We start from the raw sequence: 225,557 nt of genomic DNA on the forward strand, positions 1-225,557 counted from the left end.
AGTGGCTTCAAAATCACGTTGGATGATATTCTCTGCGACATAGCCGACTGTCCCTTTATACGAACGGTATTTTTTAGGGCGTACCGTCCCTTTTAAGCCCAATTCTTGCATCAATCGTTGGACCGTTTTATGGTTGATGAAAAACCCTTCATTTCGGAGGGCTAAACAAATACGACGATAGCCATAACGCCCCTTATGGTAATGAAAAAGCGTCTGAATTCGTTCTTTGATCGCCTGATATTTATCTGGTTTTACCCATTTTTGGAGATGGTAATAATACGTACTTTTCTTAAGTTTCGCGACTTTTAATAGAGCTTGAAGAGGAAAATCCAACCTTAGCTCATAGACAGCTCTTACTTTTTCTTGGATTTGAAGGCATCCTTTTCTTGAACTAAGGCTTTCAACTTTTTTAAATAGGCATTTTCCATCCGTAAATACTCAATTTCCGCTTTTAACTCATCCGTTGTTTTTCCATTTAAATCGGACGAAGGTGGTTGTTTTTTTGGCATTGATTGGCGCTCCTTTTCTACTTGATAGAGCACCTCACCAGCCGTTGACATCCATTGTTTTTTCCATCTCCGAATGGTTTCACGGGAAGGAATATTAAACTTCGCAGCGGTCTGAAGGAGCGAATCGCCCGTCTCTATCAGGTGTTGAATTACTTTTATTTTAAAAGAATCTTCGTAATTCGTGAACCCTTGAGGACGAATAATTCCTTCGATGCCATGATAGCGATATAATTCAATCCATAATCGAATGTACTGTCGATCCCTCTGTAATCGATTGGCAATCTGATACGTACTTTCTTTTTCTTCAAAGTAAGCTAGAACTGCGGCTAATTTTTGTTCATCAGAAATCACTACCTGCACCCCCTATAGTAGATTTTTAAGTCCAATATTTTGGGTGCAGCTCACTAAATCCCCTAGGAGTGACGCTGGCTCCACTCCAATCAACCATTCTGCAAAAGTGTCTTTTCCTGAACAAAATAGCCCATTATTTATAGTATAAGAGAGGATAGCCTCTTACTTTCAATGTGGAGAAGTGATGTGTGCCAACACCCCACCATAAAAGAGTAGTGAATACCTTCACTTTTTTGCTAAAAAGTGAACATTTTTATTTTATGGATTGGAGTGGAAGGCTACTTGACTCCCGTGGGAATAGCGAGACAGGCGAGCCCCTGCACGGAGGAAGCGGCTCGGCGCTCGCCCACAGGAAAGCAAGTAGCCTGCAACGGAAATCCTTTTTCACCTTTCACATAAATTCTATGGATGGTTTTGTTTTTCAACACTATGAAATCCCGCTCTCAAATAGAGGGCGGGATTTTTTTACTTACTGCTCGTCCTTGACGGTAATTCGTTTATTTAAAAATGGATGTTCAAATTCTAATTGAATCGCATGGAGCTCGTAGTCATCATTTGCTGTTTCTCGTGCGCCATACATTGTATCACCAATAATTGGATGGCCGATATAGGCTAAATGAACACGAATTTGATGCGTTCGTCCAGTTTCAAGAATGAGGTGGACAACACAGGAGTTTTTGTAGCGGGCCACCACTTCATAGTGAGTTACGGCATGCTGTCCCGTTTTGGATACAACCCGTCTTGTCGCATGATGGCGGTCCTTTCCAATTGGTTCAGCAATCGTTCCTGATGATGTACGTAAATTACCCTGTACCTCTGCGGCGTACGTACGAATAATGGATTTTTCTTCAATCATTCGATCAAAAATAGACTTTGCTAATGGGTGTTTTGCTACAAGTAATAAACCTTGTGTCCCTTTATCAAGACGATGAACATGCTCGGCGTATACACCACCTTGTTCTTTAATATGTGCCATAACATGGTTCATACAAGTATGTGTATCACGAGCATCATTCGGATGTGTTGCCATGCCCTTTGGCTTGGAGACGATTAAACAATGTTCATCTTCATAGACTACATCAATAGCACAAACAGGTGTTGGTTTGTAGTTAGATGTCGGAATGGGAAATGTAAATTTTATAATTGTCCCTGCCTGTAAAGGTGTATTCCATTGAATCAGCTCATCATTTGTCAAAGTGATTGCTTTAGCCATACGTAATTCATGGACTAGCTTTTTGCCAAGTCGCCATTGATTGCGTAACAGCTCTTCAACATGTAAGTTATCTTCAGTTATTTCATAATGAAACATAGATCTTCCTCCGTAGAAAAGACCGCATTCCATTGGTAGAACACGGTCTCTCGATTATTTTGCAGCTTTTGAAGCTTTTATTAAATAGAAGCTTGCCCCTGCGATTAAAATAAATGCAGTTAATGCTAAAAACGGAATAGTAATAAAGCCTAGCCAGTTAATATATTGTCCTGTGCAAGAAACCGCGCCGCAGGAAGGGGCATTGTCAGCTAAAAAACTTAGCTTTTGAATTCCGTAATGGTAAAGTGAGATACAGCCTCCAATCACAGAAAACACAGCTGTTGTGACAGCGATACGCGCATTTTTTTGGATCAATGCTACTGTCGTCATAATGGCGATTGGGTACATAAAAATACGTTGAATCCAACACAATTTACAAGGTTCATAGTGACGAATTTCAGAAAAGTATAATGAACCTAGTGTCGCTACAGCAGACACTATCCATATAAATAATAAGCCATTTTCCTCTTTTTTAGACATATCCATTCTTCCCTTCATAAAACCATGTACTTGTTCGATTATAGTTGTTCTAGTTTTATATGTAAATCAACTTACACAAAATAAGGTATGTTATGAATTTCAGTCTAAAGTATGAACGACTCAAGCAGACGTCTCCAATCCCTTAATGGTATCATTAACAGTAGTAATGCTAAAGAAGAGGTGTTTTCGTGAGGGAGAATGAGCATTCCAATATTAGTATTTTAAAGGAAATTGCTGAACTATTAAATGAAGAAACTGAAATTGTCACAATGCTAAAAGGTGCACTCATCAAATTTTTAAATGGCACTAAATTTGAAACAGGCTGGATTTTTTTTATTGATGCAAAGGGACGCTCAGAGCTTGTTGTCCATGAAAATCTACCAGAGGCATTGGAATTTAATAATTGTCATTATTTAAACAAGGGTGGCTGTTGGTGCGTCTCCCGTTATCGCAATGAAGAGCTAAAAAAAGCCTCCAATATAATTGAGTGTCAGCGAATTGAAAGTGCTATTGCAGCAAATGTTGGCGATCATGAAGGAATTACACATCATGCCACGGTACCCCTTCAATCTGGACAAGAACGTTTTGGTGTATTAAATGTTGCATCCAAGGACACGGTACGCTTTTCAGAGGAGGATCTAGCTTTATTAGAATCCGTTGCATTTCAGATGGGTTCAGCTATTAAGCGAATTTTACTGACAAAGCAGGAGCAAGAAATGGCACTTGTGAAGGAGCGTAACCGTCTAGCACGTGACCTACATGATTCCGTTAATCAACTACTATTTTCTGTTACGTTGACAGCGAGAGCTGGTATTGAGATGACGGATGATTGTGATGTGAAAGAAACATTTAAAGAGATCCAGCATTTAACACAAGATGCGCTAACAGAAATGCGTGCGCTGATTTGGCAATTGCGACCGAAGGGATTAGAAAATGGTTTACTTGAAGCCATTAAAGTATACGCTGAAATGCTTGGCTTAAAGCTACATGTTATGGTTTCTGGTGTACTGCAATTCCCCTCTCGTATTGAAGAAACATTATTTCGTGTAGCACAAGAGGCGCTCAATAATGTGCGTCGTCATGCAGGGGTGCTAGAAGCAGCCTTGTATATTACGGTTACATCAACAGATATTTTATTGGTGATTCGAGATGAGGGACGAGGCTTTGTCATCGACAATAATACAAAGCTGCTTTCAATGGGCTTACAATCTATCAAGGATCGTGCAAAATCAGTTGGAGGCACTGCTGACTGGGTAAGTGAAATTGGCAAAGGTACGGAGCTGCTCATCCGCTTGCCATATTAAGGGGGAGAGAACATGATACGTGTATTAATTGCAGACGATCATCATGTGGTGCGTCGAGGACTATTGTTTTTTTTAAAGACACAAAAGGATATTGAGGTTGTAGGAGAGGCGAAAAATGGGCATGAAGCTGTATCATTAGCAGAAAGCATTCAACCAGATATTATCTTAATGGATTTAGTGATGCCTGAGATGGACGGCATTCAGGCAACAAAACGCATCAAAGCAAAATTTCCACAAATAGAAATTCTAATGCTGACTAGTTTTTCGGATCGAGATCATGTAGTTCCAGCAATGGAGGCAGGAGCAGCAGGCTATCAGTTAAAAGATATTGAGCCAGATGAATTGGTCTTATCCATTCGTCGTATTATGCGTGGCGAAAATACATTGCATCCAGAAGCAACGACAACGCTTGAAATGGATCGTCAAGAGTCACAAAATGCACCACATTTATTAAATCCACTAACACCTCGTGAACAAGATGTGCTTGCAGAGCTGACAAAAGGAAAGAGTAATCGAGAAATTGCATCCTCACTTTTTGTCACAGAAAAAACAGTGAAAACGCATATTTCCAATATCTTTACAAAGCTACAAGTGCAAGACCGTACACAAGCAGCACTATATGCGGTGAAGCATGGTCTAACAGAGGGTAGCGGTATTTAAACATGTTTCAAAATACGTACAAAAATATAAGGCGAGCTACTACAAAACAAAGTAGTACTCGCCGTTTTTACATTATTTATATTGAACAAATAATTTTTGGGAAATCTCTAATAAGGTAGCACTTGGTGTCAGTGCTAAATCTTCCTGAAGCTTTTGTTTATATGTTTGAAAAATTTTATAAGCTTGTTCGTGAAGCCCTGCCTGAGTCAACGTGTATAAATAATGTTCAAGCTTTTGTTCATTGTAAGGGTCATACTCAAATAAAGCATGTAGAAATTCAAGAGCCTTCTCAGTATCAGAAAGAAACGTTGTTTGAAACCCCTTCTCTAATAACTCTATGTATGATTTCGTTAATCTATCTTTAGCGGCAGTTGACCACTCATAATCATCGAATACAAAGAGGCCATTTTTATAAATAGAAAGACATTGATTAATCAAAGATATGGAGGGAAACTCCAAGCGTGAAAAATCTTCATGAAGTTTTTGAAAATCATATAGATCACACACAATAGTTGGTTTCTCAAAGATATAGTATTTATTTGAAAAGACGATACAGTTTTCATAGCCGATCATATTCAAAGTCTTTCTTAAATAAGAAAGAGCGGTATGGAGATTAGATTTAGCTCGTACATAGTCTAAATCTGGCCATAGAATTTCAATTAAGTAATCCCGATGAATCGGTATGTTTGGGTGCAAAATAAAGTAAGCAAATAATTCCTTCGTCTTTTCTGTTTTAAAAGCGACTAAGCTATTATTGCTATAGACTGCGAATTGATCAAAGCATTGTACGTTTAACACAGTTTGCGTAGCTTGCTGAAGCATTTGCTGGATAGAATATTCATGCTCAATGCGAGCTACCGTTTTTTCTAAACGAGCAGGACTGATAGGCTTTAATAAATAGTCCAGACCACCAATCTCATAGGCTTGTAACGCAAATTCATGATAGGAGGTAATAAAAATTACGCTCACTTGTGGACGTTCCGTTTTGATAATATCAGCTACTTCAAGTCCAGATAATTCTTGGAGTTTTACCTCTAAAAAGATAACCTCAAACTCTAAATTAGGCAGCTCATTCAGAAAAACTTCGACACTTGTAAAGGTTTGAATAACCTGTATTTGTTGAAAGGCATGTAGTTTATTTTGAAAATAGTGTAAAGCTAAAGGTTCATTGTCTATTAAAACGGCTCGAATCATATCAAACTCTCCTTTTTACAATTAAATTGATAACGATTAAACTCTAGTTCATTTTTGGTGAAAGGCTTCCTATATAGAGTGAAGGGCAAGAAAAGTGAACATCACGTAACTTTTCTATTAAAAATTTGATACTAGAAAAAAGCAATCAATGTTGTAGGATTTTCACAGGCGAGAGTCAAAGAATCCTGTAGTATATTGTCACACACCACGTCAAATCCCTTCATAGAAAGTATTCGCCGTTCATTATATAGAAGATAAAAGTTTTTTATGTTGTGTAAGAGAATTGAAATAATTGTTTAGGCGTTTACTATTAAACTATTCTTATAAAAAAATGAAATAGCATCGTATTGGGAAATAAAAGCTGGACATGTAGCCAAAGCATTGTATTTTCTTATATTGTAAAAATAGTATAATCATTGTAATAATTAATCAGGCGTTATTATAGTACATTTGTCTTAAATAAAACTCAAAAAGTACTTAAAAAATACTTAAAAAGATAGGTTGTTAGTAATTGAAACGAAAAGTTGTATAGGAATTATGGGATATGGATGGAGGAGGATTTCGCTATGAAATTAGAACGTCTGCTAACAATGACGATGATTTTAATCAATCGAAAAAAAGTTAAGGCACAAGAACTAGCGGAGCTATTTAATGTATCCGTTCGGACGATTTATCGAGATATTGAAACACTTAGCTGTGCAGGTATCCCTGTTATTAGTCAACAAGGTGTGAATGGTGGCATTCATTTAATGGAGGGTTACCGTGTTGATAAACAAGTGTTGACGAAGGATGAGCTTATTTCACTTTCTACAGCTATTAAAAGTGCCTTGACTACCTATGAGGATTCGCACGCTGAAGCAGTTCTTGAAAAATTAACATGTATTGCTGATGACCAGGTCAAACAATCTATGGATCACCTTTTTGTAGATTTTAGTCCTTGGGGGCCGAACGTTCTTTTTAAAGAGCATATGACGACATTAAAGAATGCAATAGAGAGCATGCATTGTGTAAGCTTTTACTATTCTACTACGCATGGTGAACAAACAAGTCGGATAGTTGAACCTCATACAATTGTTCAGAAAGGAAAGACCTGGTATTTATATGCCTATTGCACATTAAGAAAGGACTTTCGTTTATTTAAACTTGCGAGAATCAAGAATTTATTGCAAGAGGAGACTATCTTTGAGCGTAAGGAAGTGAATTTAAGTGAGCTGCCATGGGGGAAAAAATGGCATCAACCACAAAACGTCGTCAATTTAGTTATTTTTTTTGATAAAGCCATCACAACATTGGTGGAGGAATCTTTTGGAGCAGAGTATATAGATCATGAGCAGTCTATCATTAATATTGCCATACCAGAGGATGAATGGCTTTATGGCTTCTTGCTTAGCTTTGGTCATCGTATAAAAATCATAGAACCGCTATATATAAGAGATATTATCCAAAAACGCGCACAAGAAATTGTCCTTTTATATAAAAATCAAGACAATTGATGACATACAGCTGTCAGGTTTCCTTTGCTATAGTAAGAACAAATAAAGCGAAAGGTGGAATGACGATGCAAAGCTATTGTCAAAGCTGTGGTATGCCATTAGTAGATGAGGCATTATTAGGTAGTGAAAAAGAAGGGCACAAAAGTCAGGAGTATTGTACATATTGTTATGAGGGAGGAGAGTTTAAACAACCTCAATTAACAGTGAAAGAAATGATCGAAATATGCGTACCACATCTTCAGGAAGATGGTATGCCTGAAAATGAGGCACGTCATATGCTGACATCCTTTTTACTAAGTTTAAAACGATGGAGAAAAGATGAATGGAAAGAGCCAAAAATGGTGGAATTGGAGTCCTTTCAAATCATAGGAATTTCAGCTCAAACAAGTAATGCAAATGAAATGACAGCACAAGCTAAAATCCCACAATTATGGGATCACTTTTACCAACAAAATATTTCAGGCCAAATAGCTGAACGTAAAAATAACAATATTTATGGTTTGTATTCAGACTATGAGACGGATGTGAATGGAGATTACGCCGTTACACTAGGTGTAGAAGTGTCAAGCAATGATGATGAAACACCAGCTGGTTTAGTCGTTAAAACGATGCCAACAGCTAAATATTTAGTTTTTACATCTGAGAAAGGAAGCTTGCCAGAGGTTGTTATCCAAGCTTGGCAAGAGATTTGGGCATGGTTTGCAAATGCTACAGTTGAACGAACATATACAGGGGATTTTGAATTGTATGATGAACGATGCGCTAATCCACAAGAAGCACAGGTAGATATTTATATCGCCATTAAATAAAAACAAGTCTCCTACCAATCAATTGGTAGGAGACTTGTCGTCGTTTTGTGGAGGAATCAATTCTACATGGGGCTCGATATGCACAAGAACCTGACAAAAGCGATTTTCGCGCATAATGGTATGCTCAATTTCTTCAGTAATGCGGTGACTTTCAAAAACATTTAAATAAGGGTCAACGGTAACCGTTATGTCGATGAAGTACATATTTCCATGTGCACGCCCTTTAAAGTCCAAGAGCTCGATTACACCATCCACATTACGGATTAAGACCGATAATGTCTCCACTTCATCAATATCAAATGCATCTGTCAGACTTTGAACAGCTTCCCAGAAGATTTCTACTGCTGTTTTAATAATTAAAAAGGCAACAATGAGGGCTGTCAGAGAATCGATGATCGGAAAGCCAAAAATAGCTCCAAAAATACCGATGGCTGTGCCGATACTGACAAGGGCATCCGAGCGATTATCAAATGCTGCTGCCTTAACAGCGGCACTTTTAATTTTTTTAGATAGTGCCAAATTATAGCGATAAACGACATACATGACAACGGCACTACCGATTGCTACATAAGCAGTTAACAGGGAAGGTGTTGTACCAGTTGGCTGCCATAAATTTTGTAAAGAATTAATAAGTACTTGGAGACCGACTACAAGCATAATGAATGATGCAACTAAAGAGGCAACCGTTTCAGCACGTAAATGTCCGTATTGGTGGTTGGAATCAGGCGGTCTTTGAGCAATGCGTAATCCAATCAGTACGGCGATGGAGGCGATGATATCCGTGGTATTGTTTAAACCATCTGCTTTTAATGCTTCTGATGTACCAATGTAGCCAATAGTAAGTTTGGCAGAGCTTAGGATTAGATATGTACCAATGGATAGCCAAGCACCTTTTTCCCCTTGCCGTAAATTTGTATAGAGCTCCATTTTGTTTCCCCCTCGCAAAACTTTCGGACATTAGAAAACGACTCCCTCTTAAAAAGGGAGTCGTTCGATCTATTTATTACGGTATTTGCTCCCATCTATAAGATGTGAAGGAAAGACCATATTTATAGCTCGGATTATACAAGCGTGATTTCAATAATACCATGACAAGTACAACGAGGCAATTCAATTTCAGTCCATGACTGCGTCAAATTCATTTGATAAATCACTTTCAGGTAATTTCAGAACTTCTAAGTATAAAATATGGTGCCCATCTAATTCTTTTGCGATAAATTCAAAACCTTGCTCCTGAATACTGTCTCCTTCGACTGCATCAAAACGCTTCGTCATGAACCAACCGCCGATCGTATCAATATCATCATCTTCTATGTCAGTACCTAGTATATCATTTACATTTTCAAGAAGCATCTTAGCATTTAAAATAAAATGATTTTCTGCAATTTCCTGTACTTCTGGGATTTCATCTTCATCGAATTCGTCTTGAATATCGCCGACAATTTCCTCAATAATATCTTCAATCGTCACTAGACCAGATGTTCCGCCATATTCATCCATTAAAATGGCCATATGAATACGTTCACGTTGAATTTTTAGTAACAAATCGTTAATTTGCGTTGTTTCCATCACTCGAATAATCGGTTGCATATAGTCCATAACAGGCTTATCACCATTTTTGGAGTCTTTAATGTAAGCGGTTAACAAATGCTTCATGTTGACTAAGCCGATAATATGGTCTTTATCTCCATCAAGAATTGGATAACGAGTATACTGCTCGACACCCATTAAATCGAACACTTCTTTAATTGTTAGCTCTTTTTCAATGCCGACAATTTCAGTCCGAGGAACCATAATTTCTTTTGCAAGACGATCTGAGAACTCAAAAATACTGTTAACATATTCATATTCTGAGTTATTAATTTCTCCACCTTTTAAACTATCCGATAAAATCATTCGCAGCTCTTCCTCTGTATGGGCTACTTCTGATTCTGACATCATTTTTAAGCCGAAAAGACCAGTTAAACCACGGGCAGATCCGTTTAATAACTTAATGATTGGATACGTAATATTGTGGAATAAAATTAATGGGCCAGATAAGTTTAATGTGACAAATTCTGCTTTTTGGATGGCTAATGTTTTTGGCGCCAACTCCCCAATAACAACATGCATAAACGTTACGATTGAGAATGCAAGTATGAATGAAAGGATAGATGTAATACTACCATTCAAATTTAGAAATTCAAACACTGGGTGCAAAATGATTTCGAATGTAGGTTCACCTAACCAACCTAAACCAAGTGCAGTGATGGTAATACCTAACTGACACGCAGATAAATACTCATCTAAATCTGAAACAACTCGTTTTGCATTTTTCGCTTTCTTATGCCCTTCTGCGAGCAATTGATCAATGCGGGTAGATCTCACTTTTACGATTGCAAATTCAGTTGCAACGAAAAATCCTGTCATTATAATTAGTAGGGCGAATGCCGCCAACCTAATGGTTATCTCCAATATGTCTCCGTCCAAATAATTCCTTTGTTCCCGCCCGAATGAGGGAAGTAAACAAAGTGTACACCTCCTATGATTTAAAAAATTGTTGGATGTCTCAATAATAAATTATTTAAAAGAAAAACACAAATATTGACAACGATTTTTTCGCTAGTTTTTCCAGTACCTTTTTGAAAAAAGTAACTAGATTCAAATACCAAAAGATTGTAATTGCCATAGCTATATGCTAACTTTAAAAAGAGCAAAGATAGTTTGTTTAGGGAAAGAAGCATTTTGCATCTCATATATTACGACACGTCAAAAAATCTCAAGAGTGCTTTAGCTTGCGGATTTTTTTAAATGAATTATTTTTTATAGCTAAAAGGGGAGTCTCGATTATTTGAGACTCCCCTTTTCTATGCAAAAAAATATTGCCATTTTTTACTCGGTTATTCTTGTTGGAACCGTAATTTTAAACATGCCTTTTCAACATCATGAACGGTTTCCTTACTAGGTATTACGCCTGTGAAGGGAGCAATAGATACAGGTGCTTTTTCTGTAATGCCCTGCTGTGTTAATACATAATTTTTTCCATTATACGTTAAATAGAACATTTTACTTGATTTCTTCCCGAAAGAGCTAGTAGAAGAATCAAAAAAGCCCTTTAATTGACTGCAATATTCATTGTAGAAGTCGCTTTTATAGCCAGAAAGTTCTTCGAATTTTTTACTATTCATAGTACCCGCTTCATCGGTTAGTTCGAATATTTTGGTTGAAAATTCTGAAAAAAAATCTTTTACTTTTGTACGAATTAATGCTTTTGAATTATAGCTGTTTAAGTCATCCGAAAGTGTGACTTTACTCATTGAAATGGCCCCCTGCATAAAAAACATTTACTATTAAGCTGATACCATAAATGTATAAGAAAAATATACAAATTTCAACATGAATCAACATAATTAGCTTAAAGGACGTGCTATTAGTTAGTAAATATAGGTAGTTTTATGCGGAATTATTACGAAAAAATGACTACTTTTTTAGTCGTATACGTGGAACAGCATGAGTTCATGTATCATTTTTTTAACATCCTCTTCGTTTGGTGGAATTGGTCCTATCCATTGAATTGTCCCATCCTTTATATATTCAGCCTGATATCGTTGTCGTTGATAAAAAAATGAAATAGCCCACCCAGGAATTTGGGCATTGTCAAATAATGGTTTAAAACTGAAATGCTGAATCATCATCTAAACCTCGTTTCTATTGTATGTAGTTCATATTATTCAAGGATCATGGTAATTTTGCAACTATTCGCTTTTAGGATAGAAGTTAATAGCATAAGATTGGAAATTCTAAAGAGGATATTTCTTTCGTAGAAAATCATTGCTCTGCTATAATGAGTGCAGAAGGCGACAAAATACGCCAATCGTGAATACAATTGAAATGAGAGGATACTAATGGATAATTTTATCGTGACATTACTTTTTATGGCAATTATTGGGGCAGCAATTGGTGGCGTAACAAATCATCTGGCCATTAAAATGCTTTTTCGTCCACATAAAGCAATATATATTAAAAACTGGCGATTACCGTTTACGCCAGGTCTTATTCCAAAACGACGTGACGAATTAGCAAAACAGCTTGGTCTCACAGTAGTAAATTACTTATTAACGCCTGAAACATTTAGAAAGAAATTTTTCTCAAAAGATATTCAGGACAAAGTAGAACAATTTGTGCAAGCAAAGGTTGAAGAGACAGTCTTTACAAACGATAAAACCATTCAGGATTGGCTAAACTTAGCAGGATTTTCACAACTGTCAGCTACCATTGAGCAGAAGGTTGAAGCGATAGTTGAGGGACAATTTTCGGCAGTAAAGAATACACTATCAACAAAATCAATTCGTTCTCTGCTATCTGATGATATTCAAAATACGATTGATGCTAAAATTCCTGTAGCGGTTCATCATATTTTAGAAAAAGGTGAGGATTACTTTTTATCACCAGAAGGCGAAATGACAATCAAGGCGATGATTGATGATTTTTTATCATCAAAAGGCTCTCTTGGTGGCATGATCAATATGTTTTTAGGTGATTCCTCCTCACTTGTTGGTAAAGTTCAACGTGAGCTTGTGAAGTTTTTACAAGCGCCAGGAACGTCAACATTACTAACAAAAATATTTACACAGGAATTGGAAAAATTAAAAGATCGACCAGCAATGGACTTTTTACAAGACGTTCAATTTGAACCAATTTTATCGAAATTACAAGTGTACGTGAAAGAGCAATTAGCAATCGCTGAACGTTTAAATCAACCGATTTCTTATTACTGGCCTGAAGGAAATGAGTGGGCGAAGTATACGGTGATTCCACAAGCTATAGAAAAAGCTTTTGTGAAAGCTGAGGAAAAACTTGAGGATGTACTAAAACGTTTAAACTTACAAGAGGTTGTTAGAGAGCAGGTAGACTCTTTCCCAGTAGAAAAATTAGAGGAGCTTGTATTAGGTATTTCAAAACGTGAGTTTAAAATGATTACCGTATTAGGTGCAGTTCTTGGTGGATTGATTGGGATTGTGCAAGGTTTAATTGTTTACTTTATTTAAAAGGAGAATGTATGAATGATTAATATTTATAATGACATTAATGCGTTAGAGGCAACTTTTCGGAAGATTCCTGAGTTTGAAGCTTTAAAAGCTGCAGTTGAAGTTGTAAAGAATGATGAAGAGGCATTAAATGTCTTTAAAAACTTCCGTAAAATCCAAATTGATTTACAGAAAAAACAATTAGCAGGTGAGGATATACTGGAAGATGAGCTTGTCTATGCACAAAAAGCAGCACAGCTTGCACAGCAAAATGAAAAAATCTCAACGATGCTTGAGTCAGAAATGAAGTTAAGTAAAGTAATCGAAGAAGTGAATCGCATTTTAATAAAACCTATTCAAGGTTTATACGAAGGAATTCAATAAATAAAAATGTGATAAATTGCAATTTAAAAAGGAATAATTGTCCTCGGAATTGCACATATAACAAGTAAGAAGAAAACGTGTATCCGCAAGTGGTCGGTACACGTTTTTACTTTATGTATAAGTCAGGGAGTATCGGAGGTTATGATTATGCATGTCATCATTGAATGGACTTATAAAACACCAAAAGGAGCAACAACTGTTTTACGTTCAGCTGAAATGCCTGCTGCTCAAGCATTATTACTAGCAGAGGATATGGAAAGAACGGGAAGAGTAAAATCGTTACATTGCATAGATCGGCAAGATACCAATTGGTCACTGAAAGAGCTAAAAGCCTATTTAAAGGAAATAGAGACGGAGCCGCATAATATTACTGTCTATTTTGATGGTGGGTTTGACCTTGGGACAAGGCAGGCAGGGTTAGGATGTGCCATTTATTATGAACAAAATGGTAAACTTTTCCGATTAAGAAAAAATGCCTTTTCGTCTGAACTAAAATCAAACAATGAAGCAGAGTATGCGGCACTTTATTTAGGTTTAGTGGAGCTGGAATTGTTAAATGTTCACCATTTGCCTGTGAAAATTATAGGAGATTCGCAAGTAGTCATCAATCAGTTAAATGGGGAATGGCCTGCTTTAGAAAAGGAGTTAGCAAGCTGGGCAGATAAAATCGATGCCAAGCTAGAGCAGTTTAACATTCAACCGGAATATCAGCTGGTCTCCCGTAAGGATAATGCTGAAGCGGATCGTCTTGCTACACAAGCGTTAAATGGTATAGATATTACGGGCTTGAGAGAGATTGTAAAAGACTAACGAAGAAGAGGAGGCAGTAGTGACTGTTACCTCTTCATAGTGTTGAAAAACAAAACCATCCATAGAATTTTTGCAAAAGGTGAACATGGATTTCCGTTGCAGGCTACTTGCTTTCCTGTGGGTGATCGGGAGTCAAGTAGCCTTCCACTTCAATTCATAAAAATGTTTCTTGTTAGCAAAGGTTTTGTAATAAAGTGAAGTATTCACTTTAGCAAAGGTTTTCAAATAAAGTGAAGGTATTCACTACTCTTTCTGGAGGGGGGTGTCACTCATCGCTTCTCCATATTGACAATAAGAGACTATCCTTTCTCTACTCATAAAAAATAGTGAGTTATTTTCACTACGGCTCGTATGAAAGATAAGAAAAGGACACTTTTGTACATGGTTGATTGGAGTGAACGCAGTGAGTAGAGCTTGCTCATCGAATGCCCCCTGGAAAGAACAATGGCAGAACGGACATCAACCATCGCCTTTCAAAATGGCTGTTTCTGCTGATGACATCACCTTTTTTCATAAATTTCTCTGCTTATGATGAAACTTTTCCCATTTTAAAACTACTACTCCTTTGAACCCAAACAATAAGGAGAGATTTTTATGAACATGAAAAAGTTAGCACCAGTGGCAATGACCGCATTATTATTTGGAAGTGCCATAGTGCCAGTAGCTTCAGCAAATGAGCAGCATGCTACAGAAGCAGAAGTACCACAAATTCAAATAGATCCAGTACACATTTTCAATAATACGCGTGGTACTGTGGAAGATGTTCGTGTTGGAGAAAACATTACATACTACACTGTAAAAGACGGCGAGCAAATAAATGTATTAGAAATGACGAAAGATACTCTTGTGTTTGACAATACAGGTAAGAAAGTGGATCTTCAAAAAGGAGATAAAGTAATCGCTTATACATTTGCCAACAAGCCTCAAAAATATATTTATCCACCACAATTCAATCCTGAGGTTGTCATTGTAGAATCAGAAGAAGTTGGCTTTGTTGAAGTTGATTATTTCTTTGAGGATTTAACGAATACGTATGATATGTTAAAACTAAATATCGGTAATGAAACAGAGCTATTAAACGCAAAAAGTGAAAAAGTAGAGGCTAAAGATTTAACAGAGAAGCACCTAGTTGTTTTCTATACAGCCTCTACTAAAAGTATTCCAGCACAAACAACACCATCTAAAGTGATTGTACTGGATGATTATCCCGCAACTACGACGAATCCAGTAAATGAAGAAATTGATAAAATTATCACATCAGACTCTTACGAAGTAGCTGGTACAAAAATGGTGCCATTACGTATAATTGCTGAAAAGCTTGGCTTCAAAGTGGACTCAACTGGTAAAGGGGCTATTCTTACAAAGGGAAATATGTCTTACACATTGACGCGTGGAGAAACAACATTTGGCTATAATAAAGCATTACGCACACTAAAAGTAGCACCAACACTGAAAGACACAAAAACCTATGTACCGGTTGAATTTGTTGAAGAATATTTAAAATAAAAGATTAAAGATGATATCAATAGCTGAAAAGTCTTTTTGACCAAGGCAAAAGGTTGATTTTCGCTCCGCCAACGTCCTTTCCATGGACGTCCGACTCGGGGAGGATAGCGAGACGGCGAAACTGATTTTGTTCGGCGTAAAAGCAGCAAGTAAGTGGCCTAAAACGAAAAGCCTTTTTAGAAAGTTTATTGTTTGTTTTTTAACACTAGGAGAGTATGCCGAAAGTTTTTGGCATACTCTTTTCATTTGTGGTCATTATGCTATTGCTATGGGATAGTAGTTTTTCAAGGAAGCATAGGTAGGATACCTTTTTGCAAATTGTTGAAGACATTGCTTAAAAGACACTGTATTCATAAAATTTTTGGCTAATGTCATTTCATCTGAATACAGTAAAAATTGCTGGGAGTGTTGTTGAATAAATTCTCTTGCTTTTTCATAGTGCTCATTGATAGAGATGGCACCATAAATGTCTTGTTGGTTGATTATATAGATAAAATCACAAAGAACATGATGTGTGCCATATCTAAATAAAACCGTTACATATAATGTTTTTTCATCACAACGTTCTAAGTCAAACTGGTGAAATGTTATTTCTATTTGATGTATAAAGCGAGAAATGTCTATTCGGTTGCTATTTTTTAAAATAAACACTATCAACACCACCTTTTTAAAAATTATAATGATAAAGAAATAGTTTGTCTATTTGAAAATTGAATATTCTGTTATTTTAGGATTATAATTGTTACTTTGCTTAAAGACATAGAAATTTGTTAAACTTAAATCTGCACTATATCTGGAATAAGAAAAGAAGAGAGCGAAATAAGATGAAAATTATTCACATAGATCAAAAATATCCTGAGGATTGGATAAGGGTATTAAATCATATAGCGAATTTATTTTTTGAGGACTCCAAGCTGAAGGTAGAACCAGAGGGAGCAGATATGTCTGCATCATTTGATTATCAGACTGGGGACGATTTTTCCATTTCTACAAAAGCCGTATTGACTGTAGATGGGCAGCAATATACAAATGAATATAGCATTCAATATGAATCAGCAGCGACTGATCGTGAGCTAAATATTCGTATGAAACGTGCATTATCACATGTATTTTTAAATGTGCTTGAGCAGCATACGGGGATGCATCAGCAATGGGGGATTTTAACAGGTGTGCGCCCAACAAAGCTTTATCATAAATTTAGAAAAGAAGGGAAAAGTGAACAAGAGATTGCTGATCTTTTGATTCGAGATTTCCGTTTATCAGAGGACAAGGTGGCACTATTAAAGGAAATTGTGGAACGACAATTAGTAACCATTCCTGATATAGATGAGATTGGGCAAGAGATTAGTGTTTATATCGGCATTCCATTCTGTCCGACGAAGTGCGCGTATTGTACTTTCCCAGCCTATGCGATTGGTAGTAACCGTAAGCAAGGTCGTGTGGCAACCTTTTTAGATGGCTTGCATATTGAGTTGCGCGAAATGGGCAAATGGTTAAAGGACAATAATATGAAAATCACCTCTATCTATTGGGGAGGCGGCACACCAACTTCAATTGAGGCAGATGAAATGGACGCCTTATATCAAACAATGTATGAGTCTTTCCCAAATCCCGAAACAATTCGAGAGGTGACTGTTGAAGCCGGCAGACCAGATACAATTACACCTGAAAAATTAGAGGTACTAAAAAAATGGGGCATTGATCGTATTAGCGTTAACCCGCAATCATATACAGATGAAACATTAAAAGCAATTGGTCGTCATCATACGGTTCAGGAAACCATTGATAAGTTTTGGCTTGCACGAGAATCAGGTATGAACAATATTAATATGGATCTCATTATTGGATTACCGAATGAAGGGGTAGACGAGTTCCAGCATTCTTTAGAAGAATCCGCTAAGATGCAGCCTGAATCATTAACGGTTCATACGCTATCATTTAAACGAGCGTCAGAGATGACACGTAATAAGGATAAATACAAAGTAGCGGATCGCGATACAGTAGCCGAAATGATGGAAATGGCACAGGTTTGGACTAAAGAAAATGACTATGTTCCATATTATTTATACCGTCAAAAAAATATTTTAGGTAATTTAGAAAATGTCGGCTATAGTAAGGCTGGTGAAGAAAGTATCTACAATATTGTGATTATGGAAGAGGTGCAGACAATCTTAGGGATTGGCTGTGGAGCATCCTCTAAATTTGTTCATCCTGAGACAGGAAGAATTACGCAATTCCATAATCCGAAAGATCCAGCAGCCTATATTATGACCTTTGAAGAGGCTATTGGGAAAAAAATAGAGTTTTTAGATGAATTATATAAAGCATAAAGGTAAAGGCAATCTGCGTTGTTCAGGTTGCCTTCATTATTTGTAGCGTTCGCAATGTACAGGCCATTTTTAAAATAACGGCATCCTCGAAATATTGTGGGTCATAGCCTGTCATTTCTCTTATTTTATTTAATCGGTAGGAAAGCGTATGACGATGAATAGCCAGTTGTTGTGCACAAAGCTTTAATTGTAAATTACAGTCAAAAAATGATTGTAATGTTTCCAACTGTTTAGCGTCCATATTTTTCAGTATACGATGATGAAATGCTTGTACTTCTTCTGATTCTCGAGGCTTAAAAAGAGAAAATAACTCGACATCTTCAAAAAAGGTTAATTCATTCTGGACTGTTGCAAATTCTAGGGCTGTTCTAGCGCCTTGGTAGCTATAGGGAAGCTGTGATACATGTTGCACAACAGGACCAACACCTATTTGAAGGGAAGGCAGCTTCTGTTTCTGTTTGCGTAGCGCTTTGATAATGGGACGACAACTCTGATCTTCACAATTTGTCAGCAGAATATAGTATTCTTGCAATTGGCTATGACCGGCAAGAATAGGCTGTTTATAAAATAAATCCTCAAAAAAGAGGGGAATTGAATTTTTTACGTAAGATGTCTCATTAAAGCTCACTAAAATCACTTGAAAGGGAGCTTTTAGAGCAAAGGGTAATTTTTGAATTCGTTCATTTAAGGCTGCATCTAGCTTACTACCATGAACAAGTGCTTCAAATATATAATCATTATTTTTTCGTTGCCATTCACTTTTAGATTCAACAATGGCTTGGTGTGTCATAATTTCTGTTGTGAGTTGTACAAGATTGGCAATTTCAAACATATCCTCAGACTCTCCTGTGATGCCAATAACCCCTACTACTTCATCCTGATACATGATTGGCATATTAATGCCTGGTTTTGTGTTCGGATACTGCTCGATATTTTCTTCGTTAATAATTAATGACTCTTTTGTTTGTGTCACATGAAGCGCACCTTCATGAATATTTTCCACCCTCATTTTATCGCCGGAGGCTAAAATCACGCCACTTGGGCTAATGACGTTAATATTGTGGCGCAAACGTAGCATCGTTTGATGTACGATTTCTTCTGCTAATTTTTTCGTCAACATGTTTATACACCTCGCATAAAAAACAGCCTGTTATAGGACAGTTAAATTATACACCCATTATAATGTTTTCTGAATTTATTGTCATTATAATAAATTGTAAGCGCTTAACTTAGGATATGAAAATTTACGTAAATGTCAATGGACGACATAAGTGGAGGTATAGCATGAAGGTCATCATTAGTCCAGATTCCTACAAGGGTACTCTGTCAGCAGTTGAAGTAGCAAAATCAATGCAGGAAGGAATCCTGGATGCGGATCAATCGATTGAAACAATCGTATTACCAGTTGCAGATGGGGGAGAAGGCACGCTACAATCACTGATTGCCTCTACAGAAGGTCAATATTTTTCTGTAAACGTCCTAGATCCATTGGGAAGGGCAATTCAGGCTCAATATGGAGTGTTGGGGGATCAAGTAACATGTGTTATAGAAATGGCCCAAGCATCTGGCATTATGCTGCTACAAGATAATGAGAAAAATCCAGAGCTAGCTACATCTTATGGCACTGGCCAGTTAATTAAAGCCGCACTCGATCAAGGCTATAGAAAGTTTATTATCGGCATTGGTGGAAGTGCCACGAATGATGCTGGGATTGGAATGTTACAGGCATTAGGCGTTCGATTAATGACGGAGGATGGTTCAGAGCTAGAGGCTGGAGTTTCTAATTTAGTGAAATTAAATGTTATAGATATTAGCCAGCTAGATGCTAGATTAGCCGAGGCGACATTTACAATAGCCTGTGATGTTGATAATCCGCTCATTGGTGAACGAGGGGCAACAGCCATTTTTGGTCCACAAAAAGGTGTCCGAAAACAGCAGATTGCCGAATTTGATCGCTGTTTAAAGCATTTTGCAGATATTGTTGAAGCCCAATTTTCCATTCGGCTGCATGATTATAAAGGTGCGGGAGCTGCTGGGGGAATGGGTGGTGCTTTAATCGCATTTTTAAATGGAACATTTTATGCAGGGATTGATATTGTATTAGATGCTGTACAGCTTCAGGCACATTTAGTAGAGGCACAGTTTGTGATAACAGGAGAAGGTAAATCCGATCTACAAACATTACATGGTAAGGCACCATTGGGTGTGGCAAAGGCTGCTAGACTTGCTAAGGTAGAGGCATTGTTATTATCAGGAGGAATCGATGGAAAGGCAAAAGCAGCTCTGCAAGAGTATTTTTCAGTTGTCGAATCTTTAGTAGATGAGGAGACTAGTGTGCAGCAGGCGATGCAAGATCCTACTCACTATATTCGCTTAAAAACTAAGAGATTGATTGAGCGTACCATACAAAAGGGGGATGACTAGATGTTGTTCATCATTATTTTAATAGGGGTATTATTTGTTGTACTGGGGACGGCTAAGTTAAAGCTTCACCCGTTTTTAGCGCTATTAATTAGTGCTTTCTTTGTTGGAATGGCATCAGGGATGCCATTATTATCAGTCGTTGAAAGCATTAATACTGGATTTGGTGGCTTGATGACAAGCATTGGCTTAGTTATTATCGCTGGTACGATTATAGGCTTAATATTAGAAAAGTCAGGTGCTGCCTATCGAATGGCGGAAGTCGTGTTAAGAATTGTAGGGCCAAAGCGTCCTCAATTAGCGATGTCTTTAATTGGCTATATCGTGTCCATTCCAGTGTTTTGTGATTCAGGCTTTATTATTTTATCCAGCTTACAAAAATCATTGGCAAAGCGAGCAAATGTCACAATTGCTTCAATGGCAGTAGCTTTAGCAACAGGCTTATTTGCTACACATGTATTAGTGCCACCAACTCCAGGACCTATTGCAGCAGCAGGGAATATTGGTGCTGCGGATTATTTAGGAACGGTCATTGTCATTGGTTTATTAGTAGCGATACCAGCGACATTTGTAGGTTATCTATGGTCGGTGAAAGTGGCGACAAAGATTCGAGTACCCGAAGATGAGGTAGAGGCATTAGATTATGAGGAAGTGATTAAATCTTTTGGCAAAATGCCGTCAACATTTAAAGCCTTTTTGCCAATCGTTTTACCAATTGTGTTAATTGGTCTAGGTTCTATAGCAGCATTAGTTGGTGATACAGAATCGACATTCAATACAATCTTTAAATTTTTAGGTTCACCAACAGTAGCTTTATTTTTAGGTGTAGCATCGGCATTTTTATTATTACCTGAAATTAGTGAAACGACATTAACGGGCTGGATTGGTGAAAGCTTAAAAGAAGCGGCTCCTATTTTACTTATTACAGGAGCTGGCGGTTCATTTGGAACTGTTATTAAAAATGCTGGTGTTGGAGAAATGCTTCAGGAAATGGATTTAGGCATGTTTGCATCAGGTACATTATTCCTTCTTGTGCCATTTATTGTAGCAGCAGCATTGAAAACAGCTCAAGGTTCTTCCACAACGGCACTTGTGATCACCTCTACTTTAGTAGCGCCAATGCTTGTAACATTAGGAATTGAGGGAGCGGTACCGTTAGCATTAGTGGTGATGGCAATTGGTGCTGGAGCAATGACAGTTAGTCATGTGAACGACAGCTTTTTCTGGGTAATTACACAGTATAGTGGCATGGAAGTCACACAGGCCTATAAAGCACAAACGGTCGCAACTTTATTGCAGGGTCTTGTCACAATTACAATTACGATGATTTTATGGTGGATATTCGTTTAAAGAAGAAGGAGAGCGGCCCATGGCTAGCTCTCTTTTTGTATAATAGAAAAAGAGAAAGGAAGTTAGTTGATGAAAAAGATAATAGTATTGCTCCTTTGTATTTTTTTAATAGCAGGCTGTACTGAGGCAATCAAGCCAGAGAAAATGGCTGTAACGGCTGGTCATGATATGCGCGTTCATTTTATTGATGTGGGTCAAGGGGATTCTATATTGATTGAATCACCAAATGGTAAAACAATGCTTGTGGATGGAGGAGTGAAAGGTGCAGGGCAGCAGATTGTCTCTTATTTAAAGGAACTTGGAGTGAGCAAGCTCGATGTAGTTGTAGCGACACACCCAGATGCAGATCATATTGGCGGTCTCATTCCTGTGTTAAATTCACTTACGATTGAGCAATTTTATGATTCGGGTAAAGTACATACATCCCAAACCTTTGAAGAAATGCTGACACTAATTGATGAAAAAAATATCCCTTATTATGTGCCAAAAACAGGTGAAACTATTGAGTTTGATAAGGATGTAACTGTGAAAGTATTGAATGCGAATGAGCAGGCATCAGATAATAATGATGCTTCCATTGTTTTAAAAATGACTTATAGCAATGTCTCTTTTTTATTAACAGGAGATGCTGGAGTAGCATTAGAAAAAGAAATGCTGCAGTATGATGTAACAGCAACTGTTCTGAAGGCAGGGCATCATGGCTCTAACACAAGTAGCTCACAGGAATTCATTCGGGCTGTAAAACCAGAAGTCACGATATTAAGTTACGGGGAAGATAATAAATATGGCCATCCACATGCAGAAGTAGTAGATCGTTTGCAGGCTATTGGTAGTAAAATCTATGCCACAGCGGATTTAGGAACGATTACGGTATCCACAGATGGGGTAAACTATATAGTGAATGGGAAGGAAACTTCTAAAGTGGAAACTAGCAAAAAAACTACCGAAATAGAAGTATCCGCTCCAGCTATTGAGATCGTCAGCAAGGATTTAGTTACTGAAATTGTAGGCATTAAAAATAATGGACAACAAGCTGTTTCTTTAAAGGATTGGCAGCTTGTTTCAATTGAAGGGAATCAAGTGTTTAATTTTCCAAATCTCACTTTACAGCCAGGGAAAATAATTTATATTACAAGTGGAGCTAATGCAAGAGAAGGGCAAAATTATTTGAAATGGACAACTAAACAGATTTGGTTAAATGATGGAGATGCTGCGCAATTACGCAATGAGAAAGGGGAACTTGTCAGTGAGCTCGAGTAAATACACATTAGACCGTATTGAAGATGGCTATGCGATTTTCTTAATGTTTCCAAAGGAAGAGGAACAACTCATTATTTCACAGTCAGCCATGAACAAGCCAGTGCAAGTAGGTGATCGTGTGCAGATAGAAGAAAAAGATGGCATTTACTATATTGAAATTTTACAAGATGAAACACAACAAAAAAGAGCAGACATTCAAAGTTTAATGAACCGTTTGCGTAATAAACATAATTAATAAATGACAAGCTGTGAAGATTTGACGCACAGCTTGTTTTTAGATAGAGGAATTGTACATAATTTGTTATCCTAAATATTTTGAAAATATGCTAAAATAGTAGTATTAATCGTGAGCTAGGAGCGGACAAAATGTCGATAAATACAATTATTTTTGATTTAGATGATACATTACTATGGGATAAAAAATCGGTCAAAACAGCATTTGAAAAAACATGTGACTATGCTGCAACAGTACATCATGTGAACCCTGCTGAGCTAGAGGAAGCGGTTCGTCGAGAGGCACGTGCTTTATATGAAGGTTATGAAACATATGATTATACCGTTTTAATTGGTATTAATCCGTTTGAAGGTCTTTGGGGAACTTTTGATGACGCTACAGATTCTTTCAAAAAAATGAAAGAAATTGTTCCTAGTTATCGTGCAGCGGCTTGGACAAAAGGGTTAGCTGCTCTTGGTATTGAGGATACAGCGTTTGGAGCCGAGCTAGGAGAGCGCTTTGTAGCCGAGCGTAAAGTAGCGCCATTTTTATACGAAGATACTTTTGCGGTGTTAGATGAATTAAAAGGAAAATATCAGCTTGTCTTGCTAACAAATGGTGCACCAAGTCTGCAAAACTTAAAACTAGAAATCACTCCAGAAATTGCCCCCTATTTTGATCACATTATTATTTCGGGAGACTTTGGTAAAGGGAAGCCGGATGCGTCCATTTTTGAATATGTTATGGAAAAAGTAGGAATTACCGCTGATGAGGCCATTATGGTTGGCGATAATTTGAATACCGATATTTTAGGCTCATCACGTGTGGGTATGCGCAATGTATGGATTAATCGTGAAAACCATATTGCTGATGGTGCTGTGATACCTTCCTATGAGGTAGACTCTTTGACAGCATTGATGGAGCTTGTAAATAAGCTATAATATAAAAATGTACTGATCCCTCATGGAGTCAGTACATTTTTTGTTAAAAATAGACGTTTAGTCCAAGATATAAACATGTAAAAGCTATAGCTATACAAAGCTGGACAAGAGCGCTAGCTATTAAGTAACCCTGAGGTTCACCAGCCTTTTTACGATAATAGATTTGCATAAAGGAGTAGAGTGAGAAAAGGCCATAAATAATTACTGCATGAATAGTATGGTGTACAAGATAGATAACAAATGAAATACCTCCAAACAACACGAGCATGATGGCATTGGCAATGGCATGCTCAACTGTCGCAGCAAAAAAGCGACGTTCTGTATAAGGCATTCTTTTTTTAGCAATCCACAGTATGAAATGCATAAGTAGGATGAAAATGTTCCCAATAATAAGTTTCGTCGACCGCTTCTCATCATAAAAATAGCGTAGTGAGTCAAATGACTCTTCAATCAGAAAGGCTTGCTGTGTTTCAACATTGAAGAAAATCTTGTTATTGAGTACCTTCCATTTCTCTTGTGTACGGTCATTATAGAGAATCAAAATATCATAGATAGTACCACTTTTCCACTGACTAGCGGATATTGTTACAGGAGAAGCGTTGTCCCAATTTTGTTGTAGCTGTGTGATAGCCTTTGCATGAGCATAGCATTGCTGAGGAACATAAAGGCAAGAATCCTGTGCTATAAAGGTTTCCTTGTTCATATTCTCCTTTAAATAGATTCGTTGGATTGCTTTGGAGGAATCCATTGTTGTAGGAGAATTAGTAGGACTTTGAACAAAAGATAATAGTAATATAGAAAGAACTACTATAAATAGCAATGACACAGAAGGAATTTTCCATCTATTTTTAGTCTTTTGTTTATTAATTACTGAGGGCTCTGTCATATTGCGTAATAATTTTTTTTGCTGCTGATCAGATAACATTAAATCATCTAAGTGTTGCCATGTCTTCTTATCATTCTTCATCCATCTCACCTCCTAACTGTTTTTTTAATGCGATGAGTGCTCGTTTTAATGTGTTTTTTACTTTTCCCTCATTCCAGCCAAGGATAGTGCAGGTTTCCTCGATGGATAGTCCCTCTATTTTGCGCAGAATGATTACATCACGATAGGTGATTTTTAGTTTACGAATAGCAAGATATAGCATCTTGGCATCTTCTTGTTGCATCAGCCATTGATGAGGAGAAGGTGACGCTTGTTCTTCATGCTGTTGTAAAAAAGGGACAAACTGAATTATCCTTTTTCGACGATAATGATCATAGGCAAGGTTACGTGCAGTGCACCGCAACCAAGCGAGATCGGCTCCTTCTTTTATTGTTTGGTGATGTTTCAAATAACGGACAAAGGTTTCCTGTGTATAATCCTCCGCTAATTTTTCATCATTTAGTAAGTAATATAAGTATTTAAAAATGGTGTGGTTATGTAAGTAAAATATTTCTTCTATCTTCAAGCTGTACACCTCCTTTTCTTTAAAGACGAAGAACCCTTAGAAAAGTATCATTTTACCAAAATAAAAAGCAGAGAGTAGAGACTCCCTGCTTCTTGTTATGATTAATTATAGGTTAATGGCTTTTACCTCATCAATGTTTTCAAGCTGTGCTACAAAAACTAAATCTTCTTCAGTTACAACATTATCAACCGTTAGCATCATAACCGCTGTACCACCAACCTGTGCACGGCCAACTTGCATTGTTGCGATATTGATTTCTTTTTCTGCAAGCTTTGTTGCTACACGGCCAATTGCACCTGGTTTGTCCGTATTTTTAATGTAAAGAAGGTGACCTTGTGGAATGACGTCCACAACATAGTCTTCTACTTTTACGATACGTGCACCTAAACCGTTTAATAATGTACCAGCTACTGTATGCGTTTCATTAGCAGTAATAATTTCAATTGTAATTAAGCTTGTAAAGCCTTTAGCAGTTGTTGTTTTGTGCTCATTAATTTTCATGCCGATACGTTCAGATAAGTAACGGGCATTGACATCATTTACATGATTACCATGATTTTTTGCTAATAAGCCTTTTAGTGCATTTGAAGTTAATGGACGTACATCATAGTTTGCTACTTCACCAGCATAAGATAGGTTGATTTCTTTTACAGGCTCTGTTGTTAATTGTGATAGGAATGAACCAAGCTTTTCAGCTAATTCAAAGAAAGGCTCAACTTGTGCAAGAAGCTCTTTTGGAATAGATGGCATGTTTACAGGGTTTGTTACGGTACCTGTTTTATAAAATTTAATGATGTCATTTGATACATCAACCGCAACAGATTCTTGTGCTTCAATTGTCGATGCACCTAAGTGAGGCGTTGCGATTACCTGTGGTAATGTCAGTAGCTTATGATCTGTTGCTGGTTCAGAAACAAATACATCTAGGGCAGCACCAGCTACTTTTCCTGCTACGATTGCATCATATAAATCATCTTCATTGATAATTCCACCACGTGCACAGTTAATGATACGCACGCCATCTTTCATCATCGCAAATTTTTCTTTATTAATAAGATTACGTGTTTCAGGAAGAAGTGGTGTATGAACTGTAATGAAATCTGCTACTTCGCAAATTTCTTCAACTGTTGCTTTTGTTACACCTAATTCTTTTGCACGTTCATCTGTTAGGAAAGGATCGTATGCCATAACATTCATACGTTGACCTTTGGCACGATAAGCTACTTCAACACCGATTCGTCCAAAGCCTACAACACCCAACATTTTATTTTTTAGCTCAACACCAACATAAGATTTGCGATCCCATTTTCCATTTTTTAATGTATTAAAAGCTTGTGGAATATGACGGGCAAGTGAAGTCATCATTGCGATTGTATGCTCAGCAGCTGAGTTTGTGTTACCATCTGGTGCGTTGACAACGATAATGCCATGTTCAGTAGCAGCAGCAAGGTCAATATTATCGACACCCACACCAGCACGACCAATTAATTTTAAGTTTTTAGCTGCTTCGATCACTTCACGTGTCACAGTTGTTTGAGAACGAACAAGTAATACATCCACATCTGCAATTTTAGCGATTAATTGTTCTGGTGCAAGACCAGTGTCTACAATAATGTTTAAATCTAAATCTTGCTCCTGACGTAATGGGAAAATACCATCCTCACTTAGTGGATCAGCGATAAATACGTTAATGTTTTTTGTTGCAGTAGTCATTATAATTAGCTCCTTTTTAATAAATATGGGTTGTGGATTTATCTACGACAGTCTGAAATTTGTAAAATTCGAACATCTTACAGCATGCAAACGATCTCCTTTCTAAATCGAAAACAATATAAAAAGCCTTCCACGCCTTACAGACACAGTTATTGTGTTGTAAGGGGCGAAAGGCTGAATAAACATTGGTTCGCGGTACCACCCTTAATCACTGCTGGAAAATTTATTCTGGCAGTCTTAGCTATATGCGTAACGCGCATGGGACGGATAAGCTTACTGTTAAGTTGTTCGGCTTATCTATTCTGGAGTGGAACTATTATCGTAGAAATCACTGATTTACACCAACCATCAGCTCTCTTTGGATTTTCTTGTGACTAGTATGTCTCCGTCGTTATATTTTGTGTGATTAAATTTGTTAACATCATAATCCCTATTGTTCACCTTTGTCAACGATATTTCTGAAAAACTTAAAAAATATAGACTTCAAAAGTCTGAATAATAACTAAAAACGAACATTGTTTGTTTTCTTGGTGTTTAATATTCGTCTTTTTGGAGGATACAATGAAAGCGTTAACGATATTTGAAAAGTGCGATAGTATCAGTGTTCCATGTAGTTTACGGTTAAAAAATTATATGGTAATTAAATGGAATAAATTAGATGATTTATGCTATTCCTTGATGATTTTAGTGTGAGAAAGCGAACATTTTCGCTTGTCACATTTTAGACAAAAAATTAGATTTTAGAAGGTAAACAGGCTGTGAGAGAAGAATGTTAGATAAGGATGATTTGATTTGGGGGTGTAAAAATGCAGTACGATGTTGCAATAGTTGGTGCTGGACTTGCGGGTTTAGTTGCTGCTTGTGAGTTAATCGATGCAAAGAAAAAAGTTCTTTTAGTAGATCAAGAGCCTGAAAATTCAATAGGGGGACAGGCATATTGGTCTTTTGGTGGGATATTTTTAGTAAATTCTCCAGAGCAGCGAAGGCTTGGAATTAAAGATAGTAAAGAACTGGCGTGGCAAGATTGGCAAGGAACTGCAGGCTTTGATCGTTTAGAAGATGAGGATTCGTGGGCTTATAAATGGGCCAGAGCCTATGTTGATTTTGCTGCAGGTGAAAAATATGACTGGTTAAAGTCAAAAGGTATTAAATTTTTCCCTGTGGTTGGATGGGCAGAACGGGGAGGCTCTTTAGCGGGAGGACATGGCAATTCTGTACCAAGATTTCATATTGTATGGGGAACTGGTCCTGGCATAGTAAAGCCGTTTGTAAATAAAGTAAAGCAAGCTATGAAAGATGGATTTATCGATTTTAGACCAAGACATCGTGTGGATGAATTTATACAACATGATGGAACAATTACAGGAATCAGTGGAACAGTGCTAGCAGAAACCTTTATTAATCGAGGTGAAAAAAGTTCGAGATTGGGGATTGGCGAATTTTCCTACGAAGCCGATGCCGTGATTGTAGCAAGTGGCGGTATTGGGGCTAATTTTGATTTAGTAAGAAAAAATTGGCCTGCACGACTTGGGACTCCTCCTAAAAATATGGTATGTGGTGTGCCAGCTTACGTTGATGGGAGAATGCTAGAAATCACAGAACATGCTGGAGGACGTATTGTAAACCGCGATCGCATGTGGCATTACACAGAGGGATTAAGAAATTGGGATCCAATTTGGCCCAACCATGGCATTCGTATTTTACCAGGGCCTTCCTCCTTATGGTTTGATGCAGAAGGTAATCGATTCCATGCACCCAACTTCCCAGGCTTTGATACGCTCAGTACGTTAGAGGCAATTCAAAAAACAGGTTATGATTACTCTTGGTTTATTTTAACGGAAAAAATTATTGAGAAGGAATTTGCACTATCTGGTTCAGAACAAAACCCAGATTTAACAAACAAAAGCATTAGTGATGTGCTTAAGCGTATAATGCCAGGTCCACCAGCCCCTATCCAAGCTTTTAAAAATCATGGCGAAGATTTTGTGATTGCACATGATTTAAAAGAACTAGTAGAAGGCATGAATAAACTAGCAGGGAATGAGCTACTGGATTTCATGAAAGTGAAAGAGCAAATCTTGGCAAGGGATCGAGAAATGGACAATAAGTTTACGAAGGATTTACAGGTTAACGCTATTCATGGGGCAAGGCATTATATTGGAGATAAATTAGTGCGTGTTGCCAAACCACATAAAATTCTAGATACTAAAAATTGGCCATTAATTGCCGTACGTTTAAACATTCTAACTAGGAAAACCTTGGGTGGCTTACAAACAAATTTAAATGGTGCGGTGTTGGGTATGGATGGTCAACCTATACCAGGTTTATTTGCTGCTGGTGAAGTAAGTGGCTTCGGTGGCGGGGGTGTTCATGGCTATCGTGCTTTAGAAGGGACATTTGTCGGAGGCTGTTTATTTAGTGGACGGCAGGTTGGGCGCTATTTAGCGCAGGAATAATAAGAAAAAGAGCATCGTTCATCAGGACGATGCTCTTTTTGGATGGGCTAGTAGATGGCTTACTATTTTAAGGTTTAGACCATTTACGCACACGGCTAAACCCTATCTCACCAAGTATTAACGATTTGCGTTTTGAATCTCTGCAATCTTAGCAATTTGCTCCTCAACCTGCTCCTTCGTCCAACCATTCTCTTCGACAAAGAAATTGCGTTCTGCACGGCGGCAATCATCTGAACAGCTACGCATATAAAATGCTTCGTGTTTTTCCTCACATAACATTAATTTATGACATTCAGGGTTTGCACAGTTTGTATAACGTTCAGAAGGTTCACCTGTGAAGTAATCCTTCCCAACGATGACATGCTCAACCTGATTAATCGGTACACTTCGACGACGGTCAAAAACAAACATCTGACCATCCCATAGCTGGCCCTTTACTTCAGGATCTTTTGCATAGGTTGCAATACCACCGTGTAATTGACCAACACTTTTACCATAGCCTTCACGTTTTAGCCAACCAGAGAATTTTTCACAGCGAATACCACCTGTGCAGTAAGTTAAAATCTTTTTATCTGAAAAATCTTCTTTATGTGCTTCCATCCAAGCCGGAAGGTCACGGAAGGTTTCAATATCAGGTCGTACAGCACCTTTGAAATGACCAATATCATATTCATAGTCATTTCGGGCGTCGATAATCACAGTGTTCTCTTCTTGCATTTGTTCCATAAATTCTTTAGGCGATAAATAATCGCCTGTGATTTCCAAAGGATTAATATCATGCTCCAAACCTAAATGGACAATTTCCTGACGAGGACGTACATGCATTTTCTTAAAGGTATGTCCTTCCACCTCATCGATTTTCCACATAATATCACTAAAACGAGCATCTGCCTTCATATGATTCCTATAAGCATCTGTTTGCTCAACGGTACCAGAAACGGTGCCATTAATGCCTTCAGAGCCTACTAAAATACGTCCAAGAAGTCCAATTTCTTTACATAATGCTAAATGTTCTTCTGCAAATGCTACAGGGTCTTCAATTGTAATATATTTATAATAAAGTAATACACGATAGTCCTTCTGTATCAAAATACGTTACCACCTTTAACTCAATATTCGTCCTTTAATATAGCATAACAAGAGCAATTTTGCTTAGAGTAGAAGGAGTTTTCTAAAAAAACACGAATAGTACATAGTGAATGACTATTCATATTTGGGGGTAATAGAGATGGAATTTTCAACGATTACTTTAGAAAAATTAGAACGTCGTGCAACGTTAACATTGAATCGTCCGCAGGCGATGAATGCTATGGATGATGTTATGATGCGAGAACTCGCAGAATGCTTTGAGGCTCTCCAACAGGAACAAAATATACAGGTGCTTGTTATTCGTGGAGAAGGAAAAGTCTTTTCTGCGGGTGGCGATATCAAGGCTATGTTAGATGAAAATAAACCATTAAATATTGATGAGGCAATGGTCTATCTTTCACGTATTGTGAAAGCGTATTATCAGTTACCAATGATTGTGATTGCGGCTGTTCATGGTGCATCGGCAGGTCTAGGGTTTAGTCTAACACTTGGGGCAGATATAGTTGTGGCTTGTGAAAATAGTAAGCTAGCTATGAATTTCATTGGAATAGGACTAATCCCAGATGGAGGTGGTCATTTCTTCATGAAGGAACGTGTGGGGACTGTTAAAGCGAAACAGATGATTTGGGAGGGGAAGGTATTAACAGCAAAAGAAGCATTAGATGAAGGGCTTATTGACTTTATTGCACCAGAGGGTACTGTATTTGCCATGGCGGATCAGCTTGTTGGTAAAATGCTTGCGTCACCTATTTCTTCCATGATTACAACGAAAAAAATTCTACATGCTCAAAATTTGCCTCAGCTAGAAAATATCCTAGCTTTAGAAGCAGAGGGGCAATCCGCTATGCGTAAAACAACAGATCATCTAGAAGGCATTCATGCATTTGTAGAGAAAAGAATGCCTGTCTTTGTAGGAAAATAACAATCATAAAAGGCGCGTAGCAACATTGACTACGTGCCTTTTAGCCACTAAACATGGAATAAAATTAATTTACCCGAAGCGTTTACAAGACGATGAGTTTTGTCGGCAACACCTTTTTCCTCAATTTGTTGTTGTCCGTTTAGTTTAGCAGCCTCATCATTTTCAAATGTCCAAGTTTCATCAAATAATGTTTCCCCTGTTTTTTCAAAAGCTGTAAAACGATAATTCTCCATACAAACCCCACCCTTTTACTTAAATATATTTCTATTATACATAGAAGATTTATAAACTTCACGGTAAAACTAGTGAATTTTTTGATAAATTACGAAAATTGTGGAAAAAGTAAGGCAATGCTGTTTTTTATGTAATACCATTTTTCATAAAACGTGAACTATGATAAAATAGAACAAATATTCGGTTTTGTTTAGTGAACATATTACGGTACAGAGGCGATAATTATCTACTATTTGAGGTGATTGGATGACAGCAATTCGTTTTTTTCATTTGGCAGATTTACATTTAGATAGTCCATTTAAAGGTTTATTTGGATTACCTGAGCACATTTTAAAGAACATTAGGTCGAGTACTTTTGAAGCATTCGATAAAATTATCCATAAAGCAATTCAAGAGAAACCTGATTTTATATTAATTGTTGGAGATATTTATGATGGTGAAAATCGTAGCTTGCAAGCACAACGAAGATTTCAGGATGCAATGGAAAAGCTCTTCCAACACAACATCCCTGTGATTGTGAGCTATGGTAACCACGATCATTTAAATGGCACTTGGACACGCTTTGCTTTGCCAAGCAATGTCTATGAACTACCAGCGGAAACGACCGTGGTTCAATTAAAAATCCGAGGCCAGCAAGTAAATATATATGGTTTCAGCTATCATGAACGCCATTTAAAGGAATCAGTTATTGAAAGTTATCCAATTGCACAGGATCAGCATGCCATTCATATTGGTATGCTACACGGCAGTGAGGCAGGCAACACGACCCATGATGTTTACGCCCCCTTCACTAAGCAGCAGTTGATAGAAAAGAACTATCATTATTGGGCTTTGGGACATATTCATAAACGACAGCTTTTACATCAAAACCCTCCCATTGTTTATCCAGGCAATATTCAAAGTCGACATCGTAAAGAACAAGGACTGAAAGGCTTTTATGACGTGACGTTATCCCAAACATCGAATGAGCTAGATTTTATCCCTACATCTACTGTCGTTTATAACACGATAGAAGTGGATTGTACGAATGTTGTACATGCCAATGAATTACTAAAAAGATGTTCGGAAGCGATCACAACGAATAGGACGAAGTACGGGGCATCAGTAGTTGAGCTTCACCTGCAAAACATTGATGAACAAACGGAAGCTTTATTTGCACACGCAACTGTAGATGCATGGTTAGATACTGTGCGAGAGACGGAGGAAGGCATTGAGCCGATGTGTTGGGTACAAAAGTTGGTATTGCAGAAGACAGCAAGTCTTTATGAGCAGACAGCAGCAACTCAATCCGTTGTCAGCTTAATGGAGCAGTGGGACAGTAATGAATGGAAAGATATTCTAAAAGATTTATACCAATATGCTGGTGGTGCAAGGCTGATAGAGCCACTAAGTGACAAGGATATTGAAAACTTAACGCAAAATGCACAGGCATTATTGGCAGAAGAAATTCAAAGGGCGTGATCACATGCTGACTATACAAAAAATCCAAATATATGGCTTTGGTAAGCATGAAAACATCACCATTTCCTTAAATGAGGGTGTCACTATTTTTTATGGATTAAATGAAGCAGGAAAGACGACGATTCAGCAGTTTATACTACAAATGCTCTTTGGTTTCCCTATACGGCAGCAGGCACAGCGCAAATATGAACCAAAAGTTTCGACGAAATATGGTGGTCAGCTCACACTCGTGCATCCTATTTATGGCCAGTGCACTATTGAACGTGTGAAAGGAAAGGCAGCGGGCGATGTTTCTGTTTATCTAGAGGATGGGACAATGGGACACGAGGAACTATTAACTAAGCTTTTATATGGGTATTCTAGAACGTCCTTTGAATCCATTTTTTCATTTTCATTGCACGAGCTACAGGGCATTGAAAAAATGTCAGAGGAGGAGCTAACCCATTTGCTACTAGCTTCTGGCACAACGGGGGTTCAACATTTATCAGCTCTTGAAAAGAAGATGGAGAAAGAGGCAAATGAGCTGTTTAAAAAAACAGGTAAAGTACCCGTAATTAATCAAAAGGTTGAGCAATTAAAGCAGCTTGAGCGTACGATTAAACAGGAGCAGGGAAAGATTCTAACATTTGAGGACAAATTAAAGCAATTACAACTACTTGAGCATAATCTAGAAAAGCTTTATAGTACGCAAAAACTGCTGCAACAACAATGGCAGCAGTTAACGATTCAAAAGCAGGCACTTCCTCTCCTCAAACAGCAACAGATTTTACAGCAGACACTGGTCAATTATCAACATGTACAGTTTCCGCCAGAAGGTATAAGACGCTATGAGCAATTAAAGGATCGTCTATTACACGAAAGTCAGCAGCTAATGCAATTAAAGGAGCAATATCAAACATTACAAGATCAAGTACTTACCATAGCGGATGAGCATACGGTCAATGAAATGGCTCGTCTTATGCAAAAAGAGGCAACGTGGCATCAGCTGATGGTGAAGGAGCAAAATTTACATGATGATCTCTTTATGTTTGAGCAAGAAATGAAAGCACAGTTTCGTTTATTAGGCGTACTCGAGACAGAGGCACAGGAGAATCTTCTCGAAGAAACGGTTTCACTCCAGCAGGAACAACAATTTCAGCTTCAATTAAGTAAATTGGAGGAGGCAGAGGACGAGCTAAAGTTTCATCTACGCTCACTAGAGCAAGTCCATCTAGAATTAGAGACAATTGCCAAACAAAAGCAACGGCTCATGCAAGAGTCATTAACAAATGAAGAAGAACATATTTTAGCACAGTGGCCCCAACAAAAGCGTAAGCTTGAGCAATTACGTGCGGTCAAATCGCAACGTAGTAAACAAAAGCAACCTCATTATTTTAGCTGGCTTGTACTGCTAATCGGTTTATTGTCATTGATTTATGGTGTATTTGAAAAAAACATAGTTACGACCATTATCGGAGCTGTTTTATCATTGCTGACTCTGTTATTTATCCGATATGTTAAACAAGCGGATGAGCCTACTAGTAAAGAGCATAGTTCCCTTCTTCGAGAGTTAGAGCAGGAGGAAATGACGGTACAAGCGGTGCTATTAAAGAAGCAAAGATATGAAGATCGTTGGGTACACGTCAATGAACAGCAAAAGGAGAAGGAGCAGCAATACGCTTCTCTTGAATATAAAATTCAACAGGCTGAGATAGAGATTGAAGAAGCCACTCACACACTCCAGCATTTTTTAAAACGTTATCGATTACAGGGAACAATCGCCAGAACGTTAATGCCCGAATTATTTATGCGTATTCGGAGTGTGCAAGAGCTAGCAGCTAAAAAAAATAGTACCCTAAGCCTTATGCAAGAAGTTCAAAAAGAAAAGCAGTATATTTATAAACAGCTTCAACAGGTTTTAGAGGGAGCCTATGATGAACAGGAAATATATATGTATTTACGGACAGCCTACCTTGAAGCACAACAACATCAACAGCAAGTACAGCAAACAAAAGAACAGCTAGCTGGCCTGAAGATAAAAATGGATGGTGGGCAATCAAAACTGGACCGTTATACAACTGAAATGGCTGAGCTATTGAATGAAGCACAAGTTCCAAACGAGCAGGCTTATTATGAAATGTATGAGCAATTTGAGCAGCAAAAAAACATCATGACAGAGTTACAAACGGTTCAGGCTCAACTCGCCTCACTCAATCTTCCACAGCGAGAGAGTCTAGTGGAGGACACTGTTAACGAGGACATACATGCTTTAGAACAAGAGCAAAATTCAACGCAGCTAGCGATCGACCAATGTCTTGCGCAACGTGCTGCTTTGCTCATTGAAAAAGATCAGCTATTAAATGATGAAAAGTATGGGCAATTGCTACAACAGTTTGAGCAGGAGAAAGCAGAATTGCAGCAGCTGATTGAGCAATGGGCAACTAAAAAAGCTGTTGCGACAGCCATTCACGAAACATTATTCCGCCTACGTGAAGAAAAATTACCTCATGTCCTTGTGGAGGTGAATGCGATTTTCCGTTTACTAACAGGGGGAAGATACGATAAACTTTCGATTCATGATGAAGGTTATTTTGTTGCACAAGATGTAGTAGGATTACGTTATCAAATGGCTGAATTATCTCAGGCTACCAAAGAACAAGCCTATATTGCATTACGTCTGGCCCTTGCAAAAACACTAGTGAGCACTGCTCCATTTCCAATTATTATGGACGATCCATTTGTCCATTTTGATCGAAACCGTACAAACAAAATGGTACAATTAATGAAAGAAGTAGGATATGAACGTCAAATTTTATATTTTACTTGTCATGATACAATGCTCAAACATTGGCAGAAAGAGCAAATTGTCGATATAGGAGCATTAGCAAATGAAAGGGGAGTGGCGTCAACATGAAAGGGATTACGACGCTCCAAGTTGGAGAAGCAGTTGATCAATTTTTATTAATAAAACAAGCGACAAAAGGTGTTACAACCGTTGGAAAGCCATTTATGTCGCTATTACTACAAGATAAAAGTGGAGATATTGAGGCAAAGCTCTGGGATACAAATGAGGATCATGAAAAAATGTATCATGCTGAGGCCATTGTACGTGTAGGTGGAGAGATTCACGACTATAGAGGAAAGAATCAATTGCGTATCAAATCTATTCGTGTTGCCAAGCCAGAGGAAGGTATTGCGATCGATGATTTAGTACCATCCTCTGCAACACCAAAAGAACAATTGTATGAAGAATTGACACAATTTTTCTTTGATATTAAAAATCCAAATATCTCACGTATTACAAGAGCGGCTATTAAAAAACATTATGATGCCATCTTAGTTTTTCCGGCAGCAACTAAAAACCATCATGACTATGCGTCTGGTTTATTAGATCATATGGTGTCCATGCTCAAACTAGGAAAAGCCATTGCTGATTTATATCCAACACTTAATCGTGACCTGTTATATGCAGGCATTATTTTGCATGATATTGGCAAGGTTGTGGAGTTGTCTGGGCCTGTTGCCACGATGTATACAGTGGAGGGCAATTTATTAGGTCACATTACCATTATGGTGAATGAAATTGCCAAAATTGCAAGTGAGCTAGAAATTGAAGGCGAAGAAGTCATGCTGTTGCAGCATATGGTATTGTCTCACCATGGGAAAGAAGAGTGGGGGAGTCCGAAAAAACCGATGCTTCAAGAAGCGGAAATCTTACATTATATTGATAATATAGACGCGAAGATGAACATGCTAACAAGAGCATTAGGGAAAACGACACCAGGTGAATTTACTGAGCGGCTTTTCCCACTTGATAATCGTTCATTCTATAAGCCTTCTATTTAAAAAGTAATATGATTAAGCCCCTAACCTGTTGAGAAATTGATAATTGATGTTGCTTATTGACTAACCTATACTGATTTCGATAAGTCTAAATATGCATATGTGTAATTTTAGTACCTAACTATTGTACCAATGCTAGTATTTATTTTAGAATAAAGAGAGAAATGATAGGAATGGGGAAGAGCAATGGAAACAGAGGGACTTTTTTCACGGGAAATTAAGTTTTGGAAAAGTTTAATTTTCAAAATGATACTAGCTATAGGTATAAGTTTGTTTATTAGCTCGCATATCTCAGAATTTGTTAGTCATCAATTTGAAAAAGTAGTACATTTAAACGGCAGTGCAGGTGTTGCCATTAATACGTTTATTTCGTTATTTATTGGTACAGTCATTATTTCGTTATGTACGAGATATATCGTCCTAAAACGTGTAAAGCGTGTATTAAAGGCTATGACACAGGCGGCTGATGGTGATTTAACGGTACGCATTGACGACCGTTTCAAAGATGAAATTGGACAATTATCCACTGAATTTAATCATATGTTAGAGCAAATTGGCACGGTTATTGAAAAGACGAATAAAGCATCTGCGGATGTCTCGACTTATACAAAGGAATTTACAACGATTACAGAGCAAAGTAGTCACACGGTTGAAACCATTTCTGATGCTATTGGAGATATTGTTTCCAGTGCGGAAGGACAATTGAAGCAAATGGACCTTTTATCTGAATCCGCTAATCTAATTTCCAAAGATATGGACCATGCATCTTCTGCTGTACAGGCTGTTGCAGATATAGCGAATGAAACAAATCAAAAGGCTGATTTAGGTTTACAGCTAATTGAGCAAACGATTGATAAAATGAATACGATTAATGATTCTGTTCACCAATCAACAGAAGTTGTGAATGCTTTAGGTGAAAAATCAAAGGAAATTAGTACGATTGTCTCGTTAATTACAAGCATTACCGATCAAACAAACCTGCTTGCATTGAATGCATCTATTGAGGCGGCTCGAGCAGGAGAGGCTGGAAAAGGCTTCGCGGTTGTTGCGGATGAAGTTAGAAAGTTGGCAGAGGAATCTGGGAAGGCTGCTGACAATATTCGAACACTAGTGGATGATATATTAAACCAAACTTCCGGTGCTGTTTTCGCTATTAATAGTGGCACACAATATGTAGATGAAGGGCGAGAGGCTGTTGAACAGACAGGTGATGCCTTTAAAAATATTGTGGAATATGTACAACAGATTAGCCAACGTACAACGGAAGTTACGGATATCGTATGGCGCGTTAATGAGAAGGCAAGCCAAACAGATTCTGCTGTAAAAGAAATTGTAGGTATGGCGAATGGCACATCTTCAGGTATGCAGCATATTGCTTTATCCATAGAGCAACAAAGTACTTCTAATGAGGAAATTGCGAGCGCGGCAAATGTCCTTCAAACGATGTCAAATGACTTACAAGCTGAAATTAGCCAATTTAAAGTGAAATAGAGAAGGAAAAAGGAGCATCTGATTTGTCAGATGCCCCTTTTTGTTGTGGATATTGTTCAATTGATAAACAATATCCCCTCGATTATTTAGATTCCTTGTCCGTATCTTCTGCTTTGTCTTCAGAATCTTCTTTAGCAGCTTTGTCTTCTGCTTTTTTAGCTGCTTCTTCAGCTGCTTTTGCCTGTTCTTCACTTGTTGTTGTGAAGAATTCTAGTGAATCTTTTAAATCTTTATCAGATGTTTTAACATTCGCATCTTTAGCCATTTTTGCAATGATATCTTTTAGAATAGCTTGAGCTTCACCTGTTTGGTTTAGTTTATTTAACATTGTTGAACGAATGTTTTCTTCTTCATCTTTAAATGCACCGACACCTTTTACATCACGCTTCTCCGTAATTTCAATTACATGATAACCAAAGCTAGATTTTACTGGCTCACTCAATGTATTTAATTCAAGAGCGTAAGCAGCATCGTTAAATTCATCTACCATTGCACCAACAGAGAACCATCCAAGCTCTCCACCTTTTTGAGCAGAACCTGTATCTGTTGAGTACTCTTTTGCTACATCCTCAAACTTAGCGCCGCCCTTAATTTTTTCAATGACTTCTTTAGCTGTTTTTTCATCTGCTACTAAAATATGACGACCATTAAGTTCTGTTTTCATTTGCTCGTAGTATTTTTTCACATCTTCTTCTTTAATTGCTTGATCTTTTAAAGCTTTCTCTTGAAGAAGTTGAACACGTAAAGAATCTTTAAAGCCCTGTTCTGTTAAGCCACTTTCAGCAAGTGCTTGTGTAAAGCCTTCACCAAATTGTGAAGCTGTTGTGTCATAAGCTTCTTTAATTTCTTTATCTGTTACTTCATATTTGTCAGCTAAAACTTTTTCAGTCACCAATTGTTGCATTACATATGAGCCTGTTAAAGCTTTTGCCTTTTCATTAAAATCAGCTACTGAAATATCGCCCACTTTAGAAGTAACGATGGCTTTGCTGTCTCCGCCGCTACAAGCACCAAGCGCTAATACAGATGCAGCTAGAGTTAAAGATAAAACTGTCTTTTTCATAGTGGATATTCTCTCCTAACATGGTTTCGTCCATTTTTTACTATAACATAAACGTTTTAAAAACAAAATGGTTCCCCCTTGAGTATTGCCTATATTTCAAATTTTGAAGCGCATAGGATATAGAAAAGAAAGGGGGTGAAGTTATGGGCAACGGAGGATACGGTGGCGGTGGCTACGGCTCAGGCTTTGCTTTATTAGTTGTGTTATTTATTTTATTAATTATCGTTGGTGCAGCGTTCCTATACTAATTAATAAAACAGCGAAAAGCTAAGAGCTCTAACTCTTAGCTTTTCTTAACAATGTTAGACATTCGCGCCGCATGCCTTAGATACTACCAATCTTCTTGGTTAGAAAAAGTTGTTGCATGGGGGGCTCGACTTATTCTTCGAGCGTGCGGACGGGCGCGGATGTACTGTTATACTGCATATAAAATTTCAATATAGAATGAGACAAGTAATATGGTAATAAGTATATTTATAGTTCGGAATATTTTTGGTTGGTTTTCTTCGGGAATTTCACGTCGCATGCATAGAGCATATGTCATGCGGTTAATTTGAAATAAATAGAATACCGAGAATAGAACTACAATCATTAATAGCAAGTCTATTCCTCCCCTCTTTCAATAGTAATAGCATAACAAAGAACGTCATTAAAAAACAAGTACAAGCATTTAGTGAACGGTTGGTGGAACTAAAATTTCATAACCTTTAGGAGTTTCCTCTATTTGCGAATTTTTAGGTGAGTGCAAAAGGTATTTCACGTAAAGGATATCAATCAAACATAGACTACAATGATAGGCTAGCAGCAATGTACCATAATGTGTATATGCCGGTAAAAGCCAAGTTCCTATTATAATACTTGTGTTTAGAATGATAAAAGGCGTAAGTAATGCTAAGATGTAACGATTTTTTGATAAAGGCTCACGAATACGCATGTGTAAAACTGGAATTATATAAAATTGAGTACGTACACGCAATTTTAAATGCTGGCGTAAATCGTATAGTGCCAGAAAATGTAAAAATTTATGAACTGGATAAAGTGTTAAGGCTGCTATGACAAAGAGCCAGAATAAACGATCTGTATAATGCTCCTCGTTGAATAAATTAAACAATACATACGAAACAGAAAAGACCGACAAAAAGGTAATAACACTCATTATAATAATACGCGTAGTACCGTAATGATGTTCTAGATTTAAAATTTTCCAACAATGCATGGCTTAGTATCAACTCCGAAATAGGAAGTGTCCTATTTAATGTAAATTGAATGATGTTAGAATGCAAGAAAAAGGAGGTATTTCAGAAATATTTCTGAAATACCTCCTTTCACATGATTTATTCCTGAATGAACAGTAGTATACCTCATTATGTTCAACTAATAAATAAGGGCAGGAAAAATTTTGTGCAGTTTGAAGCTTCGTCTTATCCTTTTACAGGTGTGCGTTCTTCTAGTGTGTCAAAGGAATCGCGGAAATGTTGGAAGGAACGTTCGAAAATATCGATGAAATCCTCACCATAAATATTACGAATAACAGCCATCACATCTAAAAAATCTGGGAAACGGCCATATAGATCTTTTAATGCTAGTGATCCTTCTAATACGGAATGATACGTATTATGGTAGTTTTTATTCATCTCTATAATGAGTTCTGTCCCAGTTTCAGTTAGCTCCACGTAAGTATTACGTTTGTCGTCATCACGCTTCGAAAATTTAAGGAAGCCACGCTCTTCTAACTTTTTGGAGAAATTAAATGCGGTAGAAACGTGCATCACGCCAAATTTTGCTACATCTGAAATGGATGCTCCTTTTAAATGATATGAAATCCATAAAATATGGTGTTCATTAATATTTAGATCATAAGGTTTAATCCATTGTTGCCAATCTTTTTCTACCGCTTTCCATAGCGCTTTAGATAACTGTGCGATTCTTTGACTATAAAGCATCGCTTCTTTTTGTGTATATAATTCCTCTGACAAAGCCATCACCTACTGCTTTCTTTCACATTTTTAAAAATATTATAGCAGTAAAGAAAAAAAGTTTAAAGTTAGAAAAATTAAAAAATTGAAAAGTGGTTAAAAAATAATATTATAGTAATGATTTTTGATAAAAAAATAGATTTTTTACCATTCGAAAAGGACTTTAGTCGCTAACTTTTTCTTGTGTTTTTTTCTTATTTTCTGTAATTTGTGCAATGTTTTTCTCGATTTCGCTAATCGAATTCTGTAATGCATCTAATTCTTGTTGCAAATTATTTTTAGTTGGTTCGATTTCTTCAGTGAAAGTTGTAATTGTTTGTTTTAAATCATTTATTATTTGTGGGATATTATTTTTTACTTCAATTGTTAAAGTGTTGACAGATTGTTTAACAGTCCCTACTTGTTGTTTGACATCAAGGAGCATTCCTTTTGTCTGATCGACATTTTGTTTGACAGAAGCACGTAGCTGTTGTCCTGATTGTGGCGTTGAAAAAAGTACAGCGACTGTCCCACCGATAATGCCTGTTGTTAGTCCAAGTAAAAATGGTTTTGCTTTCATATTGATACCTCATTTCTAGTCATGTTTATCTACTATTAAACCATGAATTGTACAAATACAAAAAGAAAAAAGAAACTAGACGAGTGATTTACCATCACCGTTTAGTTTCTTTTAATTATTTTAAGTAAGTGTTTATGATATTTGAGAAATGGCTGTATTGAATTTAGAACGCTTCACTAATTTTGTGACAATGGGATAAATGACGGCAAAAGCAACGACATTAAATGCGACAGCTGGCAGGACAACGCCAATAAATAACATCGCAAACGTTGCACCAACATTTGCATTGAACACGAAAAGTGCTACGGCTAAAAAGACAGTTCCTGAAAGAATAGTTCCTAATCCAACTAAGATAGCTGATACAGCGAAATGATTTGCTAGTTTTTTGAGAATCAATAAAGCGGCTAAAAAGACAAAGCCTGTTACTGCTTTATCAATAATATTTGGGACAAGACCTGCTGGGAATGTTGTAAATAAACCTGAAAGTACGCCTGTTGAAAGCGAAAGTAAGAACGTTTCTTTCACAGTGGGGAACAATAAAATGCCAATAAACATCATTGTTAACATGAAATCAGGTTTCATGCCATTCACCATACCTGGTGTCACCACATAAAGGGCTGCACCAACACCTACTAATAATGCCATTAATACTAAATTTTTTGTATTCATCTGTATCTCTCCTCGACTAAGCTAATCTATTTGTCTCCTAACGTATCCTCTTGATCGTTAGCGAAACTTATTTGTGATTGTACGCCAAAATTTTTCAATTTGCAATACAGTTTTCTGAACATTTTAATGTTAATATATTACAAATGACTTATAGATTGGCTTTAATACTTTCTGCAACTTCGGCTAACTGCTCTGGTGAATATTTTTGAGTCTGCCAAATTAAGCCTAGTCCTTCTTTTTCATCGTAACGCGGAATAAAATGTAAGTGGTAGTGGAAAACAGTTTGTCCAGCGGCAGCACCATTGTTATTAATCGTATTCATACCTATTGGCTGAAATGCTGCTTTAATAGCATTAGCGATTTTTGGTGCAACTGCATATAGATTACGTGCTACATCCTCTGGCATTTCAAATAGATCTTGACAGTGATGCTTTGGAATTAATAATGTATGACCTTTTGCAACAGGTGAGATGTCTGTAAATGCATAGACATGATCGTCCTCGTAAACTTTGGTACTTGGAATAGATCCGTCAATAATTTTGCAAAATAGGCAATCGCTCATGAGAATTTCCCCCTTAACGTATATGTAAGTACATTCTATCATACTCAAACCTGTATCATTTGCTAATTTTTGATAAAATATAAAACAAGAAGAGGAGTGAGGATATGTCAGTATTAGAGGTACAGCATGTGACAGGTGGTTATACAAGAAAGCCTGTGATTAAAGATTTATCTTTTACAATTGGAAAAGGAGAATTAGTTGGCTTAATCGGCTTAAATGGAGCTGGTAAAAGTACAACGATTAAACATATTATCGGAACGATGTTGCCAAAGGAAGGGGACATTCGTTTAAATGGTGTGACATTGAAGGAAGATACGGACAAATATCGGACAGCATTTTCCTATATTCCTGAAACTCCTGTATTATACGATGAATTAACATTAAGAGAGCATCTAGAATTGACAGCGATGGCTTATGGGATTAATAGGGCAACCCTCGATGCTCGTTCTGAGGTGCTATTAAAAGAGTTTCGCATGGAGAAAAGATTAAATTGGTTCCCTTCACACTTTTCAAAGGGGATGCGTCAAAAAGTCATGATTATGTGTGCTTTTTTAGTGAATCCAAGTCTATATATTATTGATGAGCCTTTTGTGGGGTTAGATCCACTAGGTATTCAATCATTACTAGATCAGATGGATGAAAAGAAAAAAGAAGGTGCGTCTATATTAATGTCTACGCATATTCTATCGACGGCTGAAAAGCATTGCGATCGAATTATTTTATTGCACGAAGGAAGAGTGCGAGCACAGGGGACGATGGCGGAATTGCGTCAATCATTTGCTATGCCGAATGCGACATTAGATGATCTTTATATTGCCATGACAAAGGAGCGGGACCATGAAGAATTTGCGTGATGTATGGTCCTCTCGCTTCATGCATTATATAGGAGAAGTACAAAAGTATATGCAATTTATTTTTACAGGGCATATTGCAATTGTACTTGTATTTCTTATTGGAGCAGGGGGCTACCAATATAGCGAATGGCTGAAAGTTGTCCAAACAGACTTTCCAGCAGAAATCGTCATAGCTGTTATGATAGGGATTTTATTGGCCTTTAGCCGTCCTACTACGCTGTTGAGAGAACCAGATCAAGTATACTTATTACCTTTAGAATCAAAAATGTCTCAATATTTTAGCAAAGCATTGGCTTGGACGTTCTGGTCCCAAGTATGGATTGTAGCGATTGTTTATATTGTATGTATTCCATTATTGAAAGCCGTAACGGCATTAACAACAACTGAAATATGGACGATCTTTTTACTTATCATTGTATTGAAATATATAAGTGTGCAAGGAGAATTCAGCTACCGATACAGTGAGCGAGGTCAAATGGTTTGGGTGGACAGGCTTATTCGAGCTGTCATATTCGGGGCTGTTTTATACATGGGGCTTCATGCTCAGCTAATACTAGCGGTAATAGCGACAGTTATTAGTGTGGTTTATATCATTATCTTTAGGGAAAAATCAGTTGGCGAACCTGTGCCTTATGAACATTTTGTCAAAATTGAACAGAATCGTATGATGAGCTTTTACCGTTTTGCTAATTATTTTACAGATGTACCTCATCTACACGGAAGTATCCGACGTCGACGCTGGATGGACTGGCTGTATAGATTTGTGCCATATGGTAAAGAGAATGCTCAAAAATATTTGGTGTTTCGTACCTTTGTCCGTACAGATGACCATTTCTATTTATGGCTTCGTCTTACGGCCATTTCGGGAGTCATCGCAGTTTTTGTTGATATTCCTGTAGTGACATGGATTGTTGCTGGTGCACTCAGCTTTGCGACCACAATTCAGTTAAAACAAGCCTTACTATCAAGTGGTGAATTTCGAATGGACATGCTCTATCCTTTACCAGAGCATGCCCGCCAATTAGCTGTAAAGCAAACTGTCCGTTTAGCAATGGTTACACAAGCTATTATTGTTGGTTTATGTGCTATCACACAGCCAATGTTTTATTTAGCCATTGTCATTGTTATTGTAATTAGCGAATTAACAGCAAAAATTTCCAAATAAATAGATTGTAGCTGATAAATTGAAAAGCTCATTTTCCAATGCTAGTATTCGGAAAATGAGCTTTTATTTTATCTACTATTCTGTATCCTCATTTGGCATAGCACTATAAGTTGTTACATAAGAAGCTGCTGAAAAGATATTTTGCTGACTTACACCTGATGAATCATCTCTTTTAGCATGTGCAGATTCAAAGGCTCTAGAGCTCTTCCATGCTTCAAATGAATGTGGTCCATTCCACTGCGTCATGACAATGTAAGTATCACTCTTGATCGGACGTAATAAACGGAACGCCACAAAGCCAGGCTCATTTTCAATGGCGCGTGAACGCTCTAAAAAGCGGTGTTCGAAAACAGGTCGTCCTTCATCTGTCACAGGAATATTATTAAATACAAAGAAGCCTCGTTCCTCTAATTCATTTACTGAATCCAGTACCTCAAATTTACGTGGTGTCGCAAAAACTGTCTTTCCTTCTGTCTCATGAATCAGTACAGAGTTTCCATCCCCATGAATTAAAATCATATGCTCATTTGGATACTTATTTTTTACCTGTTCTAAAAAATCACCAGTGCCAGAAGTTAAATAAATATACATCAATTTATCCTCCTTACGATCTTACTAATTATAGCGTGATTATACCCTTTTCAGCGTAAGTCTAACGCTCTGTTCAAAAAGAATCTGCCGAGAAAGAACAATTTTATGACATTTCACTAGGAAAACTATACAATTACGGAGGAAGCGTTTACTATTGGAAACGGATATCAATAATAAAGGAATAAACAAAACATTTTTTAAGACAATTTTATAGTATGAATTTATCGAGGGGAAGGAACTATTCATGACAACTTTTAATGATACACTCCTGCGTGCTGCACGTGGAGAAAGGACAGCACACACGCCAGTATGGTATATGCGTCAGGCAGGACGTTCTCAGCCAGAATACCGTGCCATTAAAGAAAAATATTCCTTAGAGGAAATTACACATCAACCTGAGCTATGTGCATATGTCACTCGTCTACCTGTAGAAAATTATAATGTCGATGCAGCCATTCTATACAAAGATATTGTGACACCTCTTCCGGGGATTGGGGTAGATGTAAAGATCAAAGCAGGCGTTGGTCCTGTTATTTCAAACCCTATCCAATCAGTAGCAGATGTAGAAAAATTAGGTGAATTCAATGCTAATGAGCATACACCGTTTGTATTAGAAACAATCAAGATATTGGCAGAAGAGCAATTGAATGTTCCTTTAATCGGTTTTGCTGGAGCACCATTTACACTTGCAAGCTACATGATTGAAGGCGGCCCTTCAAGAAACTATAATAAAACAAAATCATTTATGGTATCAGAGCCACAAGCTTGGTTTGCATTAATGGATAAACTAGCTGACATGATTATTGCAGATGTAACTGCTCAAATTAAAGCTGGTGCAAAGGCAATCCAAGTATTTGATTCGTGGGTAGGAGCCTTAAATGTTGAGGATTATCGTGTATTTATTAAACCAATTATGACTCGTATTTTTGCAGAGCTGCAAAAAGAAAATGTGCCACTCATTCAATTCGGTGTCGGTGCGAGCCATTTAGCAAAGGAATGGAATGATTTACCGATTGATGTTGTAGGCTTAGACTGGCGTTTGCCAATAAAAGAAGCGCGTGCGAATGGTATTACAAAACCGGTACAGGGTAACTTAGATCCATCCCTTTTATTAGCAGATTGGTCAGTCATTGAGAAACGAACAAAAGATATTATTGAACAAGGTTTAGAAATGCCAGGTCATATCTTTAACCTAGGACATGGTGTTTTCCCAGAGGTTGACCCAGATATCTTAAAACGTCTCACTACACTTATTCATGAATACAGTGCACAACAAATTCAAGCTCGTTCTTAATAGAAGTGAATCAAATGTGAAAAATATGTCCCTTTCTACATAGGAAATTTTATTTTCCATATAGAAAGGGAGCTGTCCAATATTAAAGATTGGGCAGCTTCTTTTTGTCACATAATGTATGAAAACATAAAACAATTTTAGAGGTGAAAAGGGTAATGAAAGAAGTTAAAGGCTTATTGGTAATGGCATACGGAACACCTTATAAAGAAGAAGATATTGAACCTTACTATACGCATATTCGTCATGGACGTAAACCTTCGGCAGAGCACTTAGAGGATTTACGTAGCCGCTATGAAGCTATCGGTGGTTTATCTCCATTAGCTGCGGCGACACAAGCACAAGCTGAAGCCCTATGTGCACGTTTAAATGAGGTGCAGGATGCTGTAGAATATAAATTGTTTATTGGCTTAAAACATATTCATCCATTTATTGAAGATGCAGTAGAGCAAATGGTGGCAGAGGGCATAAAAGAAGCGGTTTCTATTGTTCTAGCCCCTCATTTCTCTACGTTCTCTATTAAGTCTTATAACGGTCGCGCGGAAGAGGCAGCAGGAGGTCGCTTAACGATTACTTCTGTAGAATCTTGGTATGATGAGCCAAAATTCATTGAGTATTGGGAACAACAAGTAAATGATACATTTAATGCAATGCCACAAGAAGAACGTGAAACAGCTTGTTTAATTGTGTCAGCACATTCATTGCCTGAAAAAATTAAAAACTTGGGCGATCCGTATGAAGATCAATTAATTGAAACAGCACGTCTTATTCAAGCTGCGACAGGTCTAAAAAATGTAGAGGTTGGCTGGCAATCAGCAGGCCAAACACCAGAGCCTTGGATTGGCCCAGATGTTCAAGATTTAACACGTGAGCTATTTGAAGAAAAAGGCTTCCGTTCATTTGTTTATACACCAGTAGGTTTTGTAACAGAACATTTAGAAGTGTTATATGACAACGATTTTGAATGTAAAGTTGTTTGTGATGAACTTGGCGCAAAATACTATCGCCCAGCGATGCCAAATACACACCCATTATTTATTGATGCGATGGTAGATGCGATTCATAAAAAATTAAGCTAAGCGAAAAGAAAGTGATGATGTTGGTGACTCAGAAAAGACGAAAGGTAGTTGTCGTAGGCGGTGGCATTACAGGCCTTACAGCCGCATTCTATATGCAAAAAGAAGCAGGCGCAAAAGGATTGCCATTAGATATCGTACTTGTCGAGTCGTCATTACGTCTTGGCGGAAAAATTCAGACCTTAAGAAAAGATGGTTTTATTATTGAGCGTGGGCCAGAATCTTTTTTTGATCGTGAAAATTATGTTAATGATTTAGCAAAGGACCTCGGGATTGAACAGAAATTATTGACAAGCAATGCAGGGCCTACTTATGTTGCTGTTGGTAGTCAGTTATATCCAATACCTAGTCATCTCTTGTCAGGAGAGACACCACATATCTCATCCTTTATAGCATCAGGTCTGTTTTCACTTAGCGGTAAAGTTCGTGCGGCTGGGGATTTTTTCATCCCTCGTTCTGCACAAGATGACGATCAGCCGTTAGGCGCGTTTTTTAGAAGAAGATTTGGTTCTGAAATAGTAGAAAATTTAGTAGAACCATTACTAGCGGGAACATTTGCAGGGGATATTGAGCAATTAAGTATGAGCTCGACTTTCCCGCAGCTTTATAGTTTAGAGCAAAAATATCGGAGTTTGTTGATTGGCATGAAAAAGTCAGGAACAAATTTCTTAAGCAATCATCATATTGATGAAAACAAAGGGATTTTTCAAACCTTTAGTAATGGTCTTGAAACACTCATTGAAAGTATAGAAGAATCACTACTTCCAGGGACAGTCATGAAGGGTGTCAAAGTAGAAGAAATAGAGCATGGCAAAGATGGATCAGTTCAAGTAATGCTCAATAATTTCTCACATATAAAAGCAGATGCTGTTATTATTGCTACTCCCTTTAATATGGCAGAAAAAATGTTTAGTAAGCATAATCTGTTACATGAATTGGGAACAATGAAGGCTGCAACGATTGCAACCGTTACAATGGCCTTTAAAAAGGATCAACTTGGTGATCTAGATGCCCTTTCATTTTATGTCTCTCGAAATAGTGATTTTTCAATCACTTCTTGTACATGGATGAACAGAAAATGGCTAGCTACCACACCAGACGATTATGTACTATTACGTAGTTATATTGGGCGAGTGGGAGATGAAGCGATTGTGGCACTATCTGATACTGAAATCGAAAAAACGGTGCTACAGGATTTAAAGAAAACGATTGGCATAGATGGGGACCCTCTAACGACAGTGGTTACACGTTGGAAAAATGCGATGCCTCAATATACAGTTGGACATGAGGCGAAAGTTCAACGTATAAAGCAGGAATTACAAGAACATTTTCCAAATGTCAAGCTTGCAGGAAGCTCATTTGAGGGAATATCAATTCCAGAATGTGTGCAGCAAGGTAAACATGTTGCAGATGAAGTATTAATGGAAATGTTTAAATAATAGATGAAAAATAGTACAAACATGCATAACAAATGTTTGTGCTATTTTTTGTTTTTTGAAAAAGAAAAAGCAAACCACGATTTCGTAGTTTGCTTTTTCCACTTGCTTCAAATAGTGATGACCATCTAAATCTAAGAAATTCGATGACATGACCAAACGATACCACCAGAGTTAGCACCACCTAGTGTAAGACCGATTGTCAAACCATTGGCTTCATAGAACAGATCGATAGTGTCTCCAGCGTTTAATTGTACTTCTCCTGCCAAAGTTACCGTTCCATTTCCAAGAACCGCACGCAATGTTAATATGAGCGCGACGTTTACGTTTAATACAGGGAATAAGCCACTGATTAAATTCGTAGTAGTATTTTGTCGTATTGCAAATGAAGGGTTTATTCCACCCCCTAAAGTGACACTAATAGCCGCTGTAGTAGAGTAGTTAATGGTCGCTTCAAAGGAATATCTACCTGTAGTTGGTACAGTGAATATTCCAGTTGTTGGATTGAAAGCAGGCGTTGTAAAGTAAGGTGATGCTACACTCCAGTTAGTGATGGAGGTAGAAGCATTAACAGCTAAAGTATTTTTAAATGCAGAGAATCCTTCTGTAAACGCTGGTCCAGTAGTTCCAGTAACCCCAGTAGGTCCGGTAACCCCAGTAGCTCCAGTAACCCCAGTAGGTCCGGTAACCCCAGTAGGTCCGGTAACCCCAGTAACGCCAGTAACGCCCGTAGCTCCGGTAACCCCAGTAACACCAGTAGGTCCAGTTACACCGGTAGGTCCAATATCTCCAGTAGCTCCAGTAGGTCCAGTAACGCCAGCAGTACCAGTAGCGCCTGTAACCCCGGTAGGCCCGATATCTCCAGTAGGCCCTGTAACCCCAGTAGCTCCAGTAACCCCAGTAGGCCCGATATCCCCAGTAGCTCCAGTTATACCAGTAGGCCCGATATCCCCAGTAGCTCCAGTTATACCAGTAGGTCCGACATCCCCAGTAGCGCCAGTAACCCCAGTAGGCCCGATATCCCCAGTAGCGCCGGTAACCCCGGTAGGTCCGATATCCCCAGTAGAGCCAGTAACCCCAGTAGGCCCGATATCCCCAGTAGCTCCAGTTATACCAGTAGGCCCGATATCCCCAGTAGCGCCAGTAACGCCCGTAGCTCCGGTAACGCCAGTAGAGCCAGTAACGCCAGTAGAACCAGTAACGCCAGTAGGTCCGATATCCCCAGTAGCGCCAGTAGCACCAGTAGGTCCAGTAACACCAGTAACGCCAGTAGCGCCCGTAGTGCCAGTAACCCCAGTAACCCCAGTAACCCCAGTAACGCCCGTAGCTCCGGTAACCCCAGTAGCTCCAGTAACACCAGTAGCACCAGTAGGTCCAGTTACACCGGTAGGTCCAATATCTCCAGTAGCACCAGTAGGTCCAGTAACGCCAGCAGTACCAGTAGCGCCGGTAACCCCGGTAGGCCCGATATCTCCAGTAGGCCCTGTAACCCCAGTAGCGCCGGTAACCCCGGTAGGTCCGATATCTCCAGTAGGCCCTGTAACCCCAGTAGAGCCAGTAACCCCGGTAGGTCCGACATCCCCAGTAGCACCAGTAACCCCGGTAGGTCCAATATCCCCAGTAGAGCCAGTAACCCCAGTAGCACCAGTAACGCCAGTAGGCCCGATATCCCCAGTAGCTCCAGTTATACCAGTAGGCCCGATATCCCCAGTAGGTCCAGTAACCCCGGTAGGTCCGATATCCCCAGTAGCACCAGTAGGTCCAGTAACCCCGGTAGGTCCGATATCCCCAGTAGCACCAGTAGGTCCAGTAATCCCGGTAGGTCCGATATCCCCAGTAGCACCAGTAGGTCCAGTAACCCCGGTAGGTCCGATATCTCCAGTAGAGCCAGTAGCCCCAGTAATGCCCGTAGCTCCGGTAACGCCAGTAGAGCCAGTAGAGCCAGTAGCTCCAGTTATACCAGTAGGTCCGATATCCCCAGTAGAGCCGGTAACCCCGGTAGGTCCGACATCTCCAGTAGGCCCGGTAACCCCAGTAGAACCAGTAACGCCAGTAGGGCCAGCAGTACCAGTAACCCCGGTAGGCCCGGTAACGCCAGTAGAGCCAGTAACCCCAGTAACCCCAGTAACCCCAGTAACCCCAGTAACCCCGGTAGGTCCGATATCTCCAGTAGAGCCAGTAATGCCCGTAGCTCCGGTCACCCCAGTAGCCCCGGTAACGCCAGTAGCCCCGGTAACGCCAGTAGAGCCAGTAACCCCGGTAGGCCCGATATCTCCAGTAGGGCCAGTAACCCCAGTAGAACCAGTAACGCCAGTAGAGCCAGTAATGCCCGTAGTTCCAGTAGGTCCAACATCTCCAGTAGGGCCAGTAACTCCAGTAGCACCCGTAACACCAGTAGATCCAATATCCCCAGTAGCCCCAGTAACCCCGGTAGGCCCGGTAACGCCAGTAACCCCGGTAGGCCCGATATCTCCAGTAGAGCCGGTAACGCCAGTAGCCCCAGTAACGCCAGTAGCCCCAGTAACCCCAGTAACGCCAGTAGCCCCAGTAACCCCAGTAACCCCAGTAACGCCAGTAGCCCCGGTAGGCCCGGTAACGCCAGTAACCCCGGTAGGCCCGATATCTCCAGTAGAGCCGGTAACGCCAGTAGCCCCAGTAGCCCCAGTAACCCCAGTAACCCCGGTAGGTCCGATATCTCCAGTAGCGCCAGTAGCCCCAGTAACGCCAGTAGCCCCAGTAGCGCCAGTAGCCCCAGTAACGCCAGTAGCCCCGGTAACGCCAGTAGGGCCAGTAACCCCAGTACTACCTGTAGGTCCAGTTATCCCCCCAGTAGGTCCTGTAGGTTTTACAGGCCAAATTGGACAACTGGGAATAGGTCCAGTTTTGCAACAACAAGGGTAGGAATGACACTTAGTGCAAACTCTATCTATAAATTTTCCAAAATGCATAATCTCACCTCCTCTCTCAAATATCGTATTCTGCACAATGATAGAGGAGGTAGACACATATCTACTTATTAAAGTTATTTATAGATTCGTTGCAACTACGCTTAAAATAGTAGAAGGTTTTCTATATCGATAGGGGCTAAATCCTTTTTATTTAGTTATTGATATTTTTCTAAGAGTCATTTTGATCGATTGTTAAAATACGATTGAAATATTCTTTATTGTGTAAAATTTTTGGATCATTTGGAATGAAGGAGCTGGCTAGCTCATTATGGGTATTTGCTAGTTCGTATTGCTGTAAACGGTCGAAAAGTACGCACAGCTGCAAGTGTGGGAGCCATGTTGAAAAGCTTTTATTTTGAAAAGGAGCGTTTGGATTTTGTTTAATTACCAGTGCTTGTTCGTACCAAAAAATAGCTTCGTAATTCCTGAATTGTTCCATGAAGTGGTAGCCAAGGCGACAGCAGGCTTCGGGGCGGGGGACATCGTATTCAAAGCTTCGTAAAATAGCACTGAAGTTGTTTTCTCTATCGTCTAAATTGGAATAGCAATCTGCTAATTTAAAACAGGCGCGAATATTATCTTCTACCCAGCCTAACTTTGAGGTTAAAAATAATTCGTAATAGTAAATGGCATCCTCAAACTGACCATGATCTAGTAATTCATTAGCAAAATAAAATGTATCTCGCGGTGTTAGTGTTTCTCCTGCTTCAATAAGTTGCTTATAAATCGTAATATTACGTGAGTGATCATGTGTTAATGGTAAATGGCTAACGGCTATATCACTATCAAATAGCACGCCCCCTACTTCTAAATATTCATGAACTGCACCGATCCATTGAAAATGCTTTTCTCTTTTTACAAGGCGATATCTCCTTATTAAGGCGTCCACATTTCCCTCATGATCATAGCTTAGATGATAATTCATGGACACGGCATCTATATCAGAGGTTAGAGAGGCTTTGAGCGACTTCAATTTTTCTTGATCTTCCTCTAAAAAAACATCATCTGCGTCTAGCCAGAGGATGTATTGCTTTGTTGCTTGTTGAAAGGAAAAGTTTCGTGCCGCTGCAAAATGATGTATCCATTTAAAATCAAAAATTCGGTCTGTAAATTGTGCAACCACTTGTTTTGTACTATCGGTTGAACCGGTGTCAATAATATTAATTTCATCCACTATATCTTTGACGGACTCAAGACATCGACCAATAACATCTTCTTCATTTTTTACAATCATACATAAGCTAATGGAAATCACGCTATATTCCTCCTTACCAGTATCTTTGTAGTATATGTAACGCTGACAGTATGGGTTGGATGATTGAACTGAGAGGAGGTTCGTGAGTTTGAAATGTGAAAAGTATTTTTATGGTTTGTCATAAATTTACCTTCCAAGTTTCACCCGAATTTCACAATTGTGAAGTATAGTAAAGGGGCAGAGGTGATAAAGTTGAAAAAATGGGCATTCTTCATTTTTTCGTTACTACAAATTATATGGTTAGCAGGTTGTACTGAAAAATCATATGAACCCATTGAAAGGGATCGGAATTTTATAGCTTCGTTAAACATACAAGAACCATCATTAGATTTTATTGATGAAGATGGCAATGTATTTGCTACTTGGTCATTTGATAAAGCTTATTCTGGGGCAATACTGTTAGGGAATGACCAAATCTTATTGTATGGACACCAATTAAATAATATCGACGTCTATACATTATCGACCGGAGAAAAGCGCTATTCCAAAAAAGTAGAGATCGGTACAACGAATGTGTACTATGATGACAACATTAAGCAATTTTTTATAACGAATAGTAAAACGAATACGGTGACAAGCTTTGATCAAAAGGGAGATGAACTAGTCAGACAACAACTTGGCAATTATCCTATGTCAATGGCATCGTATAAAGATAAACTGTATGTTATTAATTTTAAAGATACAAAATTATCAGTGTTAAACATGAAGGATTTGACCATTGAACAAGAGTGGCCAATTCAAAAATCCGCACATGGCATAGCTATTTTAGAAGAGACACATGAGCTATGGGTAGGTGGGCATGGGGAAGGAAGTAAGCCCAACAGCTCCGTTAAAAAATATGATTTGACTACTGGCCATCTGAACGGAGAGATTGATATGCCTTTAATGCCAGTAGGGTTAAAAAAGACCAAGGATGCCGTTCTTGTTGTAAGTCATGGTCACAATGAGTTGTATGTTGCTGATTTTGATGGCCATATTAAATGGCACCAAGAGGTTGGTGCAAATCCCTTTGTAGTGAACCAGTTTAAAGACTATATTGTTGTCGCTGGTTATGACGATCACACATTGTACTTTATAAAGGGTGATCAGAAGGAAAAAACAGTTGATGTAGGGAAAGGTGCTTTTCAACTGTTAGTAAGGGAGGAACAATGATGACAACTGTGTTAATAGTTGATGATGAGCAGGATATGCGTAATTTAATTGAGATGATGCTAAATAATTCGGATATAGAGACATTTACTGCCGCAAGTGGTACTGAGGCTTATGATGTGATAGTACGTGAAAATATTGATTTAGTATTACTTGATGTGATGATGCCCCATGAAGATGGCTTTGTCGTTTGTCAAAGTATTCGTGCTATGTCCAATGTACCGATTATTTTCCTGACAGCACGTGATGCCAATGAGGACAAGGTGAAAGGTCTTACACTTGGTGGAGATGACTATATTGTTAAGCCTTTTACACATGACGAACTAGTGGCGAGAATTTATGCTGTATTAAGAAGAAGCGGCGCGAATATTACAGAGCTACAGCAAAAGTACGTGATTATTGGTCCTATTAAAATAGACGAAATTGCACGTAAAGTATCTGTTGATGGAAAGAGTATTCCGCTTACCTTAAAGGAATTTGAGCTATTGCACTTATTTATGAAAAATCCGGGAAATGCCTATACGAGAGAGCAATTACTAGAGCGCATTTGGGATATTGATTATGTAGGTGGCACACGCACGGTCGATACACATATTAAAACTTTACGAATTAAGCTTGGAAAGGATGCGGCTGCGCATATTCAAACCGTTTGGGGAGTGGGCTATCGCTTTGATCCTGGCGAATGAAAAAGATTGCCACTCGCATTTGGTTGTTAATTTTTGCATTTTTAATCATTACCGTTGTCTTTATGTATGTTCTCACAAACTTTTTGTATCAACGTTTATATGTACAAGATACAGAAGAGACAATGGTCGAAGTTGGCTTGAAGCTACAGACCATGTATGACAATGGGAAGGTGACGGATGAATTTATTGCAGATATTGAACAATTTAATGATTACTCAAATTTAAATATATTTGCGGTAAGGAATCCACGTGAGTTAAGTGCCTGTGTTCCATTTGATATAGATTATGAGACCCTGATTGGCCCTGAGGAAAGACAGAAATTATTAGCAGGAAAATATGTGCAAAAAATTGGATATGAGCCACGGTTTGATCGACAACTTATTTCCGTAGTTATACCGCTCGTTGATCAAAATCGATTAGAGGGTATCATTTATATTTATTTCCCATTAGCCAAAATTAGTGAGTTAGCTAATAGTGGCGTGATTTTGTTGTTTATTAGTGCTTTCATATTTTTAGTAGTGGCTAGCTATTTGATTTATAAAGGTATCCGGCACATTATGCGACCATTAAACGATTTACAACTTGCAGTGGAACAGATGTCCTATGGGAATTATGAGACACGTGTGCCTGTCAATTCACGAGATGAAATTGGTAAATTATCTAGTACCTTTAATAAAATGGCAGAGGCCATTCAGCAGGAGGATGAAGCACAAAAAACGTTTCTAGCAACCGTTTCGCATGAATTACGCACACCTATAAGCTATGTAAAAGGCTATAGCGAGGCTATGCAAAATGGCATCATTACAGAAAGTCAAAAAGAAGATACCATACAGTTGATCGTCCGTGAGGCGAATCGAATGGAGCGGTTAACAAACGAATTACTTCAACTGGCAAGAACAGAAAATGAACAAACCAATTTAGTTTTATACCCTATTCCACTAGGGGAGACATTGCGAGAGGTTCAAAAAATCCTAACGCATCAAGCAGATAAAAAGAACATAACATTACATGTAGATGTAGATGATGCGCTCATTATTGAAGCGGATGAAGTAAAGCTAAAGCAAATCTTTATTAATATTATTGAAAATGCAATTAATTACTCGTATGAAAATTCTAAGGTGGAAATTGTTGCTGTTGAAAAGACTGGCAGTGCACAAATTACAATCAAGGATTATGGAATCGGTATTCCATCCGAGGATTTATCACATGTCACAGAGCGATTTTATCGTGTTAACAAAGCACGGAGTCGTGCAGACGGTGGTAGTGGATTAGGGTTATCCATTGTTGAACAGTTATTAAAGCAGTTACAGGGATCGTTAGAAATTGAAAGTGTTGTTGAAAAAGGCACAACCGTTAAAATCCGGTTGCCATTAATGGAGGATTAAAAGATGAAAAAGTGGTTATTCGCGCTAATTGCAGTGCCTACATTATTAGTAGGATGTGGAGAAAAAAAAGAGGCTTTACCAGAACCAGTTGTACCTCAAATTCCAGAGGTAGAGATTTTAACACCAAAAGAGGTAGTACTCAATGAAACAATTGAGCTGGCGGCACACGTTGAACAAGGTGGAGAAAACGTTGATGATGCTGTAGTAGAATTCGAAGTTTGGGAATCAGGGAAACGTGATGAAGGACAAATGATTGATGGGAAATTAGAAAAAGACGGCGTCTATAAAGCAACGACTACATTCGATCATGACGGTGTTTACTATATGTATGCACATACTACAGCTAATGGTGTTCATAATATGCCAAAGCAGCAAATTATTGCTGGTAGCCCAGATATGACACAGGTTTTACCAGAGGATGAGAAATCTAATAACAGCATGGATAACAATATGATGAATCATGGTAATGGTACGTCAAATGATGCTGATCATGATGACGAAGAAAAAGATGAAAAAAATCATCATTAAATGCTTGCATTTTTTTTAAAATAGGAATATGATAATGACCAGATGACCGAAATGGTTTTTTGGTCATTTTTATTGAAGTGTACATTAGAGGTACATAACCTAACAAGAAAGGATGTTACTAATGGATCGTAGGCAGGAAATTCTTGAAGCAGCTGCAAAATCTTTTACATTGTTTGGCTACAAAGCAACAACGATGGAGCAAGTGGCGAAAATCGCTAATGTCGGTAAAGGTACGATTTATACATTCTTTGCAAATAAAGAAATTTTATTTCAAGAGATTGCTATGTCACTTGTACGAGAGATGAAGGCGGAAGCAGATGCAGTGTTGGATGCATCAGCAAGCTTTATGGATAATGCGCATAATGCTTTAATGAAAATGCTACAGTTCCGTGAAAAACATCTTTTATTTGCAAAGCTAATCGAGGAAGAAAAAGAATTACGAACACCAGCTGTTAAACAGGTGCTACTTCGCATCGAAACAGAAATCTTATCGTATGTTTCAGAGTTAATACAGCGTCGTATTAAAAAAGGTGAAATTAGAGATTGCGATGCAGAACTGGTCGGTTACTTATTGTTAAAGGCATATCTTGCTTTTGTTGTCGATTGGCATGAGTTACACGGTGATGTAATCCCTGAAGAAAAGATTCTTAATCTTTTCAAGGAAACAATCTTTCGAGGTTTGATTCTAACTTGATTCGGTAAAAGACAGATCTAAAAGTGTCGAATCAAGTGTCTTTTTGCAAAATTGCCGAGGTTGACTATTTTTTTTGAATGAAAATGACCAAATGACGTTTTCGGTCAAATAGTTTAGGAGTGAGGATATTATATGATTAAAGCTGAGTGGCTGAAGATCTTTAAAACAAGAAAAATGCTTGTTTCAATCATTGCTGTATTATTTATTCCAGTAATGTATGCAGGTATGTTTTTATGGGCGTTTTGGGATCCTTATGCAGGGCTTCCTAATCTCCCAGTAGCTGTAGTTAATGAGGATACTGGTGCTGAGATGGATGGCGTTAAATTAGACTTGGGGGATACCTTAGTTGATAAATTGATAGATAGCGAACAATTTAACTTTATAGAGGTTTCAAAAGATGAAGCTGAAAAAGGCTTAAATAGTCGTGATTATTATATGATTTTAGAAATTCCAACAAATTTCTCTGAGCATGCTACAACATTATTAGATGACAAACCTTCGAAATTAGTGATGAACTACATTCCAAATGAAGGTCTTAACTTCCTTGGTGCTCAAATTGGTGAGACTGCAATGGATCGTGTCCGTGCTGAAGTAAATTCACAAGTATCAGCAACGTATGCTGAAAAATTATTTGATTCCATTGCAACACTTGGAGATGGCTTTACAGAGGCAGCTGATGGCTCGAATAAGTTAGATGAGGGTGCACAAAAAGTAGCAAATGGTGCAAAAGATTTAAAAGGCTATCTAGAGCAATTAGCTTCAAGCACAGTTGAACTGTCGAATGGGACAGATAAACTGACAAAAGGTGCTGGAGATGCTGCGAAAGGTGCGAATGATTTATCAAGCGGTTTAGTCAAACTACAAGATGGTACTGTCCAATTACAACAAGGTGCACAGCAAGCAGCAAATGGTGCAACTAGTCTTGAACAAGGGTTATCACAATATACTCAAGGTGTTGCAAAAGTTGGGGCAGGTTTAAACACTTTAAACGATAAACAACAACAAATTAGTGCAGGCGCAGCTTCTATTGCTGAAAATGCAGGTGCATTAAATGGTGCAGCCAACCAATTAACAGCTGGTTCTGCGAAAGTGGAGGCAGGCATTACAGCCTTATCTAGCCAATTACAAACGATGATGGCTTCAATGCCTGAGGAACAAGCAGCAGGATTAAAGCAAACATTAGCAGAGCTGCAAGCTGGTAGTGCTAGCGTGCATAACGGCTTAACATCTTTATCTGCTGGTACAGAAAAATTACAGGCTGGTGCTAATCAAGTAAGCTCTGGTGCAAGTCAAATTGCAGCAGGTCAGGCAGAAGTATTAGCTGGTGCAAACGCATTAACGGCTAAAAGCAATGCTTTAATGGAAGGTGCAAAAGGTCTACAAGCAGGTAATGCGACATTAGCTGCAAAATTAGGTGAACTACATGCAGGTGTGAATACAGCTGTAACAGGTTCAAAAACATTAGCATCTGGATTAAATGAATTAGCAAATGGTACAACAACATTAAATCAAGGTACTTCTACGCTTGCTTCGAAATCTGGTGAGCTAGCACAAGGTTCCGCAACACTTGCAGATGGTTCTACAGAGCTTGCAGATGGTACGACAACGTTATCTAGCAAATTAGGTGAGGCTAGTGAAAAAGCAAATGAGGTCAAAGCAAATCAAGACACATATGATATGGTAGGTAGTCCAGTAGAGGTTGAAAAAGAGTCTGTAAACCATGTTCCAAACTATGGTACAGGTTTTGCACCGTACTTTATTTCTCTTGGCTTATTCGTAGGGGCATTATTAATTTCGATTGTGTTCCCATTTGTTGAACCAGCTATCCGACCAAAAAATGGTGCAGCTTGGTTTACAAGTAAAGTGACTGTATTAGCCGTTGTAGGTTTAGTGCAAACATTACTAACAGTAGGTATTGTAAAATGGGGTCTAGGACTTGAAGTAAATAACATGGGCTACTTTATCATAACGGCATTATTAACAAGCTATGTATTTTTAGCCTTAATTCAAATGCTTGTTTCGATCTTTGGTGATCCAGGACGTTTCATCGCAATTGTTGTGTTAATTTTACAATTAACAACAAGTGCAGGTACGTTCCCACTAGAATTAATTCCATCACCATTACAAGTATTTAACAAGCTTTTACCAATGACATATACGGTTCAAGCATTTAAATCAAGTATTTCAACTGGCGATATGACATTCTTAATGCAAAACTATGGTGTTCTAGCTGGATTCTTAGTAGCATTCTTAGCCATTACATTCGGTTACTTCATGCTACTTCACAATAAACGTTACTCTAAAGTAGCAGAAGAAAACTAATAATACACTTGAAGCACTCATCGACTATTCGGTGAGTGCTTCTTTTGGTAAAAGGATATATAGGCAACTATTGGTTTTCTCTATGAATTGGCGTTTTCCTTGCACGCTAGCCCTATTGGAGTCGCCACTAAATGCACAATATCTCTCTATATAAATAAAAACAAAACCATCAATAGCATAGTTGTGAAAGGTGAAAATAGATTTCCGTTGGCTTTCCTGTGGGCGAGCTGCTTCCTCCGCTACCGCTCCGTTTAGAGGCTCGCCTGTCTCGCTATCCCACGGGAGTCAAGTAGCCTTCCACGCCAATCTATAAAAATGTTAACTTTTTAGCAAAGGTTCAAGGGAAGATGTTCACTACTCATTTTATAGAGGGGTGTTGTCACTCAGCACATCTCCACATGCTTGATTGGAGCGAACGCAGTGAGTGAAGCAGCTCATCGGACGCCCCCTGAAAAGGACGCTGACGGACGGAAAGTAATCCCTCGCTTGACACCACCTTTTTTCAATAACATAAAACAACAGCTGATATGAGCGTATCAGCTGTTGTTTTTGTAAGTGTAAGAGATTTAATTAAGGGTTCATCAAAATGTGATGAAGTGTGTCATGATTGCTACGTGTGGGGCACGTATATGACAAATTACAGTATAGGCAAATGCTTATAGGTGGTTACATTTTTCACAAGTGTTGCTGTAGCATTCGCTTTGTTCTTCCATTTTTTCACCGCACTCAGTACATTGCTTTGCAGGTAAATTCTTGAAAAATTCAACTACGTTTTCTAACATTGTGGACTCCTCCTTTAAGTTCATCTGTACTATTACTGTTTTGATATTTCCTAGTGTATTATAACAGATGCTTTTCGTCAACACAAAATGCCTAATTTACGTTAAAATAAATATGGATAATTTGTGAAGGAGGAAACGTGAACTATGATTTTCGTTGATAATAAAGGGATCCATGATCCACGTATTAACCTTGCTATTGAGGAGTATTTATTAAAAACAATGGACGTTGAGAAAGAGCCAGTGCTTCTTTTTTATATTAACCAACCGTCCATTATTATCGGTAAAAATCAAAATACAGTTGAAGAAATTAATACAGACTACGTAGAGGACAATGGCATTATTGTTGTGCGTCGTTTATCAGGTGGTGGTGCTGTCTATCATGATTTAGGGAATCTTAACTTCAGCTTTATTACAAATGATGATGGTAATAGCTTTATGAATTATAAAAAATTCACACAGCCAGTAGTAGATGCTCTAGCTAAAATGGGTGTCAATGCTGAGCTTTCAGGGCGTAATGATATTCTAGCAGAAGGGCGAAAGGTTTCTGGAAATGCTCAGTTCTCTACAAAAGGACGTATGTTCAGTCACGGCACATTAATGTTTGATACAGAAATTGATGCAGTAGTGTCAGCTTTGAAAGTCAAAAAAGATAAGATTGAATCAAAAGGTATCAAATCCATCCGTTCACGAGTAGCAAATATTTCGGAGTTTTTAAAAGAACAAATGACAGTAGAAGAATTCCGTCTTGAAGTTTTGAAATCCATTTTCGGTGGGGAAGAAAATATTCGCTATTATGAGTTAACAGAGGAAGATTGGGCAAATATACACAAGTTATCCGCAGAGCGTTATCAAACATGGGAGTGGAATTTTGGGAAATCACCACGCTTTAATATTCAAAAAACACATCGTTTCCCAACAGGTGGCATTGATATCCGCCTAGAAGTTAATCATGGTGTGATTGAAGAGGCACATATTTTTGGTGACTTCTTTGGTGTAGGGGATATGGCTGATATAGAACAGCTTTTAGTTGGGACAAACTATGATAGAGCTGCCATTGCTAAGGCATTAGCAGATATCGATATTCCTACATATTTTGGTGGAATTTCAACTGAGGACTTTTTACAATTAATTTATTAAGGAAAATACGGTTTCGTGTAATGTTTTAGCCTAAAGGTTCGCTGACAATTATGTCGTCGAACCTTTTTTTGATACAATATAGAAAGAAAGGAGTGTTGATATGGAAAAGCATCGAATATTCATAGTAGAAGATGATGTCAAGATTGCATCATTACTAGCGGAAACGCTTAGAAAATATCAATACGAAGTTGCAACAATTCAAGAATTTGATCATCTCATCGAAGAATTTACAGCATTTAATCCACATATGGTGCTGCTTGATATAAACTTACCTGCTTATGACGGCTATTATTGGTGTCGCCAGCTACGCCAGCTTACAACATGCCCGATTATTTTCATTTCTGCTCGCTCTGGAGAAATGGACCAAATTTTTGCGCTTGAAAATGGGGGCGACGATTTCATTACCAAGCCATTTAACTATGAAATTGTTTTGGCTAAAATCCGTAGTCATCTACGCCGTACATATGGTGAGTATGCAGCAAGGCAAGAGGAACGGACAATCAAGCAAGGACAGCTTGTACTTCATTTAGAAAGAATGGAGCTACATAAAAATGATTTAGAAATTCCACTTCAGAAAAAAGAATGCATCATTTTAGAGCTGCTTATGGGAAATGCACCGAAAGTCGTGACGCGTGAACAGCTACTAGAGGAACTCTGGGACGATCAGGCATTTGTCGATGAGAACACGTTGAATGTTAATATGACGCGCGTACGAAAAAAGTTAGCAGATTATCACATAGCATCAACAATTGAAACCGTACGTGGTGCGGGCTATCGGTTCATATTAAGCGCAGGTGAGCTATAGTGGGCTGGAAATTATTCTTACGTGACTATGCATCATTTATTGTGTTCCAGCTCTTATTAGTTGGCTTCATTATGGTCATTTATATGCTAGATGGCTTTCGAAATATTGATACGGCTATTTATTCCTTCTGTATTAGCCTTGTCCTATTAGCTTCATTTTTACTTGTGCGTTATTTAATGCGCCAACGTTATTTGATGAAAATCACTCATCTCCCAACAGCAATGGAGGATGTGCTACAAAAAAACGCAAAAACGCCAGAAGCTATGCAAACCGAAAAGTACATGCACGAGTTGTATCGCCTTTATCAGCATGAGCTGCATGCGCTATATGCAAGTCAAAAAAGACATGATCAGTTTATGAACCAATGGGTGCATCAAATGAAAACACCTATTTCAGTCATTGAATTATTATTACAGGATGACCGACCTCTTGATAAAAAGAACGTACAGGAGGAAATTGATCGTTTACGTAGAGGCTTGGACATGGTGCTTGTTAATGCACGTTTAGAAAATTTTGAGGATGATATGCAAGTGGAACAGGTTGCGTTGAAAGCAATTGTCACTGCAACTGTTAATGAAAATAAACGTTTATTTATTACGAAAAGAGTTTTCCCAGAAATTCATATTGAGGATGATCTTATTGTTGCCAGTGATTCGAAATGGCTTCGCTTCATTCTTGGCCAATTTATTACAAATGCGGTGAAATACACGTTTGAAAGCAATAAAAAAATTGTGATTTCTGCCATTGAAAAGGATGACTATGTACAGCTAGCCATTTGCGATGAGGGAATTGGGATTCCAGCTTCCGATCTTTCACGTGTTACGAAAGCCTTTTTTACTGGTGAAAATGGGCGGAAAACAGGGGAATCTACTGGGATGGGCCTTTATTTAGCCAAAGAAATCTGTGAAAAGCTAGGACATGAATTGGCTATTACATCAGAGGTAGGAAAAGGGACAATTGTGACAGTGACATTTACAAATTAGGGGGCGCTAGGATGGGAGAAGTACGTATAGAAGATTGGGTATTAACTATTGATAAGGAGAAAACAAAAGCTCTTTATATGACACAAATGCAAGAGGGGGATCATTTTGCCTATCAAAATTTCTTGAAGGCAAATGAGAGGCTCGATGAAGAACTATTGCATTTTTCAAATAAGCTTGGGTTAAACTTACAGCAACCTACATTATTGAATGCATTTCCTCTCGAAGGTCAACAGATGATGTACAGTGGGTATTATACTGTGTGCGGTGAGATCCTAGAGGGAGAAATAGATGCTTGGGATGTGATTGTTGGGGAGCATTGCTTTAGTTTAGTAGAGGAAGAGTCCGTTCTGACATTAACAGAGCCTCATTTTCAAATCGGCTTTGAGGTCGTATTACAGTGGCTTTTACCACAATCCTTAGAATTAATGAAGAAATAAGGTGAATGACGTATGCCTATTTTACAAATTAAAGATGTGACAAAAGTATATGAAGGTAAAGTGACACATAGGGCATTAAATCAGTTGAGCTTTGATGTAGAAGAAGGGGAGTTTTTAGCTGTTATGGGACCTTCCGGAAGTGGCAAAACGACCTTGCTGAATATTATCTCGACAATTGATGAGCCTACTAGCGGTGAAATCATACTGGATGGCATGAATCCACATAAATTAAATGCAACTGAGCTTGCTTACTTCAGAAGAAGACAGCTCGGTTTTGTGTTTCAGGATTTCAATCTTTTGCACATGCTAACGGTCGAGGAAAATATCGTGCTGCCACTAACATTAGACCAACAGCCTTTAGAAGTAATGGAGGAACGTCTAGCTAGTATTGTAGAAAAGCTCGACTTAACTTCTTTCCTTCATAGACGTCCAAATGAAATATCTGGTGGACAGGCACAAAGAACGGCTATTGGTCGAGCACTTATCCATAATCCGAGTCTGATTTTAGCGGATGAGCCTACGGGTAATTTAGATTCGAATTCTTCACGTGATGTGCTCGAACTGCTAACAAAAGTCAATCAGGATAAACAAACGACGATTGTAATGGTCACACATGATCCGATTGCAGCTAGCTATTGTGATCGGGTGTTGTTCATTAAAGACGGTGAATTTTTCAATGAAATTTATCGAGATGATCGTCGTCAAATGTTTTTCCAACGTATATTAAATGTTTTGAGCTTACTAGGAGGAGGGCAAGTAGGTGACCTTTCGACAATTCGCTTACCGTAATGTCGTGCGGAACAGCCGGATATATGGTGCCTTTTTCATGGCAAGCTTTTTTTCTGTGGCTGTATTTTTTATCTATTCAATGCTAATGTTTCATCCTGATATTGAGCGCGGGATATTAGGAGAGGTATCACTTATCGGGATGGTGGGTGCTGAAATTGTTCTCGTCCTCTTTACATTATTCTTTTTGTATTATTCCATGAGTGCCTTTTTAGAGGCAAGATCACATGAATTCGCCATTTTATTGCATTTAGGAATGGAAAAGCGCCAGATGAATAGACTTGTCTTTTTAGAGACAATGATTATTGGGTCAGGCTCTATTATTGTAGGTATCGTGTTTGGCTTCTCGTTTTCAAAATTCTTTTTTATGATCGTACGAGAAATTTTGCATTTAGATGAGTTACCATTATATGTTTCCTGGCAGCCGTTTTTACTAACAATTGGTGTTTTTACAAGTGCGTTTGTCGTCATTTCATTTATTAGTGTGTATTTTACACGAGAGAGAAAATTACGAGATCTTATTAAAGGCAGTGATTATGTAAATAGCTTAACAACCTATTCCAAAATCCGAGCTATTTACGGTATTGCTTTAATTTTAACGACGTATATTTTAGCGTTTGTTGTAGGACATACGGCATTCATCTGGCTAACTTTATTAATACCATTTTCAGCAACATTCGGCACATATTATTTTTTCAGTGATTCCGTTCCGTGCTTTTTAGATTTAGCACGTGGAAAACGCAAGTTTCATTGGCAACGTTACCGTCTTCTCTCACTAGCTGAACAAACCCATATTATGATGGATAATGTGAAAATGTTTTTCGTTGTTACGATGGTATCAACACTTGCCTTTTTGTCTGTGGGCGTTTTAGCGACTATGTCCTCCTATACAACTCAATATGATCGCTTAAATCCATTAGGGCTGGTTTATAAAGGAGATGTGGATAATCCATTTGAGCGAGAGCATATCAATTCATTGCGACTGCAATTAGAGGAGAAAGGTTTATCTTATCAGCTGTCCCGTTTTATTGTAGTGAAGCAAACCTCTTCTTTCACTCGAAATGAAGTGGAGGTATTTCGAGAGTCCGATATGAATGTTTTGCTTTCTTCGTATAGTTATCCATTACTGAACCTGGGAGCTGGTGAGGCAGTATTTATCCCTTATTCAGAGGATTCGTTAAAAAAATTAAAAAATAGAATTGTGCACACCGTTTTAGAAGAGAATAATATTCCGATTACCATCGATAGTGTCTATCCAAAAATAGTGTTTCCAGGTTCAATTGTAAGTGTCAATTCAATTGTCATTAGTGATGAGGACTTCGCAAAGCTGATTCATCCGATCTCTGATCAAGATATTATTCAACCTAGTTATCATCTATTTACATTCGTTATACCACAATGGATGGAAACAAAAGATATCGGGAGGGCTATAGACCATCTAGAATCCAATTTATATTTTCTTAAAAAGGATAAATTTAGTCCATTTTACTTTGAAAATGCAGGATTAAATTATTCTTATATACTAGCTACCTACTCATTATTTACTTTAGTGGGTGTATTGGTTGCCACTGTATTTTTACTTGCGGCTGGGAGCTTTATCTATTTTAAATTGCATACATCACTTGAACGTGAAAAGCGTAAATTTGATGTGTTAAAGCGCATGGGCTTAACTGATGCGGAGCTGAAAAAGCTTGTTAATCGTCATTTATTTCCTCAATTCTTTTTGCCTTGGGGTGTTGCAATGATGCATAGTGCCTTTGCTTTTCTAATGGTACAAGGAATTTTGAGAGACATAGCAAATATTTCGATTGTAAAAGAAGTATTCTTTGCTTTTGGCTTCTTTGTGTTAATACAAGTAGTCTACTTTTATTTAATTCGTTGGCGTTACATCTCACATATCCGCTCATGATGTCTTTGTTTAAAAGAGAAAAAAATGAATTATTTAACGTAATTTATGACATGAAATAAAAAGATTCATTGTCTTTTAGATACATTTCTTATATAATATTACTGAATAACGATTCATTTTATACGATAAGGGGATGGTGTAATTGAATTTAGTTTCACGTGTTCGCCAACAGGCAACAGAGCAGCCGGAAAAAGTTGCGTATCATTTTATGGGGAAAGATACAACTTACGGGGAATTTGAGCATACAGTTGGTCGTTTTGCAAAGGGATTACAAGATTTAGGTGTTGAAAAAGGGGACCATGTGGCGTTTTTACTCGGCAATACGCCACACTATTTAATTGCCTTGTATGCAACAATGCGTTTAGGGGCAACAGCAATACCAGTTAACCCAATCTATACACCAGATGAAATTTCTTATATTTTGCATAACGGGGATGTAAAAGCAGTCATTGCACTCGACGCTTTGCTTCCATTAGTTGAAAAGGGTGTACAAGCATTTCCACAAGTAAGCACATTTATAGTTTGTGAAACCACGCCAGATATAGCGGAAAAAATGGCAGCGTTATCACCGCAAGCACAAGAAAAAACGCATTTATTTACACAGGTCATTGCCACTGCTGCTGAATCTTTAGAGCCTGTGGAAGTTGCAGATAATGACAATGCTATTATTTTATACACTTCAGGAACTACAGGTAGTCCAAAGGGTGCTATGCTGACACATGGCAATGTGTATTCAAATGCTCGTGATGTTGCCCATTATTTAGGAATCAAGGCAGATGATCGCGTCATTGCTACATTACCAGTGTTTCATGTATTTGCCTTAACCGTTGTGGTCAATGCGCCTTTATTAAGCGGAGCAACAGTTTTACTTACACCTCGCTTTAGCCCTACTGAAATTTTTGCTTTAGCGAGAGAGCAAAAAGCAACGGTATTTGCTGGTGTTCCAACCATGTATAATTTCTTGTATCAATTACCTGAAGGTGATCCTGAAGATTTCTCGACAATACGTTTGGCCATTTCAGGTGGGGCATCTTTACCTGTTGCACTCTTACATAATTTCGAACAGAAATTTAATGTGCGTGTGTCAGAGGGATACGGCTTATCGGAAGCTTCGCCTGTTACATGCTTTAATCCACTTGATCGTGATCGAAAAGCTGGCTCTATCGGTACATCGATAAGCAATGTGGAGAATAGAGTGGTTGATGTGAACGGTCAGGAAGTACCTGTTGGCGAAGTTGGCGAGCTGATTGTACGTGGCCCTAATGTGATGAAGGGTTACTATAAAATGCCTGAAGAAACGGCCATGGCCATTCGCGACGGCTGGCTCTATACAGGGGATTTAGCTAGGGTAGATGAAGAAGGCTATTTTTACATTGTCGATCGCAAAAAAGATATGATTATTGTAGGTGGCTTTAATGTTTATCCTCGTGAGGTTGAGGAAGTGCTGTTTGCCCATAATAATATTGTAGAGGCGGCGGTGGTAGGCTTTCCAGATCCTAACTTAGGGGAAGCTGTACATGCATATGTTGTGTTAAAAGAAGTAGCAGCCACTACGACAGAAGATCTGCTATCTTATTGTGCCAAGCATATGGTGAAATACAAGGTGCCAAAGATGATTGAGATACTGGATGAACTTCCGAAAAACACGACAGGGAAAATATTACGACGTTCATTAAAAGAAAAAGTTTAAACGAGTATAGCTACTATTGAAAAATGGTAGCTTTTTTTTATGTACATTATTCGTATAATAGTAAAATCAGTTGAGAGTAGTTGTCTGTAAGTGATAAAATCAAACATGTGAAATCTTCTACATACTTTTCAAGAGCTTGTCATATAGTGAGGAAGTAATGTAAAAAGACGTACAAAACTGGAACCCTTTGATGTGAAGCTACGTCAAAGCTTTTAGGTAAAAATACTATTGAAAGAGAGCATACAAAAACATGTTAGAACTCATTAAGGAGTTAATAAGCTTTATTGTGCATATCGATGTGCATTTAGAAGAAATTATTCGTGATTTTGGCAATTGGAGTTATCTGATTTTATTTGCGATTGTTTTTGTAGAGACAGGCGTTGTCATTTTCCCATTCCTACCTGGTGATTCATTGCTATTTGCAAGTGGAACATTAGCAGCTGCAATGGGTGCCTTTGATATGTGGATTTTAATTCCTGTATTTTTAGCAGCAGCTATTTTAGGAGATACGATGAACTATCATATTGGTCATAAGGTAGGAACATCAATCCCTCCAAAGAGCCTCCTCGGAAGAGTTGTTAAAAAAGAACGTATGGAGGCAGCTGAAAAATTCTTTAATACACATGGTGGGAAAACGATTGTTATAGCTCGTTTCATGCCATTTATTCGTACATTTATCCCGTTTGTGGCGGGTGCAAGTAAAATGAAATATAGCTATTTCTTATTTTATAATATCTTTGGTGCAATATTATGGGTATTCAGCTGTACATTACTAGGTTATTTCTTTGGTAATATTCCTATTATTAAAGATAACTTCTCGGTTGTCCTTATTTTGATTATCTTTATATCAGTTGTGCCTGCAGTTATTGGTGCTATCAAATCTAGAGTAGGTAAATAATGAGGACAGTCCTAAAGTGATCAATGGATCATCACTAGGACTGTCCTTTCTTGTGTTATATGTCTAATAGTGACCATACTAAATTAGTGTGAAGTATAAACAATAGGTCGTAAAAATGATATACTATATATTACTAGAATATGAAGAAATGGGGGCAGCGAAATGGAAGTATTTATTGGCAGACAGCCTATTTTTAATCTTCATGAGCAGGTAGTTGCTTATGAATTATTATATCGTGGCAAAAACGTCAATGCCTTTCCAATGGTCGATTCAGATGCAGCAACGATTGACGTACTTGTGAACTCATTTCTTTCAATTGGTTTTGAAGAGGTAACAAAAGGTAAACCGGGTTTTGTTAATTTTACTGAAAACTTATTGATGAGCTCCATTCATGAATTTTTAAATCCTTCACAGGTTGTGATTGAGATACTAGAAGATGTTCCGCTTACTCCTCAGTTAGTGGAACGTGTAATTGAGCTAAAAAAACATGGGTTCCAAATTGCTTTAGACGATTTTATTATGGATGAGCATGTGGAAATTTATGATGAATTATTTGAGCAGATTGATTATATTAAGGTTGATTTTTTAGCATCATCTATCGTTAAACGAATGGAAATTGAAGTTAAAGTAAAGGATAAGTTTCCAAACATTCAATTACTCGCTGAGAAAGTAGAAACGCGTCATCAGTTTGAAGTAGCTAAATCTTCTGGCTATGTGTTATTTCAAGGTTATTTTTTTGAACAACCTCAAATAATACGAGCAACAGACATTCCAGCGAATACAATTCAATATATTCACATCATCTCTTTATTAAAAGAAGAAGAGCCAAATATCCAATTATTAGCGGAAAATATCGAACGTGATATTTCATTGACGTATAAATTATTACAAATGATTAATAATTCATCTAAACGATCTAAATCGAAGGTACGCTCCATTAAACAAGCCATTGTGTTACTGGGCGTATCAAATTTACGAAAATGGATCTATTTATTGGCCATGCGAGAAATCGATATAGACGCCAATTCTGATCTTTTTAAAGAAGTGCTGTGTACATCTTTATTCCGAGCAAAGGTTTGTGAAAAGCTAGCGAAGCTTTCTTACAAAAAGAATTTCTCAGAATATTTCTTAGTAGGCATGTTTTCACTCATTGATACGTTGCTTCAAAGACCTATAGAGGTCATTTTACAACAATTACCGTTCTCAGAGGATATTACGAGCACCATTTTGGGCATTGAAACGGATATGACACCCTATCTAGAGTTTAGTATCGCACTAGGGAAGTTAGATTGGCCACGTCTAGAAGAGCTAGCGACACAGTTGAATATTCCACTAGTTGATATTGATCATTTATATTATGAAGCCATGGAATGGGCTGAAAAATCATTTTAAACTGTGCAAAAGCTATCTTAACGTTTCATTTAAGATAGCTTTTTTTATATTTCCACAATGGCATATTCCCTTCATCAAGATGAAGTTCTCAATATGAAGAGTATTTGCTATAATCATCTCGTCTTTAAAAAATTCTGATAGTTGAAGTGGGCGTGGGGAAATGAGACATGATGTGAGAGATAACATTGTGGAGTATGTGTATGTGATTGTTGGAGCGGCAGTAATTGCTATTGGTTTTAATGTTTTTTTATTACCAAATCAAGTCGCTTCAGGTGGGGTAAGTGGCATTAGTACGATTTTGCATGGTTTGTTTGGATGGAATCCGGGAATTGTTCAATATGCATTTAATGTACCATTATTTATTGCTGGTGTATTATTGCTAGGCAAAAAATTTGGGATTAAATCATTTATCGGTACCATTACGTTACCTTTTATTGTCTTGTTAACGAATAGCTGGGAGCCTTGGACTGATAATGCTTTACTGGGAGCTCTTTTTGGTGGAATTGTTGTTGGCTTAGGAATAGGACTGGTCTTTAAAGGGAATGCTTCAACTGGTGGCACTGATTTACTAGCGCAAATCATAACGAAGTTTACTGGGTTGTCGCTTGGAACAAGTGTACTGTTAATTGATGGAATCATCGCAATTAGTGCAGCAGTTGTTTTTGATTTAGAAAAAGGTTTGTATGCTCTGATTGGACTTTATGTTACAACAAAAACGATTGATATCATTCAGTTAGGTTTTAGCCAATCTAAAATGGTCTATATTATTACATTGAAACAAGATGAGGTAAGAGAAGCCATTTATGCTGAAATCAATCGTGGTATAACTAAGTTACCAGCAATCGGTGGCTATACAGGAGAAGCACGACCAGTTCTCATGGTTGTTGTTTATCAAACAGAATTCACAAAGCTGAAACAACTCATTAAAAGCGTTGACCCATCAGCGTTTGTCATCGTTTCTGATGCTTATGAGGTATTAGGAGAAGGTTTCAAACGTGCATAATTTTGGTATAATGGCGGCGTAAGGTATTTATTATGAGGAGGGGTACTAATGAAAAAAGCAATGTTAACATTAGTGTTCGGATCAGCAATCTTCTTAGCTGCATGTGGTGGCGGAGATAAAACTGCAAGTAATAATGAAGGTGCTACAGAGCCAGATGGTGAAGCGATTGCCATGAAATCTTGTGTTTCTTGCCATGGTGGCGAGTTACAAGGTGCAAGTGGTCCAGCATTAAATGACGTAGGTGCTCGTTTATCTGAATCAGAAATTTTAGATATTATCAATAACGGTAAAAACGGTATGCCTCCAGGGGTTGTAAAAGGGGCAGATGCTGAGGCAGTAGCCAAATGGTTGGCAACTCAAAAATAGTATTTATAAAACTAGCGGGCTGGAGAGCCGCTAGTTTTTTTATGGAGGTAAACGCTGTGTTGAGAGTAAATACATTCCTTTTAGACATAGACATGCTAAAATAAGAAGAACCCTATCCATTGATTGGAGGCTTTTTCATTGGTCGTAGTATTAACAAGAGATGTTATGGAGAAATTTAAGTTAGAGTTATTAGCTGGCGAGGAAGGAATTGGAAGAACGATCGTCACTAGTGATATTTCAAGACCAGGACTTGAAATGGCAGGATACTTTACACATTATCCGGCAAATCGCGTCCAATTGCTTGGCAAAACGGAACTGTCTTTTTTCGAAATGCTGCCAGCAGATGTCAAGCTTGAGCGTATGCGTTTACTTTGTTCGCAAGATACACCTGCTATTATTATTTCTCGAGATTTAGAAGTCCCCGAGGAGCTGATTCAGGCTTCCAACGAAAAGCATGTTCCTGTCTTTAAAACACATATGACGACAACCAAATTTTCGAGTAGATTAACAAACTATTTAGAGGGACGCTTAGCACCAATGACAGCAGCGCATGGCGTGCTTGTCGATGTGTATGGAATTGGTGTGCTTATTATTGGTAAAAGTGGCGTTGGGAAGAGTGAAACAGCACTTGAGCTTGTTAAAAAGGGTCATCGTTTAGTAGCAGACGATTGTGTAGAAATTCGTCAAGAATCAGAAAACCTTTTAATTGGTAGTCCCCCACCTTTACTAGAGCATTTATTGGAAATACGCGGAATCGGCATTATTGACATTATGACGCTATTTGGTGCAAGTGCAGTGCGTCCTTATAAACGGATTACACTCATTATTGAGCTGGAAATTTGGGACCCGCAAAAAGTTTATGATCGATTAGGCTTAGAAGAAGAGAAAATGAAAATAATTGATACGGAACTAACCAAACTAACGATTCCTGTAAGACCAGGACGGAATGTTTCCGTTATTATTGAAGTGGCTGCGATGAATTACCGCTTAAAGAGAATGGGCGTAAACGCAGCAGAGGAGTTTTCAAGACGTTTAGATGAAGTGATTTCATCTAATGATGAGTTAGATGATTAAACAGTTGTGAACTAAAGTATGTGAATGACATATTGAGAGGAGCAGAAGATGGATTTACTACTATTACAGATTGACCCGATTGCCTTTCATTTAGGGCCTATTCCGGTTCGTTGGTATGGATTGTTAATTGTGTCGGGAATCATTTTAGCATATATTGTCGGGCAGAGAGAGGCCGTTAAGCGAGGATTGCCTGAAGACTTCCTGGCAGATTTATTGTTATGGGCAGTTCCTATATCCATCATCTGTGCACGTATTTACTATGTGACCATGCGATGGGATTACTATAGTGAAAATCCAGGTAAAATCATTGAGATTTGGAATGGCGGTATTGCCATCCATGGTGCACTTATTGGAGCATTTGTCACAGCTTACATATTTACTCGTATAAAAAATGTAAGCTTTTTACGAGTAGCAGATATTGCAGCACCTAGTATTTTAATTGGACAAATTATTGGTCGATGGGGCAACTTTATGAACCAAGAGGCTTATGGTGGGGAAGTATCAAAAGCCTTTTTAGAAAATCTAATGCTACCAGATTGGATTATCAATCAAATGTATATCGAAGAATTAGGTTCTTATGTACATCCGACATTTTTATATGAATCCGTTTGGAACCTGATTGGGCTTATCATTTTATTAGTCTTACGTAAAGTAAACTTAAATCGTGGGGAAATTTTCTTTAGCTATCTAGTTTGGTATTCTATTGGTCGCTTCTATATCGAAGGTATGCGTACAGATAGTCTCTACCTAGTAGGCGATTTACGCTCAGCACAGGTAGTGTCCATTATTGGTATTGTAGTTGGACTAGGTGCCATTATTTATCGCAGAATAAAGGTAAAGCCAGCCGTAAAATACTTGGATAATAAATAAGGGGATGTAAAATATGGCTGTTAAAGCACTATTGTTTGATTTTGATGGCACGTTACTTAATACGAATGATTTAATCATTCAAACATTTATGCATGTATTAAATGAGCGATTTCCCGGGCAATATTCGCCAAAAGATTGCTTGAAATTCATTGGTCCATCACTCAAACAGACATTTAATGACATTGCACCAGATGAAGAGGAAGCTTTGATCGCAAATTATCGCGCTTGGAATATAGAGCATCATGATGAACTAGTTAGCGAATATCCTGATGTTGTGTCAACACTAGAGCAATTAAAAGCACAGGGTATTCGATTGGCTATCGTTTCAACAAAACGTAATGAGACTATTGATCGTGGGCTTTCTATTATGGGTGCGACACATTTATTTGATGTGCGTATTGGCACAGATGATGTAAAAAATGTGAAGCCTGACCCAGAGCCAGTACTACTTGCTTTACAACGTTTAGGAATAGACAAAGAAGATGCCATTATGATTGGTGATAATTCGCACGATATTGAAGCAGGGCATCGTGCAGGTGTAAGAGCAGCAGGTGTTGCTTGGGCAATTAAAGGTGAGGCATACTTACAGCAATATCAACCAGAATATATGCTACAGCATATGACAGATTTATTGGATATTGTGAAAGAGGGGTAAGGGCAGATGGCGCGTAAAACAGAACGTTATCGTGTCGAAGGAGCCAATTCGCTTTGGAATATATATGACACGGTGTCCTTTTGGAAGGTGATGAAGTGTTTCATTGTCATTCAAATTGGACGCTTCACACCATTTTTACGTGTGAAAAACTGGCTTTATCGTACATTTTTAAACATGACTATTGGCGAGCGAACTTCATTAGCCTTAATGGTCATGCCAGATACCATGTTTCCCGAACGTATTTTCATTGGTGAAAATACAGTGATTGGTTTTAATACGACAATTTTAGCGCATGAGTATTTAATAGAGGAATATCGCTTAGGTGATGTTTATATTGGAAATGAAGTAATGATTGGCGCAAATTCAACGATTCTACCAGGTGTAACAATCGGAGACGGTGCCATTGTTTCAGCCGCCACCCTTGTACATAAGGATGTGCCGGCAGGGTGTTTGGCAGGGGGCAATCCTATGCGGATTATTTATACGGCTGAACAAATGGCTGAGCGTAAGCGCAATGAGGTTGTAGAATGGTGTACACCAAAAAAATAATAAAAACTCACGTTGTATGACTACATACTTCGTGAGTTTTTTCATATTAAAAAGCTACTCCGGTTTTGGAGTAGCTTTTAATATTTATGCAAGCGCTGCGTCATAGTCTGATTTGAATTCACAATTGTCGTGATCACCTAAGCAAGTTGATTCAACAAAGGTTGATTTAATTGCAGTCCCATCTATGTCTTCTGTTGTATGAAGTGTTACTTTGTCGCCAGGGTAAAACTCACCTTTACAAATACTTACGATCATTTGCTCACTTAGTTGTACGAATGGACATGCCATAATAAATCCCTCCAATGTGTAGTTTATATGGTGCTTTTTGTTATTAATGCTATTCTATATTAAGCTTTTAAAAAAGTAAAAGAAAAAATAGAATGAGAGTAATAATCAATAAAAGTATTGATATTAAGGTATTCTTATTGATAATGAGATTGAGAATCATTTTTAATATTTCATTCAATAATATTATATCTATATAATATATGCGTGACTGTATTGAGAATAGGTTGTTGATAAAACTTAATTTTTTCCAACAATTGTATAAGAGAGAATCATTCTCAATTTTTTAGTGAATACTTTAGTTGATTTATAATCATCATGTCACATTTTAGACATATTCTCATTCTCAGTAAAACATTTTGTCAAAATTTAAGAGAAATGATGTCTTGTTTTTATACCGTTGTTCACTAAGTAATAGGTATAATTAACAGAATAATAAGTATTTAAAGATTTCGTTAATTAAAGAAGAAAAGTTGACTGCTTAAAAGAAATAAGTTAGAATTCTTTCATAATCTAATTCTCTAACACTCTAGTGAATTAAAGTGAAATGTAAGGAAGTGTTCATATGTCGTCGATAAAAATGTTTGAAAAACCACTTGGAATGCGCGATACATTTCCGCAAATCTATGAGAAGGTTGAAGCCGTTAGGCATGCTGGCAGAGACTTTTTATATAAAAGGGGTTATGAGTTCATTAAAACACCCGCTGTAGAGTATTTCGATACAGTGGGGAAAGCTTCAGCTATTGCTGATGCTCATTTATTTAAGCTAGTGGATAGCCAAGGAAATACATTAGTATTACGACCTGATATGACAACACCGATTGCTCGAGTAGCTACATCGAAATTATTAAAAGAAATGATTCCTTTACGTCTTGCTTATTTCGCAAGTGTTTTTCGAGCTCAAGAAACGGAAGGTGGAAGACCAGCGGAGTTCGATCAAATGGGGATTGAGTTAATAGGGGATCAATCTGTATTTGCCGATGCAGAAGTTATTGTGACAGCAATGGAGCTATTAAAACATTTTAAATTAGAAGAGTTTAAAGTCACGATTGGTCATGCGGGTATACTAAATTGCATTTTACAAGATTACACAGAGAGTATTGAACAGCAAGCAACACTTCGAACATTGTTGGTTCAACGAAATTATGTAGGGTTTGAAGAAGCAGTAGAATCATTTGATCTACCCAAAGCTAAATCTGATGCCCTCCTACAATTTATTGGGGAGGCAATGAATGTTAAAGACATCCGAGATATTGAAAAATATGTGCGTAAAAATGATGCATTAGAATACATGCAACAACTTGCTCAACTGCTGGAATTGGCTGACTTAGCTGAGTATATAGCTTTTGATTTCACCCTTTCGAGTCATATGAGTTATTACACTGGCATGCTTTTTGAAGTTTTTGCGGTAGGAAGTGGCTTTCCGTTAGGAAATGGTGGACGCTATGATGGTTTATTAGAAGTATTTGGCTCAAAAGTTGGTGCAACAGGTTTTAGTATTCGAGTTGATCGTTTATTAGAAACGTTCAATGGCCAGTCAGAGAAACGACAGGAAGCAACAGTTGTGCTTTTTGAAGAAGAACAATTCGAGGCAGCATTACTAAAGGTGAAAACATTACGGGCAGCAGGAAAATTAGCTACTTTACAGTTGCGTAGTAGCCTAGTTGATGAGGCAGCCTTTTTAGCATACTTTACAGAAGTGGTGGTTGTTGGACAGGGGGAAGTAGGCGGTGAATGAATTAACAATTGCAATGCCAAAGGGACGGATCTTTGAAGAGGCATATCAAATGCTGTTAGAGGCAGGTTTTAATTTACCAGAAGAGGTAGAAATGTCACGTAAATTAATGATTGAGATACCAGAGGAAAAAATTCGCTTTATTTTATCCAAGCCAATGGATGTCCCTGTCTATGTTGAACATGGTGTTGCTGATATTGGCATTGCTGGGAAGGATGTTTTGTTAGAACAACAGCGTGAAGTGCATGAGTTATTAGATTTAAAAATTAGTCATTGCTATATCGCATCTGCGGGATTACCGAACACACCAATGAATGAAATTGCGCCTCGAATCGCTACGAAATATCCGAATATCGCAATGAAGTACTACAAGGGCATTGGAGAGCAGGTTGAAATCATCGAGCTGAACGGTTCTATTGAATTAGCACCAATGATTGGTTTAGCTGATCGCATTGTCGATATCGTTTCAACAGGGCGTACCTTAAAAGAAAATGGCTTAGTAGAATATGAGTTTATTACAGCTGTTTCATCACGATTAATTGCAAATCCCGTAAGTTATCGTATGAAGGGTGAGCGTATTATTGATCTTGTGAAGCGATTAAAGAAATGTGTAAATGAGCAAAAAAGGAATCATATTTAGCTACATATGAAGGACTAAAGGGGATTAATCCTATGAAAATAACAAAGCTTGAAAAAGGCATTTCCTTAAAAAGACCACTTGAAGGGGGAAATGAGGAACAATTAAAAGTTGTGCGACAAGTGCTAGCAGATGTTAGGACACAAGGAGATGTAGCGCTCCGTACTTATACTGAAAAATGGGACGGCTATGCCCCAGAGAGCTTACGTGTTACAGGGGCAGAAATCGAGGAAGCAGTAAATACGCTAGACCAGCAACTTTATAAGGATTTAGCAGAAGCAGCCGAAAATATTCGTCTGTATCACGAGCAACAAATACGTTCAGGCTATCGCTTAGAGCTAGGACAAGGTTCTTGGCTAGGTCAACGCGTAACAGCACTAGACGCAGTAGGATTGTATGTTCCAGGTGGTACAGCAGCATATCCTTCATCTGTATTAATGAATGTGATTCCAGCTCAGGTTGCAGGTGTGAAGCGTATCGTCATTACTTCTCCGGCAGGTCAGAATGGGAAACTGCCAGCAGGTGTCCTTGTGGCAGCTCATCTTTTAGGGGTGGATGAAATTTATAAAATTGGTGGTGCACAAGCGATTGCTGCACTTGCATATGGTACAGAAACAATTGCTCCAGTTGATAAAATTACAGGTCCAGGGAATATTTTTGTGGCTCTCGCCAAACGTGAGGTATTTGGAGAAGTAGCAATTGATATGATCGCGGGGCCAAGTGAAATTGCGGTTTTGGCAGATGATACAGCATATCCTGATGAAATAGCTGCAGATCTGTTATCACAGGCAGAGCATGATGCATTGGCTTGTGCCATCCTTGTCACTACCTCAGAGCCATTAGCTCAAAGGGTAGCTGAGGAAGTAGAGAAGCAATTGCTGGAATTGCCACGTCAGGCAGTAGCTCGTGCCTCCATAGAAACCTTCGGGGTCATTTATGTAGCTGAAACGATGTCACATGCGGTGGAAGCCATTAATTCATTAGCGCCTGAGCATTTAGAAATTGTGACAGAAAATGCTGAAACGATTGTTGAACAGATAAGACATGCTGGCGGTATTTTTATAGGTCGGTATAGCTCGGAGCCTGTGGGAGATTACTTTGCAGGAACCAATCATGTATTACCAACGAATAGCACGGCTCGTTTTGCAAGTGGCTTAAACGTAGATGATTTTGTAAAGAAATCAAGCATTGTTTATTACAGTGAAAAAACATGGCAAGAAAATGCACCAAAAATTGCACGTCTAGCACGTATGGAAGGCTTAGAGGGGCATGCACGTGCAGTGGAATCACGCGGATGGGAGAAGGAATAGGGCGATGACAGTAAAGAAGAGATATGCAAAGGTAGAGCGTACAACAAATGAAACGCAAATTTCAGTAGCAATCGATTTAGATGGTGAAGGGCAAGCAAATATTCAAACTGGTGTGGGATTTATGGACCATATGCTCGATTTATTTATGAAGCATGGATTATTTAATGGGACCATACAAGCAAATGGTGATACCTATATCGACGATCACCATACAACAGAGGATCTTGGCATTGTCTTAGGGCAGGCTGTTCGTGAAGCACTTGGTGATAAGAAGGGCATAAAACGCTATGGCACAGCATTTGTGCCGATGGATGATGCACTAGCACAGGTAGTTGTAGATTGCTCCAATCGTCCACATTTAGAGTATCGTGTGCCAACTTTAAAGGAAAAAGTGGGAACGTTTGATACAGAATTAGTGCATGAATTTTTATGGAAATTTGCGCTAGAGGCACGCATGAATGTTCACGTGATTGTACCTTATGGCCATAATACACATCATATTATTGAGGCGATTTTCAAAGCATTAGCACGTGCGATTGATGCGGCAGTTGAAATTGACCCACGTGTTAAAGGAGTACCATCGACTAAGGGGCTGTTAACGTGAAGATAGGTGTTATTGATTATGGAATGGGCAATTTATTTAGTGTAGAACAAGCATTAAAACGACTAGACTGTGAGGTCGTTGTGACGGCTGATGAGAGCGTGTTAGATGCAACAGATGCACTACTATTACCGGGGGTTGGCGCATTTCCTGATGCTCGCAAGCGTTTAGCAGAAACTAAAATAGACCGTTATTTACAAAAGGCACAAAGTGAAAATCGCCCTCTATTGGGAATTTGTCTAGGCATGCAATTATTGTTTGAGCAAAGTGAAGAAGTAACCCCAACACAAGGGCTAGGTTTTTTCAAGGGACATATTCAACGCTTTAGTGGTATCGAAGGAGATCAAGCATATCGTGTGCCGCATATGGGCTGGAATGAACTGATCTTGACGAATCGCCCTACATGGTTGGACGGTGAAGTATCAGCGAAGCATGTCTATTTTGTTCACTCATTTTATGCGACACATATTCAGGAATCTGAGCTTGTTGCCTATGCAGACTATTGTGGCATAAAAGTACCTGGTATTGTAACGAATGGTTCCGTGACAGGCATGCAATTTCACCCTGAAAAATCGGGAGAACTAGGCATTTATTTATTAGAGCAATGGCTGAAAGGTGTGAAGGCATGCTAACAAAACGTATTATCCCATGTCTTGATGTCAAGGAAGGTCGCGTTGTAAAAGGTATCCAATTTGTATCTATCCGTGATGCAGGTGATCCAGTGGAGCTTGCAAAGTTCTATGATGAGCAGGGCGCAGATGAGCTTGTATTTTTAGATATTTCTGCTTCACATGAAGGTCGAGAAACGATGATAGATGTTGTTCGTCAAACAGCTGCTACACTTGCAATACCTTTTACAGTTGGTGGTGGTATTCGTACGTTGGAAGATATGAAGCGTATTTTACGTGCAGGTGCTGATAAAGTATCCGTGAATACATCTGCTTTGGAGCGACCAGCTCTTATTCAAGAGGGCGCTGATTTCTTTGGTGCACAATGTATCGTTGTTGCAATCGATGCTCGCTATAGTGAAGAAGATGACACATGGATGGTTTATACACATGGTGGGCGCAATAAAACAACTTGGTCAGCCGTTGAGTGGGCACAAGAAGCCGTGCGCTTAGGAGCAGGGGAAATTTTATTAACAAGTATGAATCAAGATGGTGAAAAATCTGGCTTTGATTTGGCCTTAACTAAAGCGGTAAGAGAGGCAGTGACAGTTCCTGTTATCGCTAGTGGTGGAGCGGGACATGCCGAACATTTTTACGAAGTATTAGCACAAGAGGTAGATGCAGATGCTGCATTGGCGGCTTCAATCTTCCATTACAAAGAAACGAACGTATTACAAGTAAAAGAATACTTACGTGACAAAGGAGTGGCAGTAAGATGATAGAGAATATTCGGTTCGATGAGAAAGGTCTTGTTACAGCTGTTGTACAAGATGCCAACACAAAAGAAGTGCTAACAGTGGCCTATATGAATAAAGAATCATTAGCTAAAACAATTGAATCAGGAGAAACTTGGTTTTATTCTCGTTCTCGTCAAGAGCTGTGGCATAAAGGAGCAACAAGTGGTCATAGACAACAAGTGGTGTCCATAAAAGCAGACTGTGATCAGGATGCATTAGTGGTGGAAGTGCTACCCGCTGGCCCAGCTTGTCATAATGGTACAACTTCTTGCTTTACAGAGGTGATTCAACAAAATGAGCAGATTGGCTCTGTAGACATCATCGCTAAACTTGTGCGTGTGATTGCAAAGCGTGAGCAGGAAATGCCAGAAGGAGCCTATACTACATATTTATTTGACAAGGGTATCGATAAAATTTGTAAAAAGGTTGGGGAGGAGGCAACTGAGGTTGTCATTGGGGCTAAAAACCGCGATGCCGAAGAAGTAAAATGGGAGGCAGCTGATTTAATCTATCACCTCCTAGTATTGCTACAAGAACAAAAAGTAAGTATTTATGATGTTCTACATGTGTTGGAAAAACGTCACGAGGAGAAATAACAGCATATTATTGATTGTATGGTATAATAGAAATTACTGTGTAAAGGAACGTAAAATGCGTTCCTTATTTCTTGTTTCGGAGGAAATATATTGGAAAAGAAACGTCAAAATGAGACTCAATCGAATATAGTGTCGTTCATTCCAACAGGCGACTATTATTATAAAAAATCAATTCAAGCAATGAATAGTGGACAAATGAATAAAGCTTATAAATATTTACAGCGTGCGGTAGATTTAAGCCCTGATGATCCTATGATTATCTTGCAGCTAGCCATCGTAGAGTTAGAAGGTCAACGTTTTGAGGAAGCGTATGATCTGCTTCGTCATGCCTATCAAATTGATCCAGATAATCCAGAAATCATTTTCTATATGGCAGAAGTATCAGGATGTGTGGGCATCATGCATGATGCGAAACGTTTTGCAGAAGAATATTTGCGGCTAGAACCAGAGGGTGCTTATGCAGATGAAGCAGCAGAAATACTAGAATTTGTCGCTTTTGAGCAGGATGATTTGGAAGACCCTGAAGAATCTGGTGAGGATTTGTATCGTCAGGAGCAAGCTCGTCGTTGTATGGAAAAAGGGGATTTTCCAGAAGCTATTACTATTTTAGAAGATTTAATTGAAGATCGACCAGCCTTTTGGTCAGCCTATAATAATTTAGCACTTGCTTATTTTTATGTAGGAGAAGAAGAGCAGGCGAAGGCTCTCTTACATACCGTGCTACGTGAAAATAAGGGGAACTTACATGCACTATGTAATTTAACGGTGATTGCTTATTATGAAAAAAATGAAGAGGATTTACAAGAACTACTAAATATACTTGTCAAAATTCAGCCATACACATGGGAGCACCGTTATAAATTAGGGGCTACATTAGCCTTAATAGGACAGTATGAATTAGCCTATAAATGGTTGCGCAGTATGCAAAAGAGAGGCTATGTTGGAGATGCTGGTTTTTACTTTTGGTTGTCACATGCGGCCTATTTCTCAGGTCATGAGGAAGTATCGAAAAGTGCATGGGATCAGCTACTAGAGCTAGACCCTGACAAAGAGGGCTTTGAGCCATGGCGCCAACAAGAAAATGAATTTGCACTTGATGCATTGGAGCATGACCGTGATTTTATTGTTGAAAAATTAGAAAGCACTTATACGAGTGAGCGCATTTTTGGTTTGTTTTTACTGAAGGGTACTGCACATAAGCAAGAAATTATCGCTCATCCGAAATTGGTTAATGTTGAACAATTAGACACATTTGAGAAATTGTTTTTAGCTTATTCACTCGGCCACGAATTTGATAAGAAGAACAAAGTAGAAGCGAGCTTTTTACGTGCTGTCAACGTACCAGAAATTTTATTAGAACAGTATGGGAAGCTCTCATCACTCATTGTACCAATGTTTCAAATGTGGTTTGTACTATGTGAACAAGCACTAATACAAAACTATCGTTTTACAAACCCAACAGCAATTGCAGGAGCCAATGATTATTTATTTAGATCTTCACAGATGCTCAAAGTGACAAAAAAGGAAATTGCCCAACAATATGGAGTATCTGTATCAACATTATCGAAGTATATTGATGAAATTCTAACGTTTTTACCTAATAGTCATAATTAACGTGTGAGCAACATAGTTGAATAACTTTATACTTTCACATACGATGAACATACTAACGTTATCACCAATGTTCCTTGGCGACATTATCCTATCCGTCAAGGGCTTTATCTTCTTCTGTAGGTGACGTTACACTTATTGGTTGAATGAAGATAAAAAGTATTCTGTTTAGGGGGAAGTATTGATGTCAGAAGAAAAAATTTATGATGTAGTAATAATTGGTGCAGGTCCTGCTGGGATGACTGCTGCTGTTTATACATCTCGTGCAAATTTATCAACATTAATGATTGAACGTGGGATTCCTGGTGGGCAAATGGCAAACACAGAGGAAGTAGAAAATTACCCAGGTTTTGATACCATTTTAGGGCCTGAGCTATCTACAAAAATGTTTGAGCACGCTAAAAAATTTGGTGCAGAATATGCCTATGGTGATGTATCCGAAATCATTGATGGTGAAGAATATAAAACAATTAAATCTGGTGCAAAAGAATATAAAACACGTGCCATTATTATTACAACAGGTGCGGAGTATAAAAAAATGGGTGTGCCAGGTGAAAAAGAGCTAGGCGGTCGTGGTGTCAGCTACTGTGCAGTATGTGATGGGGCATTCTTTAAACAAAAAAATCTAGTAGTTGTAGGCGGTGGCGATTCAGCTGTTGAAGAGGGCGTTTATTTAACTCGCTTTGCTGATAAAGTAACGATTGTCCACCGTCGTGACAAATTACGTGCCCAAAAAATTCTACAAGATCGTGCCTTTGCCAATGACAAAATTGATTTCATTTGGAATGCAACTGTAAAAGAAATTAATGAAGCTAATGGTAAAGTTGGTAGTGTCACATTACAATCAACTGTTGATGGTACAGAATCTGAATTTGCAGCAGATGGTGTCTTTATCTATATTGGTATGTTGCCTTTAACTAAACCATTTGAATCATTAGGCATTTTAAATGACGCTGGCTATATTTTGACAAATGCCAATATGGAAACTAAAATCCCAGGTATCTTTGCAGCTGGAGATGTTCGTGAAAAAACACTTCGCCAAATTGTGACAGCGACAGGTGACGGTAGTATTGCCGCACAAGCTGTACAACATTATGTGGAAGAGCTATTAGAGAAAATTAATGCCTAACATGGCTATTTAAAGGAAAAAAATACAATTTTAATGTGGTTTTAATATTGCTGTAACTTGAATGACATATAAAAGGTGTATGATAAAAAATGTAATTAGCAATCCCCCTTTTATTTTGTTTAGTAGGTTGTTTCCGCCTCAATTAGGTGGGAGCAACCTACTTTTTTATTTGTACAAATTAAAAAAATAAACGTATTTTTCGCCTAACATAAAAGCATTACACATGAATAAACCTAAATTGTTAATTGTCTTTACTAGAGAGTTGTAAATGAGGACAAATCTTGCAAGGTCTTGCTATAATGGGGAGTAGAATGCAAAAGTGATTAGAGGTGTGCCTATGCAAAGAATTGCAAATTTAATTGCCGTAAAAGACGGTAAAGTATTATTACTTCAGAAACCAAGACGAGGCTGGTACGTTGCTCCAGGAGGGAAAATGGAGAGCGGTGAATCCATCTTTGAGGCTGCTGTACGTGAGTTTCAAGAAGAAACAAATGTCACACCTTTAAATGTTCATTTAAAGGGTGTTTATACGATGATTATTAAAGAAAATAATGATGTAGTGGATGAGTGGATGCTCTATACATTTGTTGCTAAGGATGTAGAAGGTATACCATTCGAAGAAACGAGAGAAGGCAAGCTTGCATGGCACCCAGTAGAGGATTTAGCACATTTGCCAATGGCTGAAGGAGATCGAACTAATTTACAATTTGCGGTTTCGCAATCAGGCATTCAATATGGCACGTTTGACTATACAACGAATTTTGAATTACTTCATCAAAAAATACAAATATCAAAAGAACAATAAAGGAGTTGCATGACAGTGGTGGTTGAAGGCCAACAATGTACACACGAATTGGTTATTATTACAGGAATGTCTGGGGCTGGGAAGACCGTAGCTATTCAAAGCTTTGAGGATTTAGGGTATTACTGTATTGATAATTTACCACCAGCGTTACTTACAACTTTTTTAACTCTGCTAAGAGATTCTGGTAAAAATAGTACGCGTATTGCAGCCGTAATGGATATGCGTGGTGGCGACTTTTTTGATGCTCTTATTGGCGCGTTAGACCATATACTAAAAGAAGGCGATATTGATACTCGTATGTTATTTTTAGATGCAGACGATGCCACATTAGTTAGACGCTATAAAGAAACAAGACGTGCCCATCCACTAGCAGTCAATGGTTTACCTTTAGATGGCATTAAACAGGAACGGGCACTTTTATCTGAAGTAAAGGGCCGTGCTAATTTTGTGTATAACACATCGAACATGAAACCGAAGCAATTACGTGAAAGAATTGTCAATGAATTCGCTAGTGAGGCAGATACTATTTTTACTGTGAACATTATGTCCTTTGGCTTTAAACATGGGATGCCTATTGATGCAGACTTAGTGTTTGATGTTCGTTTTCTTAAAAACCCTTATTATGTAGAGGAGCTACGTCCCAAAACAGGATTACAAACAGAGGTATCCTCTTATGTTTTAGCTTTGGAAGATACGCAAATACTCATAAAAAAACTAACGGATTTATTAGATTTTATGATTCCTCTTTATCGACAAGAAGGTAAGTCACAGCTTGTCATTGCTTTTGGTTGTACTGGCGGTCAGCATCGCTCAGTGACATTAGCAGAATTTTTTGGGGCATATTTAGCAGGCAAGGAAAATACGGTTATTACGCATCGTGATATTAATCGTAGAAAGGAATGAGTGAATGGGGAAAAAGCAAACAAGGCTTGTCGTAATAGGTGGTGGTACAGGGCTTTCCACATTACTACGCGGGCTGAAGCATCACCCATTTGATATTACTGCCATTGTGACAGTGGCAGATGATGGGGGTTCTTCAGGCCGTTTACGTGATGACTACGATATTCCGCCACCTGGTGATGTACGTAATGTGATTGCGGCATTATCAGATATTGAACCACTTGTAAAGCAAATGTTTCAATATCGCTTTTCAGCATCAGAGGATTTAAAAGGTCACTCCTTAGGAAATTTAATGCTTACGGCACTTACTGATATTACTGGAGATTTTAATCATGCTATAAGTGAAATGGGCAAGGTTTTAAAAGTTCATGGTCGTGTCATACCAGCTGCAAATAAAAAAATAAACTTACATGCTGTGCTAGAGGATGGTTCAATTATTGAAGGAGAATCAAAAATTCCAACAGCATCAAAGCGCATTGATCGTGTTTTTTTAGTACCCGAAAATGTGCAACCGTTACCAGAAGCCATTCGTGCGATTCAGCGTGCAGACTATATTTTAATAGGTCCAGGAAGCTTATATACAAGTATTATTCCAAATCTGCTTGTGAAGGAGATAGGGGAAGCTGTTGTGAAAGCGAAAGGTAGAAAAATATATGTTTGTAATTTAATGACGCAAAAAGGTGAAACGATTTCTTATACAGCAGGTGATCATGTAACAGCCATACATAAGCATGTTGGCGGCGATTTTATTGATTCTATTTTAGTAAACGACGAAGAACTCCCTAATCCTGTAAAAGAACTATATAAAGAAGAAAGAGCAGAGCCAGTGACATTTGATGTGGCAAAGCTTGAAAGTATGGGCTTAGAGGTTATACAACGTGATATTGCTACAATTCGGTCAGATGGGACTGTTCGACATAATGCTATCAATGTTGCAGAATGGCTGGTAGATTATGCTGATATTTACCAGCAAAAAGTAAGAAGACCCATTATAGAAACATAATGGATTGATTGTATATGGTAAGATGAACATATACATAGAAATCATGATTGAAAGGGGGGCATGATATGTCTTTTGCTTCTGAAACAAAAAAGGAATTAACGCAAATAGAAGCGGACAATCATTGTATGAAAGCAGAAGTTTCTGCCCTAATTCGTATGAATGGTTCATTATCCTTTGCAAATAAACAACTAAGTTTAGACGTGCAAACTGAAAACGCTGCAATTGCTAGAAGACTATATACGATTATGAAAAAATTGTATCCGTACAATGTAGAATTGCTTGTTCGTAAGAAGATGCGACTAAAAAAAAATAACGTGTATATTTGCCGTGTAAGAGAAGGTGCGCGCGAGCTGCTAATTGATTTAGAAATCATCTCAGACGACTTTCAATTTAACCATACAATCTCAAGAAAGCTCATCAAAAAGAGTGGTCAAAAAAGAGCTTATTTAAGAGGAGCATTTTTAGCAGGAGGTTCTGTCAACAATCCAGAAACATCAGCCTACCATTTAGAGATTTATTCTTTGTATAAAGAGCATGGTGAGGCATTGATGGATTTGATGAATGAATTTGAACTTAATGCCAAAACAATTGAACGAAAAAAAGGTTTTGTCACCTATTTAAAGGAAGCAGAGAAAATTTCAGATTTCCTTAATATTGTTGGCGCACATCAGGCCATGATGAAGTTTGAGGATGTGCGCATATTGCGAGATATGCGAAATAGCGTCAACCGTATTGTGAACTGTGAAACAGCCAACTTAAACAAAACTATTGGTGCAGCATTACGACAGGTAGAGAATATTCGATTTATTGAAAATTCAATTGGTCTGGATCAGCTACCAGAAAAGCTACGTGAAATAGCACGTCTACGGGTAGAATATCAGGATGTGACATTAAAAGAGCTTGGTGAAATGGTATCAAGTGGAACGGTTAGTAAATCAGGTGTTAACCATCGATTGAGAAAAATTGATGAGATTGCTGATGCATTAAGACGTGGTGAAAAAATAGGTGGTTAAGTTTTCATACTTTTCAGGTATGAATGTCATGCGTAATCGCTTATTGTTCTTTTGCTAGTAAGTGAGGTAAGATAAAACTAATAGATGAACGGTAGTGAAGGGGAGTTTTGAGTATGATTGAGAGAAGAGTCCAGGTCAAATTAAAATTAGGACTACAAGCTAGACAAGCAGCACTATTTGTGCAGGAAGCAAATCGTTTTAGTGCGGATATCTTTCTGGAAAAAGACGAGAAAAAAGTAAATGCCAAATCCATTATGGGTGTCATGAGCTTAGCAGTCGCTAAAGGCACTGAAGTTACTTTAAGTAGTGACGGCAGCGATGCGGAGCAAGCGGTTACAGCATTGGCTACAATTATCGAAAATGAAGACTAACATTCATTGAACACAAAAGGCATCACAGAGCAAATCTGTGATGCCTTCATAGTGTTGAAAAACAAAACCATCCATAGCGTTTTTGTGAAAGGTGAAAATGGATTTCCATTGCAGGCTACTTGCTTTCCTGTGGGCGAGCGCCGAGCAGCTTCCTCCGCTACCGCTCCGTTTAGAGGCTCGCCTGTCTCGCTATCCCACGGGAGTCAAGTAGCCTTCCACCCCAATCCATAAAAATGTTTCTTTTTAGAAAGGTTTTCAAATAAAGTGAAGGTATTCACTACGCTTTATGGAGAAGTGTTGTCATCCATCACTTCTCCGCATTGAAAATAAGAGCCTATCCTCTTTCTAATAATATAAATAAAGGGCTATTTTGTTCAGGAAAAGACACTTTTGCAGAATGGTTGATGGGAGTGGAGCCAGCGTCACTCCTAGGGGATTAGCGTCCTAGAGGAGCCCCTGGAGCGAATGCAGTGAGTGAAGCGCGCCCCCTGGAAAGGACGCTGGCGGAACGGAAATCAACCCCTCGCCTTTCAAAATGGCTGTTTCTGCCGTTGACATCACCTTTTCTCAACAACACGAAAGGCATCACAAAGCGAGTCTGTGATGCCTTCTCATTTTTATTTATTATCGCTACGGTGCATAATGTGATCGATTAAACCATATTCTTTAGCACGTTCAGCAGTCATGAAATTATCACGATCTGTGTCTCTAGCAATGACTTCAAGTGGTTGGCCTGTGCGTTCAGATAAAATGCCATTTAATTTTTCACGTAAGAATAAAATACGTTTAGCAGCAATTTCAATTTCTGTCGCTTGACCTTGTGCGCCACCTAGTGGTTGGTGAATCATTACTTCTGCATTTGGTAATGCAAAACGTTTACCAGGCTCACCAGCAGCTAGTAAGAAAGCACCCATTGATGCAGCCATACCAATACAAATTGTTTGAACTTGTGGTTTAATGATTTGCATTGTGTCATAAATAGCCATACCAGCCGTAATTGATCCACCTGGTGAATTAATGTAAAGAGAGATATCTTTATCTGGATCTTCCGCTTGTAGGAAAAGAAGTTGTGCAACAATGGAGTTAGCCACATTGTCATCAATAGCGCTTCCTAAAAGAATAATACGGTCTTTAAGTAGACGTGAATAAATGTCATATGCACGTTCACCGCGACTTGTTTGTTCAATAACTGTAGGAATTAAATTCATGTTAAATCCTCCTTAAAAAACTAAATTCGAATACCTTTGCTGAAAATTTCCATTGTTATTTCAGCTGTATCCTTATCATACACATTATAGTCAGGGAAGGTCAAATATTAACCCTGCTAAAGTGAAATAAAAAAAATAAAATGTTTTTGCATTCTATGGTTGAATTATATGTGATAGGCTTGTATAATAATTGAGGTTATAAGTTTAAAGTACAGTACACTATTTTGCAGGTATGCTTCAAAAAATGAGGGTTATCTACATCATGCTTTTCGTAAGCCTAGAGTGAGTACTTTTTTTTTGTGCCTTTGCCCTCGTGGTGTAATGGATAACACGTAAGATTCCGGTTCTTGCACTGGGGGTTCGATTCCCTCCGAGGGCGCCATTTTACTGAATATAGATAGACTTGTTATAGCTCATCTCCTAATAAGTAGTTTAGCAGCCTGCTTAGCGGAGATCGAGAGGGAGATATAGGTGCAATACTGTCCTAGTTGGCATTATTCCCCTATTTATTCCTTTCAAACCTTCAAAAAAGCAATAACTCCAAATTATTTTTTAGTGGACATACTGTACGTGAAGACTAGAAATAGTCGAAAAAAAGAATCCTATCTGAGGGGATTCTTTTTTTTTGCCTAAATTTATCGAAATTTGGTGTGGATTGTAGTGTATATATATTAATTTTAGATTAGATTTCTTGTTATTTATACATGTTTCTTCTAATTATATAAGTTTATTATAAATTAATATGAAAAAATATTTAGTTTTATGCGAAAAGTTGTTGTCTAAATACTATAATATTAATATAATTGACCTAATAGTCTAACATTTCCGAATTGTGAAAAATAATACGCATTTCGGAAAATTATCGAAATAGGGGGAAATACAATGAAGAAAACAGGTTGGATGCTACTGATGATGGTTGCAGCATTAACATTAGCACTTGCAGGATGTGGTACAAAGGATGGTGCATCTTCAGGAAGCTCATCTTCAGAAGATGGTAAGAAAATATATAAAGTTGGTACAGAGGCAACTTTCGCACCATTTGAATCTGTTGACGATTCAGGGAAAATTGTGGGGATTGATGTCGATGTTTTAAAAGCTATTGCTGATGAAATGGACTTTGAAGTTGACTGGAATAACATTGGTTGGGAGCCAGTTTTCCAAACAATTAAAAACGGTGAAACAGATATTGGTGCTTCAGGAATCACAATTACTGAAGAGCGTAAAGAATCATTTGATTTTACAGAGCCTTATTATGAGTCTCAATTATTGATTGTTGTAAAAGAAGATTCAAAAATTAAATCTCTAGCTGAACTAAAAGATAAAAAGGTATCAGTACAAATTAATGCTACAGGTCATATGGCGGCGAAAAAGCTACAAGGGGAAGCAAGTACAAATATTATGGCGTTTGAAAGTCAACCAATCGCAATTCAAGAGATGTTAAACGGTAACGTTGATGCAGCTATTGGAGACAATGCGGTAGTTTACGAATACATTAAAGCGCATCCAGATCAAAAACTAAAAGTAATCGAAGATGATGCATTTGAAAAAGAATATTATGGCTTTATGGTTCAAAAAGGAAACAAAGAGCTATTAGATAAATTAAATGAAGGTCTTAAAAAGATTAAAGAAAACGGTAAATTAAAAGAAATTACAGGTTCTGATTTCAAGTAATAAATGAATGATGACGCCCCTAGTATGCTAGCGGCTCATTCACTTTAAAGGGGAAATGGGGTTTTCGGATGGACATCTTTGACTTACGCTGGGACATTGTCTGGAACTACCGAGATATGTTTATACGGGGTATTGGCGTAACAATTATTTTGACACTTAGTGGTTATTTTGGAGGTATTCTATTAGGACTATTTTTAGGCCTAGGAAAATTATCGAGTAAAAAATGGATTTATTGGCCATCAAAATTATATATCGATTTATTCCGTGGAACACCAATGCTTGTGCAAATTTTATTAATTCACTTAGCAGTTATTCCAACAATTTTTGGTCATTCTTTAGGATATATGGTGTCAGGGATTACAGCGCTCGTATTAAACTGTGCTGCTTACAATGCGGAAATTTTCCGTGCAGGTATTCAAAGTATTGCAAAGGGGCAAATGGAGGCAGCTCGTTCTTTAGGGTTAACACATAACCAAGCGATGCGTAAGGTCATTTTACCACAGGCATTTAGACGTATGATTCCACCATTAGGGAACGAATTTATCGCATTATTAAAAGATTCTTCATTAGTAACAGTTATTGCAGCACCAGATATTTTATACGCAAGTAAGGTAGTAGCAGGTGCAAGCTTCCGCTTCTGGGAACCGTACATCGTTGCTGCACTACTCTATTTAGTTTTAACATATGGTGTAACGAAGATCGTGGCATTTATCGAGAAACGATTTAGCAATAGTTATGTCCCTCGTAAAGCTAAGGCAGAAGGGCGGGAAGCAAGATGATAAAAATTGAAAACCTACACAAATATTTCGGAAAGCTTGAAGTATTAAAAGGCATTGATTATGAAATCCAAGAGAAACAAGTTGTTTGTGTGATTGGACCATCTGGCTCAGGCAAAAGTACATTTTTACGATGCATCAATATGCTAGAAGATGTAACAGATGGTGCTATTTATATTGAAAATGTGAAAATTAATGCGCCAAAAACGAATATCAACGAGATTCGGGCAGAAGTTGGCATGGTGTTTCAACAATTTAATCTATTCCCGCATATGACAGTTATCGATAATGTCACGATGGCCCCTATGCAAATTCGTAAAATGAGTCGTCCAGAAGCTGAAGAATTAGGGCATGAGCTGTTAAAAAAGGTTGGACTCGACAGCAAGGCATATAACTATCCTGAGCAGCTATCGGGTGGTCAACAGCAGCGTGTAGCCATTGCACGTGCCTTAGCCATGAAGCCAAAAGCCATTTTATTTGATGAGCCCACTTCAGCACTTGATCCTGAAATGGTCAAAGAGGTGCTAGATGTTATGAAAAATCTAGCAGCTGAAGGGATGACCATGGTTGTTGTTACGCACGAAATGGGCTTTGCTCGTGAAGTAGGGGATCGAGTAGTCTTTATGGACGGTGGCTATATTGTAGAAGAAGGCTCTCCAGAGGAACTCTTTGGCAATCCACAAAGTGACCGTACAAAGGCGTTTTTAGGGAAGGTATTATAATCTTAATGAATAAAGAGCAGTTTCTGGTGTTTACCACCAGAGACTGCTCTTTCGTGTTAATGAAGGGGATTAGTTGTTGTGTCATATGCATTCAGCATCGTTTGCATATCCTGTTGTGAGTATTGAGGTACCTGATAATAGCCATGTTTATTTTGATAGATGGATAATTCGTAGCCCATTTCAATGCAGTTAGGAATACTATCAGCAACAACGCGACGAACAACTGGGTTTGTTGTCTCTAAAGCAGCCGTTGTCATACATTTTGCTGAACCTTTTTGAGCACCAAGTAAGAACCCTGAAATAGTTTCATCATTAATTTCATTGGCATTTTGCATTGGCTTTTTTGGTTGACCAGGATTTACGCCATATTTAAAGTCATTTCCTGTCTCCATTTGGTAACGTCCTGTTGGAACAGATGGATCATGTCCTGTTTTGAAGGACTCTACAATTGTATTGTACATACCTAAAGTAAAATTATACTGGCGATCCAAAATATTCAATAATTCGGGATCTTGTACATGTGGGCGTAAAATTATGGCTTGGTTCATACCTGCGATAATTTCGCCAATTGTTTCATGCATGTCCATCATTTCATGGCCACCATGATTTAGACTATGTTGTTGATTGAAATTGGTTTGATTTGATGATTCATTGTAAAACGATTGTGACAAAAAAAACGCCTCCTCAATGATTTTTTGATGCAGTAATTAGTATGTCAAGTCAAATGAAATTCATACGGTATAAATGTAAAGACAAAAATGTAGACTATTGAAGAAAGGAAAAGTAGGTCGAGGAGGTTCTATAAATTGAAAAAGTTGCTTGGACCAATTGGGATAATTGTTCTTATTCTTGTTCTATTCGCCTTATTATTCATTCCTAAATATAATAGCCTGGTGACTGCAGAGGAAAATGTAGATTCGAAATGGGCACAAGTGGAAAATCAGCTCCAACGTCGTTATGATTTGATTCCAAATTTAGTCGAATCAGTGAAAGGCTATGCGAACCATGAGCAAGAGGTGATTGCAAGTATTACACAAGCACGTGCACAAATGGGTAGTGCAAACACTCCAGAGGAGCAAGCTGCTGCAAATGATGCTTTAACTGGAGCACTTAGTCGTTTACTTGTAGTTGTTGAAAATTATCCAAACTTAAAGGCAGATACAAACTTTCGTCAGTTAATGGATGAGCTAGCAGGCACTGAAAATCGCCTGGCGGTAGCACGTGAGGATTACAATAATGAAGTTCAGCAATTTAATAAGCAAGTTAAACGTTTCCCAGGTAATTTGATGGCAGGAATGTTTGGCTTTGAACAAAAAGAATACTTTAAAGCCGCAGCAGGAGCTGACAAAGCACCATCAATCGATTTTAGTCAATCAGGTACACACTAATGAAGCGTAGCCTTGTACAGATAATCATCGTTTGTTCGGTGTTTCTTTTATTTACGAACATGGCAAAGGCAACTATGCCGTCACCGATGAAAAATACGTATATACATGATTTTGCCAATGTATTATCTGCAAGTATCAAAGAACAATTAAATCATTACTCCGCGCAATTGGATCAAGGCACAGGCGCTGAAATCATGATTGTAACCATTGATAGTCTAGATGGACAGGAGCCAAAGATGTATGCTACAAAAATGATTCGTTCTTGGGGAATAGGTGACGAACAGAAAAATAACGGTGTTTTAATTTTAGCTACATTTGGACAGGGTGAAGGGAATAATGACGTAGTAATAGCTGTTGGTCAAGGATTAGAGGGGCCATTACCAGATGGAAAATTAGGACGTATTTTAGATGAGGCATTTTATCCTTCTGCAAGTACGGGTGACATAGATCAAGCCTTCCAATCGACATATGCTGAAATATTTCGCACTGTTGCCAAGGAGTATAATTGGAATGGTGAATTACCAGCGGCAGCAGACGAAGGTGAAGACATGCCAACTTGGTTAATTATATTGATCGTTCTCGTTGTTCTTATTATTTATACGTTCTTTTCGAAAGGTGGTGGAGGTCCTCGTGCTGGAGGCTATGGTGGTTATCCAGGTGGCTTTGGTGGAGGGCGTTCAGGCGGAGGCGGCTTTGGAGGATTCGGTGGAGGATCTTCCGCAGGCGGAGGAGCGAGCAGAAAATTTTAATCGTAATACCTAGCGAACTAATTGTTTAGTTCGCTTTCATTATGAGTGAAGAAAAAGTAATGATCATAAAAAATATCAAACATTGACAATAATACAAAAATTGGTATAATTTGAATATATCGACTTTCGATATAACGTAAACTGATATAGGGAGGAATCATTTTGAAAAAAAGATTTTTATCTGCATCATTAGCGATCATTTTAACAACATCTGTAGCTATTCCTGCAACCATGCAAGAAGTACGTGCTGCCAATGAAACAAATAGCTTTGTAATAGCGCAGGAGCAGCGCATTTCAGTGCAGGAATTTTTGAATTTAGCTGTAACAGCATTAACTTTCCAACACGGATCAGATTCAATGCGGCAACAAATTATTGATACATGGGTAAAGGCTGAGGAGTTCGCGGATTTAAATTTATCGATTAAACGTGATGAAGCCGCTCGTATTTTAGTAAGAGCTTTAAATAAAGAAGAAAAAGAAGCATCGCTTGCTGAGTATTTAGAGAAAGCCAATAAGCTTGGTATATTTAAAAATGTGTCAGTAAGCACGGATGCTATTGCTAAACAAGATGCAGTTAAAATGTTAAACAATGCAAAACAAATTAAAAATGGTTCTAATAATAAAGGTGTAAAGGAAATTTCTGTAGAAGATTTCATGAAGAATCCTGGGAATTTCGGCTATGAACTTTCACCTGATGGTAATTACATCACATTTGCCTCTGCATGGAAGAACAGATCCAATGTTTTCGTAAAAAAAATGAATGATGATAGTGAGCCTGTTCGCGTCTCGAACTCTAAAGATCGTGATATTGCAGGATTTTTCTGGAAGGAAGATAGTTTATTATATTTAAAGGATAAAGGTGGAGATGAAAACTTCCATATTTATTCTACTACATTTAATGGATCAAAGGAAAAAGATTTAACGCCATATCCAAATGTAACAGTAGGAATATTAAGTGGCCTACAAGGTGTTAAAGATGAAATTCTTATAATGATGAATAAAGAGGATGCCACTGTCTTTGATGTGTACAAGCTGAATGTTAAGACAGGTAAAACAAAGCATGTTGCTAAAAATCCAGGTAATATTACAAACTGGTTAGCAGATCGGAATGGAAATGTACGTGTTGCCGTAGCAACAGATGGTGTGGCAGGAACAATCCTTTATCGAGATTCAGAAAAGGATGAATTTAAACCGTTTATTGAAGTGGAAGCAGGGGATGAAGTAGTGCCACTAGCTTTCTCTAAAGACAATCAAACAATTTATGCAACTTCCAACAAAGGTAGAGATAAAGTAGAAGTTGTAAAATATGATTTAGAAGGCAATGAAAAAGTTATAATGTCCAATGATGAAGTAGATGTTTCGGGTGTTTTATATAGCGCTGAACAAGATAAATTATTATATGGTGCTTATGTTACTGATAAGCTGCATTATCAATTCTTTGATAAAAAGTTTGAAAAGCTGTTCCGTAAAATACAAAATAAGCTTGGGGTGCATGAAAGTGAATTAGGTATCAATGATTACAATAAAGAGATGACAAAATTTATTGTGAGCGTTTCAAGTGATACCGTGTATGGAAAATATTATTACTATGATTCCATAACAGGTGACTTAACAGAGTTGGCTACTTTAAGCCCTTGGTTAAAACCAGAAGGACTTGCTGAAATGCATCCAATTTCTTATAAGAGTCGAGACGGTTTGACAATTAACGGCTATTTAACTTTACCGAAAAATCAAGAAGCTAAAGATCTTCCTCTTATCGTCAATCCACATGGAGGACCTTGGGCACGCGATATGTGGGGCTTCAATCCAGAAGTACAATTATTAGCTAATCGAGGCTATGCCGTACTGCAAGTGAATTTCCGTTCGTCAACTGGCTATGGGAAGGAATTCCTTCAAGCTGGTAATAAGCAATGGGGACTTAAAATTCAGGACGATATTACAGATGGTGTGCAATGGGCGATTGATCAAGGTATTGCAGACCCTGAGCGTATCGGCATTTATGGTGCATCCTTTGGTGGTTATGCAACATTAGCTGGTATTACGTATACACCTGATTTATATGCTGCAGCAGTTGATTATGTAGGAGTATCTAATATTTTCACTTTATTAAATACCATTCCTCCATACTGGGAAACGATGCGTAACTTGTTTTATGAACGCGTAGGTCATCCAGAAAAGGACAAAGACTTATTAACAGCTGTTTCACCTATTTTCCACGCAGATAAAATCAAAACACCATTATTTGTCGCTCAAGGTGCAAATGATCCACGTGTTAATAAGGCAGAATCCGATCAAATTGTGGAAGCCTTACGTGCTAGAGGTGTGGATGTTGAGTACATGCTAAAGGATAACGAAGGACATGGCTTCGCTAATGAAGAAAACAGAATTGAATTCTACAATGCCATGGTGAAATTCTTCGACAGTCATTTAAAATAATTATAACCGAAAGGCATTGATGTGCGGCTTCCGCACAGTCAATGCCTTTTTTATTACAATAGTCCATTATATGGATGCGAAAAGGGAAGCTAAGACAGTTCAATCAAAAGTTATCAAAGAATAGAAAACATTCCTTCATCACACTTTCGTTTATAATAAGATGAGGAGGTGCTATCGATGATTGTTAAATTTTTTAGTCGAGCAAATTGCCCATTATGTGTGGAAGGCTTGCAGACATTAAAGCTTGTACAGGAGGATCTACCATTCGATATTGATATCGTTGATATCGAACAGGATGATGACATACATGAAAAATATATGCTAATGATTCCGGTAGTCGAAAAGGATGGTGCTGTGATTCAGTATGGCAATCTAGATTATGCTACATTGCTGGAGCAATTAAGTAGTTGATGCACCAGACTAATAAAGAATTAATAACGGTATAAATGACACTATTGTTAGCTGTATTCCACACAATTCACAAATTGTTCAATGAAAGCGTTTTGAATTTGAACAGTTTGTGAAGACCTTCACATTTGACTTCCTTTTCATAAAAAACGGAGTAGAATAGGTATCAAGTAAGAAGTTGTTATAAAACAGATTATCAGATGTATCACAGAGTTTCGTGATTGTTATATTACAAAAATAAATGATGTGAAGGGAGATTTTACAATGTGGGTTATTACAGTATTTGAGAAAAAGGATGTTCGTATTTTTGAATTTACAAATAAAAGTGAAGCAACAAAAGCTTTAGAAGGATTTAAGAAGAACGCAATTTTATCTTTCACAAAATAAACGCAACAAAGTCTCGTAGCTGTTTTCAAAGCTATGAGGCTTTTTTTTTAGCCAAAACTATACATTTACTTGCGCTTTAAAACAATGCATATTATAATAAAACCATAAGTGGGACACAAAATTATATTGCGGGATAAAAAATAACCCACACCTATTAATAAGGGAGTAGATAAATATGTTCACTGTTCCAGAGGCACAACAAAGGCTACTTCCTGAATTGTATCCGCTTCTGCAATCAAGATATCGAATTTTACAAGCTGTTCAGCTCATGCAGCCAATCGGACGACGTACACTTGCCGATTCACTGAAAATGACAGAAAGAGAAATTCGTAAAGAAACTGATATTTTACGCGAGCAAGGGTTATTAGATTCACAAAAGTCGGGTATGGTATGTACAGATGATGGTGAAATAGTTATTGAAAAACTAAGGGCTATCGTTTACGAATGGTCTGGCTTAACTCAGCTTGCGAAAAAGCTGGAACAGCATTTTGGTATTGAGCGTGTAGTTGTAGTTCCTGGTGATTACAATGAAGACGATACGATTTTAACCTTACTTGGCAAAGAAGCGGCACTACAATTTATGTCTTCAGCCTTTGATGGGCAGGTAGTAGCTGTCACAGGTGGAAAATCCGTTGCGTCTCTTGCACAATTTTTACATCCTGGCGATGTACAAAAGGATATTACATTTGTTGCTGCACGTGGAGGTATTGGACATGAAATGCAAATGCAAGCCAATACACTTGTTGCAACATTTGCCATGCAGATGGAGACACAGTACCGTACTTTATTTTTACCAGAGCATTTAAGTGAGCAAGCTTATCAAGCCATGTTAACAGAGCCTATGGTCACAGAAATGATGGCATTTTATGATCAAGCAGATTGTGTCATTCATGGAATTGGCTCCGCAGAGGAAATGGCGATTCGTCGTAATTCATCTCCTGAGGATTTACGAATTCTTGAGGAGAAGGGTGCTGTAAGTGAAGCTTTTGGCTATTATTTTAATGCAGAAGGTGAAATTGTCCATCGTATACGCACGATTGGTATTCAACTGGAGCAAGTACAAAATAGTCAGCAAGTTATTGCAGTGGCAGCGGGGAAACAAAAGGTCAATGCTATGCTTTCTTATTTTAAAGTAGCACCCAAACAAACAATATTTATAACAGATGAAGCAGCTGCAAAAGCCATTGCGGCGAATTTATCTTCTATAGAAAACAACCATCTAAAATGATGGGCTAGTACCAAACTTGTCACTCGATCTCAGAAAGTGGTGAAACACTTTTTGAATGAGCATAAAGCAAATTTAAAGTTTCTATTCATTAGAAACAGACATTACACATTATTGGAGGAATTAACAATGGCATTAAAATTAGCGATTAATGGATTTGGACGTATTGGACGTTTAGTATTTCGTGAGGCAATGAAGCATGATGAATTTGAAGTAGTAGCTGTAAACGACTTAACAGATGCTGGTCAGCTTGCACACTTATTGAAATATGATTCAGTCCACGGTATCTATGATGCTGAAGTCAATGCAGATGAAGATTCTTTCGTAGTAAATGGTCAACGCGTAAAAGTTTATGCTGAAAAAGACCCTGCACAATTACCATGGGGTGAGTTAGGTGTAGACGTAGTTCTTGAATGTACTGGACATTTCCGTTCAATGGAAGAAGTAGGCAAGCATATTGAAGCAGGTGCGAAGAAAGCTATTCTATCTGCACCAGCAAAAGGGGCAATGCCAACATTTGTTATGGGTGTAAACCACGAGGATTATAACCCAGCAACTGATGACGTAATCTCAAATGCTTCTTGTACAACAAACTGTCTAGCACCAGTAGCTAAAGTGCTTGATGAAAAATTTGGCATTGAACGCGGTATGATGACAACAATTCACTCTTACACAAATGACCAACGAATTTTAGATTTCCCACACTCTGACCCACGTCGTGCTCGTGCAGGTGCGGTATCTATGATTCCAACAACAACTGGTGCAGCAGTAGCTGTATCAAAAGTATTACCACAATTAAAAGGTAAGCTAGATGGCTTCTCTATGCGTGTGCCAACACCTAACGTATCATGTGTTGACTTAGTAGTAGAGCTAAAAGCAGACGTAACAAAAGAAACAATTAATGCTGTATTAAAAGAAGCTTCTGAAAATGAATTAAAAGGCATTTTAGATTACAATGAGCTACCATTAGTATCGATTGATTATAACGGTAACCATCATTCTTCTACTGTTGATGGCCTTTCAACAATGGTATTAGAAAACAAAATGGTGAAAGTTTTAGCTTGGTATGATAACGAAATTGGTTACTCTACTCGTTTAATGGATTTAGCTTTATACATTGCTGAACAAGGATTAAACCATAAATAAGTATCATATTTCGACATTTTGAGTAAAAAGTGTGGCATATTACTGCTTTTTATGCACAAAAAGTATAGCCTTTATAATATCGAATAGATATAATATACAAGGGTAAAGAGAGTAAGGGATTTTACCCTTGCTCTCTTTTTATACAGGACAAGCAATTGCAAGACATAACACTTAACTTTTGCTACTATAAAAACAAGTATTAGGGTGCATTATCAAAAGTTGGAGATTGAAATTCTTTTAGCTGATGTGCCAAAAAAGTACCAAAGTGCCTTTTCAATTTAGCAAGCATGGTGTCGCGCCAAGATGGGTAAAACACAAGAATGTAAGACTAAAACAGCTTTGAAGGGAGTTTCTTCATGTTAAATAAGAAGACGATGAAAGATATTGATGTAAAGGGTAAACGCGTATTTGTACGTGTAGATTTTAATGTTCCAATGGCAGATGGTGCCATTACAGACGAAACGCGAATTCGTGCAGCTATTCCTACAATTGAGTATTTAGTAGAGCAAGGTGCGAAAGTTATTTTAGCCTCTCACTTAGGTCGTCCAAAGGGTGAAGTAAAAGAAGATATGCGTTTAACAGCAGTTGGTGTTCGCTTAGCACAATTAATGGGCAAGCCTGTTACGAAGCTGGATGAATCTATTGGTCAAGTGGTGGAAGAGGCTGTTGCTAGCATGCATGATGGGGATCTTCTTCTTCTGGAAAATGTGCGTTTCCATGCAGGTGAAGAGAAAAATGATCCAACATTAGCACAGCAATTTGCACAGCTAGCTGATATCTATGTCAATGATGCTTTCGGCGCAGCTCATCGTGCACATGCTTCTACAGAAGGAATTGCTAAGCATATTCCAGCTGTATCTGGTTTCCTTATGCAAAAGGAATTAGATGTACTCGGTAAAGCATTGTCGAACCCAGAGCATCCCTTTACAGCGATTATTGGTGGTGCCAAAGTAAAAGATAAAATTGGTGTTATTGAAAGCCTATTAGAGAAAGTAGATCACTTAATTATCGGTGGTGGTTTATCCTTTACATTCATTAAGGCGCAGGGCTACGATATCGGTAAATCATTGTTAGAAGAAGATAAAATTGAGCTAGCAAAGTCCTTTATTGAAAAGGCAAAAGCAAAAGGCGTGCAATTACATATGCCAGTCGATGCTGTTGTGGCAAATGAATTTTCACAAGATGCTGAAACACAAATCGTTGATGTGGATGCTATTCCAGCTGATTGGATGGGTCTAGATATTGGACCAAAAACAGCTGCAAACTATGCGGAAGTTATTAAAAACTCTAAATTAATCATTTGGAATGGACCAATGGGCGTCTTTGAAATGGATAAATTTGCTAACGGCACAAAAACAGTTGCTGATGCAATGGCAACAACAGCAGGCTATACAGTAATCGGTGGCGGTGATTCAGCAGCTGCTGTTGAAAAATTTGAAGTAGCAGATAAGATGGATCATATTTCTACAGGTGGCGGTGCTTCTCTAGAATTAATGGAAGGTAAAGAACTTCCAGGAATTGTAGCACTAAACGATAAATAAACTAACTAAACAATCGGAGGCAACATGATGCGTAAACCAATTATTGCGGGTAACTGGAAAATGTTTAAAACATTTGAAGAAGCTATTCAGTTTGTAGATGCAGTACAGGATAAACTTCCTACCAATGACAAAGTAGATGCTGTTGTTTGCGCACCAGCTCTTTACCTACCTACACTTGTGCAGGTTGCTAGTGAGTCAGAGTTGGCGATTGGTGCACAAACAATGCACTTTGAAAATGAAGGTGCCTTTACTGGTGAAATTAGCCCAGCCCAGCTAGCAAGTGTAGATGTTGACTATGTCATTTTAGGGCACTCAGAACGTCGTGAATACTACAATGAAACAGATGAAGCGATTAATAAAAAGGTAGCAGCAGCGCTTGCACATAATATCGTGCCAATTATTTGCTGTGGTGAAACACTAGAGGAACGTGAGGCTGGCACGACAGAGCAAAAGGTGGCTGGACAAATTAAAGCGGCACTTGCTGGTTTTGATGCACAGCAAGTTGAGCATATGGTCATTGCCTATGAACCGATTTGGGCGATTGGTACTGGTAAAACTGCTACAGCAGACGATGCAAATCAAGTATGTGGAGCGATTCGTGCAGTTATCGAAGAGCTATATAATGCTGAAACGGCGAATGCTGTACGCATTCAATATGGCGGCAGTGTGAAGCCTGATAACATTCAGGAGCTTTTAACGAAAGAGCATATTGATGGTGCTTTAGTTGGTGGAGCAAGCTTACAGCCAGAATCTTACTTAACATTATTGGAGGCGGCAGCAAATGCCTAAAAAGCCAGTAGCATTAATTATTTTAGATGGCTTTGCATTTCGAGATGAAACATTCGGGAATGCAGTAGCACAAGCCAACAAGCCAAATTTTGATCGATATTGGAGTCAATATCCTCACGCTACATTAACTGCGGCGGGAGAAGCCGTTGGATTACCTGACGGCCAAATGGGGAATTCTGAGGTAGGGCACTTAAATATCGGTGCTGGACGAATTGTTTATCAAAGCTTAACACGCTTAAATAAATCGATTCGTGAAGGGGATTTCTTTACGAATCAAGCGTTTTTAGATGCAGTAGCATATGTAAAAGCTCATCACTCCAAGCTCCATGTTATGGGCTTATTATCAGATGGTGGTGTTCATAGTCATTATGAGCATATGTTTGCGCTATTAAAGCTAGCTAAACAGCAAGGATTAGATGAAGTTTATGTACATGGTTTCTTAGATGGACGTGATGTTGGTCCAACAACGGCATTAGACTATATCGAAGAAACAGAAAAACAAATGGCTGAAATGGGTATTGGTCAGTTTGCTTCGATTCACGGACGTTATTATGCAATGGATCGGGATAAGCGCTGGGATCGTGTCGCTCTCACGTACAATGTACTTGTTGATGGTGTTGGTCAAACAGCAGAAAGTGCAAAAAGTGGTGTAGCAGCATCCTATGAGCGTGAAGTAACCGATGAATTTGTGATTCCCTTCAGCATTCAAGAGCATGGTGAGCCAGTAGCAACAATTAGCGATCATGATGCAGTGATTTTCTTTAACTTCCGTCCTGATCGTGCTATTCAGCTATCCACAGTGTTCACAAATGAAGGATTTGATGGTTTTGCTGTATCTGCAAAGCATCCAAAGAATTTAAAATTTGTATCCTTCACACACTATAGTGATAACGTCAATGCACAAGTTGCTTATGAAAATGACAACTTAAAAAATACGATTGGTGAAGTACTAGCAACGAATGGGAAAACACAGTTACGCATTGCTGAAACTGAAAAATACCCACATGTTACATTCTTTATGAGTGGTGGACGTGAGGAAAAATTCCCAGGTGAAGAACGTATTTTAATTGCCTCTCCAAAAGTGGCAACATATGATTTAAAACCTGAAATGTCTGCCTATGAGGTAACAGAAGCCTTGCTTGCAGAAATTGCTGCTGAGAAATTTGATGGCATTATTCTCAACTTTGCCAACCCTGATATGGTGGGTCATAGTGGAATGCTTGAGCCAACGATTAAAGCGATTGAAGCGGTAGATGAATGTTTAGGCAAAGTAGTAGATGCTCTTCTTGCAAAAGGAGGCGCAGCTATTATTACAGCTGACCATGGTAATTCTGATGAAGTATTGACTTTAGCAGGTGAGCCTATGACAGCTCATACAACAAATCCTGTTCCAGTAATTGTGACAAAAGCAAATATAATGTTAAGAAATGGTGGTATTTTAGCCGATTTAGCACCAACCATGTTAGAATTATTAAAGGTGTCACAGCCTACTGAAATGACAGGACAATCATTAATTGAAAAAGAGGAGAATTAATTATGCCATTTATTACACAAGTTTATGCGCGCGAAGTTTTAGACTCACGTGGGAACCCAACAGTAGAGGTTGAAGTATTTACAGAATCAGGCGCATTTGGACGCGCAATCGTACCATCAGGTGCATCGACAGGTGAATACGAAGCGGTGGAATTACGCGATGGTGACAAATCTCGTTACCTAGGCAAAGGTGTATTAAAAGCAGTTGAAAATGTAAACACAATTATTGCGCAAGAATTAGAGGGTAACTATTCAGTTCTTGACCAAGTTGTCATCGACAAAGCTTTAATCGAGCTAGATGGCACAGAAAACAAAGGCAAGCTAGGTGCCAACGCAATTCTAGGTGTATCGATGGCAGTTGCACATGCTGCGGCAGATTATTTAGATGTACCTCTTTATCAATATCTTGGTGGGTTTAACTCTAAACAATTACCAGTACCAATGATGAACATTTTAAATGGTGGAGCTCACGCAGATAACAATGTAGACATTCAAGAATTCATGGTTATGCCTGTTGGGGCTGAATCTTTCCGTCATGCATTACGCATTGGCGCTGAGATTTTCCATAGCCTAAAAGCGGTTCTAAAAGCAAAAGGCTACAACACGGCAGTAGGTGATGAGGGTGGTTTCGCACCAAACCTTGGCTCTAACGAAGAAGCGATTACAGTTATCTTAGAAGCGATTGAAAAAGCAGGCTACAAACCAGGTGAAGAAGTTCGACTTGCTATGGACGTAGCATCATCTGAACTATTCAACAAAGAAGATGGCAAATATCACTTAGATGGTGAAGGTGTTGTGAAAACTTCTGAAGAAATGGTTGATTGGTACGAAGAGTTAACAAACAAATACCCAATCATTTCAATTGAAGATGGCTTAGACGAAAACGACTGGGCTGGCCACAAGCTATTAACAGATCGCATCGGTAGTCGTGTGCAATTAGTAGGTGATGACCTATTTGTAACAAATACGAAAAAATTATCGGCTGGTATTGAGCAAGGCGTAGGAAATGCAATCCTAATCAAAGTAAACCAAATCGGTACATTAACTGAAACATTTGAAGCAATCGAAATGGCGAAACGTGCTGGTTACACAGCTGTTATCTCTCACCGTTCTGGTGAATCAGAAGATGCAACAATTGCAGATATCGCCGTTGCTACAAATGCTGGTCAAATTAAAACAGGTGCTCCTTCACGTACAGACCGTGTAGCAAAATATAACCAACTTCTTCGCATTGAAGATCAACTTGGTTCAACAGCAGAGTTCCTTGGATTACAATCTTTCTACAACCTTAAATAATAGACAAAAAATGCCTCAAAGTTTATTGATACTTTGGGGCATTTCTTTTTGTGCCTATTGAAGTGGAAATCAACGGCTTTACTTTATGTCATTATAAAAGAAAAAAACTGTAGACAAACTCTCAATTTTTTTGAGTTTGTCTACAGTTCCTTTTTATGGCTGTGCCCAATGTTGGTCTAGTTCTTGATCGAGATAGACCCAGCCCTTCCAGGCAATATGAATCGTATCCATTATAAAATAAGGGTCATATTCATGGTCTGTAAAATCAACGTAGTCAACATTGGCAGCCTTTAATACTTGCTGCATCTTATCATAGTACTGCTGACGACGTTCCTCTGGATAGCCATTATAATCATACCAGTAGCCATTAACCGGAATGGATACGAATAATGGCTTGGCACCAGCATCTTTTAACACATCCATGACCAATTGAAAATCTTTATATTCCGGAGACTTCGTGTAATCCTCTTTCTTTCGCATTCCTTTAAACTTTGAAAAATTAGCATTAACAAGTCGCTGGTAAGCGCGATTTTCAATCATGTAGTCATTGGAAACACGTTTCTTTCCGTACGCCTCAGCATGCTGTAATTGCTGTTCAAAGCTTTGATTGGCAATGAGCTTGTCATTGCTTTTTAAGTGATGACCTTTACGTGGGAAAAGGGAATAATATAAATCCTTCTTTTCTAGCAATTCCTTATGGAAGCGCCCTGCCACCATCGCCAAACGTCCCGTAATCGGCTTTTCCTTACCGTTTGACATTTGATATTGATACATCGTTTTTAAGAGACGATCCCGCTCAACGGTATCAAATTCTAGCAGTCGTTCCATGGCGCGTTTACGAAGGTCGGCATCCATCTCTTGATTAAAAGCTAAATCATAGGCATGTAACATCGAATAATTCGGTGAAAAGTGAAATTCACCCATGCCCTTTTCTGTAAACCATTGTGGGGAGATGATGAAAACTAATTTTTTATCCTTTAAATTTCCCTCTTGAGCAGCAAAATTTAAAAAATGAGTAATGGACTGCATTCCCCCACGCCCAATCATAAATGTTGAATACGGCGCTTCAGATGCTCGCGCATAATTATAGGGATGGAAAGGGTCAAAACGATTTAATTCAGAGGAGCCATACAAAGGCATGGAATGAGGCTCCTGTAACATGCGTTCCTGTAAATACGTACCTTGAAAGACAAGTGGAGACATGTTTGTTTTGGCTTGCTCCACATCCTCATCGGAAATCCACGCCTTGATCCATGCATTCGGAAAGAAGACAAAGCCAGTAAAAAGAGCAAAGGCGATAAATAGAGAGAGAAAGCCTTTCTTCATCATTGTCTTTCAGCTAATTTCCCTACAATTCGATTCGGTGTATTCCATTCTTCACGATTAAAATCAGTTATAGGTACAGAAATATTAAAGCGGTTTTCAATTTCTACTAATAAATTAATTGTCCCAAACGAATCTAGCAAACCTTCTTCAAATAAATCAATATCTGGGTTCTCTACAATAATTTCATCTTCACATAACTCGACTAGCATTTCTAAAACTTGTTGTTGATCCATTAATAATTCTCCTTTATTGAACAGGCTCTTTCAGCCCTTGGTTAAAATAATTTGCCAGAAAAAATATAGAAGCCAAAGCATACGGCATTAAACGTAATGAAGACGCCAATAGCATGGGTCCACTTATTTTTAGGCCAGCGCTTATGCTTTTTATTCCAGCGTTCAAACTTATCAAAGCTAATAATTAATAGGGCATGATAGAGTCCGTAGACCACAAAGTGCCATTCTAGGCCATGCCAAATACCCATTAAAAAGAATAGTAAAAAGAAGCCTATATACGAAATAGCGAATTTATTTTTCAGCCACTTTTTCTTCGTCATCCAAAGCACAAAGCGCATATAGACGTAATCTCTAAACCAAAAGGAAAGACTCATATGCCAACGGTTCCAAAAGTCTTTAATATTGCGACTTGCGAATGGACGATTAAAGTTAATAGGCGTTTGTATGCCCATTATTCGGCTCACACCAACAGCAAATGCACTATAGCCAGCAAAATCAAAGAATAAGTAAAAGCTATACATATACATATACGCTAATTGCCCCTGGAAAGGTGTCAAATAGTTATACGTATGATTTGGCAAATAAATGAGGGTGTAGTTGTAAATTAAATACGCCAAAATAAATTTATATAAAAAGCCGACAAAGATATAGTTGAGCCCACTTAACAGCAGCTTTTGATAATCCTCCGAGGAAGGTACAGTATGAAAATCCTTTGTAAAACGTCGCCAGCGATCAATCGGCCCTGATGATACTGTAGGGAAGAATAGTAAGAAATACGCTAGCTCTATGACAGGAATTTTCTCTTTCATTAAGCCGTCACGGGTTTCTAAAATCATTTGCACTGCTTTAAATGTAATGTAGGACACACCAAGGAAGCCAAATAAATGATGTAATCCAAGAATCGGTAGTACCTTCACAAGGACAAGTGGTAATATCGACAAGAGTACAGCTATTATAAAGATTGTTCCACTATTTTGCTGAAGGCGGTAACGCTGATAAGCCACAATAAGGACTATCTGAAAGACCGTAAATAGAATGAGCGAAATGGACCCATTCAATGAATGTCCAAAGATAAGAGCTAAGACAATCAATGACACAAATAGATTATAGTATTTAGAAGATTTGCCTTGTAAACCCAATAGGATTGTTGGTAGTAATAAAAGTCCGATGATCACAAAGAATGCTATATTTCCATAAGGCGTCATACTGTTTCCATAACCGCCAATCCTTTACGATCAACCTTACCGTTCGGATTTAATGGTAAAGCGTCCATATATTTAAACGTTTTTGGTACCATATAAGCAGGCAAATACTCTGATAGAAGTGTTTTTAACTGCTTTGTCATTTTGAAGGGAGAGTCTGTTAATGGCTCGCGCAAAACAACATGTGCACTAAGCGAGATGATCTCCTTTTCTTTATAAATCGGTACAACAACACAGCTTGAAACGGGTGGTAGGTTGCTAATTTGTTTTTCAATTTCCTCAATTTCCAAACGATAACCATGTAGTTTAACCTGGAAATCCTTGCGCCCAGAAAAGAATAAATAACCATCCTGCTCATAGCCTAAATCACCTGTTAGATAGATGCGTTGTTCAGCTACTGTTGAAAAAACCTTCGCTGTTAAATCAGGCGCTCCCAAGTACCCTGCACTGACAGTTGGGCCTGAAATAACAATTTCACCATCTTCTAATAAAGCGACGTTCGGCTCCGTTATAGGGGCAATCGGTAATTGTTCAAAGCGTTCCACTAATGCTTTAGACACCTCTACATAGGATACCGCGACCGTTGTTTCCGTAGGACCGTATAAATTATAAATGGTAGCCTGTGGAAAGCGTGACATTAACTCTTTACATACCGCTATTGGTAAAACCTCGCCGCAAAATAAAAAAGTATCTAATGTCGGTATGAGCTGCTGGTTCCACTCTTTGTTCATTAAACACATCTTGGCGAAGGAAGGTGTAGAAGTCCAAACACGAGTATTCGACGTAGCTAAAGAATCAAATAATGCTTTAGGATTGGCGATTTCTTGCTGTGTAATCGCGTAAAGTGTGTGACCTCCAACAAGAGCCGGGTACAGATCCATGACAGATAAATCAAAGGAATAAGGCGCTTGATTTAAAAATACACCGTCGTCCTGTAAAGGGAAGTTTTCGTGCATCCAAGAGACAAAATGTGCTAAATTACTAGCTGTTATTTGGACACCTTTTGGTTGACCAGTTGAACCAGAAGTGTAAATAATATAATGGATTTCCTCGTTTTGCACCCATGTCGCTGATGATAGGGTAACGTCCTTTGAGGAACTCGCTAAGACATCACTCACCGCCATAACAGGGATATTCGTGAGCATGTGTAATGGCTCTGTTGTCAATAATAAACCTGCTCCAGATGCTTCTAAAATAAGCTGTAATCTTTCTATTGGCGTTGAAGAGTCAACAGGTACGTATGAGTGACCAGCTTTTACAGCACCTAAAAAGGCGACAATTTGTAGAGGGGACATATGTCCATAAACGACAATAGGTTGTTGTCTCCGCAAGTTAAGCTTCATCAGATAATCAGCTACATTATCCGATAAGTGCCAAAGCTCACCGTATGTTAAGGAAGCATGGTGCGTTTGATAAGCAGTTTTTTGTGGCTGCTGGAGGGCCACGCGTTCAATAGCTGCTAAAATACTTAACATTATAAAATCTCCTTTATTTAAAATTCCGTATATATAAATGGTCCAGCGTTCATATCATGGAAACCATGTATAAGAAACAGCAGTACCAAAACGATCAAATAAAATAGCGTCAAGGCAATAAAGCGCAAAGGCTCGTTATTTTTGATGGATTGCATTTGTCCACCTCCAATGAAAAAAGTATAGGATTAAATTTTCAAAAAATAGTAATTTACTAGTGAAAAATCCTTACCTTATGTTTTTAACACTGATTTGACGGAATGTGGAGAAAAATGTTGCTGAATTAAGGTGAATTCAGTAAATCATAAGATTAATTTAAGGTAAATTTAAGGTTATGGGGGAAAGTGTGGATTTTACAAACTATTGGTTGGTCTTTTTATGTAAAAAAAGCACGAACATAAGGGAATAATCTCAACTTATGTTCGCGCTATTGTTTTTATTTCACGGCATTCAAAACTTTTTTTGATACATAAAATTCAGAGCCATTATAGATATTTATTGTGTCAAATGTATGGGTCTTTACAGTGTTTGTTGAAGTTTGCTCATACAGCATTGTGTTTTTATTGACTGGGATTTTCACCATCACATCTGCCTTTTGTGCAATAAATGTTGGGTTTTCTTTATCGGATAAGTCAATTTTTGTTGTAAAGCCTTTTTCCGTAAATGCCTTTGTTGCTGGCACATATAAATCATTTGTAAGTGTATTTAAGTCAAAGCCCATGAATTGCGCCATTGTATGAGCTAAATCAGTGTTTTCTACTAGTCCTGTCAGCTTAGATGGACCGAATGAATATAAAAACACATCCTCACCGGTATGACCACCTGTCGTATAGCCAATGTTCGCACGATTTGCCAGCATTTTGACCATCTCACTGCCTAAGTCTTTAGAAAGTTTTAGTTTAGTCAATTCAGTCTTTGTTAATTGATCTAAGCCATAAAGGGCAGCCACTTCTTTTAAATTAGAACGGTCTTCTTTTAATTGACTTAATGCTCCCTCAACGGTCATGGACGCTTTTTTCAACGGATCAATGTAAGCAGAGACTGGAATACTGGAGTAGGTATTAGTCGTGTTGGCATTCCCCATCGTAATCCCGCTATTTCCATGGTCTGTTACGGCAATAACTAATGTATTGCCATCTTCCTTCGCAAAATTAACCGCTTCTTTTACAGCATCATCAAACGATAAAATATCGCTAATGATACCGATTGTATCGTTGGCATGTGCTGCCCAGTCGACCTTGCTACCTTCAACAAAGAGGAAGAAGCCGTCCTCATCCTTTTTTAGCGTATTGATTGCCTTGTTCGTCATTTCAGCAAGCGTAGGCTCGGATGCTCTTGTTTTAGCGCGATCTAAATCATAGGCAAGTGCACTTGGTGCAAAGCTTCCCCAAATTTTTGAAGACTGACTTTTGAATAGTTCATCACGTGTTTGAACTAAATCATAATTTTTTTCTTTCAGAACCTGGATTAAATCCTCGCCATCTTGACGGGCATTTTTTGTAGTTCCTGGTGACAGCGACTCTAAGCCACCACCTAAAACGACGTCAATATTTTGGTAAACTTGCTGTTCAGCAATATCACCATATTGACTTCTATTGTTAACATGCGCTGAAAAACCAGCTGGCGTTGCATGTTGAATTTCAGAAGTAGAAATCAGTCCAGTCGCCTTGCCCTTTTGTTTAGCTCCTTCTAGCACATTGGCTACAGGTCGGAAGGCATCTTGTTGAGAAATTTGTGCTAAACCAGGGGAATTAATCACGGATGGTAAAACGCCTACATATTTATCATTCGATTTATGACCAGTTGCTAAAGCCGTAGCAGCAGGCGCAGAATCTGTAATGGCTGATTCAGCAGAATACGTGCGCATAGCACCAGATAAAATCTCATCCATTGCTAAGCCCTCACCCTTATACCAACGAGAAAGGGTAACCGCATTATTACTGCTCCCATCCATTACAAGCATAATGACATTTGTCGGTTTCTTTACTTCGGCTGCTTCTACCTCTTGTTGTGGGATACTAACTGCGGATAACGTTACAGCACTTGCTAAAAACAATGAAGTCCATTTTTTTGCGTATTTCATGATTTTCCTCCTTTAAATGATTTCAATTGTAAGTGTAAAGGAAGGGTGTAAAGCTACTGTTAAATATTTGTTAATAAAATATGGTAATACTGTAAATGAAGAGATAAGAATGGAAGGAATCTGTGCGTTTATCACATGGATTCGATTGAGGCAGTATAAACTTTGGTGATGCTGTGAGCCGTCTAATTTAAGAACTTCATCCTCGATTAATACTTCTTCAACCGTTTAAATTTCAATTTTTGTTAAATAGCCAGCATTGTCATAGTCACTACAATAAATGGAGTCTTTGCATAAGCATAATTGGCACTAGTCGCAGCAAATAAATATCAGTAGTCCATAAATGACTTAACTTAGTTTTTCATCATGAAAGATGATACCAATGACCATTAACACTAACTTGCCAAATACACTTAACTTCTGCGCATTTAAAATCATTTGGTTCAACAGTGGGTTTGCTTAGTTTGAAAGCCGTAGCTAATGATGCCGCCAATAGGTAATTTTCATTGCCGATTAGTTCACTAAATATATGTTGCCTCAGAAGTATGTAAAAATGCTTTGGAGGCAACTTTTTATTACCGTGTATAGTACAAGTTCTATTAAATGGCAAGCCGTCACCATGCCATAGTTCAATTATTAATAAACAATGGCATGAAGCAATCTATATAGATATTTCCCTTTTTAGCTTATAAACAGGCGATAAATAGAAATATTTTTAGATTTTTCAGTTAATTCCAGTGTGAATCGATAAAAATATTGATATAGTTTTAGATAAAGAGAGTTCAAACGAAATATAACATATTAAACTAGTAGATTATCAAATCGAACAAAAATATCATTTTGTTAAAATAGATAAAAATGATTTTTTATAGAAAAAAGAGGTTTAAAGTAGAAAAATAATTTTATTTGATTTCACTATTTGAAATATAATGCATTTCAAGGAGAAGAGAAGTTGTTATGATACTGATAATAAATTAAAGGGGGGTGCTATAAATGGATACAAAATTACTTAGACAAACATTTGGAAAATTTCCTACAGGTGTGACGGTCGTTACTTGGTTTGATGGTGTGGGGATTAATGGGATTACAGTGAACTCATTTACTTCAGTTTCGTTAGAGCCTGCTCTAGCACTAGTATCTATTGATAAAAAAGCAAATGCGTTATCTCAAATGAAAAACAATGCATTTACAATTAATATTTTATCAGATCAACAGGAGTCTATAGCATGGCAGTTTGCAGGACGTAAGCAAGAAGGGCTTGAAATTACATGGATTAAAGATGGTATAGCTCCAAAAATTGAAGATGTTTGTGCTTTTATCGAATGTAAGCCATGGAAAGAAGTGGATGCGGGAGACCATGTTTTATTTATAGGAGAAATCCTTAATTTTGGACGCACTAATAGTGAAGCGCTTACATTTTTTGAAGGCAAGATGGGCTCGACAAAACAGTTCATACAACAATAGTTATTTAGTAGAGGGGATTATTAATTATGGGAATTAGAACAGGGCAACAATTTATGGATGCATTAAAGTCAAGAAACCCAGAAGTATGGCTAAATGGTCGTTTAGTAGAGAGTGTTTACGATGAACCCTATTTTCAACAACCAATTAAAGAAATTGCAAAGTTATATGATTTACAACATGATCCAAAATATCAAGAAGATTTAACGCATGTATGTGATGAAACAGGGGAGCGTGTAGCCACTTCATTCCTTTTTGCAAAATCCTACGAAGATATTATGAAACGTAGTAAAGCTTTTGAAGTAGTAGCTCGCCAAACTTTTGGCTTGATGGGGAGAACACCAGATTTTTTAAATACAGTGGTAACTTCTTTAGCACAAAATTCTTGGTTCTTGGCGAAATACAACCAAGATTGGGCTAAGAACATTGAAGCTTATTATCGCTATATACGAGATAATGATGTGTTCTTAACTCATGCCATTGTGAATCCACAAAATGACCGAAGTAAAGCATCACATGAACAGACAGATAAGTTTACGCACTTAGGTGTAGTAGAAGAACGTCCTGATGGATTAGTTGTCCGCGGAGCAAAAATGCTAGCAACATTAGCGGCGTTTACGGATGAAGTCATTATCTATTCATACCCAGGATTTGTACCAGGAGACGAGCGTTATGCATTAGCTTTTGCTGTACCGATTGATGTGAAAGGGTTAAAAATTATTTGTCGTGAACCCGTTCAAGATGGTACACGTTCAACATTCGATCATCCACTGGCTTCCCGCTATGAGGAAATGGATGCACTACTCATTTTTGAAGATGTATTAGTACCATGGGATCGTGTGTTTTTATATAACAACGTTGAGGCTGCGAACTTGCTGTATCCAATGACAGGTATTGCTGAACAGCCCGCACATCAGTCAGGGGTTAGAGGATACATTAAACTGGCATTTGCTGTAGAGGTAGCTTGTAAGGTTGCTGATTCGATTGGTGTAGATCAATATTTAAATGTGCAACGTGATCTCGGCGAATTAGTGCAATATGTAGAAGTCATTCGTGCATTGATTCGAACAGCGGAGCATGAATTTACGGTAACAGAGCATGGTGAAGCGCGATTAAATCCAGATGCTTTAGAGACCATTCGCGGCATGATGCCAGAAATATATCCGAGAGCCATTGAAGTCATGCAAACAATTGGGGCAGGCGGTTTGCTAATGATGCCAACTGAAGCTGATTTCTTAAATCCAGAGCTTCGTCCAAGCATTGATCGTCATTATGGTGGACGAGAAGGTGTAGATGCAGAACTAAGAATGAAAATCTTTAAGCTAGCCTGGGATTTATGTGGTGAAGGGTTTGGTATGAGAGCGCTTCAATACGAACGCTATTATACAGGAGATCCAATACGGAAACGTGCTATTTACTACAATAAATTTAAGAAACGGTACTCCTTTGATTTAGTTGAATCCATTCTTGCGAAAGAAGATGTAGGCGAGAAACAAACAGTATAAATTGAACTTGGAGGTGAAGCATTTGATTTCATCGGTAAAAAAAATCTCACGCATTATCGATTTATTTTTGGATGGCGAACCATCTTTAAGTAATAAAGAAATCGCAGAAAAGCTAAATTTACCTCCGAGTTCAGTCCATCATTTCTTAAAAACAATGTGTCAAGAAAGTATTCTCTTGCAAGGCAGTGATAAGCGTTACCGATTAGGCTGGAAAATTCTTGAGTGGAGTAACAAAGTTATGTATTACCAAGAAATTAATTTTGAAGCAGGCCCTATAATAAGTAATTTGGTTGCGCGTTTTAAAGGTACTTCACATATTGGGATGTTTGATAATGGGGAAGTTCGATTTGTATACAAGGCTATGTCTCCACATGCGGATATAGTACCAACATTTGTCGGTATGACTCGTTATCCTGCTTATTCAACAAGCATTGGGAAAGTATTATTAACGTATAATCCAGCATTTATGTTGCCGATGTTGGAAAAAGGCATGTTTAAGCAAACTGCCAATACTATCACCTCTGTAGATGATTTGAAAAAGGAGCTTGAAGTAGTTTATAAAAACGGCTATGCCATTAGCGATCAGGAAAATGCGTCCAATACTTATGGGGTTGCAGCACCTATTAAAACCTATAATGGTCAAGTTGTAGCAGCCCTTAACTTAGTAGGTGAAAAAAGTTATATGAACGGTAAGGATAAACAGGCAATTGTTCGTGAGGTAATTCGTTCAGCAGAACTAATTTCGAGACAACTAGGCTATATGACAATAAATTATTAAATTTAAAATTAGGAGGAATTCAATTATGTCCAATTCAACGCAAGTAAGTAAATTACAAGCCCGTTCTCAAAACATTTTTAAAATCATTGAGGAGAACAAGCATTTACTAAAACCGCCAGTGAATAATAAAGTGCTATGGGAAGACTCTGAGTTTTTAATTATGTTGCTTGGTGGTCCAAATGCTCGTCGTGAATTCCATGTTGACCCATCAGATGAACTATTCTATCAAATTAAAGGTTCTTGTTTTGTAGAGGTTATTAATGATGAAGGTAAACGTGAAGTAATTGAAGTGAAGGAAGGCGAAATGTTTATGCTACCAGCAAACGTCCCTCATTCACCACACCGCGTTGCAGACACATATGGAATTGTCGTGGAGAGAAAACGTAAAGAAGGCGAGTTAGAGGATTTAGTATGGCTATGCAGTGAATGTGACCATGAATTGTATCGTCTACGCGTACAAGTAACAAACATTGGGAAACAAATCTCAGATGGTATTGATTACTTCAACGCTTCTAAAGATTTACGTCAATGTGATAGTTGTGGACATGTAATGCCTGAGACTGTAAGTGAATGGCAATGAGAATCGATTTTCATACACATATTTATCCGAGAGATTTACCGAATTTTGCTAGTAAGTATGATAATGATAAGTGGCCTGTCTTAGAGCAAAAATGTTCTTGTGGAGCGGATATTATGGTAAGTGGTGAAGTATTTAGGGAAGTGACCAATCAAGTGTGGGACACAAAAAAACGCATTGAGGATATGGATCATGAGGGTGTAGATATGCAGGTTATTTCACCCGTACCTGTCACATTTTCTTATTGGGCACCTATTGAACAAGCGGTAGAGCTTGCACAATTCCAAAATAACTTTATTGCAGATGTTGTTAAAGCACATCCAGATCGTTTTATCGGCCTAGGAACTGTACCGTTGCAAGATGCAAAAGCGGCTGTTGTGGAGTTAAAACGGTGCAAAGAAATAGGTCTAGCCGGAATTGAAATTGGCACTAATATCAATGGAGAAAATTTGGACAGCGAGTATTTACTGCCATTTTTTGAAGCGGCAGAACAATATGAAATGCCGCTCTTTATTCATCCTTGGGAAACCTTAGCACAAGAGAGAACACCAAGACATAACTTTTTATATACAATTGGCATGCCGAGTGAAACAGCTTTAGCGGCAGCGAGCTTGGTGTGGAGTGGTGTAATGGAAAAGTGTCCGAATTTAAAGGTTTGTTTTGCCCATGGTGGCGGATCATTCCCTTATATTCTTCCACGTCTAGACCAAGGTTGGGATGTTTGGCCAAGCCTTAGACGTACAAAATATCCTCCAAGCCACTACACGAAAAATTTTTACTTTGATTCATTAGTATATGAATCACAAAATCTACATTACTTAATTGAACGTTTTGGCCATGAGAAAATTATGATGGGATCAGACTATCCATTTTTACTAAGAGAAATTAACCCTGGAAAAATCATAGATGAAACCTTGGACTTATCAGAAGAAGTACGTAAAGCCATTCTAGGTGAAAACGCTATGTCATTTTTAAATGTAGAAAGGAGCAGGGTTCTAAATGGTAAATCAAGTGAAAACGCCTGAAGAACGCTTGCAAGAGCTTGGAATAGAACTTGCTGAGCCAAGGGAAGCAGTTGGAAATTACGTTGGTTGTGTACGAACAGGTAATTTAATTTTTACATCAGGTCAAGGTGTCGATCAGTATCATGGCAAATTAGGTGAAGATTTAACAGTAAATGATGGCTATGCAGCTTGTCGCCAATCGATGATTAACCTGTTATCTGTATTGAAATCTGAATTAGGTGATTTATCGAAGGTGAAGCGTATTGTAAAAATTTTAGGAATGGTCAATTCTACGCCTGATTTTACACAACAGCCAAAAGTTATGAATGGTGCATCAGATTTATTAGTGGATGTTTTTGGAGAACGAGGAAAACATGCCCGTTCAGCAGTTGGGATGGCCCAACTTCCTAATAATACAGCCATTGAAATAGAAATGGTTGTTGAAATTTCAGAATAATCAAAAAGCGACTTTGAGAAAAAGGTAAAACACTCTTTTTCTTAAAGTCGCTCCATAATTGAGGGAGTGAAAAGTGATGCAACATGCAACGTTTAAAACGAAAAGTATTAATTGTCGTAATTTCATAAACGGTGAATTCATTGACGCTATAGATGGGAAAGTGTTTGAAAATATAAATCCTGCTACAGAAGAAGTCATTGGATGGGTAGCAGAAGCGACTAGGGAAGAAGTCGATGCAGCAGTACAATCTGCAAAAGCTGCTTTGAAAGGACCGTGGGGAAAATTCACTGTCAAAGAGCGCTCTCTACTGTTACGACGTATTGGCGACCTCATTTTAGAAAATGTTGAAGAACTTGCTGCTTTAGAAACGATAGATACAGGCAAACCGTATCATTTAGCGATAGAAATGGATATTAAACGTGCAGCACATAATTTCCACTTCTTTGCGGATTACGTTACTTCACTTGGCAATGAATCTTATAACCAAGACAATATGGCACTTCATTATTCAGTGACACGACCAGTAGGTGTCGTGGCTATGATTAATCCTTGGAATTTACCATTACTACTTTTAACTTGGAAATTAGCCCCTTGCTTAGCAGCAGGTAGTACTGCTGTCATGAAACCGGCGGAGCTTACACCAATGACAGCTACTCGCTTGGTTGAATTATGTCAAGAAGCGGGGATACCAGATGGTGTTGTAAATTTAGTTCACGGTTTTGGTGGGAATTCAGCAGGTGCTTTTCTATCAGAACACCCTGATGTAGATGCTATTACATTTACAGGGGAAACTAAAACAGGCACTACTATTATGAAGGCTGCTGCCCCTACATTGAAAAAAGTTTCATTTGAATTAGGGGGCAAAAATCCTACTATTATTTTTAAAGATTCGGACCTAGATGAAGTTCTTGCAACAACGTTAAAATCAAGCTTTACAAACCAAGGGCAAGTGTGTCTCTGTGGTTCTCGTATATATGTAGAACGTGATATTTATAAAGAATTTGTGGAGAAATTTGTAGCTCGTACAAAAGAATTAAAAATTGGAGATCCATTTGATGCAACGACAGATATCGGCTCTGTCGTAGGGAAAGAGCATTATGAAAAAGTAATGGGTTACATTCAAATTGCCAGAGAAGAGGGTGGCAATATTCTTACAGGCGGTGGTCGCCCAGCTACTATCGATAAAGGCTACTATATTGAGCCAACAATTATTACCGATTTAACGGATCAGGACCGTTGTGTACGCGAAGAAATTTTTGGCCCAGTTGTTACAGTATTACCTTTTGATACAGAAGACGACGTGATTTCCCGTGCAAATGATACAAATTACGGCTTAGGTGCAACTATTTGGACAAATGATTTAAGACGTGCACATCGTGTTGCAGGTCAAATTGAGTCAGGCATCGTTTGGGTAAATACATGGTATTTAAGAGATCTTCGAACACCATTTGGTGGGATGAAACATAGCGGAATCGGGCGTGAAGGTGGCGCACACAGCTTTGAATTCTACTGCGAGGTCTCAAACGTAACAATTAAATTATAACTTGGGGGGAAAGCATGGTAGTGAATCTAATTGAATGGTCTAACAAATTATTAGAAGCAGAAAGAACACGCATTGGCATTGAGCCGATTACTCAATCAGCTAAAGATATTTCATTGAAAGATGCTTACTCCATTCAACTTGAAATCGTTAATAGGAAGTTACTGAACGGCCATAAAATTACAGGTAAAAAAATTGGTTTGACATCTTTAGCAATGCAAAATCTATTAAACGTGGATGAACCAGATTATGGGCATCTTTTATCGAATATGGAAATTACAGAAGGAAAAACCGAGCGATCAAGTTATTTAAAGCCGAAAGTCGAAGGCGAAATTGCGTTTGTACTGAAGTCTCCTTTAAAGGGACCTAATGTCACTGTTAAGGAGGTACTTGAAGCAACAGATTATATTGTAGCTAGTCTTGAAATCGTAGATAGTCGCATTGCCAATTGGCAAATAAAATTGCTCGATACCATTGCAGATAATGCTTCCTCTGCAAAATACGTACTAGGTCAAGTGAAACGTGAGGTCTTCAATGTTGACTTACCAGCAATCGAAATGCAGCTTTATAAAAATGGAGCGTTTATGAATGAAGGAAAGGGAGAAGATGTTTTAGGCAATCCAGCAAGTTGTGTCGCTTGGCTTGTAAACCGTCTAGCAGATTTCGATATTGGTGTTGAAGCAGGAGAAGTTATATTATCAGGTGCTTTATCGGCAGCATTGGATGCTGAACAAGGTGATAAGTTCACAGCCGACTTCGGTGAACTATTAGGTACAGTCGAACTAGAGTTTGTGTAAAGGGAGGAAGCTACCATGACAAAAATGAAAGTGGGCATTATTGGTTCAGGTAATATTGGTACGGATTTAATGATGAAAATTCAAAGATCTCCGTACTTAGAGATGTCAGTACTTATTGGCATTGATCCTGAATCAGATGGCTTAAGACGTGCACAAGAGGCAGGTTTTCAGACGATTTCCAATGGGATTGAAGGATTTCTAGAGCAACCACATTTGGCGGATATTTTATTTGATGCAACATCAGCAAAGGCACATATTGCTCATGTGAAAGCTTTACAAGGTTTAAACAAAAGACTAATAGATTTAACGCCAGCCGCTGTAGGTCCATTTGTTGTACCGACGGTGAATTTGACAGAGCATATGGAAAAGCCTGTTGTAAACATGATTACGTGTGGAGGTCAGGCGACGATACCAATCATCTACGCCATTAGCCGTGTACAAAGTGTTGATTACGCTGAAATTGTTGCAACAATTGCTTCGAAAAGTGCAGGTCCAGGAACACGAGCTAATATCGATGAATTTACAGAAACAACATCCAATGCAATTGAGCTGATTGGCGGTGCAAAAAAAGGAAAGGCAATTATTATTTTAAACCCAGCAGAGCCACCTTTATTGATGCGTGATACGGTGTTATGTCTCCTTGAAGAAGAAGCGAATACGGAAGAGATTATTAAATCCGTAAAAAATATGGTCGCAAAAGTAAATGAATATGTACCAGGTTATCGCTTGAAGCTAGATCCGATTGTAGATGGAAAGAAAGTTACCGTATTTATTGAAGTAGAGGGATTGGGAGATTATTTACCGATCTATGCTGGAAATTTGGATATTATGACGGCCGCTGGATTGAAGGTGGCTGAAGAAATGGCAAAAACAATGAGCGTTAGGGAGGTGGAAGTGCGATGAGTCAAATCTATTTAACAGAGGTTGCACTTCGTGATGGTAGCCATGTGGTTGCCCATCAATTTTCTTCTGAGCAAGTTCGTTATGTAACGAAGCAATTAAGTGAAGCCGGTGTACCGTATATTGAAGTCACGCATGGAGATGGTTTAGGAGGCTCGTCCCTTCAATATGGTTTTTCTAAAGAGCATGATATTGCGTTAATTAGAGCGGCAGCAGAAGTTGCTGGAGATTCTAAAATAACGGTTTTGCTTATTCCTGGAATTGGCACAATACATCATTTGAAAGAGGCTTATGAGGCAGGTGCTCGAGTTGTTCGTGTTGCTACACATGTAACGGAGGCAGATGTATCAAAGCAACATATTGAAACAGCGAAAGCACTAGGGATGGAGGCATTTGGGTTTTTAATGATGTCACATTCTGCATCACCTGAAAAAGTATTAGAGCAGGCGTTGTTAATGGAATCATATGGGGCTGATGCCGTGTATGTTACGGACTCAGCAGGGGCTATGCTACCGTCTGATGTACAGAATCGTATTCGTTTATTACGTGCTCATTTAAACATTGAGATTGGTTTTCATGCGCATAATAATTTGTCTCTGGCTGTTGCCAATACACTTGTAGCGATTCAAGAAGGTGCTACACGTATCGATGGCAGTATTTGCTGTTTAGGTGCAGGAGCAGGCAATACACAAACTGAGGTATTGGTCGCAGTATTAAATCGCATGGGTATTGAAACAGGCATAGATTTATACCAAATACTCGATCTGGCTGATTATGTTCGTGCCAATATTTTGCCACATCCACAAGATATTACGACAGGTAGTTTAGTAATGGGCTATGCAGGCGTATATTCGAGCTTTTTACGTCATGCCCATATAGCTGCTGAAAAAGTGGGTGTTGATGCTAGAGATATTTTAGTAGAGTTAGGCAAATTAAATGTTGTAGGTGGACAAGAGGATACGATCATTGAAGTAGCACAAAAAATTGCACAACAGAAAGTGGGGAGTGCATAGTGTCTTTATTTGAATATGCTGAGCGGGTGGCGGAAGCACAAGCAACAAAAGAGGCAGTTGAAAAGATTACTAACTCAAAACCAAATTTGACAGTAGAAGAAGCCTATGAGATTCAAAAAATTAGTATGGAAAAAACGATGACAGCTGACAATCGGTTTATCGGTTGGAAAATGGGTCTAACAAGCATTGCTAAACAGCAACAAGTAGGGGTGGATTCTCCAATTTATGGGCGTTTAACCTCACAAATGAATCTTAGGACAAATGAAATTATAGCTGCTGAATATATTCATCCACGTGTGGAAGCAGAGGTAGCCTTTGTTTTTAAAAAAGAGCTACAAGGTGCGGATTTAACACCATTAGAAGTATGGGATGCGATTGAAAACGTATTTCTAGCACTTGAAGTCATTGACAGTCGCTATAAAAACTTTTCATTTACTTTACCTGATGTAATAGCTGATAATGCTTCTTCATCGAAAATTTGGCTGAGTGCGCAAGCATTTTCACCTTATACATGTGATTGGGCTTCTATAGAAGTCATTTTGAAACAAAATGGAGAAGAGAAACTACATGGTACAGGAGCTGCGGTACTTGGTCATCCCATTTATTCGGTCATTGAATTATTAACGATGTTAGCAAAAGAAGGTAGAGGTATTTTGCCTGGTCAACTCGTTTTAACAGGTGGCATAACAGATGCAATTCCAGTAAAAGCTGGTGATGAAATAGAAGCAGACTATGGGACACTTGGCAAGCTAACATTAGTTGTGAAGTAGCGGGGACTAAATATGCCAATTGTTCAAATTCAGTTATTAGAAGGACGGTCTGTGGAGCAAAAGAAAAAAATTATACAAGAAGTTACAACTACCATTGTTCAAACGGCACGAGTTCCAATTGATAGTGTAAGAGTTATTTTAATAGAAGTGCCACCCGTTCATTGGGGAATTAGTGGAAAGACGAAGGCGGAGCCATAACCAATGCAACATATTAAATCAAAAATAGAGGGGATATTTTATGATAAAAAAACCGCTAAAGTTTATGCTAGTTAGTTGTTTATTCGCACTTTTATTCGTTTTGGCAGCTTGTGGTAACTCAAACACAACAAATGAAACAGATGCAAAGACGGACAATAAATCAGCTGTGTCAGCAACTAGTTCGGATGAAGATATTCCAAAGAAGAAATTTAAGCTTGCCCATATTACATCAACAGATCATATGTGGCATAAAGCTGCTGAAAAATTTAATGAAGAATTAAAGGCACGCTCAGATGGCAAAATGGAGCTTGAAATTTACCCTGCAAGTCAATTAGGGACTGAAGCGGATATGGCACAACAAGTAGAGGCAGGCTCGATAGACTTTGCTTTTATTACAGCCGCTTTTTTAAGTACGCGTACACCTGAGATGGCCGCGTGGTTCGCACCATACATGTTTGAAAATTTACAAGAAGCTTCAGATGCAAGTCATACTGATATTGCACGTGAGATTTTAGGAGAAATAGAAGGAACGGGCTTAAAAGGGTTAGATTATCTATTCGCTGGTCAACGTACGATGGTATTGAAATCAAAAGAAGTTAAAAAGGCTTCGGATTTAGCAGGTTTAAAAATGCGAGTAACACCAAGTCCGCCGCTCCAAAAATTTTATAAAGATGCGGGAGCTGCACCAGAAGGATTACCATTACCAGAAGTATATTCAGCATTACAAACAGGCGTTATTGACGGAATGGATATGGACTTAGATGCGACAATCACAAATAAATACTCCGAAGTAGCCAAATATGTAGCTGTAACAAATCACATGGTATGGCCATCAATTGTCGTAGCAAATGAGGGAATGTTTGATGGATTATCTGAAAATGCTCAAAAAATCATTATTGATTCCTTACAAGCAACAATAGCTTATGCAGTAGAAACACGAACTGGACAAGAAGAAGAATTCAAAAAAGAACTTGCCAGTCAAGGAGTGACTGTTTATGAGTTAGGGGCAGATGTATTTAAAGAGCAAATCGAAGCATTTGACGCCGAGTATAGTGCAAAATCTGCTTTAATTAAACAGTTTATTAATGAATTCCGTAAGTAAATGGGGGAATGGCTAGATGGCGAAAATTAGTCAAGTTATTACTAAAATCGAAGAACTACTGATGATCATTTTAATGGCTGCGCTTGCTATCTTAATGATATTTGCGGTTATTTTTCGTTATTTCTTTAAAGATCCCATCCCTTGGGCTGGTGAAGTTTCGATTTTCTTATTAATATGGACTTCGTTTATTGGAGGAAGCTGGGGTCTGAAATATGGTACTCAGGCTTCAGTTACATTTTTATATGATGCTGTATCTAAGCGTAGTAAAAGGATTTTTAAAATTGTTCAGGATTGCATGATGATTGCGTTCTTATTTATATTAATCTATTACGCTTACAAATGGATGATGAATCCTGCCATGTTGCTACAAAAATCGAGCTCCTTACAATTACCAATGTGGATTCCTTATAGTGCAGTATTTATAGGATTAATTTTTGCAGCAATTCATCTTCTTTCACATTTAATTGACACACTTAAAAATAGAGAAGGAGAAAATACATGACTTATATTGTACTCGTTATTTTCTTTCTTTTACTTATCATTGGTATTCCCATCTCAATGGTGCTTGGTATTACTACAGTTATTTATTTCATCTTAAATGGTCAGGTGACATTATTAGATTCTACACCATTACGTATGTATTCAGGGCTTGAAAATTTTGGCCTATTAGCGATTCCGTTATTCATGTTAATGGGTGAAATTATGAATGAGGGCGGTATTACAACGAGGCTTGTTCAATTTGCTCGTGTCCTTTTTGGGCATTTTAGGGGAGGGCTGGCCTATGTGACAGTTATTGCTAATATGTTTTTAGCATCGATTCTAGGTTCAGCAAATGCTCAAGCTGCAATGATGAGTAAAGTAATGGTACCGCAAATGGAGAAGGAAGGCTATAAACGTGAATTCGCAGCGTCTATAACATTAGCATCTTCTATTATCGCACCTATTATTCCACCAAGTATGATTTTCATTATTTACGGTACGTTATCAAGTACATCTGTTGGCGCTCTATTTATGGCTGGGATTCTCCCAGGGATTATTTATGGTCTTGTTTTTATTTTAGTTATTTCTTATATGGGCTATAAACAACAATTCCCGAAAAGTGAACGGGCTTCGTGGGCAGATATTCGAAGCAAGTCATTAAAAGTAATCCCAGCACTATTAATACCCATTACAATTGTTGTAGGTATTCTAACAGGTGTATTTACAGCAACAGAATCTGCTGCTATCGCTTGTTTACTAGCAGTAATTGTCGGTTTATTTGTCTATAGAGAGTTAAATATCAAAAAGCTCCCTAAAATGCTAATCAATACGGTGACAAATACAGCTACAGTAACATATTTAATTATTATGGCCAATATTTTTGGATGGATGATTGCTTTTGAACGAATTCCACAATTGTTAGTAGAAAATATGTTAAACATTACAGAAAGTCCATGGGTATTCTTATTATTAGTGAATTTAGCATTGTTACTAATCGGCATGATACTAGATGGAATTGCCGCATTAATTATTCTAGTACCTGTCATGATGCCACTCGTAATAGCATTTAATATTGACCCGGTGCATTTTGGAGTCATCATTTGTATTAACTTAACGTTAGGCTTATTAACACCGCCAGTAGGGACAGGACTTTTCATCGTATCATCGATGGCAAAAGTGAAGTTTGAAACGCTAGTAAAGAGTGTTTTTCCTTTTATTGTTATTTCCTTTATCGTGCTACTATTCCTAACATATATTCCAGACCTTGTATTATTCGTACCAAGATGGTTGGGGATGTAGGGAGTAGCAGGTACGTTAATTAGGAGAATATTAGGTTATCTTATGGTTGCTTTTATAGTCAATTAATATATGATACTACATTTTTTTAGTTATTTGTGGAGGAGGATGCACGACTTCTGCTTGCCCTGAAAACGAGCATCCCGTAGCGGAAACCAACCACAACTTTAATAGTAATAGTTAAAGTAGGCTAATCACAACACACTTGAAAAAATCGACCACTGTATTAGGTGGAAATGAATTGGCTCATCGAGCGTAAAAGGTGGTTTTGATGGATTATGCAACAGATGAAACGTATTGCAATGTGGATCATCATTGCTCAATTTTTAACTGCCTTTGTTGGGAGAAGCATTAGTCCTCTAATGTTCTATATTAGTGCAGACTTATCATTGAATAAAGGGCAGTTAGGATTTCTTCCAACTGCTCTTTTTATTGGTCAATTTATAGCAACATTGCTAGTTGGCTATTTAGCAGATCGATTGAGTACCCGTAAAATAATGGTTTGTTTGATGATTATTGTTGGAACAGGCTTTTTAAGCTTTGCTTGGATAGACAATTATACGTTGGCCTTAGTATTTGTTGTACTAGCAGGGATGGGTTATGGAGGAATGCATCCTGTTACAAATCGTTTCCTTATGAACATACTTCCAGTAAATCAAGTTTCATTGCTAATGGGGTTAAAACAGATGTCTATTACGCTAGGTTCAGCAGGCTCGAGTGTTGTCCTGATTCCATTAGTAGCTTTCATTGGTTGGCGTTATACATTGTCTGTAGCGGCAGTAGTATTATTAATGTTTAGTTTCATAATGCCTTTTGTATTAAAAACAAAAGAAGATTCACAAACTGAGATAGCTACTAAATTGCCTTTACGTCAGCAGTTACGCATTTTCCTTCATTCAAAATGGCTCTTTTTTACGAATAGCTCAGCATTCATCTTAATGGGTATTCAAATGACATTTAACACCTACATTATATTATTTTTATATGAAATAAAGGACTGGCCCATTTATAGTGCTGGCATATGCTTGGCTATTTCTGAAATTAGTGGGGCAAGTGGGCGAGTGTTGTGGGGGATTATTAGTGATAAATTTTTTAATAAAAATCGATGGGCTGTATTATTAATCATTACTATACTAAGCGCAAATGGGATAATCCTTATGTATTTTACCTATTCCACCTTTTTTATAGTGATGTGTATAGCAATTATAGGTTTTTCTCTTGCGGGCTTTAATGGTATATGGATGACGCTAGCTGTTGAAAGTGTAGAAAAATCTATGAGTGGTTTTGCAAGTGGGTTTAGTATAATGGTGGCATCCATAGGTGTATTTTTAATTCCACCGGTTTTTGGTTCACTTGTGGAATATTGGGGTTATTTCGTAGGTGGGATTTTTTTAATTAGTCTATTTGCCTGCTGTGCCATATTCATGGTAATAGCACTATTTACTGTCAAGAAAGTCCAACCATCATAGCTGATAGTCACCACGTTGAATACAGTACCACAAGAGCATGTATACTAACTGCGACCTCAGGAAGAATTTTTCTAGAATGAACGCTAGCCCTAATCATACGAGGAAATTGATAAAATTCAAGATTCTAGTAAATTTTCAATAGAGCTTGTAAATGATTTCATCATGAAAGTTGTCACATAATCCACTTTTTGTTATACTAAAAGGTGTTGTGATGTTTCAAAGTTCGGGAGGTGCAGTGAATGCATACAGTAGTATTAGTTTCATTAGTTATCGTATCATTAGCGTTGATCGTTGTGGTATTACTTCAATCTAGTAAAAGTGCAGGCTTATCAGGTGCCATCTCGGGTGGAGCTGAGCAACTATTTGGAAAGCAAAAAGCACGTGGTATGGATTTAATCCTTCACCGTGCAACAATTGTGTTAGCTATACTATTTTTCATTTTAGCAGTTGCTATTACAAAAATCTAATAGTTGAAGATATATCGCCTAACCAAATTGGTTGGGCGTTTTCTTTTATTAAAACTAAATGGTAAATTCTCTCTCCATAGCAAAAATTGAATTGTAATTTACAATCCAGCTTGTTATTCGCTAGACATAATCGAGATGGCTATAATGGGTATAGTATGGATGAGTGTTTTAGGATGAAGGAGTGCTTACAATGAACAAATCATTATCACAGCCATTTTTCTTTCAAGCAGGACCACGTGCTGTATTATTATTACACGGCTTTACTGGTAGCTCTGCAGATGTACGAATGCTTGGTAGATTTTTAGAGAAAAAAGGGTATACTACTTTGGCACCTCACTATAAAGGTCACGGTGTGGAACCAGAAGAACTAATCACAACAGGTCCAGCAGACTGGTGGCAGGATGTCGTTGCCGCCTACAAACAGTTACAGGATGCTGGCTATCAAGAAATTGCTGTCGCTGGTCTTTCATTAGGCGGTGTGATGGCACTAAACGTGGCATTAAATAATCCTGTTAAAGGAATTGTCACAATGTGCGCCCCTATGACAATGCGTACAACAGACATTATGTTTGAGGGTGTCTTGAAATATGCAAGGGATTATAAAAAGTTCTTAGGAAAACAAGATGAGCAAATTGAAGCAGAAGTAGCACTCATTGCTGAAAAAGGGATGCCATCTCTACAGGAGCTACGTGAATTTATTGCCCGTACACGACAAGAAATTGACATGATTTATGCGCCTATTTTTGTCATACAAGCTACAAATGATGAAGTAATAGAGACAGAATCTGCCAACATTATATATAATCAAACTGAGTCACTTGAAAAGCATATCAAGTGGTATGAAAATTCAAAACATGTTATTACATTGGATCAAGAAAAAGATCAATTACACGAAGATATTTATCGCTTTTTAGAAAGCCTAAATTGGGCACAATAATTATAAATAGGATTTTCTCATGAAGGAGGGAATATGTATGAAAGACCAAAAAGATACACTACAAAGTCGTTTACTCGATTTTTTCAGCAAAGATGATTATAAACCATTAACTGTTGGTGAAATCGAGGATGAATTCGGTTTTGAGGATGCTGAGGAGTTCAAGGAGCTTGTCAAAACCCTTGTCCGTATGGAAGGGCAAGGCTTAGTTGTGCGTTCTCGCTCCAATCGTTATGGCCTACCAGAGCGTATGAATTTGCTAAGGGGTAAATTTATCGGACATGCGAAGGGCTTCGGTTTTGTGACACCTGATGTCGAGGGCATGGATGATGTATTCATTCCACCGCATGAAATTAATGGTGCGATTAATGGAGACATCGTTTTAATTCGTGTCTTAAAAGAATCATTTGGGGACCGACGAGAAGGGACTGTCACAAAGGTCGTCGAGCGCGGTCAAACAAGCTTTGTCGGCACATTCCAGGCTAATCGAGGCTTTGGCTTTGTTGTCTTAGACGATAAAAAACTACCGATGGATATCTTTATCGCAAAGGGAGACACATTAGGAGCTGTTGACGGTCATAAGGTTGTTGTTGAGGTTGCGACATGGCCAGAGGATTTAAAATCCGCAACAGGCTATATTACCAAAATTTTAGGGCATAAAAATGATCCAGGTGTGGATATTTTATCGATCTTATATAAGCACGACATTCCACCTGAATTCCCAGACGAAGTCATCGCAGCTGCTCAACGCGTACCAGATGAAATTACAGAGGCAGATTTAGTAGGTCGTCGTGATTTGCGACATGAAACGATCGTAACCATTGATGGTGCAGATGCAAAAGACTTGGATGATGCGGTAACCGTAACGAAAAATGTAGATGGTACTTACAAGCTTGGCGTACATATTGCAGACGTTAGTTATTATGTTACGCAAGGCTCTGTCATTGACATCGAAGCTTATGACCGTGCAACAAGTGTTTATTTAACAGACCGTGTAATCCCTATGATTCCACATCGTCTATCAAATGGTATTTGTTCATTAAATCCACAGGTTGACCGTCTAACATTATCCTGTGAAATGATTATTGATGGGAATGGTAATGTCATTTCACACGAAATTTTCCAAAGTGTCATTAAAACGACAGAGCGTATGACATATAAGGACGTTTACATGATTTTAGAGGAGCAGGATGAGGCACTAATCGAACGCTACGAGCCACTTGTGCCAATGTTTAAAAATATGGCTGAGCTATCTGGTATATTACGTCGTAAACGTGAAACACGAGGAGCGATTGACTTTGACTTTAAAGAATCCAAAGTCCTTGTCAATGACGAAGGCTGGCCAGTTGATATTGAATTACGTGAACGTACAGTAGCGGAGAAGCTAATTGAGGATTTCATGCTTGCTGCCAATGAAACAGTTGCAGAGCACTTCCACTGGATGAATGTACCGTTCCTATACCGTATTCACGAAGATCCAAAGCCTGAAAAGCTCCAACGCTTCTTTGAATTTGTTACGAACTTCGGTATTTTAATTAAAGGTACTGGTAATACAGTGCATCCGAAGGCACTGCAAGATGTTTTAAAAGCCATTGATGGTATGCCAGAGGAGCCCGTTATTTCAACAATGCTACTACGCTCGATGCAACAGGCAAAATATTATCCTGAAAGCCTTGGTCACTTTGGCTTATCAACGGATTTCTATACACACTTCACATCACCAATTCGTCGTTATCCAGACTTAATCGTACATCGTTTAATTCGTACGTATATAATTAATAAGGATACTTCTAGAGAAACGATTGCACAGTGGAGTATGGCAATGGATGAAATTGCTGACCATACTTCTGAGCGTGAACGTCGTGCTGTTGATGCAGAACGTGATACGGACGCTCTGAAAAAAGCACAGTACATGTCTGATAAAATTGGCGAGGAATTCGAAGGGATCGTTTCATCCATTACAAACTTCGGTATTTTCGTGGAGCTGCCAAACACAATCGAAGGACTTGTTCACATCAGTAATATGACCGATGATTACTACCGCTTCGATGATCGTCAAATGATTATGATTGGTGAACGAACAAATCGTCAATTCCGTATTGGTGATGAAGTGACAGTCCGTGTTGCCAATGTCATTATTGAGGAGTCATCCATTGACTTTGAAATCGTTGGAATGGTAGCTTCATATGGACGAACACGTAAAGCAGCTCCTACTGTCATCCATGCACGTAAAAATTATAGTGATAACAAGGGTGGACGCAGTCAACGAAGCACACGCAGCGACGAAGAAAAAGGCGGACGCGGTGGCAACCGTAGAGGCGGTCGCCAAGAGGATGACCGTGGAAGTCGTAGCGCCAAGCAAGGTGAACGTCGTGAAAGCGATCGTGACCCGCGTGGTCGCCGCAAAGAAGACTCAAGCCCAGGTCCTAAAAAACGCGTGAAACAAAAGCAAAAGTTTTACGAGGGCATTGCAAAGAAAAACAAAAAGAAAAAATCAAAGCGTAAATAAGCATTAGCGAAAGTGTCCTGAGTAAGGATGCTTTCGCTAATGCTCAACCTTTAAGTAGAGGGTGAAGAATATGGCAAAAGGTTCTGGAAAAGTATTAGCACAAAACAAAAAAGCTGGACATGATTACTTTATTGAGGAAACAATCGAAGCAGGCATGGTCCTAACCGGCACAGAAATCAAATCCATCCGTGCAGGCAAGGCCCAACTAAAGGACTCCTATGTCCGAATCACCAATGGCGAAGCATGGATTAGCAACATGCATGTCAGCCCCTTCGATCAAGGCAACCGTTTCAATCACGACCCACTGCGCGCCCGCAAGCTGCTGCTCCATAAAAAGCAAATCGGCGAGCTAGTCGGTGCCGTAAAACGTGACGGCTACACAATTGTTCCATTGAAAATGTACATCAAAGACGGCTATGCCAAGCTTTTAATCGGCGTCGGCAAAGGGAAAAAAGACTACGATAAACGTAACGACATGCGCAAAAAAGAAGCCAAACGCGAAATGGAACGTACCTTCAAATCAAAAAATCAATATTAATAGATTTCGAGAAAGCTCACCTTGTTGTTGGTGAGCTTTTTTAGGTGTTGATGCTGGGCGAGGCGGATAGAACGGCGAAAGTGACGGATAGAGATTGAAATGTGGTGGATAGAACAACGAAAGCGATGGATAGAGATTGAAATGTGGTGGATAGAACAACAAAAGTGATGGATAGAAAGCCCAATCTAGCGGATATACTAGGTATTTAAGCCAATTTTTTATACAATAGCGGGATACTTGAACTATCGCTAGTTTTGTTTTATAATATGTATTACTGATTGCCAGATTTCATGGAAGCGTACTTTAAGCTCCCACCGTACTAGAAGCAATTCTAGCTCTTTGTTTGAACGAAGCCCAACCGCTTCGATTCATATATCAAGGGGACGTTACGGATTCGACAGGGATGGTTCAAGCTTTAGTCGCGCGTCGGAGGGCTCGGCTCCGTCATCAACGACAGTTATATAATAACTGGCAAACAACAAAACTTAGCTTTCGCAGCGTAAGCTCGTAAGCGCTCTGCCTCTCTATCGCCCATGTAGAGAACGTGGGGCCCAACTTTAGTGGGATACGGTCGATGGTACCACCTGAGTCATCGACAAGAGATTTCCAGGTTAGCGTACAGGACGCCTGTTTGTCGGCATAATGTTACGTGAATCCTAAATAGGCAAACTACACGCGTAGAAGCTGAAGTATTGGAGTCTTTGGACGCGGGTTCGACTCCCGCCGTCTCCATTTTAAGAAATCAATTGATTTCAATGAGTGTCAAAACCCTTGATATGAAAGGGTTTTGACACTTTTTTAATTTCATCTGATTTCAATGGATTTCATTCAATTCTAGTCAATGTCTAGTCAAAACTAAGTCAAAAACTTAACCTTCTAAATAGCTAACAAACTTCTGTATAGCGCCTTCTTTTGCCTTTTTCGTGACGTGTGTATAAATGTCTAAAGTAGTTTTTACATCAGAATGTCCAAGTCGATCTTGAATTTCTTTAATGCTCGCACCAGCTTCGAATAAAAGTGAGCAGTGCGTATGACGTAAACCATGTGGTGATACTTTCTTCAACGTGTATTTGTTTTGAACACTATACATCCACTTCTGAACTTGACCAGGCTGTATAAAATCGTTTTTTGTATTACTAAACATTAATTGGTTTTTCTTCAGCGTATTAATGCCTAACTGAATATATTGCTGCTTTTGAAGCTTATTCCATTCTTTCAAAATCAATAAAGTTGTTTCATCTAATTTAATCGTTCGAGGTTTACCAGTCTTAGTAGTCTTCAAATAAAGCTGTGTTTGTTTACCACGTCCAATAGCTTTATTAATAGTTATCTCACTTTCTATAAAGTTCACATCATTCCATGTTAAAGCTAAGGCTTCGCTTTTACGCATACCTGTATAAGCGATTAAACGGAATAGAGCATATGCTTTATAGTTAAGGTGATCTTTTGCTTTCTCTAAAAATGAAATTAATTCTTCCTTTGTATAAAAATTTTCATTTTCATCTTCAGCATTCTCCGTAAAAGCTTTCTTAACTTTAGTCTCAACATGAGTGAAGGGATTTGTTTGAATAAAGCCATGCACAATAGCGAAATCTAACACCTTTTTAGCATAAGATTTAATGGTACGAGCCTTTTTAACCTTTGAAGCCCATTCATTGTAATGTTTTTGACAAATAGCAATCGTAATTTTCTCGATACGGTAACTGCCCATAGAGGGTAAAATATGATTTTTAAAGTAGCCAACTGTTTTAACAAATGTACTTTCTTCTACAGTTTTTTCGTATTGATTGATCCAAAGATCGTATACTTCCTGATATGTCTCTGTGCTTTTTTGTTTGTATGTGCCTTCAGAGACTTGAAGTTTGATACGTGCTAAAGCAAGCTCAGCTTCTTTTTTCGTTTTAAAACCTCTACGGGTAGTACTGCGAGCTTTACCTGTAAGCTCGTCTATACCTAAATAAACTTGGAATTTATATAACGTTTTACCGTCTTTGTTTTCATAACTTTTTATGGGTGAAGAATTATTTTTTGTCATGCGATCCTCCTAATATCGTTGCGGGGGCAAGATATAAAGAGAGGATTAATCCTCACAGTTATAATATATAATTTAACTGGGGAAAAATCCTCTCCTAGTATTTAAAAGCTATTCTCTTCTAAAAAGCGATCGATTTCTTTTCTTGAAACTCGTTTGATGCCGTCAATTTCACATACTTTTAGGCCCATATGTCGAAATTTTATGAAGGTGTTATAGGAAACACCAGCATATTTTGCAGCTTCAGTAATATTCAACCATCTATATGTCGAGTTATTGATTAAAGAAATTGATGTATATTCATTTACTTGATTATGCATTGTTTTTATCTCCCTCATAATTTTCATCTATTAATGTTAACCCATAGTATCCATGACGATTTTTATCATTAATTCTAAATTTGCTAGGTGTAATTGCTTGATTTATTAATGTTTCATTAAACTCCTTTTTGGAAACACGTTGCTTCTTATTAATCGAGCAGTAGTGATGATAAGCCTTTTCTAATTTATATTTGTGGATCTTGTAATTGGAATCGATAATACATTGATCTTCAAGAAATTCTAATACGTTATTTTTGTTGGGATAGTATCTTTCCAATATTTCTTTCTGAAAATCAGTTTCAGTAAATTGGAAATTATTTCGTTGCCATCTTTGTAAACCAACAATTGCCCATTGAGCGATATAGTCAATCTCAGAGGTTAACTTTTCAAACAAATCTTTATCTTGTTTATTTTTAGGTATGGGATTTAAAAAAGGAATTATTATTAATCTGTCAATAAATGCTCTTGCTTCAGAATGATTTTTAATATAAGGCAAATTATTCCCTGCGAACAAAAGGACAGCAGTATTTACGAAGTCGAATGGTTGACCATAAAGGGGGCGAATTGTTACTCTATCACCACCACTTAACTTTTTTAAAACATCCAATCGACCTAATGAAAGTTCTGATGTTTCTCCACAACTATTAAGTCTTTTACCAACCATATTCGATAAATAATCTGGTTTACTTAGTTGATCAAAGCTTAAGTTGGAGACGTTATTTTTCCCCACTAAATATTCAAGTATCTGTAAAATTATCGATTTACCAGTATCTTTCGGTCCATATAAAATAGGTATATATTTGACATTTCTAATTTCGGAAATAATGTAGCCAAAAAGCTCTTGGATTCGGTAATATAAATTCATATCACCGTTAGTAATATCATTTAAAAATTTTTCAAAATAAGTGCCATATTTTGTGCCTTTTAATAGATTAGCGTTAATCTTAGAAGTCATAAATTGTAGTGGTGTATGTTCTAAAGTAATATTATTATTGAAATCAAAGATAAAGTTTTCAAAGGATACATAGTTCTGATTAACTTTATTTACAGAATCATCGAGGTCTAAGTCAGGAAAAGATCTAATCCATTCTACAATTTCATTTATACTATTTTTGGTGATTTTCCCTTTAAAATCATTAGGTATATTTTGCCTGATAAATTTATCAGCAATTTTTTCGAATGGAATATAATGCGCATTCTTTTTGCTCCAAATATATAATATTTCTTGGTGTATTCTAAAATTGTGATCTGTTATCAATATATTTGCTAAATCTGAATTTGTTATAGATTTAGAAGATAATTTTTTCGTTGTAGATGAAGTTCTTTTCATTATTTGAACCTCAATATCTGAAGTAGAATGATTATTTTTAGCTGTGATTTCATTCTTGAAAATATAGTTTGCAAAATCAGAAATATTTGAAGAACTCTCTTCAAATATTTTTGAATCAAAATTATATAAAGGTATATCAGTAAGATGTGAAGTTTTAAACAAAGTTTTTGAAAACGATGCTTTATCAGATGTTCCCTTTTTTTTCATTAGTGTTCTACTTCCTGTTTAGTAGGCGGATAGAAATAATGTTTTAACTCTTCTCGTACCTCAATGGGAACCAACCTTAATAATAACCCTCGATGATAATGTAAAGCTTCTAATGAATTTGAATTGTGTGACATGGTAATAGGTTTAGAATTATTTGCTCCATTTAATGTAATAAAAAGAAATGAATAAAATTCTACTTCAAAATATAAAAGGCTTGAAGGAGATTCTTTATGTTTTGAGGAACGAATATTCTTATTTTTAAAAGCTATAATCTCTATACAATCTTTTTCACTTAAGTCGATTCCTAGATGAATATTTGACTCAACAGTTTTATCAATTAAATTAAAATCTAGCTGTTGATTATAAATATGACCTAAAATAGATTGAGAATCTTCTAAATTAGATACAAAAATGCAAGTTGGAAGGGTTAATTGAGTATGTCCTAAGCCACTGAGGTGAGAAAAATTACTCTTGATATCAACAGCACAATGATCATCTCCTTTTTTATCCGCGAATTTAATTATTTCTGCTAATTTCTTCTGCAATTTTTTCTCTCTTTTATTCATGAAAAACACTCTCCTAAAAAGTTTTAAACGCGTTTATATATATGATAATCGAATTTTCTTAAATGGAAATATTGGTATATCGGAAAAATAAAATGAGCCTTGGATGCTGTTTCTATTGACATTTCATTTGTTATATGTACAAAGGGTGAATATTTTTTAGTAAACTGACATTTTTTTGTTCCAAAAATTCCACATTCTCTTTAAATATTGATAAAAAGAATGTACTCTATTAATTGAGATAAGGTATAAATTGAATATAAAGCATTTTTTACGGAACAAATGGAACAAATGGAAATGAGGGGATGAAATGAAAGTTGGTAAAAAAGCATATCTTAAAAAGAAAATTTCTAATAGAAAGTTTCAAAGAAAAGGTTATTTAAGTTACGAAAATATTATATTGATAAAACAAATGAAGGAAGCTTATAAGTTTAATATGAGTTTAGTTGATACAGAAGAAAGTATAAAAAACAATTATTCTATTGATGAAATAGAGCAAATATTAGAGATGGATATTGAGGAAGGCTTTAAATGGCATATAAAAAATGAAAAAGATAGCATCGAATTTGAATTGGATATTTTAAATGAAAATATAAATAATAGCTTAGAATTGATTTTGGGAAAAGATTTCAAAAATAGTAAAGGCTTTAAATGTCTACAATACGATGTAGTTCTAGATATACTATTAGACTCTATAGAAGTATTAGATCAGTTAAAGGATTCGGAAAAATTTTATTATTTAAGTTCAGAAAACCTTCAAGAACTTGTAGATATTTTGGATGAGACACAACTAACTAACTATAGCCCATGTGAAATTGAGAGTTACTATAAGGCTATCGAGAATATAGCTGAAGATGCTAGTAAAATTTCATGGAAATTTTCAAAAATGTTAAGTGTTTTTAATTTGACTTTAATTTATAAAACAATAGGACGAAAAAATAGAAGCTATTTGAATTTCGAAAAGGCTAAAGAGGATTTTTTCTTTAGTAATGAAAAGAAATCTTCAAAAAAAATAAAAGAAAGTATAATTAATTATAGAACCCAATATACTGCTTTTTTTAAAATTGTAGATGTATTTGTATCAAGTAAAAACGTTAATCATACCAATGATTCATCTATTGACTCGTCAATACAATACTTAAAAGATACAACAGATTTAAATTTATCACTGAATATATTTGCACTTAATAGATATTCTTCTTTAATTGACCTTATTCTATTGGAGAAGTATTTTTATAAAAACGAAATAAAGAGAAGTAAAAAAAGACTTGAGGTATTAGTACGGACAAGACCAAGTGTTATGAAAGATAAGTATTTTTATATAAGTAATATTAGCAAGTTTAAAGGACTAGGTATAAAGAAGTACCTTTTGAAAAATAAATATAATATTACATTCGCTTCTAATGATATTAATTTATACGATATTTATAATAAAATTTTTGATGGTGTTAAGAAAGGTCTTAATAATTTTCTAATTCGAAATTATCACAATAAGTATGATGATCATTTTAAAAATGCATATATAATAGTAGAACAACTAAGAGCTATTGATCCATATAGGGAATTTTTCATAGAGGAATTTATTAATGAACAAAAATATTTTGATAAACCTGGAAAAATTTTCGAAGGAAGTGATGAGGATTCTAAGAAGAAACGGAAAAGAAAATCAACGAGGTTAGATAATTATATAGGTATTTATAACAATATCAAAAATGCAGATATGTAGTAAAATTATGAAGTTTTGAAAATTTTCTTATGACATAATGAAGAATGGTTTGGAACAATATCATATTCAGAATACAAAAGTTTTAATCAGATACAATTTTCTTATTGAAAAAATAAAACTAGAGTGCTGTTGTAGCACCCTAGCTCTTAAAACTATTCTTTTTTATTTTTTTTAACAGTGTTTTTTAAGACTTCAGTTGCAATAGTAGTGACCAGTGGAATAATAATTTTATTAAACATTTTATTTAACCTCCTTTGAATTTAGATATAACCCGCTTCTTTTAATGATTTAAAAGAGTCAGAACAAATGATTAAATGGTCTAGTAAGTCTACGCCAATAATTTCACAAGCTTTTTTCAAGCGCTCAGTAACCGCGATATCTTCTGGGCTAGGATCGCAAATATCGCTTGGATGATTATGCCCTACAAGAATCGAAGCGGCATTACTTAGTATTGCTGACTTTAGGACTTCACGTGGATGTACGATACTAGAATTAAGACTCCCAATATGAACGGTTTGCAGACAAGTAGGCTGATTTTTCGTATCTAAGCATAATACAATAAAATGCTCTCTATCTGTATCTCCTATATACTGCTGCATTAAAAGATAAGCATCATGTGGCGAACGGATTTTCCGCTCCTTATAAAGTAATGACTTTTCACGAACAAGCTTTACTTGAACGATTTGAACACGTTTTGCAGAAAGGTGTTGAGACGCTGATTTTGTTAAATTCCCCATATGGAATACCTCCTTTGAATGTGAATATCATATTCAAAGAGATAATATATAATTGAAAATAGAAGTTATGCGAATAAGTATCTCAGCTAAGGTGTGTTCAATATGTTGAATTTGACAAGGAATTAAAAGTTTGAGAATGCAGTAATTAATAAGATGCAATGTGAAGATTAATAACTATTTTTATTAAAAAGGAGCTCTATGTATATAGGGCTTCCCGGAGTGTAGCAAACTAAATTTGCAACAAAAATTTATCATTTGTGGGCGCTTAATTTTAGTTTCCTGTTCTTGTGAATTCACGAATGGTTGGAAATAAAAGGTTTTGGAAATCTGAAGAAGATTATATTGATAGTAGTCCAATATAAAAATAATAGACAAAGACGAAAAAATCGACTTTGTCTATAGTCTGAGAAGCTCTGTACATAGGGCTTCTTAGTTTTTTTTCCACTCAACAATTTGCTTTAGTATTTCGTATAACTGTCTTTGCTCACTTATATCTACATCTTGTAGTAATTTAATAATCAAGCGATAAGGTAAATTTTCAGTAGAACTATAGTCAGGTTCAATAACTGAAAAGAACTCTGCAAGATTAATTTCTAATGCATTTGTAATTTGATAAAGGCTAGAGATAGTTAAGTTTTTTTCTCCACGTTCAATTTGACCAATATATGTTGGGTGAACATTAGCTTTAAAAGCAAGCTCTTCTTGACTAAGTTTCTTACTTTTCCTTAACACACGGATGTGTACTCCGACTGATTCCACTAAACTATCCATTCGATCCCTCCTAAGATAACCCTAGTAGGAAGGTTTTACTTGTTCTATATACTATTAATACTTATTGCTCGTTTATATATACTATTGATACTTTTTATGTGTATAATTAAACTATTGATAGAAAAAATTACAAAAACTATGATGGATTAAAGATACTAAATGTTTTTGTATTAGATTTGAAGGGGGGTTATAGTATGACCGTATTGACAGTGATTGCTGGAGTTAAGGGAACAATTGGAATAATACTTGGTTTGCTTGCAGCATATAGCTTAAAGAAAAGTGAGGGAGGATTTAGACTATTAACTTTTTTAATAGTGTTTTCACTTGGAACAGCACTTTCAATTGTAGGTATAATTATTTTCCTTTTAATTATTCGTGATAAAAGTGTTCAATTAAAAAAGTCTTATGTTGTCCCAATTTTAGCTGTAATACTGTGTATGGATTTAACTTTTATTGGCATAACCATAATTAATAAGGAAGTGGAAAAGTATAATCATTCTTACATAGAGTTGTTAAATAATAAATTACCATCCGTAATGAAGTCAGATTTTGTACAAGAAAATAAAAAAATCCAAAATTGGCTAGAGTCATTAGATGAAGAATGATTCATTAATTATATATAATGAGAGGTATTGTACATGGGAGTTTTTGATTTAGAGCTGTTAAAGGATGTAATTAAAAGATCACCTGCTACAACTTTATTTATTTTTTTACTAGTACTATCATTTATAGCCAGTTATATTTGGGGGAATGGGCCAACAGATTTCGAAACAGCTAGACTGTTTGGTTCAATCATACCGCCAGATGCGACAACTGATGGATTAATTCGTACAATTACTTATACATTTCATCAAATAGGTGGCCCAATACATTTATTAATGAACTTAGGGGCAATTTTAGTGACAGGTCCCTTTTTAGAAAGAGTGTATGGTCCAATTAAATACACAGCTTTCTTTTTGGTAACAGGGATGTTTGGTGGTTTATTTGTCCTGATGTTCACGGATGTAAATACAATTGTAGGTGGGACATCTGGTTCAGCGTATGGATTAATGGGATTATATGTAGGTTTAATCTTGAAAAAAGATCCATGGATTGATCAAACAACACGTAATTGGGTATGGAATATGCTATGGGCGAATATGGTGTGGACTTTCTTTATTCCAGGAATATCTATTGCTGGTCATATGGGAGGCTTGATAAGCGGAATTATTATTGCTGCAATTTTTAAAACTCATCAAGAAGTAGTCGAGAATTGGATTACGGATTTTATTAAATCTACAATCACATTTATTGCTATAGTAATTATTACTTGTATACCTAAAATACTTTATTCCAATACTGCTTTACCATTTATTCAAGAAATTCGATATAAAACCGGAAATGAAGTTATGTATTTATCTTCAAATTACTATAGTGACAATTTAATTTATAATCTTGATAGATTGTTAGGAAGGCAAAATCAAAGACAATTTTGGAGCTTTATAAATGGGAGTGTAATAGAAATAATAATATCTATTTTATTGCTCTGGATTATTTTTTTGATTTTAAAGACGTTTGTTACAAGTTGGAAGCTGCGAGGTTTAATAAAGAATGGTTATTACTATAAACAAGCTAGAGAAACTAAATATAATCATACAATTAATCAACTTGAGAATGCTGTCTTTAGAGAGTTTAAAAAGAAAAAAAGTAAAATAGATCATAATACATTAAGGAAAAAAGTTGAATTCGAATTACAAATAATATTTGGAACAGCTTTTCAGAAAACAAAAAATAGTGTTATTCGTATTGTACAGTTTATAGTATTGATATTTTCAAGTTTACTTTTATTTATTTTTATAAGTATGATAAATGACATTAAAAATGAACAACCAATGTTACATGAAGGATATGATCAAAATAAAGATCAATCTATATCTGATAAAATAAGCCATGCTTCAGAAAAGAAAGTCGAAAAAGATAGTACTAAACTGCAAAGTGATCAAAATGAACCGGAGCTATCGGGATTAAATAGAGATTATTTCATTCCAAATGATATGGGAGATTTTATGTTAATTGAATATCCTAATACATCTGCCTATGCTATTTTTAATGATAATTCTTTTACTGATTTAAACATTGAGGTTAGAGCTAGATCAATTTTTATTGCAGGATACTACAATGGGGAGATTATGCCTGGACGTGGCTCTTATCTTGAATTTATATTAATTCCGGAATTTTACAATTATTTTTCAGTAAACCAAATTCTTTATGATGGAGAAATACTTGAAAATCAAAAAGATATTTACTCTATTATAGATTATATTACAACACCTTTAAGTTATTAAAAAGAACCCTAAGAATGAGAGATGATTCTCATTCTTAGGGTTTTGAATTTAATGTAATATATGTTGTATTAAATTTGAAGTGCTTGACTTACTTAAGGCCTTCAGTGTAATGATTCTTATTTCTAATTCATCAATGCCATAATGATAATTCCATGAAGTTTTCCAGTGGAAAATTCAGACCTAAAAAATTTTAAGGCCAAGAAATATATACATTAGTTATTGATAATACATTAAATTGAATTTGAATATAAGAGCTCTTCCTTTGCTAGTGTCTCTGTAAACTCTCAAAATAATGAATTAATATATATATTTCTGGAGAAAAGTAGTCTAGTACAAAGCTAGAATATCCGTTACCCAGGGTCATAATTGTATTTAAATTAGTAAAGTCCATAAATTTATTGTACCTTAAATAATAACCAAAGCATTCTAATTCTTCTGCGCCTATAGCTTGGAGATAATTATGAGTATTAATCCGTTCACTAATATAATTAATAAGATATTGTGGGGCTTTATCAATAGATATTATTTTATTGAAAATATGTTCCAAACTAAATATATCAATTACCCAAGGATAAATATTAGAAGTAGGTTTTAAATATTTATTTAATCTATTTGATAAATTCAAATAATTTTCTAATGTTACACAAGTAATTAATACTTTTTGTGAATCAAAATTTTTAAGGTCAATAATTAATTTTCTTGTACTTTTTGTATCATCATCGTAATAACGAGTACTATTATTTTCTATGTTATTTTTTATGCGTAGACCTTGTTCATATGCCTTTTGTATTGAACTTTTGAAATTCTGGCGCATTCTGTTTTCAGCTCTAGAAACGTCCCTAAATGGTTCTTTTAAATTTTCCGATTTACATTCAAAACATAGTAAATAATCATTATATATTACAATGAAATCTTGTTCGTTACCATTTTCATCAAATAAATTCATAAACACATTTTCTTTTCCAAAAAAATCTATTAATAAGTTATATGTATATTCTTCTAAAAAATCCCCCTTTTTATTTTCCATCAACTTATTCTCTAACATCATATCCCAAAAGTCATTAAATTGATAAAACGATCTTGGGTAATATACTCGGTTATTATACCTAATTCCTAAACTAAATTTTTCTTTATAAAATCTATCTGTAGGATAGCTGTCTATATTTTTTGTTTTATCTTCAAGTTTTGGGAAAAAATATTCTAAGAAATCTCTGTGGTTAATTTTGTTTTTATATAAAAGCTCTAAAAGAATTTTTTCGGAAAAAGTGGTAAAAACAGTTTCGAATTTATATTTCTTATTATCATTTATATCTGCTATGTTTTCATATAAGATACAAATTAACCATCCTTTTATTACATCATAAAAATCAAGATTATGATCTTTTACCATGTCATTAATAACTTCTTTATTCATTAAAAAGCATTTTAAATATTGAAAAGAAGAAATATTAGGATAGTCAAAATGAAATGTATTAAAATTGATATTATAAAAGGATTTTAAGGTGAAATCAGAATCTATTTCCTTTTCTTTTGTTTGTTCGAAAATTATATTGCTATAATAATAATTGATTTTATTTAATTTATCGCTTAAATAATTAATGAGTTTTTCTTTATTCTTAATTTTTTTATACCCAACACTACAGTTTTTTTTATACAAATAAAATAAATTATTTGCTAATTTTGGTGAAGTTATATTTCTATGGTTTTTCATAGAATTGATTGTATTATTAATAATTAAAGAATTTAAGATAAAAAAAACTTCTGTTGGTTTATATTGGTTTAATGTAGAAACAATTTCGTCTAATTCTTGTTCTAATTTAAAATTTTTAATTCCAAAGTATTCTTCAAAATTTAATTCCATTTCATATTACCTCCTAATTAATTATGTAATAGTTAGATAATATCATACTTTTGGTAATATATTCATGTTTTATTACCTTTGCCAAAGTTCAAGGTATTACGAATAGTGATAAGGATGGAAACTTCCATAAGCTCAAAACATCGCACATGTGGAAATGACGGCAGGAGTGGCCAACTACAAGTAGCTTAATGTAGAACAAGGTGTAGTCTTCACGTTTAAGGATACACAAGACAAGTGGGTGCAATGGATTATCAAGGTTAATCGTACTGCAGGTAACATTAAGGGTCTTCAAGAAGGGAACTTCGCACCAAACATGTACCTAACTTGTGCGCAACCCTTGTAATGATGAATAGCATGTTTGAATGCGGTCCGCTAAAATGGCATGTTACATCAAGCTTCCCGGATGTGAAAGCAACACACTAGGCATTTAAAGGAATTGAGGAAGCTGTCAAATAACATTCGTAAGTAAACAACGAATATGATACTGAACAACTTACAAAATAAGACATAGCAAAGGCAGGCTAAGGGACCCTTAGCCTGTTTTTTCCAATGATAATTCTTTTACTAATCTTTACCCCCAATTTTATAACTCGTAGTCAAGTATAATCTATGACCCCTCTAGGCTTGATAAACTATGGGATTAATTCATATATAAACAATTTTTGATTTGAAAAGGAATAGAAGTAATAGTTTGTCTTTGTATGGTAGAATATTTGGGGAAATATATATATTTTAACAGGTGTTGGGTGGAGGAAATGGAAAAAATGTCTACTAACGAACTAATCATTTTCAAAAAGGATACAGATGCTCCTGGTTCTAATAGAGGTTTTGTTTATCAGTATCTAAAAACATTACTGCTTTGGTTGGATAATTATAAAAATAAGAAAGCTATTACTATCTATTGTGAAGTGGACGATGACATCAAGGAAATTAATTTAATGGAACAGACAGTCAGGTTCACCCAATTGAAATGTTATTCATCGGCTTTGAATATAAATAGTGAGGAGATAAAAAAATCTTTTTATAATTATTTTCTCTTGCATTTGATTTACGAAGGGTATGAAGGGGAATATGTATTTGAAACAAACACACATATCTCAAATCGAGATACTGTTATTGAAAAGTGGATGGAACAACAAGGAGACTTAGGTGCAAATCAAGAAATACAAAAACTCTGTATCTCTAAGACAAAGGAAATATTGCTTGAAGTTTTTGTTGATGAAAAAGAGTCTATGGAAAATGCGATTCAAAAGAAGATAGATACACGTCATGAGAAAATTAAAAATGCAACTTCTGAAAGTGGGGAAGTGCTAATTGAAATTGAAAAGCTGAATAAAGAACTTGAGGTTCTTCAGAATCTTTCAATAACTTTTGAGGGCAAAATTGATGATGATAAAATTATGGAAGACTTTACAAATCGGATAACATGGATATTTGAAAGTATAGATGCTGTTCAATCTATTGAAGTGTTAAGAGAACAGGTGCAAGATGCATTAAAATCATTATCGACAAATGAAAGAGTAGATATATATTTCGCTAGATTACTTACGGAGATTAATTTCAAAGCTGTAAAAGAAAAAAGGGAGCAAAGGTTTCTTGATAATAAATTATTAGAAAGAATTCTCAATGAAACAGATGATATTGTTCGCTTAGGTATTGATAAGGAAGTATTAAAAGAGTTTGACATACTTGGGATAAAAATAAATCAAGGATTCTCTGAAGTTAATCATAATATTTCTGAATCTGAAAATCGAATTAGACAAGATATAGATTCTTTGGGAGTACGACTTGAACATCGGCTTCAATCTCCTTCAAGTGATGCAGAGTATCATTTGTTTGAGATGCCGATAGTCGAACCTGAAGAAGTAGAAGAATTTATCAAACAAGAAAATAATGATGAACAAAGTAAGCTAGAGATGAAATTTCATAAAATTTTAGGAATTGATGAAGAGAGCAGAAATAATTTGCTACAGACAGCCACTGAATTGAGATGTAGGTACTTGCTGTATTTACAAAGGCTTGGTTTTCAAAATTTCCATCGAGAGTATGATGAAATTAAAAAACTAGAGAAGAAAGTGGAAGATATTTGTAATGATGCTGTTTTAGAGTTACAAATGGATAATCAAATTACTTCAGCAATTTTTTATCTTAAATTCAAAAAGGAACTTAAATTAGCCTTAGAGGAATTTAATAAACTAGTAAAAATTAAGAAGTTTGTTGTGGACATTGATGTCGTACATGGTCAAATGTTTCATATGGCAGCGAAGTGCTTCTTAAGATGGCATAGGGAAGGGTAAGGGAATTATGGAGAAAAAGGAAAGTTCGACGGAGGATTTTTTTGATATATTAATTAAAAATGAAGTAGTTATGGAAACTTCACCATTAGATGAACAAAAGGATTACATTCAACCTGATGACGATTATGATTTTCATGCCTATAGAATTTTACTTTTGATTCGAATATGCGGCATTATCAATAAACCATTTTTTAGTCACTTCACCATATATGGAAGAGGGAAGTTTTCGTTCTTTGACTTTCTCATCCGGTATCCATTTTATTTAAAACGAGTGATTGATATTGAAAGAAAACCCAAGCTGTTAGATAATTTAAAACTTAAATCATTTGAAACTGAAAGGGCGCTTTCGCCAATGATTAAATATATTCGAGGACCTTGGGACCATCGCTATGATGCAATTTTTAACTATATGGTGAGCAAAAATTTGATTAAAGTTGAATTTAATAATTTCAATAATAGTAAAAAAGCAATGTGCTTAACTTTAACAGAACTTGGAATTCAAATTTCAGATCAAATAATAGAAGAAGAACCTGTTTGGGTAGATAGGATGGAAATAATTAATTCTATCTTTCCTAAAAATGCAACAAACGAAAGAATAGATTCATATATAAGAAAGCATTTTCCATCATTAATACTTGGAATTGAAGGTGAGTAGTAGTGTTTATTGAAGCAGTAAAAATAAGGATTTTAGCTGAGAGCGGTAATAAGTATGGTCGTTACCTTAATTTTTTGGTGGATAACAAAATAAGGGAAGTTAATATGATTTTTGGTAAGAATACCTTGGGGAAATCTACACTTGTTGAAAGTATTGTATATGGCCTAAATGGTGAAGCCATTTATGGAAAGAAGCAAAGAGAAATTATTAATTTTAAATTGTTATTAAAGAAATTTATGGATGAAAAACTTGAACACGCTGAAATCTATTTACAATTACAAAGTAATGGAGAGCGGGTTGTCGTATTAAGAGATGCTATTGAGAATAACGAACCAGTTATTATTTTTAAAAATGTTTCATTAGAAGAACATGATACAGGGATGACATTAGATGATCGTGCAATTTCAAAAGATTTTTATAAAATTAACAAAGATAAAAATGTAGTTGGGAATTTGACATATCAAGAGTTTTTATTTTCTTTTTTAGGTATGGAACCAATTCGCAAAGTAAGCGAAGATTTAGAGCAAGATACTGAAAGTAAAGATGAACGATTAATTTTTTATATTCAAAACTTATTACCCCTTTTTGTTGTACCGCAAGAAGCTTGGACTGATATTCAGGCTACAAATCCAAAGTATGAAATTGCAGATATAAAGAAAACAGCATTTGAATTTTTACTTGCCCTTTCATCTACGGATATTGCAAAGTATAGACATTCATTGGAATTTTATAATTCACAATTAAGACAAAAGATGAATTCTTTAAAAGATTTACAAGAGGTAGTGCAATTATTGTCTCATGTAGAATCAAAACAAATAGATGAAGAGATTATGGATAAAAAAAACGAAGTAATTGGCCTTCAAAAGAACATTTCAGAATTGGAAAAAGGAAATCATGTAGTCGATAATGTCCTAAAAGAAATCCGCTCTAAATATCGTCATATAACCATGGTAGCCAAGAGACATGAAGAATCGATAGAATTACTGGAAGCTGAAATATCCCAATATCAGTATTACATATCCAAAATTGAATCGGATATTGAGAAAAATGATAAGCTTAAAACTGCAAAAAAATTAATTGGAATTTTACCTATTGAGACATGCCCAAGATGTTTAAATGGCATAAAAATTCAGGAAAAAGAAGAACTGACTTCTGGATGTTGTGATTTATGTGGTTCGGAATTAAAAAATGTAAATAATACCGTCCAAACTCTGCAATACCTATTGGATGAACTGAAAGACTTTAAAAGATTAATGGAGAAGAAGGAATATGCAAAAAAAGAAATAGCAAACAAATTGTTCTTAGCTCGTTTGGAATTAAAAGAGTTGAGAAAAACAATGGACAGTTATGAAAATCAACTAAAACCGCAAAGTATGGAACAATATAATTTCTTTTCAAGAGAAGTTGGACGAATAGAAAATAGCATCAAAGAACTAGAGAAAGATAAAGAAGTTTTGAGAAAGTACGAAAATATTGCTAATGAAAAAGATAAAATCGCTACTAAAATTAAAGAATTGAAAAAGAGTATTAAAGATGCAAAAGCAAGTGAGGATTTAGATAAAGAAAAGCTTGAAACTTTTGAAAAGGAATTCAAGGATATTCTCTTTAAATTAGATTTTCTAAAAGACGGTTTTGATACTTCTAAAGTAGATAATTTAGATAAGTCTATAAAGGAAAAAGGAAAAAAGGATAAGGATATATCCGTTATAACTCGAATATACGAACAAATAAAGATAGATAGAGAAGACTATTATCCAAAAATTGATGGAGTCAACCTGTATAATATTACTTCAAGCAGCGGGTTAATAAGAATTATTTTATCTTATTATTTGGCTTTATTGAAGACTGGTTTAATATATTATAATTCCACAAATCATCCATACCTATTAATATTAGATGAACCAAGACAGCAAAATTTAGATTTGGATACGTTCAACCAATTTTTAAATGAATTATACCTATTAAAAAAAGAATACCCTAAACAATTACAAATAATTGTAGCTTCCTCAGAAGAAGGAAATATAAAAGAAGAAGATATTAGGTTGAATTTAAACAAAGTAGATAATAAATTAATTAAAGAGATTATTGAAGCTTAAATTGAGATGTGAAGTAAATTAAAGTCATTAATAAGAATGTAAGTTGAGATATATTATCAAGAAAAGTTACGTTTAAATTGATTCAGTATTATATATATGGAGTATGTATTTTTATATTTCGTAAAATTTTAATTTAGTTTTACGGTATTTCTTAAGCAGACATGTATCAATTGTATGCGTATGCCAAAAAGAACAATACGAATAAAATTGCTCTCTAATCTATCCGAAAACAGAGGTGTTTTCTGGGGATTGTCATTGGATTGAAAATAGTTTAATGGAATTAGTTGATTACTATGGAGTGTAAGTTAAGAAGCTGCTTGATATTATTTAAGCAGCCTTTTTTGTACTTAAATTATCTATTCAATAAATTGTTAATTACAAGAAAAATAAAATTTGATTCGAAAGACCTTTGATATTCCTAAATTAGTGGTAAAATAATATTAATTTATACATCGAGGTGAATGTATGCTTAATAGTTCTTTAAAAAAAGAAGCCGTTGAAAAGTTAAAAAAAGAGGTTACTGATTATGAAAATGGACAAAAAAATGTACAAAAAGCGGCGTTGAATTTACATAATTCACGTACATCGACATTAGAGGTAATTGAAAATGTAGAACGCTATATAAATTCAATTGCTAATACACCAAAAGAATTTGACAAGGAATTCGACGCGATTCGCATTAATATTGCAAGCTTTAAAGCATTAAGCGAAATTACGTATGATGAAAAATTAATGATAAAAATTGCAGGTGGAGGTACGGCAGCAGGTGTAGCGGCTGGCGTAGCAACAGCTGCATTTGCACCAACTGCAGCCATGGCAATAGCTACAACTTTTGGAACAGCTTCGACAGGTGCGGCAATTTCAGGATTATCGGGTGCAGCGGCAACAAATGCTGCGTTAGCTTGGCTTGGTGGTGGTGCGCTAGCTGCAGGTGGTGGTGGTATGGCCGCGGGTAACACATTATTAGCATTAGCTGGTCCAATTGGTTGGGGAATTGGTGCAGTAAGTCTAGTAGCAGGTGGCGTATTTGCAAGTAAAAAAAATAAAGAGGCTGCGATAAAAGCGGATAAAGAAAGATTAGAAATTTCAAAAGAGCATCGTAAAATTGATGCGATTCAATATGAAATTGTTGAATTAACTTCTACGACAAAAAAATTAATGAATGAATTATATAAAATGATTACAAATTTCACGAACTCTGCACAAGGTATTACTTCATTCCAACAATATTCTTCAGATCAACGACAAGAGTTAATTGCCATAATTAACAACACATCTTCTTTATCTAAATTATTTACGAAGGAAATAGGAAAATAATATGACAGTGTGGAAGGATCAAGTTATTGCAGCTGGTGTCGATGGATTTAATGTTTGGAAAAGTCAATCGATTGCAAAACAGCTAGATTCAATTGTCAGCGATTCGTTAAAAGAAAAACAAATTCAAAATGAAAACTTTGAAAAAGCGTTGCATCAATTTGCGAAAATGCGTCAGTTTTTAAATTCTCCAGAAAATATTTTAGGTTCTCAAAAGACAAAGCATGGTGAGATTGCTGAAAACTTTGAGGTTCATATTCGGAACGCTAAAGCAGCTTTAAACGGTCAATCAGATGTTGCAACTTTTGAAGGTGTAGGAAGAACAGCGCCAGAAGATTTTATTTTGAACGGTGTAAAAGCACAGTCGAAATTCATTAATGGAGCGAATAATTCATTGTCTAGTGTGCTAGAGCATTTTGATAAATACCAAGATAAGGCGATGGATTATGTAATTCCTAAAGATCAATACGATATCATTCAAGCTTTGCGTAGTGGTCAGAACCCAACGGATTTAAGTGAAAAGTCCATTAGATCGATTCTACAAAAAGTAGATGAGATTGAACATCAAACAGGGCGTTCATTTGATGATGTTGTAAAACAATCGATTTCGAAATATGACGAAGTACAAACTGGAAGAGCACACGAAACTCTTCAAAAAAACCAAGAACAAACGGTCAATGAAAATCATCAAAAAATAAATAAAATAGATAAAGAGGCTGAGCAAAAAAGAGAAGCAGTACAAGCAAATGCTGTCCCTTCATTAAAAGAGGGAATGAAGGTTGCGGGTACTGCCGCAGCAATAAGTACAGCTGTAAGCGCCTGTATAAACATTTATTCAAAAGTTAAATCTGGTACGAAGTTATCCGATTTTACAGCTAATGACTGGAAAGAGGTTGGACTACAGTCAGGAAAAGCTGGAGCAAAAGCAAGTGCTACAGCTGGTTCAATTTATGCTTTGACAAATTTAACGTCGTTGTCGGCTCCGTTTGCGGGGGCAGTTACGAGTGCTGCGATGGGAGTTACTTCGCTTTTAGTAGATCATCAAAAAGGTCAAATTGATTTAGATGAAGTCGTAACGCAAGGTCAAATTTTATGTTTAGAAGCCGGTATTGCAGCAATTGGTGGCGCAATCGGTCAAACGCTTATCCCAATACCGGTACTCGGAGCGATTATCGGTACAGTAACGACTAATTTCGTTTGGGGTATCGCAAAAGGGAAACTTGGTCAAAAAGAAGCTGCATTAAAGCATCTTATGGATGAGTATATGGCAGGATTACTAGCAAAAGTAGATAATGTGTATCATGAAATAATCCAAAAAATAGATGCAATGTATGAACGGTTTAACACATTAATTGATGCTGCATTTGACTTCAATGCGAATAAAGCAACATTAGCTGCAGCTTCGATTCAACTAGCACAAGAAGTCGGTGTTGAAGAGTATAAAATTTTAAAAAATGAAGCTGATTTAGAGGCTTTCTTCTTAAACTAAATTTGATATGGCATTAAAAATGTTGTTTTTGTAATAAGGAAAATAATGCTGAGTAAGTTATAACTAGCACAATTATAAATGAAAAAGCTGCTTGATTTGTTTGAGCAGCTTTTTGTTATGAGTGCAATTTATTTATAGTAAGTGGATTTTATATGCTGTTAGAATTCTGAAAGACTGCACTATAGCTAAATTTTGCGCTTCACAATTAGCAGCTTTTTCACCGGACAGCATAGTTCAATGTTTTCCATCATAGTACAATGAATTTAATAATAAAAATAAATAATATTGTGGGAGGTTATTCCATGACAGGGACACGTCTATTAGCATTAAATGAAGTTGTAAATAATCAGCAGCTTTGTGAGGTGTTTTTATGTGCGCCACAGGGAGGAATGCGTAAGTCGAATCGTACTAATACGTTGACCCTTATTTCAGATAAGACGAAGCTTTATGATGACAAGGTTGTTGATGATATTTATCATTACACAGGTATGGGCCAGAGTGGTGATCAGAAGATGAGTGGTCAAAATTTGACATTAGCAGAATCAGATAGTAATGGAGTTGAGATTCATTTTTTTGAGGTAATGAAGCCAAGAGAATATACATATCGCGGACAAGTAGAGCTTGCAGGTGAGCCATATCAGGATCACCAAAAGGATCAAGACGGTAGACACCGCCTTGTATGGATTTTCCCACTGCGCTTAAAAGATAGTAAAGCGAAGTTTACGAAACTATCATCGGCTACAGATGATAAGCAAGAGCTACAAGTAGAATTTAAAGAAATTCAGGAAGTTGAAAACTTACCCATATCACAAACTGAAAAAGAAAGGGTGATCAAATCACGTATAGGCCAGGGAAAGTTTAAAAAGTTACTGCTTGAACGCGCATGCAAATGTGCATTATGTGGTGTAACAGATCCGCGCGTTCTAATTGCGAGTCATATTAAACCATGGAGCGCTTCAACAAATGAGGAGCGACTTGATGTGAATAATGGATTATTATTTTGCCCGAATCATGATGCTTTGTTCGATAAGCATTTAATTTCGTTTGATTTAAATGGAAAGATTGTGATATCTCAATCATTAGATGAAACAGCTCGAGTATTTTTGAATGTAAATGATGAGTTGCGAGTTAAGTTAAATGAAAAGCAGTTGAGTTATATGGGGGGGCATTACCAAAATTTAATTTGATACAAGTATTAATACAATTAAAGTAGGTGTTTAATATGAATTTAACCGTAAATCAAGCAGTTTGGTTAGCTGCTGCAATGATGACTTATGAACGGTTTAAAAATAATGAAGTAAAATCTATGGCAGATATAGCGCTTGTACAAGCAGATATTCAAAAGAGAGCACAAAGTTTAACGAATAATAATGTGGATAGTGCAAGAATTTCACAGCATTTTAATGGGGATCATCAAAGTAATACTCAGAATTATTTTAGAACGATGAATGAAAATAACAGAAGGCTAAGCTATCCAGGTGAGTTTAATGGGGAAAAAGAGAGACCCGATTTAAACATTCAAGATTCATTGACATTATCAAGCGGTAAAACAATCTCAGTAGAGCAATTAGTTAATTTTGTTGAAACGGAGTACCTTGCCTTCTTTCATAATATTGATTCGGCTGAAGTTGTCCCTGCAATTGATTTCAAAAAAATACTAACACATTTAAGTACTTATGCAAATCACAATTATAAAAACCCTCATCAATTAGACGAATCGGAAAAGCAACTTTACTTGGCGATATATGAAAGCGGTTCTTCAGCAGTTATAGAGTTAGATAGATTTTCAGATGCCGTAGCTAGAAAGTATGATCTACTTAATAAAAGCAAAACAAGTTTTCATGTTCCACAAAAAGTGACAACTGTACGCTCTTATTTATGGAATCAACTAGTAACTAAAGAGTTTAAAGATTATCCCTCTAGCATATCCATATTCGCAGAGAAAAAGAACGATATTGTTAGATTTCGATTGGCCATTGAGTTAGATGTGAAACATGCAAGTACGGACGATTTTCATCGGCATCATCAATTTTTAACTTTACCAATAATCTTAGATCCTGCTAAATATTTTTATTATGTGACTTCTAAAGACAATAGTGAGATGGATATATATGATCAATCCGCTAAGCAAATAAAAGAAAAAATAGAAGCTGGTGAGTACAAAAGGGTTCAACTTTGTTATGCCTTAACAAACGAAGACATTATTAATAACGGATGGAATAGTAAGAAGATCTTTGAGGATTTAATCGAAGCGATTGGTCAATTATTACCTTATTATAACAAAGCAATGACGGATAATGGGCAAATCGGAGGGAGTAATACTATGTATGCTAAAAATAATATATTATACGGTCCACCTGGTACGGGGAAAACGTATAAAGTCATAGAGAAGGCTGTAAATATTATTGATCCAAACTTTTTAAATAGTAAACCTACACGAAACGACTATGAAAAAGCGTATCGTACATATTTTGAAAATAAACAAATTCAATTTTGCACGTTCCATCAGTCGTTTAGTTATGAAGATTTTGTAGAAGGACTTCGTAGTGATATTGAAAAAGAAGGGGCACCATTTACACCTCAAAATGGGGTGTTCAAAGAAATTTGTGAATTAGCGAAGAGCCGTTATCAACTTTCCAATTCTTCATCGACTGATTTCGCTCAAAGTAATATTTATAAAATTTCGTTAGGTAAAGCAAATAGTATTGAAGGCGAAAAAATTTATCGTTATTGTATTGACAATAAACTAATTGCACTTGGTCATGGGAGTGGAATTGATTTTACAGATAAAAATAATTTCACAGAAGTTTCAGATGTTTTCGCAGAGTATGTAGATGATACGAGCAATAGTGTCATCAAGATGGTAAATAACTTTAAAAATGACTTACAAATTGGAGATATTGTGATTGTGTCAAAAGGAAATTTAAAGTTTAGAGCGATTGCAAGAGTGACTGGTGACTATTACTACGATGAGGAAAATGATATACCTTGCAATCATTTTAGAGAAGTTGAATGGCTATTTATTAGCAAAAATGAGGAAGAAGCTGAACACATTTTTAATACAACATATACAGATTCAACAAGATTTTCACAACAATCGATTTATCCATTTGGTGAAGATCAATTAAATCTAGATGCTATTAAAAACTTTATTACTCCAAATGAAAACGGTGAAGAAGAACGATTTGTACTAATAATAGATGAGATAAACCGCGGTAACATTTCTAAAATTTTCGGAGAGCTCATTACTTTAATTGAAGAAGATAAACGATATGACGTAGAGGCTGACGGTACTATTAAGGGGTTAGAAGTTACATTACCATACTCAAAAGATAAGTTCTCTGTTCCGAAAAATGTTTATATACTTGGTACGATGAATACAGCGGATCGTTCAATCTCATTAATGGATACGGCTTTACGTAGAAGATTTGATTTTGAAGAAATGTTACCTGAACCTAACGTGTTATCAGAAGTAGATGGAATCGATGTTCAACAATTATTACTAAAAATAAATCAAAGAATTGAATATTTATATGATCGCGATCATCAAATCGGACATGCCTTTTTCATTGGCAAAGAAACTTCGGACGAATTGATTGAAGTGATGCAGCGAAAAGTAATCCCATTATTACAAGAGTATTTTTATGATGATTGGGAAAAAATCGAATTAGTATTGGGTGGGGCAGCTAAATCTGAAAGTGATAAAAATGACTACTTCTTATTTAAACAGACATTGAATGCTAATGATTTATTTAATAAAACGTCTAAAATTCAATCAAAAAAGGTAATATATTCAGTTGTTAAAGCGCCTTCTGAACAAGCATTACTAAATATTTATGAAGATGACCGTGTTGCTACAGATGAGTGATGTAAAAGTAATTCGAGTGAAAGAAAGTTTCGATTGGATTGAAATTGTTGAGGATAACGATAATGGTCGCTATTTAAAAGGTAATACAATTACAGAAACGCAATTGCAGCACATTAAGCGAAAATGGATCGAATTAGGGTTAGATCATAAATCGATTTTATGGGGCGATAAAAAGTTCAAATTCATCAACTACGTTGGCTATGTACAAGTAGAGGATGTAGCAATCGAAATTTTACCAAAAATATCTCCTCAAAATGATTTGCAGCAAATGCGTAATGCTTTAATCGAAATGATCAATACATGTTATGAGCTAGATATACTAGTGGATTATACATCCAATGAATTAGAACAGGGGGATTTAAAAGAGATTTTAGCAAGGTATTTTGCGAATACGCTATTAAAAGAACTTCATCGTGGTATCTTACAAGAATATCGGTTAATTGAAGAAAATGCGACTTCATTAAAAGGGCAATTACTAGTGGCGCAGCATATTCGAAATAATGTGCTAAATAATAAACCATACCAAGTCGCAGTAAGTTATGAAGAGCGTGTAGATAATCACATTTTAAATCAAGTATTAAAAATTGTAACCGTCTCCCTGATCAAAACGGTTCGTAGTTTTGAAACGAAAAAGCAGTTGCAGCAAATAGATCACTTATTAGATTCAGTTGAACAGCGTACATTTACAAAACATCAATTGAACGAAATTCGTATTAATCGAACAAATAAGCGTTTCGAAAAATCATTTAAATTAGCGAAGCAATTTTTGCTAAACGAGACAAATACGATGCAATACAATGATTTTACAAACACATTTATCATCCTATTTAAAATGAACGATTTATTTGAAGCATATATTGCTATTCTATTAGAGGAAATAGTAGATAGACCAGTTTATGTACAAGACCAAAGACACCGGTTATTTAAAAATGAAAAATCGAATCGTGATATATTCCAATTAAAACCGGATGTAGTAATTGGAGATAAAAATCAAATTATCATTGATACAAAGTGGAAACAAATTTTCGCGAAAGAAGAAGTGAATCGCTCTGGTGTTAAACGCGAAGACATGTTTCAAATGTACGCATATTTAACGAGGTATAAACATGTTAGCAGAGGCATTTTACTATATCCAAAAACAGTAGAGCAAAAAGACGATGATTTATTTTTACAATCGTGGAAATTAGAAGGACAAGATACACTGTTACGTGTATATGCAGTCTCGTTAATAGATCGAGAAACAACGGAGAGAGAGTTATTACAGATATTAAGTGATATCTCTTGTTGAGCTTTGTGGATCATTCGTGCCCATCACATAGAAGCATAAATACTTAGGGGGTATTAATTGGTAACCATAGTAGGTATATAGTTACGGTAAATTTACAAAATTTATTTTGTGAGCTATAATTAGAATGTCTCCAAAATTGGTTGTGAGAGCAATTAGTTTCGATGTTGAGCAAGTTTCTGAACGTTCATAAACTCACTCAACCACCAGATGTCGAGGATCAAAGCTACTACTGCTTGGCCTTCCACATTGAATAAACTAATCACGGTTAGAATTACCTCCTTATGGTAATGATACCAGAGGTTAAGAGTACTCTTTTAGAGTGCAAGCGGTCAAAGGCTCTTCCCCATAAAAGGGTGAACCCGCCAAAATTATGCTAGGAGGCTGATCTATTTGAATAGAAGTAATGGGCCGCGACGATTACATGGCCTTTCTAGCTCTTCTAAAAATAAATGGGCAAAATATAAAATGAAAAAATATCTACACTTCGATAAACGTGTAGATATTCAAAAAGATGAGCGTATGCAAGCGAACATTCAAGATCCTTCTTGGGTGGCTTCATATGCTTTTTTGCCGTCTATTCATTTTGAAATGGTTTTTAAGAAATACATAACTGTAAAAAATGAAAAAGGTGAAAAATCTAAGAAGCCAGAAAGGAAGCCACGTGAAATTTATTATGCTGCTCACAAAGATAATCACATTTATAAATATTACGGAGACTTGCTGAACAATGCGTATAACGATTTTGCATTTGAGAATGGCATTGATGATATAGCCGTTGCTTATCGAAATAATAAGCGCGGTAAAAATAATATTGATTTCGCTTATGAGGTGTTTGATTTTCTTTTGCAACAAGATCAAGTAATAGTTATAGCTATAGACTTTACCAGCTTTTTTGATAATATCGACCATAAATCACTCAAGCAGAAAATTAAACGTGTATTAAATGTAGAAGAATTGCCGAAAGATTGGTACAAAATTTATAAAAATATCACTCGTTATTCATATGTAGAGAAAGAGGATATTGAAGAATTTTTACTTGATAAGTACGGTAAAAAGAAACTGAAAAAAATCCGGTCTCGATTGCCTCAAATTATGAACCCAGCTGAATTTAGGCAATTTAAACAAGGGAAAATTGAAGTGAATGAGAAATCGTTTGGTATACCTCAAGGATCTAGCATGAGTGCTGTTTGCTCTAATGTGCATTTGATTGATTTCGATAAAGAAGTACTTGAATGGGCTAAACAAAAGCATCCTGAAGCTTTGTATAGAAGGTATTGTGATGACCTTATACTAGTTATACCTACAGCTAATGCCACAGCAGAATTACTTTATGAGTGGAAAAACGAACTAATGGCACAAATTGAGAGTTATAAAGAAGATGGTCTAATTATTCAAGAGAAGAAAACGGAGCTGCGCTTTTATAGAGATAAGACAATTTATAATGAAAGTATAGAAATTAGCCCTTTAGATTATTTAGGCTTTGTTATAGATAAGAATATTATTCAGATTCGCGAGAAAAGTTTATTTAAATATTATTCCCGCGCATATAAGAAAGCTAAAACGAGTAAGCGAATAGCTTATAAGACAAGCCGGCCGGGTCCTAAAAGAAAGTTATACGATTTATATACACATCTAGGTCACAAATATATGGGCTATGGAAACTTTAATGCTTATACGAAAAAAGCACACAAATTAATGAAAGAATTATCATGTAAATCGCATATTCGAAAGCAAACAAAGAGGCATTGGGCAAAGATACATAAGAGGTTGAAGGATTAATACTTAAGGAGAGAAGCAAATGACTTTCGGTAAAACAATCAAATTGTTTTTAATAGATGGAGATCCGAGTGGACGTTTAACTTGCGAGTTGTCAAATTGGACAGGCTTAGCGTATCGAATTCCTCGTACTGAAGTGAAGAAGTGCGCGGATCGTCTAAATTTAAATTCGACAGGTGTGTACATGCTATTTGGCCGCAATGATGATGATAAAGAGGCTGTATACATAGGTGAAGCAGAAGAAGTCTATAAGCGATTACAGGATCATTTACGAGAAAAGGATTTTTGGAATGAAGTCATAGTATTTATCAGTAAAGACGAGAATTTAAATAAAGCTCATATTAAATATATTGAAAATAAGCTATATGAAAAAGCGAAAGCGACTAATCGCTATTTCGTAATGAACGGTAACATTCCTCCAATACCATCAATATCAGAACCAGATCGCGCGGAAATGGATGAATATATAAGTAATCTTATGATGATGGTGAATACGCTAGGACATAAGCTATTCGAAGAGATTAAAGATAGTACAGAGATCAATGAAAATGAAATTTTCTATATTGAAGCTGCTCGTGGTGCAAAAGCAAAAGGGGTCCAGACACAAGAAGGTTTTGTTGTATTAAAGGGATCTAAAATTGCTACTGATTATGTAAATTCCTATGGAGAGCGTTCAATTGCCAAGAGAAATGAGCTAATACAGTCAGAAAAAATAGCTTTCATTAATAATGAATTTATTGTGATGGAAGATCTGTTGTTTTCGAGTCCTTCGGCAGCAGCTGATATTGTCATGGGGCGAAGTGCAAATGGATTGACGGAGTGGAAGGATAGTAATAGAAGGAGTTTGAAAGATTTGGTTTAATCGACCATGAGAAGCGTCATTATAGGTTGGAGTGAATGATGAAAAAAATCAAACGTTTTTTATACTTTAAAGAAATGAATTCTAGTGACTTGCTTTTTGTTTTTTACTAATCCTAGCGCCTATATTTATAATAATAAGTCCTTTACAGACGACAGTAATAATCATAATTACGACATTAATACTTTATGGAGTATGCCTACTTGTTAATCGATTAATTCTGGAAACTAGTCAGGAACGTTACGACAGTTTGCCTAAGGATTATAAATATTATGTAGCATTAATTATTTTTACGCTCATTGGATGTTGCGTCTTTATGTTAGCTGTAGCGAATAATTTAAATGAAATGAGTGAGTATTTTAAATTTGTAGTAGTGATGTTTGCAGTAACTTTACTCGCGTATCTTTATTCTATTCTAATAATTTTAAAGGCAATCATTACATATATGTATTATTGGGTACTAAAAAAGTTCTTTATTAATGAGGATTTAACTGAAGAATCTTTTATTTGCAGGGATGTTTTATCTCAGTACATTACTTTCAATGATCAAATTAAATTCTTTAATACAGTGATTGTAAATTTGATTTTTTACTTTGGTTTAGTTGCATATATGTTTTTATGGATTGTGACACTTATAAAAAGTGATGAAGCGATAATAAAAGCTTTAGTAGACTTTGCTGATAAATATAGTATTGCTAGTTTTGGAAATACTGTCGGATTGATTTCATTAATAATAACAATTTACACAGTAACGTATTCAATCCAGGGGAGGATTTATGAAAAGGCTGTAGCGGCATATAAAGAAAAAGTTGGTGGTTAAGTTGAAAGATGGATAAAGCTGTTTCAACGGAATTGACCACGACAATTGCATAGCCTTGCTAGCTCTTCTACAATAATTTGATCAAAATATAAAATGAAAACCTATTTGCACTTTGATGAGCAAATAAAAATAGAGCATATGAAAGCTAAAAATCCAAGATTCTACTTGGGTAGCTTCAGATGCTTTTTTTACCGTAAGAGCATTTTTACTGAAACAATACTTGATATAATCACGTATAATAGTACTAACATCGATCAAAGGAGCTAACTTATATGGGCTACCAATCCGAAGCACAATTAGAAGTGAATACGGAAGCACCGATACATCGTCTATTTAGACATGTTTCGGTGCTTATTTTTATTCTCAGAAATATAGGGAGGGGGGAGTATAGAGTTAGTAAGAAAGTTAATAGAGATTAATCAGTTATATATATTTGAAGGATGTGGATTTGTGATTAAAAAATTACTATCAATTATTAAATTTAATGATAAACAAGTTCCTGAAAAAGAAGGTTATGTTTTAATCCATCGTTATTCTAATGGGGGATTTAAATGTAAACCAATGAAGTCTGACGTTTATAAATATGGAGAAAGCTTTATTGATATTGTGATAACAGACTTAGAATTGAAAAATGGGGAAATTAATAATGAAAAGATAAAATCTACAATATATATGGAACAAAAATGGAGTGGATGTTTCTGCTTTTTTGATATTGATACGACACATCTTCTAGATGATGTGCTATCTATGAGAGCGTTAGACAAAATGAATTTTGCCTATTTTCCTAATAACAGGAGGGCTCCTCGGGTGGTAATAGGATATCAGTATAAATGTTAGCTTAAGGTGATTGGAGTTCTAAAAATATGAAGATAAATACTTTAGCTCTTCACTATTATTAATACACGTAAAGCTCCTTGAATATGAAAAAGATTTAACACGAGTAAGTGCGATGAAAAGAGCCTTTTTCATTTCCTCGATTTTTTGCTGATCATTGCCGATTCCTTCTAGTAAAAGAATGATATGTGAGCTTTCCCAACCTTTAAAGCTATGATAGCTGCACACTTTTAGTTTGTTTTTGCCTGGCTGGAAACGCCATTTTTCGTTACGACGCTTATAGTGATCACGTGTGCCGTCCATATCATATACATGTGAGATAGGGTAGCCAATCTGTTTAAAGGCATTTACAATTTCTATCCCTGTATCTTCTATCATTGTAATAATGGTTATGTCTTCAATCGTGCTAATCCCCAAGTTTAAGATTTCCTGTATTTTGCGCTGGCATACGTCCGTGCGTATTGTGAAAAGTGGTGCATCAATCCATTCGATTTGAGTGAAAAAATCGGGTTGGGTAGATTTTGCTACAATATTAGTCGTATTACCGAATACATTAGAAAGTCGTTGTACTTGATGAACGATACTTTCAGGAAGTCGATGGGAAATGTTAAGGGAACCAGCGCGGCCACTAAAACCGATACCGACATTCTGTTTAGGGTCGGTAATCCAAACACCACGATCTTCGTAAATGCTTTGTGCTCTGTCGTACATGATGAGCAATTCCCCATTATTTGTATGGAATTTTTTTAAGAACATAATCCAAGGACCGTTAAAATCTTGGCCTTCATCGATAAAGATACAATCATATTTTAAATAGTACGGGTGATTTTCGGTTAATTTTGTACTGATCATATCGATGCATTTATCTGTATAGTCTTCTATGTTATCGTAAACATTTTGAACGGAGCAACTCGTTTCGGTCATAACTGTTTTCAAAAATCCGTGAAAGTGCGAAATGGTTAATTTACTTTTTAAAAGATGCCGTTTTTCTAAACCAAATTGTTGGCTGCATAAGTCACGAATATAATGTCGAAGCGTAATATTAAACGTGAAGATTAAGACATTTAATCCTTGTTTAATTGCTTCACTTGCTTTTTCGGCTAAAATTAAAGTTTTACCGGAGCCAGCAACCCCACTCCATCTACGCGGGCGACCAATTTTAATAGGTACGAGCGCTTGTTGTTCAGGGGTAAGTTTGAGAGGTGTTCTACGTTCACGAACATAATCACTTTGACGTAAAAGGGCATGTAGCTCATCCACTATTTGCTGTAAATATTGACCGTTCCCTTTCGCAAAATTTGACTGCGGATAAAATAAATAAGGTGGATATAATTCATCATTCCGTTCATTACAGTGATATAAATTTTCAACCACATTTTGATCCCAAATATAACAACTTTTAGGGTTTGGGTAATCACAAAATGCAAGTCCCTCTGCTCGGGATGCTTTGTGGAAATATACAATGGTTGAAACCATACCAAAAGAATTTCTATGATAATGCTCATTTGCAGATAAGAAGTTTGTTAGTTCATATTTTAAAATCATGTCTTTGTAAGCGTTAACTTGGGCGACAGGATTGCTGAAGTGATATTTATTATTGTTCCCTAAAATTTGAGCTGGTGCCATGTAAGCAGGCAGTTTAAGGTGCCAATCCTTTACTTCTATTATGATAACGCCTTTTTCACGATGCGTTAAAATGAAGTCTGGATGCATTGAGTTAATAAATGGTTGTACAAATAAAGTCCAACCGTTAAAGCGATCGATTTTACTTAGCATATTAATTAAATATTTTTCACCATCAGTTAAAGGCTCACGTGGGTTAGGATTTTCGATAATTGTTAATTGCTGAAGTGTCTGCATAGTGTAGTCCTCCGATTAAGAAAAATAAAAACCCTTGTAAATTGCAGCGAAGAATTTACAAGGGTCTATGTATGGTATGATGGTTGCTAAGTAATTGGTCAAAATCCCTCAGTTTGAGCACATAACATTCTCATTTATATTTAGTTTTCAAAAGCTCTGTGTATTTCTATTTTTAGCTACAATTTTTAGTTCTAAATCTAAACCGTTGAGTATTTTTAATAGTGTTTCAATATTGTAATTGTGATCACCGCTCGTTACTCTAACGATTTGAGGATGCTTTAGACCAACTTTGTCTGCTAATTTTCGAATAGAAATATTTTGATCTTTACATGCCTCTTCGATTGCTTTGCTAATGTCTACTTTTGGTTTGCTCACTGACGTAATTTCGTCAGGAAGAGTTATGTAGTCAGTAATTTTGACTGTTTTTATTTTTTTAAAATCCATCGTTATGCCTCCTTATATATCCACATATGAGTTAAGATAGACTGTAAAATGTGTGTCAGCTGCTAAGCAAGAAGAAAGTTAAATTAACTTTTCCCGCTTCGCAACTTTTAGTGCTTTATTTTTATCTACCTCTTTGATAGAAGCAGATTGTTTTAGAAAGCTGTGTAATACAACAATTGTTACACAGCCTTCATCATCTTTTACAGGAATAACAATAAATCTCCATTCTTTTTTCGCTAAGCTCTTAACTTTCACTTCATAAAGTTGCTTATGCTTTCCAGTTAATTTCTCGATGCGATTACGAAAATGCTCGTAGGATAATCCGTGGGTATTTAACGTACCGAGTACAGTAATGACCTTAGATAAATCTTTTGCATTTAGAGAGTTAAAGCTTCTTAAAACGTCTTCATTGAAAACTAAGTTACTTACATCGATTCCTTCAATATCATTTACACGCACTAGTGTCATTTTACATTCCCCCATATTTAGTGAATTATATAGTTCACTGAGGAAAATTGACCTAGTTCTATTGTAACTTATTTATTTTACCAAATAAAGTATAAGTTTATGGTAACTTATATGTTACCACGTTGTCAATAAAAATACTTTTAATTTAAAAAGTTGTAGGGGGAGTGAATTAACAAATAGTATTTATTAATTCATTTATAATGATCTGTATCTAATAATAAAAAAAATCCAATTAATCCTGCTACAATCTTCTTCATCTTCATCTATAAGGTTAGTACAAAATAATTTCGTCATTAGGTATTCGTAATCTAATTAAAGTGAACGAATCATCAGAAATATTTTGGTTTAGCGTTAGCGATTTTATCGTGTGCTTAAGTGTGGTGGACTACCGGATAAAAGATTTGACTTCTTTGAAAATTTAATAATTATGAATTTAAGAAAGAGTGATGAATTTTAATTTTTTTCATTTTTTGGTATTGTGTATTTGGTGTTTGTTCCAGACACTCACATAATAGATCAATCATATAATTAGGGGAAGCGCTAAAGTGGATCAAAAAAGATATGAACAATTAAAACGTAAAAGCAATGAACAAGGTGAAATAACTACAAATGAATATTTTGAAATAATGAGCTATTAACAACCAGAATATTACCAAGAGTTTATGAAAGCTTATAATCATTGGGATGAAATGGACGAAGAAGAATTTGAACAGATAATGGGTAAATTATTCCCGCAAGATAGGGAGTTGATTGAAGAACAATTTAATTCCTAGGCATTAATTATATTTATATTAAATATGTGTTTTTAACCTTAGTTCATTTTAGTTGGCTGCGGTATTTTTATGTTCCCGCCTCAGGAACTTTAAATAGGAAATAGACTAATAGTTGTGTATAATTTACAAAATATATAATTTCGTTTATAATTATATTATCTCTAAAATTGGATGTGAGAGAGATTAATTTCTATGTTTAGCAAGTCTATAAACATTTATAAACTCGCTAAACCAGTTGTTAAGAATCAACGCAACTACAGATGGATCTTCCACATTGAATAAATTAATCACAGTTATAATTACCTCCTTATGGTAAACGTAACATATTTTTAAGAAGTCTCTGGTAGGAGACTAGTGGTCAAAGGGCTCTTGGTCAAAATATAAAAAAGAAATACCTTCAACTTGATATACGTGCAGATATAAAAAATGATGAGCATATGCAAGCTAAAATCTAAGATCCTTCTTGGGTAGCTTCATATGCTTTTTTGCCGTCGCTTCATTGACATAAGTTGTTTGAAGAAATTAAAGACAGTGCCAAATTAATGAAAATGATATTTTCTATATTGAAGCTGCTCGTGGTGCAAAAGCAAAGGGAATTCAAACTCAAGAAGGGCTCTAAAATTGCGACAGATTATGTTAATTCCTATTCAGAACGTTCAATCGCTAAGAGAAGAGAGCTAATACAGTCAGAAAAAGTAACAGTTATTAATAGTGAGTTTGTTTTATGTAGGATCTTTTATTTACGAGTCCTTCTGCAGCGGCTGATATTGTGATGGGGCGAAGTGCGAATAGATTGACGGAGTGGAGGAATAGGCATGGTAGGACGTTAAAAGAATTGGTGTTATTTATTTAAAATTATTTAGATTATAAGTTATATAAAACTGGGATAAGACCACGTGGTTTTCAATAAATCTATGTATTTAATAGAATGGTTGAAATGACTTTAGAAATCAATGATATCTTCTTTAATTAATGGAAGGAAATAACTATATTATTCAAAATATGATTAAGGCACTTACATCTCAAGATAAGGTTAGAATTATTTCTATTTTCCTATATAATATCTATAATAACTGATATTAAATTTTGAAAATATTAAAAAACTATTTGATAAATTGTTACTTAATTTTGGAGGAAAGAAAAGATGAAAACAGTTAAATCAGCTTGCGAATTACAACCAAAAGCACTAGAAATAAACGTTGGTGATCAAATTGAACAATTAGATCAAATTATTCAAGATACAGATGGACAAGAATATTTTAAGAAGACATTCATTACAGACGGTATGAAAACGCTTCTTTCTAGAGGGCTGGCTAGACTTGCAGGAAAAACGAATGATACAGTATTCCATCTAAAACAAGCTATGGGTGGTGGTAAAACACACTTAATGGTAGGTTTTGGGTTACTAGCAAAAGATCCTGATTTACGACAAGAACAAATCGGTACAATTCCATATCAAGCTGGTTTTGCAACGGCGAAAGTTGCCGCTTTTAATGGTCGCAACAATCCACCTAGATATATTTGGGGAGAAATTGCTCGTCAATTAAATAAAGAAAGCTTATTCAAAGAATATTGGGAATCTGGAGCTAAAGCACCCGATGAACAAGCTTGGTTGCAGCTATTTGAAGGAGAAGAGCCAATTTTAATCTTATTAGATGAGATGCCGCCTTACTTTCAGTACTACAGCACACAAGCTTTAGGACAAGGGACAGTAGCGGATGTTATTACAAGAGCATTCTCTAACATGTTAACCGCAGCTCAAAAGAAAAAAAACGTCTGTATCGTTGTTTCCGATTTAGAAGCAGCATATGATACTGGCGGAAAATTAATTCAAACAGCATTAGATGATGCTTCACAAGAACTTGGACGAGCAGAGGTTCCTATTACACCAGTTAACCTTGAATCAAACGAAATTTATCTTATTTTACGCAAAAGGTTATTCCAAAAAGTACCTGATCCAAGCGAAATCGCTGAAATTGCTTCCGTATATGCGACACGTTTAGCAGAAGCAGCAAAAGCAAAAACTGTTGAAAGAAGTGCAGAGGCTCTTGCTAGCGAAATTGAATCAACATATCCATTCCATCCAAGTTTTAAAAGTATCGTAGCTCTCTTTAAAGAGAACGAGAAGTTTAAGCAAACACGTGGATTAATGGAATTAGTTTCTCGATTATTGAAATCTGTATGGGAAAGTAACGAAGATATTTATTTAATCGGTGCACAACATTTTGACCTTTCCATTCATGAGGTCCGAGAGAAGCTAGCTGAGATTTCGGACATGCGTGATGTAATTGCGAAAGATTTATGGGATTCGGCAGATAGTGCTCATGCACAAGTAATTGACTTGAATAATAGTAATAACTATGCAAAGCAAGCAGGGACGTTGTTATTGTTGGCAAGTTTATCGACAGCGGTTCAATCTGTTAAAGGGCTAAATGAAAGTGAAATGTTAGAGTGTTTAATTGACCCAATTCATCAAGCGAGCTCTTACAAAGCGGCCTTTGCAGAGCTTCAAAAAGCTGCTTGGTATTTACATCAAACTCAAGAAGGGCGAAACTATTTTAGCCGACAAGAGAATTTAACGAAAAAGCTTCAAGGCTATGCAGAAAAAGCACCTGAAAACAAAGTAGAAGAGTTAATCCGTAAACAACTTGAGGAAATGTATTACCCTAAAACTAAAGAAGCGTATGAAAAAGTGCTGGCATTACCTGCAATGGATGAAGCAGAAGCAATTGTTAAAACAACACGAGCATTACTAATTATTAGCCCAGATGGAAAAAATCCTCCAGGGGTAGTAGCGAAATTTTCCAACGAGTTGGTAAGTAAAAATAACGTCCTAGTTTTAACAGGTGACAAATCAGTTTTTGCAAGTGTAGATAAAGCTGCTCGACATGTTTATGCGGTTAAAAAAGCAGATTCTGAAATTTCTGCAACACATCCACAACGACAAGAGTTAGAAGATAAAGCAGGTCAATACGAACAAGATTTCCGTACAACTGTGCTATCTGTGTTTGACAAACTATTTTTCCCAGGAAACCAACGAGGTCAAGATACGCTACGTTCAAAACCTTTAGATACAACATATGCTTCAAACACTCAATATGATGGTGAACAACAGGTCATTAAAACATTAACTTCGGACCCTATTAAATTATATACAGATATTCCCTCGAATTTTGATGCGTTACGTGCTCGAGCTGAGTCTTTATTGTTCGGGAATCAAGATGATGTACGCAAAACAGATTTAATAGATCGAATGAAGCAAAAAACTCAAATGCCATGGCTACCTGCTCGAGGGCTAGATCAATTAATCGTTGAAGCTTGTCAACGAGGTGTATGGGAGGATTTAGGGAATAATTACATTACAAAAAAACCTAAACCGAAAACTACTGAGGTCATTGTAACGAAAGAAACGGATCCTGATGATTTTGGAAACGTGAGATTAAAAATCGACGTTGTAAATGCTGGTAACAATCCGCGCATTCATTATGCTGAGGATAGTGAAGTGTCAGAACAAAGTCCTGTTTTAAAAGATAATACATTAATTACAAACGCGTTAACAGTACAATTTTTAGCTGTTGATCCAACAGGTAAAAATATGAAAGGGACACCTACCACTTTTAAAAATAACTTAGTTATTCGAAATTATTTTGATGAAGTGGCTCGTACTGTAGAATTGCGTGTTGCACCAAGAGGGAAAATAAGATATACACTTGATGGATCAGAGGCTCGTAATGGGCTAGAATATACAACCCCTATTCAATTAACAAAAGAAGAGACGACTATTTATGTTTTTGCTGAATATGATGGGTTTGAAGAAAAACGAAACTTTAAATTTCCAAAATCAGGATCAACTGAAATTACGATTATTAAAGATGCACCTGCAACTTTAATTACTCAACGTCCAAAACGTTTAGAAAACTCAGCTAAAGTTTACGAAGGATTAAATTTAGCTAAAGAAAAATCAATTGAATTTGAGCAAGTGATGTTAATAATTGGTTCAGCGCCGAAAATGATTCAAGTTACTTTAGGGGAAATTAAAGTACGTGCAGAGTTTATTGAAAGTGAATTGGGTCGTTTAAAAGAGCTTGTAGGTGTGGATGCACAAGTTTTGTTTACTTTTAAAAAGGCATATACAAAAACAGGTTATGATTTAGAACAATTTACAAACCAATTGGGTATTGAAATAGCTAATGGAGAGGTAGAGCAATAATGAGCAATTATACGGTAGATTTTGGGGCGCCTAATGAATTTGGAAGTCATCATTTTTATGTCGAAATTCCAGCAACGCCTAAGTCTCCTGTAAAGATTTATGAGGATTTTGGCTTTAATGGTGACGATAATCATCGTGAAACAGAAGAGTGTCGATTAATTTTGTCTCGAGAATTATGGACAAAAATTCGTGACGATGCACGAAGAGACTTTAACACACGTCTCAAAAGTAAAAAAGGAAGCACGGGTAGTTGGAATGTAGGGAAAGTAAAGTTAGACCGATTTTTAGGTAAAGAATTATGTGTATTAGGTTGGGCAGCTGAGTATGCAACACCTGAAGAATGCGCAATTATTTGTCAGAAATGGTTAGCATTGCGACCAGAAGAACGTTGGTGGCTATATTCTAAAACAGCTTCAGAGGCTGGACTTGCAGAACAAACAGAGAGAGGGTGGCGTAAAGCCCTCTATTGTGCTCTATCTGATGGAACGAATGTACGTCTTGAGCCGAAAAAAATCAAAAAAACAAAGCAAGAAGATAGTAAAGCCAAGGTAGAGCAAGCAACATTCGATCTATTCGGTTTAACAGAAGGAGATGAGTTTTAATGGCATTACAACCATTTGAATGGAAAGATAAACCTGCGCTGATTGAGCATTTATTTCCTGTGCAGAAAATTTCAGCTGAAACATTTAAGGAAAGAATGGCGAGTCATGGTCAGTTATTAGTTTCTTTAGGAGCATATTGGAAAGGAAGAAAACCTTTAATTCTGAATAAAGCTTGTATTTTAGGAGCGTTACTTCCAAGTACAAGCAACTTAACAGAAGATTTGAGAGTATTTGAATTATTAATGGGAATTGATGTTCAATCTATGCGAAAAAGATTGGAAGAAAATGTTAGTTCTTCTAAGTTGGATGAGATTCCAAAATATCTAGCATTACCATATGCTGAAAAAGTTAGATTAGCAAAGCGTCCAGAAGAAATAGGAGATTCTTTATTTACACATATCTGGTCTAAAGTAAATAATCATCTTGGGACCTCTGCTAATTCCATTCCAGAGTTAGTTGAAGAAATGGGAATTGCAAGATTTGGTCATCGCCCAAGAGTAGCAGATGTCTTTTCTGGCTCTGGTCAAATACCTTTTGAAGCAGCAAGATTGGGGTGTGATGTTTATGCCTCGGATATAAATCCAATAGCTTGTATGTTAACTTGGGGTAACTTTAATGTTGTCGGTGCTCCTCTAGATAAGAAAGTTAAAATTGATAATAGACAAAGAAACCTCTTTAATCAAGTTCAACGAGAAATTGATGATTTAGAAATTGAAGTCGGAAAAGATGGATGGCGTGCAAAAGTCTATTTATATTGCTTTGAAACTGTTTGTCCAGAATCTGGATGGCGAGTACCTTTGATGCCAAGCTTTATAATTAGTAGTAGTTTTAAAGTTGTTGCTGAGTTAGTACCTATGCCTTCTGAAAAGCGTTATGACATTAAAGTGAAATATGTTGATAATGAAGAAGAAATGGAAAAGGCAAAATTAGGTACAATTCAATCAGGTGATTTAGTACATTCACCTGATGGTATGACAGAGTATAGAATAAGTATTAAAGCAATCCGTGGAGATTATAAAGAAGGAAAAGAGAATAAAAATCGTCTGCGTTTATGGGAGAAATCAGATTTTGTACCACAATCGGCTGATATTTTTCAAGAACGTCTGTATTGTATACAATGGATGAAAAAGAAACCTACAGGTTCAGCGTATGAATATGAGTTTCGATCAATTACAGAGGAAGATTTAATACGTGAGCAAAAAGTTGTTGATTATGTTCAAGAATTTTTAGCTGAATGGCAAAAAGATGGATATGTACCAGATATGGTAATTGAACGAGGTGATAAAACAGATGAGCCGATTAGAACACGTGGATGGACACATTGGCATCATTTATTTAATCCACGGCAACTATTATTTCTTTCTTTAATGAATAAATATTCTACAACAGAAGAAAAATTTAATGTTTTTCAAGCCATGAACCATTTATCAAAATTAACTAGATGGAGACCACAAGCAGGAGGTGGAGGGGGATCTGCTGCAACATTTGATAACCAAGCGTTAAACCCTCTTTACAATTATCCAGTGAGAGCTTCTTCGTCTATTGAGAATATTTTGGTTGCTACTCATAATAATTCTGAGTTGAAGGGGGATATTTCATTAACTATTAATTCCCATCCAGCCCAAGAGATTGAAGTTGAAAATGACATTTATATTACAGATCCACCATATGGAGATGCTGTTAAATATGAAGAAATTACTGAGTTTTTCATTGCTTGGTTACGTAAAAATCCACCAAAAGAATTCGAACATTGGACATGGGATAGCCGTCGATCGATAGCAATCAAAGGTGAAGATGATGGATTCCGCCAAGGAATGGTTGCGGCTTATCGTAAAATGGCGCAAAAGATGCCTGATAATGGCTTGCAAGTTCTTATGTTCACACATCAAAGTGGTACAATTTGGGCGGATATGACAAATATTATTTGGGCGAGTGGATTACAAGTTACAGCTGCTTGGTATGTTGTAACAGAAACAGATTCAGCATTACGTCAAGGGGCTAATGTAAAAGGAACAATTATATTAGTTCTTCGTAAGCGTTATCAAGAGCTCGAAACTTTCCGAGATGAGTTAGGATGGGAAATTGAAGATGCTGTTAAAGAGCAAGTGGAATCATTAATGGGGTTAGATAAAGAAGTACGTGCTGAAGGTTCAGAGGGTCTTTATACGGATGCCGATTTACAAATGGCTGGTTATGCAGCTGCTCTTAAAGTGTTAACTTCATATTCTCGTATTGATGGACGCGATATGGTAGTTGAAGCAGAAGCGCCTCGAATTAAAGGTCAAAAAACATTTGTAGATGAGTTAATTGATTTTGCTGTGCAAACAGCTGTTCAATTCCTTGTGCCAGTAGGCATTGAAAAAGAAGAATGGCAAAAGTTACAACCAATTGAACGTCTATATATGAAAATGCTAGAAATGGAGCAGCAGGGTGCGAAAACGTTAGATAACTATCAAAACTTTGCTAAAGCTTTCAAAATCCAAAATTTTGATCAAGTAATGAGCGAAGGTTCAAAAGCAAATGTAGCACGTTTAAAACTATCGACAGAATTTAAAGGTTCGATGATGTCAGGTATTAGTGAATTAGCTGATACACCACTACGAGCGTTATTGTATGCAATGTATGAAATGTCTAAAGAACTTGAGGTAGAAGAAATTTTAGATCATTTAATGGATAACTGTCCTAACTATTTACAAAATAAACCGTTATTAGTGAAAATGGCGGATTATATTGTAGAAAAGAGAACAGGTTTAAAGTCGACAAAAGCATATAAGCCAGATGTAGAAGCAAGTTATGCTCGAATTTTAGCAGAAGCTATAAGAAATCAGAGGTTATAACATATGGTGCTACGACGTTTTTCTTCGCGAACTGAACAGTTAGATACGGAGTTTTTAGCTGACAGTTTAAAAGGTGCAACTAAATATCTTCGTATTGCAGGTTATTTTAGAAGTTCTATTTTTGAATTAGTAGGTGAGGAAATCGCCCATATACCTGAAGTGAAAATTATTTGTAATTCGGAATTAGATTTAGCGGATTTTCAAGTGGCAACAGGGCGTAACATAACACTCAAAGAGCGATGGAATGCAATAGATGTTGAAGCAGAATCACTTTTGAAAAAAGATCGTTATGAAAGACTAAATGAACTATTGCAGTCAGGAAATGTAGAAATTCGAGTTGTACCAAGGGAAAAACTTTTTTTGCACGGTAAAGCAGGTGTTATGCATTATCCTGATGGAAGTCGAAAATCATTTATTGGATCTGTAAATGAATCAAAAAGTGCCTTTGCACATAACTATGAACTTGTGTGGCAAGATGATGATACAGCAAGCGCTGATTGGGTAGAAGAAGAGTTTTGGGCTTTATGGGAAGATGGTGTTCCCTTACCAGAAGCAATACTGGCTGAAATTGATCGTGTAGCCAACCGACGAGAGGTTACCGTTGAAGCTTTAAAGCCAGAAGATGTACCTGCTGCGGCAATGGCGGAATCACCGATTTATCGTGGGGGAGAGCAACTACAGCCGTGGCAAAGATCTTTTGTAACGATGTTTTTACAGCATCGTGAAACGTACGGTAAAGCCAGATTATTATTAGCAGATGAAGTTGGTGTAGGTAAAACGCTTTCTATGGCTACAAGTGCTTTAGTGAGTGCTTTACTTGAAGATGGACCAATCTTAATTTTAGCGCCTTCTACTTTAACAACTCAGTGGCAAATTGAAATGATGGACAAACTTGGTGTCCCTTCTGCTGTTTGGTCCTCTCAAAAGAAAGTATGGCTAGGTGTTGAAGGACAACTTTTATCAGCACGGGGCGATGCATTTGCAATAAAAAAATGTCCTTATAAAATCGCGATTGTTTCGACTGGTTTAATAATGCATCAGAAGTCGGAAGATAGTTTTATAAAAGAAGCAGGCCTATTGTTAAAAAATAAGTACGGGACAGTTATCCTAGATGAAGCGCATAAAGCTCGAGTTCAAGGTGGTCTAGGTGAGAAGGCTACTCAGCCAAATAATTTGTTGTCTTTTATGCAAAAAATCGGCCATCGTACTATGAATATGATATTAGGTACTGCTACGCCTATTCAAACAAATGTGAGAGAACTCTGGGATTTATTAGGGGTGCTAAATAGTGGGGCAGAATTTGTTTTAGGTGATGCATTATCTCTATGGAGAAACTACGAGGAAGCCACACAATTAGTAACTGGTAAAAAGCAGGTAGGTTCTGAACATGAAGCTTGGGAATGGTTAAGCAACCCTTTACCACCAGGTAATGAATTACCTATGATTCAGCAAATCCGAGATACGTTATCGCTACATCCTAAGGATTTTGTATGTAGTTATAACTTTGATACTTTAGATTATATGATTAAAGATATATGGCTTTCGGAATGTCTATATGACAATTTCTTTAGAGAAAATAATCCAGTTATTCGTCATACAGTATTAAGAAAACGTAAAGAACTTGAGGAAGATGGTTTACTTGAAAAAGTAGGTGTCCATACACATCCACTTAGTCAGAATGTTAGGCAATATGAATCTCGTTTTGTAGGCTTAGGTATTCCGACGAATTCACCTTTCCAGATTGCTTATGAACAGGCAGAAGAATTTAGTTCGCTACTACAAGCAAGAACTCGAGCTGGAGGATTTATGAAATCCTTAATGCTACAACGTATTTGCTCGAGCTTCGCTTCAGGGTTAAACACTGCTCAAAAAATGCTACAGCATTCTATTTTATCTGAAGACGAAGATCAAGCAGAGGAAGCTGAACATATCCTTTCAGAAATGACACCAGCTGAAGTAGCATGTCTACAAGAAATTGTCCGTCAACTTTCAAGACCAGAAGCTGTAGATTCTAAATTAAATACAGTAAAGTGGTTTTTAAGTGAGTTTAGAACTGAGGGGAAAACTTGGCTTGAACATGGATGTATTATTTTTAGTCAATACTATGATACCGCTCAGTGGATTGCAGAAGAGCTAGCAAAGCACTTTAAAGATGAAATTGTAGCTGTATACGCTGGTCTTGGTAAAAGTGGTCTATTCAGAGGCACACAATTTAACAATGTAGAGCGTGAATTTATTAAATCTGCGGTAAAAAATCGAGAGATAAGATTAGTCGTAGCTACTGATGCAGCCTGTGAAGGGTTAAATCTTCAAACTTTAGGTACATTAATTAATATAGATTTACCATGGAACCCATCGCGTCTTGAGCAACGTTTAGGAAGGATTAAGCGATTTGGACAAACACGTAAGTTCGTTGATATGTTGAATCTTGTTTATAGCGAAACCCAAGATGAAAAAGTGTATAACGTTTTATCTGAGCGATTACGAGATACATATGACATTTTTGGTAGTTTACCTGACACTATTGATGACGAATGGATTCAAGATGAAGAAGAATTACGTGGAAGAATGGATGAATATATTCATGAGCGGGCTAAAGCCCAAGATGCTTTCTCAATAAAGTATCGCGGTACGTTAGATCCTCAAGCACATTTATGGGAGCGATGTTCAACCGTATTATCACGCAATGATATTGTTGCTAAGTTAAGCGAGCCTTGGTAATAGATAGTGAAAGTATTTAAATATAGTCAAAACCACAGTCAATAAAATCACTTTCCCCCGCAACTATTGATATATCAGTACTTTGAGACGGTAGGTTCGACTCCCGCCGTCTCCATTTTGTAGAAATCAAATGATTTCAATGAGTGTCTGTGACGTAAAGCATAAAATTTCCGTTTGGAAACTTTATGCTTTATTTTATTGTGTGCTTTGAAAACCCCCTGCTATGCAGGGGGTTCCGGAAAGCTTTTAGCTATGGACAATAAAAAAACTCCAAACGTACAATAAAGTCAGGTCTAGTCAACCGACTTCGTACGAAAGGAGCCACCATAAATGGATAATAAAAGTTTAGCACATACAACGTGGAATTGTAAGTATCATATCGTCTTTGCGCCAAAGTATAGAAGGCAGATTATTTATGGTCAAATTAAAGCAGATGTTGGAAGAATATTGCGCCAATTATGTGAAAGAAAAGATGTAGAAATCATAGAGGCAACAGCCTGTCCTGACCACATTCATATGTTGGTAAGTATTCCACCGAAATTGAGTGTATCTGCGTTCATGGGTTATTTAAAAGGGAAGAGTAGTCTAATGATTTTCGACCGACATGCGAATTTAAAGTATAAATACGGTAATCGTCAATTCTGGTGTCGAGGATACTATGTGGACACAGTCGGCCGAAATAAGAAAAAGATACAAGAGTATATAAAAAATCCATTACAAGAAGATATCCTGCAAGATCAAATGACGATGAAAGAATTCATTGATCCATTCACAGGAGGAGAAATCAAGAGAAAGAAAAAATAAGTAAGCCGCTTTAGCGGTTTGTGTGAAAACGGAGTGCGGTTGGCAGACCATTCGGAATGTCTTTAGACATGGGCCAGTACCCCAGCGTTTCACGCGCAGAGCAAGAGGCTGGGACATAACTCATTTTATTGAGAAAAAGCAAAAAATGAATGTTATTTTTGTGATTTATTAAAGTATATGTGTTCTAATAACGCAAAAAAATGTTAGACCAAACTTGTAAATGGTCTAACATTTTTTCTTTTGTCCCAGCCTCTCTGATTTTTGGAAGTCTTATGCTTGATTTTGAAAACGATACCGCAATCGGGCGCTCTCCTCGATAAAGGAAAGTGTTTTTTCATTAGGGGACCAGGTGCTTGTAGAGAAGGTAAGGAACTAAGAAGATTGAGTTAAAATCCTGTAATATACTGCAGGATTTTTATTTTGAAGTGAAAATAGTGCCAATATTGCAATTATCTTATTCTGTTGTTTATTTACCAAAAAGGTTTTAAGATTTAGTTATTTTCTTGTTATTGATGATAGGTTTTTATGACTGTTTATATCCATAATATACTATCAAAAATAGATAGTTTAGCACCATCTTAATAGTGATTGTCTGTCTATAATAGATAATGTTTCAAAAATCACAATTATTAGGAGGAAACTAATTGCTAAAGAAAATTTTCATTCAATTGATTGTTTTGGCAATGTTCATTGCCTTTATTCCTATTGGGAATTTTGCAAGTGTGGCTGCCAAAGAATCTCCCAAAACAAATACGAAAGGAAATGAAAAAACTGAAGTAGTAGGAGAACGTACGCAAACTTCTAAAACGTTTAACAATTCTGATGGTACTTATACAACTGAAATATATGAAGCACCTATTCATTTTAAAGATAATAAAGGTAACTGGAAAGATATTGATAACGATCTACAAAAAAAGAAAAATAATGGCGAAGGGCAATTTGAAAATAAAGCCAATAACTTTGCTGTGACATTTGATGAAAAACTTGAAGAGGAAACGAACAACGTACAAGTAGCCGATAACCAATACAACCTTAATATTGGATTAAAAGAAATGGAACAAAAAGGTGAAATAATTCCTGCTAAAGAGGTTATCGGGGTTGCTACAGATAATCAAATTGAGTACCAAAATGTTTTTGATAATATTTCGACTACATATTCTGTTGGAGAAAACTTTGTAAAAGAAGATATTATAATTAACAAAAAGCCCGAAAAAGGGATACCACAAACCTTCTCATATCAGCTATCCCTTGAAAGTTTGACATATGAACAAATTAATAATCAAATCCATTTAAAGGACGCTAAAACGGGGGAGATGGTTTATGTTATAGAAGCTCCGTTTATGTATGATGCTTATAAACCTGTAGGCTTTCAATCTATTGACGGTACAAATTCTATACCAGAGGAAGCAAAATCTTATAATATCACGTTAAAAACACGAGAAGAAAACAATACTTTATGGATTGATTTAACTCCTGATGCAGCTTGGCTACAGGATAATAAACGACAATATCCGATCGTCATTGATCCAACAATTGTACGTATCCAAGGAAACTCAAAAATGGTGGATACAACAATTCGTAAAAAGTTTCCAACGCAAACCGGAGGAAATCACACAGAATTAGCTACAGGTACAGCCACAGACGGAAATATTGTAAGAAGCTTATTGAAGTTTGATGTAACGCCTATTCCTGAAAAAAGCGTTATTATGTCTGCGGATGTGAGTCTTTATCTCTCTTCAACAAATGATTCAAGCCCAATTAATTTAAGTATGCATGCGATGAAACGTTCATGGGATGAAAATACAGCAACATGGAATAACTATTCAACAGCAGGAGGCTGGACAACAGTAGGGGGAGATTATAATACCACGCCTCTTTCAACTGTTACAGGAGTCTCTTCAGTACCGAGTAATGTAGAAGAAGGTATTCAACGATGGTCTATTCCAACGAGTATGGTGAGCGGATGGCTATATAATCCAGAATCAAATCTTGGTTTATTATTAAAAAGCACTTCAGAAAGTACCATGATTTACAAAAAATTCATCAGTAGTGAAAGCACAACCAACCCACTCGCCTATAAACCAAAACTTGTCGTTACTTATAAAACACCTAACCGTTTAGGTTTAGAAGATTATTGGGATTATGCCACACATGATATTTCAAATGGAACGAACTATGTAAATTTAGGCACAAATAATAATGTTGTTCAATACACAGATTTTAGCTTATTCAACTATGGAGGATTTGGTTTAGATTTTACTCGAACGTATAATAGTAAGGATTTTGAAAAATCTCCATTCGGCTATGGTTGGAGTTTTACAGGTTCAGAGAAATTATTTTATAATGATAAATATTTTAATGTCGAATATAAAGATGCAGATGGTACGGTCCATGTTTACTCATGGGATGGAGATAAGTATATTGCACCAGCAGGTAATTATGATAGTTTAGATATGGTGGATAAGTACACTTTTAGACTGACTAGCAAAACTGGTATCACAACAACATTTAAAGTTAGAGAAAGCACTAGTGATACAGATATTGAAGTAGCATACATTACAGAGCAAAAAGATTTAAATAGCAATACAATCACTTATAATTATGATACATCAAATCAGCTTACTTCTATCAGTACTAATCTAGGGACAAAATTACTGTTAACTTATACTGATGGGCTTATTACAAATGCAAAATACAATAAACAGGATATAACGTATACGTATACTGATGGTTATTTAACACGAGTACTGGTTAAGAAAGATGACACTACATCAACACCTACTTCATTCTATTACACGACTAATGGACAGTTAACGAAAATCATTGATAGTAAACAGAAAATAATGCTTTATGGATATAATAGTGAATTAGATTTAGTATCTGTAACAGAACCTTCATTAGACGGTCAAGTAGATTCTATGACCAATTACTCTTTAGATCGAACAAACAATATAGTAACTGTTACTAGCCCCGAAGGTATAGTTACACGCTATGGTTTAAATAACAACTTTAGCGTAACGAAAATATTTGATCCTTCAGGTGATACAACAACCTATACACTAGATGAGAATAGTTATAATGTTCTTTCACAAAAGATTGTCTATTCAGATGGTTCTACTTACACTAAAAATTTAAAGTATGATACAAAGGGAAATTTATTAAGCACTAATGATTCAAAAGGTGGGATAGAATCCTATACTTATAATGAGTATAGTAATCTTTTAACTCAGACAGACGCCAATCAGCAAACAACTACCAACACTTATGAGAATGGTAATCTAAAAACCTCCACAACACCTAAGGGAGACACAACATCCTATACGTATAATGGCCATGGGGATTTGACACAAGTAAAATATCCGGATGGGAAAATCGAAACGTATAATACAAGCTATGAGAATAATCAAAAACTAACAACCTATCAAGATATTGAATTAGGTATCACAACTGAAACTATAACTGATTTTAATGGAAATATCCTTTCTTATGAAGACGGAAAAAAGGGGAAAACTAGGTATCGCTACAATCTTAAAAATGAATTAGTAGAAGTAGAAGATGCTGCAAAGAAAATAACGACTTATACGTATGATGCCAACAGTAATTTAACATCTGTGATAAATGCTGATGGTAAAAAACAAATGTCTCTCAGCTATAATGCACAAAATGCCATAGAAAAAGAAACAAACGCCGAGGGAAAAGTAACATCTTATAATTATAATGCTGACGGAGCATTAAATGAGATTATCAAAGCATCAGGTGAAAAAATCGCCTATACAACTTCAAGTGATACTAATACACAGACTGTGAAAGTAAATGGGGTTAATCAGTTTTCAACACAAGTAGATGGTTTATCCACTACTGTGACAAATCATACTCTAAATAATCAAAAAGTTACGTACACACAATCAGAAAATGGACTATTACAAAGAGTAGACATTAACGCACCTGTAAATCGCTCGATTATGTATACTTACAAAAATGAAAAAGATTTAGCAAAAATTCAATTTGGCCAAAATACAATTGAGTATGCATCAGATGAAAATGGTCAAACAACCAATGTCACACTCGATGGACAATCATTAGCAAGCTTCATATGGAACAAAAACAACTTATTGGAGAGCACAACTTTTGTAAATGGTGCAGTTATTTTAAATAAGTATAAGGCGAATCAGTTACAAACTGAAACTTTGAAAACAAATAGTGAAACAACTTGGCGTACAAATTCATATGAATATGATAAAAATCAGCAAATAACTAAAGTGACGAATAATGATGGAACAGTCACTTACACTTACGACCCTTTAAATCAGCTAATCAAAGAACAATACAGTAATGGTTTATCCATATCATACACATACGATTCAGTAGGAAACCGTACTTCTAAAACTATTTTGCAAAACGGTAGTTCAACTACAACCAGCTATAGTTATAATAATGCGAATCAAATGAAGACTGCTGGTGATAAGACTTATAATGTAAGTGCCAACGGAAATGTAGAAAACGATGGTGTATTCCAATATGTTTGGAATGCCTTTGATCAATTAACAGAAATCAAGTCTCTAACAGGTGCAACAGTTGCATCTTATCGTTATGATGAAAACGGACGTCGTGTATATAGTAAAGATAGTAATGGTGAAACGTATTATCGTTATAATGGTCTGACAAATCAAGTCTTGTTTGAAGAAGATGCAAGTGGAGTTATTACCAAATCCTATACCTATAACGATAATGGTTCCCCTTTAACAATGACATATTTGGGCTTAACTTATTACTACTTAACGAATTATCGAGGAGATGTATTAGCCTTAACAGATAAAAAGGGTGACATTGTTGCAGAATACACGTATGATGCATGGGGAAATATTATGAGTCAAAAAGGTAATATGGCAACTATTAACCCATATCGTTATGCAGGATATCGATATGATGAAGATACTAAACTATACTATTTGATGGCGCGTTATTATAATCCAGATACAGGTGTGTTTTTATCGTTAGATCCTTTACGTGGAAATACAATGAATCCTTTATCATTAAATGGCTATAATTATGCGAATAATAATCCAGTGATGAATGTGGATCCTGATGGAGAATCTTGGAAAAACGCTCTTTGGAATTCTAAGAAAATATTATCGACGTTAATAAATATGGCTTTAATGGTTGCTGTATCTGGTTTGGGTGGCTTAGTCAGTGGTAAACTCTTTTTGAAAAGCGTCAAACAACTTGCCCAAGCTAAGAAACATATATTCGCTAAAAGTATTAGAAAATCCCTTCAAAGAAGAGGTGTGTCTAATTTAGTGATAAGTGGTATAATTTCAGGTTTAGTTGTGTTTACCGATTTCTTGGTTAATATAGGTAGCCCAGGTGAAATTCTATTTGATTATCTCGATCGAAGAGATGCAAAACGTAAAAATGGTTATTTCAATGGTTGGTAGAATAGATAAGATTACTACAGTAAAAAGAAGGGGAAATATAGGCGTTCTCTAACCTATAATTCAATTTTTAATGATAAAATTTCTTTCAATGAGAGTATTTTTGTATTGTATATTTTTAATGATGTTTACAGTAATATTTACTACAAAACAAAACTTTTATATCATTTATATTTTTATTTGGATTTTTTGGATGTTTGAGCTTTATTTAATCCATTATAAAAAAATAAATAATAAAACAGGTTCAAAGTGGCTTAACAACCTGTGGATTGTGATAGTATTAATTACTTTTATTACAATTCAATTGTATTTGGAGTTCAAATTGTAAGAATAAATAATAGAAAATCATAGTATATTACTTATGCACATTTTTGTAATCATGAGGTAATAAACAGTAAATGGTGGGTAAAGCTGGCTTATTAAAGTCAGCTTTATTTTTTTATACGATGATTTGTCAAATTAAGTGCAACAATTGCTCATTAAAAGCTTCGTTTGCAGTTTTCCAACCAAGACATTTTCTTGGTCGATTGTTGATATAGTTTAATGATTCTGTAAGTTCTTCTGGTGATACTTCTTCGAAATTTGTTTGCTTAGGGAAGAATTCACGAAGTAATCCATTTCCATTTTCGTTATTTCCGCGTTGCCAAGAAGAATATGCGTCCGCAAAATAAACATCAATTTTCAAGTCTTTTTCTAACACTTTATAGCAGCTAAATTCTTTACCTCTGTCTGTTGTGGCTGTTTTTATAGTGCCTTTTGGTAATTTAGTATGAAGAAGACGTACTGCTCTTGAGCGATTTGGTATCAAAAAGCCAACATACCACCGTGTCATTCGCTCAATACATGTTGCTACACAACCTTTTGCTTTCCCACGTCCAGATACAATTGTATCTAACTCCCAATGTCCAAAGGTTTCACGTTTACGTACTTCTTTTGGGGTTTAGAAATTGGTGTACCAATGTTAAATCTACCCCTTGTTTCGCGGGGCTTTTGACGCTTACCTTTTTGACGGAGAACGGTTATAGGCACTTCTAAAAGACCATCCTAAATCCAGCGATAGATGGTTTTAAAACGCAGATGTCCTTGATACAAGCAGCCGACAATTTGTTCAGGTGACCAAGTATCCCGCAACTTTTCTTGAACAGCTTATTTCGAAAAAAATGCTTAGAAAGAATGCGCCAGATTTATGCGAAAAAATTGTTAAGCGATACAAAGCATACTCATCTGAATTGAGAAAAATAAGAATAGCTAAAATTGTAGCTGAAATAGAAGTTGCTGCTACCACACTACATAACCAAGATTTTTATCCAAGTATAGGAAAATCCAAAGGGGATTAGGTAACAAAAGTATTTTTTTTGAAGGAATAATTAGACAAGTTTGGAGAGAAGTAGTAATAAGTTTAGGTTACAAAGTGGATTAAACCATAAGATTTCCTAAAATAAAAATATCAAACATAATGCTTCCAAAAGTTTAAATTCTAGTCGAATTTGGAGTTTCGGAAGCATTATTTTATGAACTTTTATGATTTATCTAGGTGTTTTATATTAATTTGGAATGGGATTTTCCCGAAAAGCTCTTTTGTATTAATGCGTGGAAACTATATCGTTTATTGAACGGAAATTTTACGATTTACGTCACATAAATAAGAATAAAGGTAACATCATATGAAATGTGTACGGATACAAATATTTTAAATACATTTGGCTATGAATTATTTACTAAGCTTTTACTGAATTTAAGGTTAGGCAGTACACCAATATAGTAAAAATGTATACATCAGCAAAATAAGGTATATTATATTTGTTGAATAGATTTTCTTTAAGACAGGAAAAGTAGGTGAACCAAAGTGGGGAAATATCAATTGGATACCAAAGGTAAGGCAGCTGTGGCTAAGTATCATGAAAAACACAAACCTGCCAAATTCGATAAAAAGCAGCAACTTGAGAAAATACGTGCAGAGTATTTGAAAAAGAAGCAAGAACAAACCGATCAATAATATGAATGAAAACATAGGAAGATTAATATCTCCCTATGTTTTTTCTTTTCAATTGGTCGTAGGGTTAATATTCTCCCGAATTTTAGATGTAGCGATAGAAACTCGTCATTAGATATCCGTTCCTCGATAATTTGAAACAACATAGCCATTTAGCTGGGGCCGACTTCTTCGATTGAGGACAGAAATTACATGATTTGACTACATTTTTCTGTTTTGATAAAAAGCTTAAAATCTGCTGTGTAATATTGCAATTACAATTAAGCCCCAACTACGATTGAGGGGAGATAGTCATGAGGTGAGATAACCAAGTGTTTTTCTCTTTAAACTGAGATCAAACTTTTGGGCTCAAAGGAAGGTCAAAGAATTTAAGTGAATGCATGTTTCAAACTCTTCAATGCTCTAACCTCTAGTATTAATTTATATATTTATTTTTTAAAACCTGAATGTCTCAGCATCTCCATCTTTAAAACATCGGATTCAATAATAGAAAACATTGGTTTTAAAAAGGTTTATCTAATGAAAAATTAACTTTATTTATAGCATCCCTGAAACCAGAACGCAACTAAGTAACTCTTAATGCGAAGTGTCAGAAGAATTATTAATTTTTTACCACCATGTAGATGGGATGAGAAATCCAATTAGTCGAGGTGGCACAAAACTCGATTGGACTGACAGAAGTCATAATGAGGCCTTTGATTATTACACTACATGCACCTTCACCCCCTTTTTTATCCACATAATTTTTCCTGTTTAACAATCGGATATGTTTAATTTTAAAGTAAATTAGACAGTATATTGACTAATTTTGAAAATATGATATGCTAAATTTTAGACAATGTATTGACTAAAATGGAGGTTGGATATGGATATCTACAGAGAACTTTTTTTAATGCAACAAGCCTACGGTACTCTATTTTCACTAGCAAATAAAATTCAGGTAAAGGGTGACAAATATTTTGAACTTCTAACATCCAGACAATATATGGCAATAGTGGCAATTGCGCATTTGCCTGAGGATGAAACGACTTTGAATAACATTGCTAGGAAATTAGGCACCACAAAACAAAGTGTAAAACAATTAATCACTATTATGGAAAACAAGGGATATGTCAATGTAGTACCTAGTCGTAAAGATAAACGAGCGGTTAATGTGAAAATAACTAATACAGGAAAAGATGTCTTGCTTGTAGTTGCAGAAAAAGGAATCTTTTTTTTGGAAAAACTTTTTAAAAATCTAACAACGGAAGATTTAGAAACAATGTGGGACCTTTTAAGGAAACTTTATAGTTTTGATGGTGAAGAACATGATGGGTTTGAAGCAAATGGTAACTTACAAATGGATAAACCGAATATCGAACTACAAACAAGAGTAATGAAGGAGTTTGAGAAGCGAAGAGTTCAATCGAATAATAACGGGAATGAAATGTGAGAGAAGGTATTCAATTATGTTTGAAATAAATGATGAAACATTACGATTAATTAATAGAGCCAGTAAAGGAAAAAAAACTTAAAATTAACTATTGGTTATTTAATAGACAATAGATTCGTAATAAAAATTTACAATGAGGATGGTGAACTTGATTCATCGATTAAATATTATTATGAAATTGGGTCTATTACAAAGACTTTCACCGCATCCTTACTATCAAAATATGTAATTGAAAAGAGGTTGTCCATAAATGATTCAATCCAAAAATATGTAGAGGAGGTTAGGGGAAAAGGTTATTATCCTACATTGCTCCGCCTCGCTACCCATTCTTCAGGGTATTCTGCAAGATTGCCATTTAGTAAAAGAGAATATTCAAACCTACTTCTAGGCTTGATTATGGGTGGTAGTGATTTGAAAAAGAATAATCCTCTAAATATGGATTTTATTAAAATGAGAAGGCTAATGGAAAGTATTCAATTAAAAGAAAAAGAATATTCATGGAAATATTCCAATTTTGGTATATCCCTTATTGGGTATGGGTTAGGAATCGTATCAGGTAGGGGATATTGGGCTACTATGAATGACTTTCTACATAAAGAGCTTGGACTAAGCGATACTTATTTAGGTACATCAAATAATAATTTACATGGTTACGATAGAAAAAATAATGATTGTGGAAATTGGAGCTGGAACAAAGAGAATCTAATATCACCTGCGGGAGCAATAAGTTCAACTGCTGAGGATTTATTGAAATATGCCAAAATAAATATTTACGAGGACCAACCCTATTTGGGCCTTAGTCATAAAAAGCATGGAAATGGAACAAAAAAGTATGACATGGGGCTTGGGTGGTTTCTTTTAAAGAAAAATAATAATGTTATTTTGCATGGCGGTGGAACAGGCTGCTTTAGTTCATTTTTAGCGATTGATAAAGAAAAGGAAGTTGCCTCTGTAGTCTTAGCCAACTATCAATTAGGTAGAAATAATGATGAAAATATTGGAATGTCCTTATTAGATAGTCTACAAAAATCCGTTATTATTGAACGAATCAACTAAAGATTTGCAGTAGGTATTGTAAACTAAATATTGGTACTCAAAGAACGGGCACTTTTCTAGTAATATGGAAAGTGCCTTTTTAGTTCAAAACTATCCATTTTGGGGGGTACTGGATATTTACGTTTGAAAATGTCTTTTTTGTACAGAACAGAATTTGGAATTAATAAATTTTAGGTGGGAGAGTGAAAGGCGTAAGATATTATCCGAATAAGTAATAAAAGATAAATAAATGGAGGATTCTTTGAATTATAGCTAAATTTAGAATTACAGAAGCATTTTTAATGAGCTTTTATGGTGTATTTAGGAATTTTAAAATGATTAGAAACAAAATAACCCAAAATGTCTTTTTGTTATAATGCGTGGAAACTATATCGTTTAATAAATAAAATATTTAAATATAGTTTTTTTGAATTTAGGTTATCTACTTATAGGTAGTATTAATATTATTGAAAAATTACCTAGTGACAAAATTATTGAGAAGTTCTAAAGCATAATAACACTGATTTTTAATCAGTCCCCAAATTTACTTCTATCTATATGGAAGGGATTTTTCTTAAAAAGATGTTTCAGTAAGAAACGGCTATGTACGAAAAGATCCACCAGTTGGTATTTTAGTTATGCGTATGATGCCAATCAAATTACTTGATAGCATCACAGATATGACTGTGTGACTTGCTCTCCCACAACAATTAAACATATGGTACGCTACTACTAAATAGGGCACAAAGTAGAGGAGGGTTTCGCAATGCATGAGGCATTTATCCAATCGTATTTTTTGAAAAAAGATGAGTCGGTTGAAAAGGTAGAACAGCAAGAGCAATTAATGGTTGCGACTATTGTTAAAAAGACGGCACGTACATTTCGTAAAGTCGCGCATTTAAAGTTGACAATGCATACAGCATTTACTGCCCCTCTCCCTAAAAAATTAGCATCCTATAAATTCACACCAAATGCGAAGCGACTGTTAGATGAATCGAATGACACGATTCAACAGTGGCTACAACAGGGCTGGATTGTGCGCGAAATTCGTTATCACACGGACGGCATTAGCGTTAAGGAGGATTATTACCGCATTGGCCCGGCTTACATAGAAGCGCAACAAAAATCTGAGCAGCAACAGTTCATAAAACAACAGCAACAGATGCAGACGTTACAGCAAAGGGCGGAGCAACTAGCGTTACCAGAGATATTTCAACAGGCGATTGAATGGAATGCGCTGCCTAAACAGTGGACGGTGCAAAAGAGAATGAAATATATTGAGTTTTGTTTAGCGTTTTATGCGTTATCTGTGCAAAAGGACCTATTTGATTTTAAGGAGATCGGCGCGAGCTTACACGATAAGATAGGAGGTTCAAAAGTATTTGATCAAGAGCGGGAGGCTTTTTTAGCGCAGTTGGAGCAAAGTCGGATTGACCCGACGCTTTATGGGCTTGTAAGCATCGGAAAAATTGTGCCAATTTATTTTACTGGTAATATACAAAGCAGTGTTGCGACGTATGCAATTGGCGCGGTACATGCGACGACGGATAATGCGGTCTTAACATCACCTTTTACAACGACAAGTACAACATTATGGCTTGTTGAAAACCGTGCTATTTTAACACGTATGGCTGTAGAGACGGAATTTTTGCGGCAAACGAATTCTTGTATCGTTTGTTTAGACGGACAAATTCGTTCTGCGCATAAACAATTTATAGAGCAATTACTGCAATCAGCTATTAAACAAACGATTATTTGGACAGATACCGATAGCGCAGGTATCACGATTGCTAAATATGCTGCCGCCTTAGTTAAGGGAACGGTAAAAATTGTTGGGCGAGATTATGAACTGTATCATTCAATCGAGAGCTATGCTGCCCAGGTGCAAGAGGCACATGAACAGGAGCAGCAGTTAGGAGGGGTGGAACAATGGATAAAATGGATATAAAAGCACCGATTTCTATTTTTACAAGCGATTACCAAACTGCAGAATTTATGAAGTCAATGCGTGATTTAGCATCATTAGCAGGTGTCTTAAAGGAATTGAGCACCGAAAAAATGTACGATTCCCCAATCGAAACCATTCGTTTTTTAAATGTCATTCAGTTAATTAATGAGGCCTCTCTGGGCATTAAAGATGCTATTGATAACGAAGAAGTGCTGTACTACCGATATCAGTCTACGTATTTACAGGACAATGATCCGCCAACATTAGCGCAAATTACGAGAATGCTCACAATTTTAGAACGCAATAATTGGATAATCAAACAGAGCCGTCAAATTAAAATGCGTGACCGGGGGAAAAATTTAATGGACGGATTAATTCGCATGGGAAACGATGCACTTGCTTACTATATGCAGGATGATATTGGTCGCTCGCTATTTCAAGCAAGACGCGATGCCGAAATAAGTGCCGCCTACGACGACCAAGGGATTTCTGGAGGCAATAAAATCGCATCAATGATTTACAATGTGGAAGAGGTGTTCAGTTACAATAAAGTTCTATACTAGACAAAATAGTTGTATACTTTACAATAAAGTCTTATACTGGACAAAAAAGTTGTATACTGGATATTCAAACAATTTCTATGAGTGATTCTAACTATATTATTGTATATAAATAAGATAAACCTTGATACAGTATGATGCTGTATCAGGGTTTTTGTTTTTTCAAAATGGCTTTCAAACCTTTCATTTTTCTAACTATATATATATAAAGTAGGTACATTAAAATAACCTTGGTACATTGTCTACTGTGCCAGGGTTTTGTTTTGTCATTATTACCGTTGAATTATAATCCTTAGAGCAGGAATTAAAACTTTTTTTAAAAAAAAATTGCTATTAATTAATGAGTTGTAGAAAGGTATCAAAAATAAACTTCTTAATTTTGATATGTATCAACATATGCATATATTCTCCACATTTATAGTCTATACTTTATTTTTAAATGTTCTGTAGAAAGGTTGCGTGAGAGTATTTGTTAGAACAATTAAATTTAATACTTGCATTTGGGGCTGGATTATTATCATTTGTATCACCTTGTTCATTACCATTGTATCCTGCTTTTCTATCTTATATAACAGGAATATCCTTTAATGAACTAAAAGAAGAGAAAGGGATCTTAAGACGAAAGTCTTTAATACATACCCTGCTTTTTTTACTTGGTTTTTCTATTATTTTTATGGCATTAGGTTTCTCAACTTCTTTTATCGGAAAGATTTTTATTCAGTATAAAGAGTTACTAAGGCAATTTGGAGCAATTTTCATGGTCTTTTTTGGATTAGTTATTCTAGGTTTCTTTAAATTCGATATTTTACAATCGGAAAAAAAGATTAGTTTTAAAAAAAGGCCCAAAGGATATTTTGGCTCAGTACTTATTGGTATGGGTTTTGCAGCTGGATGGACACCTTGTACTGGACCAATTCTTGCCGGAGTAATAGCTTTAGGAGTGTCTAACCCCGGGCAAGGAATGTTGTACATGTTATTTTATGTGCTAGGTTTCTCTATACCTTTCCTAATAATGTCCTTATTTATTGGAAAAATGAAGTTTCTTCAAAGAAAAAATGGACTGTTTATGAAAATAGGTGGTGCAATAATGATTCTGATGGGGGTTTTATTGTACTTTGATATGATGACTAAAATTATTGCGTTTTTAACACCTATTTTTGGAGGATTTACTGGCTTTTAGTTTTATATCATATAAGAGGGGAAGGAACCAAACTTAATTATGGATAAAAAAAAGAGACGATTTCTTATGCGTTCAATTATATTAATTGTATTATTTGGGGCAATATTATTTACAGTATATACAACTTTAACTAAAGAAAAAAATGAAGTATTACAAATAGGGGATAATGCTCCAAATTTTACTCTAGTTGATATGTATGGTGATAAACATAATTTGGAGGAATACAAAGGACAAGGTGTCTTTTTAAACTTTTGGGGGACTTGGTGCAAACCCTGTGAAAGGGAATTCCCAATTATAGATAGATATTATAAGGAATATAAAGAAAAAGGTATACAGGTATTAGCTATAAATATAGCAGAATCCGACTTCGTGGTTCAAAATTATATTGACCGAAAAGGTTTAACTTTTCCGGTATTAATTGACAAAAACAAAAGTGTAATGGAAGCATATAATATAAATCCATTACCAACGACTATTCTTATTAATTCAGAGGGTAAAATAGAAAAAATAATCACTGGAGAAATGAAAGAACAGGATATAAAGAGTTACATGGAACAAATTTTACCAGACTAAGTAATAATTTTTTAGACTAATAAGAGAGGTGAAAAAATTAGTGAACAAAATCTCTACAAAATTAGCATCGTGTTTTTTTATTGTAGTGCTAATAATGGATTTATTTCTTATGTTTTATCTTCATCGAAATATAATTAATTCGAGAGTTGAAGAAGAATATTATACATTATTGGCGAATGGTGCTAATCATAGAGATGTTTTAATTGAAAATTTTTCTGAAACTACAATAAAACATATCGTTTTGATGGAAAAAAGTAAAGATCGTGCGGTGATCATTACCGATAATAAAGGAAATATCATTGGTAGTTCAGATATTAGTGAATCTTTAAGTGGACAAATAGTTTCTTTAATAAAGAACGTAGACGTAGAAACAGATGAATTATTGACTTCTAACTGGAAAGAATCCCCTTATATTATGAGTGTGCATCCTTATATCTCAAATACAAATCAATCTGGATACGTTTTAATGCTACAAAGTACTGGTTCTCTTAATAAGATGGTTCATGAATTAACTGAACATTTTGGTATGGCAGGTGCTACAAGTTTTATTGTACTTTTTATTGTTTACGCGGTTCTGTCAAAAGTTATAACAAGACCTTTAATACGGATGAAAGAGGCAACAGAGAAATTAAGCAAAGGTGAGTTTAATGTAAAGCTTGCAATTAAAAGTAAAAACGAGCTTGGTGAGTTAGCAAGTTCAATTCAGAAATTAGCCAATGATTTAGAACGTTTAAAAACAGACCGGAATGAATTTCTGGCGTCAGTGGCTCATGAATTAAGTACACCGTTGACATATTTAATTGGATATTCAAAAGTAGCGATGAGAGAGAGTCTAAGTAAGAAACAAAGAGAACAGTATCTTGAAATTATTGTTGAAGAGTCCAATAGAATGAAGGAATTGGTAAAAAATTTATTAGACTTGGCTAGAATGGACGAAAACACATTTACTGTCATGAAAGAATCTTTCTCTGCTCGATATTTTTTCGAAGCAATATGTAAACTTGTTGCTCCTTCATATGATCTCAAGAATATTAAGTTGAACTTTGTTTGCACTGAAGATTTTCAAATATATGCTGACCCATTACGTTTAGAGCAAATTGTCATAAACCTATTGGATAATGCTTTGAAATATTCAAAGGAAAATACAGAGGTAACATTAAAGGCTTGTAAAAATGAAGGGAAAACAAGAATTGAGGTTATTGATACAGGTATTGGCATTCCACAAGAAGAAATTGACTTCATTTTTGAGAAGCTATATCGTGTTGAGAAATCACGTTCTCGTGCATATGGTGGTTCAGGAATTGGACTTGCTGTTGTGAAGGAATTAGTAGAAGCACACAATGGTACCATTGAAGTCAAAAGTAAACTTGGAGAAGGAAGTACATTTACGGTGATCATATAACACATGGAGGTTAAATATGCAGACAATTTTGATTGTGGATGATGAAGAAAGAATGCTCGATTTAGTCGAATTATTTTTAATTCCACATGGATATACCTGTATTAAAGAAAAGAGCGGAATAAAGGCAATAGAGAGAATTAAGAAAGAAAATATCGATCTCGTTTTATTAGATGTTATGATGCCTGAAATGGATGGATGGGATGTTTGTGAATCTATTCGTGAATTTTCAAAAGTACCCATTATAATGCTAACTGCAAGAGCTGATAAATCTGATTTAGCTAAGGGACTTTTATTAGGTGCAGATGACTATATATCCAAGCCATTCGATGAAAGAGAGTTAATAGCAAGAATCAATGCTGTTTTGCGTAGAATTGTCGGATTTGAAAAGGATAATGAAAATATCACTTTTAAAGATTTTGTTTTAGATAAAGAAACATATTCTCTACACTACCAAAATTCAAGTGTGCAACTTACTTTAAAAGAATTTTTAATTATAAAAGCATTAATATCTCGACCTTCTAAGACATTTACAAGAGAGGAATTACTGCATGCTGCATGGGAATATGAAACAGATACAGATACGCGGACTGTTGATTCACATATAAGAAATCTAAGAGAAAAATTAAGTAAATCTGACTTTCCTACCGATGAGTTCCTTAAAACGGTTTGGGGAATAGGGTATAAATGGAGTTAAAAGGAGAAAAGTATGAAAAATTACAAAATTTGGTTAGGTCTATTAGTTATTGTTTTAGTTTTAAGTGCTTGTAATTCAAAAGAAAAAGATAGTTATTCATTTGAAGAAGTGGATAACCCAAAAATTGAACATATACATGGTTTGGGATATATAAATGGTAAAAGTGATTTTGTAATTGCAACACATAGAGGATTGTATAAATATGGTGTAAAGGGTTGGGAAGAAGCGAACAGCCAAAAACATGACTATATGGGCTTTCAGGCGGTCAAAGATGGCTTCTATTCAAGTGGACATCCTGAGGAAGGCTCAAACCTTAAAAACCCTTTAGGAGTTATAAAAAGTACAGATGAAGGAGCAAATCTAGAACAATTAGCCTTTTACGGCGAAATTGATTTTCATTATCTTGCAGCTGGTTATGATTCGAATACAATCTATGTCATTAATGAAACACCTACAGAGAATATGAGTGGTGGATTGCATTATTCAATTGATGAAGGGAAGTCTTGGACTGAATCAGCTATGAATGGCTTTAATTCCGAGTTTGTTTCTAATTTATCAGCTCACCCTTCCAAAAAAGAAATAGTTGCAATTGGTAGTAAAGATGGAATCTTTGTTTCGAATGACTATGGAGTTAACTTTAAATTACTTAAGTCTACTCAAATGGTTACATACGTAACTTTAAATGAGAATGGGGGTTACTATACAAACTATGACTCAAATTCTGTTTCCCTTAGATCATTCTCATTGGATAGTAAAGAAGAAAAAAATATACAACTCCCAAACGAGATAATGCAAGACCCAATTATTTATATCGCTTCTAATCCTACTAATCGAGAAGAAATTACTTTTGTAACAAATAATCTTAACTTCTATCTTTCTAAGAACGAAGGGGAATCGTGGGATAAATTAGCTTCAGAAGGGGAATTAAAAATAAAATAAGGTTATTGAAGGGTGATTGAGATGTATAATTTGATGTCTCAAATTAGTCAAACCATAAGTGAACCAGTTTCTGTATTCTTAAATTCATATGAGCATTCCCCAATCATTATATCTATCCTCCTTGGGTTGATAGGTGCATTTGCTCCATGTCAACTGACTGGAAATATTAGCGCTATTACGTTATATGGTAATCGTACTATCCAATTAGGTAGTAATTGGAGAGAGATCGTTTCGTTTATTATGGGTAAAGTCATAGTATATAGTGCAATTGGTTTGTTGGCGTGGGCATTTGGACAAACATTTGAAAACAAAATAATTAATTTCTTTCCGGTTTTCCGAAAATTGATTGGTCCTCTATTAATACTTACCGGACTTGTGTTAATGGGGACAATAAAGTTAAGAATATTAAATCGAATTTCAAAGAACGTTCCTACTATACTAAAAGAAGGTTATATTGGTTCCTTTTTTCTAGGAGCTAGTTTTGCAATTGCATTCTGTCCAACAATGTTTGTACTCTATTTTGTATGGCTAATGCCAACCGTTATGTCGACTTCATATGGATTAGTGTTACCTGCAATATTTGGATTGGCAACATCAATACCTCTTGTCATCATCTTATTTTTTATATGGTACTTTGATATTAAGGGATTAGTAATGAAGAAAAGTATTAAAGTAGGTAGGTTTATTCAAAAAATAGCCGGAGTTACTCTTTTTATTATTGGAATTTTTGACACAATTACTTATTGGGGAATGTAAATATAAATAATTTAGAAACAAATAAAAGTACATTGCTTTTCAAACATTAATAGAAATCACTATTGTTACAAGTGTTAAGTTTAGATTACGTAACTTGTTCTCCATATTTTCTCCACATATTTTTTCTAAGATACATGTGTAGATTACTATGAGGAGAATAATAATATGGAAACACATTTAATAAAAAAGGTTGCGATTTTAGTAGTAATCTTCTTAATACTAGGTTCAAATTTTGTTTATAGAGTTCATGGCGCAATGAAGGTCGAATCTCCTTTGATTAGCAGTGAAGCTGCTATATTAATAGATGAAAAAACGGGGCGAATTTTATATGAAAAAAATCCAAATCAGAAGATGGCTCCTGCTAGCTTAACAAAGATAGCAACTGCAATATATGCAATTGAAAAAGGGAACCTAGAAGACATTGTCACAATTAGTAAAAATGCTAGAGAAGTTGAAGGAACTAGGGTTTTTTTAGAAGAAGGAGAAAAGGTTAATCTAAGAAAGCTTATTCAAGGCTTACTTGTGAATTCTGGTAATGATGCAGGTATTGCTATTGCTGAGCATTTGGATGGGTCTGTAAAACAGTTTTCGACTAGTATAAATAAATATTTAGAGAATATTGGAATACAAAATACGAACTTTGTAAATCCCCATGGACTATATGATCCAGATCATAAAACTACTGCACAAGATTTAGCAAAAATTACGAAATACGCAATGCAAAATAAGGAGTTTCGTAAAATTTTTGGTCTAAAGGAACTTAATTGGGATGGCAAATCGTGGGATACTACTCTTTATAGTCATCATAAATTAATGAGAGAGCGACCTTATGAAGGAATAACGGGTGGAAAGACTGGATATGTTGATGAATCAGGAATAACTCTTATAACAACAGCAACAAGAAACGATATATCGGTTATTGTCGTAACGCTTAAAGCGCAAACAGAAGACATGGCCTATAACGATACAATAGAACTTCTTGATTATGCATTTGAGAATTTTGAGTCTAGGAATATTCCGATGGGAAAAATATATAAAATTGATGAAATGTCCTTTAAGACCAAAGAAAAACTCGATTATATAGTTTTACAACATGAAACAGTTAGTCAAAGAATCTCTGGAAAGGGTCATTTAGAGCTATTAAATCAAAATCAGGATACTATCGCATCTTTTCAGTTAGAAAATGCCAATAGTAAAATAAATAAAAATGTAACTCATAAAGACACAGAGGACTCGAATTTAAATCAGGATGCATCGGTGTACACAAAATTTAGCGTAATGTTTATTTTCGTCCTATTCATCTATTTAAAGTTTATTCGAAAGAAGAAATTAATATAAATTAAGACAAAGAATGAGGTACATTTTTATCCTCATTCTTTTTTTGTTAAATAATAATTTTATTCAAATTACAATTCATAATTTTTGCATAACTTTGGGGTAAATTAAGATTAAATAAGAAATATTTTTTCTAGGAAACCTAGGAGAAATGAATTCAAGAAAAATGAGGGAACATTCACTAAAAAAATAGTACACATCTGATTTATATTTAGAGGAGTGATATTTGATGGAGAGAAAAGAAAAAAGAGACCACATCCACAATCATAATGTTTCGCATGAACCAATAACAAATCATATGCAAGATGTTCATGAAAATTACAGCCCTAACAATAAGAAAAATAATGAACACAATCATCATCAACATAATCAAAGCGAGGGTAACAACAAACACCATGGTCATTCGATTTCTGATTTTAAGAAAAGGTTTTGGGTATCTTTAGTATTAACGATTCCAATATCATATTTATCCATGATGATTCAGATGCTTCTTGGATATAAAGTAAATTTTGCTGGTGACACATTATTACTATTCTTACTTTCAACAATAGTCTTTTTCTATGGAGGAAAACCATTTTTACTTGGAGCATGGAGTGAATTGAAAAATAGAACTCCTGGGATGATGCTATTAATTACTCTTGCTATCGTAACAGCTTATGTCTATAGTTCACTAACAGCATTTTTCATTGAAGGAAGTGACTTCTTTTTTGAATTAGCAACCTTAATTGTTATTATGCTTCTTGGACATTGGATCGAAATGAGATCAATAATGGGTGCTTCAAAAGCATTAGAAGAGTTAATTAAATTAATGCCTAAAGAAGCTCATAAGTTAGATGCATCAGGCAACCTTATTGAAGTATCTGTTGAAGATTTAAAACCAGGTGATCAAATACTAGTAAAACCAGGCGAGAAAATTCCCATTGATGGAATAGTTTTTGAAGGACACTCTACAGTTGATGAATCGATGTTAACTGGGGAATCAATTCCTATTGAAAAAAAGGTAGGTATGGAGGCCATTGGGGGTTCAATTAATGGAGAGGGTGTACTAAAAATAAATGTTAGTAAAACAGGCAGTGACACTTATCTTGCACAAGTAATCCAATTAGTAAGCGATGCAGAAAAAACTAAATCAAAAGCTCAAGGATTTGCTGATACAGCCGCTAAATGGTTATTCTATGTCGCTATTGTTGCAGGTATTATCACACTGGTTTATTGGTGGTCAACAGATGACTTTGATTTTGCATTAGAAAGAATGGTGACAGTTTTAATAATTGCTTGTCCTCATGCTTTAGGTCTAGCTACTCCTTTAGTAACATCACGTTCTACATCTATTGCTGCTAAGAAGGGTTTATTAATTAGGAATCGTACTTCATTTGAAAACGCATTTAAAATCAATAGAATTGTGTTTGATAAAACTGGTACCTTAACTGAAGGTAATTTTGGTATAACGGATATTCATCCAGTTACAGGGGTTAGCGAAAAAGAATTATTAAAGCTTGCTTACTCTGTAGAAATTCAATCTGAACATCCAATAGCAAAGGGAATTGTAAAAGAGGGTAAGAAGCAAAATATAAAAGTATCTGAAGTAAAAGGTTTTAAAAATTTAACAGGTAAAGGGTTAGTGGCTAATGTTAACGGGTCTGAAATTGCAATTGTTAGTCCAAATGTTTTAAAAGAAAAAAATATTAGCTTCGATGAAAGTACTTACGAAAAACTTGCACAACAAGGTAAAACCGTTATTTTTATATTAAAGGATAATGTATTTTTAGGCATGATTGCTTTAGCAGACATAATAAGGGATTCCTCTTATAAGGTTATAAAAGAATTGAGTGATTTAGGTATTGAAACCGTTATGATGACAGGTGATAACGTGCGTGTAGCAAAATATGTTGGTGAAAAACTAGGCATGACGAAAGTTATTGCTGAAGTATTACCCCATGAAAAAGCTAATAAGGTGAAAGGACTAAAAGAAGAAAATTCGAAAGTTGCAATGGTTGGTGACGGTGTTAATGATGCGCCTGCACTGGCTGAATCAGATTTAGGTATTGCGATCGGTGCAGGCACAGATGTGGCCATTGAAACTGCAGATGTAGTACTGGTAAACAGCAATCCAGAGGACATTCTGAATACATTAAAGCTATCGAAAGCTAGTCATAAAAAAATGGTCCAAAATTTAGGGTGGGCAGCTGGTTATAACATTCTTGCAATTCCACTAGCTGCAGGCGTTTTATATAGTGTAGGTATTGTTATTACACCTGCAATTGGAGCTGCTGTCATGTCCTTAAGTACGATTATATGTGCAATAAATGCACAATTGCTCAAAATCGAATAAGTAAAGATGAAGCAAAAAATTCGTCAAATATAATTTGACGAATTTTTATTATATTGTAAAAAAAAGATTCCAATTTCCTGATTAGTTAAAACTTGGGTACCGTCAGGAAAATGCGGATTTACAACGTTAAGCCTATTTTCCTGACGATTCCCCCATTTTTAACAACGTTAAGAAAGTTTTAGTGGTCTTAAAGAATCTAATGAGATCACTTTCTCCGAATTAAAATGATATTCTCCTAGCAAATTAATATGTTCCCAACCTAAAGGTGACATATGGTGTAACAAATCTTCATTAAAACTACCAGTCTGTTTTTGATATTCAACTGCTTTTGTTAGATGTAAGGTATTCCATATACTGATGGCATTAATGATTATGTTTAAGGCACTGGCCCTTTGCAATTGATGCTGTATGGTTCGCTCCCTAAGCTCACCTTGTTTTCCAAAGAAAATAGCTCTTGCTAATCCATTCATGGCTTCTCCTTTATTCAATCCTCTTTGTATTTTTCTTCTTAATGATTCATCCGAAATGTAATTCAAAATAAAGATCGTTTTTTCTATTCGTCCCATCTCACGCAAGGCTGTGGCTAAGCTATTTTGTCTTGAATAAGATCCTAGTTTCCCCATAATAAGGGATGCTGAAACTGTTCCTTCCTTTATAGAATGAGCTAATCGCAAAACGTCCTCATAATTTTCTTTAATGACCTTTGTATTTATTTGTCCACGTAAACTGGCTTCTAATTTTGGATATTCACTTGCTTTATCTATTGTAAATAATTTTGAGTCTGATAAATCTCTTATTCTCGGAGCAAATTTAAATCCTAATAAATGGGTCAATCCGAAAATTTGGTCTGTGTAACCGGCTGTGTCTGTATAATGCTCTTCTATGTTTAGATCTGTCTCATGGTGCAATAAACCGTCCAAAACATGAATCGCATCCCTTGAATTAGTATGAATAATCTTTGTGTAGTAAGAAGAGAATTGATCACTAGTAAAACGGTAGATGGTGGTTCCTTTTCCCGTGCCATAATGTGGGTTTGCATCTGCATGCAGTGATGAAACACCTAGCTGCATTCTCATACCATCTGACGAGGATGTTGTACCGTCACCCCAATAGGAGGACAACTGTAATTTATGATGGAAATTTACTAAAATGGCTTGGGCTTTATTCATTGCATCTTCATACATGCGCCATTGAGATACATTGGCTAATTGCTTATATGTAAGTCCAGGTGTGGCTTCGGCCATCTTGCTCAAGCCAATATTCATTCCCATTCCTAAAAGAGCAGCCATGATAATGATTGTTTCTTCCTTATCTGGTTTTCGATTATTGGAAGCATGAGTGAATTGCTCATGAAATCCTGTAATATGAGCCACATCCATGAGTAAATCAGTTAATTTTATTCTTGGTAGCATCTGATAAAGGCTTGCACTAAACCTTTTTGCCTCTTCTGGAACATCTTTTTCTAAGCGTGCAAGTGACAGCTTTCCTTTTTCAAGAGAAACTCCATCCAACTTGTTGGAATTGGAAGCTAACCATTTTAACTTTTCATTAAGGCTGCTGGTTCTCTCCGTTATATAATCCTCGAATGATAAACTAACTGATAATCTCGTATTCTCCCTCGTTTGGTTCCATGTATCTTCCGAAAACAAATATTCCTCAAAATCTCTATATTGTCTGCTACCTATAATGGAAACATCTCCTGCCCGAACATGCTCCCGAAGTTCTGATAAAACAGCCATTTCATAGTAATGACGATTTATTGTTGTACCATCCTCCTCGTATAAATGCTTTTTCCATCGTTTTGAAATAAAATCCACAGGTGAGTCATTAGGCACTTTTCGTTTTCCGGATTCGTTCATTCCTCGGATAATCTCAACAGCCTTTAAAAGTGGCCCATTTGCCTTTGTGGAATGGAATTCCAATACTCTTAATAGCGTTGGCGTATATTTTCTTAGTGAATAAAACCGTTTTTGTAGTAAGTCTAAATAATCATAGTCGGCAGGACGTGCAAGCTCCTGAGCTTCTTCGACTGAAGAGACAAAAGAATTCCATTCGATAACGGATTCTAAAACCTCAAAAACGTCTAATTTCTCCTGTTTTGCTTTGATCAAAGCTTGTCCAATGTTCGTAAAGTGTATAACTTTCTCATTCAGCTTTTTACCATTTTGTTTCTGAATTTCCTCTTGAGCCTTACGGCCTTTTGATAACAGACTGAGTATTTGTCTGTCATGAATTTCAAAAGCTTTATCCGTTAACTCCTGAGTAAGATTTAATAAATAGACGGTTAATATTGAGTAGCGTTTATTTTCCTGAAAGTCACGGAATGCATAAGGCTCATATCTTGAACCTAAACGAGATAGCTGTAACAGGCGATTGCGATGCAAATGACTAATTTTTACCGTCTCCAATTCTATTTCCCGTATGTATTCCAGCCGTTCTATTACTTTTAGAAATGTTTCGGGTGAAGGATGACCCGGGGGTTCCTTTAACCAACCCAATATTGTTTTATTGGAATCGGATGGATGCTGCGAAGTTATGATCTCTTCAAGTTTTTCTTTTTGCTCAATTGTTAGAGACTGACTAACCGCATTAAATAGCTTCTTTTCAGCCATTGCTCTTGCCTCCCACACCATTCTTTCAAGTGTAGTGATAGCAGGTAGTATGATTTTGTTTTTTCTTAGAAAATCTATACATTCATGCAGTAGATGAATGGCATCACCATTTTCCAAAGCTAATTGATGAAGGTGCTTAGATGTCATTCGATATTCTCTTAGGGTAAAAGTTACAAAGTCGTATTCACTTCGAATTTCTTTCAAATGATCCCAAAGTGTATTTTCCCTTTGAGGATAATGACTAAGTGAGGATGGACTTACACCGATCTGTTTCGATATATATTGTAAGACTGAATCTGGGATGCTTTTGATATGGGTGTATGGCCAACTGGGATAGCGAAGAACAGCTAATTGAACGGCAAATCCTAAACGGTTTTCTTCCCTCCTTCGCTTATTAACTATTTCTAAATCCCGTTTGGAAAAAGTGAAGTAGGTCCCAAGTATCCATTCATCTTCAGGGATTTGCATAAAAGCCTGTCTCTGTTCCGGTGTAAGCAATTCTCTACCTCTCGCAATTTTCATTCAATATCCTCCCATTTCTGTATTTTCAATTTATTAGTTCAATTATATATCAATAGAGTGTACTCTATTGATACAAGTGTAGGAGACTGATAAAATCATAGTTAAGAGCGTCTCATAAGACTTGTCTCAAAAAATGAGGTGATATTTTGCGGAAAATTGGTTATATACGTGTCAGTTCAACTAGCCAGAATCCTTCAAGGCAAGTTCAGCAACTGAACGAAATCAGAATGGATATTATTTTTGAAGAAAAAGTTTCCGGAGCAACAAAAGATCGTAAGCAACTTCAAAAGATGTTAGAGGATATACAAGAAGGCGACATCATTTATGTTACAGACTTAACTCGGATCACTCGAAGTACGCAGGATTTATTTGAATTGATTGATTTAATACGAAGTAAAAAGGCGAGCTTAAAATCACTCAAGGATTCATGGCTAGATTTATCAGAAGATAATCCTTACAGTCAATTCTTAATTACGGTAATGGCTGGTGTTAATCAATTAGAGCGAGATCTTATCCGTATGCGTCAACGTGAAGGGATTGAGCTGGCTAAGAAAGAAGGCAAGTTTAAAGGCCGGTTAAAGAAATATCATAAAAATCACGCAGGAATGAATTATGCAGTAAAACTATATAAAGAAGGCGGTATGACTGTAAATCAAATTTGCGAAATTACTAATGTATCTAGGGCTTCATTATATAGAAAGCTATCGGAAGGAAACAAATAGTTTGTCCTGATTCTATCAAAAGGTGTATTTTTTCACCAACATTTTTAGGCATGAAATGTCGGCAATTATTATCTATTTTGTTTTATAGTAAATATTGAAAGGGATTAAACTTATGGATTGGCTAGAAAGAATGAACAATGCGTTAAACTACATTGAAAATAGTCTGGATGAAGAAATAGACTACAAAAAGATTGCAAAAGCAGCTAATTGTTCTGAGTTTCATTTTTCAAGAATGTTCTCTTCAATCTCTGGTATATCGCTATCAGAATATATTAGACGTAGACGGTTAACACTCGCAGCATTTGAAATTCAAAAAAGTGATATTCGGATTATCGATGTGGCAATTAAATATGGTTATGTTTCTTCTGATACTTTCTCACGTGCCTTTCAAAAAATGCATGGAGTAACCCCTTCCAATGCTCGTAATAGAGGGGTACAGTTAAAAGCCTTTCCCAGAATTTCCTTTCAAATTTCTATTAAAGGAGATAACGAGATGGACTACAGAATTGAAAACCTTGATTTTGATTTAAGAATTGTTGGAAAAAGTAAGCCAGTAAAAACAAGCAGAGCATTTAAAACAATCCCTACGCTTTGGAACACTGCTAAAAAAGATGGATTTATGCAAGAACTAGTAGATATGTCATGGGAAAATCCAAAATGCACGCTTGAAAGCCTTCTGGGGGTTTGCGGAAAAGAAGCCGCCATAACAGATGAACAATTTTCCTATTTCATGGGCGTAAGATACGATGGGGAATCCCCAGAAAATATGGAGACGCTTATTATTCCCGCAGGTACATGGGCAGTTTTTCCGAACATAGTGGATGCATGGAAACGTTTATATTCCGAGTGGGTTCCTACCTCCGAGTATGAACTTGCAAATTTACCGTGTATAGAATGTTATTACGGTCAGAAGCATAAACCAAGACACGAACTCTGGGTCCCTGTTATCCCGAAGTAATATACAAATTCTCCAATAATAGAAGACTTTTATGGAGTGACAAAAAAGCCAAATTTCTCAATTTAATTGACGAGAAATCAGGCTTTTTATATTGGAATTTCCTTATTGTTGTAATCGGCATTTTCATGACGCTACCCTTATTGCAACAAAAAACAAATAGACTTGATGAAAATGGGTCTAGATTAAACTCCACCTGAACCAAAATAGCTAATCCGTCGATAGATTTCCTCATATTCGTACTACCTCGTTCGAGATAGACACTTTCAATCATTGAAGGTCTCAACATACTGATTGAAGCGTCCTTACTACATCTGGAAGTAACTTTGGATCGCATTCAGGTTCAACATCTAAAGAAGCTTGGCCACCCCCTACCACTAATCTTGATTTTCGAAAGAATCGTCCATTTCTAATGTCAACCATATAGGTGAATTATCACTTGTATCCTGAGTCATTTTAAGCTTTATTTCCAATACCAGAACTGATGAATGCTTCCTTCATTAGAAGCACACCATTTTGAAGCACTTTGTCCGCTGGCCAAACAGTTGGTAATCCGTTGTCCCCATTCCATTCATAATTGAGATTTATTCATCGCAAAACCTCCTTAGAATTCGATCTTTAGGAGATTATCGCATATAAAAAAATGCCAAACATGTGGGTAAGGTAGAGGCTTACACTTATAATATGAGGTGTTATATGAATAATTTCTTAATAAATGGAGAAAATACCGTTTAGTATCCTTGCCAATTAGTTTTGATGTGATTAGTTTATTCTTTATAAAATCCAACTAAGTTAGTAGGTTTAACAATGCAACAACATAAAGCGAATTTTTCACAAGTATTTGTTTTGTTTATGATGAGTATTGGCTTAATGAATCACGTTATGGTGATTCCTATGTTATTAGCTATCTCGAGGAGAGATTCATGGATTTCTGTCCTCTTATCTGGGGGATTCATTCTGGGATGGTTACTTTTTATTCGATTTATTATGAAAAAGTTAGACCACACACATCTGTATTCATGGTTAAATAACCACTTTGGGAATATTGTTGCAAAGGGATTATGTTTATTAATGTATATGTTTATTCTCTTATTTATTGGAGTTACCTTAAAAGATATGATTGTATGGACAGTTACATCCTATTTTCCACAAAGTCCTGCGCCCATTTTAGCTATTGTATTTTTAGTTATCTGTTTTTTTGCTGCAACATCTAATTTTACAACCTTATCTATTCTGTCAGGTTTTTTATTAGTATTTGTTGTTGCATTGGGCTTTTTCGTTATGAGTCTTAATCTTCCTCATAAGGATTATTCTCAAATATTTCCTATCCTTGAAAATGGATTGACACCCGTTATTAAAGGAATCGTCTACAGTTTAGGTTCTCTGCTAGAAGTGACTTTAATTTTTTTTATTCAACATAATTTAAAAATGAATATCAAGTCACGGAGTTTTATTATTCTTGGGTTAGTGTTGATCTGCTTAACGCTTGGCCCTTTATTGGGCTCTATTGCTATTTTTGGACCTGAAGAGGCTGCTAATCAGAGGTATCCTGCTTACGAAGAATGGAGATTATTGAAAATAGGAAAGTTTATTGAACATGTAGATTTCTTTTCAATTTACCAATGGCTATCAGGTGGATTTATTAGGATAAGTTTTGGTTTATATATTATTGGACAATTATTTTCATTTAAAAACGAGAAAAAAAGGAATGTATTAATAGGAATCAGTTCACTAATTACATTTGTGGCTGTTCTTCTTCCTATGAGTGATATTGAATTTGTTCGTTTTTTACAAAATGTTTATTTTCATTTATCTTTTTTATTTCTGCTTTTCTTTTCATTAGTATTAGGATTTTTAGTTTTTCTAAAAAGATTAAAGGAGAGATAATCCTTGAGAAGAGGGGAACAGAATAATAAAAAAAATGGGAATGGAAAATATACTATCTATAAACCTAATCCAATTATAAATGAGGAAAAAATACGTTCAACATATCAAAATAGTGAAGATGTAAAAGTAGTTCTCCATAAAATCGGGAGTGAAGATAGTGATATAGAGACCTTTTTCATTTATTGCGAGAGTTTAGTGGACAAAAAACAAATTAATCAATTTATTATTCCTCAATTAGAAAAAATAGCTCAAAAACATCAATACCGTTTCTTAAAAGAAGAAATTGATAAATATCAACAAGACCTAGAATGGACACCTTTAGAAGTGAGTGAAGGGTTCGAGTCTATTTCTTTGGAAATATTTAATGGAAATTTAGTTCTGTATTTTCCTAAGTCGTTTACCTTTTTCTCTGTTAGTGCATCAAATAAACCAAACCGTTCTACCGAACAATCTAATTACGAAACATCCATTCGTGGGCCAAGAGACAATTTTATTGAGGATATTTCAACAAACGTGGCACTTATTCGAAAAAGATTAAGACATCCCACCTTATCTTATCAAACATTGACGTTAGGTAAACGGACTCAAACTCAAATAGGGATATTATATTTAAAAGATGTAGTTAATTTAGAGATACTAAATAACATTCTAGAATGTCTAACTTTAATTGATATTGATGGCGTAGTTAGTTCAACTCAAATTCAAGAGATGGTATCGAAACAATCTTTATCTATTTTTCCTCTTTGTGGTGATACAGCCAGACCTGATTTTGCAGTGGAATGCTTATTGCAAGGTAGAGTAGTGATTATAATTGATGGCTCCCCAATTGTTATTATCGCTCCTGTTACTATAACTTTTTTAATAAAAGCTGCAGAAGATTCCCACTTTAATTTTCTAACTGTATCATTTGCACGCTTTTATCGGTGGGTTGGATTTCTTTTAGCTGTCTTCCTACCCGGATTTTGGATGGCATTACTTGCTTATCACCAAGATCAAATTCCTTTCCCTCTTCTTGCGACTGTGACTGTTGCAAGATCAGGTCTACCATTTCCAGCACCACTTGAGCTTATAATTGTTTTGTTTCTTTTTGAGATGTTCCGTGAAGCTGGTCAAAGATTACCTTCCCCACTTGGTCAAACCCTTTCAGTAGTAGGCGGACTAATCATTGGGGATGCTGCAATCCGTTCGGGTTTTATTTCCCCATCTGTGATTGTTATTACTGCTTTATCTGCTATTGCGGGATATACCCTAGTAAACCAACTACTAGCAGGAGCAGTATCCATACTCAGAGGCTTTGTACTATTATGTTCAATTTTAATGGGGTTATATGGTTTTATGCTTGGGGGATTTGTAATCGTTCTTTATCTTTCTAGATTGCGTTCCTTTGGGATACCTTACTTAGCTTTGGTTTTCCCAAAATCTAGTTCTGATTTTTTCAAGGCATTATTTCGCTTACCGTGGAGAAGTTATGGGCATAGAGTAAGTTACCTTCGGACCAATGATAGTTCTAAAACTGATGAAGGAGAAGGGAAAGAGTGAAGCTGAACAAACTAAAACTAATAACCATGATACTCTTGTCTAGCACAATATTATCTGGATGCTGGAATATTAAAGAAGTACAAGATATTTATTATGTAGCAGCTCTTGGTATAGATTTTAAAGAAGGAAAATATATAGCCTATGCTCAGTTACTTGACTTTTCTAATGTTGCTAAGTTAGAAGGGGCAAGACCTGATAAACAACCACCAGTTTGGATAGGAAGAGGGGAAGGCATTACAATTACGGAAGCATTAAATCAATTATATAAAGATGCACAACAAAGACTTTTTTGGGGACATGTCTCTACGCTAATTTTGAGTGAACAACTCCTAAAACAAGATATTAAAGATTCGATTGATTTTATTAATCGATACCGAGAAATACGCTATAATATTCTCTTATATGCTACAAAGGAACCCATAGAAGATGTACTTAAAACAAAAGCGTTTTTTACATTGTCGGGATTGTCAACCATTCTCCATGAACCATATGAAAGCTATAAACAGAGATCTTATATACAACCTAAACAGTTTCATCAATTTATTAGAGATAGCGATCCAATGGGACAAACAGCTTTAATTCCATCAGTTAAAATTTCGACGGAAAACTGGAAAGAAGAATCAAAAAAAGCACCATTATTAAGAAATGATGGTGCTTTTTTCATAAGAAATAATCGCCTAGAAGGCTGGCTTTCTGAGACTGATTTAAACGGTCTAAGATGGATGGATGAAAAAACCGTTCGATCTCCTGTGTGGATTGTTGAGAATGATAGCGCTGTTGTTTCAGTAGTGGTAGAGAAACCTAAGATTACCATTACCCCTATTATGAATAGTAAACCAATACTTTTTAATATTACAGTTGAAGTGCAAGCCGGAATCAATGAGAAAATCAAGGAAATTAATGATAAAGAGTTGGTTACAAAAACTGAAGATATTATAAAGTTAGAAATTCTAAACTCCTTTGAAAAAGGAATAGAAATAAATTCAGATATCTACAGATTAGGGGAATCATTATATCGACAAAACCCAAGTAAATGGAAAGAAGAAGTGAAAGCAGACTCGTTTTACTTAAATAAACATAGTATAAAGCATTTAAAAGTTAAAGTTAATTTAGTTAACTCAGGAAAGTTGAAGTACCAAGACGGATATTAATGTTAAACTTATAATTTTAGGGTGTTTTAACACATTCAAACTAGGTGATCCCTTATTAAATGATGGGTGATATACAGAAAGGCTTGTATATCACCCATTACTTCCAATTACCAATTAGGGAAAGCTCACTACTAAATATAAAGGAGCTCGCATACAAAAAATGACTTCTGACTTAGTTCGTTCATACCGAGGTGAATCTGCTGTATGATAAATTTTTATGATACTGAGAAATTGGACTTTTTTCTATTATAATTTCCTTAACGTTGTAAATCTGCATTTTCCTGACGGTACCCCAAACTATATATTAAATTTTACATATAGTATATCAGAAGCTTAGTGAACAGAGGGGGGATATAAGTGTGTATAAATAACAACTTTATAGAAGATCAAGCTTTTCATATAACAGAAAAGATTTTGGGGAACTCCATATACAAAGTGGTGAGGATTGAAGGCTCGAGAAGCAATACTCATAATCAAAAATCGAACGGGGAGAACCTTATAACAAAACTAATTTTAGAAGACGAGAATGGTGTATTTTATTCAATTAAACCTGATCAATTTGGTCTTATGTTCGCAAATGGAGAAGTTAGTTATAAAAAATACTGTCGATTGCAAAAAAAAGATGACTTAAAAGTAATTAGTTATTCAATCATAGGAATGGGAATCATAATTAGTATGATGATAGGTCTCATGAAGCTTCTCTTAGTTTAATAGGGTATTCGGATTTTATGGTGGAAAAGGGCTTATAAATCACCCTTCTCCAAATTCTTAATAAGTGTGGAAAAATCGACACCAAAGTTGTCTGTAATGTCGTGATCATTCACTTCATACCAATTGAAAGTATCGTATAACATAGCTTTATTGAAAGCACTTGAATTAAATCGTGGCTTACGCTTTTTATGGAGCTTCTCATTGAAAAGGATTTTGGCTCGTAAGGCATCAAACGAGTAACCTCTACCCATTCGCTCTACCTGCCTAATAATGCTGTTAATTGACTCCGTATAAGCATTAGTGAGCCTTTTATCAAAGTAGTTGAATATTTCGACATGCCAGTTGTCTACGGCTCTCACGAGGTCTTTATATGCGTCTTTAGAGTTGCTGGACATACAACGGTGTCTCCATTGACTATAACGAAGATGACCTTCATCTGGATCAGGAGTATCCCATATCCAGTAAAACTCTTCTTTGAGTTCATAGGCTTCTTTTAAAGCAGGAAGATTACCTAACCAAGTATCTAAGAGGAATGATTCACGTTCATTTAGATCGTGTTTACGCTTTAGAAGGATAAACCTTTCACGCATAAGGGTACGTCTTTCTTTTTGGCTCATATGGGCTTTCAAAGACTTTCTGACGTTATCTAAGGCTTGATTAGCCATTCTAACTACATGAAACTTATCTACGACAACTTTAGCGTGTGGAAGGATAGTGTTCACTGCGTCTTTGTAGGGCTTCCACATATCCATTGTGACGTACTCAATGTAAGTCCTGTCACTGATTTCTGAAAGACGTTGGATGACTGTTTCCTTGTTACGGTTAGGCTTGATGTCATAAATAGTCCTGCGTTCAATATTAGTCAATACAAGCCGAGGTCTACGGATAATATGTATCTCGTCTATCCCAAGCCACTTAGGAGTTTCAAACTGGTATTCACGTTCTTTGAGTGCCACATAGTCCTTAAAAACGTTCCTAATGGTTTTCTCGTCAACACCAACGCTTTCTGCGACTTCTACAAAGGTCTTAGACATGGATTGCTCTTGAATGGACTTTAAAAGCCTTTTGGTCATACTACGCTTTTCATCTACAGATATTAGGCGTTCCCAGAAGGTAGATCCGCATTCACGACACTTGTATCGTCTACGGTTCAATTGTAAGCCCACTCGCTTTAAACGAATGGGCAAATCCATAATTAGTTGATTTCTTGAACTGTGTTTGTACAACTTGTCAAAACCACATTCAGGACAACGTTCAGGTGGTCCGACTGCTTCAACTTTAAACATCATATCGGTTTCATTTTCTTGTGGCGGTTCTATTGTTTTAATGTCTGGTAGGGATAATAAGTCTGACATATTATTCATCCTTTATTACTCTGCGGTGTTAAGGTATCAATTATAGATTTGATGTCGAAATCATCAGTGTTAAATTATTTTTGTGACCACAAATGCACTTAGAAAATCCCTTAAAGCATTAGCTGGTTCACTTGAATAGGGAGTTGTAAAAAAGTTCCCTTAGCCTGCACAACAAGATAATTTCGAAATATCTTTATCGAACGTAAGTGCAGCTAATTTTAGCCCTTCAGCCATTGTTAAATATGGTGCTAGGGTTTCTGTTAAATCTTCTATCGTTAAGCCAAATTTAACAGCTAATGATGCTGCATAGATGACATCTCCTGCATTCTCAGATACAATATGAACCCCTAATACTTTTAGTGTTTCTGCATCTGCTACTAGTTTAAATACACCGGTTGTTTCACGGTTTACAATTGCTCTTGGAACAGCATCTAAAGGTAATACAGATGTCTTCACATCATACCCTTTCTCTTTTGCTTGTTCTTCTGTTAAACCAACCGTTGCAACCGTCGGATTCGTAAACGTAACAGCAGGAACTACCGATAAATCTATTTTTTTGTTTAATCCACCAATAGCATTATCAGTAATAATTCCACCTTCATAGGCTGCTACATATACAAATTGTGGTCCTAAAGTCACATCTCCTGCTGCATAAATCTTTTCATTACTTGTTTGACCAAAATCATTGATCAGGATTTCATTATTTTTTCCAGTTTCAACACCTGCTGCACTTAAATTTAAAGAATCCGTATTTGGTTTTCTTCCAGTGGCAACAAGTAACTGATCTGATTCAATGACTTCTCTACTGCCATTTACTGTTACGTAAACCCTTTTTATCTCTCCACTTTGTTCAACACGCTCAAAAGTTGCCCCTTTGACAAGGTTTATACCCTGTTCAATTAACGCTTTTTCAACTGACTCTGAAATCTCAGGATCATACTCCTTTAAAAGTCGCTCACTTCTTTGCATAAGCGTTATTTCTGAACCTAAATGATGAAATAGTTGTCCAAGCTCCATTCCAATGTATCCTGAACCAATTACAGTTAATCGTTTTGGTATTTTCTTTAACTCAAGAAGTGTTGTACTAGTTAAATAGTCCATTTTTTCAAGTCCTGAAATTTGGGGCAACGAAGGCGATGCACCTGTTGCAATTAAAAAGCGTTTTGCAGATAACTTTGCCCCATTGACCTCAACCGTACTAGCATCAACGAATTTTGCTTCACCTTTAATTAAATCAAAATTATATTCATCAATTAAATCCATATATTTTTGATTCCGAAGTTCGCTCACCAATTTATCCTTTTGCGTGATTAAACTAGCTAAATCCACTTCTCCAGCGGATGTTTGTAAACCTATAAACGGATTGTCTTTTGATAAATGATTGATTTCCCCTGCCCTAAGAAGAGTTTTTGACGGAACACAGCCAATATTCACACAGGTTCCCCCAACCGTTCCACGCTCAATCATTCCAACTTTTGCACCGTATTCTATAGCTTTAATTGCCGAAGAAAAGGCAGCAGCACCAGAACCAATAATAAGAAGGTCATAATTGTCTTCATTAATTAACGCCACGTTTTCTAGTGATGATACTTCTTCAATTTCTCCGGCTTGGTAATTTGCTTCATCAATCGCCTTTATTGCACTTTCAACCTCAATATCATCGGGCAGTTCAAATACTGCTTCACCACGACGATAACTAGACTCAATATTTTTAGCACCTATCTTTTCAAGTGCTGATTCTACGTGTTTTTCACAACCCGTACAAGTCATTCCTGAAATGTTTACCTTAAATTTATTCATAAAAAAGCTCCTTTCGTTAATTAATCTCTCATGTTAATGTTTCTATTATTGGACACGAATGTAATTGCTTTTCATCTGGACATCGTTGTTTTAAGTCGTCTAACATAGTTTCAATTCGTTTTAAATCCTCTATTTGTTTTTGCACTTCCTTTTGTTTTTTAGAAACAAATTCGAACATATCTTGACAACGAACTTCATCTTTATCTACAACACCAAGTAATTTATAAATCTCGCTTAAAGAAAAACCAAGTTCCTGTATTCGTTTAATAAACCCAACACGCTTAACGTCATCATATGAATATATCCGATAACCAGCTTCCGTTCGGTGAGGTTCTTGTAATAAATTTTTTCGCTCGTAATATCTGATCGTTTCTTTATTAACTCCACATTTATCTGCAAACTCACTAATGCGATAAATCATCTTATTTCACCCCATGAATATTATAAACCGTGTACCATAGTACACGGTCAAGTAAATTGGACTATTTTATTTTTTTCCCAAAGTATCACTCGTATGTGATTGATACTTTTATATAATACTATTGATTATCCTAACATCCCACCAGAAAATCCGATTTAAACACCAGTTGTTTTTAAACTATTAAGAAAGTAATTCCACTATATATTCCGAAGACCCGTTTAATATCAATAGGGAAGATTAGTTATGATTGAATGGGGTATATAGTAAATAGGAGTGGTTATAATAAGACAGACTAAATTAACAGGAGGTATTTAAAATTGAAAATGAGCTATGAAGAATGTATTAAAGCTTGTCTAGAGTGTATGAAGGAATGTAATAAATGTTATCATGAATGTCTAGAAGAAGATGATGTTAAAATGTTAGCGGAGTGCATTCGTACCCTTAGAGAATGTGCCGATATTTGTGCATTTTCTGCTAAATCGATGCAGTCTGGTAGTCCATTCGTAAAGCAAATTTGTCAATTATGTGCTGAGATTTGTCAGGCATGTGGTGATGTTTGTAAAAAACATGAACATCATAAACATTGCCAAGAATGTGCAGAAACATGTTACCGATGCGCTGAAGTATGTAAAAAAATGGCTGTGTAGAAGATTTGATTTTATAAATGAAGAATCAATGATAAATAAAAGTAATTCTTCTAACGCGAAAATGTTTTAAACTCTGCTTATTTAGGAGCAGAGTTTTTTGATGGACTGCTAAAAAATTTAATTAAGTCACAGTGTTTGAATGTTAAATAAACGTGATATTTAACATATACTGCATAATTAGTGACGCATATAGTAAATTAAAACACCACTTTACATACCTAACTGGGGTATGGTAACATGAATGTGTGTTTAGAGGAGGTTGATAATTTACGGTGATGATGTAATTACAAATTTATCGTTTAAAGAAAGCTTGTTTGATAATGATAAACTGCATTAAAAGTGATGAAGCCAATATAAGTTAAAATCACAATTCGAAAGTTAAAAGGAAATATAAAAAAATTATTAATACCCTTTTACATTTTATAAAAATATTTCAAAAGAGAGGGATTTTTATGGAAAATAGAATCTTAAAGGTAACTGGAATGTCATGTGGTCATTGTGTAAATACTGTTGAAAAAAGTTTAGGGAAATTAGAAGGTGTTGATCAAGTAAACGTGAATTTAAAAGATGCACAAGTTGAAGTATCGTTTAATGAATCCCAAGTATCGCTTGAGAAAATTAAGGAAACAATAGAAGAACAGGGATATGAGGTAAAATAATATTTTTGAGAGTGCATAAATGCACTCTCTTGTTTTCAAAAATATATACCCCTATTGGGTATGAGGAAGGTGAACAGCATCATGAGTAATACATTAAAAGAAGCGAGCATTCAGATCACAGGAATGACCTGTGCAGCTTGTGCAACTCGTATAGAAAAAGGTTTAAATAAAATGGATGGTGTGGAACAAGCGACTGTTAATTTAGCGCTTGAAAAATCATCTATTAAGTACAATCCAGCAAAATTAAGTGAAGAAGATTTCGAAAAAAAAATAGAAGCACTTGGTTATGGGGTTGTTAAACAAAAGGCGGAACTTGATATTACAGGTATGACATGTGCAGCTTGTGCAACTCGCATTGAAAAAGGGTTAAATAAGTTAAGTGGTATCTCTTCTGCCAATGTTAACTTAGCCCTGGAAAAAGCAATGATTGAGTTTAATCCATCTGAAGTGTCAATCGTAGACATCATTGCGAAGGTGGAGAAATTGGGCTATGGGGCTCATCAAAAGGCTGATGAACAGGAAACAGTGGACCATCGAGAAAAGGCCATTAAACAGCAACAACGAAAATTTATTTTATCGGCTATTCTTTCTTTACCGCTGCTTTGGACGATGGTTGGACATTTTTCCTTTACATCATTTTTATATGTCCCAGAATTTCTAATGAATCCGTGGATCCAAATGGTATTGGCTACTCCTGTGCAATTTATTGTTGGTAAGCAATTCTATGTAGGGGCATATAAAGCTTTACGTAATGGTAGTGCTAATATGGACGTACTTGTGGTCATGGGGACATCAGCAGCTTATTTCTATAGTGTTTATCAAGCGATTGTGACGATAGGGTCGCATCATGGTCCAAATCTTTATTTTGAAACGAGTGCTGTATTAATTACATTAATATTATTAGGTAAATTATTTGAAGCCAAAGCAAAAGGACGCTCATCTGAAGCCATAAAAAAACTAATGGGACTTCAAGCTAAAACCGCTATTGTTGTACGTGACGGTGTAGAAAAAGAGGTTCCTTTAGAAGAAGTTATCATTGGCGATGTTATTCTAGTGAAACCAGGTGAAAAGATACCTGTAGATGGTGAGGTAATAGAGGGAACAACAGCTGTTGATGAATCAATGCTTACAGGTGAAAGTTTACCAGTTGATAAAAAGCAAGGCGATCAATTATTTGGATCGACGATTAATAAAAATGGATTTATTAAAATGACAGCGACAAAGGTTGGTCGTGACACAGCGTTAGCACAAATCATTAAAGTGGTTGAGGATGCTCAAGGATCAAAAGCACCAATTCAACGCTTAGCAGATCAAATTTCGGGGGTTTTTGTACCAATTGTTGTTGGCATTGCAATTGTCACATTTTTAGTTTGGATCATTTGGGTTCGCCCAGGAGAATTTACACCAGCTTTAGAGGTCTTAATTGCAGTACTTGTAATCGCTTGCCCTTGTGCGCTTGGGTTAGCAACGCCAACCTCCATAATGGCAGGTTCAGGTCGTGCAGCTGAATTTGGTATTTTATTTAAAGGTGGAGAACATTTAGAACAAACACAAAGTATTGATACAGTGGTTGTAGATAAAACAGGTACAGTAACACATGGTAAGCCTGTTCTTACAGACGTTCTTTTAGATTCAGAGCAGGAGGAAGCTCGTTTTTTATCATTAATTGGGGCTGCTGAAAAACAGTCAGAGCATCCGTTAGCAGAAGCTATAGTACAGGGCATAGAAAAACGTGGCATAGCATTAGGAGAAGTTCAATTTTTTGAGGCTATTCCAGGTTATGGTGTGCAGGCAACTGTGTCAGGTCAAGGAGTTGTCATTGGTACACGAAAATTAATGCAACAATACGGAATCAATATTGATAATATTTTACCAACAATGGAGCAGTTAGAGCGAAACGGTAAAACAGCAATGCTTGCTGCCATTAATGGTCAGTATGCAGGCTTAGTAGCTGTTGCTGATACAGTTAAAGATACGTCAAAAGAGGCAATCCACCGACTACAGAATATGGGCATTACAGTCATTATGATGACTGGTGATAATGAACGTACAGCTCAAGCGATAGGAACAGAAGTAGGCGTGAATCAAGTTATCGCTGAAGTATTGCCTGAAGGTAAAGCAGACGAGGTGAAAAAGCTACAAGCACAAGGGAAAAATGTAGCGATGGTGGGAGATGGTATTAATGATGCTCCGGCATTGGCCACAGCAAATATCGGTATGGCCATTGGTACAGGAACGGATGTTGCCATGGAAGCTGCTGATATTACGTTAATTCGTGGCGATTTAAATAGTATTGCAGATGCTATTTTAATGAGTCGAAAAACAATGCGGAATATTAAGCAAAACCTATTTTGGGCATTTGCCTACAATACTTTGGGTATTCCTATTGCTGCAATAGGTCTACTTGCTCCATGGGTAGCAGGTGCGGCGATGGCATTTAGTTCTGTATCTGTAGTTTTAAATGCATTACGCTTACAAAGAGTAAAATTAGATAATAAATAACCCTTTAATTCAATTGTAAACTTTACTCTATTGGGTTTACTTATAAAGAAATACGCAATAGTTTAACTGACATAATTTAACTTACTATTTTCATCAGATAAACCATCCTTAGGTAGGTAAAGAGCAAAATAAATTAATTGTTTGGGAAAGTATGGAGGAAAATTGGTATGAGTAATGAAGATAAAAAAATTAAAATTGCCGTTAATGGGGGGAATAGAATTTGGGGCAAAACTAAATTCTAAACAACTTTTAACGATCACCAAATATATGGAAGACGACGCACAGCTTGAGTTAACAACCTTCCAACAACTCTATCTAGAAATTCCGGAAAATAAAAAAGAAGAAATAATTGAAGAATTCAACCGTGTTAATTTATCTTGTTATCCAGTTGGCAACTTTGTAAAGAGTTTGAGAACATGTAATTTTTGCAAAGGAGAAGAAGAAGAGGGGATGCCAGTAGCAAAAGAAATAAATAATCGTATAGCAGGAAAAGCTGTACCATTCACTCTTAAAGTTGCATACACAGGTTGCCCTGTTGGTTGCGGTGAACCAATGTTAAGTGATATAGGGATTATGAAAATTAAAGACCATTACAATTTATATGTTGGAGGAAAAGCAAAAGGGAAAGATGCAGAGGTGGGATCTTTGTTGCAAGAGAATCTAACACCAGATGAATTGTACGATAAAATAGAAAAGATTATAAATGTATATTCACAGAATGGAAAAAAACGAGAAACGTTTTTCAAATTTTTAAAACGGATAGGAAAAGAAGAGTTAATAAATTAGTTTTACTCTAAGAAGTTCTGGGAAGGTTATAATGGCGGCTCTGAATAAATGAGCCGCCATTTTTAATTTAAGTCCTCGAACAAAATTTATCGAGTTAATCGTTCTATAAAGATATTTAATTGATTTAATGTTACTTTGTCGTTTACGCCAAATGTGCCATCACCTTTACCTTGCGTAATCTTATTTGATGAAAGAACTGCTATAAAATTTTTGGCCCAATGAGTACTCGTTACATCTGTAAAATTCTTTGGTTCTCCTTGTTGTTCTAAATCAAATGCTTCAACTAAAACCTTTGCTAATTGACCGCGAGTAATCGGTGAATTTGGGTTAAATTTACCATTACTATCTCCATTAAAAATTCCAAGTTTTTTTAGTGCTACTATAGCTCCAGCTTGTTCAGAAGATGATTTAACATCAGGGAAACTTGAGTTTGTATCACTTGTATCTAATGCTAAAGCTTTAGCAAGCTGTATGGCTACTGCTCCACGTGAGGCATAAATGGAAAAGTCTATCTCTTCACCTTTAACTTCTGCTTGAGCTATTTCATTTGTAGTAAAGTTTGCAATACGTTTTGCACCTATATAACGAGAACCCCAATAGTAAGGATCGTTTAATTTATCAATTCTAACACCCGAACTTGGAGTAGCTGATATAAAATTACCATTCTCTATGTATATTCCAACGTGAGATATGCCGTTGCCTGAAGTATTCAAAAAATACGAGGTCACCTGCTTTTAAACTATCTTTAGAAACAGAAGTACCTTGCTGATATTGGTCTTTAGATGTGCGCTCTAAAGAAATACCTAACTTAGAAAATATAAACTTTGTATATGCTGAACAATCTACACCTGTATTAATATCATTCCCACCATATTTATAAGGAGCTCCTATATAATCTTTCGCTGTACTCGTCAAATCAGTAACTGATGCTGCTTCAGCATCATTCATACCTATTCCTGAAAAAATTACAAATGACGCAAAAACCGGTAGTAACCATCTCTTTTTCACTAAACTTACTCCTTTCGAAAAGCAATCGCTTTTTTGATTAAAGTAAGAATAGCATGGAATAGAGATACTAAATTTTTCATTTATATTACTGATTTGTGCAGAATATTAAAATTGGTGACTTAATATACTCGGTGTAATCTCACTGCAATAATAACTAGGTGATGTTACTTGAAGATAAATAAAACTTAAATCAAGTAATAATAAAATAAATACTCTCTTTCGAGCATACCTATATAAGGTATACGGTGTGTATTTTAGACAGGCTAATTAAATTGTTAAAGGATGGATATGTGGGATTTTATCAAATGTTTGTCTTAGTATCACTAATGTTTTTATTGTTAATTGTCATAATGGTTTCAAGAATTATGAAAAAGACTATTAAGCCTATGCAAGGTATGACTATTTCAATGTTTTTTAGTATGAATGTAGGGCTAACATTAGGAATACTTTTTGGAGTTACCTTTCAAGGGAACTTGTTTTACTCAACGATTATTTCAATTATTCTCGGTGCAAGCATTGGCTTTTTAAGTGGTTGCAACTTTGGATTATTACCTATGTTAGAAGGTTTAATGGCAGGTTTAATGGCTGGTATGATGGGGGCAATGTTAGGTGAAATGGTGGATGGCCGGCAATCCATTGTATTAATAAGAATTTTTCTGTTGCTATCAATTTTCACTATTTTTTTATTTGCGCTACTTCCAAGTAAAAGTCAAAAAACATTCCAAAGTCAAATGGGCTTTTTAACACCCTTCTTCTTTTCGGTTTTTATACTCTTCTACTTTTTTGGGGGCATTCCTTTTGCCGAAAAACAAATAAACTTTATTAAAGACTCTTCTTTAGTGGATCATAATCTACACTCGAACGCTCAAAATAAATTAGAAAAGAAAGAGATTAAGATTATTTCTATAGAAACAGAAAATATGAAGTATTCGCCCTCTGAAGTAATTTTGGAGAAGAATCAACCGGTTTCATTAGAATTAATTAATAAAGATAATATAGAACATGATATTGAAGTTACAATACCAACATCAAATACTATTAGTAGTAATAATCATGTACATCACAAAAAGGAGGAGAATATGATTCTATCTCCATGTTGGGCCTAAAAATACAGAAAAAATGAGTTTTACTCCCATTAATACAGGAGAATATCAATTTGTTTGTACTATTCCAGGACATAAGGAGCTTGGTATGGTTGGCAAGTTTATAATTAAGTAATTAGCTTTGATTTTGTAATTGATATACAAATGGAGTTGTCAAATTAAATACAATGATACTTATTTGAAAATGCCCAGTTATTATTAACAGGGCATAAGGTATATCTATATATTTAGATAAGCTCTATTTTTTGATAAATAAGATGACGGTGAAATAAAAAATGTTTAGTCTCAAATAAAAGTAGGGTATTAATTTTGAAGCATATGGATATCAATTACAAATATTATTTTGCTTCGTTTTCATTACTTTGTATAATTTCGTTTACCATTTTTAATTCAGAAATCAAATAATCTATCTGTTGTTGCAAGTAACTTGATGGCGAAGAAAAATCGCTTGTAAATTGGCCATCTTCACTACTTACAGTCTTTAAGACATTCAATGCAATTTCCACAGTTAATGCAAATAATTCATCACCTAGTTTTTCAATAGATTCAATTAATAATTGAGAATCAGAAAATGTTTTAAAAGCTTCGTTATCAATGGTTATCTACTCCTTAAAAAATTGGTTAATCTCATTATATGAATTAATTTAAAAAAAGCTCCTTACCCCTTTTGCTGTTTCAACATTTTTCTGACAATCCAGGTTTTAAAAATGAATAAGGAAGGTATCTTTAAAATGTATATATTAAATTTTCTTGGTGATTCTAAATAAAGAAAAACTCGTATGAAATATCCCTAAAGTAAATTTATGATGATTGGGAATACAAAAATTCAAGCCTGCGAGTAGGAGGACTATGATGGAGAAAAAAATTATAATGAGTCTTGTTACTATAGTTGCTGCATTAATGCTTTCTGCATGTACAGGAAATACAAATAAGAAAGAAAGTCAACAAGAAATGCAGACAAATGAAATGGCCGAGAAAGATATGGAAGGTATGGACCATTCTGAAATGAATCCTAGTTCAAATGAACTTCCTGAAGGTTTAAAAGAAGCTGAAAATCCTAAGTTTGGAGTTGGGACAAAAGCAATAATTCATGCAGATCACATGAAAGGCATGGATGGAGCTGAAGCAACAATTGTAGGGGCATACGATACAATAGTCTATACTATATCTTACGCTCCTACAAATGGTGGAAATCGAGTAACAAATCATAAGTGGGTCATTCAAGAAGAAATAGAAGGTGCTGGTTCAGAGCCATTTGAACCAGGAACACAGGTTATTATAAATGCTAATCATATGGAGGGTATGGAAGGGGTAACTGCAAAAATTGATTCCGCAGAAGAAACTACTGTGTATGTGGTTGACTACACTTCTACTAATGGTGAAAAAATAAAAAATCATAAATGGCTAACGGAAAGTGAATTATCTTCTCCATAAAAATTAAATACTTAAAGATGTTCGACGAGTCAATTTTGACAAATTGGACATCTTTTTTAGTTTTAGAAATTCTATAATATCCTTTAATTTTAATCCATAATTTCTCCATAATTATTCGTTATATTCATTTTTAATAATATAACAATAACTGAGGAGGCGTGGGAAATTAGAAAGAGAGGAATTATCTTCACTTTGGGAGTATTAGTAGTTTTTTTAAAGGGTTGTACAAACGAAAATATCAATTCAAATAAAATAGCAGTTTTAACAGTTGAATATTTTAGTGGAGATCCACTTAATGATCTATATGTGGAATTACTCGATGAAGAAGGGAAAGAAATAGATTCAACAATTAGTTTGGATAAAGGTGAGGCAGAATTTTATAATTTACAACCAAATGAAACTTATACAGTAAAAGTAGGGAGTCCAGACAATTTTACAACAGGGATGTATTTAACAGAAAAAAAATTTACGTATACGTCATCTACACAATCCATATTGGTTCAAACATATGCAGTAAATCATAATAAAGGATTTGGAGTACCTGTAATTCTACAAAATCCTGAACTACCAAATGGGTGTGAAATAACTACTCTTACAGCAGTACTTAATTACTATGGTGCAGAAACATCTAAATTAGAAATGGATCAAAATTATTTACCTAAACAATCTTTTGAATACAAAATGAAAAAAAAGTATGGGCCAAATCCTAATCAAGCATATGGCGGCGAGCCAAGTAATCTAGAAACGGGTACATATGTTTTTGCCGAACCAATTGTCAAAGCAGCTAATAATTTTATCACAGAGAGAAAGTTAGATTTACAAGCAAAAAATATTAGTGGAAGAACAATAAAAGAAATAACAAATTATATTAGACAGGGAATACCAGTTATTACATGGGTAACATTGGACCTCTCACCACCAAAGGTTAAAGGGGGATGGATTATTGAAGAAACAGGTGAATACCATCAAATGCTACAAAATTTACATACAATGGTACTATTATCTGTGGGAGATGCTACTGTGGAAGTAATGGATCCACGTAAGGGAATTATAACATTGGATAAGGGAGCATTTTTTAATAGTTATGAAGCATTAGGCGAACAGGCAGTTGTTGTTTATTAACAATAGTTCATTATATGCAAGTAATAGGTTAAAAAAGATAGCGTTTAATCATGGAAGAAAAATTACTTCATTTACTAGAACAATCTGGATTATTTGCAATTTTGGTTAGTTTAATGATAAATACTTTGGTTAGTATTATAGGTGTACTACCAAGTGTTTTTGTTACAGCCACTAACCTTGTGTTTTTTGGAGTATACAACGGTTTGCTGATTTCTATTATCGGTGAATCAATTGGTGCAGTTATTAGCTTTATTTTATATAGAAAAGGAATCAATAAATGGAAAAGACCGTTCGTATTGCACCCTAAACTTTTAAAATTAAAGGAGTTGGAAGGTTCTGATGCATTTTGGATAATTGTCAGTTTAAGGATTTTACCTTTTATGTCATCAGGTCTTGTGACTTTTACTAGTGCATTTTCTAAGGTGTCTTTAGGCACATTTACGCTTGCTAGTACGATTGGAAAAATACCAGCTTTAATCTTTGAAGCAGTTGCAGTATATTGGTTTTATGCAAGTAAATTTAATATGGAAAATTGTAATAAGTATCTTATTAATTTCAATTATCATTTTGATTTGGAAAGTTAAGAAATAAAAAAAGTTATTCAAAGTTTTCTTAGATAGAGTGGTTAATATTTGTATCATTTAATTTCAAATCCATAAATTCTCCATATTTATTTGTTATAGTGCCTATGTAAAGAATAAAAGGAGGAAACATAATGAAATCTAAACTTTTGATTACTTCATTATTAGTAGGCGCTATTATAATTGGAGGATGTAGTGCGGGTAATTCGGAATCTAATAATAATTCAAATAGGATCATTCTGATAATATTGCTGGTATGGACCATTCCAATATGAGTGATGAAGAAATGAAAAACATGGAGGGTATGGATAATAAAGATAGTAGCATGGAAAATGGTCATGCGAGTCATAACAATCCATTAGCATTAAATAATTCAAATGGGGAAAATGAGCTTGCGCTCCCACCTATTATTGAACCTAAAAATGGAATTGTTGATATTACTGCTCAACAAGGAACAACAGAAATCTTTAAGGAAACTAAACAGAGACATGGATATAATGGTTCCTTTTTTAGGGCCAATCATTCGTATTAATAAAGATCAAACGGTAACGTTTAGAACTAAAAATCTTTTATCTGAACCAACAACATTTCACTGGCATGGATTAGAAATCCCTGGAAATGGTGATGGCGGCCCACATCAAGTCCTAGAGCCAGGTGTAACAGAAGATGTAAATTTTACAGTTAATCAGGGAGCATCTACGCTGTGGTCCATCCACATCCAGAAGGTGCTACAGCAGAGCAAGTATATAAAGGTTTAGCTGGTTTTAAATTTATATAGATGATGAAAACTCACAAGAAATCAATGTACCAAATGAATATGGTGTGAATGATTTTCCATTAGTATTCCAAGATAGACAATTTACTGAAGAAAAGCAATTAAATTATCCAAGCAGTCCTTAATGAAGATGGTACAATTGGAGATACTTTATTAATTAATGGTACGTTGAATGCTAAACTTACAGTTGGTAAAGAAAAAGTAAGACTTCGTTTATTAAACGGTTCTAATGCTCGTAATTATACTTTTAAATTGAATACCGGAGATACATTCCAACAAATTGCTACTGATGGTGGTTCTTTAAATCAACCAACTGATATGAAAGAAATTACCTTAACACCAGGTGAGCGAGCAGAGGTAATAGTGGACTTTTCAAAAATGGATGACAAGACTGATATAGCATTAATAAATGATGAAGGTACTACCCTTTTACCATTTAAAATTGAACAAAAAGACTACAAGTTACAAGTAAAATTTCAGAAAAATTAAATGATTTTAGTGTTACTGAAGAAGAGAAAAATTTACCAGTTTCTAAGAAGCTTGAACTATTTGGTACTGGGGACAATGGTTTCTATAAATGGAAACCAGTTTGATATGAATCGCATTGATTTCACTCAAAAGCAGGGTGAGACTGAAATTTGGGAAATTTATAATAAACCTGATATGATGGGTGGTATGACACATCCTTTCCACATACATGGCACTCAATTTAAAATCGTGTCGATTGATGGTCAAGAACCTCCTTTAAATTTAAAAGGGTGGAAGGATACTGTTCAATTGAAGCTGGTCAAACAGTTAAATTAGCAGTGAAGTTTAATAATAAGGGCATATACATGTTCCACTGCCATGTCCTTGAACATGAAGAAAATGGTATGATGGGGCAAGTTGAAGTAAATTAAATATAAATAGATTATTAAAACCTCCAAATACCATGGAGGTTTTTTCATTGTTTCTATTACATAACTCTTATATCTAGGGTTATTGGTCGTGGTTCATATTAAATAACCTACCTTATAGAAATACTCAATCTTTTTCTAAAATTTCAATTGAAATTTTTAACAACTTAACAACATTTTTATTTAGTTAATACAAAAGAATACCTTAATGATTTTATGTATTTTTTGTCCCTTTAATGGAAATGAATATAAATAAAATGAAAGGTAATATTTATGGAATTTTATAAAGAGATTGAAATCTACTGTTATAAGTGTCGTAAAAAGACCATTTTTACATGTAAGGATTTGCATAATAAAATCGGTGTTGACAGTCATTGTAGTGAGTGTATTGGGATTTGGTTTGAATGGCAAAATCGAGCGGTAGAAAGAGAATTGGAGAAGTGGATTGTATATAATCAAGGGCTGTTAAAAACATAATGTGAATCGAAGAAAGTATAGTATTTTTCTTACTAAAATTAACTAGCAACGTCCACTCTTTAAAGGACGTTTTTTATGTGTAAACGATTGTAATATAAATACTTTTATAAAATGGAATAAATTAAACTACAAGTAAGTCAAAAAGTTATAATAATTTTAGAAATTATTTTTTTAAAAACCATAATTATGTCATGAGGCGGTGCTTTACATGTCTAAAAGGAAATACGGTTGGTCTGAGAAAAAAAGAAATGACTATATTAAAGAAGGACGAGGTCAAGGGGAACTATCAAATTATATACCTTGGATTAAAATACAAGATATATCGTCACAAGGAAATGCTTCTCGATTAATAGGGTGGACCGCGAAGAGACAGCATGAATTGTTGTCTAACTTGGAAAGAGACTTTTTCTTCTTATTAGATTGGGAAGATACAGTGGTAGACATAAGTGAACAGTTTCCTTTAAATGTTGAAACAACTATTCGTATAGCTTGAAGAGAAAGGAATTAAGCACTCTAAAGATAATAGTTCAGGTATACCGATAGATATGACAACAGATTTCTTTATAACAGTAGTAAAAAACTCTGAAAGAAAATATATCGCTAGAACTGTAAAACCAAGTGAACAAGTTAAAATAAACGAGTAATTGAAAAGTTTGAAATTGAACAAGAGTATTGGGAGATACAAGGAATAAGTTGGGGGGTCATAACTGAAAAGGAAATTCCTAAACAACTAGCAAACAATATTCTATGGATACATAAATCTTATTATTTAGCAGAAGAAGATATAAGCTATTCTACTTTATTATTGCATTTATTGATTAAAAAAAAGATAGCGAAGAGAGTTTATTAGTAGTTTGTAATAAATTTGATGAGGATTATAACTTAGAAACAGGCTCATCTTTAAGTTATATAAAACATTTTATAGCTCGAAAATATATTTCGATTGATATGAGTAAGAAAATTAACCCAAGCAATCTAACTTTAGATCAAATTATTATGAATGTTTCTAAGGAGGATAACATTGATTACAATATCAGTTAATGAATTAATTAAAGACTTGACGTGTAATAAAGTATATCGTCTACTTTGGATTGAT

197 protein-coding genes, 1 tRNA gene, 1 other RNA gene and 7 pseudogenes (1 of these 206 cut by a window edge) are annotated in these 225,557 nt (G+C 36.1%); 151 read left to right on the plus strand and 55 right to left on the minus strand.

All coding sequences use genetic code 11. From position 1 onward, the window contains the following. The 4 genes from AC6BKE_RS07230 to AC6BKE_RS07245 form a co-directional block, all read right to left on the minus strand. Positions 1-369, minus strand: the beginning of a protein-coding gene (locus AC6BKE_RS07230; protein WP_499856447.1) for an IS3 family transposase. Its footprint begins 486 nt before the window's first position; only the first 369 of its 855 coding nucleotides appear in the window; its start codon is at positions 367-369; its stop codon lies beyond the left edge, outside the window. Continuing rightward, positions 354-860, minus strand: a complete 507-nt coding sequence (locus AC6BKE_RS07235; RefSeq protein ID WP_180957841.1) for a helix-turn-helix domain-containing protein — start codon at positions 858-860, stop codon at positions 354-356. Before AC6BKE_RS07235 ends, AC6BKE_RS07230 begins: the two co-directional genes overlap by 16 nt. Positions 861-1,329: 469 nt before the next feature. After that, complete coding sequence (locus AC6BKE_RS07240; protein WP_340809444.1) at positions 1,330-2,169, minus strand: RluA family pseudouridine synthase; 840 nt, start codon at positions 2,167-2,169, stop codon at positions 1,330-1,332. Between the two features lie 54 nt (positions 2,170-2,223). Then, positions 2,224-2,649 carry a disulfide formation protein C gene (locus tag AC6BKE_RS07245; RefSeq protein ID WP_499856307.1) on the minus strand — a complete coding sequence of 142 codons (426 nt, stop codon included), beginning with the start codon at positions 2,647-2,649 and terminating at the stop codon, positions 2,224-2,226. A 188-nt stretch (positions 2,650-2,837) separates the two neighbouring features. Here AC6BKE_RS07245 and AC6BKE_RS07250 point away from each other — a divergent pair, with 188 nt between their 5' ends. Beyond that, the gene (locus AC6BKE_RS07250) at positions 2,838-3,953 is read left to right on the plus strand and encodes a GAF domain-containing sensor histidine kinase (protein ID WP_036118602.1); all 1,116 of its coding nucleotides are present in this window, start codon (positions 2,838-2,840) and stop codon (positions 3,951-3,953) included. Between the two features lie 12 nt (positions 3,954-3,965). Beyond that, the gene (locus tag AC6BKE_RS07255; protein ID WP_036118599.1) at positions 3,966-4,613 is read left to right on the plus strand and encodes a response regulator; all 648 of its coding nucleotides are present in this window, start codon (positions 3,966-3,968) and stop codon (positions 4,611-4,613) included. 72 nt (positions 4,614-4,685) lie between these two features. On the opposite strand, the gene AC6BKE_RS07260 is transcribed toward AC6BKE_RS07255, so the two are convergent. Further along, positions 4,686-5,807: a response regulator gene (locus tag AC6BKE_RS07260; RefSeq protein WP_036118596.1), complete on the minus strand. Its 1,122-nt coding sequence runs from the start codon at positions 5,805-5,807 to the stop codon at positions 4,686-4,688. Positions 5,808-6,373: 566 nt separating this feature from the next. On the opposite strand from AC6BKE_RS07260, the gene AC6BKE_RS07265 reads away from it, so the two are divergent. Further along, positions 6,374-7,300 (plus strand): helix-turn-helix transcriptional regulator, encoded by a 927-nt coding sequence (locus AC6BKE_RS07265; RefSeq protein ID WP_036118592.1) that lies wholly within the window; start codon positions 6,374-6,376, stop codon positions 7,298-7,300. Between the two features lie 65 nt (positions 7,301-7,365). Further along, positions 7,366-8,109: an effector binding domain-containing protein gene (locus AC6BKE_RS07270; RefSeq protein WP_499856310.1), complete on the plus strand. Its 744-nt coding sequence runs from the start codon at positions 7,366-7,368 to the stop codon at positions 8,107-8,109. Between the two features lie 18 nt (positions 8,110-8,127). Here the strand turns inward: AC6BKE_RS07270 and AC6BKE_RS07275 are convergent, their stop codons facing one another. From AC6BKE_RS07275 to AC6BKE_RS07290, 4 genes are all read right to left on the minus strand, one after another. Beyond that, positions 8,128-9,036 carry a cation diffusion facilitator family transporter gene (locus tag AC6BKE_RS07275; RefSeq protein ID WP_036118586.1) on the minus strand — a complete coding sequence of 303 codons (909 nt, stop codon included), beginning with the start codon at positions 9,034-9,036 and terminating at the stop codon, positions 8,128-8,130. A gap of 189 nt (positions 9,037-9,225) precedes the next feature. Continuing rightward, positions 9,226-10,545 carry a hemolysin family protein gene (locus AC6BKE_RS07280; protein ID WP_170829877.1) on the minus strand — a complete coding sequence of 440 codons (1,320 nt, stop codon included), beginning with the start codon at positions 10,543-10,545 and terminating at the stop codon, positions 9,226-9,228. A 443-nt stretch (positions 10,546-10,988) separates the two neighbouring features. Then, a complete protein-coding gene (locus AC6BKE_RS07285; RefSeq protein WP_499856313.1) occupies positions 10,989-11,405 on the minus strand; it encodes a hypothetical protein in 417 nt (138 codons plus the stop codon). 171 nt (positions 11,406-11,576) lie between these two features. Continuing rightward, entirely contained in the window at positions 11,577-11,780 is a 204-nt protein-coding gene (locus AC6BKE_RS07290; RefSeq protein ID WP_058843243.1) for a YheE family protein, read from the minus strand. A 213-nt stretch (positions 11,781-11,993) separates the two neighbouring features. Here AC6BKE_RS07290 and AC6BKE_RS07295 point away from each other — a divergent pair, with 213 nt between their 5' ends. The 4 genes from AC6BKE_RS07295 (at position 11,994) to AC6BKE_RS07310 (ending at position 15,815) form a co-directional block, all read left to right on the plus strand. Then, a complete protein-coding gene (locus tag AC6BKE_RS07295; RefSeq protein WP_036118576.1) occupies positions 11,994-13,136 on the plus strand; it encodes a DUF445 domain-containing protein in 1,143 nt (380 codons plus the stop codon). 15 nt (positions 13,137-13,151) lie between these two features. Continuing rightward, on the plus strand, positions 13,152-13,499 hold the full coding sequence (locus tag AC6BKE_RS07300; protein ID WP_036118573.1) for a YlbF family regulator: 348 nt from the start codon (positions 13,152-13,154) through the stop codon (positions 13,497-13,499). A gap of 147 nt (positions 13,500-13,646) precedes the next feature. Beyond that, the gene (locus AC6BKE_RS07305; RefSeq protein ID WP_499856317.1) at positions 13,647-14,309 is read left to right on the plus strand and encodes a ribonuclease H family protein; all 663 of its coding nucleotides are present in this window, start codon (positions 13,647-13,649) and stop codon (positions 14,307-14,309) included. 594 nt (positions 14,310-14,903) lie between these two features. Beyond that, positions 14,904-15,815, plus strand: coding sequence for a copper amine oxidase N-terminal domain-containing protein (locus AC6BKE_RS07310; RefSeq protein ID WP_249645961.1), 912 nt, complete (start codon positions 14,904-14,906; stop codon positions 15,813-15,815). A 255-nt stretch (positions 15,816-16,070) separates the two neighbouring features. On the opposite strand, the gene AC6BKE_RS07315 is transcribed toward AC6BKE_RS07310, so the two are convergent. Further along, positions 16,071-16,466, minus strand: coding sequence for a hypothetical protein (locus AC6BKE_RS07315; RefSeq protein ID WP_036118100.1), 396 nt, complete (start codon positions 16,464-16,466; stop codon positions 16,071-16,073). Between the two features lie 173 nt (positions 16,467-16,639). Between AC6BKE_RS07315 and AC6BKE_RS07320 the strand changes: the two genes are divergently transcribed. Beyond that, a complete protein-coding gene (locus AC6BKE_RS07320) occupies positions 16,640-18,145 on the plus strand; it encodes a coproporphyrinogen III oxidase (RefSeq protein WP_058843246.1) in 1,506 nt (501 codons plus the stop codon). Between the two features lie 22 nt (positions 18,146-18,167). On the opposite strand, the gene AC6BKE_RS07325 is transcribed toward AC6BKE_RS07320, so the two are convergent. Then, positions 18,168-19,265, minus strand: coding sequence for a CdaR family transcriptional regulator (locus AC6BKE_RS07325; protein ID WP_499856318.1), 1,098 nt, complete (start codon positions 19,263-19,265; stop codon positions 18,168-18,170). A gap of 164 nt (positions 19,266-19,429) precedes the next feature. Here AC6BKE_RS07325 and AC6BKE_RS07330 point away from each other — a divergent pair, with 164 nt between their 5' ends. From AC6BKE_RS07330 to AC6BKE_RS07350, 5 genes are all read left to right on the plus strand, one after another. Continuing rightward, entirely contained in the window at positions 19,430-20,569 is a 1,140-nt protein-coding gene (locus tag AC6BKE_RS07330) for a glycerate kinase (protein WP_036118091.1), read from the plus strand. Then, complete coding sequence (locus tag AC6BKE_RS07335; RefSeq protein ID WP_036118087.1) at positions 20,570-21,916, plus strand: GntP family permease; 1,347 nt, start codon at positions 20,570-20,572, stop codon at positions 21,914-21,916. Between the two features lie 69 nt (positions 21,917-21,985). Next, positions 21,986-23,176: an MBL fold metallo-hydrolase gene (locus tag AC6BKE_RS07340; protein WP_499856322.1), complete on the plus strand. Its 1,191-nt coding sequence runs from the start codon at positions 21,986-21,988 to the stop codon at positions 23,174-23,176. Further along, a complete protein-coding gene (locus AC6BKE_RS07345; RefSeq protein ID WP_340812097.1) occupies positions 23,163-23,411 on the plus strand; it encodes a DUF3006 domain-containing protein in 249 nt (82 codons plus the stop codon). Before AC6BKE_RS07340 ends, AC6BKE_RS07345 begins: the two co-directional genes overlap by 14 nt. Before the next feature lie 131 nt (positions 23,412-23,542). Further along, positions 23,543-24,331 (plus strand): HAD family hydrolase, encoded by a 789-nt coding sequence (locus AC6BKE_RS07350; protein WP_036118079.1) that lies wholly within the window; start codon positions 23,543-23,545, stop codon positions 24,329-24,331. 43 nt (positions 24,332-24,374) lie between these two features. Here AC6BKE_RS07350 and AC6BKE_RS07355 read toward each other — a convergent pair whose 3' ends face one another. From AC6BKE_RS07355 to serA, 3 genes are all read right to left on the minus strand, one after another. Beyond that, positions 24,375-25,298: a hypothetical protein gene (locus tag AC6BKE_RS07355; RefSeq protein WP_340809440.1), complete on the minus strand. Its 924-nt coding sequence runs from the start codon at positions 25,296-25,298 to the stop codon at positions 24,375-24,377. Continuing rightward, positions 25,288-25,782 carry an RNA polymerase sigma factor gene (locus AC6BKE_RS07360; protein WP_036118074.1) on the minus strand — a complete coding sequence of 165 codons (495 nt, stop codon included), beginning with the start codon at positions 25,780-25,782 and terminating at the stop codon, positions 25,288-25,290. The genes AC6BKE_RS07355 and AC6BKE_RS07360 overlap by 11 nt, the downstream gene beginning before the upstream one ends. 105 nt (positions 25,783-25,887) lie before the next feature. Then, on the minus strand, positions 25,888-27,495 hold the full coding sequence (gene serA, locus AC6BKE_RS07365; protein ID WP_499856326.1) for a phosphoglycerate dehydrogenase: 1,608 nt from the start codon (positions 27,493-27,495) through the stop codon (positions 25,888-25,890). 806 nt (positions 27,496-28,301) lie between these two features. Between serA and AC6BKE_RS07370 the strand changes: the two genes are divergently transcribed. Then, positions 28,302-29,951: an FAD-binding dehydrogenase gene (locus AC6BKE_RS07370; RefSeq protein WP_036118069.1), complete on the plus strand. Its 1,650-nt coding sequence runs from the start codon at positions 28,302-28,304 to the stop codon at positions 29,949-29,951. Positions 29,952-30,068: 117 nt separating this feature from the next. Here AC6BKE_RS07370 and trhO read toward each other — a convergent pair whose 3' ends face one another. Then, positions 30,069-31,040, minus strand: coding sequence for an oxygen-dependent tRNA uridine(34) hydroxylase TrhO (gene trhO, locus AC6BKE_RS07375; protein ID WP_036118065.1), 972 nt, complete (start codon positions 31,038-31,040; stop codon positions 30,069-30,071). Between the two features lie 139 nt (positions 31,041-31,179). Between trhO and AC6BKE_RS07380 the strand changes: the two genes are divergently transcribed. After that, positions 31,180-31,962, plus strand: a complete 783-nt coding sequence (locus AC6BKE_RS07380) for an enoyl-CoA hydratase (protein ID WP_036118062.1) — start codon at positions 31,180-31,182, stop codon at positions 31,960-31,962. Positions 31,963-32,009: 47 nt separating this feature from the next. Here AC6BKE_RS07380 and AC6BKE_RS07385 read toward each other — a convergent pair whose 3' ends face one another. Then, the gene (locus AC6BKE_RS07385) at positions 32,010-32,195 is read right to left on the minus strand and encodes a YhzD family protein (protein WP_036075853.1); all 186 of its coding nucleotides are present in this window, start codon (positions 32,193-32,195) and stop codon (positions 32,010-32,012) included. 247 nt (positions 32,196-32,442) lie between these two features. Between AC6BKE_RS07385 and AC6BKE_RS07390 the strand changes: the two genes are divergently transcribed. From AC6BKE_RS07390 to AC6BKE_RS07405, 4 genes are all read left to right on the plus strand, one after another. Continuing rightward, complete coding sequence (locus tag AC6BKE_RS07390; protein ID WP_499856330.1) at positions 32,443-33,657, plus strand: metallophosphoesterase family protein; 1,215 nt, start codon at positions 32,443-32,445, stop codon at positions 33,655-33,657. 4 nt (positions 33,658-33,661) lie between these two features. Beyond that, a complete protein-coding gene (locus AC6BKE_RS07395) occupies positions 33,662-36,550 on the plus strand; it encodes an ATP-binding protein (RefSeq protein ID WP_499856333.1) in 2,889 nt (962 codons plus the stop codon). Then, the gene (gene yhaM / locus AC6BKE_RS07400) at positions 36,547-37,482 is read left to right on the plus strand and encodes a 3'-5' exoribonuclease YhaM (protein WP_271910929.1); all 936 of its coding nucleotides are present in this window, start codon (positions 36,547-36,549) and stop codon (positions 37,480-37,482) included. The genes AC6BKE_RS07395 and yhaM overlap by 4 nt, the downstream gene beginning before the upstream one ends. A gap of 183 nt (positions 37,483-37,665) precedes the next feature. Next, a complete protein-coding gene (locus AC6BKE_RS07405; RefSeq protein WP_058843257.1) occupies positions 37,666-38,970 on the plus strand; it encodes a methyl-accepting chemotaxis protein in 1,305 nt (434 codons plus the stop codon). Positions 38,971-39,052: 82 nt separating this feature from the next. Here AC6BKE_RS07405 and AC6BKE_RS07410 read toward each other — a convergent pair whose 3' ends face one another. Next, on the minus strand, positions 39,053-40,033 hold the full coding sequence (locus AC6BKE_RS07410) for a peptidylprolyl isomerase (RefSeq protein ID WP_340809438.1): 981 nt from the start codon (positions 40,031-40,033) through the stop codon (positions 39,053-39,055). A 143-nt stretch (positions 40,034-40,176) separates the two neighbouring features. Here AC6BKE_RS07410 and AC6BKE_RS07415 point away from each other — a divergent pair, with 143 nt between their 5' ends. Next, positions 40,177-40,281 carry a YjcZ family sporulation protein gene (locus AC6BKE_RS07415; RefSeq protein ID WP_004230765.1) on the plus strand — a complete coding sequence of 35 codons (105 nt, stop codon included), beginning with the start codon at positions 40,177-40,179 and terminating at the stop codon, positions 40,279-40,281. Positions 40,282-40,448: 167 nt separating this feature from the next. Here AC6BKE_RS07415 and AC6BKE_RS07420 read toward each other — a convergent pair whose 3' ends face one another. The 6 genes from AC6BKE_RS07420 to AC6BKE_RS07445 all read right to left on the minus strand — a co-directional run bounded on the left by AC6BKE_RS07420 (position 40,449) and on the right by AC6BKE_RS07445 (position 43,799). Continuing rightward, positions 40,449-40,634 carry a hypothetical protein gene (locus AC6BKE_RS07420; protein ID WP_008173337.1) on the minus strand — a complete coding sequence of 62 codons (186 nt, stop codon included), beginning with the start codon at positions 40,632-40,634 and terminating at the stop codon, positions 40,449-40,451. A 69-nt stretch (positions 40,635-40,703) separates the two neighbouring features. Next, entirely contained in the window at positions 40,704-41,249 is a 546-nt protein-coding gene (locus AC6BKE_RS07425) for a DUF3267 domain-containing protein (RefSeq protein ID WP_036118042.1), read from the minus strand. Positions 41,250-41,454: 205 nt separating this feature from the next. Then, complete coding sequence (locus AC6BKE_RS07430; RefSeq protein ID WP_036117418.1) at positions 41,455-42,015, minus strand: HTH-type transcriptional regulator Hpr; 561 nt, start codon at positions 42,013-42,015, stop codon at positions 41,455-41,457. A 157-nt stretch (positions 42,016-42,172) separates the two neighbouring features. Then, positions 42,173-42,568, minus strand: coding sequence for a YtxH domain-containing protein (locus tag AC6BKE_RS07435; RefSeq protein WP_342544281.1), 396 nt, complete (start codon positions 42,566-42,568; stop codon positions 42,173-42,175). Between the two features lie 132 nt (positions 42,569-42,700). Continuing rightward, on the minus strand, positions 42,701-43,237 hold the full coding sequence (locus tag AC6BKE_RS07440; RefSeq protein ID WP_036117414.1) for a tryptophan transporter: 537 nt from the start codon (positions 43,235-43,237) through the stop codon (positions 42,701-42,703). Between the two features lie 148 nt (positions 43,238-43,385). Beyond that, positions 43,386-43,799, minus strand: a complete 414-nt coding sequence (locus tag AC6BKE_RS07445) for an HIT family protein (protein ID WP_036117412.1) — start codon at positions 43,797-43,799, stop codon at positions 43,386-43,388. A gap of 104 nt (positions 43,800-43,903) precedes the next feature. Here AC6BKE_RS07445 and AC6BKE_RS07450 point away from each other — a divergent pair, with 104 nt between their 5' ends. Beyond that, a complete protein-coding gene (locus AC6BKE_RS07450; protein ID WP_036117411.1) occupies positions 43,904-44,653 on the plus strand; it encodes an ABC transporter ATP-binding protein in 750 nt (249 codons plus the stop codon). Further along, positions 44,637-45,818, plus strand: coding sequence for an ABC transporter permease (locus AC6BKE_RS07455; RefSeq protein WP_499856337.1), 1,182 nt, complete (start codon positions 44,637-44,639; stop codon positions 45,816-45,818). The genes AC6BKE_RS07450 and AC6BKE_RS07455 overlap by 17 nt, the downstream gene beginning before the upstream one ends. 75 nt (positions 45,819-45,893) lie before the next feature. Here AC6BKE_RS07455 and AC6BKE_RS07460 read toward each other — a convergent pair whose 3' ends face one another. Next, on the minus strand, positions 45,894-46,409 hold the full coding sequence (locus tag AC6BKE_RS07460) for an antibiotic biosynthesis monooxygenase family protein (protein ID WP_036117408.1): 516 nt from the start codon (positions 46,407-46,409) through the stop codon (positions 45,894-45,896). A 244-nt stretch (positions 46,410-46,653) separates the two neighbouring features. Between AC6BKE_RS07460 and hemE the strand changes: the two genes are divergently transcribed. The 3 genes from hemE to hemY all read left to right on the plus strand — a co-directional run bounded on the left by hemE (position 46,654) and on the right by hemY (position 50,215). Beyond that, complete coding sequence (hemE, locus tag AC6BKE_RS07465; RefSeq protein ID WP_342535087.1) at positions 46,654-47,703, plus strand: uroporphyrinogen decarboxylase; 1,050 nt, start codon at positions 46,654-46,656, stop codon at positions 47,701-47,703. Positions 47,704-47,858: 155 nt separating this feature from the next. After that, positions 47,859-48,779: a ferrochelatase gene (gene hemH / locus AC6BKE_RS07470; protein ID WP_058843261.1), complete on the plus strand. Its 921-nt coding sequence runs from the start codon at positions 47,859-47,861 to the stop codon at positions 48,777-48,779. Between the two features lie 14 nt (positions 48,780-48,793). Next, positions 48,794-50,215, plus strand: coding sequence for a protoporphyrinogen oxidase (gene hemY / locus AC6BKE_RS07475; RefSeq protein ID WP_058843262.1), 1,422 nt, complete (start codon positions 48,794-48,796; stop codon positions 50,213-50,215). Positions 50,216-50,346: 131 nt separating this feature from the next. Here hemY and AC6BKE_RS07480 read toward each other — a convergent pair whose 3' ends face one another. Together AC6BKE_RS07480 and AC6BKE_RS07485 are read right to left on the minus strand one after the other, a co-directional pair. Continuing rightward, a complete protein-coding gene (locus AC6BKE_RS07480; protein WP_499856339.1) occupies positions 50,347-53,160 on the minus strand; it encodes a beta strand repeat-containing protein in 2,814 nt (937 codons plus the stop codon). 169 nt (positions 53,161-53,329) lie between these two features. Further along, positions 53,330-54,415, minus strand: a complete 1,086-nt coding sequence (locus AC6BKE_RS07485) for a glycosyltransferase family 2 protein (protein ID WP_036128547.1) — start codon at positions 54,413-54,415, stop codon at positions 53,330-53,332. Positions 54,416-54,598: 183 nt separating this feature from the next. Between AC6BKE_RS07485 and AC6BKE_RS07490 the strand changes: the two genes are divergently transcribed. From AC6BKE_RS07490 to AC6BKE_RS07515, 6 genes are all read left to right on the plus strand, one after another. Then, a complete protein-coding gene (locus AC6BKE_RS07490; protein WP_230593975.1) occupies positions 54,599-55,567 on the plus strand; it encodes a YncE family protein in 969 nt (322 codons plus the stop codon). Next, a complete protein-coding gene (locus AC6BKE_RS07495) occupies positions 55,567-56,250 on the plus strand; it encodes a response regulator transcription factor (protein WP_036128542.1) in 684 nt (227 codons plus the stop codon). Before AC6BKE_RS07490 ends, AC6BKE_RS07495 begins: the two co-directional genes overlap by 1 nt. After that, a complete protein-coding gene (locus tag AC6BKE_RS07500; protein ID WP_036128540.1) occupies positions 56,247-57,635 on the plus strand; it encodes a sensor histidine kinase in 1,389 nt (462 codons plus the stop codon). Before AC6BKE_RS07495 ends, AC6BKE_RS07500 begins: the two co-directional genes overlap by 4 nt. A 3-nt stretch (positions 57,636-57,638) precedes the next feature. Further along, positions 57,639-58,163 carry a FixH family protein gene (locus AC6BKE_RS07505; RefSeq protein ID WP_036128538.1) on the plus strand — a complete coding sequence of 175 codons (525 nt, stop codon included), beginning with the start codon at positions 57,639-57,641 and terminating at the stop codon, positions 58,161-58,163. Between the two features lie 121 nt (positions 58,164-58,284). Continuing rightward, positions 58,285-58,857 carry a TetR/AcrR family transcriptional regulator gene (locus tag AC6BKE_RS07510; RefSeq protein WP_036128535.1) on the plus strand — a complete coding sequence of 191 codons (573 nt, stop codon included), beginning with the start codon at positions 58,285-58,287 and terminating at the stop codon, positions 58,855-58,857. Between the two features lie 132 nt (positions 58,858-58,989). After that, a complete protein-coding gene (locus tag AC6BKE_RS07515; protein WP_271910910.1) occupies positions 58,990-61,179 on the plus strand; it encodes a YhgE/Pip domain-containing protein in 2,190 nt (729 codons plus the stop codon). Positions 61,180-61,835: 656 nt separating this feature from the next. Here the strand turns inward: AC6BKE_RS07515 and yhfH are convergent. Continuing rightward, positions 61,836-61,961 (minus strand): protein YhfH, encoded by a 126-nt coding sequence (gene yhfH / locus AC6BKE_RS07520; protein ID WP_004230455.1) that lies wholly within the window; start codon positions 61,959-61,961, stop codon positions 61,836-61,838. Positions 61,962-62,105: 144 nt separating this feature from the next. Here yhfH and lplA point away from each other — a divergent pair, with 144 nt between their 5' ends. The 15 genes from lplA (at position 62,106) to AC6BKE_RS07595 (ending at position 76,515) form a co-directional block, all read left to right on the plus strand. Beyond that, positions 62,106-63,098: a lipoate--protein ligase gene (gene lplA, locus AC6BKE_RS07525; protein ID WP_036128038.1), complete on the plus strand. Its 993-nt coding sequence runs from the start codon at positions 62,106-62,108 to the stop codon at positions 63,096-63,098. A gap of 100 nt (positions 63,099-63,198) precedes the next feature. Continuing rightward, entirely contained in the window at positions 63,199-63,903 is a 705-nt protein-coding gene (locus AC6BKE_RS07530; RefSeq protein ID WP_036128035.1) for a response regulator transcription factor, read from the plus strand. Next, entirely contained in the window at positions 63,903-64,886 is a 984-nt protein-coding gene (locus tag AC6BKE_RS07535; RefSeq protein ID WP_036128032.1) for a sensor histidine kinase, read from the plus strand. The genes AC6BKE_RS07530 and AC6BKE_RS07535 overlap by 1 nt, the downstream gene beginning before the upstream one ends. Before the next feature lie 11 nt (positions 64,887-64,897). Beyond that, positions 64,898-65,323, plus strand: coding sequence for a hypothetical protein (locus AC6BKE_RS07540; protein ID WP_499856343.1), 426 nt, complete (start codon positions 64,898-64,900; stop codon positions 65,321-65,323). A gap of 12 nt (positions 65,324-65,335) precedes the next feature. After that, positions 65,336-66,112 carry an ABC transporter ATP-binding protein gene (locus AC6BKE_RS07545; protein ID WP_036128027.1) on the plus strand — a complete coding sequence of 259 codons (777 nt, stop codon included), beginning with the start codon at positions 65,336-65,338 and terminating at the stop codon, positions 66,110-66,112. Beyond that, on the plus strand, positions 66,084-68,018 hold the full coding sequence (locus tag AC6BKE_RS07550) for an FtsX-like permease family protein (RefSeq protein WP_036128024.1): 1,935 nt from the start codon (positions 66,084-66,086) through the stop codon (positions 68,016-68,018). The genes AC6BKE_RS07545 and AC6BKE_RS07550 overlap by 29 nt, the downstream gene beginning before the upstream one ends. Before the next feature lie 142 nt (positions 68,019-68,160). Then, positions 68,161-69,708, plus strand: coding sequence for a fatty acid--CoA ligase family protein (locus AC6BKE_RS07555; protein WP_089933886.1), 1,548 nt, complete (start codon positions 68,161-68,163; stop codon positions 69,706-69,708). 250 nt (positions 69,709-69,958) lie between these two features. After that, the gene (locus AC6BKE_RS07560; protein WP_036128018.1) at positions 69,959-70,606 is read left to right on the plus strand and encodes a VTT domain-containing protein; all 648 of its coding nucleotides are present in this window, start codon (positions 69,959-69,961) and stop codon (positions 70,604-70,606) included. Positions 70,607-70,768: 162 nt separating this feature from the next. Further along, on the plus strand, positions 70,769-71,998 hold the full coding sequence (locus AC6BKE_RS07565; RefSeq protein WP_036128015.1) for an EAL and HDOD domain-containing protein: 1,230 nt from the start codon (positions 70,769-70,771) through the stop codon (positions 71,996-71,998). Between the two features lie 160 nt (positions 71,999-72,158). Next, positions 72,159-73,001 (plus strand): YitT family protein, encoded by an 843-nt coding sequence (locus tag AC6BKE_RS07570; protein WP_036128012.1) that lies wholly within the window; start codon positions 72,159-72,161, stop codon positions 72,999-73,001. A 48-nt stretch (positions 73,002-73,049) separates the two neighbouring features. Next, positions 73,050-73,367 (plus strand): cytochrome c551, encoded by a 318-nt coding sequence (gene cccB, locus AC6BKE_RS07575; RefSeq protein WP_036126754.1) that lies wholly within the window; start codon positions 73,050-73,052, stop codon positions 73,365-73,367. A gap of 165 nt (positions 73,368-73,532) precedes the next feature. Continuing rightward, complete coding sequence (hprK, locus tag AC6BKE_RS07580) at positions 73,533-74,441, plus strand: HPr(Ser) kinase/phosphatase (RefSeq protein ID WP_369802774.1); 909 nt, start codon at positions 73,533-73,535, stop codon at positions 74,439-74,441. A gap of 48 nt (positions 74,442-74,489) precedes the next feature. Continuing rightward, positions 74,490-75,311, plus strand: coding sequence for a prolipoprotein diacylglyceryl transferase (gene lgt / locus AC6BKE_RS07585; protein WP_036126751.1), 822 nt, complete (start codon positions 74,490-74,492; stop codon positions 75,309-75,311). A 13-nt stretch (positions 75,312-75,324) separates the two neighbouring features. Next, positions 75,325-75,966, plus strand: coding sequence for a pyrophosphatase PpaX (gene ppaX / locus AC6BKE_RS07590; protein ID WP_036126748.1), 642 nt, complete (start codon positions 75,325-75,327; stop codon positions 75,964-75,966). A 6-nt stretch (positions 75,967-75,972) separates the two neighbouring features. Continuing rightward, a complete protein-coding gene (locus AC6BKE_RS07595) occupies positions 75,973-76,515 on the plus strand; it encodes an acyltransferase (protein ID WP_036126746.1) in 543 nt (180 codons plus the stop codon). Positions 76,516-76,599: 84 nt separating this feature from the next. Here AC6BKE_RS07595 and AC6BKE_RS07600 read toward each other — a convergent pair whose 3' ends face one another. Next, positions 76,600-76,803, minus strand: a complete 204-nt coding sequence (locus AC6BKE_RS07600; RefSeq protein ID WP_036126744.1) for a hypothetical protein — start codon at positions 76,801-76,803, stop codon at positions 76,600-76,602. A 562-nt stretch (positions 76,804-77,365) separates the two neighbouring features. Between AC6BKE_RS07600 and AC6BKE_RS07605 the strand changes: the two genes are divergently transcribed. The 14 genes from AC6BKE_RS07605 (at position 77,366) to AC6BKE_RS07670 (ending at position 89,916) form a co-directional block, all read left to right on the plus strand. Next, positions 77,366-78,538: an ATP phosphoribosyltransferase regulatory subunit gene (locus tag AC6BKE_RS07605; RefSeq protein WP_089933881.1), complete on the plus strand. Its 1,173-nt coding sequence runs from the start codon at positions 77,366-77,368 to the stop codon at positions 78,536-78,538. Next, the gene (gene hisG, locus AC6BKE_RS07610) at positions 78,531-79,175 is read left to right on the plus strand and encodes an ATP phosphoribosyltransferase (RefSeq protein WP_036126740.1); all 645 of its coding nucleotides are present in this window, start codon (positions 78,531-78,533) and stop codon (positions 79,173-79,175) included. The genes AC6BKE_RS07605 and hisG overlap by 8 nt, the downstream gene beginning before the upstream one ends. A gap of 32 nt (positions 79,176-79,207) precedes the next feature. Continuing rightward, positions 79,208-80,482 (plus strand): histidinol dehydrogenase, encoded by a 1,275-nt coding sequence (hisD, locus tag AC6BKE_RS07615; RefSeq protein WP_036126737.1) that lies wholly within the window; start codon positions 79,208-79,210, stop codon positions 80,480-80,482. Between the two features lie 4 nt (positions 80,483-80,486). Further along, positions 80,487-81,086 carry an imidazoleglycerol-phosphate dehydratase HisB gene (gene hisB / locus AC6BKE_RS07620; RefSeq protein WP_036126736.1) on the plus strand — a complete coding sequence of 200 codons (600 nt, stop codon included), beginning with the start codon at positions 80,487-80,489 and terminating at the stop codon, positions 81,084-81,086. Further along, positions 81,083-81,715 carry an imidazole glycerol phosphate synthase subunit HisH gene (gene hisH, locus AC6BKE_RS07625; RefSeq protein WP_089933877.1) on the plus strand — a complete coding sequence of 211 codons (633 nt, stop codon included), beginning with the start codon at positions 81,083-81,085 and terminating at the stop codon, positions 81,713-81,715. The genes hisB and hisH overlap by 4 nt, the downstream gene beginning before the upstream one ends. After that, positions 81,709-82,470, plus strand: coding sequence for an imidazole glycerol phosphate synthase subunit HisF (hisF, locus tag AC6BKE_RS07630; protein WP_036126732.1), 762 nt, complete (start codon positions 81,709-81,711; stop codon positions 82,468-82,470). Before hisH ends, hisF begins: the two co-directional genes overlap by 7 nt. Beyond that, the gene (gene hisIE, locus AC6BKE_RS07635) at positions 82,467-83,084 is read left to right on the plus strand and encodes a bifunctional phosphoribosyl-AMP cyclohydrolase/phosphoribosyl-ATP diphosphatase HisIE (protein ID WP_036126729.1); all 618 of its coding nucleotides are present in this window, start codon (positions 82,467-82,469) and stop codon (positions 83,082-83,084) included. The genes hisF and hisIE overlap by 4 nt, the downstream gene beginning before the upstream one ends. 90 nt (positions 83,085-83,174) lie before the next feature. Continuing rightward, positions 83,175-84,698, plus strand: a complete 1,524-nt coding sequence (locus AC6BKE_RS07640; protein ID WP_036126728.1) for a tetratricopeptide repeat protein — start codon at positions 83,175-83,177, stop codon at positions 84,696-84,698. 181 nt (positions 84,699-84,879) lie between these two features. Continuing rightward, the gene (trxB, locus tag AC6BKE_RS07645) at positions 84,880-85,824 is read left to right on the plus strand and encodes a thioredoxin-disulfide reductase (protein ID WP_036126726.1); all 945 of its coding nucleotides are present in this window, start codon (positions 84,880-84,882) and stop codon (positions 85,822-85,824) included. A gap of 337 nt (positions 85,825-86,161) precedes the next feature. Next, the gene (locus AC6BKE_RS07650; RefSeq protein ID WP_036126724.1) at positions 86,162-86,629 is read left to right on the plus strand and encodes an NUDIX hydrolase; all 468 of its coding nucleotides are present in this window, start codon (positions 86,162-86,164) and stop codon (positions 86,627-86,629) included. Between the two features lie 9 nt (positions 86,630-86,638). After that, positions 86,639-87,532, plus strand: coding sequence for an RNase adapter RapZ (gene rapZ / locus AC6BKE_RS07655; RefSeq protein WP_058844366.1), 894 nt, complete (start codon positions 86,639-86,641; stop codon positions 87,530-87,532). Between the two features lie 4 nt (positions 87,533-87,536). Next, the gene (gene mgfK, locus AC6BKE_RS07660) at positions 87,537-88,532 is read left to right on the plus strand and encodes a gluconeogenesis morphogenetic factor MgfK (protein WP_499856352.1); all 996 of its coding nucleotides are present in this window, start codon (positions 87,537-87,539) and stop codon (positions 88,530-88,532) included. A 65-nt stretch (positions 88,533-88,597) separates the two neighbouring features. Continuing rightward, on the plus strand, positions 88,598-89,545 hold the full coding sequence (whiA, locus tag AC6BKE_RS07665; RefSeq protein WP_036126718.1) for a DNA-binding protein WhiA: 948 nt from the start codon (positions 88,598-88,600) through the stop codon (positions 89,543-89,545). Positions 89,546-89,658: 113 nt separating this feature from the next. Further along, the gene (locus AC6BKE_RS07670) at positions 89,659-89,916 is read left to right on the plus strand and encodes an HPr family phosphocarrier protein (RefSeq protein ID WP_036126715.1); all 258 of its coding nucleotides are present in this window, start codon (positions 89,659-89,661) and stop codon (positions 89,914-89,916) included. Positions 89,917-90,533: 617 nt separating this feature from the next. Here AC6BKE_RS07670 and clpP read toward each other — a convergent pair. Next, positions 90,534-91,124, minus strand: coding sequence for an ATP-dependent Clp endopeptidase proteolytic subunit ClpP (gene clpP / locus AC6BKE_RS07675; RefSeq protein ID WP_004228025.1), 591 nt, complete (start codon positions 91,122-91,124; stop codon positions 90,534-90,536). A 307-nt stretch (positions 91,125-91,431) separates the two neighbouring features. Here clpP and AC6BKE_RS07680 point away from each other — a divergent pair. The 4 genes from AC6BKE_RS07680 (at position 91,432) to AC6BKE_RS07695 (ending at position 94,293) form a co-directional block, all read left to right on the plus strand. Beyond that, positions 91,432-91,506 (plus strand) — tRNA-Arg (locus AC6BKE_RS07680). 500 nt (positions 91,507-92,006) lie between these two features. Beyond that, the gene (locus tag AC6BKE_RS07685) at positions 92,007-92,795 is read left to right on the plus strand and encodes a basic amino acid ABC transporter substrate-binding protein (RefSeq protein ID WP_036125699.1); all 789 of its coding nucleotides are present in this window, start codon (positions 92,007-92,009) and stop codon (positions 92,793-92,795) included. 68 nt (positions 92,796-92,863) lie between these two features. Next, positions 92,864-93,574: an amino acid ABC transporter permease gene (locus AC6BKE_RS07690; protein WP_036125696.1), complete on the plus strand. Its 711-nt coding sequence runs from the start codon at positions 92,864-92,866 to the stop codon at positions 93,572-93,574. Further along, the gene (locus AC6BKE_RS07695) at positions 93,571-94,293 is read left to right on the plus strand and encodes an amino acid ABC transporter ATP-binding protein (protein WP_036125693.1); all 723 of its coding nucleotides are present in this window, start codon (positions 93,571-93,573) and stop codon (positions 94,291-94,293) included. The genes AC6BKE_RS07690 and AC6BKE_RS07695 overlap by 4 nt, the downstream gene beginning before the upstream one ends. A 56-nt stretch (positions 94,294-94,349) precedes the next feature. Here AC6BKE_RS07695 and AC6BKE_RS07700 read toward each other — a convergent pair whose 3' ends face one another. Then, complete coding sequence (locus AC6BKE_RS07700; protein ID WP_036125689.1) at positions 94,350-94,964, minus strand: spore coat protein; 615 nt, start codon at positions 94,962-94,964, stop codon at positions 94,350-94,352. Between the two features lie 135 nt (positions 94,965-95,099). On the opposite strand from AC6BKE_RS07700, the gene AC6BKE_RS07705 reads away from it, so the two are divergent. From AC6BKE_RS07705 to eno, 11 genes are all read left to right on the plus strand, one after another. Next, positions 95,100-95,681 (plus strand): LemA family protein, encoded by a 582-nt coding sequence (locus AC6BKE_RS07705; protein ID WP_036125688.1) that lies wholly within the window; start codon positions 95,100-95,102, stop codon positions 95,679-95,681. After that, entirely contained in the window at positions 95,681-96,430 is a 750-nt protein-coding gene (locus tag AC6BKE_RS07710; protein ID WP_340835164.1) for a TPM domain-containing protein, read from the plus strand. The genes AC6BKE_RS07705 and AC6BKE_RS07710 overlap by 1 nt, the downstream gene beginning before the upstream one ends. A gap of 162 nt (positions 96,431-96,592) precedes the next feature. Beyond that, positions 96,593-98,866, plus strand: a complete 2,274-nt coding sequence (locus tag AC6BKE_RS07715) for a S9 family peptidase (RefSeq protein ID WP_499856355.1) — start codon at positions 96,593-96,595, stop codon at positions 98,864-98,866. Between the two features lie 177 nt (positions 98,867-99,043). Beyond that, positions 99,044-99,277, plus strand: coding sequence for a glutaredoxin family protein (locus tag AC6BKE_RS07720; RefSeq protein WP_036125682.1), 234 nt, complete (start codon positions 99,044-99,046; stop codon positions 99,275-99,277). Positions 99,278-99,538: 261 nt separating this feature from the next. Further along, positions 99,539-99,661, plus strand: coding sequence for a hypothetical protein (locus AC6BKE_RS07725; protein WP_255358808.1), 123 nt, complete (start codon positions 99,539-99,541; stop codon positions 99,659-99,661). A 175-nt stretch (positions 99,662-99,836) separates the two neighbouring features. Then, complete coding sequence (locus tag AC6BKE_RS07730) at positions 99,837-100,889, plus strand: sugar-binding domain-containing protein (protein WP_141904933.1); 1,053 nt, start codon at positions 99,837-99,839, stop codon at positions 100,887-100,889. 126 nt (positions 100,890-101,015) lie between these two features. Then, complete coding sequence (gap, locus tag AC6BKE_RS07735; RefSeq protein ID WP_340809430.1) at positions 101,016-102,032, plus strand: type I glyceraldehyde-3-phosphate dehydrogenase; 1,017 nt, start codon at positions 101,016-101,018, stop codon at positions 102,030-102,032. Between the two features lie 356 nt (positions 102,033-102,388). Next, positions 102,389-103,573, plus strand: coding sequence for a phosphoglycerate kinase (locus tag AC6BKE_RS07740; protein ID WP_036124045.1), 1,185 nt, complete (start codon positions 102,389-102,391; stop codon positions 103,571-103,573). A 27-nt stretch (positions 103,574-103,600) separates the two neighbouring features. Continuing rightward, on the plus strand, positions 103,601-104,362 hold the full coding sequence (gene tpiA / locus AC6BKE_RS07745) for a triose-phosphate isomerase (protein ID WP_036124043.1): 762 nt from the start codon (positions 103,601-103,603) through the stop codon (positions 104,360-104,362). After that, the gene (gene gpmI, locus AC6BKE_RS07750) at positions 104,355-105,896 is read left to right on the plus strand and encodes a 2,3-bisphosphoglycerate-independent phosphoglycerate mutase (RefSeq protein WP_036124040.1); all 1,542 of its coding nucleotides are present in this window, start codon (positions 104,355-104,357) and stop codon (positions 105,894-105,896) included. Before tpiA ends, gpmI begins: the two co-directional genes overlap by 8 nt. A 2-nt stretch (positions 105,897-105,898) precedes the next feature. After that, positions 105,899-107,191 carry a phosphopyruvate hydratase gene (eno, locus tag AC6BKE_RS07755; protein WP_036124037.1) on the plus strand — a complete coding sequence of 431 codons (1,293 nt, stop codon included), beginning with the start codon at positions 105,899-105,901 and terminating at the stop codon, positions 107,189-107,191. A gap of 153 nt (positions 107,192-107,344) precedes the next feature. On the opposite strand, the gene dltD is transcribed toward eno, so the two are convergent. From dltD to AC6BKE_RS07785, 6 genes are all read right to left on the minus strand, one after another. Continuing rightward, positions 107,345-108,520 (minus strand): D-alanyl-lipoteichoic acid biosynthesis protein DltD, encoded by a 1,176-nt coding sequence (gene dltD, locus AC6BKE_RS07760; protein WP_058844371.1) that lies wholly within the window; start codon positions 108,518-108,520, stop codon positions 107,345-107,347. Further along, positions 108,517-108,750 (minus strand): D-alanine--poly(phosphoribitol) ligase subunit 2, encoded by a 234-nt coding sequence (gene dltC, locus AC6BKE_RS07765; RefSeq protein WP_036121183.1) that lies wholly within the window; start codon positions 108,748-108,750, stop codon positions 108,517-108,519. Before dltC ends, dltD begins: the two co-directional genes overlap by 4 nt. Positions 108,751-108,791: 41 nt before the next feature. After that, positions 108,792-109,955, minus strand: coding sequence for a D-alanyl-lipoteichoic acid biosynthesis protein DltB (gene dltB / locus AC6BKE_RS07770; RefSeq protein WP_036121180.1), 1,164 nt, complete (start codon positions 109,953-109,955; stop codon positions 108,792-108,794). Further along, entirely contained in the window at positions 109,952-111,427 is a 1,476-nt protein-coding gene (gene dltA, locus AC6BKE_RS07775) for a D-alanine--poly(phosphoribitol) ligase subunit DltA (protein WP_271910891.1), read from the minus strand. The genes dltB and dltA overlap by 4 nt, the downstream gene beginning before the upstream one ends. Before the next feature lie 17 nt (positions 111,428-111,444). Next, entirely contained in the window at positions 111,445-111,582 is a 138-nt protein-coding gene (locus AC6BKE_RS07780; protein ID WP_036121175.1) for a teichoic acid D-Ala incorporation-associated protein DltX, read from the minus strand. A 278-nt stretch (positions 111,583-111,860) separates the two neighbouring features. Further along, positions 111,861-113,507: an alkaline phosphatase gene (locus AC6BKE_RS07785; protein ID WP_271910890.1), complete on the minus strand. Its 1,647-nt coding sequence runs from the start codon at positions 113,505-113,507 to the stop codon at positions 111,861-111,863. Positions 113,508-114,497: 990 nt separating this feature from the next. Between AC6BKE_RS07785 and AC6BKE_RS07790 the strand changes: the two genes are divergently transcribed. The 21 genes from AC6BKE_RS07790 to ssrA all read left to right on the plus strand — a co-directional run bounded on the left by AC6BKE_RS07790 (position 114,498) and on the right by ssrA (position 134,034). Beyond that, positions 114,498-114,968, plus strand: a complete 471-nt coding sequence (locus tag AC6BKE_RS07790; RefSeq protein ID WP_036121167.1) for a flavin reductase family protein — start codon at positions 114,498-114,500, stop codon at positions 114,966-114,968. 26 nt (positions 114,969-114,994) lie between these two features. Then, complete coding sequence (locus tag AC6BKE_RS07795) at positions 114,995-116,470, plus strand: 4-hydroxyphenylacetate 3-hydroxylase family protein (protein WP_036121163.1); 1,476 nt, start codon at positions 114,995-114,997, stop codon at positions 116,468-116,470. Between the two features lie 22 nt (positions 116,471-116,492). Continuing rightward, the gene (locus tag AC6BKE_RS07800) at positions 116,493-117,248 is read left to right on the plus strand and encodes an IclR family transcriptional regulator (RefSeq protein WP_036121159.1); all 756 of its coding nucleotides are present in this window, start codon (positions 116,493-116,495) and stop codon (positions 117,246-117,248) included. Positions 117,249-117,273: 25 nt separating this feature from the next. Beyond that, complete coding sequence (locus AC6BKE_RS07805; RefSeq protein WP_036121155.1) at positions 117,274-117,828, plus strand: 3-hydroxyanthranilate 3,4-dioxygenase; 555 nt, start codon at positions 117,274-117,276, stop codon at positions 117,826-117,828. Beyond that, positions 117,819-118,850: an amidohydrolase family protein gene (locus tag AC6BKE_RS07810; RefSeq protein ID WP_036121153.1), complete on the plus strand. Its 1,032-nt coding sequence runs from the start codon at positions 117,819-117,821 to the stop codon at positions 118,848-118,850. Before AC6BKE_RS07805 ends, AC6BKE_RS07810 begins: the two co-directional genes overlap by 10 nt. After that, a complete protein-coding gene (locus tag AC6BKE_RS07815; RefSeq protein ID WP_036121150.1) occupies positions 118,825-119,286 on the plus strand; it encodes a RidA family protein in 462 nt (153 codons plus the stop codon). Before AC6BKE_RS07810 ends, AC6BKE_RS07815 begins: the two co-directional genes overlap by 26 nt. Before the next feature lie 76 nt (positions 119,287-119,362). Then, positions 119,363-120,829: an aldehyde dehydrogenase gene (locus AC6BKE_RS07820; RefSeq protein ID WP_058844375.1), complete on the plus strand. Its 1,467-nt coding sequence runs from the start codon at positions 119,363-119,365 to the stop codon at positions 120,827-120,829. A gap of 14 nt (positions 120,830-120,843) precedes the next feature. Next, positions 120,844-121,623: a 2-keto-4-pentenoate hydratase gene (locus AC6BKE_RS07825; protein WP_271910888.1), complete on the plus strand. Its 780-nt coding sequence runs from the start codon at positions 120,844-120,846 to the stop codon at positions 121,621-121,623. Positions 121,624-121,638: 15 nt separating this feature from the next. Next, positions 121,639-122,526, plus strand: a complete 888-nt coding sequence (locus AC6BKE_RS07830; protein ID WP_036116775.1) for an acetaldehyde dehydrogenase (acetylating) — start codon at positions 121,639-121,641, stop codon at positions 122,524-122,526. Then, positions 122,523-123,536: a 4-hydroxy-2-oxovalerate aldolase gene (gene dmpG, locus AC6BKE_RS07835; protein ID WP_058844378.1), complete on the plus strand. Its 1,014-nt coding sequence runs from the start codon at positions 122,523-122,525 to the stop codon at positions 123,534-123,536. The genes AC6BKE_RS07830 and dmpG overlap by 4 nt, the downstream gene beginning before the upstream one ends. Further along, positions 123,536-124,306, plus strand: coding sequence for a 2-keto-4-pentenoate hydratase (locus AC6BKE_RS07840; RefSeq protein ID WP_271910887.1), 771 nt, complete (start codon positions 123,536-123,538; stop codon positions 124,304-124,306). Before dmpG ends, AC6BKE_RS07840 begins: the two co-directional genes overlap by 1 nt. Before the next feature lie 12 nt (positions 124,307-124,318). Continuing rightward, positions 124,319-124,504, plus strand: a complete 186-nt coding sequence (gene thmT / locus AC6BKE_RS07845) for a 2-hydroxymuconate tautomerase (RefSeq protein WP_036116769.1) — start codon at positions 124,319-124,321, stop codon at positions 124,502-124,504. 40 nt (positions 124,505-124,544) lie between these two features. Then, positions 124,545-125,606: a TRAP transporter substrate-binding protein gene (locus AC6BKE_RS07850; protein WP_271910885.1), complete on the plus strand. Its 1,062-nt coding sequence runs from the start codon at positions 124,545-124,547 to the stop codon at positions 125,604-125,606. Positions 125,607-125,622: 16 nt separating this feature from the next. Then, on the plus strand, positions 125,623-126,108 hold the full coding sequence (locus AC6BKE_RS07855; RefSeq protein ID WP_036116766.1) for a TRAP transporter small permease: 486 nt from the start codon (positions 125,623-125,625) through the stop codon (positions 126,106-126,108). Next, positions 126,105-127,385 carry a TRAP transporter large permease gene (locus tag AC6BKE_RS07860; RefSeq protein WP_036116764.1) on the plus strand — a complete coding sequence of 427 codons (1,281 nt, stop codon included), beginning with the start codon at positions 126,105-126,107 and terminating at the stop codon, positions 127,383-127,385. Before AC6BKE_RS07855 ends, AC6BKE_RS07860 begins: the two co-directional genes overlap by 4 nt. A gap of 275 nt (positions 127,386-127,660) precedes the next feature. Next, positions 127,661-128,851 (plus strand): MFS transporter, encoded by a 1,191-nt coding sequence (locus AC6BKE_RS07865; RefSeq protein WP_499856361.1) that lies wholly within the window; start codon positions 127,661-127,663, stop codon positions 128,849-128,851. Positions 128,852-129,090: 239 nt separating this feature from the next. Beyond that, a complete protein-coding gene (gene secG / locus AC6BKE_RS07870) occupies positions 129,091-129,318 on the plus strand; it encodes a preprotein translocase subunit SecG (protein WP_036116760.1) in 228 nt (75 codons plus the stop codon). A 190-nt stretch (positions 129,319-129,508) separates the two neighbouring features. Beyond that, positions 129,509-130,255: an alpha/beta hydrolase gene (locus AC6BKE_RS07875; RefSeq protein WP_036116758.1), complete on the plus strand. Its 747-nt coding sequence runs from the start codon at positions 129,509-129,511 to the stop codon at positions 130,253-130,255. A gap of 37 nt (positions 130,256-130,292) precedes the next feature. Further along, on the plus strand, positions 130,293-132,761 hold the full coding sequence (gene rnr, locus AC6BKE_RS07880) for a ribonuclease R (protein ID WP_499856364.1): 2,469 nt from the start codon (positions 130,293-130,295) through the stop codon (positions 132,759-132,761). A 70-nt stretch (positions 132,762-132,831) separates the two neighbouring features. After that, entirely contained in the window at positions 132,832-133,299 is a 468-nt protein-coding gene (gene smpB, locus AC6BKE_RS07885; protein WP_025116583.1) for an SsrA-binding protein SmpB, read from the plus strand. A gap of 379 nt (positions 133,300-133,678) precedes the next feature. Continuing rightward, positions 133,679-134,034, plus strand: a transfer-messenger RNA (tmRNA) gene (ssrA, locus tag AC6BKE_RS07890). A gap of 133 nt (positions 134,035-134,167) precedes the next feature. Here the strand turns inward: ssrA and AC6BKE_RS07895 are convergent. From AC6BKE_RS07895 to AC6BKE_RS07910, 4 genes are all read right to left on the minus strand, one after another. Next, a complete protein-coding gene (locus tag AC6BKE_RS07895) occupies positions 134,168-135,334 on the minus strand; it encodes a site-specific integrase (RefSeq protein WP_499856366.1) in 1,167 nt (388 codons plus the stop codon). Positions 135,335-135,435: 101 nt separating this feature from the next. Further along, a complete protein-coding gene (locus AC6BKE_RS07900; protein ID WP_499856368.1) occupies positions 135,436-135,651 on the minus strand; it encodes a helix-turn-helix domain-containing protein in 216 nt (71 codons plus the stop codon). Then, on the minus strand, positions 135,644-137,188 hold the full coding sequence (locus AC6BKE_RS07905) for a DNA primase family protein (protein ID WP_499856370.1): 1,545 nt from the start codon (positions 137,186-137,188) through the stop codon (positions 135,644-135,646). The genes AC6BKE_RS07900 and AC6BKE_RS07905 overlap by 8 nt, the downstream gene beginning before the upstream one ends. Continuing rightward, positions 137,188-137,754 carry a hypothetical protein gene (locus tag AC6BKE_RS07910; protein WP_499856372.1) on the minus strand — a complete coding sequence of 189 codons (567 nt, stop codon included), beginning with the start codon at positions 137,752-137,754 and terminating at the stop codon, positions 137,188-137,190. Before AC6BKE_RS07910 ends, AC6BKE_RS07905 begins: the two co-directional genes overlap by 1 nt. Positions 137,755-138,061: 307 nt before the next feature. Here AC6BKE_RS07910 and AC6BKE_RS07915 point away from each other — a divergent pair, with 307 nt between their 5' ends. Next, positions 138,062-139,477 carry a hypothetical protein gene (locus AC6BKE_RS07915; RefSeq protein ID WP_499856374.1) on the plus strand — a complete coding sequence of 472 codons (1,416 nt, stop codon included), beginning with the start codon at positions 138,062-138,064 and terminating at the stop codon, positions 139,475-139,477. Positions 139,478-139,737: 260 nt separating this feature from the next. On the opposite strand, the gene AC6BKE_RS07920 is transcribed toward AC6BKE_RS07915, so the two are convergent. Together AC6BKE_RS07920 and AC6BKE_RS07925 are read right to left on the minus strand one after the other, a co-directional pair. Next, the gene (locus AC6BKE_RS07920) at positions 139,738-140,214 is read right to left on the minus strand and encodes a JAB domain-containing protein (protein ID WP_499856376.1); all 477 of its coding nucleotides are present in this window, start codon (positions 140,212-140,214) and stop codon (positions 139,738-139,740) included. Positions 140,215-140,643: 429 nt separating this feature from the next. After that, on the minus strand, positions 140,644-140,985 hold the full coding sequence (locus tag AC6BKE_RS07925; RefSeq protein WP_499856378.1) for a helix-turn-helix domain-containing protein: 342 nt from the start codon (positions 140,983-140,985) through the stop codon (positions 140,644-140,646). A 194-nt stretch (positions 140,986-141,179) separates the two neighbouring features. On the opposite strand from AC6BKE_RS07925, the gene AC6BKE_RS07930 reads away from it, so the two are divergent. Beyond that, positions 141,180-141,590, plus strand: a complete 411-nt coding sequence (locus AC6BKE_RS07930; protein ID WP_499856380.1) for a hypothetical protein — start codon at positions 141,180-141,182, stop codon at positions 141,588-141,590. Between the two features lie 33 nt (positions 141,591-141,623). Beyond that, the gene (locus AC6BKE_RS07935; RefSeq protein WP_499856382.1) at positions 141,624-143,309 is read left to right on the plus strand and encodes a rhomboid family intramembrane serine protease; all 1,686 of its coding nucleotides are present in this window, start codon (positions 141,624-141,626) and stop codon (positions 143,307-143,309) included. A 265-nt stretch (positions 143,310-143,574) separates the two neighbouring features. On the opposite strand, the gene AC6BKE_RS07940 is transcribed toward AC6BKE_RS07935, so the two are convergent. Next, positions 143,575-145,170, minus strand: a complete 1,596-nt coding sequence (locus tag AC6BKE_RS07940) for a hypothetical protein (protein ID WP_499856384.1) — start codon at positions 145,168-145,170, stop codon at positions 143,575-143,577. A gap of 755 nt (positions 145,171-145,925) precedes the next feature. Between AC6BKE_RS07940 and AC6BKE_RS07945 the strand changes: the two genes are divergently transcribed. From AC6BKE_RS07945 to AC6BKE_RS08000, 12 genes are all read left to right on the plus strand, one after another. After that, the gene (locus AC6BKE_RS07945; RefSeq protein ID WP_499856386.1) at positions 145,926-147,467 is read left to right on the plus strand and encodes a hypothetical protein; all 1,542 of its coding nucleotides are present in this window, start codon (positions 145,926-145,928) and stop codon (positions 147,465-147,467) included. A gap of 7 nt (positions 147,468-147,474) precedes the next feature. Continuing rightward, entirely contained in the window at positions 147,475-148,122 is a 648-nt protein-coding gene (locus AC6BKE_RS07950) for a hypothetical protein (protein WP_499856388.1), read from the plus strand. A gap of 2 nt (positions 148,123-148,124) precedes the next feature. Next, the gene (locus AC6BKE_RS07955) at positions 148,125-150,218 is read left to right on the plus strand and encodes an AAA family ATPase (RefSeq protein WP_499856390.1); all 2,094 of its coding nucleotides are present in this window, start codon (positions 148,125-148,127) and stop codon (positions 150,216-150,218) included. 465 nt (positions 150,219-150,683) lie between these two features. Next, on the plus strand, positions 150,684-151,535 hold the full coding sequence (locus tag AC6BKE_RS07960; RefSeq protein ID WP_499856392.1) for a hypothetical protein: 852 nt from the start codon (positions 150,684-150,686) through the stop codon (positions 151,533-151,535). Between the two features lies 1 nt (position 151,536). Next, positions 151,537-153,021 (plus strand): hypothetical protein, encoded by a 1,485-nt coding sequence (locus AC6BKE_RS07965; RefSeq protein ID WP_499856393.1) that lies wholly within the window; start codon positions 151,537-151,539, stop codon positions 153,019-153,021. Between the two features lie 302 nt (positions 153,022-153,323). Beyond that, the gene (locus AC6BKE_RS07970) at positions 153,324-154,208 is read left to right on the plus strand and encodes an HNH endonuclease (RefSeq protein WP_499856394.1); all 885 of its coding nucleotides are present in this window, start codon (positions 153,324-153,326) and stop codon (positions 154,206-154,208) included. Between the two features lie 35 nt (positions 154,209-154,243). Next, positions 154,244-156,889 (plus strand): DUF8426 domain-containing protein, encoded by a 2,646-nt coding sequence (locus AC6BKE_RS07975; protein WP_499856396.1) that lies wholly within the window; start codon positions 154,244-154,246, stop codon positions 156,887-156,889. Continuing rightward, entirely contained in the window at positions 156,882-158,177 is a 1,296-nt protein-coding gene (locus tag AC6BKE_RS07980; RefSeq protein WP_499856449.1) for an McrC family protein, read from the plus strand. Before AC6BKE_RS07975 ends, AC6BKE_RS07980 begins: the two co-directional genes overlap by 8 nt. Before the next feature lie 390 nt (positions 158,178-158,567). After that, positions 158,568-159,956: a reverse transcriptase domain-containing protein gene (locus tag AC6BKE_RS07985; protein WP_499856398.1), complete on the plus strand. Its 1,389-nt coding sequence runs from the start codon at positions 158,568-158,570 to the stop codon at positions 159,954-159,956. Between the two features lie 19 nt (positions 159,957-159,975). Beyond that, a complete protein-coding gene (locus tag AC6BKE_RS07990) occupies positions 159,976-160,815 on the plus strand; it encodes a GIY-YIG nuclease family protein (protein ID WP_499856399.1) in 840 nt (279 codons plus the stop codon). Between the two features lie 313 nt (positions 160,816-161,128). Then, positions 161,129-161,632 (plus strand): hypothetical protein, encoded by a 504-nt coding sequence (locus AC6BKE_RS07995; RefSeq protein WP_499856400.1) that lies wholly within the window; start codon positions 161,129-161,131, stop codon positions 161,630-161,632. A 450-nt stretch (positions 161,633-162,082) separates the two neighbouring features. Further along, the gene (locus tag AC6BKE_RS08000; RefSeq protein ID WP_499856401.1) at positions 162,083-162,469 is read left to right on the plus strand and encodes a hypothetical protein; all 387 of its coding nucleotides are present in this window, start codon (positions 162,083-162,085) and stop codon (positions 162,467-162,469) included. Between the two features lie 18 nt (positions 162,470-162,487). Here AC6BKE_RS08000 and AC6BKE_RS08005 read toward each other — a convergent pair whose 3' ends face one another. From AC6BKE_RS08005 to AC6BKE_RS08015, 3 genes are all read right to left on the minus strand, one after another. Then, a complete protein-coding gene (locus tag AC6BKE_RS08005) occupies positions 162,488-164,326 on the minus strand; it encodes a nuclease-related domain-containing DEAD/DEAH box helicase (protein WP_499856402.1) in 1,839 nt (612 codons plus the stop codon). A 147-nt stretch (positions 164,327-164,473) separates the two neighbouring features. Next, positions 164,474-164,770 carry a helix-turn-helix domain-containing protein gene (locus AC6BKE_RS08010; protein WP_499856404.1) on the minus strand — a complete coding sequence of 99 codons (297 nt, stop codon included), beginning with the start codon at positions 164,768-164,770 and terminating at the stop codon, positions 164,474-164,476. 78 nt (positions 164,771-164,848) lie between these two features. Then, a complete protein-coding gene (locus tag AC6BKE_RS08015) occupies positions 164,849-165,238 on the minus strand; it encodes a hypothetical protein (RefSeq protein WP_499856405.1) in 390 nt (129 codons plus the stop codon). Positions 165,239-166,753: 1,515 nt separating this feature from the next. On the opposite strand from AC6BKE_RS08015, the pseudogene AC6BKE_RS08020 reads away from it, so the two are divergent. The 7 genes and pseudogenes from AC6BKE_RS08020 to AC6BKE_RS08050 all read left to right on the plus strand — a co-directional run. Further along, a pseudogene (locus AC6BKE_RS08020) lies at positions 166,754-166,864 on the plus strand (DUF4357 domain-containing protein); the annotation flags it as partial. A gap of 291 nt (positions 166,865-167,155) precedes the next feature. After that, positions 167,156-170,221: an anti-phage-associated DUF499 domain-containing protein gene (locus AC6BKE_RS08025; RefSeq protein WP_499856406.1), complete on the plus strand. Its 3,066-nt coding sequence runs from the start codon at positions 167,156-167,158 to the stop codon at positions 170,219-170,221. Beyond that, positions 170,221-170,823 (plus strand): anti-phage-associated DUF3780 domain-containing protein, encoded by a 603-nt coding sequence (locus AC6BKE_RS08030; protein WP_499856408.1) that lies wholly within the window; start codon positions 170,221-170,223, stop codon positions 170,821-170,823. The genes AC6BKE_RS08025 and AC6BKE_RS08030 overlap by 1 nt, the downstream gene beginning before the upstream one ends. Then, positions 170,823-173,660 carry an anti-phage-associated DUF1156 domain-containing protein gene (locus AC6BKE_RS08035; protein ID WP_499856409.1) on the plus strand — a complete coding sequence of 946 codons (2,838 nt, stop codon included), beginning with the start codon at positions 170,823-170,825 and terminating at the stop codon, positions 173,658-173,660. Before AC6BKE_RS08030 ends, AC6BKE_RS08035 begins: the two co-directional genes overlap by 1 nt. A gap of 3 nt (positions 173,661-173,663) precedes the next feature. Continuing rightward, positions 173,664-176,381, plus strand: coding sequence for a phospholipase D-like domain-containing anti-phage protein (locus AC6BKE_RS08040; RefSeq protein ID WP_499856410.1), 2,718 nt, complete (start codon positions 173,664-173,666; stop codon positions 176,379-176,381). Between the two features lie 330 nt (positions 176,382-176,711). Next, positions 176,712-177,185 carry an IS200/IS605 family transposase gene (tnpA, locus tag AC6BKE_RS08045; protein ID WP_499856413.1) on the plus strand — a complete coding sequence of 158 codons (474 nt, stop codon included), beginning with the start codon at positions 176,712-176,714 and terminating at the stop codon, positions 177,183-177,185. A 644-nt stretch (positions 177,186-177,829) separates the two neighbouring features. Beyond that, positions 177,830-182,620, plus strand: coding sequence for a DNRLRE domain-containing protein (locus tag AC6BKE_RS08050; RefSeq protein WP_499856415.1), 4,791 nt, complete (start codon positions 177,830-177,832; stop codon positions 182,618-182,620). A gap of 451 nt (positions 182,621-183,071) precedes the next feature. Here AC6BKE_RS08050 and AC6BKE_RS08055 read toward each other — a convergent pair. Next, positions 183,072-183,748 (minus strand): annotated as a pseudogene (locus AC6BKE_RS08055) (IS30 family transposase); the annotation flags it as partial. A 715-nt stretch (positions 183,749-184,463) separates the two neighbouring features. Here AC6BKE_RS08055 and AC6BKE_RS08060 point away from each other — a divergent pair. The 13 genes from AC6BKE_RS08060 to AC6BKE_RS08120 all read left to right on the plus strand — a co-directional run bounded on the left by AC6BKE_RS08060 (position 184,464) and on the right by AC6BKE_RS08120 (position 198,796). Further along, a complete protein-coding gene (locus AC6BKE_RS08060) occupies positions 184,464-184,613 on the plus strand; it encodes a hypothetical protein (RefSeq protein WP_186436198.1) in 150 nt (49 codons plus the stop codon). Between the two features lie 862 nt (positions 184,614-185,475). Further along, a complete protein-coding gene (locus tag AC6BKE_RS08065; RefSeq protein WP_499856417.1) occupies positions 185,476-186,042 on the plus strand; it encodes a MarR family winged helix-turn-helix transcriptional regulator in 567 nt (188 codons plus the stop codon). Positions 186,043-186,270: 228 nt separating this feature from the next. Further along, a complete protein-coding gene (locus AC6BKE_RS08070) occupies positions 186,271-187,098 on the plus strand; it encodes a serine hydrolase domain-containing protein (protein WP_499856453.1) in 828 nt (275 codons plus the stop codon). A 745-nt stretch (positions 187,099-187,843) separates the two neighbouring features. Further along, entirely contained in the window at positions 187,844-189,025 is a 1,182-nt protein-coding gene (locus AC6BKE_RS08075) for a DUF2399 domain-containing protein (RefSeq protein WP_499856419.1), read from the plus strand. Next, the gene (locus AC6BKE_RS08080; RefSeq protein ID WP_499856420.1) at positions 189,007-189,588 is read left to right on the plus strand and encodes a hypothetical protein; all 582 of its coding nucleotides are present in this window, start codon (positions 189,007-189,009) and stop codon (positions 189,586-189,588) included. The genes AC6BKE_RS08075 and AC6BKE_RS08080 overlap by 19 nt, the downstream gene beginning before the upstream one ends. A 466-nt stretch (positions 189,589-190,054) precedes the next feature. Beyond that, positions 190,055-190,765 (plus strand): cytochrome c biogenesis CcdA family protein, encoded by a 711-nt coding sequence (locus tag AC6BKE_RS08085; protein ID WP_009374095.1) that lies wholly within the window; start codon positions 190,055-190,057, stop codon positions 190,763-190,765. Positions 190,766-190,804: 39 nt separating this feature from the next. Beyond that, complete coding sequence (gene resA / locus AC6BKE_RS08090) at positions 190,805-191,338, plus strand: thiol-disulfide oxidoreductase ResA (RefSeq protein WP_036075026.1); 534 nt, start codon at positions 190,805-190,807, stop codon at positions 191,336-191,338. Positions 191,339-191,378: 40 nt separating this feature from the next. After that, positions 191,379-192,740, plus strand: coding sequence for a sensor histidine kinase (locus tag AC6BKE_RS08095; RefSeq protein WP_009374093.1), 1,362 nt, complete (start codon positions 191,379-191,381; stop codon positions 192,738-192,740). 16 nt (positions 192,741-192,756) lie between these two features. Next, entirely contained in the window at positions 192,757-193,434 is a 678-nt protein-coding gene (locus AC6BKE_RS08100) for a response regulator transcription factor (RefSeq protein ID WP_009374092.1), read from the plus strand. Between the two features lie 12 nt (positions 193,435-193,446). Continuing rightward, positions 193,447-194,373: a F510_1955 family glycosylhydrolase gene (locus AC6BKE_RS08105; protein ID WP_009374091.1), complete on the plus strand. Its 927-nt coding sequence runs from the start codon at positions 193,447-193,449 to the stop codon at positions 194,371-194,373. A 21-nt stretch (positions 194,374-194,394) separates the two neighbouring features. Next, a complete protein-coding gene (locus AC6BKE_RS08110) occupies positions 194,395-195,129 on the plus strand; it encodes an urease accessory protein UreH domain-containing protein (RefSeq protein ID WP_009374090.1) in 735 nt (244 codons plus the stop codon). A gap of 165 nt (positions 195,130-195,294) precedes the next feature. Next, entirely contained in the window at positions 195,295-196,467 is a 1,173-nt protein-coding gene (locus AC6BKE_RS08115) for a D-alanyl-D-alanine carboxypeptidase family protein (RefSeq protein WP_009374089.1), read from the plus strand. Positions 196,468-196,693: 226 nt separating this feature from the next. Continuing rightward, positions 196,694-198,796 carry a copper-translocating P-type ATPase gene (locus AC6BKE_RS08120; protein WP_009374088.1) on the plus strand — a complete coding sequence of 701 codons (2,103 nt, stop codon included), beginning with the start codon at positions 196,694-196,696 and terminating at the stop codon, positions 198,794-198,796. 167 nt (positions 198,797-198,963) lie between these two features. On the opposite strand, the gene AC6BKE_RS08125 is transcribed toward AC6BKE_RS08120, so the two are convergent. Then, positions 198,964-201,930 (minus strand): Tn3 family transposase, encoded by a 2,967-nt coding sequence (locus AC6BKE_RS08125; RefSeq protein WP_229387499.1) that lies wholly within the window; start codon positions 201,928-201,930, stop codon positions 198,964-198,966. 146 nt (positions 201,931-202,076) lie between these two features. Between AC6BKE_RS08125 and AC6BKE_RS08130 the strand changes: the two genes are divergently transcribed. Together AC6BKE_RS08130 and AC6BKE_RS08135 are read left to right on the plus strand one after the other, a co-directional pair. After that, a complete protein-coding gene (locus tag AC6BKE_RS08130) occupies positions 202,077-202,652 on the plus strand; it encodes a recombinase family protein (RefSeq protein WP_079524004.1) in 576 nt (191 codons plus the stop codon). A gap of 112 nt (positions 202,653-202,764) precedes the next feature. Continuing rightward, a complete protein-coding gene (locus AC6BKE_RS08135) occupies positions 202,765-203,610 on the plus strand; it encodes an AraC family transcriptional regulator (protein ID WP_229387497.1) in 846 nt (281 codons plus the stop codon). Here AC6BKE_RS08135 and tnpB read toward each other — a convergent pair. Both tnpB and tnpA (AC6BKE_RS08145) read right to left on the minus strand, forming a co-directional pair. Next, complete coding sequence (gene tnpB / locus AC6BKE_RS08140) at positions 203,597-203,944, minus strand: IS66 family insertion sequence element accessory protein TnpB (RefSeq protein ID WP_353625556.1); 348 nt, start codon at positions 203,942-203,944, stop codon at positions 203,597-203,599. The two genes, AC6BKE_RS08135 and tnpB, sit on opposite strands and share 14 nt — an antisense overlap. A 126-nt stretch (positions 203,945-204,070) precedes the next feature. Beyond that, a complete protein-coding gene (tnpA, locus tag AC6BKE_RS08145; protein WP_379261829.1) occupies positions 204,071-204,178 on the minus strand; it encodes an IS66 family insertion sequence element accessory protein TnpA in 108 nt (35 codons plus the stop codon). 236 nt (positions 204,179-204,414) lie between these two features. Between tnpA (AC6BKE_RS08145) and AC6BKE_RS08150 the strand changes: the two genes are divergently transcribed. Genes AC6BKE_RS08150 through AC6BKE_RS08160 form a run of 3 tightly spaced genes read left to right on the plus strand, consistent with a single transcriptional unit; the run spans position 204,415 to position 208,184 of the window. Further along, the gene (locus AC6BKE_RS08150; RefSeq protein ID WP_229387495.1) at positions 204,415-205,494 is read left to right on the plus strand and encodes a GerAB/ArcD/ProY family transporter; all 1,080 of its coding nucleotides are present in this window, start codon (positions 204,415-204,417) and stop codon (positions 205,492-205,494) included. Positions 205,495-205,497: 3 nt separating this feature from the next. After that, complete coding sequence (locus AC6BKE_RS08155) at positions 205,498-207,033, plus strand: spore germination protein (protein WP_229387493.1); 1,536 nt, start codon at positions 205,498-205,500, stop codon at positions 207,031-207,033. Further along, positions 207,030-208,184 carry a Ger(x)C family spore germination protein gene (locus AC6BKE_RS08160; protein ID WP_229387491.1) on the plus strand — a complete coding sequence of 385 codons (1,155 nt, stop codon included), beginning with the start codon at positions 207,030-207,032 and terminating at the stop codon, positions 208,182-208,184. The genes AC6BKE_RS08155 and AC6BKE_RS08160 overlap by 4 nt, the downstream gene beginning before the upstream one ends. 114 nt (positions 208,185-208,298) lie before the next feature. Here AC6BKE_RS08160 and AC6BKE_RS08165 read toward each other — a convergent pair whose 3' ends face one another. The 4 genes from AC6BKE_RS08165 to merR all read right to left on the minus strand — a co-directional run bounded on the left by AC6BKE_RS08165 (position 208,299) and on the right by merR (position 212,471). Continuing rightward, positions 208,299-208,406, minus strand: a complete 108-nt coding sequence (locus AC6BKE_RS08165; RefSeq protein WP_434801665.1) for a sunset domain-containing protein — start codon at positions 208,404-208,406, stop codon at positions 208,299-208,301. 521 nt (positions 208,407-208,927) lie between these two features. Then, positions 208,928-210,250 (minus strand): ISL3 family transposase, encoded by a 1,323-nt coding sequence (locus AC6BKE_RS08170; protein ID WP_009374086.1) that lies wholly within the window; start codon positions 210,248-210,250, stop codon positions 208,928-208,930. 159 nt (positions 210,251-210,409) lie between these two features. Further along, complete coding sequence (gene merA, locus AC6BKE_RS08175) at positions 210,410-212,050, minus strand: mercury(II) reductase (RefSeq protein WP_002440486.1); 1,641 nt, start codon at positions 212,048-212,050, stop codon at positions 210,410-210,412. A 28-nt stretch (positions 212,051-212,078) separates the two neighbouring features. After that, a complete protein-coding gene (gene merR / locus AC6BKE_RS08180) occupies positions 212,079-212,471 on the minus strand; it encodes a mercury resistance transcriptional regulator MerR (RefSeq protein WP_001863748.1) in 393 nt (130 codons plus the stop codon). A 317-nt stretch (positions 212,472-212,788) separates the two neighbouring features. Here merR and AC6BKE_RS08185 point away from each other — a divergent pair, with 317 nt between their 5' ends. The 4 genes and pseudogenes from AC6BKE_RS08185 (at position 212,789) to AC6BKE_RS08200 (ending at position 217,065) form a co-directional block, all read left to right on the plus strand. After that, positions 212,789-213,118 (plus strand): four-helix bundle copper-binding protein, encoded by a 330-nt coding sequence (locus AC6BKE_RS08185; RefSeq protein ID WP_009374082.1) that lies wholly within the window; start codon positions 212,789-212,791, stop codon positions 213,116-213,118. Positions 213,119-213,570: 452 nt separating this feature from the next. After that, positions 213,571-213,777, plus strand: coding sequence for a copper chaperone CopZ (copZ, locus tag AC6BKE_RS08190; RefSeq protein WP_009374080.1), 207 nt, complete (start codon positions 213,571-213,573; stop codon positions 213,775-213,777). Positions 213,778-213,858: 81 nt separating this feature from the next. Then, on the plus strand, positions 213,859-216,279 hold the full coding sequence (locus AC6BKE_RS08195) for a heavy metal translocating P-type ATPase (RefSeq protein ID WP_009374078.1): 2,421 nt from the start codon (positions 213,859-213,861) through the stop codon (positions 216,277-216,279). Positions 216,280-216,446: 167 nt separating this feature from the next. Beyond that, positions 216,447-217,065, plus strand: a pseudogene (locus tag AC6BKE_RS08200) (nitrite reductase). An 86-nt stretch (positions 217,066-217,151) separates the two neighbouring features. On the opposite strand, the pseudogene AC6BKE_RS08205 reads toward AC6BKE_RS08200, so the two are convergent. Then, positions 217,152-218,073: pseudogene (locus tag AC6BKE_RS08205) on the minus strand (C40 family peptidase). A gap of 290 nt (positions 218,074-218,363) precedes the next feature. On the opposite strand from AC6BKE_RS08205, the gene AC6BKE_RS08210 reads away from it, so the two are divergent. The 10 genes and pseudogenes from AC6BKE_RS08210 to AC6BKE_RS08255 form a co-directional block, all read left to right on the plus strand. Next, a complete protein-coding gene (locus AC6BKE_RS08210) occupies positions 218,364-219,179 on the plus strand; it encodes a cupredoxin domain-containing protein (RefSeq protein WP_499856423.1) in 816 nt (271 codons plus the stop codon). 10 nt (positions 219,180-219,189) lie between these two features. Then, a pseudogene (locus tag AC6BKE_RS08215) lies at positions 219,190-219,291 on the plus strand (plastocyanin/azurin family copper-binding protein); the annotation flags it as partial. Between the two features lie 737 nt (positions 219,292-220,028). Beyond that, positions 220,029-220,610 carry a YdhK family protein gene (locus AC6BKE_RS08220; RefSeq protein WP_009374071.1) on the plus strand — a complete coding sequence of 194 codons (582 nt, stop codon included), beginning with the start codon at positions 220,029-220,031 and terminating at the stop codon, positions 220,608-220,610. Between the two features lie 192 nt (positions 220,611-220,802). Next, positions 220,803-221,732 carry a C39 family peptidase gene (locus tag AC6BKE_RS08225; RefSeq protein ID WP_499856424.1) on the plus strand — a complete coding sequence of 310 codons (930 nt, stop codon included), beginning with the start codon at positions 220,803-220,805 and terminating at the stop codon, positions 221,730-221,732. A gap of 50 nt (positions 221,733-221,782) precedes the next feature. Then, on the plus strand, positions 221,783-222,316 hold the full coding sequence (locus tag AC6BKE_RS08230; RefSeq protein ID WP_499856426.1) for a TVP38/TMEM64 family protein: 534 nt from the start codon (positions 221,783-221,785) through the stop codon (positions 222,314-222,316). Between the two features lie 131 nt (positions 222,317-222,447). Beyond that, a pseudogene (locus AC6BKE_RS08235) lies at positions 222,448-223,987 on the plus strand (multicopper oxidase family protein). 682 nt (positions 223,988-224,669) lie between these two features. After that, complete coding sequence (locus tag AC6BKE_RS08240; RefSeq protein ID WP_499856429.1) at positions 224,670-224,954, plus strand: hypothetical protein; 285 nt, start codon at positions 224,670-224,672, stop codon at positions 224,952-224,954. A 52-nt stretch (positions 224,955-225,006) separates the two neighbouring features. Further along, a complete protein-coding gene (locus AC6BKE_RS08245; protein ID WP_499856430.1) occupies positions 225,007-225,105 on the plus strand; it encodes a hypothetical protein in 99 nt (32 codons plus the stop codon). A gap of 14 nt (positions 225,106-225,119) precedes the next feature. Next, positions 225,120-225,311 (plus strand): hypothetical protein, encoded by a 192-nt coding sequence (locus AC6BKE_RS08250; protein ID WP_499856455.1) that lies wholly within the window; start codon positions 225,120-225,122, stop codon positions 225,309-225,311. Positions 225,312-225,349: 38 nt separating this feature from the next. Beyond that, positions 225,350-225,502, plus strand: a pseudogene (locus AC6BKE_RS08255) (heteromeric transposase endonuclease subunit TnsA); the annotation flags it as partial. Between the last annotated feature and the right edge of the window lie 55 nt (positions 225,503-225,557).

This window comes from Lysinibacillus sp. COL-1 (genome assembly GCF_059814265.1).

Coding starts and splice junctions, on each gene's coding strand:
- AC6BKE_RS07670 (WP_036126715.1), top strand. CDS start 89,659: ATGATTGAGAGAAGAGTCCAGGTCAAATTAAAATTAGGACTACAAGCT.
- AC6BKE_RS07335 (WP_036118087.1), top strand. CDS start 20,570: ATGTTGTTCATCATTATTTTAATAGGGGTATTATTTGTTGTACTGGGG.
- AC6BKE_RS07395 (WP_499856333.1), top strand. CDS start 33,662: ATGCTGACTATACAAAAAATCCAAATATATGGCTTTGGTAAGCATGAA.
- rapZ (WP_058844366.1), top strand. CDS start 86,639: ATGACAGTGGTGGTTGAAGGCCAACAATGTACACACGAATTGGTTATT.
- ppaX (WP_036126748.1), top strand. CDS start 75,325: ATGGCTGTTAAAGCACTATTGTTTGATTTTGATGGCACGTTACTTAAT.
- AC6BKE_RS08115 (WP_009374089.1), top strand. CDS start 195,295: ATGGAAACACATTTAATAAAAAAGGTTGCGATTTTAGTAGTAATCTTC.
- AC6BKE_RS07325 (WP_499856318.1), bottom strand. CDS start 19,265: ATGTTGACGAAAAAATTAGCAGAAGAAATCGTACATCAAACGATGCTA.
- eno (WP_036124037.1), top strand. CDS start 105,899: ATGCCATTTATTACACAAGTTTATGCGCGCGAAGTTTTAGACTCACGT.
- AC6BKE_RS07270 (WP_499856310.1), top strand. CDS start 7,366: ATGCAAAGCTATTGTCAAAGCTGTGGTATGCCATTAGTAGATGAGGCA.
- smpB (WP_025116583.1), top strand. CDS start 132,832: ATGGCAAAAGGTTCTGGAAAAGTATTAGCACAAAACAAAAAAGCTGGA.
- AC6BKE_RS07320 (WP_058843246.1), top strand. CDS start 16,640: ATGAAAATTATTCACATAGATCAAAAATATCCTGAGGATTGGATAAGG.
- serA (WP_499856326.1), bottom strand. CDS start 27,495: ATGACTACTGCAACAAAAAACATTAACGTATTTATCGCTGATCCACTA.
- AC6BKE_RS07850 (WP_271910885.1), top strand. CDS start 124,545: ATGATAAAAAAACCGCTAAAGTTTATGCTAGTTAGTTGTTTATTCGCA.
- AC6BKE_RS07300 (WP_036118573.1), top strand. CDS start 13,152: ATGATTAATATTTATAATGACATTAATGCGTTAGAGGCAACTTTTCGG.
- AC6BKE_RS07600 (WP_036126744.1), bottom strand. CDS start 76,803: ATGGCATGTCCATTCGTACAACTAAGTGAGCAAATGATCGTAAGTATT.
- AC6BKE_RS07390 (WP_499856330.1), top strand. CDS start 32,443: ATGACAGCAATTCGTTTTTTTCATTTGGCAGATTTACATTTAGATAGT.
- AC6BKE_RS08015 (WP_499856405.1), bottom strand. CDS start 165,238: ATGACACTAGTGCGTGTAAATGATATTGAAGGAATCGATGTAAGTAAC.
- AC6BKE_RS07920 (WP_499856376.1), bottom strand. CDS start 140,214: ATGGGGAATTTAACAAAATCAGCGTCTCAACACCTTTCTGCAAAACGT.
- AC6BKE_RS07340 (WP_499856322.1), top strand. CDS start 21,986: ATGAAAAAGATAATAGTATTGCTCCTTTGTATTTTTTTAATAGCAGGC.
- gap (WP_340809430.1), top strand. CDS start 101,016: ATGGCATTAAAATTAGCGATTAATGGATTTGGACGTATTGGACGTTTA.
- AC6BKE_RS07935 (WP_499856382.1), top strand. CDS start 141,624: ATGGGAGTTTTTGATTTAGAGCTGTTAAAGGATGTAATTAAAAGATCA.
- AC6BKE_RS07290 (WP_058843243.1), bottom strand. CDS start 11,780: ATGATTCAGCATTTCAGTTTTAAACCATTATTTGACAATGCCCAAATT.
- AC6BKE_RS08220 (WP_009374071.1), top strand. CDS start 220,029: ATGGAGAAAAAAATTATAATGAGTCTTGTTACTATAGTTGCTGCATTA.
- AC6BKE_RS08025 (WP_499856406.1), top strand. CDS start 167,156: ATGAAAACAGTTAAATCAGCTTGCGAATTACAACCAAAAGCACTAGAA.
- hemH (WP_058843261.1), top strand. CDS start 47,859: ATGAAAGAAGTTAAAGGCTTATTGGTAATGGCATACGGAACACCTTAT.
- AC6BKE_RS07530 (WP_036128035.1), top strand. CDS start 63,199: ATGGAAAAGCATCGAATATTCATAGTAGAAGATGATGTCAAGATTGCA.
- hisIE (WP_036126729.1), top strand. CDS start 82,467: ATGATAGAGAATATTCGGTTCGATGAGAAAGGTCTTGTTACAGCTGTT.
- thmT (WP_036116769.1), top strand. CDS start 124,319: ATGCCAATTGTTCAAATTCAGTTATTAGAAGGACGGTCTGTGGAGCAA.
- AC6BKE_RS07975 (WP_499856396.1), top strand. CDS start 154,244: ATGAATTTAACCGTAAATCAAGCAGTTTGGTTAGCTGCTGCAATGATG.
- AC6BKE_RS07380 (WP_036118062.1), top strand. CDS start 31,180: ATGGAATTTTCAACGATTACTTTAGAAAAATTAGAACGTCGTGCAACG.
- AC6BKE_RS08170 (WP_009374086.1), bottom strand. CDS start 210,250: ATGTCAGACTTATTATCCCTACCAGACATTAAAACAATAGAACCGCCA.
- AC6BKE_RS08135 (WP_229387497.1), top strand. CDS start 202,765: ATGGATTGGCTAGAAAGAATGAACAATGCGTTAAACTACATTGAAAAT.
- AC6BKE_RS07310 (WP_249645961.1), top strand. CDS start 14,904: ATGAACATGAAAAAGTTAGCACCAGTGGCAATGACCGCATTATTATTT.
- AC6BKE_RS08010 (WP_499856404.1), bottom strand. CDS start 164,770: ATGGATTTTAAAAAAATAAAAACAGTCAAAATTACTGACTACATAACT.
- AC6BKE_RS07915 (WP_499856374.1), top strand. CDS start 138,062: ATGAAAGTTGGTAAAAAAGCATATCTTAAAAAGAAAATTTCTAATAGA.
- lgt (WP_036126751.1), top strand. CDS start 74,490: ATGGATTTACTACTATTACAGATTGACCCGATTGCCTTTCATTTAGGG.
- AC6BKE_RS07545 (WP_036128027.1), top strand. CDS start 65,336: ATGCCTATTTTACAAATTAAAGATGTGACAAAAGTATATGAAGGTAAA.
- AC6BKE_RS07455 (WP_499856337.1), top strand. CDS start 44,637: ATGAAGAATTTGCGTGATGTATGGTCCTCTCGCTTCATGCATTATATA.
- AC6BKE_RS07780 (WP_036121175.1), bottom strand. CDS start 111,582: ATGCAATCCATCAAAAATAACGAGCCTTTGCGCTTTATTGCCTTGACG.
- AC6BKE_RS07695 (WP_036125693.1), top strand. CDS start 93,571: ATGATAAAAATTGAAAACCTACACAAATATTTCGGAAAGCTTGAAGTA.
- AC6BKE_RS07305 (WP_499856317.1), top strand. CDS start 13,647: ATGCATGTCATCATTGAATGGACTTATAAAACACCAAAAGGAGCAACA.
- AC6BKE_RS07825 (WP_271910888.1), top strand. CDS start 120,844: ATGGTAGTGAATCTAATTGAATGGTCTAACAAATTATTAGAAGCAGAA.
- AC6BKE_RS08110 (WP_009374090.1), top strand. CDS start 194,395: ATGTATAATTTGATGTCTCAAATTAGTCAAACCATAAGTGAACCAGTT.
- hprK (WP_369802774.1), top strand. CDS start 73,533: ATGGAGAAATTTAAGTTAGAGTTATTAGCTGGCGAGGAAGGAATTGGA.
- tnpB (WP_353625556.1), bottom strand. CDS start 203,944: ATGCGATCCAAAGTTACTTCCAGATGTAGTAAGGACGCTTCAATCAGT.
- AC6BKE_RS07730 (WP_141904933.1), top strand. CDS start 99,837: ATGTTCACTGTTCCAGAGGCACAACAAAGGCTACTTCCTGAATTGTAT.
- AC6BKE_RS07445 (WP_036117412.1), bottom strand. CDS start 43,799: ATGAGCGATTGCCTATTTTGCAAAATTATTGACGGATCTATTCCAAGT.
- AC6BKE_RS07245 (WP_499856307.1), bottom strand. CDS start 2,649: ATGTCTAAAAAAGAGGAAAATGGCTTATTATTTATATGGATAGTGTCT.
- AC6BKE_RS07440 (WP_036117414.1), bottom strand. CDS start 43,237: ATGAATACAAAAAATTTAGTATTAATGGCATTATTAGTAGGTGTTGGT.
- AC6BKE_RS07480 (WP_499856339.1), bottom strand. CDS start 53,160: ATGCATTTTGGAAAATTTATAGATAGAGTTTGCACTAAGTGTCATTCC.
- AC6BKE_RS07560 (WP_036128018.1), top strand. CDS start 69,959: ATGTTAGAACTCATTAAGGAGTTAATAAGCTTTATTGTGCATATCGAT.
- AC6BKE_RS07815 (WP_036121150.1), top strand. CDS start 118,825: ATGGTAAATCAAGTGAAAACGCCTGAAGAACGCTTGCAAGAGCTTGGA.
- AC6BKE_RS07865 (WP_499856361.1), top strand. CDS start 127,661: ATGCAACAGATGAAACGTATTGCAATGTGGATCATCATTGCTCAATTT.
- AC6BKE_RS08105 (WP_009374091.1), top strand. CDS start 193,447: ATGAAAAATTACAAAATTTGGTTAGGTCTATTAGTTATTGTTTTAGTT.
- AC6BKE_RS08030 (WP_499856408.1), top strand. CDS start 170,221: ATGAGCAATTATACGGTAGATTTTGGGGCGCCTAATGAATTTGGAAGT.
- AC6BKE_RS07830 (WP_036116775.1), top strand. CDS start 121,639: ATGACAAAAATGAAAGTGGGCATTATTGGTTCAGGTAATATTGGTACG.
- AC6BKE_RS07725 (WP_255358808.1), top strand. CDS start 99,539: ATGTGGGTTATTACAGTATTTGAGAAAAAGGATGTTCGTATTTTTGAA.
- AC6BKE_RS07435 (WP_342544281.1), bottom strand. CDS start 42,568: ATGAAAGCAAAACCATTTTTACTTGGACTAACAACAGGCATTATCGGT.
- hemY (WP_058843262.1), top strand. CDS start 48,794: ATGATGTTGGTGACTCAGAAAAGACGAAAGGTAGTTGTCGTAGGCGGT.
- AC6BKE_RS07405 (WP_058843257.1), top strand. CDS start 37,666: ATGGAAACAGAGGGACTTTTTTCACGGGAAATTAAGTTTTGGAAAAGT.
- AC6BKE_RS07505 (WP_036128538.1), top strand. CDS start 57,639: ATGAAAAAGTGGTTATTCGCGCTAATTGCAGTGCCTACATTATTAGTA.
- AC6BKE_RS07855 (WP_036116766.1), top strand. CDS start 125,623: ATGGCGAAAATTAGTCAAGTTATTACTAAAATCGAAGAACTACTGATG.
- merA (WP_002440486.1), bottom strand. CDS start 212,050: ATGAATAAATTTAAGGTAAACATTTCAGGAATGACTTGTACGGGTTGT.
- AC6BKE_RS08150 (WP_229387495.1), top strand. CDS start 204,415: ATGCAACAACATAAAGCGAATTTTTCACAAGTATTTGTTTTGTTTATG.
- AC6BKE_RS07820 (WP_058844375.1), top strand. CDS start 119,363: ATGCAACATGCAACGTTTAAAACGAAAAGTATTAATTGTCGTAATTTC.
- AC6BKE_RS08100 (WP_009374092.1), top strand. CDS start 192,757: ATGCAGACAATTTTGATTGTGGATGATGAAGAAAGAATGCTCGATTTA.
- AC6BKE_RS08005 (WP_499856402.1), bottom strand. CDS start 164,326: ATGCAGACACTTCAGCAATTAACAATTATCGAAAATCCTAACCCACGT.
- AC6BKE_RS07385 (WP_036075853.1), bottom strand. CDS start 32,195: ATGGAGAATTATCGTTTTACAGCTTTTGAAAAAACAGGGGAAACATTA.
- AC6BKE_RS07255 (WP_036118599.1), top strand. CDS start 3,966: ATGATACGTGTATTAATTGCAGACGATCATCATGTGGTGCGTCGAGGA.
- AC6BKE_RS08230 (WP_499856426.1), top strand. CDS start 221,783: ATGGAAGAAAAATTACTTCATTTACTAGAACAATCTGGATTATTTGCA.
- AC6BKE_RS07295 (WP_036118576.1), top strand. CDS start 11,994: ATGGATAATTTTATCGTGACATTACTTTTTATGGCAATTATTGGGGCA.
- whiA (WP_036126718.1), top strand. CDS start 88,598: ATGTCTTTTGCTTCTGAAACAAAAAAGGAATTAACGCAAATAGAAGCG.
- dltA (WP_271910891.1), bottom strand. CDS start 111,427: ATGTTAAGTATTTTAGCAGCTATTGAACGCGTGGCCCTCCAGCAGCCA.
- AC6BKE_RS07460 (WP_036117408.1), bottom strand. CDS start 46,409: ATGTATATTTATTTAACTTCTGGCACTGGTGATTTTTTAGAACAGGTA.
- AC6BKE_RS07995 (WP_499856400.1), top strand. CDS start 161,129: ATGTTAGCTGTAGCGAATAATTTAAATGAAATGAGTGAGTATTTTAAA.
- AC6BKE_RS07350 (WP_036118079.1), top strand. CDS start 23,543: ATGTCGATAAATACAATTATTTTTGATTTAGATGATACATTACTATGG.
- AC6BKE_RS07805 (WP_036121155.1), top strand. CDS start 117,274: ATGTCCAATTCAACGCAAGTAAGTAAATTACAAGCCCGTTCTCAAAAC.
- AC6BKE_RS07430 (WP_036117418.1), bottom strand. CDS start 42,015: ATGGCTTTGTCAGAGGAATTATATACACAAAAAGAAGCGATGCTTTAT.
- yhaM (WP_271910929.1), top strand. CDS start 36,547: ATGAAAGGGATTACGACGCTCCAAGTTGGAGAAGCAGTTGATCAATTT.
- AC6BKE_RS07330 (WP_036118091.1), top strand. CDS start 19,430: ATGAAGGTCATCATTAGTCCAGATTCCTACAAGGGTACTCTGTCAGCA.
- AC6BKE_RS07785 (WP_271910890.1), bottom strand. CDS start 113,507: ATGAAATACGCAAAAAAATGGACTTCATTGTTTTTAGCAAGTGCTGTA.
- secG (WP_036116760.1), top strand. CDS start 129,091: ATGCATACAGTAGTATTAGTTTCATTAGTTATCGTATCATTAGCGTTG.
- AC6BKE_RS08075 (WP_499856419.1), top strand. CDS start 187,844: ATGCATGAGGCATTTATCCAATCGTATTTTTTGAAAAAAGATGAGTCG.
- AC6BKE_RS08195 (WP_009374078.1), top strand. CDS start 213,859: ATGAGTAATACATTAAAAGAAGCGAGCATTCAGATCACAGGAATGACC.
- AC6BKE_RS07260 (WP_036118596.1), bottom strand. CDS start 5,807: ATGATTCGAGCCGTTTTAATAGACAATGAACCTTTAGCTTTACACTAT.
- clpP (WP_004228025.1), bottom strand. CDS start 91,124: ATGAATTTAATTCCTACAGTTATTGAACAAACAAGTCGCGGTGAACGT.
- AC6BKE_RS07930 (WP_499856380.1), top strand. CDS start 141,180: ATGACCGTATTGACAGTGATTGCTGGAGTTAAGGGAACAATTGGAATA.
- AC6BKE_RS07565 (WP_036128015.1), top strand. CDS start 70,769: ATGGAAGTATTTATTGGCAGACAGCCTATTTTTAATCTTCATGAGCAG.
- AC6BKE_RS07910 (WP_499856372.1), bottom strand. CDS start 137,754: ATGAATAAAAGAGAGAAAAAATTGCAGAAGAAATTAGCAGAAATAATT.
- AC6BKE_RS07940 (WP_499856384.1), bottom strand. CDS start 145,170: ATGGAATTAAATTTTGAAGAATACTTTGGAATTAAAAATTTTAAATTA.
- yhfH (WP_004230455.1), bottom strand. CDS start 61,961: ATGTTAGAAAACGTAGTTGAATTTTTCAAGAATTTACCTGCAAAGCAA.
- AC6BKE_RS07810 (WP_036121153.1), top strand. CDS start 117,819: ATGGCAATGAGAATCGATTTTCATACACATATTTATCCGAGAGATTTA.
- AC6BKE_RS07240 (WP_340809444.1), bottom strand. CDS start 2,169: ATGTTTCATTATGAAATAACTGAAGATAACTTACATGTTGAAGAGCTG.
- AC6BKE_RS07795 (WP_036121163.1), top strand. CDS start 114,995: ATGGGAATTAGAACAGGGCAACAATTTATGGATGCATTAAAGTCAAGA.
- trxB (WP_036126726.1), top strand. CDS start 84,880: ATGTCAGAAGAAAAAATTTATGATGTAGTAATAATTGGTGCAGGTCCT.
- AC6BKE_RS07425 (WP_036118042.1), bottom strand. CDS start 41,249: ATGCATTGTTGGAAAATTTTAAATCTAGAACATCATTACGGTACTACG.
- AC6BKE_RS07900 (WP_499856368.1), bottom strand. CDS start 135,651: ATGCATAATCAAGTAAATGAATATACATCAATTTCTTTAATCAATAAC.
- AC6BKE_RS07970 (WP_499856394.1), top strand. CDS start 153,324: ATGACAGGGACACGTCTATTAGCATTAAATGAAGTTGTAAATAATCAG.
- AC6BKE_RS08240 (WP_499856429.1), top strand. CDS start 224,670: ATGTCTAAAAGGAAATACGGTTGGTCTGAGAAAAAAAGAAATGACTAT.
- AC6BKE_RS08245 (WP_499856430.1), top strand. CDS start 225,007: ATGACAACAGATTTCTTTATAACAGTAGTAAAAAACTCTGAAAGAAAA.
- AC6BKE_RS07605 (WP_089933881.1), top strand. CDS start 77,366: ATGTCGTCGATAAAAATGTTTGAAAAACCACTTGGAATGCGCGATACA.
- AC6BKE_RS07500 (WP_036128540.1), top strand. CDS start 56,247: ATGAAAAAGATTGCCACTCGCATTTGGTTGTTAATTTTTGCATTTTTA.
- gpmI (WP_036124040.1), top strand. CDS start 104,355: ATGCCTAAAAAGCCAGTAGCATTAATTATTTTAGATGGCTTTGCATTT.
- AC6BKE_RS08035 (WP_499856409.1), top strand. CDS start 170,823: ATGGCATTACAACCATTTGAATGGAAAGATAAACCTGCGCTGATTGAG.
- hisD (WP_036126737.1), top strand. CDS start 79,208: ATGAAAATAACAAAGCTTGAAAAAGGCATTTCCTTAAAAAGACCACTT.
- AC6BKE_RS08125 (WP_229387499.1), bottom strand. CDS start 201,930: ATGAAAATTGCGAGAGGTAGAGAATTGCTTACACCGGAACAGAGACAG.
- merR (WP_001863748.1), bottom strand. CDS start 212,471: ATGATTTATCGCATTAGTGAGTTTGCAGATAAATGTGGAGTTAATAAA.
- dmpG (WP_058844378.1), top strand. CDS start 122,523: ATGAGTCAAATCTATTTAACAGAGGTTGCACTTCGTGATGGTAGCCAT.
- AC6BKE_RS07650 (WP_036126724.1), top strand. CDS start 86,162: ATGCAAAGAATTGCAAATTTAATTGCCGTAAAAGACGGTAAAGTATTA.
- AC6BKE_RS07495 (WP_036128542.1), top strand. CDS start 55,567: ATGACAACTGTGTTAATAGTTGATGATGAGCAGGATATGCGTAATTTA.
- AC6BKE_RS07450 (WP_036117411.1), top strand. CDS start 43,904: ATGTCAGTATTAGAGGTACAGCATGTGACAGGTGGTTATACAAGAAAG.
- AC6BKE_RS07875 (WP_036116758.1), top strand. CDS start 129,509: ATGAACAAATCATTATCACAGCCATTTTTCTTTCAAGCAGGACCACGT.
- dltC (WP_036121183.1), bottom strand. CDS start 108,750: ATGGATCAACAACAAGTTTTAGAAATGCTAGTCGAGTTATGTGAAGAT.
- AC6BKE_RS07925 (WP_499856378.1), bottom strand. CDS start 140,985: ATGGATAGTTTAGTGGAATCAGTCGGAGTACACATCCGTGTGTTAAGG.
- tpiA (WP_036124043.1), top strand. CDS start 103,601: ATGCGTAAACCAATTATTGCGGGTAACTGGAAAATGTTTAAAACATTT.
- AC6BKE_RS07950 (WP_499856388.1), top strand. CDS start 147,475: ATGGAGAAAAAGGAAAGTTCGACGGAGGATTTTTTTGATATATTAATT.
- hisF (WP_036126732.1), top strand. CDS start 81,709: ATGCTAACAAAACGTATTATCCCATGTCTTGATGTCAAGGAAGGTCGC.
- AC6BKE_RS07860 (WP_036116764.1), top strand. CDS start 126,105: ATGACTTATATTGTACTCGTTATTTTCTTTCTTTTACTTATCATTGGT.
- AC6BKE_RS07710 (WP_340835164.1), top strand. CDS start 95,681: ATGAAGCGTAGCCTTGTACAGATAATCATCGTTTGTTCGGTGTTTCTT.
- resA (WP_036075026.1), top strand. CDS start 190,805: ATGGATAAAAAAAAGAGACGATTTCTTATGCGTTCAATTATATTAATT.
- AC6BKE_RS07685 (WP_036125699.1), top strand. CDS start 92,007: ATGAAGAAAACAGGTTGGATGCTACTGATGATGGTTGCAGCATTAACA.
- lplA (WP_036128038.1), top strand. CDS start 62,106: ATGATTTTCGTTGATAATAAAGGGATCCATGATCCACGTATTAACCTT.
- AC6BKE_RS07415 (WP_004230765.1), top strand. CDS start 40,177: ATGGGCAACGGAGGATACGGTGGCGGTGGCTACGGCTCAGGCTTTGCT.
- AC6BKE_RS07275 (WP_036118586.1), bottom strand. CDS start 9,036: ATGGAGCTCTATACAAATTTACGGCAAGGGGAAAAAGGTGCTTGGCTA.
- AC6BKE_RS07960 (WP_499856392.1), top strand. CDS start 150,684: ATGCTTAATAGTTCTTTAAAAAAAGAAGCCGTTGAAAAGTTAAAAAAA.
- tnpA (WP_379261829.1), bottom strand. CDS start 204,178: ATGGAATGGGGACAACGGATTACCAACTGTTTGGCCAGCGGACAAAGT.
- hisB (WP_036126736.1), top strand. CDS start 80,487: ATGACAGTAAAGAAGAGATATGCAAAGGTAGAGCGTACAACAAATGAA.
- AC6BKE_RS07790 (WP_036121167.1), top strand. CDS start 114,498: ATGGATACAAAATTACTTAGACAAACATTTGGAAAATTTCCTACAGGT.
- dltB (WP_036121180.1), bottom strand. CDS start 109,955: ATGACGCCTTATGGAAATATAGCATTCTTTGTGATCATCGGACTTTTA.
- dltD (WP_058844371.1), bottom strand. CDS start 108,520: ATGATGAAGAAAGGCTTTCTCTCTCTATTTATCGCCTTTGCTCTTTTT.
- hemE (WP_342535087.1), top strand. CDS start 46,654: ATGACAACTTTTAATGATACACTCCTGCGTGCTGCACGTGGAGAAAGG.
- AC6BKE_RS07410 (WP_340809438.1), bottom strand. CDS start 40,033: ATGAAAAAGACAGTTTTATCTTTAACTCTAGCTGCATCTGTATTAGCG.
- AC6BKE_RS07570 (WP_036128012.1), top strand. CDS start 72,159: ATGAGACATGATGTGAGAGATAACATTGTGGAGTATGTGTATGTGATT.
- tnpA (WP_499856413.1), top strand. CDS start 176,712: ATGGATAATAAAAGTTTAGCACATACAACGTGGAATTGTAAGTATCAT.
- AC6BKE_RS07595 (WP_036126746.1), top strand. CDS start 75,973: ATGGCGCGTAAAACAGAACGTTATCGTGTCGAAGGAGCCAATTCGCTT.
- AC6BKE_RS07905 (WP_499856370.1), bottom strand. CDS start 137,188: ATGAAAAAAAAGGGAACATCTGATAAAGCATCGTTTTCAAAAACTTTG.
- AC6BKE_RS07690 (WP_036125696.1), top strand. CDS start 92,864: ATGGACATCTTTGACTTACGCTGGGACATTGTCTGGAACTACCGAGAT.
- AC6BKE_RS07515 (WP_271910910.1), top strand. CDS start 58,990: ATGATTAAAGCTGAGTGGCTGAAGATCTTTAAAACAAGAAAAATGCTT.
- AC6BKE_RS08080 (WP_499856420.1), top strand. CDS start 189,007: ATGGATAAAATGGATATAAAAGCACCGATTTCTATTTTTACAAGCGAT.
- AC6BKE_RS08120 (WP_009374088.1), top strand. CDS start 196,694: ATGGAGAGAAAAGAAAAAAGAGACCACATCCACAATCATAATGTTTCG.
- AC6BKE_RS08040 (WP_499856410.1), top strand. CDS start 173,664: ATGGTGCTACGACGTTTTTCTTCGCGAACTGAACAGTTAGATACGGAG.
- AC6BKE_RS07510 (WP_036128535.1), top strand. CDS start 58,285: ATGGATCGTAGGCAGGAAATTCTTGAAGCAGCTGCAAAATCTTTTACA.
- AC6BKE_RS07355 (WP_340809440.1), bottom strand. CDS start 25,298: ATGAAGAATGATAAGAAGACATGGCAACACTTAGATGATTTAATGTTA.
- AC6BKE_RS07740 (WP_036124045.1), top strand. CDS start 102,389: ATGTTAAATAAGAAGACGATGAAAGATATTGATGTAAAGGGTAAACGC.
- AC6BKE_RS07265 (WP_036118592.1), top strand. CDS start 6,374: ATGAAATTAGAACGTCTGCTAACAATGACGATGATTTTAATCAATCGA.
- AC6BKE_RS08065 (WP_499856417.1), top strand. CDS start 185,476: ATGGATATCTACAGAGAACTTTTTTTAATGCAACAAGCCTACGGTACT.
- AC6BKE_RS07980 (WP_499856449.1), top strand. CDS start 156,882: ATGAGTGATGTAAAAGTAATTCGAGTGAAAGAAAGTTTCGATTGGATT.
- AC6BKE_RS07990 (WP_499856399.1), top strand. CDS start 159,976: ATGACTTTCGGTAAAACAATCAAATTGTTTTTAATAGATGGAGATCCG.
- AC6BKE_RS07895 (WP_499856366.1), bottom strand. CDS start 135,334: ATGACAAAAAATAATTCTTCACCCATAAAAAGTTATGAAAACAAAGAC.
- AC6BKE_RS07285 (WP_499856313.1), bottom strand. CDS start 11,405: ATGAGTAAAGTCACACTTTCGGATGACTTAAACAGCTATAATTCAAAA.
- AC6BKE_RS07540 (WP_499856343.1), top strand. CDS start 64,898: ATGGGAGAAGTACGTATAGAAGATTGGGTATTAACTATTGATAAGGAG.
- mgfK (WP_499856352.1), top strand. CDS start 87,537: ATGGGGAAAAAGCAAACAAGGCTTGTCGTAATAGGTGGTGGTACAGGG.
- AC6BKE_RS07370 (WP_036118069.1), top strand. CDS start 28,302: ATGCAGTACGATGTTGCAATAGTTGGTGCTGGACTTGCGGGTTTAGTT.
- AC6BKE_RS07720 (WP_036125682.1), top strand. CDS start 99,044: ATGATTGTTAAATTTTTTAGTCGAGCAAATTGCCCATTATGTGTGGAA.
- rnr (WP_499856364.1), top strand. CDS start 130,293: ATGAAAGACCAAAAAGATACACTACAAAGTCGTTTACTCGATTTTTTC.
- cccB (WP_036126754.1), top strand. CDS start 73,050: ATGAAAAAAGCAATGTTAACATTAGTGTTCGGATCAGCAATCTTCTTA.
- copZ (WP_009374080.1), top strand. CDS start 213,571: ATGGAAAATAGAATCTTAAAGGTAACTGGAATGTCATGTGGTCATTGT.
- AC6BKE_RS07965 (WP_499856393.1), top strand. CDS start 151,537: ATGACAGTGTGGAAGGATCAAGTTATTGCAGCTGGTGTCGATGGATTT.
- AC6BKE_RS07945 (WP_499856386.1), top strand. CDS start 145,926: ATGGAAAAAATGTCTACTAACGAACTAATCATTTTCAAAAAGGATACA.